Here is a 230,686-nt window from a genome sequence, read left to right as displayed (position 1 = left end):
ACCGACTAGCTCTGCGTCATGATTATGTGAATGTTCATGGCCATGTACTTGATCATCTTCAAGTAAGGGGTCGCTTTCCAGCGTTGGAGGCTGGAAGCTTGGCTTCTCCTCTACTATCTCTTGTGTCGCAGTAAAATGCTCTTCCACTTCAGGGATCAACATCTCTGGCGCTGACTCTTGGCTAGGTTCCAAAGTCTGGGCAGTAGTCTCTACTATCGGTTCTTCAGTATCGGCATAATCATTAGCTAGCTGAGCATCACGCTCTAGCTGGTCAATCGGTGCATTGAGGTTACTGGTTCTATCGAAGGTAAAGGTTTCTTCCTCGGTGTCCTCCGGCATATAGATCTTATATGGGGTTTCTTCCCCAGTAACTTCCTTGGACGGTGTCAGTAATGGGTCTGCTGATAAGGTGCTCTCAGTCTCTTCGACAAAAGGCTGCGCTGTTTCTGGAGACGTATCTGCATAAACGAGTTTTTGATCATCAAGTCGTGTAGGTTCAAGCACCTGCTCTTTATCACCACGCACAAAGTTCAAGCAAGAAGTAACGCACCATAAGGTTCCCTGTCCGATGCGTTCAACAATCGACAGCCACGAGATACCGGTAAACAGAGTGAAAGACGCACCCCAGAAAAACAAAAGAACAAGTGTACTGCCTAGAGTATTAAATGTAGGCAGAGCCAGGCTGGTAATGACATCACCCACCACACCACCTGATGAGAAATACCAGATATCATCAAAGTTCAGATCGGCTAAGCCACAACTGGTTACGATGAGTAGCGCGCCGCCGAGTAGTCGAGTACCCCATAGCATCAAGTCAACAGGGTCTGTATCCGTGCGTTTACGAAATACAATCCAAGATAGCAGAACGATAATAGCGGGTACGAAATAGGCCAGAACGCCAAAGATGAATAACAATGTATCACCTATCCAGGCGCCCATTAGACCACCCGCATTCTTCACTTCCCCACCCCAAGCGGTTTGCGACCAAGAAGGATCGGCTGGGTTAAAGGTAATCAGTGATACTGCCATAAGGACAGCAAGCAATACGCCAATGATAAGACACCCTTCTCTTAGGCGTTGAATGCCGGTGAGATTGGGCTTGGCTTTTTGAGGAGACTTGTGAACTACTGTTCGAATTTTGGGATTTCTTTTCAACATATCCATTGCATGCGGGTCTGAGTCGGATAAACGACACGAGCGACTAATGTCGCTCGTGATTATCTTCATTTAAACACATGCTGAGGTAAAAACCCAAATAGAACCTCAGGGAATCAGCAATTTAGCGAGTTTTGATCACTAGGTTATTGCTCTGCTTCACTTCTTCCATAACTACATACGTACGAGTGTCGTTAACACCCGGTAGGCGTAGCAAGGTGTCACCTAACAATTTACGGTATGCACCCATATCAGATACACGTGTTTTTAACAGGTAATCGAAATCACCAGAAACAAGATGACACTCTTGAATGTCGTCTAGTTTTTGTACCGCAGTGTTGAACTGCTCAAATACATCTGGCGCACCACGATTTAGGGTGATCTCTACAAATACCAGTAGAGAGGCATCCAAATATTGTGGGTTAAGTTGCGCGGTATATCCTAAAATATAACCTTGACGCTCAAGACGTCTTACCCTTTCCAAGCAAGGGGTTGGCGACAAACCAACACGCTTAGACAGTTCTACGTTAGAGATTCGGCCATCTTTCTGCAGTTCATTAAGAATATTTCTGTCTATACGGTCCAGTTCCTTGGACGGTTTACTCGCTTCTAACATGGTTTTGTTCCACCTTTTTACTTCCTTGCAACAACATACACTACAATATAAAAATATTCAGCATCAAATTTTGAATAAACAGCTTTATACTAGTTTATAACACCCCACATAAGCAATTTATGCAGTTACTATAACTAGAAAACAATAAGGAGTCAGGATGATAATTGGTATCCCTAAAGAGATTAAGAACCATGAGTACCGAGTTGGTATGGTCCCAGCCAGCGTGAGAGAAGTTATCTCTAACGGACACCAAGTTATTGTCGAAACGCAAGCCGGCAGTGGCATTGGTTTCAGCGACGATGACTATATCGCAGCAGGTGCATCCATTCTTCCAACCGCAACGGAAATTTTTGCTCAGGCAGAAATGATCGTGAAGGTAAAAGAACCTCAAGCCATTGAGCGAGCAATGCTTCGCGAAGGGCAAATATTGTTTACTTATTTACACTTAGCTCCTGATTTTCCACAAACTGAGGAACTAATCAATAGCAAAGCGGTATGCATTGCATATGAAACCGTGACCGACCGCTTAAATCAGCTACCTCTTCTTGCACCTATGTCAGAGGTTGCTGGCAGAATGTCCATCCAAGCTGGCGCACAAGCTTTAGAAAAGTCTAATGCTGGTAGAGGCCTTTTACTTGGCGGTGTACCCGGTGTTGAGCCTGCAAAGGTCGTTGTTATTGGTGGCGGAGTGGTGGGCTCAAACGCCGCACGAATGGCGGTAGGCATGCGTGCTGACGTAACTATCCTAGATCGAAACATCGATACTCTTCGTGCGCTTGATGAAGAGTTCCAAGGGCGAGCAAAAGTGGTTTATTCTACTGAAGAAGCACTAAGTCGCCATGTGTTAGAAGCCGATCTCGTGATTGGAGCGGTGTTGATTCCAGGTGCCGCTGCGCCAAAACTTGTTACAAAAAAACATATTGAATCAATGAAACCTGGTGCTGCTATTGTTGATGTAGCGATTGACCAAGGTGGCTGTTTTGAAACCTCTCATGCAACGACTCATGCCGATCCAATCTATATTGTTGATGATGTAGTGCACTACTGCGTAGCAAACATGCCTGGCGCTGTAGCAAGAACTTCTACCTTCGCCCTTAATAACGCAACCCTGCCTTATATCATCAAACTGGCAAACAAGGGTTACAAACAAGCGCTAACGGAAGACAAAGGCTTCTTGAATGGCCTTAACGTCATTCACGGCATCGTGACATGCAAAGAAGTCGCAGAAAACTTCAACCTAGAATATGTTGAGCCTAGTAAAGCCATAGAGCTTTTTGCTTGATAACCCTCTAATAGCTGACAGCTTCAAGCTGTCAGCTATTTAGATGCATGTATAAGAATATTCCGTGGCGTTATTTTTTTCTCGCAAAATTCCGTGAGATATACCTGATAGCCATGCTCTTGCAGATAAAGAGATTTATCTAAGATCAACCACATCTCCAGTGGTCGATGAAAAGCCATTTGCACTAAGCTGAGTTTTTCCATTCGCGCGAAGCGCTCCTCTCCTAGTTTTTGATAGCGCAGAAAATCGCACACTGGCAGTTCAAAGCCCTTTCGCTGTGCCGCCCACTCACAAAACTCAACAAACCCAAGCTGAAGCTGAGACTTTTTAACACTGGGAATAGGCTGGTATTCACTCAAACCGAGCTCTGCACGCAATAGCTCATCCAGCCCTAGTCGGTAACTCATTTCTTGGTATCGATGGCGCTCTACCCTTTCACCGCCGGTCACCGTTTCTTGCAATGGAATGCGTAGCTCTGATTTAGACAACGTCAATGCCGACTGCTTAGCTGGTCTAGAAAGTGCCTGATAATGGTCATCTTGAATCAGGTGATAGCAACAAGGTGCTATTGAAAGCGCTGCCAACTGATAATCCATCGCATGCTTCATCAAAGAAACATGTAAATCTCCACATGCATGCAAGGCCACGGCATGTTGCTTTTTATTGAAGACGTTTTGATGATCGCAGTTAAAGGCATCACCTTGAACAAAGGTAACAGGAAGGTTTTGCTTATGAGCCTCGGCCTGCCCATGCTCACAGAGTGGTTGTTGCCACTCAAAACTAGTTACCGCCAGCCCAGAATGATGCGCCAGTATTCGGCCTAAGAATCCCTTACCTGCGCACCACTCCAACCATTCTCCACCCGAATGCGCAAGCAGTGCCTGCGAACCCATTGCTGTAATTTGTTCTAGCTTTCTTCCTGGTATTCCAGTGGCAAGATGAGCGTTAAGCTCTAGAGGGGGCGACGATGAGTGCTCAAGCTCGACTAAGGGTTCTATCTCCTTAAGTTCGGGGATAAATGGCTGCAATTGCTGATACACACTCGAGACGTCGTGTTTTAAGGTATGTACATCGGATACAGATAATCCATCAAGCCAAGCGGCTAATGGCGTGCCCGAAAATCGATGTTGACGAGAGTGACTTTCATGAAAAGGCTCAAAACGCCATAGATGTTGGCATTTAAGCAATAGATGATCGAGCTGTGTAAAGTGTGTGAGCATGCTTCCCCCTAAGGCATTCATTTTAGAGGGAAGCGAATCAATTAGAAATGATTAACGAACCGGAAGTTCAATATCCTTAAACATTTCCGTAATTTCGTGATTGTTTTTCAGAGAAATAGCCTGCTCTACTACTGGGCGAGTTAAATGTGGCGCAAAACGCTCAACAAAATCGAACATATAGCTGCGCAGGAAGGTACCTCGTCTAAAGCCAATACTGGTCGTGCTTGCGCCAAAGATATGGCTAGCATCAATAGCCACTAGATCTTTATCTTGCTCTTCGTCAATGGCCATACTAGCGATAACGCCCACACCAATGCCCATGCGCACGTACGTCTTTATGACATCAGCATCGGTGGCAGTGAATACGATTCTTGGTGTTAACCCTGCTTTGTTAAAGGCGGCATCAAGTTCCGAACGCCCAGTAAAGCCAAATACGTAAGTAACCAGTTGATAAGAGGCAAGATCTTCAATGGTCACGTTGGCCTTATTAGCCAATGGATGATCACGAGTCACCACTATAGAGCGGTTCCAGTGATAACACGGTAGCATGATGGCATCATGGTAAAGGTGAAGTGCCTCAGTAGCGATAGCGAAATTGGCAGTACCCTTAGCAATAGCCTGAGACATCTGTGAAGGTGTCCCTTGGTGCATATGCAGAGAAACCTTAGGGTATCTTGCGGTAAAGCCTTTTATAACATCTGGGAGTGCATAGCGTGCTTGAGTATGGGTGGTAGTAATATTCAAAGTACCCATTTCTGGATGAGTATGCTCAGAGGCTACTGACTTTATCGATTCCACACGAGATAAGATCTCTCGAGAAATTTTGACAATTTCTTCGCCAGCCGGTGTCACCTGAGTCAGGTGCTTCCCGCTTCTCTCAAACACTTGTATTCCAAGCTCATCCTCAAGCAGTCTTACCTGCTTACTGATACCGGGCTGAGAAGTATAAAGACTCTCTGCGGTGGCAGACACATTGAGATTATGATTAACCACTTCCACTATGTATCTTAATTGCTGTAGCTTCATGCTATGCCTCGTATTCCTTTACATATAATGAATAGTTATAACGTTTTTAGATTAGTATGAAAAGTAGTTTCATTGATATTCATGATATAAGCTCACTATAGACACAGCTAAACAAATTTCTTAGGCTACGGCATCGCTGTAATGACAATGGATCTCTCATGTATCAACACCTTCTCGAACCCATTCATCAATTTCTCAACTGCACTACTCCAACGCAATGGATAGAGGAAGCTAAAAAGCCTGAGCGATTGCCTGTGGTGCTTATCGATCACCTGCTATGTGAGTTAAAAGCTGGCCAGTCCGCGATGTTCCTTATCCGTAAATACGCAGCGAACAACGACAGCAAACAGCAACTATTAGAATGGTTCAAACCCTATGAAGAATTTGCCTATAAAGGCATTGGTGACCTGAATAGCTTGAAAGGAAAGAGTAATATCTCAAAAGGGATTATTGCTCAATCCGATTCTCCATATAGCCAAGACCTTATCGATAAAATGGTACTGCTGATCAAAGAAGAGCTGCACCACTTCTATCAAGTGCTAGAGATCATGGATAGTCGCAACATTGAGTACAATCACGTCCCTGCGAGTCGCTATGCGAAAGGCCTACTTAAGCATGTGAAAACCTATGAGCCACAAACATTAATTGATAAGTTGATTATTGGTGCGTTTATTGAGGCAAGATCCTGCGAGCGCTTTGCTGCACTAGCGCCACATATGGACGAAGATATACAGAATTTCTATGTGTCTTTACTGCGCTCAGAGGCTAGACATTATCAAGATTACTTGACCCTAGCTCAGCAAATTTCCAGTGAAGATATTAGCGAGCGTGTTGCTTACTTTGCGAAGGTTGAAGCTGAATTAATTAGTTCGCCGGATAGCGAGTTTAAGTTTCATAGTGGTGTGCCTAGTTGGTAGAGATCGCGGTACATTGTCAAAGTACCTGTTCACTATCTTAGAGAGTTGAAATGTTGAGACTGGGGACTATCTAAGGTCCTGAATCGAGTTCAGGATGACGTTTGTCATTGGCGATGTTTTGCACTAATGAATCACACAACAACGTCATACTGGAAAGCGCAGCGCGGTTGTCCAGTACCTTTGATAGTTGTAATGCTGAGATTGGGCACTCTCTAAGGTCCTGAATCGAGTTCAGGATGACAGTTGTACTTGGCGTTGTTGGGCACTATTGAAGTAAACAACTTCGTCATACTGGAAGCCGCAGCGCGGTTATCCAGTATCTTGGAGAGTGGCAATACTGAGACTGGGCACTCTCTAAGGTCCTGAATCTAGTTCAGGATGACGGTTGTACTTGGCGTTGTTGTACAATATTGAAGTAAACAACAGGGTCATACTGGAAACCGCAGCGCGGTTATCCAGTATCTTGGAGAGTTGTAATGCTGAGATTGCGCACTTTCTAAGGTCCTGAATCTAGTTCAGGATGACGTTTGTCATTGGCGATGTTTTGCAATATTGAAATACACAACAACGTCATATTGGAAACCGCGGCGCGGTTATCCAGTATCTTTGAGAGTTGTAATGCTGAGATTGCGCACTTTCTAAGATCCTGAATCGAGTTCAGGATAACGGTTGTACTTGGCGTTGTTGTGCACTATTGAAGTACACAACAGCGTCATGCAGGAAACCGCGGCGCGGTTATCCAGTAACTTGGAGAGTGGCAATACTGAGACTGGACACTTTCTAAGGTCCTGAATCGAGTTCAGGATGACGGTTGTTATTGGCGTTGTTGTGCACTATTTGAGTAAACAACAGCGTCATGCTGGAAACCGCTACGCGGTTATCCAGTAACTTGGAGAGTGGCAATGATGAGGCTGGGCACACTCTAAGGCCCTGAATCTAGTTCAGGATGACAGTACAGTTATGCAAGTGTGCCGTTGATTTCAGCTAGCACTTTCGCAGGGTCTGCGGCTTGGGTAATTGGACGTCCAATAACAAGGTAATCAGAGCCCGCTTGAATCGCATCAACTGGGGTCATTATGCGCTTTTGGTCACCAACGGCAGCGCCTGCTGGACGAATACCAGGAGTAACTAGCTTAAACTCTTTACCCAGTTCAGATTTCAAGAAACTTGCTTCTTGAGCTGAACATACCACACCGTCTAATCCACTGTTCTTGGTTAAGTGTGCAAGGCGTAGAACCTGATCTTTAGGCTCTACATCTAAGCCAATACCCGCCAGATCCGATTGCTCCATACTGGTTAGTACTGTAACACCGATCAATAGTGGGCGATCTTTACCGTAAGGCTCAAGAATTTCACGAGAAGCCGTCATCATTCGCTCACCGCCACCAGCGTGAACATTCACCATCCATACACCCATTTCAGCTGCAGCGCGAACCGCTTTAGAGCAAGTGTTTGGAATATCGTGAAATTTCAAATCCAAGAATAAAGAGAAGCCTTTTTGATGGAGTTGTTTAACAAACTCTGGGCCAAATAGAGTGAACATCTCTTTGCCTACTTTTAAGCGGCATGAGGCTGGGTCGATTCGGTCTACAAAGTTTAAAGCGTCATTTTTGTTGTCATAGTCTAAGGCAACGATCACTTTTTGATCCATCGAAAGGTCTCCTAGTTTGGGCATGGGGGATAAGGCGCGCCTATTCTAACCTTGTCAGTCAAAGATTGTTAGAGTGAAACGCGATTTTATTCGCCGTCTAGGCCACGGATAGGCTTGATGCTGCCCCAACTGCGACATGACGGACAATGCCAATGAAGGGCATGTGTTGAGTAGCCACATTTGCGGCATCTGTGATGAGGCTTGACCTTCAACTGCTCACCGACCATGGCTTGCAAAGTGGTTAGGCTATCTTTTGCTCGGCCTTCTTCAGCTTCAGCAATATGGTAATCGATAAGGCGGTAGAAACCCTTCATAGTTGGGTTTTTAACCAGCTGCCTAGTCAGTAACGATTGAGCTGCGCCTGTACCCTCATGTTGAGCAACCACTTGCGCCAGCATTAACTCGACTGATACGCCCGCTTTCTTATCGATACATTTACGAAGAAACTCTAATAGATCAGGCTCTTGCCCTAGATGGTAATAGCAGTCCGCGAGGTTGGGCAGTATCTCACTGACAAAGTCCACATCCTGAGCCAAGACAGCTTCTAGGTACTTGATGGTTTTGGTGTACTCTTCCGTTTCCATGTAGATCCGGCCAAGCGATATGTTGGCCCGAACACATTTAGGGTCTTCCGCTAGCGCTTTTTTATAGTACTGAATGGATTTGGCTCTTTTGCCAAAGGCCTTTTCATTCAACGCTAACTCACACCAGTAATGAGATATGCTGGTGCGCATTTTTCTGCGTCCCATTTTTACCAACATACTGGCATAGTGGATAGCCTTACTCCACTCCTTAGTTTGTTGGTAAATTGCCACCAATTGCTGCAATGCTTGCTCTTTATGATCAGGCTCATCCACTAATTGTTCGTAGATTTTTTCAGCTCGATCAAGAAAGCCCGAGACCATGTAGTCCTTCGCCAACTGTTGCAAAGCAATGTTTTTTTGTTCAATGGTTAGTTCGGTACGCGAAATGAGGTTTTGGTGAATACGAATCGCTCGATCAACCTCACCACGTGAGCGGAACAAGTTACCCAAAGCAAGATGAGTATCTATGGTTTCATCGTCGACTTGCAGAAGTTCAATAAAGTGGTCCACCGCCTTGTCTGATTGCTCAGATAAAAGAAGGTTTAAACCATGAACGTACTGCCTAGAAATTTGGTTAGACTGTCTCTGATTATCTTGACGTGCACTGCGTTGGCCCATGTACCATCCATAGGCTGCTGCAATTGGTAAGAGTAGAAACAGTAACTCAAGCATCCAATAAATTTACTTCTCTGTTTTAATTGAAGCGGGTACAGACGGGGTAGTCGGTGCAGAAGGTGCAACTTGAGGCGTTAGCTTCTTCAGCTTTCTATTAAGCTTGCGTACTTGCAGTTGAGATTTGAGGTGCATACTGCCAAAAATCAGTCCTGAGATAACAAAGCCAGTCACAAATACAATACCAATCAGCGTAGAGAGGTGAAAATCACCTTCCGCCAACAAGTAGTTAAACGTCACCACTTCTTGGTTTTGTGCGCCTAGAGCCAGCGCAAGAAGAAACAGAACCAACACTAACGCTATCTTTAGAATTTTCACTAAGACTACCCTTTTAAAATCAGTGCAATAACAGTGATTATGCAGTAATTCGGCACTCTACACCATGCTAATTCGAAAATTATCATCGACTTGAGTATCCAATAATCAAATTGTGGTTTCTCATCAACTTGAACACACAACGAAAAAACGGCACTCCATCATGAAGTGCCGTTTTCATTACTCTTTATCACTATAGGCTGTCGTTGACGCGCTCACGTAACTCCTTGCCTGGCTTAAAGTGCGGAACGAATTTTCCGTCCAGCTCTACCTGATCGCCAGTTTTTGGGTTACGACCCATACGCGGCTCACGATAGTGAAGAGAAAAACTACCGAAACCACGAATCTCAATTCGCTCACCCGATTCTAGGGTGTCGGCCATATGCTCAATAATTTCTTTTACTGCGTCTTCAATTTCTTTGGCAGATAAGTGTGTCTGCTCAGCACACAGTCTCTCAATTAATTCAGACTTTGTCATAGTTTCCCTCATTCACAAATCAAAAAAAGGGAGCCGTATGGCCCCCTCTTAGCGATCAACTTTTAGTTAAAAAAGTGATTATTCGCCTTTAGCAGCCTTGAATGCATCTGCCATAGCATTACCGAACCCGCCGTCTTCTTGCTTGTTCAGTGAAGCCATTGCTTCTTGCTCTTCAGCTTGGTCTTTAGCTTTGATAGATAGGTTGATTACGCGGTTCTTACGGTCTACACCGGTGAACTTAGCTTCAACGCTATCGCCAACGCTTAGGATTAGAGACGCATCTTCGATACGGTCACGAGATACTTCAGAAGCACGGATGTAACCTTCAACGCCGTCTACAAGTTCAATTGTAGCACCTTTTGCGTCTACTGCAGTTACAGTACCGTTAACTAGAGCACCTTTTTTGTTGTCAGCAACATAGTTGTTGAACGGGTCGTTTTCCATTTGCTTAACGCCAAGAGAAATACGCTCACGCTCTGCATCTACTGCAAGAACAACAGCTGAGATTTCGTCGCCTTTCTTGTATTCGCGTACTGCTTCTTCACCAGCAACGTTCCAAGAAATGTCAGATAGGTGTACTAGACCGTCAATGCCGCCTTCTAGACCGATGAAGATACCGAAGTCAGTGATAGACTTGATCTTACCAGTCACTTGATCGCCTTTCGCTTGAATTTCAGCGAATGACTGCCAAGGGTTAGCTTTACATTGTTTTAGACCTAGAGAAATACGACGACGCTCTTCGTCAATCTCAAGAACCATAACCTCAACTTCGTCGCCTACGTTAACAACTTTAGAAGGGTGGATGTTCTTGTTAGTCCAATCCATTTCAGATACGTGTACTAGACCTTCAACGCCTTCTTCGATTTCTACGAAGCAGCCGTAATCAGTTAGGTTAGTAACGCGACCAGTTAGCTTGTGACCTTCTGGGTAACGCTTAGCGATAGCTACCCATGGATCTTCGCCTAGTTGCTTAAGACCTAGAGAAACACGAGTGCGCTCACGGTCGAACTTAAGAACTTTAACTAGGATTTCGTCACCAACGTTAACGATCTCAGATGGGTGCTTAACGCGCTTCCAAGCCATGTCAGTGATGTGAAGTAGGCCGTCTACGCCGCCAAGGTCAACGAATGCACCGTAGTCAGTAAGGTTCTTAACGATACCTTTAACTTCAGTACCTTCTTGTAGAGTCTCAAGAAGTTCGTCACGCTCAACACTGTTTTCAGATTCGATAACAGCACGACGAGAAACAACAACGTTGTTGCGCTTCTGGTCAAGCTTGATTACTTTGAACTCTAGCTCTTTGTTTTCTAGGTGAGCAGTGTCACGGATAGGACGTACGTCTACTAGAGAACCAGGTAGGAAAGCACGGATACCGTTTAGTTCAACAGTGAAACCGCCTTTAACTTTACCGTTGATGATACCAACAACAGTTTCAGCTTCTTCGTAAGCTTTCTCAAGTACGATCCAAGCTTCGTGACGCTTAGCTTTCTCACGAGAAAGTTGAGTCTCACCGAAACCATCTTCAACAGCGTCAAGAGCTACGTCTACTTCAGAACCTACTTCAATTTCAAGTTCGCCAGCAGCGTTCTTGAATTGTTCTGCAGGGATAGCAGACTCAGACTTAAGACCAGCGTCAACAAGAACGAAACCGTTCTCGATAGCTACTACAGTACCTTTAACGATGCTGCCTTGTTGGAATTCAGTTTCGTTTAGAAACTCTTCAAAGAGTTGAGCAAAAGATTCAGTCATTATTTGATCTTCAATATTTAAACGTCCACGGGCATCCTGCCTCGAGGGGTTGATAAATTCGCCAGTCATCATCCTTGCGACCAACGTTCCATAGTGCCCTGATTACCTTAAAAAGGTGGAATCAAGACAATTTAGATTCGATAAATTGTAAGGCTTTTTCTACTACTTCTTCAATAGAAAGTTCAGTAGAATCAAGCACTAAAGCGTCTTCCGCAGGACGTAAAGGTGCAACCGCTCTATTGCGATCGCGATAGTCACGTTCTTGGATCTCGCTTAAAAGGTGGTCAATACTAACCTCTAAGCCCTTGCCTTGCAACTGATTAAAGCGTCTTTGTGCTCGTTCCTCAGCGCTTGCATCTAGGAAAATCTTTGCCACAGCGCTTGGGAAAACTACTGTCCCCATATCGCGGCCATCAGCAACTAGGCCAGGTTCAGCTTGAAACGCTCTCTGGCGTCGTAACAAAGCTTCTCTAACACGAGGCAAAGCAGCAACTTTAGAGGCTGCCATTCCTGTTTCTTCTTTTCTTAGTTCACTTGAAACATCTTCACCTTCCAGTACAACCTGGACTAGGTCGCCCTGAGCGATAAATTGTACATCTAAGTGTGTCGCTAGAGGTACCAAGGCATCTTCTGATTCAATATCTACACCATGGTGAATTGCCGCTAGCGCTAGGACACGATAAATCGCACCTGAGTCGAGTAATTGGAAGCCTAACTTTTCAGCCAACATCATACATAAAGTGCCCTTACCCGCCCCACTTGGGCCGTCTACGGTAATGACAGGAGAAAGAGAAGACATATTTACTCCAGATGTTTTTCTTGTTGTTGTGGGTCTTTGCCCTAAGTGCGTCTCTTTGAACGCGCGGCATATTATAGAGGTAATTACCCCACTCTGCGAGTAATAACACAGAAGATTATACGCGGATGGCTCGCAGGCTAGGTAGCATGCAGGACGACTGAATAGCGCTATAATAAAATAGTCATAAAAAGGAAGTTTTTATGCCCAATTTATTCTCAGATATACCCAATGATTTACCCGACGAGCTATTTAGTGACCTATTCAAAAATGACCATGTTCGCATTGAGCGTATTCTATCTCACGGACACACCTCGCCAGCGCAAGGTTGGTATGACCAAGATGAACATGAATGGGTAATCGTGCTAAAGGGAGAAGGTGAGATTGAATTTGAAAATGGGAAGACGATAAGGTTAGGCGTTGGCGAGTATCTCAATATACCAGCCTATCAGAAGCATAGGGTGGCGTGGACCACCCCTGCTGAGCCAACCCTATGGTTAGCTGTATTCTATCGCTAGCACTAAAACAATTTATCCCCTAAACCGTTTCCTACTATACGATTGGGCGTTGACCACGTTGAACCCATTTTAGCAGTACTGAATCGGTCGCTTCTGCAGCCGCTTTACCAAACTTGTCTGCCAACTTCTTCTTCTGCACGTAATGAACTGCCAGAACGGTTTTATCCTTGCACGCCTCTACAACTAAGTCGTCTGAAGTTTGCACTTTATCTATCAGACCAAGCTCCAGTGCTTGACTACCATACCAGTGCTCACCCGTTGCAACTTTCTCAAGTTCAAGCTCCGGGCGACGTTCACGGATGAAGTCTTTAAATAGCACATGGGTTTCTTCCAGTTCTTGCTTGAACTTCTCGCGCGCTTTATCAGTATTTTCGCCAAACATGGTCAACGTACGCTTGTACTCACCGGCAGTCATTTGTTCAAACTCAATATCGTTCTTTTTCAGAAGCTTATTAAAGTTAGGGATTTGAGCGATCACACCGATAGAACCCACAATCGCAAATGGCGCACTGACTATCTTATCTGCCACACATGCCATCATGTAGCCACCACTCGCTGCAACCTTATCCACCGAGATAGTCAATGGAATGTTTGCCGCCTTGATACGATCCAGTTGTGAAGCGGCCAAACCATAGCCATGCACCATGCCGCCGCCAGACTCTAGACGCACTAACACTTCGTCTCCTTCGCGAGCACATGCAAGTATGGCCGTGATTTCTTCTCGAAGATTAGTCACCTCTTTCGCGTCAATGCTGCCAATAAAGTCCAGCACGAATAGATGTGGTTTACGCTTAGAGTCTAACTCGCCACCTTTGACGGCCTCTTTGATCTCTTTACCACGAGCTTTTTCTTCTTCCTTACGCTTCTTCTTAGCCGCTTTATCACGAGCTTTGATAAACGCTTCATCGTGCAGATGATGCTCCATCAGTTCGATATTTTGTTCATGCTGCTCAGACAGGTTGGTCACCTCAAGTGATCCCTTTGCGCCTGATTTAGTTGATGCCGATTTTGCAATCACCAAAACCACGATAATAGCGGCGACAAACGTAACAATTTTGGCCAAAAACAAGCCGTAATCTAACAAAAATTCCAATGTCTTATCCCTGAAGATGAATATTGTTGTATTGTAACGTCCTATTCATATTCGTTAAATCAAAACCGCATACAAAAGGACTCAGATTGTGGATTACGCAGTAGCAACTGACGCTTTAAAAGACAAAGTTATTCTAGTGACGGGTGCCGGAGACGGCATTGGCAAACAAGCTGCCCTTTCTTACGCCCAACATGGCGCTACCGTTATTCTGCTTGGTCGAACCGTTAACAAGCTAGAAAAAACGTACGATGAGATTGTCAACGCAGGCTACCCAGAGCCAGCGATTGTCCCATTGGATATGCAAGGTGCTACCAAACAGCATTATATTGATATGGCTGAAACCATTGAGGGGCAATACGGTCGCTTAGACGGCTTACTGCACAATGCAGGAGTGCTAGGCATGATCAGCCCGTTTGACCAAATTGAAGAAGACACCTTTGATGAAGTGATGCAAATCAACGTCAAGGCTCAATTTTTAATGACTCAAGCGCTCCTTCCATTAGTTAGAAAAGCGGGATTTGGTCGCATTGTATTTACCTCATCTACGGTTGGACATATTGGACGTGCGCTATGGGGTAGTTATGCTATTTCCAAGTTTGCTACCGAGGGTATGATGCAGGTTCTGGCAGATGAACTGAGTAATACTAATGTGCGCATCAATGCCATCAACCCTGGCGCTACTCGCACTTCAATGAGAGCGGGCGCTTATCCTGCAGAAGACTCCTCAACCCTTAAAACACCGTTGGAGATCATGCCGCTTTACCTCTACCTAATGAGTGAACAATCTCAAGAAATCAGTGGGTTATGCGTGGATGCCCAACCAAAATAATTGAGGTAACTCACAAGAACCATTTTGTCCCTCTACTAAGGCTGATTCCCCGCATAAGACATGCTAAAGATAGAGTTAGAGATCATGTGCGATAAGGAATAGCTATGCGTACCGTTTTGATTACTGGCGCCAATCGAGGGATTGGTCTTGGACTTACCACTGCGTATTTAAAAAAGGGGGTGAGCGTTGTCGCGACCTATAGAAGCGAAGCCTCTAGCGAAGAGCTTCTCAGTCTTTGTGAAAAATACGATAACTTACGCGTCAGGCATCTAGATGTGACCGATTACGCTGCAGTTCGCGCATTTAAGAATGAGTTTGAACAGTTAGACCTGCTGATCAATAACGCTGGCTATTACGGTCCAAAGGGCTGCACCTTCGGTGATACAGATGTTGAAGAGTGGCGAAAGGTATTAGAAATCAACACCATCGCTCCTTTGAAGCTAGTAGAGGCGCTATACCCTGTGCTTGAAAAGAGCACTGAAAAACGCATCGCAATCCTCTCCTCTCGGGTTGGCAGCATGCAAGAGAACACCTCTGGGGGCGGATATATTTATCGCTCATCAAAGGCTGCCGTTAACTCTGTGGTAAAAAGCCTGCATAACGATTTAAGCCCGCAGGGCTATACCGTATTAGCACTGCACCCTGGCTGGGTAAAAACTCGCATGGGCGGACCCAACGCACTGATTGATGTAAACCAATCAGTGGCAGGCTTGGTTGAAGTAATAGAAGGGGCTGGAGATGAACAATCCGGTGGTTTCTATAACTATGATGGTCAGACTATATCTTGGTGACTCTTTAACAGTGCTTCAGCAAACTCTTGCTACGCACGAAAGCCCGCTTATTTGGCGCCACCTTTCGAGTAAGAACGCTTCTTACTCGAGCGGCGTTTTTTAAAGGCAGGCTTTTTCACTTCTGGCAAAGAGCGTAAAGAATCTGGAACAGGGCCGGATTTAGCAGTATCCATCAATTGAGACAATTGCTGTTGCAGTTGGCTAATAAAGGGCTGATAAGCCTGCTTTTTCTCCGCCATATCTTGTAGTTGCTTTTCCCAATGCGCCGTCAAATCCGGATAAGTAGAAAGATCTGGCAATGCTTCTACAAGACCTCTCCCAGCCGGAGTGCTCAATACTGATTTCCCGTTTCTCATCAAAAGAGAGCGCTTAAATAAAGTATCTAAAATGCCCGCTCGAGTGGCCTCAGTACCAATCCCATCAGTTTCTCTTAAAATTTTCTTTAGTGAGTCATCTTGAACAAAGCGCGCAATACCTGTCATTGCTTGTAGTAATGTGGCTTCAGTAAAATGTTTAGGAGGCTCAGTTTGCTTTTGTTTAATCTCCCCTTCTCGGCAGATAAGTGCTTGCCCCTCTTGCAACGCAGGAACTAACGGTGCCTGATCTTCCTTATTGCCACTCGTGTTTGCGCCTTGGCGAGTAGGAAATAGTGCCTTCCAACCGGGCAGAATTAGCTGGCGACCAGAGGCAACAAACTTTCCACCTTGAATGTCAAACTCAAGCTTAGATTCTGCGTATTCAGCCGACGGGTAAAACTGCATCAAATACTGGGTTGCGATTAACTGATACACCTTAGACTCTTGTACAGGCAAACTGCTTGCTTTCTTTGGTGTAGGGATGATGGCGTGGTGAGCATCAACTTTCGCATCATTCCATGCCTTAGAACGCAACGATAAGTTCGTGTTTTCCACCGCCACTTTTTGCTCTGAAGAGTTCGCTAAGATTGCAGCGCACACCGAGGACGCTTCCTTAAAATGCTCTTTAGGCAAATAGCGACAATCTGAGCGCGGATAAGTAATTACCTTATACTTTTCATAAAGCGACTGACAGAGATCGAGCACCTGCTGCGCACTCATACCAAAGCGCTTAGAGGCATCTATCTGCAGTGCACTTAATGAATAGGGCAAAGGCGGAGCTTGCTTGGTCTTCTTCTGCTCTGACTTAACCACTTTAGCTGGCTGGCCCTTGATTCGATTGGCCACATTTTCCACCAAAGCACGATGCAATACTCGACCATCTTCATCTTGCCACTTTGCGCACGCCTCACTCGGCACCCATTTAGCACGGATATCGTAAGCTTGGCTACTCTCTTGATAGGGTATCAAAGCATGCAAGGTGAAATAATCTCGCGGCACAAAGCGCTCAATTTCCATATCGCGACGCACAACAAGACCCAGTACAGGTGTCTGCACTCGGCCGACGGACAACACACCATTGTATCCCGCTTTTTTACCCAGCAAGGTGTATGCGCGGGACATGTTCATCCCATACAACCAATCGGCACGCGAACGCGCGAGAGCAGATACGGACAAAGGTATAAATTCTCGGTTGCTGCGCATGCTAGCAAGCGAGCGCTTAACCGCAGCCAAGTTTAAATCACTGATCAACAGTCGTTGAGCCGCTTCCTTCTTAGTTTTAGTTACCTTGCAGTAATCAAAGACTTCATCCACCAGCAACTGCCCTTCTCTATCAGGGTCTCCAGCATTGACGATTTGTTTCGAAGATTTAAGAAGCTTTTTAACCACTGCTAACTGCTTGGCCGCGCTTTTACGTGGACGTAATTGCCACGCGTCGGGAATGATGGGCAGATCCACTAGATCCCATTTTTTATAACGAGGATCATAAGCGTCAGGTTCGACTTGTTCGAGAAGGTGACCGATACACCAAGTTACGACATCGCCATTGCCACATTCAATGTACCCTTGTCCATTCTTGTGGGGTCTGGGAAGTGCGGCGGCGATTGCGCGACCTAGGCTAGGTTTCTCTGCTACAAAAAGTCGGGTCATAAAGAAATTAAATGAAAGTAGATTACTGGATAAATATACATACCCAGCAATCTAAGTGCAAGAATGGTAAAGGGATTAGCCTCGGTAAATGATGCTGACGATAGTGCTATAGATATTCGATGAACTTATCGAGATCTCGCTCAGGCGCTTTGGCAGGCGTGCACTCTGATGTACCTAGATATAAAAATCCTACAATTTTGTCTTGTCCTTCAAGACCAAACGCCTTGGCAACATTAGGGTCAAACATCCAAGTCCCTGAACGCCAGAAACCCTGAAACCCTTGCGCGACTGCTGCCATTTGCATTGCCTGAACAGCACAACCAGCCGATAAATACTGCTCAAGCTCTGGCACTTTCGGATGAGGCTTGGTTTTAGCAATGACCGTAATTACCATTGGCGCACGAAATGGCGCCTTAGAAAGCTTCTCTATTACGGCTTCCTCAGCCTCTGCTTTGGTCGCCGCTGATACCAAGATATCAGCCAACTTTTGCAGCCCTTCTCCTTCCGAGATAACAAAGCGCCATGGGGTAATTGCCCCATGGTCTGGCGCCCTTAAACCTGCTCTTAAGATATTCTCTAATACGGCTCCACTTGGAGCTGGGGCCGCTAGCCTTGCAATAGAGCGACGATTCAATAATAAGTCGAGTGCTTCCATGTATTTTTCATTCCAGAATCAGTTTTACATTACTCGAATGAGTGTAACATCTAAATGAGACTAGATCTTAATTGCAATCTCAAACCCTTGACGAATAGCGCGAACAGCGTCAAGTTCACCAGCTTCGCTTGCTCCGCCAATGACATGAACATGCCCCTCTTTTTCCGCCCATTTATCTTCAAAAGGTCTTACCGACTCTTGACCAGCACACACGACAACACTATCCACATCTAACGTTTGTGACTGTCCCTTAACCGACAGGTGCAAGCCCGCATCATCCAACTTCTCATAACTCACACCACCAAGTAGATGAACTCCGCGTTTTTGTAGGGTCGCTCTATGCACCCAACCGGTTGTTTTTCCTGGCCCCTTGCCAACGGTGCCATCACGGCGTTGCAGTAACCACACCTGCGTTTTGGAATGAATTTCAGGGAATGGATACAAACCACCATCATGCTTGTACTCTTGATCTATCCCCCACTCATGCATCCACTCTTCCAGGGAGTAACGACTAGGCTCAGTGAGCATGGTCGCCACATCAATGCCTACGCCACCAGCGCCTATCACCGCAACCTTCTCGCCTACATAGCTCTTCTCGCGGATCAATGTTTGATAATCATACACCTTGGTGCTTTCTGTCAGGCCTTCTATCTTGACCTGTCTTGGTTTAACCCCTGTGGCCATGATCACATCATCATACTCTTGCAGTACTTGCTCATTGGCTTCCATATTTAGAAGCAAGTTAACCCCATACTTATCCAACTGGTTAGCAAAGTAGCGTATGGTTTCTCTAAATTCTTCTTTGCCCGGGATCTGCATCGCCAGCCTAAATTGGCCGCCAATTCTATCGCTCTTTTCGATAAGGTCGACTTGATGTCCTCGCTTGGCACAATATAAAGCAGCGCTGAGCCCCGCAGGTCCCGCCCCTACGACTGCCACGCGTTTGCTTTGTTTAGCTTTAACAATTGGATACTCAGTCTCATAACAGGCTCTTGGGTTAACCATGCAACTGGCGCGCTTGCCCTTAAAAGCATTATCTAAACACGCTTGATTACATCCAATACAAGTGTTGATTAATTGGGGTTCCCCATCTTCGGCTTTGCGAATGAACTCAGGGTCTGCAAGGAAGGGCCTTGCCATTGACACCATATCAGCCGCACCCTGAGCTATAATCGCTTCTGCCTGATCTGGGCTATTAATTCGGTTGGTTGCTATCACAGGAATAGACACATGCGGTTTGACTTTATCTGTCACCCAAGTAAACGCGCCTCTTGGCACTGAGGTGACAATGGTTGGAATACGCGCTTCATGCCAACCTATGCCAGTATTAATAATGGTCACACCCGCTTTCTCTAGCTCTTTGGCCAGCAAAATCACATCATCGAGGGTGCTCCCCTCTTCGACCAAATCCAGCATCGAAAGACGGAAGATAATAATAAAGTCGTCGCCCGCAGATCGTCTAATTGCTTTCACTATTTCTAGAGGGAAGCGCATACGATTCTTGTAACAACCACCCCAATCATCTGCGCGCTTATTAGTGCGTTTACAAATAAATTGATTGATCAGATAGCCTTCAGAGCCCATCACCTCAACACCATCGTAGCCTGCCTGTTTCGCAAGGGCTGCACTATTAGCGTAATCTTCGATGGTATTCTCTACCTGCCTAGAACTCATCTCGCTTGGTGCAAATTTGGCAATGGGGGCCTTAGCTGGAGTAGAGCTTTGAGTTAAAGGGTGATAGCCGTAACGCCCAGCATGCAACAATTGAAGCGCAATTTTGCCATCATGGCGATGCACCGCTTCGGTAATCACTTTATGCGCCTCAGCGTGTTTTGGTCGGCTAAATTGAGCAGCCGTAGGATAGAGGCGGCCGCGCAGGTTAGGCGAAAAGCCTCCTGTGACAATGATACCTACTCCACCTTTAGCCCGCTCTTCATAAAAAGCGGCCAGCTTTTGCAGACCCTTAGCACTGTCCTCAAGCCCCGTATGCATTGAGCCCATTAAAACTCGGTTTCTTAATTGGGTAAAACCTAGGTCAAGTGGTCGAAGTAGGTTTGGGTACATAGCATCCCCTGTTTGCTTAATTCATCCTGGTCTGACCACGATAAAACGGGATCCATCATATGGCAAATATATTTTTACAATTCCGCAACATTCGTTAAGGTAATCACAATCTTTGCGATTAACGTATACGATATCTAAGAGTGCAGAATAATCTGTCGCAACAAATCTGTAGGTCTATGATTTTATTTGACTCTTTTGAGAAAAAATTCACGACTATAGATTTGTGATTGGACCGATTATCACTTAGCATTAAGAATCATTTCCCCTAAATCTCTGATTGTTGAAGGATCAGGCGGAGAACACAATGAAAACACTGTTTCGCTTCATCGGTAAGATAATAAAAGGCATTTGGAAGGTCATCACTTTCATTCGCTTAGCTCTCGCCAATCTTCTATTTATTGCGGCTATCGTCTTTATTTATTTCAGCTTTTCGCAAATTACCTCAAAAGAAGAAGCCGCCCCTGTCGAAAAAGAGCCTAAAGCTCTAGTACTGAATCTATCTGGCAAGATCGTCGAGCAGCGACGCTTTGTAAACCCCATGGATTCATTAACAGGTTCGTTACTTGGCAACGAAGTGCCAAGAGAGAATGTTCTCTACGATATTAGAGAGACCATTCGTCATGCGGCTTCAGACGAAAACGTCTCGGGTCTTGTCCTCAGCTTGAAGAAGATGCCAGAAACCAATCTGACCAAGCTTCGTTATATTGCTAAGGCGCTCAACGAATTTAAGGCCAGCGGAAAGCCTGTTTATGCCATTGGGGACTTCTATAACCAGAGCCAATACTACCTCGCAAGTTATGCCGATAAGATTTATCTGGCTCCAGACGGTGGTGTATTACTTCGGGGATACAGCTCGTACTCTCTTTACTATAAAACCCTGTTAGAAAACCTTGACGTGACGACTCACGTTTTCAAGGTAGGGACTTATAAATCGGCTGTTGAACCCTTTACCCGTAACAACATGTCTGCACCTGCCAAAGAAGCGGCTAGCATTTGGCTTGGGCAACTGTGGGGCGCCTATGTCGATGACGTTGCCAGTAACCGAGCAATTGAAAAATCGGTTCTTAACCCGAGTATGGATAGCTTCCTCAAACAATTTGAGCAAGCTGACGGTAGCCTTGCACAGTTAGCAATGCAGTTAGGTATGGTTGATGAATTAGCCACTCGTCAACAAGCAAGAGAGGCAATGATCGAGGCCTTTGGCGGTGATGAGAAAAACGGATTCAAGTCCGTTGGCTATTACACCTACAAAGACGAAATAGTCCCAGATCAGGAAGTGACGGATAACGAAATTGCTATTGTTGTCGCTAGTGGTGCCATCATGGATGGTCCTCAGCAAGGCAACTCAGTGGGCGGTGATACCACGGCAGCATTGATTCGCAAAGCACGTCTGAATGATGACATTAAGGCATTAGTACTTCGCGTCGACAGTCCAGGGGGTAGCGCTTTTGCTTCTGAGGTAATCCGTAACGAGTTGATTGCGTTCAAAGAAACAGACCGACCTGTCGTGGTTTCCATGTCTAGCCTAGCCGCCTCTGGCGGATACTGGATTTCCATGTCTGCTGACGAGATTATGGCGCAGCCAACTACCTTAACGGGTTCCATCGGTATCTTTAGTGTCATCACCACCTTCGAAAAAGGCTTTAGCAAATACGGTGTTTACAGCGATGGATTAGGCACTTCCCCCTTCTCTGGTATTGGAATTGCGACGGGGCTAAATGATGGTGCGAAGCGCGCTATGCAGTTAGGCATCGAAAATGGTTACCGACGCTTTACAGGCCTAGTCAGTGATAACAGAGGTATCGATGCAGAGGCTGTTGAAAAAATAGCGGAAGGACGTGTTTGGACAGGTCAAGATGCAGTAGATAATGGCTTGGTGGACTCTATCGGTGATTTTGATGATGCGATTGCTCGTGCAGCAAGCCTAGCGGAGATAGATACCTATTCTCTCAACTGGTTGCAAAAGTCTTTGACACCTGCACAGCAGTTCTTACAAGACTTTAGCAAGCGAATCTCAGTATCTTTGGGCTTAGACGTTAATATGTGGCTACCTAGCGCATTACAGCCTATTGCCTCACAAGTTCAACAAGATCTGAGCGTGATGCAACAGTTTAACGATCCTAACGGTTATTACACCTTGTGCCTACCGTGCCAAGTACAATAGACCGTTAAATAGTAAGCACTAACAACCAAAGCCTAGCGTCTCTTTGCTTCACTTAGCATTGAGAGTTGGGCTTTGTTATTTTAAGACCAGACTCATATTGCTTGAACCCTTAAATCCGCTATACTTCGCCCCAATCAGTTACCCGTAAAAAGCACCTGTCTTTATGTCTCAGCAGAACACACGTAAACACATTTATATCGCCTATACCGGTGGTACTATCGGTATGCAAAAATCAGCGAATGGCTATGTACCCGTAGCAGGATTCATGGAGTCACAGCTTGCTGGTATGCCGGAGTTCAATCGTCCGGAGATGCCGCAGTACACTATCCACGAATACGCGCCTCTTATCGACTCTTCTGATATGACACCTGCTGATTGGCAACAGATTGCCGATGACATTAAGGACAACTACGAAAAGTACGATGGTTTCGTCATTTTGCACGGCACCGATACTATGGCTTACACGGCGTCAGCTTTGTCATTTATGTTGGAAAACCTTGGCAAGCCGGTAATAGTGACAGGCTCTCAAATCCCGCTCGCTGAACTTCGCTCAGATGGGCAAGCCAATTTGCTTAATGCCCTGCATATTGCGGCCAACTACCCAATCAATGAAGTCACCTTATTCTTCAACAACCAGTTGATGCGCGGCAATCGAAGCACTAAATCTCATGCCGATGGTTTTTCCGCTTTTACCTCACCAAACCTTCCTCCTTTGCTTGAGGCAGGGATAAACATTCAGGTGAGTTCTATTGCAGAAGTCGATAAGAAGCCAGTGGGTGAATTCAAGGTACACACCATAACCCCACAGCCTATTGGGGTTATCACCATGTATCCTGGGATTTCTCATGAGGTAATTCGCAACACATTACGTCAGCCAGTAAATGCCATGATTCTGCTGACCTTTGGTGTGGGTAATGCACCGCAGAATCCGCAATTATTAGCGCACCTTAAAGAAGCCTCAGAGCGTGGCGTTATCGTGGTGAATCTCACCCAGTGTCTTGCGGGTAAAGTAAATATGGGTGGCTACGCAACAGGCTGTGCTCTGGCCGACTCTGGGGTTATCAGTGGGTATGATATGACTCATGAGGCCGCCCTTGCAAAGCTTCACTTCTTACTAAGCCAAGGCTTGAGCTACGAAGAGATCAAGGTTCAAATGCAGCGAGTACTGCATGGTGAAATGAGTTTATAAGACATTCAAACCGACTCAGCTTCATTGAGTCGGTTTACTTTCCCACTATCTATCTTTAACAGTCATTGTAGTAAGTGCTATTGTCATACTATCCAACTACTTAGGATAATTAGGCTATGCGCGATACGATCTTATTTGATATCAATGAAACTGTTCTGAGCTTAGCGCCACTGAAGCCTAAGTTTGCCGCCTATTTCGGTAGTGCGGATTTTACCGACACTTGGTTTTCCATGCTACTGCATAGTTCAACGGTAGCCATCGCCACTGGGGTAAAATCAGATTTTGCGACTCTTGCCAAAATTGCCCTGCAAACATTAGCCTCAAAGAGGCACATCTCCCTTAGCGAAGTCCAGCAAACCGATTTATTGTCTACATTTGCAAGCCTTCCGGTGCATTCAGACATAAAGCCGGCATTAACCTGGTTACGCGACAATGGCTATCGCACGATTGCCCTTTCTAATTCATCCTCTAAATTAATCAGCACGCAAATAGAGAATGCGGGGCTTACAGGTTACTTTGACCAAGTTATTTCCGTGGAAGAAACTGAAAGCTTTAAGCCCTGTGTGGACGTCTACCACTTTGCTGCGGAAAAAGTGAACCGTTCGGTCGAAGACCTCAGGTTGGTAGCAACACATGATTGGGATACCCATGGCGCTATGACAGCAGGAATGCGCGCCGCTTACATCAACCGAAGCGGCGCCATTTATCATCCTCTGTACAAAAAGGCAGAAATCGTTGCTGACAATATGCTGCAACTGGTTCAACAGATAGTAAACGTTGACAATGAGTTGAAGGCTTAACCATCAATCTCTAGTTAGTCGACGTTTACCTTAGTGATTGTTTCTTCATTGTTAAATTGACGCTTCAATTCACTCTTAGATTTGAAGCTTATTTCCCCGCCCGCTGCCACTGTCATGTGCTGCGCTTCGGTATTATTCTTACTTTGATAAAGCATTACCGCTTGTTGACAGTAGGCTCTTTGCTCTTCACTCAAAGCAGTGCCTTCAGGCCAGCGACCCGTTTCAACAGCAAAACACAGCCTCTGATACGCCTCTGGTGTTATGGCATCAACCATTTGTGCTAAATCCGGCTTAATTTGACTCATTGTCTCCCTCCAATCTCATTCCATGTTGTAACAAAGTTACCACAATGATTAATTTTGCTCATTATCCTTATTGAAAACTAGGGATACCGAATTCACACAATAACGTTCTCCTGTGCTGACAGGACCATCCGGGAACACATGTCCGAGGTGGCTATCGCAATTTGCACAACGGATCTCTACACGTTTCATGCCGTGGCTATTGTCTTCTAAGTAGCGAATCGCATCATTGGATACTGGAGCATCGAAGCTTGGCCAGCCACAACCTGAGTCATATTTGTTATCTGATTTAAACAGCAAAGCCTTGCAACAAGTACAAGCGTAATCCCCTGTCGCTTTGTTGTGTAATAGTTTTCCACTATAAGGCGCTTCAGTGCCCTGCTCTCGGCACACTCGGTACTCTTCTTCTGATAATTCCTGACGCCATTCTTGGTCTGATTTTTTACTATCACTCATGCTTATAACGAGTCCTGCTTCCCTAATTAATATTTATCATTACTTTTTGGCATTGGATCACTTGCCTCGTCCGATGTTGTAGCACATACTTTCTTCCACTTATGTGAAAGAGATAGAAATTCGCGCGTCAAAATCAACTTTTTGTTGCGCAACACGCACTTGTTGAGCATTAGCTCATCAAATGAGTGCAATAAACCACCATCTGCAGAGCTAAGTAGGATAAGTCAGTATTTTTTTTTGACTTTGAACAAAATAAGCTTGATTATCTATTGCAGAAGGAAACTGAGTTTTGTAATTTTACTACCAGTTTACAATTAATCTGAAATAAGTTGTGGAGCAACTATAATGACTATCAAAGTAGGTATTAACGGTTTTGGCCGTATCGGCCGTTTCGTTTTCCGTGCGTCTGTTGAGCGTAACGACATCGAAGTTGTAGGTATCAACGACCTTATCGATGTAGAGTACATGGCATACATGCTTAAGTACGATTCAACTCACGGTCGTTTCAACGGCACTGTTGAAGTAAAAGACGGTAACCTAATCGTTAATGGTAAAACTGTACGTGTAACTGCAGAGCGCAACCCAACTGACCTTAAGTGGGACGAAATCGGTGTTGACGTTGTTGCTGAAGCAACAGGCATCTTCCTAACTGACGAAACTGCTCGTCAACACATCACTGCTGGTGCGAAGAAAGTTGTTCTAACTGGTCCTTCTAAAGACGCGACTCCAATGTTCGTTAACGGCGTAAACTTCGACACTTACGCCGGTCAAGACATCGTTTCTAACGCTTCTTGTACTACTAACTGCCTAGCGCCAATCGCTAAAGTTCTTAACGACAAGTTCGGTATCGAGTCTGGTCTTATGACTACAGTTCACGCTACTACAGCAACTCAAAAAACTGTAGACGGTCCTTCTGCTAAAGACTGGCGTGGTGGTCGTGGTGCTTCTCAGAACATCATCCCATCTTCAACTGGTGCTGCTAAAGCTGTAGGCGTTGTACTTCCTGAAGTAAACGGCAAACTAACTGGTATGGCTTTCCGCGTACCAACTGCTAACGTTTCTGTAGTTGACCTAACAGTTAACCTTTCTACAGCAGCTTCTTACGAAGCAATCTGTGCTGCAATGAAAGAAGCTTCTGAAGGCGAAATGGCTGGCGTTCTTGGTTACACTGAAGACCAAGTTGTTTCTCAAGACTTCATCGGTGAAGTTTGCACTTCAGTATTCGATGCTAAAGCTGGTATCGCACTTAACGACAAGTTCGTTAAAGTTGTATCTTGGTACGACAACGAAATCGGCTACTCAAACAAAGTTCTAGACCTAATCGCTCACATCTCTAAGTAAGCATTAGCTAAGAAATTTGCATGAAGGCGGCTCTCGAGTCGCCTTTTTTTTGTCAAAAATTTAGGGCAACAAGAACAACTGCACACTCAACCGTGCATCACAATACGCCCTAATGTAGTGAGAACTCAATATGGATGTATATCAACTACCCGCAATAGCGGTCCTCTCTGACAACGTCACCGTCGTTCAGCAAGACGAACTTAAGATTATTCGCGTCATTCACGAAAAAGCCTCTGCGGCCATTGCGCTTCACGGCGGCCATGTCATCTCTTATAAACCACACGGCCAACAAGACCTTATCTGGATGAGTGAGCAAGCTATTTACGATGGTAAAGCTGCACTACGTGGTGGGATCCCTGTTTGCTGGCCATGGTTTGGTCGTATTGCAACACCTGCTCATGGCTTTGCTCGTAGCTCGCAATGGAAGCTTATCGAGCACAGAGAAAATGAAACTGGGGTGATTGTTAGCCTAGGACTCAGCACTTCTGAAGAAACTCTAGCGGTGTGGCCACATCAGTTTGAAGCTGTACTGAATGTAGAGGTAGGCAACGAGCTAAAGGTAAGCTTAGTCATGACTAACACAGACGAAGCTGACTGGCGCTTCTCTGGCGCTCTTCATACCTACCTAAATATCTCTAATATCGATAATGTAGAAACACGTGGTATGGGACCTGAGTATATCGATAGCCTCAATGAGGCTAAATTGACTCAAGGCGGCGATGTACTCACCCTTACTGATACTATTGACAGAGTCTACACCCAGCCAAAACCTCTCATCACCTTAAGTGATCCTGGCTTTGAGCGAGAGATTGTTATAGAAAACCAAGGTTCAAACTCAGCCGTGATCTGGAATCCTTGGGCCGAGGGAGCGACTGCCATGGGTGACATGCAAGATGATGGTTACAAAACCATGCTGTGCATTGAAGCCAGCCAACATGCCCCAAGTATCGAATCTGGCACTGTCGTAAAACCAGGTGAGAGTTACACGCTATCAACCACTATCGGTTGTAAGTAAATCCTGTGAGTGACTCTAGTCCCTAGAGTCACTTTTTATAATCATTGTCTCTATCATCGATAGCGACTACTATCTGCATACCATTTTTTGAATCAAGCTATTATGATCTACGCCTGCCCTCTTTGTTCACAACCTTTAGCCCTAGAATCTCGAACGTTTAAATGCCCTAACAACCACATGTTCGATAAGGCCAAGGAAGGCTACGTAAATTTGATGCCCGCTCATCACAAACATTCAAAGAATCCAGGCGACAGTAAAGAGATGATGCAAGCTCGCAGAGCCTTTCTAGAGTCTGGTCACTATCAAAAGCTGCAAAAGCAGTTAGCGTCTACTATCGAAAAGTGTGGCCAAGGCATCACTAACCCAACTGTATTGGATATCGGTTGTGGAGAAGGCTATTACACCAATGAAATCGCCAATACGCTGACCGATGACGCAGACGTGTATGGTTTAGATATCTCCAAAGTGGCTATTCGATATGCATCAAAACGCTATTCAAACTGTCAATTCAGTGTCGCATCAAGCTACAAACTGCCTTTTGCTGAAAACAGCCTAGATGTCATTGTTAAGGTCTATGCGCCAAGCAAACAAGAAGAGTTACTGCGTTGCTTAAAACCCAGCGGATTCTTAGTCACAGTAACTCCTGGTGCAAGACATCTATTCCAGCTTCGCGAACGTATATATCAAGAAGTTCGCTTACACGAAGAGCAAGCAGATGAATTTGCCGGACTAGAGTTGGTAGAGCAAGCTAAACTCAACTATGAAATGGAGTTAAAAGATGGCTTAGCCTTCGATCTGCTGCAAATGACCCCGTTTGCTTGGAAGGCGTCCCAAGAATTGCAAGCTGAGCTTAAAGAGTGCGAAACATTCCACTGTGAAGCCGACTTTAACATCCGAATTTACAGGGTGAGTTAGCCCCTTTAGGCAGGAGAGCCGCTATGTATGGAAACAAAAACACCCTAGTATTGCTCTCCTGTTTCCTCTGTGCTCCCGTCTTAGCCGGTAATCAAGCTTCTTCTGTCGCTACCTTCTTTGACTATCAACTCTATCAGGACCAATCCAAGCCATTAACGCTGAACTCTCTTCCTAAGCAAATTTTTGAGGCTGATGTTGTGCTTGTCGGAGAATGGCATTCTCATTCTGCTGTACATCGATTCCAGTCTGATCTTTACCGGCGTCTGCTTGAAGAAAACAGCAAGGTTAGTCTCTCAATGGAACAATTCAGTCGCCCGTCGCAAGAAGTGTTGGATCAATACCTGCAAGGTGAGATCGGCGAGTTAGCTTTAGTGGCTCATGGTAACGCATGGCCTAACTATACCAGTGATTACAGAGCCATTGTCGAACAGGCAAAGTCGGCAGGTATGCCAATCATCGCCGCCAATGCACCGAGAGACATCGTGCGCTGCATTGGAAAAGTCGGCCCTGAATACCTTCAAAGACTCGATAGTGAAGAGCGTAACTTCGTTGCTGCACACCTAGATACCTCAGATAGACCTTATAAGGTAGATTTCACCGAAATGATGGAAGGGATAGATAAGGATGTTGTAGAAAAAATGTATGCGGCACAGGTTTCTTGGGATGAGACTATGGCAGAAAGTATTGCTATGCACCTTACTGAAAAACCCGATCATCAATTAATGCATACGGCCGGAAAGTTTCACGTTGAGCAAGGTATGGGCATCGCTTACTCGCTCAAAAAGCGCATGCCCAATGTTAAGATTGCGTTGATCACCCCAGTGACAGAAATATCGGAAGCAACCGAGGGTAGCCACTTTCCGGAGTATCAATTACTGGTGTTGTCCCTACCAGAGCAGAGGGTTACAGGTGGGCACGACCACGGAACGTCAACACACCCACATTCTGTTTCTTCAGATGATTGTAAGTAGTTACTTACGATTTGGGTGATTAAGAATATGGTCTTCCCAATCCACAACATCAATCTCATACACTACTTTGTTGCGAACGCTCTCGCCTGCAGCATGCATTGCAGATTTCGAGCCCGTAATTAGCGGGTGCCATTCAGGCAGATCTTTGTTTTCTGATAATAATCGGTAAGCGCAGGTTTCTGGTAACCAGTGAAATTCGTGAATCTTATCGCGCGTCAACTTCAGGCATTCTTCACCAGACTCAAAGCGATTGGCATAGTCTTTACAGCTACACGTCTTGCTGTTTAGCCAGCTACACGCCACATTGGTGTAATAGACCTCATCACTGTCTTCATCCATCAGTTTGTGTAGGCAACATTTACCACAACCATCACATAGAGCTTCCCACTCTTGTTCGCTCATCTGCTCTAGTGTTTTTGTTTGCCAAAATGGAGAAGTCATCTTAATTCTTACCGTCATTAACTTGGAGGCGTTTTATACCTATTCATCGCTTAAAATACAAGCAAAAGCGACAATCAAGCACTTACATGAATACTTTTCATCCGAGTACAGAAACTTCTTTCAATCTTGGTAAAACTGTTGATAATCCCCTCTTCTATTATCTCTAAGGCTCACATGTATGGAATGTCGTCTTTATTGTGGTGCCTGTTGTATAGCGCCGAGCATATCTAGCAGTTTTCCGCTGCACCCTAATGGCAAGAATGCCGGCGAGCGCTGTAAGCAACTTAACGAAGATAACTTGTGCAAGCTTTTTGGTAAAAAAGAGCGCCCAGATGTTTGTCATGGTTTCAAAGCGGCAGAATGGGTGTGTGGTGATACACGCGAACAAGCACTTTTCATTCTCAATGATCTAGAAAACTGTACTGCTTAAAGCGACTCTTGTCAGAGTTCTTCGTTTTTCACCCTCATAAATTTTTCCACACTTGTTAAAAACCGACTACCTTTATTAAGAATCAAACACTTATAGAAGGGATTCTTATGAATAAGTACTTAGCCGAGCTGATTGGAACATTTTGGTTGGTATTAGGGGGTTGTGGTAGTGCCGTTTTAGCTGCGGGCATTCCCGATCTCGGTATTGCGTTTGCTGGCGTTGCATTAGCCTTCGGTCTTACCGTTGTCACCATGGCCTATGCCATTGGCCATATCTCAGGTTGTCATTTAAACCCTGCCGTTACTATTGGTCTTTGGGCAGGTGGTCGTCATGAAGCCAAGGAAGTCGTCCCCTACATCGTTGCACAGGTTATTGGCGGTATCATTGCTGGTGGTGTGTTATATGTAATCGCTACAGGTAAAGCTGGCGCAGAAATTGGCGGGTTCGCAACGAATGGTTATGGCGATCACTCTCCTATGGGTTATGGAATGACTGCAGCCCTAGTGACTGAAATCGTTCTTACTGCCGTCTTCCTGTTCGTTATTATGGGTGCTACTGACGGTAGAGCACCGGCAGGCTTCGCTCCTCTTGCTATTGGCCTATGTCTAACACTGATTCACTTGATCAGTATCCCTGTCACCAATACTTCAGTGAACCCTGCACGAAGCACCGGTGTGGCGGTATTTGTAGGGGATGCCGCAGTCAGTCAGTTGTGGCTATTCTGGGTAGCCCCAATTATTGGCGGTATTATAGGCGCCGTCATCTACAAAGCCGTTGCAGGCAAAGAGTAGATTAATACAAGCACAAAAAAGGCCGCTTAGTGAGTCACTAAGCGGCCTTTTAACATCTTACGATTAAAGCTTGTGTCGCCCAAGAAGGGAATGAGACAAGGTAGTGCCATCTACTAGGTCTAGCTCGCCACCCACAGGCACGCCATGAGCAATTCTAGAGGCATTAACTTGGTGGATATGACAAAGCTCTGCAATGTATTGAGCTGTTGCCTCACCTTCAACCGTTGGGTTGGTCGCCAATATCACTTCCGTGATTTCGCCTTCTTGAAGTCTAAAATCGAGCTTATCAAGCCCAATGTCACTGGGGCCAATTCCATCAAGAGGGGAAAGATGCCCCATCAATACAAAATAGAGTCCAGAATACTGACCTGTTGCCTCTACGGCCGCAATATCAGCAGGGCTTTCAACAACACATATTTGACCTGTTTGCTGCCTTTTGGGATTGCTACAAATATGGCAAACGTCGTTTTCCGTAAAGGTTCGACATTCACCACAGTGACCCACTTCAGTCATTGCCTGACTAAGAGCGTCAGCTAGCTTAACGCCACCACTTCTATCTCGCTGCAATAAATGAAAGGCCATACGCTGTGCCGACTTGGGACCCACCCCAGGTAGACAACGTAAGGCCTCCATCAACTGCTCCAGCATGTTACTGGTACGCATTGATTAGTTCTGTTTCTTAGAACGGCATTTTCATGCCTGGTGGTAGTTGCATACCGCCAGTCACAGAAGCCATTTTTTCTTTTTGAGTCTCTTCAACACGACGAGCTGCATCGTTAAATGCTGCTGCAATCAGGTCTTCAAGCATCTCTTTGTCGTCTTCCATCAAGCTCTCATCGATGTCAACGCGACGCACATTGTGACTACCAGTGATCGTCACTTTAACTAGCCCAGCACCAGACTCGCCAGTCACTTCCATTTGTGCGATCTCTTCTTGAAGCTTCGCCATACGATCTTGCATTTGCTGGGCTTGCTTCATTAGGTTGCCCATACCGCCTTTTCCAAACATTCTGAATCTCTCTTTGATATCGGTATTGATAATTACTAGTGAAATGGGGATTACTCTAGCCCATTTCAACCCTATATTGGACGAACACTCTCTCTATCCAGTTCCGCTGAAAAACGGGCCTCAATAAACTTTATATGCTCGTCATTTTCTAAACTGTTAAATGCCTGCTCAAGCTTTCCTTGATACAGTGTTTCTCGCAGCTCTAAAGGTGTTTGACCTTGCTCATCGACTTGAACCGTAATTTCTCGATGTTGCCCTGTCACCTCTGATAACGCCTGCATTAACTCGGTACGAGACTTTTCACCATCAAGATGTTGCTGACTCGGCCTTAGATGCAAAACAATCCCACTATCGTTTTCCTCATAATGGGAGTTTAAGGCTAACTGCTCTACAAGCTTAGCGGTATTCAGCTTGGCTATCAAAGCACTCCAGCTATCCTGCACTACAGATTCGTCGACCAATTTGGAAACCATTTCTGGTGTCTTCTCATGCTCCAAAGCCTTTTTCAGCAGTGCTGGTGTTAAGCCTGGCTTTTTCTCTTTCGGTTGAGAAGACTCGGATGCCTGCCATTGGTATGGCTGGCCACTGGTATCGACTTTTTCCTGCAGCACGGACTCTGAAGGCGTCTTTGGCGGGTGCTTTTGGGTCACTCGCTGAAGTACGCTCTCTTTTTTACCTGTCTGTGCTGCCTCACCCTTTTTTGAGCGATCGCCTTGTACGGATGTTTTGCTCTGACGCTTAGAGCGAAGTTGATGGCGAAGCCCCACCAATGGGCTCTTAACCGAAGCTTGAGACTCACTAGTTGCATCAGAACCAACAGGCTCTATAGGCTGACTTACGCTAGCAGCATCTTGATAGGCCTGAGCAGGTGGCTCATACCCAGAATGCGCAGAAGGCACATCAACCATAGGAGGTGGCTCTGCGGATAAAATAGCTTGCTGTGGCGGCTCTGCAGGGCGAGGTTTCGGTGAAACAGGGTTCGCAGCTCCCTGCTCTAAAACCTTTTTCGCTTGTTGAACGGGTGACGGTCTTTCCGCTACAGGTGCAGTATCCACTACAGGTAAAGACTGCGTTGAGTTACCAATAGCATTGCTCTGTGTTGATATAACATTCGCTGCAGGCTTGTCAGCAGGGCTAAACGCAAGCATACGCAGCAGGGTCATTTCTGCCCCAGCGCGCTCCGTTGGCGCCATAGAAAGCTCACAACGCCCTTTTAGAGCGATCTGGTAGTAAAGCTGAACCTCTTGCGGCGATATTTGCTCTGCAAGGTGTTGAACTCGCTCAGCGTCCATATGACTCGCATCTAAAGTCGCAGGAAGCGCTTGATACATGGCGATGCGATGTAATTGCATCGACAACTCTTGCAGTAAACCATCCCAATCAACACCATTGCTGGCAAGTTGGTTTAATGCCTCTAGGCTTTTTGATGCCTGCTTATGAACAATGGCATCAATCAAATATAACGCTTGTTCACTATCAAGTGTACCCAGCATTCGCGACACTTGCTCTGTCAATACATTGCCATTACCTAAAGCGATAGCCTGATCAGCAAGACTTAATGCATCACGCATACTGCCATCAGCTGCATGCGCAAGCATGCCTAAAGCTCGGTCCTCTCTGGCAATATTTTCTTGCTCTAGAACATGCTCTAGCTGCTGATGAATATCATCAACAGTAATAGGCTTAAGATGAAACTGAAGACAGCGAGATAAAATCGTCACCGGCAGTTTTTGTGGATCAGTTGTTGCCAACAAAAACTTCACATACTCAGGTGGCTCTTCTAGGGTTTTAAGCAGCGCATTAAAACTGTGCTTTGACAGCATGTGCACTTCATCTATCAGGTAAACCTTAAAGCGCCCCCTCGCTGGCTTATATTGAACGTTGTCCAATAAGTCGCGAGTGTCTTCAACCTTGGTTCTGGAGGCGGCATCGATTTCAAGCAGGTCAACGAAGCGACCTTGATCAATTTCAACACAACTTTGACACTTGCCACAAGGAGTTGATGTAATGCCCGTTTCGCAGTTTAAGCCTTTGGCTAGTAGGCGACCAATTGTCGTTTTACCTACACCGCGAGTACCGCTAAACAAATAGGCATGATGCAGGCGATTTTGGTCTAACGCATTCTCCAACGCAGTCAAGACGTGCTCTTGCCCTACGACCTCTTTAAATCGCTTTGGACGCCATTTACGTGCTAACGCTAAGTAACTCATTAATTATCCTGATAGATGAGACGAATTAGTGACCGTCGAACTCGCATAGGCTAAACACTTCGATGCCCATTTTTTCAATACGTTTATCACCACCAATCTCAGGTAGGTTGATAACAAAGGCTGCGTGTTCAACGATGCCACCAAGTTGGCGAATCAGTTTAGTTGTTGCCTCAATAGTGCCACCTGTAGCAAGCAAATCATCAACCACAAGTACCTTATCGCCTTCAGTGATGGCATCGGTGTGAATTTCCAGCACGTCGGTACCGTACTCTAACTCATAGGATTGAGAGATAGTGTTACGAGGTAGCTTGCCTGGTTTACGCACTGGAACAAAACCAACACCCAATTCAAGAGCAAGAGGTGCACCAAACAAAAATCCGCGTGCTTCAGTGCCAACCACTTTCGTAAAGCCCATGCCTTGGTAGCGCTCAACTAGCATTTCAATCGTAGCTTGATATGCTTTTGCATCTTCCATCAAACTGGTTACGTCACGAAACAGAATACCTGGTTTCGGGTAGTCTTGAATGCTTTTGATACTTGCTTTGATCAGAGCTTGCTTTTCAATATTCATAGTTAATTCTTACAGTTTAATTCAGCCCCTAACCATAGTTGTTTATTCCTGATTTCGCATTGCGACAACACTGAGGATGAATACTCAGATTCGCCTAAATCAAGGTAATGAACGGACGCAAAGTAGCGCATGGGTTGGGTGCAATTGATATCCATCTAAACAAAGTATAACCAGTGCCTCTGGTCATAGTAATTAGAATGATATAAGTGGACGATATGGTAGTGATTTTATCAATATTGAGCAAGCCACACTTTGGCGTGCCTCAAGTTTTCGCGGTTGAATTACTCCGCTGGCTCGGGAAGGCGACTCATCCATAACAGTAATATCGCCATTATTGCCACCAACAGCAGCCTCACCCAGTTAATCGGAGCCAAAGCAATGGATAACGTAAAGCTAAACAATATGAGCCAGTATGCTTTACGCTTAACCGAGCGCTTTATGCCACGAGTTTCTTGCCAGTCTTCGATAATGGGGCCAAAAGTGGGGTGAGAAAGGAGTTTTTGATTAAGGCGAGGAGAACTCCTCATAAAACAGGCGCTGGCCAGCAGTACAAAAGGAGTGGTTGGAAGCAGCGGCAACACAACACCTATTAGCCCTAACACTAGGCACACTAGCCCTAGGGAAATTAGCGTCCATCTTTTCAACTGATTTTGGGGGTTAGCCACTACTGCAAAGCCTTGTCCACTCTTAAGCCTACAAAGAGAATATCTGAACTTGGCAAAAAAAAGAAGTTGAAGCTAAGGCTCTAACTACTAATTCCCTTTGTTTTCAATGACAATTTGACAGTTAGCATTGGCTAAGCCAGAAAGCTTCAGACTGTTTTTTCCTGTTGTAGAAAGCGGGAATTGCTCCTGATACAACACCTTGTCATTCCCCAAACTCTCTTGAGCTGTGAGTGCATGGTCGATATTCGACGTAGTCCAAGAGCCCTCAACACCGGCGCTGATCACCTTAAACTCACTATTTGAGAAGTCGGCAAGTCCTACCATCGCGTTGATGGGTTCTCCGCAATCAGCGTAACGAATCGCTTTTTCAAGATTATTGACTAAGTCTTGGATATGGAAAACCTGCGATTCTTGGCTGCGAATATAATCGTTAAACAAGGCTCGAACCAACAGGGTTGTTGACACCCCATATTGCTGCGCTGAATCAGAATCCAGAACATAAAAAAGAAACTGTCCATTCATGCTCCAGGCATAGTCATAGACGATTGGCATAGATTCAGAGCTTTGTAATACCCGAAAATGGCAGTGCCACACACCCTGGCTGGTTTTTTGTTCAGGTACTAACGCCTGCAACAAATCACGTGATATATCAGGATGATTATCTAAATATTCTAGGTGCCAATGCAGCTCCTGATCTTCTGGTAGCTCTCCTTGAGGGTTTAACTGAAACCATTGGCTGGTAAAGTCTCTTGCACCCAGTGCAGAATCTTTAGCTTCTTTAAGAGTACTGTCAACGGTCGAGAGAAGATGAGTAGGATTAACGATGGGTTTTGTCACGAAGTCCTTGATGCCAAACTTCAATGCCTTAGCCACCACCGACATTTTTTCTGTACCGGAGATGACAATTAAAGGAAGAGAGGGATATTGGTGACTCACCTCTTCAACAAATTCCATTCCATTTAGCAGTGGCATTTCTATATCGCAAATCACCAAGTCGGGCACGTGTTTCGCAAGATGCTGCAATCCCTCGAGGCCATTATCTGCTTCAAACACGCGATAACCTTGGGTCTCAAGTAGTGAACGAACTAAATTTCTAAATACAGCGTCGTCATCCAATATAAGAACATCTGCTGCATATTTTTGATTCATTGGCAGTTCCACTAGGGTACTCTCTTGGTGCACTTCATACTCTTTAAGTCTACTTCAATTGCTTTAACCTTAGATGTCCGTTTTAATAATCACAAAGATAAATGACTTATTTTGACGACAAATTGTAAAAACTGTTTGATAATAAACACTAAATCACCTGACCCGTAAGGGTTGTTATCCCCCTTGAAAGTGAGCGCATATCTAGATCATGAAAGATACTATGAAACTTGATGACCTCAATCTGTTCCGCCAAGTCGTGGAGCATGGAAGCTATACAGCCACATCACGAGCAACTCGCATACCTGTTGCGACAATTACTCGAAGAATACAAGCGTTAGAAGACGCTATCGATTTACGACTGCTGAACAGACACGCTCGCAAATTAACGCTAACGGAAGCCGGACAACGTTTCTATGAGCAGTGTGGTCCCCTTCTCAAGCAAATATCTAGTGCAGCTGTTGAGCTAGGTGAAGAGTGTCGAGGAGCTGCAGGTCGCTTGAGAGTCTCCTCTCCTGCTAACCTAACCAAACGGATGTTGATGCCACTATTTGAAGGATTCATGGACACCTATCCTGATATCCAGATAGACCTGAGCATGACCAATAGAGCCGATGAACTTGATCCTACAGAATGGGACATGATCTTCCGTGTTGGACCTCAGAGAGATTCCAACCTTATTGCTCGCAAGCTCACAGAAGTAAAAGACATCTTAGTCGCGAGCCCTGAGTATTTGAAAAATAATACCGCCTCTTTGCAACATGCTGAAGATTTGGCGGAGCACTCTCTACTGAAGGGCTTACCGCTTACGCACTGGTCTTTGCTGAATACCCATGGCGAAACCGTAGTCAATAAAGCGAAAGGCCGATTAGAGGCCACAGATCTTAATGTGGTAAGACATGCCTGTTCTGCAGGTGTTGGTATCGCACTAATACCTAATGTGATGGTCAACCATCACATCGAAAGTGGCGGTTTGGTTCAAGTATTGCCTGAGTGGGCGGCAAACCCCCGAGATATCTTTATGCTCTACAATCATAAAGACCATATCCCAGAAAAGACACGCCTACTTATTGATTACATCAGGGATTACTTTAACTAGTATCTTTGATTGAAGAGAGTCATAAAATGAAAAGGCCCAGCATATGCTGGGCCTTTCTATTGATGCTTTATCAAAGATGCATTAAGCGCCTTCGTTGTACATTTCCAAATTTGCTAGGTCTTGAGCAATGTTTTGCTCCGTTTTCGCATCATCAGAACGCAGAGAATCTAGGAAGTCTAGGTACTCTTGGTCAACATCGCCTGTCACGTATTGACCACTGAACACTGACGTCTCAAAGGTCTTGATGTCAGGGTTACCCTCGCCAACCGCAGCAACAAGATCATCTAATGATTGGAACATCAGTCCATCAGCGCCAATTAGCTTGGAAATCTCATCGACTTCACGACCATGTGCAATTAGCTCATTGGCACTTGGCATATCAATACCATACACGTTCGGGAAGCGAACTTCTGGTGCTGCAGAAACGATGTAAACCTTGTTTGCACCAGAGTCACGAGCCATCTCAATGATCTGCTCTGATGTAGTACCACGAACGATAGAGTCATCAACCAGCAGTACATTCTTGCCCTTGAATTCAGAGCGAATTGCATTCAACTTGCGACGTACTGACTTTTTACGTTGCTGTTGACCCGGCATGATGAAGGTACGCCCTACATAGCGGTTCTTAACGAAACCTTGACGATAAGGCTTGTCAATAATCTGAGCAATTTGCAGCGCAATATCACAAGAGGTTTCAGGGATTGGGATAACAACATCGATATCCAAATCATCCCATTCACGTTTGATCTTCTCACCCAGCTTGTTACCCATCTCAACACGAGCACTGTAAACAGATACTTTGTCGATGAACGAGTCAGGACGAGCAAAATAAACGAACTCAAAAATACATGGGTTCAATTGTGGGTTGTGTGCACACTGCTTAGTAAACAGTTGGCCATCAAAAGTAATGTATACCGCTTCACCCGGTGCAACATCACGCATGAAATCAAAGCCTACCGCATCTAGTGCTACAGACTCAGACGCCACCATGTATTCTGTGCCGTCTTCGGTTTCACGCTTACCAAGGCATAGAGGACGAATACCGTTCGGATCACGAAATGCCACCATACCATGACCGATGATCATCGCTGTTACCGCATACGCACCACGAATAGTTTCGTGTACACGCTCTACCGCATCAAACACATCTTTCTCAGTAATGTTAAATGTCTTAGTCATATCGATGTTATGAGCAAGCACGTTCAGCAATACTTCAGAATCCGAAGTTGTGTTTACATGACGACGATCTTGTTCGAAAAGCTTCTGACGAACCTCAGCAGCATTCGTTAGGTTGCCATTGTGAGCTAGCGTAATACCAAATGGTGAGTTCACGTAGAAAGGCTGTGCTTCAGATGCACTTGAACTGCCCGCTGTAGGGTAACGGACGTGTCCGATACCTACTGTGCCTTGAAGGCGCTGCATGTGTTTAGCTTCAAACACATCTTTAACTAGGCCGTTTGCCTTACGCAGACGAAAACGATTGCTATCTATGGTAATAATACCCGCAGCATCTTGTCCACGATGCTGCAAAACCGTAAGCGCATCATAAATCGATTGGTTAACAGGAGTTGTGCCTACAATTCCAACAATACCACACATGTTTAAACCCTCAGTATTGGCCAGTTAAGCTTTATACCACGCCGGATAAAAAGCTAGACGTTTCTTTAAGATGTTCGAAAAACGGTGCGATCAGACGACTAAACTCTGGAATCAATTGCGATTGGCGCCACCAGTCGGAATTCGACAAACTGGTGAAGGCATCCATAAAAAACAGTACTGCGGCAACGATTAATACGCCTCGCAAAGTACCAAATACGATCCCCAACACTCGGTCTGTACCTGACAGACCCGTTTTTTGGACCAGTTGCCCTATAGTGTAGTTAACTACTGCACCAACAACGAGTGTTGCAACAAACAGAGCACCAACGGCCGCTCCGTTTCGGACCATATCATCTTGGATGTTTGTGAAGTACACAGCTAGTCTAGAGTAGTATTGGCTGGCAATAAAAAAGGCGCCAAACCAAATCACTAAAGAGAGCGCTTCTTTAACAAAACCTCGTACCAAACTGATCAGCGCAGAGATGCCGATCACACCTAAAATAGTAAAATCTATCCAATTCATGAGCTTTACTTCCTCATGCTGGCGCGCATTCTAACAGAAAAATGCGCGACGCAAACGTTTTCTTTATGGATTTAATGGCTTAAATGTCTGAATCTGGCCAGAAGAGCCTGTGATCTTTTTCAATTCAGGCAGTTGCGACTCTAACTTAGAGCGTGAGACATCAGGGCCGATGATTACACGGTAAAAATCATTGGCTTTTACTACGCTGGCTCTATAACCACGGTTGCGTAGATCCTTCGCTGTTGTCTCCGCATTGTCGCCATTTCGCAGTGACACCAACTGAATAATCCAACCACTGTCTTGATAGTTGTTGCGCTCATCAACCTTACGCTCTTTTACTTCAACAACCTCAGGTTCAGGTTTCACCTGTGGCTTAGGCGTTGCTTTCGGCTTGTTTTCTGCAACAGCAACTGGCTCAGAGCTTTCATGAATGATCTCTTCTACAGGCTCAGGTGGTAGTGATATGTCTTCTTCTACTGGGTCTAAAATCTCAAAGGATTCGACTTCAGATTCAAGCTGAGGCTTGATTGGAATGGCAACGAACTCTTCCTTATAGTGCAGCTTCTCACCGTCCAATACGTCAGGGAGTACGATGACCCCAACGGCAACAAGCACTATGGTTCCGACTAAGCGACTTTGAAATTTACTCGCCATTGTTTCTCCTTGTTTGCCAGTGTTCCAACACGGCCCCTACGGTAAAAAATGATCCTAATACAACGACAATGTCATCTTCTCCTGCATCACTCATAGCCTGCTCAAACGCCTCAACAGGGCTATCAAACCCTACTGTACCTTTATCAAGATATTGACACAGTTCATCAGCCGAAGCCGCTCTAGGCCCTTCCAATGAGGCAGGATACCAATGCTGTGTGCAGCCAGAGAGTACTTCAAGGGTAGCGGCAACATCCTTATCATGAAGCATACCTACAACCGCTCTTACTTTTTGCTCTGGATAGCGCTGTTGTAGCTGAGCCACGAGGTACTCGGCGGAATGAGGGTTATGCGCAACATCGAGAATGACCGTTGGCTTTTTCGACAGATACTGCATTCTCCCTGCAAGCTTGGCATTCTTTAGACCATTCACAATGTTTACATCGGTCAGGTCTAAATCAGATACTCCCAACGCCATCAGCGCCGTCGCTGCATTGGCTAGCGGAAGATTGGGTTTAGGTAAATCGGTAACATCAAAGCTACCCGACTGCCAGTGCCACAGTTCACCATCCTCTTTGTACGAATACTGATATTCAACTTGATAAAGAGTTGCACCAATATCATCAGCATGAGCGGCAACGGTCATAGGTGCATTGGGCTGACCGCAAATGGCCGGCTTGCCTGATCTAAAGATGCCGGCTTTTTCAAATCCGATCACATTGATATCGTCACCGAGCCAATCAACATGGTCCACTGCCAGACTCGTAATAATACTGACATCGTGATCCACGATATTGGTCGCATCTAGACGACCTCCAAGGCCAACTTCTAGAAGCACAACGTCTACTTTTTGCTGCTGAAACAAATGCAGCGCAGCTAACGTCGCGTACTCAAAAAAACTAAGGCTGATATCGCCTCTTAATTTTTCGATAACATCAAAAGCAGCCACGTGATACTCGTCTGCAAGCTCCTCACCATTAATTCGAACTCGTTCGTTGTAGCGGATAAGGTGTGGGGAGCTATAAACCCCCACGCTATATCCAGCATCGAGTAGTATGGCTTCCATAATGGCACAGGTTGATCCCTTACCATTAGTTCCGGCAACGGTAATCACTTTTGGAGCTGGCTTAGTGAGACTAGGCGTCGCTTTCTGGGCTACTTGAGAAACGCGCTCAAGACCTAAGTCTATCGCACTGGTATGAATGGACTGTAAATAATCAAGCCACACCGTTAGGGATGATGTGGCTTGTGGGATATGTGAACTCATCTATCTATATAACGCTAATTACTGGCGGATAATGAGTACTGTACTATTTTTCAGGCGCTACGGGTACTTCGTATTCAGCCTCTTTTGGGCCTTCGTTAACAGAAACCACTAAAGGTGATGAATGGTTAGTCAACTTAGCCAATAAGCCACCTACTCTTTGACGCATTTCACGGCGATCAACGATCATATCGATTGCACCATGCTCAAGTAGGAACTCACTCGTTTGGAAGCCTTCAGGTAGGTCTTCACGAACAGTTTGCTCGATAACACGACGGCCAGCAAAACCAATAACTGCACGAGGCTCACCAATATTGATATCACCTAGCATTGCAAAGCTTGCTGATACACCACCCATAGTTGGGTCTGTCATAACCGAAATGAACGGCAAGCCTTTCTTTGAAAGTCGCTCTAGAGCTGCACTGGTTTTTGCCATCTGCATAAGAGACATTAACGCCTCTTGCATGCGAGCACCACCACTTGCAGAAAAGCATACTAAGCCACAGTTGTTCTCAATCGCTGCATCTACCGCACGAACGAAACGCGCACCCACAACCGACCCCATAGAGCCGCCCATGAATTTGAATTCCATAGCACAAGCCACGACCGGCATGCCATGAATAGCGCCTTTCATTGCGATCAATGCGTCTTTTTCGCCACTGCTTTTTTGGTAAGTAGCGATACGATCTTTGTAGCGTTTAGTATCTCTAAACTTCAGTTTATCTTGAGGCTCTAGCTCTGCACCTAGCTCTTCACGGCCATCTGCATCTAGGAAGCTGTCTAAACGGTTCCGTGCAGAGATGCGCATGTGATGATCACACTTAGGGCAAACCTCTAAGTTACGCTGTAGCTCTGCTTGATATAAAACTTGCTCACAAGAGGTACATTTCGTCCATACACCTTCAGGAACATTCGCCTTGCGAGACGTTGAAATACTGCTTTTGTTGAAAATCTTCTCAAGCCAACTCATGAAAGACCTTTTTCATTAAGCTCTCGCCGCAACGGCAAGAGGTTGATAATTTGCAAGGATTAAACCATAGATCCACTCTAGTGTAGATAAAAAACTGGTTGTACCTATCCCTTAATACTTAATTATTACAGCAAAATGACGTCAAACTGACGCTATATTTGCGTTTCATCACAATTCTTCGGGTAAAAACAGCGGCCCCATAGGTAATTCTGGAATAGCGAATTCCTCGGGGTAGTCCACTTTTACCAAATATAATCCGTGGGCTTTCGCCGTTGCTCCTGCTAGAGAGCGATTTTTCTGCGCTAATAACCACTCAATCCATTCAACGGGTTGCTCATTTCGGCCTACCACCAGCAAGCTACCGACGATATTTCGCACCATATGATGAACAAAGGCATTCGCCTTGATATCAACAACGATATAATGATTATGACGAGTCACGTTGATGTGCATCATATTGCGAAACGGGCTATGAGACTGGCAATGTGCAGCCCTAAATGACGTAAAGTCATTCTCTCCTAGCAAGAACTGGGCAGCTTGGTGCATTTTATCTACATCAAGATCACCGTGATAATGGCTCACCCCTTTTGCTAGGATTGCAGGGCGCAACGCATGGTTATAGATAACGTAGCGATAGCGCCTCGCGGTCGCACTGAATCGTGCATGAAAGTCTTCAGAAACCTCAGTCGCCCAACGCACAGCAATATCACCTGGCATATTGGCGTTAACGCCCATTTGCCAAGCTAGCATCTTACGAGAAGCTGTGGTATCAAAATGCACCACTTGCCCAGTTCCGTGTACGCCAGCGTCTGTGCGACCTGCGCATTGAACCTCTACTGGGTGATTCGCCACTATGGAGAGCGCTTTCTCTAAACGCTCTTGAACAGAATCGAATTCATTCTGTCTCTGCCAACCATAATATTTTGCACCATCGTATTCGATGCCTAGGGCGATTCTCATCAGTCACAATCCAGTTGAAATTTGGGGCGGGCAGTATAAACGATGCACGTTAACCTCACAAATTTCATTAAGACTGAATAGACTCAAGTAACTGCTGGGCGCGATGTTTCTCTTCTTGAGTCCCCTTATCCAACACCCCTTTTAACAACTTACGGGCATGGTTCAAATCGTTCATTTGAATGTAAACCGTAGCGAGATCAAGCTGACTGGCTACCTCACCATCCAAATCAACATCTTTCAGTTCTACCTTGCCAATAACGTCTGGGAACTCATCAAGTCCAACTCTTAGATCTAACTCTTCTTCATCTGGATTTATCGCAGGCTCTGCGTCTCCCTCAGCGATTACTTCATCAATCGTCTTATAAGGGCTGTGAGGCTTCTGCTCTACTGCTGATTCATTCTCAGTAGACGCCTGCTGCAATACAAGGTCTTCAGTAGGGCTAAGCTCCTGTGAATCAGGCTCTAACGATGCTTGAGACGCTTGCTCTTCATCTACTTCAGATACCGCCTTAGATTCAGAAATCGCCTCATCATCTTCTGCCAACAGTTCTAACGCTTCTTTCCTAGCATCAGCTAACGCCTCTTCCTCACCGTACTCAGGCAAGTCTTCGTCATGAACAACCTCTGCTGGCTCGACTTTTGATTGAGAAACATCATTAGTCTCCGCCAATTCGTCGCTCTCTAACTCAGGCTTGTCCGCTAAGATTTTATCCAGTTCTTGCTCAAACTCTTTGTCTAAAGGATTGACTGTGCCAGGCTGAGATTCATTCGGTGTAGATTCTGTCTCCGCCGCTGACGCATTTTTCGCTTCAACGGGTTCGACATTTTCAATCTCGGGTTCATCTTCACCTCGACTAACAGGCACTGGGTTTAATGCCTTAGGTGGTGAAGGCTCTTTACCAATCTGCGGGACGGGTCTTATTGAAAGAGTTAGCCTAATGATCAGTAACATGATTAAAGCTGTGACCGCCGCTGACAGAGCAACAATAACCCACACATTAGTGAGTAGGCTTGTACTGTCTTGACCAACGACTGAGCCTGATACATTGCGCTGCTCAATGAGCATTTTCTCAACATTGGCGCGGCGCTCAGATTCTAGGTCTAGCTGCCCCTTTAACTCCACAACATCAGTACGAATGGTACCGATAGCCTTAAGTAGATCCTGATTATTCTGTTGCAAAGAGCTATATTCGCTTTGTGACGACTGCAATTGCTGCTGCAAAAACTCAATTTGCTTTTGTTGGATTTCTCGAGCGCCAAGGTCTTCAACATTGATTTGTGTAGGCCCATTTTCACTGGCAACTTTGGCAAGGTAGCTCGCTTTACGCTCATGGATTTTGAATAAGCGAACCGCTTCCGCGACGCTCTGCTTTTCGACCGCTGCATCCGTTGGAATGGTGATTGTGCTGCCAGGCTTTAGCAAATGAATATTTCTGTCTTCAAAGGCAGTTGGGTTCTCTCTATAGATGGCTAATACCATCTTATAAACAGATTGCTCCTCACTACTTCTTACCGTTTGCCCTATAGACCACAGGGTCTCATCTATAGCGGTTGGGCCATAGGTTCTTTGAGTCGAAAGTCTGTTTTGATCTCGATTAAGCGCTGTGCCATCAAGATTGTCTGGGACAATATAGGTAGGAACCGCTTGTAGTTTTCCACTCGGCCCAACAAGGCGAATTTCTTCTGCTTGCGATGCAACAGAGAATAGAAGACAAACAATTACAGTAAGGGTACGACGATACAATTCCATTTGAGAGCGCAACTAGATTTACCTTAGGCGATGAATAGTTCTAATTTGCTAAAATTTGCAACAAAAGACAACAACAGCATGACAATTTACGTTAAAAATGTGTTGCAAATACCGCTACCGGTTAATCATTGAGCTTTATCTTGCTAAAAACAAAAAAGCCAGAGATGAACGAGTCAACTCTGGCTTTATAAAACCGATAAACGCTACTTCATAGAAGCAGCCATCGATTAGAAGTAATCACGAATTAATAATTCTGCAATTTGTACCGCGTTAGTCGCTGCACCTTTACGAACATTATCAGCAACAACCCACAGGTTAAGACCGCTCTGATGACTGATGTCATTGCGTACGCGACCCACCATCACATGATCTTTACCACCCGCGTCACGAACCTGAGTTGGGAAGTCTTCACCGTGAAAAACCTCAATTCCTTCGGTTTGTTCGAACAAGCCGATAGCATGAGCGGCATCAATAGGAGCACGAGTTTCAACATGAACGGCTTCAGCGTGACCGTAGAAAACAGGAACACGAACACAGGTTGGGTTTACCATGATTGAAGGGTCATTGAAGATCTTTTGCGTTTCCCAAACCATCTTCATTTCTTCTTTGGTGTAACCGTTATCCATGAACTTATCGATCTGAGGAATACAGTTGAACGCAATCTGCTGAGAAAACGTTTCAGGTTCTGCAGGAAGACCATTGAGTAGCTTCGCCGTTTGGCCTGCTAATTCATCAATGCCTGATTTACCCGCGCCAGCAACAGACTGGTAAGTCGATACGTTGATGCGCTCGATTCCTACTTCATCATGAATTGGCTTCAAAGCCACTAGCATTTGGATAGTAGAACAGTTTGGGTTTGCGATGATGTTGCGGTTACGGAACTCAGCAATCGCTTCAGGATTCACCTCAGGAACAACAAGAGGGATATCGTAGTCGTATCTGAACTGCGAAGTGTTATCGATAACAACCACCCCTTCGTCTGCCGCAATAGGTGCCCAACGAGCGGATAACTCACCGCCTGCTGAAAATAGAGCGATGTGTACTTGAGACCAATCGAATTCTTCAACGTTTTGTACTTCGATACTCTTACCGTTAAAGCGATAGCTTTTACCTTTACTACGCTCACTGGCCAGTAAATGCAGATCGCCCACTGGGAAATCTCTCTCTTTAAGCACTTCTAGTAGTGTTTCACCCACAGCACCAGTCGCGCCTAAAATAGCCACATTAAATTTTTGACTCATTTACTTACCTCTACCTTAAAACCTAATTCTTGCAAGGGTTGCAGATTACAAGACGCATCACCTGTCAGCGTCACCGCACCATACTCTCGGCGGTCCCAGTACTCTTTGCGCATTTGGTCAAATGCACCTGTTTTGCCAATCTTTCGGCGAAACAGGGCATCGTCTTTGCGCACATCATAGATCAATTGTGTGATGTTGTGCAGTGTTGCTTCATCCCAAGCGCGAGATAAGTGCATTTCGGGAACTGGAGCGATAGGCAAAAGATCCGCAGCATTGGCAGAAAGCGGACTCTCAATTAACTGGCAAAACGAGTTAAAAATCATGGTCGTGCCCCGAACTTTACCCTCTAGGCCATACCCAGCAACGTGCGGCGTTGCAAAAGCCAGTAGCGGCAGAAGTTCAAGATCCACTTCTGGCTCAAACTCAAATACGTCCAATACGGCAGTGAAGCCATCATTGCGCTCTAATCTCTGTTTTAACGCTGAATTATCAACAATCGGACCACGAGCAGCATTGATCAAAATTTGATTGGCACGCATTCTCTGCAAGCGCTCAGTATCAATCATATGATGTGTTGGATATTCACCGTCTCGAGTGATTGGCGTATGCAAGGAAACCACATCGCTTTGCGCTATCAACTCATCTAAATCAGTAAACTGGCGTGTGTCACCCTCAGCCTCTTTTAATGGGTCATTGAGCAGCACCTTAATCCCAATGCCAGTAAGGCATTTTGCTAAATAGCTTCCTACCTGCCCTGCACCTATGATGCCGACCGTCTTGTCAAAGATTGAGAAGCCTTGCTGCTGGGCAAGTACCATCAATGATGAAATAACATACTCTGCAACTCCCACTTTATTACAGCCAGGAGCGTGAGTATAAGCGACACCTTTTGCTTTAAGCGCTTTTTCGTCAAGGTGATCATGGCCTGCAGTTGCAGTGCCTACGAACTTAAGCTTGTTTGCTTTAGCCAGCAACTCGCTATTCACCTTAGTGACAGAGCGAATCATCAGGGCATCAACATCCACCAGATCATCAGCATTAATCGTACGTCCAGATAACGCAATAACCTCACCCAACTGACCAAATAACTCTTTGGCGTAAGGCATATTTTCATCAATTACAATTTTCATTAACAGGGCTTCAAAGTGATTTGCAGGGGTATAGATTAATAATAAAAGGCCCGACAAGCAAAGCCTGTCGGGCCTTATAAAATATTATGGGTAGAAGAGATTAACCTTCGTACTTTTTGAACACTAGAGTTGCGTTAGTGCCACCAAAGCCAAAGCTGTTAGACATAACCGTCTTCAACTCTTGGTCGCGCTTCTCAGTAACAATATCAAGGCCAGTAGCCGCTTCGTCTAATGTTTCGATATTGATACTTGGAGCAACAAAGCCATGTTCTAGCATCAGTGCTGTGTAGATAGCTTCATGAACACCTGCAGCACCTAGTGCGTGACCTGTCATCGCTTTAGTTGCAGAGATTGCAGGGCTGTTGCCACCAAATACTTCTTGGATAGCACCTAGCTCTTTCACATCACCTACTGGAGTCGATGTACCGTGCGTATTCACGTAGTCCACAGAGTCAACATTCTGTAGAGCCATCTTCATGCAGCGAACTGCACCTTCACCTGATGGAGCCACCATATCGTGACCATCAGAGTTAGCACCGTAGCCTACAAGCTCGCCGTAGATTTTAGCGCCGCGAGCAAGAGCGTGCTCTAGCTCCTCGATAACCATCATACCGCCACCACCAGAGATAACGAAACCGTCGCGGTTTGCATCATAGGTACGTGAAGCGCGAGTCGGCTCATCGTTGTACTTAGTAGACAGTGCGCCCATAGCGTCAAACATCATCGACATGCTGTAATCAAGCTCTTCACCACCACCAGCAAATACAACATCTTGTTTGCCTAACTGGATCAGTTCCATAGCGTGACCGATACAGTGAGCTGATGTTGAACATGCAGAACTGATTGAGTAGTTAACACCTTTAATTTTGAATGGTGTTGCTAGACATGCAGAAACAGTCGAACCCATAGTACGCGTTACCATGTAAGGACCAACACGTTTAACGTTTTTCTCTCTAAGAGTATCAACGGCTGCTACTTGGTTTAAAGAGGATGCACCACCAGAGCCTGCAACGATACCGGTACGCTCATTAGATACTTGTTCCGGAGTTAGACCTGAGTCAGCAATAGCTTGATCCATAGAAATGTACGCGTAGGCTGCGGCATCACCCATGAAACGCATTTGCTTGCGGTCGATATGTTCTGCTGGATTAATCTTCAGACTGCCCCAAACCTGAGAACGCAGCCCTTTTTCTTTAAATTGTTCTGAGGCTTCAATACCAGATTTGCCAGCTTTAAGAGACTCTAGTACTTCTTCGACGTTGTTACCGATGCTGGAAACAATACCCATACCGGTGATCACGACTCGTTTCATGTGACATTCCTATAATTCAAATTTCCGCTAGATAATAACCAGAAAGGCCGTATAAAGTGGTCAGCTTTCCTAGATATTTGTACAATCTCTACAGTTAACGACTCATTCTATGATCAATATGCCCAAAATTAAACACGCTCAGCTAGATTGGAACGACTCTGGCACCCCTGTCTCTGAACAATTTGATGACGTCTATTTCTCAAACAACGACGGTCTTGCAGAGACTCGCTATGTCTTCCTTACTCAAAATCATATCCCAGAGCGATGGCATAAATATGACCAATCGCGATTTGTGATCGCCGAAACGGGCTTTGGGACGGGGCTAAATTTCCTCGCTGTCTGGAAAGAATTTGAGCAATTCAGACAACAGAATCCACAAAGCCAACTTACTCAGTTACATTTTATTAGCTTTGAAAAATTCCCGGTCACTCTGCATGACTTAAAGCAAGCACATAAAGCATGGCCAGAATTGAAAAAGTACGCATTAGAATTGCAACAGCACTACCCTATGGCGCTACCTGAATGTCAACGTTTGATCTTAGCCGATGGTGCCATCACATTAGATCTATGGCTTGGTGATATTAAAGACAACCTACCTCGAGTTCCTACTTATCAAGACGGCATTGTTGATGCGTGGTTTCTGGACGGATTCGCACCGAGCAAAAACCCTGAGATGTGGAACCAAGATCTATTCAATGGCATGGCAAAAATTGCTAAGCAAGACTGTAGTGTTGCCACCTTTACTGCAGCGGGATTTGTTCGTCGAGGCTTGATTGAAGCAGGCTTTGAGATGAAAAAAGTAAAAGGCTTTGGTCACAAGCGCGAGATGATTGCAGGTTCAATGGTTAACAGGCAGCGTTACAGCAACCTTTCACCTCTGTTTGACCGCCAATCGGCTACAAAATCTGCAACAAAGAGTGCCGAGCAGTTTGGAGACATTGCTATTATTGGAGGCGGCATTGCCAGTGCTTGCTTGGCGTATTCACTGATTCAGAAAGGAGCGAGCGTTACCCTTTATTGCAAAGATGAAACACTCGCTGATGGTGCCTCGGGAAATCGCCAAGGGGCTCTCTACCCTCTTCTCAATGGCAACAATAATGCGGTATCTCAAGTGTTTGCCAATGGCTTTACCTTTGCGAGGCAATTCTATGATCAAATTGCCAGTAAGGTTGATTTTGACCATGACTGGTGCGGAGTGACCCAACTTTTTTGGAATGAAGCAGAGCACAAAAAACTGTCTCGCCTAGTGCAGGGGCAATATCCTCAGGAGCTTATAAAGTCGCTAGACCCACAGAAAACCAGTGAAACCGCGGGCTTAGATTGCTCTTTTGGCTCCGTTTTTTATTCTCTTGGCGGTTGGCTATCTCCTCAGCAATGCACTGAAGGTGTGCTTAATATGCTCAGTGAGCAGGGAAAACTGACTCTTAAGCTAAGCCATGAAGTCACCGATTTAACTGAACAAGTGCATGAAGGTGAACAACAATGGCAGGTCACAACCAACAAAGGGACATTCGAGCACTCTGTTGTTGTCATTGCTAATGGGCATCTATTCGACCAGTTTACCCAAAGCCAGTTATTGCCGCTGGGCAAGGTCAAAGGGCAAGTCAGCCATATTCCGACTAATGAGCATCTACAAAAACTAAAAACCGTGGTTTGCTACGATGGCTACCTAACGCCAAAGAGTCCGCTGGATAAGCATTGTATTGGTGCAAGTTATGATCGTAGCGATTTGACCAACGCATTCGATCCACAAGCCCAGCAGCAAAACGCGGCGAAACTGCAGCAATGCTTACCCGATCAAGAGTGGACATTAGGCGTAGATGTAAGTGGCAATGATTCGAGGCAGGGCGTCCGTAGCGTTTCCCGAGATCACTTACCTTTCGCAGGAAATGTAGGGCAATTTGAGCAGATACTTGAGCAGTATGAGAGTTTAAATAAGCGAGGTAACACGCAAGTAACTCCTGTCAGCCAATATACGAACCTATTCTGCTTGTTGGGGCTGGGCTCTCGCGGACTAACATCTGCACCAATGCTGGCTGAAGTGCTGGCCTCGCAAATTCTTCAACAACCTTTGCCTCTGTCTACGGATATGCTCGAGGTAGTACACCCGAGTCGAATGTGGGTACGAAAGCTGAGAAAAGGTAAACCTATTCCCGGGCTCGACCAGTAATCTGTAGACAATAAAAATGGGCACACTCTATAAACCGAGATGTGCCCATTTTTGTTTTGATTCGAAACGAAAGAAGTTTACGCAACCTCTGCCACTAAACTCTCTACCGCTTCTTGAACCTTGCCTTTAAGTTCAATCTCTTTGAACTCATTGTTTTCGACGTCAAAAACATCGTAGAAACTTGGAATAGAAAGTGACGCTTTGACGTCAGCACCAAAATAAGGTGCAGAGCCTACTGCGCTTGCAAGTACGCTCTGCGCACCACCTGGGCCTGGAGACGTCGCCAAATACACAACGGGTTTGTTTTGAAATACATTGCGCTCAATGCGAGTCGCCCAATCAAACAGATTTTTGTACGCAGCAGTGTAACTACCATTATGTTCAGCAAACGAGACAATCACAGCATCGGCGCGACCAATCTTAGCAATCAGCTTTTGAGCTGACTGCGCATGACCAATTTCCTTTTCCGTGTCTTCGCTGAACAGCGGCGCTGGGAAATCAATTAGGTCAATGACTTCGACGTCAGCGCCAGGAATTTGCTCAGCAGCATAAGCAGCTAGAGTTTTATTGATAGAGGTTGAGCTTGTGCTTGCTCCAAACGCGACTACTTTCATGTTCACTTCCTATTTTAACTGTCTCTTAGTGTTACGTTCATAATAATAAGATCAGAGCATTTGACCATAGAGTCCGTTGTAACAACTCCATCAAAAAAACTGAACAAGGTCGCTGGTTGAAGAAAAGATTAAGCGATTGACTTTGATAAGGCATCCCACATATCTGCCACGATAACGCGATCTGCTGGGGTCAGTTCAGATTGCGCATCAGCCAAGCTTTGTTCAATTTTTTGTTTAAATACGGCGACTTCAGTAACGGCTTCATATTCGCAATCAGCGGCTGCAAGGGAAATATGACCACGCAGATAACCACCAGCAAACAACTCATCATCCGAAGCTGTGGCAACGGTTTGGTCAATGGTGTCTAAGAGTTGTTCTTCGAGTTGTAAAATCATGGTTTAAAGTACCTTAAAGTCTTCCTGAGTAAGTGGAGGGACACTGTAATGTTCCCGAAGCGCATTAGAAAGCATCTCGACCCTAGTTGGCAAGCCTTTCTCTAAAATGTCGATGACCTCTGCATGCACTTTTTTCATAAAACCTAATCTATCTGGCTCAAACGCACCGTGCAAGTTGTCACAGCTAACTTGAAAGCGAAATCCTGCACTTTGTGAAAGCAGCCATTCGTAGGCTTGGGGCCTGACTTCCACTTTTTCGAATTCAGCCTGCGTATCTGCATCACGACCATCCGGTTCATACCAGTAGCCAAAATCTTCAATGAGTCGTCGCTCAGGACCAGCTACGCACCAGTGCGCTATCTCATGTAGCGCAGAGGCATAAAAGCCTCTGGCAAAAATAATGCGATGATGGCTATGTTCTTCATCCGCAGGGAGATAGATCGGCTCATCTCCACCAAGTTCTAGCTTGGTATTGAACGAAGCAGAAAAAGTGTCGTTAAAAAGAGTGATTAGGTCTGAGTACTCGTGAGTCATAGCGAGCTTGGTCGTTGCGTTAGAGTAAAACAATATTGTCGCTTTTTTAGCTTTACAGGTAAACCCACTGTCTTGCTCCGCTATTAGATTTAATAATCTGACAAACGATTGCGTCGGTACAAAATCTCATTCGTCAGCGCTCGTATTTCGCTCTACACTCACGCCTAATTTTTCCACCTACCAGCAAAACTGGTCATGATTAGAGTCTCACAACATGCTACTAAGTGTTTTATATATCATAGGTATTGCGGCTGAAGCTATGACAGGCGCCTTAAGCGCAGGTCGACGCAAAATGGATTGGTTTGGCGTGATGCTGGTAGCAAGCGCAACGGCCATAGGCGGTGGAACAGTCCGAGATATTTTGCTTGGTCACTACCCATTAAGCTGGGTTAAAAATCCAGAATTTTTAGTGATTACCTGCGTTGCCGGTGTACTGACTACTGGACTTGCCAAATGGGTCATCAAGCTAAAGGGAGTGTTCATTCGCTTAGATGCTTTGGGGTTGATTGTATTTAGTATCATAGGGACTAAGGTAGCGATGGCAATGGGACACCATGCTCTTATCTGCATGGTTTCGGCTTTGGTCACTGGCGTCTTTGGCGGGCTTCTTCGAGACCTCATCTGCCGTCAAACACCCTTGGTCTTACACGAAGAACTGTACGCATCGGTAGCACTGATCGCATCGGGACTCTACTTAGCCCAGCTAGAGTTTGGTATTGATGAGGTAACAGCCACCATCTCAACACTGATTGTCGGTTATCTATTGAGAATGGCGGCCGTAAGATTTAAATGGCGCCTACCTTCATTTCATCTTGAGGCAGAAAACTCACTGCATTAAACCTATAAAAAAGGCTCTGAACATCAATGTTCAGAGCCTTTTAATGATTCAAAGCCAGTTTAAATCTTCGGCGTTTCTGTTGTCACACCAAAGTTTTGACCGCGATGGCGAAGCAAATGATCAAGCACCACAATGGCTAGCATAGCTTCAGCAATCGGTACAGCGCGGATGCCAACACATGGGTCGTGACGACCTTTAGTAATTAGCTGCGTCGCTTCACCCTGACGATTGATGGTATTACCCGGTACGGTAATACTTGATGTCGGCTTAAGTGCAATATTGGCTACAATGTCTTGGCCAGTTGAGATGCCACCTAAGATGCCACCAGCATGGTTTGAAGCAAATCCATCTGGAGTTAGCTCATCGCGATGCTCGCTGCCCTTCTGTGCTGCCACTTCAAAACCATCACCAATCTCAACACCCTTAACCGCATTAATGCTCATCAGGGCGTGAGCAACATCAGCATCGAGTCGATCAAAGATAGGCTCACCTAAACCCACTGGGACGCCCTTTGCGACCACTTGCAGTTTAGCGCCTACAGAGTCGCCCTCTTTTTTCAAGTCGCGAATCAGTTGATCAAACTTTTCAACGGCAGCAGCATCTGGAGAGAAGAACGGGTTGTTTTCAATTTCGTCAAAATCGATATTCTCAATTTTCACATCACCCATTTGAGTTAAATAGGCCTTGATTTCAACACCAAACTCTTGTGCTAGGTACTTTTTCGCGACCGCACCTGCCGCCACACGCATAGCGGTTTCACGAGCAGAAGAGCGACCACCACCACGATAATCACGCACACCATACTTTTGGTGGTAAGTGTAATCGGCATGACCTGGACGGAATTTATCTTTGATCTCAGAATAATCTTTTGAGCGCTGATCGGTATTTTCGATCAATAGACCAATTGACGTTCCTGTCGTTTGTCCTTCGAACACCCCAGAAAGGATCTTCACCTCATCCGGTTCTCGACGAGCGGTAGTATAACGAGAGGTACCCGGACGGCGGCGGTCTAGGTCTTTTTGAAGGTCAGCTTCTTCTAGAGCTAAACCAGGAGGGCATCCATCGATGATACAACCCAAAGCGATACCATGGCTTTCGCCAAATGTGGTTACGCGAAAATGCTGGCCAATGCTGTTTCCTGCCATTACTTCCTCATTGTAAGTCTGTTTTGTGCGAGCTAATGCCTTTCATACTCGCCTTATCACACTCTATTGTAAAGATCTTTGACAACAAAAAACGGCACCTCCATGGGTGCCGTTATTCAATTCAGTTCTTTAAAACTAATCTATGTACAGAGCAAACTCGTCCGCACATTCAACTAATTGCTCACGAGTTAGCATGAATACACCATGCCCACCGTTAGCAAATTCAATCCAAGTGAATGGAATTTGTGGATACTGCTCCATCATATGAACCATTGAATTGCCCACTTCACAGATCAGGATGCCGTGCTCTGATAAGTAATTTGGCGCATTAGCAAGGATGCGACGCACCAACTTAAGGCCATCAGTACCCGCCGCTAAACCAAGCTCAGGCTCATGCTTAAATTCCTCTGGTAGACTGTTCATATCTTCTTCGTCTACATATGGCGGGTTCGTCACGATAAGATCGTACTTCTCTTTAACTAAATCACGGAACAAGTCAGAGCGAATTGGCGTAACTTGAAGCTCTAGACCATGATCTTGAATATTCTGCTCTGCCACTTCTAGCGCGTCAGAAGAAATATCAATCGCATCAACCTCTGCATCAGGGAACGCATGCGCACACGCGATAGCAATACAGCCACTACCGGTACACATATCCATGATACGAGTTGGTTGGTCAACCAACCATGGTTGGAATTGATTCTCGATCAATTCACCAATCGGTGAGCGTGGCACCAATACTCTTTCATCAACAAAGAATTCCATACCACAGAACCATGCCTTATTGGTCAGGTACGCGGTTGGAGTACGTTCGTTAATACGCTGAATGACTCGTTCAACAATACGTAAACGTTCACTGCTAGTCAGGCGTGAATTTAAGACATGCGACGGCACATCTAGGGGTAGATAGAGTGAAGGCAGGATTAATTGTACAGCTTCATCCCACGCATTATCTGTGCCGTGACCATAAAATAGTCCCGCCGCGTTGAATCGACTAACTGTCCAACGAATCATGTCTTGCAGTGTGTGAAGTTCCGACACTGCTTCATCTACAAAAATCTTATCCAAAATTTTCTCCAAAAAGCGCTACAATACTGCCCAATCAAAGATAGATCAGAAAACCATTTCCATGAACAAATCAGATAAGCCAAGCGATGATGACTTTGCTTTGTTTAAAGAAGCAGTACAGGGCGTTAAAAAGTTGCAACAGGATACCATAATCCAACCGCCAAAAAGAGAGACAAAGCAAAAACAACAGCAAAGGTTCAGTAGAGAAGCCAAAGACAACGAATTTTTCTTCTCTGATGAGTTCGAACCTATGCTGAGTGACGACGGTCCTACACGCTACGCACGAAGCGATGTATCAAAGTATGAAGTGAAGCGATTGCGACGTGGTGTTTATGTGCCCGACGTTTATCTAGATATGCACGGCATGACTCAACAAGAAGCCAAGCGTGAACTTGGCGCTATGATTGCGCACTGTATTAAAGAAAACGTGCATTGTGCCAGCGTGATGCACGGCATCGGCAAGCATATTCTCAAGCAGAAGGTTCCATTGTGGCTGGCGCAACACCCAGATGTTATGGCTTATCATCAAGCTCCTCTCGAGTTTGGTGGCGCTGGTGCACTGCTGGTACTGCTCTCTATTCCAGAGAAATAATGATCGTTTACTCCCTCGTTGCGTAATCAATGTTGCATGTATCCAAAGCGTTTGGATATTCAACAAAACAACACGAGGGATACGTTATGTACTCACAACTCGCAAAAAAAGCAGTTTGGTTACTCGGCCTTATGGCACTAAGTTTTAACATCTACGCTGGTCATCATGGCATGAAGAAAGACATTGTTGATGTGGCCGCAAGCAATGACGACTTTTCAACGCTGGTCGCAGCGGTGCAAGCAGCAGGATTGGTTGATACTCTCAAAGGCGAAGGCCCCTTTACGGTATTCGCACCTACCAATGAAGCGTTTGCCAAGTTGCCAGACGGCACAGTCGAAATGCTTTTAAAGCCAGAAAATAAGGACAAGTTAGTCGCAATTTTGACCTATCACGTAGTTGCAGGAAAAGTGATGGCTTCAGATGTAGTAAAACTCAGTGAGGCGAAAACAGTGCAAGGCGGCACAGTCATGATTAAAGTAATGGATGGTACCGTGATGGTAGACAACGCTACTGTGACGGCTACTGACATCAAGGCATCAAACGGCGTTATACACGTTATCGACACTGTGATTATGCCTAAATAAGCACAAATAGATTTGAAAACGGCGACCGAAGGTCGCCGTTTTTATATATAAATTATGGTGCGATATGCCACATCAACTCACCGTTACTACTCTCTAGGTCAAAGTCTATAGCGGCAAAGCCCGAGGTTGGAAACATTGGAGCGCTCATATCATTGACAAACTCAGCGGTAAGATAGCCCACCAACGGTAAATGTGAGACAAGAAGAATGGAATTGGGTTTCTGTGTGTCTGCGATTGCACAAACATATTGATAGACATCATCGGACTGGCCATAGGGCGTAATATCTACGCACTCCTCAACCTTTGTAGCCGAAAATTGCCCTTTAATCACATCCCATGTCTGCTGGGCTCGAATGTAGGGACTGACTAACACGAGGTCAAAGTGGGACACACCCTGCCCAACCACAGCTTTAGCGACCTCTAATGACTGCTGTTCTCCGCGCTGGGTCAGAGTACGCTCAGCATCGCTTATGGCAAAGCTTCCTGCCTCTCCATGGCGCATGATAAATACGTTCATTTCTATCCTAAACTTGTGACTGCCTCATCAAAGAGTACACCATAACACATGGGGTTATCTCTGATTGAGCTAGCATTTCAATAAAAATTTACTTTTTAGGTTTGCTAGACGTCATTGCTCCGCCATACTTGACATACAAAACAATAGTTTACCTCGATCAAGATTCGCATCTTTGGACGTGAGTAACTCAAAGGAGAGCGTTAAGTGCATCAAAGCCCGAATGATAAAAACAGCTATCGTCCCTTAACCCTAAGTAATCAGCTTAAGGTGATCTTGGTTCAGGCTCCCGAAGCACTACGTTCATCTGCCTCACTTGCGGTGAGAGTAGGACATTTTGATGACCCTGCAGACCGTGAAGGTCTCGCGCATTACCTTGAGCACATGCTCTTTCTTGGCACCAAGGCTTATCCTAAAGTTGGTGAGTTCCAAACATTCATAAGCCAGCATGGGGGGAGCAATAATGCTTGGACTGGCACTGAACATACCTGTTTTTTCTTCGATGTTTCTCCCGACTTCTTTGAGCCTGCTCTATCCAGGTTCAGCCAATTCTTTATTTCTCCCCTGTTTAATCAAGAAGCCTTGGACAAAGAAAGACAAGCGGTCAACTCTGAGTACCAGATGAAAATCCACGATGATTCTCGTCGCTTCTATCAAGTACAAAAAGAATTGGTCAACCCTGCTCATCCGTTTTCAAAATTCTCAGTGGGAAACGAGGAAACGCTCAGTGACAGAGAAAGTGGCTCAATCAGAGATGAAATCATTGGTTTTCACGATGAGAATTATTCCGCGGATTTAATGACAGCAGTGCTTGTCGGTCCTCAATCTCTAGATGAGCTTGAAGAATTAGCAACTGGCTTGTTTTCTGATATACCCAATAAAGATTTTGGCGGTAAAACCCTCACGACTCCACTGCTTACTGAACAAGAGCAACAACTGTATATTCAAATCGAACCAGAAAAAGAAGTGCGAAAGCTAAGTCTGTCGTTCTCTTTTCCCAATATGGATAAGCATTACGCAACCAAGCCTCTGTCTTATTTTGCTCACCTTATTGGTTATGAAGGGCCAGGAAGCCTCACTTTGGCGCTTAAGAATAAACACTGGATTACCTCTTTAGCCGCCGGTGGCGGTATTAGTGGTGGCAATTTCCGAGAATTTACTATCGGCTGTCTGCTCACACCTGAAGGGCTTGATCACATCGATGACATCATTGAGATGATTTTTTCCTACATGAAACTGGTGTTTGATGAGGGAATTGAGGATTGGCGCTACCATGAGAAGCAAGCGGTTTTAGAATCTGCGTTTCGCTTCCAAGAATCCGTAAAGCCAATGGATCTAGCCAGCTATCTGGTCATGAACCTGCAGCACTACCCTATTGAAGAAGTCTTGTACGGTGACTATCGAATGAGCGATTTTGACCGTTCATTGATTGAAAGTTTTATCCCCTATTTTTGCGTGGAAAACCTTCGCGTTTGGGTTACTGCAAAAGGGCTAGTTTATGACAAACAAGCTGACTGGTACTTCACCCCATACTCATCTAAAAAGTTAAGTTTCGAGCAAGTAGATCGCTGGAGCAATCCGCAAGCTTATGATGAGTTTGCACTGCCCAGTAAGAACCCGTTCATTTGCTACAACCTAGATCCAAAATCACTCGAAGAGCGGAAAAAACTGCCAACACTCATTGAAGAACTCCCCGGGCTAAGGCTTTGGCATCTTCAAGAACCCGACTTTCGAGTGCCTAAGGGGTCACTGTATATAGCGATAGATAGCCCCTGCTCTGTTCAAGATCCGCAAAGCATAGTGAAACTGCGCTTGTGTGTTGAACTCTTCATGGAGGCTTTATCTCGTCAGTCGTATCAAGCAGAGATCGCGGGTATGAGTTACAACATCTATGCCCACCAAGGCGGTTTGACTCTAACTATCTCAGGCTTTAGCGAAAAACAGCCCCAGCTGCTGAAGATGATCTTAGAGAAGTTTGCCACTCGCAATTTTGAACAGCAACGCTTTGACATTATTAAGGCTCAAATGCTTCGTAAATGGCGAAATGCCAGCAAAGATAGACCACTTTCACAGCTGTTCAATCAATTATCGGGGATTTTGCAGCCTAATAACCCTCCTGCTGCTGTACTTGCTGATGCCCTTGAACAAGTGACCATAGAGCAACTTCCAGAGTTTGTATCTATGTTGCTAGGCAAACTCTACGTAGAGATGTTCGTCTTCGGCGATTGGACTCAACAAGCTGCCCATCAAATCTCTGACGAATTGAAAAATGCGTTACGTGTAGAGAATCAAGTATACAAAGAATCACTGCGCCCTCTAGTTAAATTAGGTAGTCAAGGGACGTTCCAGCGAGAGGTCAAATGTAATCAAGACGACTCTGCTGTGGCTATCTACCACCAAGGTAAAGACTCGAGCCCAACATCAATTGCCACCTTTACCCTAGCGAATCATTTAATGTCGTCGGCCTTTTTCAATGAGATCCGTACTAAGCAGCAATTGGGCTACATGGTGGGCACTGGAAACATGCCACTGAACCGTATTCCTGGGATTGTCCTTTACGTGCAGTCGCCCGTTGCTGCGCCCATAGACCTTGTTGCTTCTATCGATGAATTCTTAAATGCGTTTTACATGGTGCTTTTGGAGCTCACCGAAGCACAATGGCAAAACAGTAAGCAAGGACTACTCAATCAAATAATGGCGCCGGACAATAACCTTCGAACCAAAGGCCAAAGACTCTGGGTTTCTATTGGCAACAAAGATAAAGAGTTCAATAACAGAGAGCTCGTGGTGGATAAGATTCGTGGCCTCACTCGCGCAGATATGATTCGCTTTGTAGTTGATCAGCTTAAGCCAAGAACAGCAAATAGATTGGTTATGCACACGCAAGGAAACCAACACCACGATGCACCACCATTAAAATTAGGCAAGGAAATAGGCTCCATTGAAGAGTTTCAGCTCATGCCTAAAGACGTCGAACTAGGCTAGCAACGGATTGAAATACAAACAGTATCAAAGCTAATCGCATCTTTTGGCTTTGATGCTGTTTATCTGGTACATTCGCGACATTGTTAATCTTCTTTGTTACTAGTCATGCCCCAGCGAGAAATGTTCGACAGGATAGTTGAATTTGGAAACACCCTTCATAAGAGTGGTTGCCCACCCTACAAAGTAGAAAAATTCACGCAACATTACGCGAAGCAACATAACGTTCAAGTTATGGTGCAGGCACTGCCAACCTCGATTAATTACCAGTTTCCTGAAGACAACAATAAAGTCATTATGAAGCGCCTACCACCCGCTTCTATCGATCTCAGTCTCCTTGCTCAAACCATACAACGTTTGCGCAGACCCAGTGGCGCTACCAAACAAGAACCGTTTCGCTACCCTATTTGGGCTGTAGCTCTAGCAAACATGTCTATTCCTCCTGCTTATCTGATGCTGATTGGTAGCACCCTTGAGGCCATCATCTGCTCCGTGTTTCTTGGGTTTATGGTTTGGGGCTGTCAAATGGTGCTGCGGGGACGTCGTACCATTGCAGTAGAATTTATTGCAGCATTTCTGACTGGTATTTGTGTCGCAGGATTGAGTAGCTTAGGGCTGCCCATTCCTGTGTATGCATTATGTATCGCCGCGATCGTGCTATTTGTGCCCGGTTTGTCTATTGCCAACTCACTCGAATGTCTAGCTTTCAACGATCTTGTTTCCGGTACCAGTTTACTTGGGCAAAGCGCACTGACCTTAATAAAACTCTTCATTGGCATCTTCATGGGCGTTCAAGTGGGAGAAGCAATATGGGGCATGAGCGATTCGCTAACCTATACCAATGATGTGCCCACATGGATGCATATCGCAGGCTTGCCTCTTATATCTATCGCTATCGGCATCATATTCAACGCCCAGCCAAGAGATATGCTGCTAGGGCTCCCTGTTGCAGTGCTGGGGATGTGGGGGCCATATTATTTAGGATTTGGCAGTGGCTGGATTGTAGGAACTTGGCTGACAACAGTAATCATCACCCTCTACGGCACGTGGATTGCAAAGAAGATGAACTTGACCGGTTCCATCTACATTCTACAAGGCATTATTATCTTAGTACCCGGTAGCCGGGTTCTGGTCAGTGCCAGTGAATCTGTGTTTGAACAATCAATTCTACCGATACCCAGCATTGGGTTATCAGCTCTATTTATGTTCTCCGCCATTATGGCAGGGCAAATCACGGCTTATTCTATTTATTCGCCGAAGATTGAGAGATAGCGAGGGTCTAGTAGGTGTGCCCCTGTCAAGGGAGTTAAAAAAGGCGCAACTCTCATCAGAGTTACGCCTATTCAATTGACTTGTTATTGACTAAGCATCAGCTGTAAAACGTCTCTCCAGATTCCAACCTATCAAGTAAGCCCTGGCACGGTTTAAATCGCTCGCCAAACTTAAGCTCAAACTGGTTCATCTTCTCGATCAAGTTCTGCAAGCCGTAGGTATCAATAAACCTAAACGGCCCACCGGTAAATGGTGGAAAGCCAATACCAAAGATTGCACCGATATCACCATCTCTGGCGCTCGCAATGATCCCTTCATCAAGACAGCGTACCGCCTCATTGAGCAGTGGAATAGTGCAACGAAGGGCAATGTCCTCTTCGGATAGGCTTCGGGAAGGCGTCAATTTCAATAATCCATACACAGATTTGTCGACCTTCTTATCTTTGCCTTTGTATTGATAGAAGCCTTTGCCTACTTTCCTACCTTTACGGCCATCGTTAAGCAAGGTGTCGAACAGATCTGGGCCTTGGAATCGCTCCCCTAGCTCTTTGACTAAAATAGGCATGATCTTGGCGCCAATATCCACACCAACCTCATCGAGCAGGGTAATAGGGCCAACAGGGAAACCGAAGTTGAGCAAGGCATTATCAATATGCTCAATTTCTTGCTCTGCCATTAATACTTGAGCAGCTTCATTCATATAAGGCGCAAGAATACGGTTCACATAGAATCCGGCGGTATCTTTGACCACAATCGGCGTTTTGCCCTGCTTACGCGCTAAGGCAACCACAGTTGCAACGGTTTCATCAGAGGTTGTGGCATGAGGTATTACCTCAACTAACGGCATTTTCTCAGCAGGGCTAAAGTAATGCAGGCCGACTATGTTCTCTGGCCTTTGAGCCCCTTCCGCTATCTGATGAATAGGCAAAGATGAAGTGTTTGAAGCAAAGATCGTGCTGTCAGAACACTCGTTTTCAATCTCTTGCACCATGCTTTGTTTCAGCGCTAGGTCTTCAAACACCGCTTCAATGACTACCTGAGCTTTATTGAATCCTAAATAGTCAGTTCCGCCACGAAGCTGAGACATTTTAGATTGCAACTGCGCTTTAGAAAGAATACGACGCTTGCGCTGCTTATTGAATAACTTGTAGTTGTAACCAAGCGCATTGAGCACGCCATCCTGCGACACATCTTTAAGATTCACAGGTAGCTTAGCTTTAGCCAATGAGACATGCGCAATACCCGCGCCCATCAAACCACCACCAAGGACACCCACTTGCTTAACCTCTGCAGGCACAGCATTGCCAAAGTGCTCTTTCTTCATTTCTGTGGTCGCAAAAAACAAAGAACGCAGCGCTTTTGATTCAGAGGTCATCACCAGCTTGCCAAATTCTAGCGCTTCTTTTTCTAGCCCTTTTGCAAAGCCTTTATCTAGGCCAAACTGCATTACTTCTAGAATTTTGTCAGCCGCTGGATAGTTACCACGCGTCTTTTGGTTGGTTTTCTTCGCGGCTTGGTCAAAAATCACCTTACGGCTCAAACCAATACTAGAGATTAATTTCTCTTTTGCTGGCGCTTTGCGTTTTGGTTTAGATTTCGTAGCGTAGGTCTTTGCTACATCCATCAAAATACTTTGAGGAACGCTGGCATCTACAAGGCCCAATTTCTTCGCCTTCTTCGCACGTACTTGTTTACCGGTTAGGATCAAATCAAGTGATGCCATAAGACCAATCAAACGAGGCAAGCGCTGAGTCCCGCCAGAGCCTGGCAATAAACCTAGTTGAACTTCGGGTAAGCCTAAGCGAGTAATATCATCATCGCTGCATACTCTATAGTCACAGGCTAACGCTAGCTCTAATCCACCGCCAAGGCACGGGCCATGAATGGCAGATACCACAGAGAAGGGAAACTCACCCAATCTTGCAAACATCTGCTGACCTGTCGTTGCAAGCTCTGTCGCTTGCTCTGCGGTGCTGCATGCATCGAGCATTCTCACATCGGCGCCAGCCACAAAATTGTCCGGTTTAAGGGAGTAAACAATTAGGCCTGTAATTTCTGATTTCTTTTGGTCAAGTTGCGCCAAGATATCATTCATCTCGTCAGCAAATGCCGCTTGCAAGGTGTTCATCTTCTCACCCTGCACATCAATTGATAGCCAAGCCAACTGCTCTGAATCTATGGTTAGATTAAATGTTTTAGTCTCGCTCATTATTCCACCTCCAAGATCATCGCAGCACCCAGTCCACCAGCAGCACATGCCGTATTAAGGCCGAGGCCTCCACCTCGTCGTTTGAGCTCTCTTAGGGTTTGCGTAATCATACGAGCACCGGTCGCAGCAAATGGGTGACCGTAAGCAATGGAGCCACCCAACACGTTAAACTTATCCATATCAATTTCGCCAATCGCTTTATCTCTTCCCAATTTATCGCGCGCGAATTTATCGCTAGCAAACATCTTCATATTCGCTAGGGCTTGAGCGGCGAAAGCTTCGTGCATATCGATCAGCGTTAAATCATTTAACGAAATACCAGCACGGTCTAGTGCCATCGGCGTTGCATACGAAGGCCCCATTAACATGTCTTTCTCAACACCTGTGGCTGAAAACGCATAGGAACGAATGTAGCCGAGGATCTCGAGCCCAAGTGCTTTTGCTTTACTTTCTGTCATCAGCATGATCGCAGCGGCGCCATCAGTAAGAGGCGTGGCATTGGCTGCCGTTACCGAGCCAAATTGACGGTCAAATGCGGGTCTTAATTTGGCGTAGCCTTCAATCGTGGAATCAAAACGAATGTTGTTGTCGGTATCAATCCACTTTTTATAAGGTTCTGGATAGGCCGTCATCACTTCATCGCGGATCTTACCTTCATTCCATGCCTCTGCGGCAAAAGCATGAGAGCGATGCGCCAAAGCATCTTGATCTTCTCGAGAGATAGAATGGGTCTTCGCCATTTGCTCTGCCGTTTGTCCCATGGACAATCCCGTAGAGTATTCAGCAACAGCAGGCGGAACAGGCATCAAGTCTTTCATCTTGAAGCCACTGACGATTTTTAGCTTTTGTGATAGCGAGCGAGCTTTACTAAGAGCTAAGAGATTTGAAGCAAGAGACTTGGTCACGCCAATAGGGAGCACTGACGATGAATCTGCTCCACCAGCAATACCCACCTCTATATTTCCCGCGAGAATTGACTCTACAACGTTCGCCGTAGCTTGAAAACTAGTTGCACAAGCACGCGTGACACTGTAAGCATCTGTATTAATATCCATGCCGGTACCCAGTACAATCTCACGAGCAATGTTGGGAGCAGCAGGCATTTGAATGACTTGACCAAAAACGACCTGCTCTATCATAGACGGGTCGATCTCTGTACGCGCAAGCATTTCGCTCACTACCATCTTACCGAGATCTAGTGCAGGCACATCTTTGAGTTCTGTGCTTTGTCTAGCAAAGGGCGTTCGAAGCCCTGCGACTACTGCCACCCTATCTCCCTGTCGGGTCGTCAACTGTTGTAATCCCATCACACATCCTTAATTAAGTGGTCAGACCTCGACCATTGTAATCAGAATGTTAATGAAATCAAAACATAAAATGAGCAAACTAGATCTTAAGCAAAAAAAAACCGCACCCTAGGGTGCGGTTATAAAGTACTGTTAATACAGTGTACTACTCACTGTATCATCAAATCTCACTAAAAAATGGTGAATAGCCAAAAGGCAAAAGGTTAAGTGAGAGATTGAAGTCAGCCTAAAAGGAAACTGTCACTTGAGTGGGTTTACAATATGCAACGGTATGTTTGCAACTATATGTTCACCAGATGACCGAGTGTACTATAGGGAAACTGAGCATTCATTCTTTGAAGTAGATCAATTTTTTCACTGTTATAGTTACAGTGAATGTAACAAGCGCGCATAAACCAAGGAGGTTGTGTGGCAATACTACGGATTTTCGACAAAAAAGAAAAATCTCGAAAGAAAAGTTCGACCTCTCCGGTCGACTCTAATATGGATAAACAAAGAAAATACGAAGCGCTCGTTCGCGCTTATCATCGAGACCTATTTCGCTATGCATACTGGTTGTGTAAAGATCGCTCCGTTGCGGAAGATCTTGTACAAGAAACCTGTTTAAGAGCGTGGAAGGCACTGGACTCTTTGCAAGATGACAAAGCTGCTAAGTCATGGCTCATCACAATACTTCGACGAGAGAATGCTCGACGCTTCGAAAGAAAGCAACTCGATCTTGTTGATATCGATGATCCAGGCAACGAAGGCCACAGTAGCGACGACGGCTTTCATCAAAGTGAGTGGCTTCAAGCTCAGATAATGCGCCTTGACCTCGAATATAGGGAACCGTTATTCCTCCAAGTAGTTGGTGGATTCAGCGGAGAAGAGATCGGCGACATATTAGACCTAAATAAAAACACTGTGATGACTCGACTTTTTAGGGCTAGAAACCAACTTAAAGAATTACTCGATTCATCAACTTCAAATCAGGGGAGGCAAAATGGATGATTTAGAATTTCGCCGCCGCATCATGTCTGACCCGAAAGCGCGAGACGAAGATCTACTCAGCGCCATCGCAAACAATGACAACAATGCCAAGTTTGCCGATGACGTGTTAAATCTTGACGCAAGAATAGAACAGGCAATGCGTGTCGATGTGCCAGAGAGTTTGGCTGATAAGATTTTGTTTAATCAGAGTACTGAAGATAACGTGGTGCGCCCAAACTTTGCCAAACGTAGCCTAGCGGTTGCCGCCTCTGTCGCATTTGCTGCTGGGATTATGATTGGACAGCTAAATTGGTCACCAAATATAGTGCCTGCTGCTCATGCCAGTCTTGCCGATGAAGCCGTGCAACATGTGATTACTGAAAGCCCATTTACTGACAAGCTCGATGAGCAGGTTGACTCTAGCCAAATCAATACCAAGCTAACGCCGTTTGCGTATCAGTTTAGTGAGAGTTTTCCGTACCACGTGTACTACCTGAATCACTGTGGCTTTGGTGAAAGTAACGCATTGCACATGGTTTTCCAGGGTGAAAAAGGGCGAATTACCCTATTTATTACCAATATCAGCTCAGATCATGCAGTGAACTTTAGTGAAAACCAGATGTCCGGCACTGTAGTTCCCATTGGTACTGCTTCTATGATACTCGTTGGCGACAGTGACGAGGATGTTGCAAGTGTTGCCGAGCGGTTAGCAAGCATCATATCACCCATTTCATAAATATAATACCTCAATAATTTCAACCCCTTACAGTTCATAATTGTTAAGGGGTTATCATTTCTGACCTATTTTTCTTATCAATAATTGATTTAGAGCAATAACTCTAAGAATTGCGATATTACAGAGATATTGCACCATCTTGCTCGCAAAACTAAACAATTTAGCCATTTTAGGTAGTGGTCTGAGTTGTTAATTTTATAATAATCAATAGTATCAGCCGACTTCGACATTCAAGACCGGTTGATACGCTAGGATTTTGGCGTAAAACCATAAGGAAATTATTCATGAATAAGACGCGTATTCTTAAACGCTCTCTACTTGCAGTTGCAGTTGCTGCGACCACTTCTCAGGCGCACGCTGCAGGCTTTCAACTTAACGCACAATCAGCGACAGGTATTGGTCGTGCATTTGCAGGTGACGCAGTAATCGCAGATAACGCGTCTTCTATGGCTCGTAACCCAGCGACAATGGCCCTTTTTGATAAAACTTCTTTGTCTCTTGGTTTCGAAGCGATTATTACTGATATTTCGGTTAAAGATGCTCAAGGCTTTAGCCAAGATGCAGGCGGCTACGTGCCTCTTCCGGGCTATGACGATGTTGGCGGTACATCTATTGCGCCAAACATTCACTTAATCGTTCCTGTGAACGATAAGTTTGCCTGGGGTGTTAATGCTTACTCTAACTTTGGTACAAGCACTGATTTTTCTGGTAGTGACTATTGGAACAATTCAGCATTTGGTGGCGAAACTGACATACTAAGTATGAACATTGGTCTATCTGGTTCTTATCGCCTAAATGAACAATGGAGTTTCGGTGCCGGTCTAGACATCATCTACGGTAAAGGAACTATCCGCCGCGGAGCTCAAGAGCTAAACTTGCCACCAGCAGTTCAACTTGTAAACATTCAAGATGCTGATGGTTGGGGCGTTGGGTTCAATGTCGGTACTGTTTATGAGTTGAATGAAAATAACCGTTTCGGTCTCTCATATCGTTACAGCCCAGAAATCGAAGCTGAAGATGATCATGGACAAAAATTAACGCTTCCTCTACCTGACATGGCTGAGTTCTCTGGTTACCATCGTATAAACGAGACAGCATTCGCAGTACACTACTCAGTACAGTGGATTGGTTGGAGTGCATTCGACAAGATCGACTTCGAAAACCTAGATCCTACTCGCTCGCTTGCTGGTATCCCAGATGGTACTTACTCAAAACCATATGAATGGCAAGATGGCTGGCACTTCGCAATCGGTGGTACGTGGTACTTGAACGACAAAGTAACTCTACGTACAGGTTACATGCATGATACTAGTGCCCAAGACGAGATCACTTCTATCTCAGTACCTGATTCAGACCGTAACTGGATTTCTGCGGGTGCAACATACCACTTCAGCGATGATTCAAACATGGACTTTGGTATTACCTACCTAATTGGCTCTGATGAAGCAGTATCAGAGGAAGGTGGCGCGGTACTTGCGACAACTCGTGCAGACGCAATCCTAGTTGGTCTTCAGTACAGCCACAGCTTCTAAGCTAAGCCTGACTGATACATAACTAATAAAGGTGTTGAACTCAGGTTCAGCACCTTTTTTGTTTAAATGGCGCAGTTTTGTTTAAATGGCGCAGTGTTGTTTGACGCGAGGAACGTGTCTTCTACTATGACAATCGAAGACCAAAACTGCACACCAATCGTCATCCTAGAATTTACGCTGTAAATATCTAGGATCTTAGTGAGCACAAAGCTTGGCTATGGCACTCCCCAAGATTACGGATATTTGCGCTGCAAATTCCGCAATGACGGAGTTCAGTGTGACTAGGCGTGAGGAAAGTACCTCCTACTATGAAAATCGAAGACCAAAACTGCACACCAATCGTCACCCTAGAATTTACGCTGTAAATATCTAGGATCTTAGTGAGCACAAAGCTTGGCTATGGCACTCCCCAAGATTACGGATATTTGCGCTGCAAATTCCGCAATGACGGACTGCAGTGCGACTAGGCGTGGGGAAAGTACCTTCTACTATGACAATCGAAGACCAAAACTGTACACCAATCGTCATCCTAGAATTTACGCAGTAAATATCTAGGATCTTAGTGAGCACATAGTTTGGCTAAGGCACGCTCCAAGATTACGGATATTTGCGCTGCAAATTCCGTAATTACGCAGTGTAGTGCGACTTGACGTGAGGAAAGTACCTTCTACTGTGACAATAGAAGACCAAAACTGAACACCAATCGTCATCCTAGAATTTACACAGTAAATATCTAGGATATTAGTGAGCACAAAGCTTGACTAAGGCGCTCTCCAAGATTACGGATATTTGCGCTGCAAATTCCGCGATGACGTAGAGGTCACCCGATGGAACCTAGTTTCTTCTTCTAGGTTCTTAAACCCTATTATCCCCACAACTAAACGCGATAATCTGACTTATCTCGCTCAGGCTTCTATCGGATTCTTGTTGCCAGTGACAGAACGCATTATTGGCGGCAGCTCTCGATTTTTTCGTATCACGCCCGCCATCAATAATGCCGTAATTTCGCAGGTAACTTTCCACATCTGAAGATAAAATGAAGGTATCTACGCCCATCTGACGCAATGTGTAAGGGCCCGTATTGCCGCCTAGCCTCGCTCCATGCCTTTTCAGGTGGTCCCATAGGCCTGTAATGTTTTCTGATGGCCATTGCGCTACCATCTTGGCGAATGAGCCATGCGTTAATCTTGCATCCATCAACATCTCAGCATTGGTTTTGATGGTCAGTACCTTGCCAAAATGACGAATAATTTTCGGATCTCTCGCCTTCATTTCCCAATGCTCGTCAGATAGCATCAAAAGTAGCTCAGGTTTAAAGCCAAAAAATAGCTCTTCAAAATTAGGCCACTTATCTCTAACTACCTTCCATGACATTCCCGACTGAAACACCTTCAAACTAAAAATAGACAGCCAGCGATCATCAGGAATTTGCGCTATTTCCTCTGCGGAGAACGGAACAGAAAGCCGCGCTTCGAGTTGGGCACTTCCTCCCTTGCGCTTGGCGGCACGCTGGTAGATATCAGAGAATTTTTCGAGATGCATAAACAAAACCTAGCAATGTCAGAAACAAAAAAGGGCGAAATCAAACCCGTTGATTTCGCCCTCGGTATTTTTGTTTAAATTACAGCATCGCTTCGCGGTCTGCTACCTTCTTCAGGTCGATAATTTCGCCCAGTTCAGTATCAATCAGGAAGTGATCACTTGCCTCACCCGTTGCGAAACGGTCAAGGATGTAGAACAGTGTACCAAAGCGCACCTTGAATACCTGACCTACCGGTGTATGACCTTCAGAGCCCGCTGGCAAACGAATCTCGTTGTCCATCTCTGACAGCTCATCACTAAGCAGCTTGTACTGTGGAAGACGTGATTGTTTGATATCACGGAACGCTAGCTCATCAGCATTACGCAGACGATAGAAGTCAGTCGCTAATTCAGTACCGTCCCACTCAGCGAAAGACATCAGGCTCATACCATGCTGATTAGCAAGAACTGTCGCCTTCTCCTTTGCTTTAGTCCAATCTTGCAGGAACTTGTCCAGATCTTCGTTAGCAAATGCATCTGTACATGGGATATCTAATGCCGCCTTTAGCTGACAAACCGTAATATCGGTTTCTAGCTGAGATAGGATAAGCATCTGCTTGCCATCCATATTAAACAGCATGTTTTTCAGGTCTTGTGGCCACTCATTAGGCAAGAAACGAAGTCGAGTTAGTTCCTTGATATGCCAATCTGTTAGCTCATAATAGTCTTTAGAGTCTAGGATCTCACGAGTCCAAGCATCCTCTTTGCCCATCGCAGTTAGGTGAGCGTGCTCTTCAGCATAGTGCTCAAATAGCTCGTTAAAGCGTGGAACCTCTTCGATAATAACGGTTTCTACTTCAACTTGGCCCTGAGGAAGAATTTCAAGAACCTTATAAGCAGGAATATAGCCCGCTAGAGACGGTGCTTGAATGTTAAACAAGGTGTAGGTTTCACCACCAATGTTGTACTGCTTTTTGCCAGTATCATTGAAGTGCATATGGCCACCCACGTGGATGCCTAGACCTGTTTGTGCCAGAGCTTTCGACGTATCATCTTCTGGTACGCGCTTAAGCTGGAAGTTACCTTCACCAAAGATATCTTCAATCTCTTCTGAAGCGCCATTGTAGAAATCGGTCATCGGGAAGTGGCTAAACGAGATAAGCACCTTGTTTTGCTCTTTTGCCGCTTGAACAGTATCTGCCATCCACTCAATGACATGCTCTTTATGAGTCAACATCATGTTGTAACCAGCGTTACTAGAACCCTCGAAATCATTGCCATTTTGAGAGTTATCTGCAGTACCTGCCTTCGGCTGATACACGTTGGCATCGATTGCCATCAACCAAACACCTTCAATAGGCTCAACTAGATAGGTCGTATCTGGAACCATTGAACATGATGTGTAGTCTTCTTTCTTGTAATCGCCACCAGTACCTTCATGACAAATTTCAAAGAAGCGATTCTCAAATTTTGATTCTATATACGCGGTTTCATATCGATAGTTATCGCGTGCGCCCTGAGATGAGTATGGCGTTTCAAAATAGAAATGCTCAGGTGTTGGGTGGAAGCCATGTGGTGCTAGGATATCCATGATTTCCTTATAGCCCCACTCTTGCACCTCTTCAGTACAGATTTGTGGCAAGTCCCACTCACCGTGAATCAGTGTCCAATCACCAGAATAACCGTCACAACCGTTAGAGCCTCGGCTATAGATACGTTGCTCCTTGCCGCCTTCACCAAGATAGTCGCGCTTGCCGTTTGGAATGCTGAATGGGCGTGTTGGATCGTGGTTACCTGGAGCTGCAAAGAATTCTAAGTCATATTTTTCAGCGTAGTGATCAAAGATCTCTACCAAGCCACGCATGTGCACAGGTTGGCCGTCATCACTAAAGTCACCTGGCAGTGCAACGTGCTTGATACCACGTGCTACTACATCATCTAGAGCGGCGATCATCGCAAAATAGTTTTCGTTAAAAAGACGCGTTGATTCCATCTGAGACTGCATGGTGCGAATCGTAGCACCCTCGCCAGTAACACTATTGTAGAGGCCGTCAAACGAACCATCTTTAAAATCACCGTACACATCATGGAAGTGGATATCAGGCATAAAGGCAATTTTGACACCAGATACTTCCACTGGCGGCTGATCTTTATCTTGCGTATCGTTTGAACTGTCATTACAACCAGCTAGAAAAACAGCACTGGCAACGGCCAGAGCACTTAGCTTTAATCTCATGCTTTCTCCAATAGGTATTTGTTAAAAAACCATGAGAGACTAAGTGAGTTAAATGACAAATTTGGTGAATTTTTATTGCAGTAGAATGACAGGCTGTAACGGAACGTAAAAAGCATAACCATTTAAAATCATATAGTTACAGTTAACTACCCGATTTCCTGGGTTGTATTAGTTTAAGATAACTCTCTATATAAACGATAAAAGAGACTAAAACTCCTCATCCAAATAGTCATCTAAAAAGTCTTCCTCCTCCTCATCAACAGCTTCGTTGTCAGCAACATCTGCCTTATAAGCGCGACGCTGTAGGTAGGCATCTCTAGATAGCGCATATGGATCTGGCGAGTTGTTGAGTAACTCTTCTTGCGCCACCAATGCAGAACGAGTTTCCATTCCTTCAAATACCCACTTACCAAAGCTAGCCCATATATTTAGGTAAGATAGCGTTGGGTAAAGACCATCAGCAAAATCCCCCACTTCACGCAGCGTATAGGGGCCATAGCCAGGAAACATAAAGTACCAACCGCTTCCTAGTCCCCATTTACCAAGAACATCACTGAACGCTCGATTATCTTCTTTTGCAATACCGCCATGTGAAGCGGCATCGTAAAGTCCAACAACACCAAAGGTCGTATTGATCCAGAAACGATTGAAATGATTGAGCGCTAAAGTGCCGTTGCCCATCAATAGGTTGTTTACCACACTTGAGGGTTCGTCTAGATGCGCAAGGAAGTTACTAATGCCGGTTCGAATAAAACCTGGGGTATAGCCAGTATAGGCAAGTGAAACTGGTCGAACGAAGTAGGGATCAAGGATGTCATAATTGAAATCCCACATGGTGCGGTTGAAGCCTTCAAATGGATCATTAGAATGAGAGACATCCTCCCCTTCAGGATTAGAAGCACAGCCTATCATCAATGTGACAATCAAGATCCAAGTTCGACTCATATAGGAGATCCGTTCCCTGTCGATTCAAAGCGTTAGGTGCAAAGGCAGCCCCTTTGCACCCTCAATAACTAGTATTGACTATTAATGACTAAATTAACATCTTCCCCTTTAACAGTCACTTCGCTCTCACCATACCAGTCTCCACCTTTGGTTGAGACATTACCATCAGTATCAATGCGTGCTCGTACAATGAACTCATCTAGATCGGACAGGTTTTGACCTTCTATCATGCTGTTACCATCATCCATCATGATCATTCGCGGGAAGGTACCTAAGCCATAGCGGGCCGCAGCAACAGGCATTGGTGAACCATCAGCTCTGTGAACAGATACAATCAACACGCCTTGCTCTGGTAGCGCCACATCATCCGATAGTGAAACACCAATACGCACTAAACCAGGGGCTGCTTCACCTTCTGTACCTAAGCTACGCTGAGCACTATTAATGCTTCGCTCGAGCATCTCATAACGGCTATCATCAGGGCCAATAAGCTGCTGCATAGTTCGCCAGTAGCGAATTGCGCCTGCATAGTCTTGTTTCTCAAATGCACTAAAGGCAAGTAATGAGAACACACGAAGGTCGACATAGTCTCTGCGCAGCAAGTCATGAAGAAGACGCTCTGCTTCAAGCTGATCAACTTCATCACCAGATAGCGTTAGAGCTTGAGCAAGACCTAACTGAATATCAGGGCTCTCAGGCTCTAGCTTACGGGCTCGTTCCATTGCGCCAATCGCGGTTTGGATATCACGGTTTGCAAGTCCAATACGACCCAATAAAAGCCAGCCAGTCGCATCATCACTGTTTTTATGCAGGCTGGTTCTTAATGCCAATGTAAGGTCTTTCAGCTCATCCTCACTCATTGGTTGCCCGTTGGCATCCATTAGCTTTTTGCTCAGAGCGGGTAAGTTTGCACTCACCTCTTGCCAGTGTTTGACGTCATTTATCGCGCCGAACTTTGCATAAAAGCCATAAGAAACGCCTAATAGAAGTGCAGCAGACACCACTGCAACGAGCACTGGAGAAGCCAGTTTGGTTGATGCTAACTGCTGATCTTCAGGAATATCATCAAGCAGTGCTTGCTTCAAATCGACGATCAGCTCGTCTTTATCAACCACGATACCTTCTTCATCTTCAACGCCAAGCTCAGCAACACGTTCTTTAAATATCGCTTTGTTCAGTTCATCGCGACGCTCAGCATCGTTAATCGCTTTTTTACGAATCAGTGGAATTACAATTAGTGCCGCCGAAAAGAGGACAATAAGTAAGGTCGAAATCCAAAACAACGTCATTATTTGTTGTCTCCATTGTCTTCTTTAAGCAATGCATCAAGGCGTTGCTGCTCTTCTGCACTGAGTGGTGTGCTCTTTGCAGCCTTGGCTGGTTTACGTCGACTTCTGGTGAGAATGAAGCCAAAACCAATTAATACGACACACAGTGGCCCAAGCCATAAAATTGCCGTGGCTGCGGTGAACGGTGGCTGATAAGTCACAAAGTTACCGTAACGTGCCACCATATAATCCACAATCTCTTGCTTGGACTTACCCTCTTTGGTCATCTCGTACACTTTCTCACGAAGATCGAGGGCAAGTTCCGCATTAGAGTCACCAATGGTGTTGTTTTGACATTTAGGGCAACGAAGCGTTTGATTTAGCTCGTGAAACTGCTTCTCTTGCTCTGGAGAGTCAAATTCGTGAATCTCAATAACGGCAAATGCCGTCATACTCATCATCATTGAAGCAACTAAGGCAATTAACCACTTTTTCATGATTTCACCTCATCAAGCATCTCTTGATACATAGGGCCTAGTTTCTCACGCCAGTTTGTCGCATTCACATCACCCACATGGCGATAGCGAATCACGCCATTAGCATCAATCAAGAAGGTTTCTGGCGCACCATAAACCCCTAAATCAAGCCCGAGCATTCCTCTGCCATCAAATAGACTAACCATATAAGGATTGCCAAGCTCACGAAGCCATTTGATGGCTTTAGCGCGGTCATCTTTATAGTTCAAGCCAATGATTTTCACGCCTTGGGCGGACAATTCATTAAGGTACTGGTGCTCGGCATAACAGGTAGGACACCAAGTTGCCCAAACATTAAGGAGCAAAGGCTGACCGGTAAAAATGGCCTGATCGTGCTGCAAGCCTTCTGTTTCCAAGTCTTCAAGCTTAAACACTGGCACTTGTTTTCCAATCAGCACGGATTCGAGCTTAGTCGGGTCATCGCCCCCTGCGTTTCGCGTTAGCTGGGTAGCAAACACCATTGCTAGAACCATAAACAAAACTAGAGGTACAAATAATACTTTCTTATTCATTACGACTCCTTTTTCACCGCTTTGTTACGAAAGCGGTAGCGTCTATCACTGATTGCGATAGCACCGCCAATAGCCATTAACAGGCTACCTGCCCAAATCCAACGAACGAAGGGTTTATAGTAGATACGCACAGCCCAAGAGACGCCATCATCAAGTTTTTCACCCATCGCTATATACAAATCACGAGTAACACCCGCATCAATAGCGGCTTCCGTCATCATAGAGCGAGCGGTTGTGTAGAAACGCTTCTCTGCGTGAAGTGTATTGATGTGCTTACCGTCTTTAGTGACGTCAAAGTCTGCGATATAACCATCGTAGTTAGGGCCATCGTTATCACGCACCTTATCAAAGTAGAAGTTATAACCCTGAATCTCGAAGTTATCACCAGGAGCAAGGCGCACATCGCGCTCAATGCTATAGTTTTGCACCATAGCAATACCAATCACTGTCACTGCTAAACCAATATGAGCAGACATCATCGCCCAGTGGTTGCGAGGTAGCTTAGTGATACCCTTTGCAAATGAGTGACGGTGTGTCGCTCGCGTGTAAAGCTCGAATGAGTGCAGACAGATGATCCACAGCGCCATCACCCAGCCAAGGTATGCAAGGCCAGTAAAGCTCTCGCCCAATATCATCACCATTGCCGCGCCCAACGCTAGCGAGATAACCCCACTAATCACGATAGGTTTCGTAAAGTTTGCGATACTGTCACGCTTCCAGCGTATCAAGGGTCCAATACCTAACAGGAAGGCAAACGGCACCATCAGCCAAGTGAACAAGGTGTTGAAGAACGGAGCGCCAATCGAGACCGAGCCCAGACCAATCTGTTTATGTACTAGCGGCAATAACGTACCCACAAGCACCACAACCAGAGCAGCAACCAATAGCACGTTGTTTGCAAGTAGCGCGTTCTCGCGGGATACGAGATCAAAATTACCTCGCACTCGCACCGAAGACCCTTTTAGAGCAAACAGTAACAACGAGCCACCGATAACAAAGACTAGGAAGCCAAGGATGAACATGCCTCGAGAGGGGTCAGACGCAAATGCGTGTACGGAGACCAAGATGCCTGAACGAACCAAAAATGTGCCGAGCAAACTCAAAGAGAACGCAGAGATCGCCAGTAACACAGTCCAAGCTTTGAAGGTGCCGCGTTTTTCAGTCACTGCTAATGAGTGCATCAATGCTGTACCCGCTAGCCAAGGCATAAACGAAGCATTCTCTACGGGATCCCAGAACCACCAGCCGCCCCAGCCAAGTTCGTAATATGCCCACCAAGAACCAAGAGCAATACCGACCGTCAAAAATGACCATGCTGCAATTGTCCAAGGTCTTGACCAGCGCGCCCATGCGGTATCAAGTCGACCTGTCATCAAAGAAGCAATCGCAAAAGAGAATGCAACCGAGAAGCCTACATAACCCATGTACAACATTGGCGGATGGATAATCAAGCCAGGGTCTTGAAGTAGTGGGTTAAGATCGCGACCATCTACAGGGAAATAAGGCAGGGTCCTATCAAATGGATTCGAAGTTACGATAATAAACAGCAAGAAGCCCACGGTTATGAGACCCATTACCGCAAGCACGCGAGCAACAGATTCTTGAGGCATTCCCTTGCTGAAAGTAGCAACGGCAACTGTCCAAGCTGCTTGTATCAGTACCCAAAGTAGTAGTGAGCCTTCATGCGCTCCCCAAACAGCGGTAATGCGGTAGTACCAAGGCAATGCACTATTGGAGTTATTCGCTACATATTGAAGCGTAAAATCGTTGTGGTAGAAAGACCAACACAAGATATAAAATGATATCGCCAGCAGGATAAACATGCCCCAAGACAAAGGTCTTGAAGTGTTCATCAATAGCGCATTGTTTTTTGAGGCGCCCCACAGAGGCAACACACTCAACAACACCGCTAGAGCGAGTGAAACGATGAGAGCAAAATGCCCTAACTCAGCAATCATTGAGCGCTTCCTTGTTTTTGTTCTTGAGTATACTCAAGAGGCTCGTGAACCACTTTCATTGCTTCAGCAACCTCGGGTGGCATGTATTCTTCATCGTGCTTCGCTAATACTTCAAAAGCTTCAACAGTATGACTATCCGTCAAAACGCCTTGGGCTACGATGCCCTGCCCTTCACGGAACAAGTCAGGCAAAATGCCATCATAAGTTACCGTCACAGCAGGACCGACATCGGCAACATCAAAAGAGACTCGTAATGATTCAGAATCACGAGATACGGTGCCTGCTACAACCATTCCGCCAATTCGAAGGCGCTGTCCGATTTCTGGTTTCTCACCGTTACTCTTACCGTTTACGATCTCAGTCGGCGTATAGAACAAATCCATATTCTGATTTAGTGCATACAGCATCAAGCCTACCGTTGCGCCCAAACCAACCAACAGAGCGACAATTAAGCCCATTCTCTTTTTACGTCTAGGATTCATAATGTGTTCTCCATATTCTTAGCCGCATCGATACGTGCTTGGCGATCCATCCGATTTTTAACCTCTTTTAACGTCGCTTTGCTGTCTAAACGACTGAATAGAAAAATCAAACCTAGGGCGCCAAATGTGATGGCAAAAGCACCCCAAACGTAGGAGGCGTAACCTCCCATATAAAATAAGTCCGACAGGGAATCAAAATGCATGCGTTACCCTTTAGCAAAAGTACGTTTTGCGAGTTCCTGCACCCAAGGTCTATGTCCCTCTTTTTGCAGAATCGCGGTTCTAAAACGAGTCATGGTCACTGAGCCAAAGAAGAAGGCAAAGCCGAAGATGTTGAGCAATAATGGCCATAACATATCATTGGAAATTGATGGTTTTTCAAATTTGGTAATAGTTGCCCCTTGATGAAGCGTATTCCACCATTCCACAGAGAAGTGAATAATTGGTAAGTTGATAACGCCTACCACTGCAAGCAAACCGGCAGCTTTAGCTGCTGTCTTTTGGTCGTCAAAGGCATGATAAAGTGCAATCACACCCAAGTAGAGAAATAGAAGTACCAACTCAGAGGTCAGACGCGCATCCCATACCCACCACGTGCCCCACATAGGCTTACCCCAAATTGCGCCTGTTACTAGCGCGATAAAGGTAAACACTGCGCCAATCGGTGCCATCGCAGAGGCTGCAATGCTGGCTAATCGCAGTTGCCATACTAAGCCAATAAAAGCGGCGATCGCCATCGACATGTAAGCGCCCATTGACCAAATCGCCGAAGGCACGTGAATGTAGATGATCCTGAAGCTGTCGCCTTGTTGATAATCACTTGGCGCGAAAGCCAGTCCCCACGCCGTTCCCACAGTAAGACAAATTACAGCTAACGCCGTAAACCAAGGTTGCAGGGTTCCGCATAGATTGTAAGTTGCTTCAGGTTTTGCGTATGGATGGAGCCACTTCCACATGTTGTTTTACTCTCTGAGAAAATTAAGGTTAATTTACCGATACGCGCAATGCTGCGCTAGTTGCGAATGGTGTTAATGTTATCGAGCCCACTAACATAGCCGCTAAAATTGCGATTTGTCCGTTGTATGCAACGCCTAGCCCTGCAGAATCGATTGCAGAGGTAGCAAAAATTAGTACCGGAATATACAGGGGTAAGATCAAAAGACTGAGCAAAACACCGCCTTTTTGTAGACCGACAGTCAATGCAACGCCAATTGCCCCCAAAAAGCTTAATGTCGGGGTGCCAAGCAATAAGGTAATCAATACCGCACTCCAAGACTCCCAAGTTAGACTCAATAGAACCGCCAACAAAGGACTAATGAGAATTAAAGGTAAGCCGGTCAAAATCCAGTGTGCGATTACTTTAGAAATAACGACTAGTGGTAACGGCAGTGGCATAAGCATCAACTGCTCAAGCGCCCCATCCTGATAATCATCGCGAAATAATCTTTCTAGAGACAAAAGCGCCGCCAATAATGCTGCAACCCATACAATACCGGGAGCAATACGCATTAGCAGGTTTGGCTCTGGGCCAATACCTAATGGGAAAAGGGTGATGACGATGATAAAAAACCACAATGGGTTAAAGACATCGGCTCGACGCCTAAAGGCAATCAACAGCTCGCGACGAACAATGGCCCACATATGTTTAAACATTAGTGACCCAACCTTATCTTGCGAAGCTTACTATTGTTTTCAAACATATCTTGGTGGGTAGTCAACAACACCATACCTCCCTGTTCAGTATGCTGAAGAAACAGCTGTTCAAGCACCTTCACACCTTGCTTGTCTATCGCAGTTAGTGGCTCATCAAGGATCCACAGTGGGTGCTTGCTTAGCCACAGTCTCGCCAAAGCGACTCTGCGTTGCTGTCCCGCAGACAGTTGCGCTACTGGAACATCCTCTCGTCCTGCAAGCCCAACTTTGGTTAGCGCCTGCCAAACTTCATCATGGGTATAGGAATGGCCACTGATATTGAGATAAAACGACAGGTTTTCAAAGGCACTCAAGTCGCGCTTGATACCGGTTTGATGTCCCAAAAATAATAGATCTTGGTGGAAACTGTCTCGGTCTGAAAAAATGGATTCGTTCTTCCACGCAATATCACCGGCTTCTTTATCACCCAAACCAGCAATAATTCGAAGCAGGGTCGTTTTACCGGTACCGTTACGCCCTTCAATCTGAACCAGATCTCCAGCCTCTACAGTAAAAGACAGGCTCTCGAATAAAATTCTTTCATCGCGTATTGCAGTTAATCCATTTACTTTCAGCATAGCCCGACAGTATCTATTCCAAAGAGTTGGCATAGTAACACAGGCTTATTAAGGCCAACCAATGTAAACGATTAATTAGTAAGCGTTTCTTCACAGAAAAGTGAAGTATGTCGTCAGGATTTGAAACGGGTCATACTCTCAACCCTTAAAGCCCTTAGTATGAGTAAGTCATTACCATGTTTACTAGATTTCGTTCAGGGCCTGCTACCAACTCAAGGCTAGTGCCAAATGAGTTCGCAAAATTCCAGTTCATACCGACCACACCGGCGTATTGCGACGAGCTACTTTGCTCTAAAGAGTAACTTAAACCTTCCACCCCTAAAGCATCATTTTCAGCAACACGACCTTCGGTATTCATATAAGCCGCCCCCACATACCCATAGATAGCGCCATATCCCGCAACTGGGAATAATTGACCGATACGTGGGCTAAGCATCACGGTTTTAGCGGTAGTACGACCGTCATCGGTTTTCGACTGGGTCATACTCAGCGGCACCACATAGGTAAATCCACCAAACTGGCCGACAAAATTAGCTGAAAACCCCCAGTTTGTTCCTTTGATATCATCAATTTCAAATGTAGGTATTTCTATCACCTCACCTATCTTGTCACACAGTTCGCTACCCAATCTTGGGTCTGTTTGACAGTGCTCTGAGAAACGCTCAAATATCGATGTCGGTATCCCAACACTTAGCGCTGTTCGCCCGCGAAAGCGACCGCCATGTACGCCCACCTGTAAATTAGGCAAAACCCACGCTGCTGCTCTCAATTGCAAAGTAGCGCTTTCAATCTCCGGATCTCCCCACGTCACCTGAGAAAGGTCGTACTTATCACTTAGATTGTTGTCTCCATAAGAGACTTCAAGGGAATGAATGTCGTAACCTTGCTTCGCCACACTGGGAATCAAAGACAACGAAAACGGCAGTGGAAGGTGGTAACCAAGATCAATAGCCTGCTGCGCATGAAACGGCAACATACGGTCGTACTTTTCATTCAATTTTTCTTGCTTTTGCTCGTCGGGAAAATCAACGCGAGCGGGGTTAGCCAGCGCTATAGTGCTAAACAGAGAAAAAATCGTTAGGCAGATTAAATGGCGCATACTTAGAACGCCTCAGTAAAGGTGAGGTAAAATCCCATCTCATCTTGATTTGAGAAGCCCAAGTCCGCCCGAACATTCATCCTTGGCTGCAACTCATAGCGATAACCCACTCCATAAGTCACAACCCAATCTTGATAAAGATCACTGGCTTGTTCGCCAATGGAGCCTGCGCCAAGCCATAGCGTCACGCCATGCCGACTTAAGCCCTCACCATCTTTAAAGGTATGACGATACTCCACAGTATTTTCTGTGGCATTGAGGTCTCGAAAGTGTCCGAGGTAGGTCCCTCGCATGAAATCCATCCCTCCGAGGGTTGCCATATCATAATAAGGAACATCACCTTGGCTTAGTTCGATTCGATTCAAGAAAGCAAAGGTCGACCCTATTCTTGGGGTGATATAGAAGCGATAATCAGCAAGAGCTTTTTCGTACCGTGAATCACTACCCCACTCTGGAGAATAATTTGAGTATTCAAGGTTAAAGAAGTGACCACGGCGTGCATTAACCGCCACATCTCGGCTGTCCCACTGAACTGCTGCGCCAAGGCCTAGGCTTAAAGGTAAGTCTTTAAAGCGATTAAAATTAGGGTCTTGTAAAGCAGAATCTGGGATCTTATCTTGCGTTGGCGAAAAATATTTCAATCGCAGAATCGGCCCAATATAAAGCTGATCATAAACTCTAAAGGTAAGGTCAGCGTTGTATTTGACGAATTCAAGGTCCAACAGCAAGTCATCACTCGCCTTTTGAGACGTACCCGCCTCATAGCCTATGCCCCAGTAATAAAGATTTTGATGACCCGCATCCAGATGCCCAAAGTAACGAATATTATCATCGGCAAAGAAGACTTTCTGCTTTGAACGAACACCAAAGCCAATGCCACCTTCAAGTTCGTTGGCAACGCCTACCAAGGTAATCGAAGAGCGCTGAAGGGCATCATCATCCTCTGTTTTAAACGAGAACAACCCACCAACGGCCAGCATTAACCCTGTTTCAGGCATATAACCTGGTCCGCCGAGAATAGAAAACATTGGGCGATTGGGATCTTTAGACTCAGTACTTGAAGCAACTGAATGCCAAGAAAACAAGGGATAGCAAAAGAATAGAGATAGGAGTGCTTTAGCTGAGAGTGAGCATCGACGCATACAGAAACACAGACAAAACAGCCATGTTAAAAGCAGAGATGGTATTCACCTAATCAACTGTTTGCATTTCAGGTATGCGTGAAGATTATATGATTTCATAATCAAGTATTGAAATCGATCTACAAAAAAAGAAACTTAAGCGATTGCACATTATGATAGCACCCTCAAACAATGCTTGAGGGCTCTATCATAAGTAGAAACTATACAAACGCTTATTATTAAATTGTCGAACGCTACATTTTAACGCTGGAATGATAACCCGGAGTCGCTTGATTTTGCAGGGACTGACTAATCCAATGACAAAATGGCACAGTGCGGGTATCTAGATACCAACTTAGTGATATGCCTTTCTTTACGATTGGTAGTAAGCGGGAATTGACAACACGCAGGGTTTCATATTGAGACAACATAGAAAGTGCACTGTGCGGAATACAAGCAATATTAGAACCAGACTCACACATCTTGTATAAGGTCGCTAGATCATCTACCCGCCACACCGATGCAATATTAGTGATGCACTTGAGCTCTTCTGTCTCAAATTGAGGTGGTATCAGATAGCGATAAGTACTTAGTTCAAACAACTGCTCAGCAGCATTGATGCGTTGTGTCGCTTCCTCAGTTGTAACCCACACATTTTCAGCCAAACCAACACTTTCAGTATGATATTCGGACGCTGGTAAGAAATTATCGCTTCCACCAATCACAATATCCAACTCCCGAGCTAGCAATAACTCATTCAAACCCGCACTGTCACGATAGATTAGATACACCTCGACAGAAGAAAAGGTTGCTTCAAATTGTTGAATCAGCCGAGTGATATTTTTAGGACAAAGCAGAGGATCAATTCCGATGTTTATACGCTGTTTTTGGTTCGTTTTTAACTGTTCTGCATGTTGAATAAAGCGAGAATACTGGGCCCTTACTAAACGCGCATTCTTGAGTAAGGCATCACCATTATCGTTTAGTGAAATAAAGCGCCCTCTACGAGTAAACAACTCATAACCTAAATCTACTTCCAGATTCTGAATTAGCTGGCTCACCGCTGACTGACTCTTTCCCTGCTTTTTTGCGGCAATACTGAACGAATTATGTTCTGCAGCTAATATAAAAGCCTCTATAGCTTCAATCATATAAATTTATACCTAATAAATGTACTTGTTCAATAAACACCCACAGTTACTTTCCCTGCTCTAATTGAGTGTTTATTATTCGCTTTCTTATTATTTACCTTACGCTGACAAAACAAAAAAAGATAAATCAATAGCAATCGGCTTATTTATACAATTTTTCAAAGGATATTGCTATTACATAAACGTTAACTGAATCAACAATTTGAAATTAAAATATGCTTCAAAACACGCGACGATAATAAAGACGCCTCGCTTTACATTCTTGCTACATCGATACTTCAAATAGTGCGTCAACTAATATGGCCATTTTCCAACCAAGTTTTAGTTCCAAATGGATACTAAATTTATCTTTATAAACTAATTTTGATTCAGCTAATATTTTATAGGATAGGCTTAGAGCCGTTTTAATATCTAAAAAAGCCAGCAAATAGAGTGATTATTAAGCGTTAGAAATTTAAATCAAAAAGGCTGTTCACTTAAAAACTACGGTAAGAAAGCACTCATGATTGATCTGCGACTACGATTTCTACTCTCCTATTTGCTGCTCGGCCTTCCTCTGTTTGATTATCCTTCATTGGCTGGGTAAAGCCTTCAGACTGGGGCGAAAGTATTTCTTTTTTAACACCTGATTCAACCAAGTAAACCTTACTCGATACAGCTCTATACTCGCCAAGTTGTTTGTTATAATTTTCTGAGCCTACATTGTCCGTATGCCCTACTACATTCAGATTTGGCACCTCACCGAGAGACTGAATTCGTTCGGCGAGCGTGGTTAAAGTCAATTTAGAGGTTTCCGTGAGCTCGCTCTTGTCAAAGTTAAAATAAACGCGAGCTACGACACCATCTGAATCTACTTCTAGAACGTCTTTCTTGCTCAAGTATTCAAGGCAATCGTCACCAAGTGTGATGTTACTAGTCGTTAACTTAGATTTTTGTTCATCAGACAATGACGGCTGAACTTGATAATGCTGTGCTCTATTATTAGCAACTGCATTCGCCTGACCTATGGAGACGGAATGTTTTATAAGCATATGTTCAGTTGAACAAAGCTGATCAATCGTGGCGTTGACTTCATTTGCAGTTACCTGAAATGAAGCCACACTAAAGCAAACTAATGTGGCTACACTAAATCTCATACTACTCCCTTAAGAATTTTTGTCATAGAGGCGTGATACACCGTTTGTGGCGGCACCTTTTTGTATTAGCTCTTGGATTTTATCTAGAAGATCTTGGCTATTTGATACGTCTATGATTTCATCTGCGCAGTTCTTAAACCCAGTTTGGCCTGAAGCGTTAAAGTTGATACCAATTACACCTATGTATAATGGGCTATCATGGTCACTAAAATGTTGTCTTATATTGGTGCACAAGCCCTTCTCCACAAGCTCAGAAAAAGTCTCAGTAAAAGGATCTTCTTTTCCGTCACTCAGAATCAATAGCATTTGAGCACGCTCATTATACTTTTCAAGTTGTTCTGTATCGCCTATTGTTGATCGCCCTTCAGCTAGAACCTGTGCCCCCCGAATAAGACCTTGATACACGGATGTCCCTCCGCTGGCGCTCATACTATCAATCGAAGGTTTTTGAAGAGAGAGAGGGATAGTAAAGAAATTCTCGCTACCACCACACATACCATTTGAGAATAAATTACTTCCTGATTTGCTTGAAACTGGATGCAAATGCTCGGCACTTATCTTACTGACGTTCCAGTTTAACGCTGAAATATCTATATCAACATAGGAGTGCGCATCTGGCCAATTGCCACCAGCACTACTAAAAACCTTCCTAATAGCCTTCGCTTCTTGCTGTGTCATAAAACCAGAACAATAATTGGATTCATCAGCACAATTTCTGACCTCACTAGAACTCTTTTCACCCCATGTTTTCCAATCAATACTCTCAAATGGAATTAGGTGGTCCTGATCTCTCCAAACCCAACGGTACCCATTCCAATATTGATATTTTGTAGTTACTTCAATTGGTTCATACTCTAGTTGTGTTATACAACGACGATCTCCGTTTATAGATTCCTGAGTTCTTAAGTTATAAGGGACAAATCCTATCCTATGAGCATAACCAGCACTTGTAGCTGTGCTAGATAACAAATCTGATGAAATAATATTTACTTGATCTTTCAAATGCTGTAGTTGACTTTTTCCATTCCAGGGACTATTCATCGAGCCAGAAAAATCAGCCACAAATACCAAGTCGAGATCTGACGGCAACATATGAGTCCTAGCCATCGCATCATTGCCGACTCGTCTTGATTCAAGCTCTGTAGAACTATGATCGGAGAAATTGAACCAACTATCAAAAGAGGCGTCTGCCTCTACTTCGTACTGGACATAATATAATTTATTTCCATCAACTTCTTCATTTCCCTCTGTCCTCAATACTTTTACTGTATTTATATCAATATTAGGCATATAGGTTTCTAGGTAACTTCTAGCTAATGCGTCAGAAGCCTCACTATTTTTTCTATTTGAAATAGCCACAGCTAAAGTTGCTGCCTCGGCAGCATCAGCCAATCGGTGTTGCTCCTGAATCATCCTAGTACCCTCAACGGATAATTGAATCATCCCGCCGACCGCTAAAAACGAAAGAGCAACTACAATCGCTGCAACTCCTTTCTGTTTTTCCATAGTTCTCATAACATTCTCCCTTGTCATTATCTACCAGGTAACACAGAAGATGAACTCACATAATTCATACCTGGAAACACATCCGAGAAACCTTCTACCCTTAGGCATACTGTCACTTGATATATAGGGAACACCACACCGTCATCCCTGACCGGACGCAAATGCTCTAATTCTGAAATTGATTCCTGTGGTATGCAACTCTCACCGCTTTCAAAAGATCGAAAATACTCCTGCACACCATTGTCTGTATACCCACCTACTGCTATTCCATAATCACTATAAGTCCCATTATCTGCAAGCAGCCCCCCAGCTATTGAGCTAACTAATTCAAAATCGCTTTGTGATATATCATGTCTTGTATCGAAAAACCGATACCGCTCTTTCATAGCTGTAGTTATTGAGTAGCTCACACGATTAGCTTGTGTCTTTGCGAGTAATATTTGAGAAAGATCTGCGATAAAAAATAATATAACAACTATTAGTGTCATACTAAGTGCTGCCTCGACAACAAATGCACCTCTTTGAACTCTAACCCTCATCTTCCCACCCTTCGTGCTCTTGAATAGTAAGCAACTTTCTCGTGATTTTTCCACTCCAAAACCAGTCTGCCATCACCATCGGTGTATAGTGGTAGCTAAGTTCATAAACCACCAATGGGCAGCGCTCACAACCGACCCTTGCTGTTTCAGAAGCTACATCTTGTAAGGTTAGATAAGGCTTAGCTTGAAACGAAAACTGCTTTGCATCCACAATTCCCAACGAGTTCCACAGCGAATCACTATCATTAAAAACTTCGTTTAATCTATTTTCGTAGCTAGTATCAAGCTTTTCACCTTCATAAATTCGTACCTTACGGGTTGACTCCGATAGCGTAGACTCCGTCATGTTAGTAATAAATATAAAACGGCCTATCTCAAAAACTCCGATAATGAGAGTGAAAAATGCGATAGCTCCAAGAGAAAATTCAATACTCACGACCCCTCTCTCGCTATTAATAGTCCGTTTCATTGATCACCTAATTACTTGAATGAAATATTCAAGCCCATTAAGTTCTTGCTTATTCAAAGCATAACCCTGCGCCTGTCGGTAGGAGTTAAATTCGCCGTTTAACAGCCTAAACCAAGTTTCTGAGTTATTTAATTTAGACTGTCTGATATCAACTTCTAGTCCCGTAGAAACTAGCTCTTGTCTTTTTTCTAACGCCTCTTCAAAAGTCGGGTAAGAGCCCACTTGAACATAATATTTTTTATTTTCTTCCTCTGCACTAATGTTTTCTATCTTTTCTTGTGAAAGGAAGTATTCTTGAGCTGTTATTTCACTATATTCAATATCATTTACCGAGCTATCATCTATATCTGATTCTCCCGTAACTAAAGATGTCGAGTTGGGATCAGAGTTCCTATTCAATTCATCTAATAATGAGAGAGCAATTTTCAGATTTGATTCTATCTTCTTATCAGTCGAGTCAATTTCATAAACTGGCTGAAGAATATTCACTGATTTTTGATATTCACCTTGATAAAGATGTACTACAGCTAAGTTATTTTTAATGGTATTATCATCATATCCACGCAATCTAGCCTGATTAAATAAATCTATTGCTTCTTCATATTGTCTTATTTGAGCGTTAGCAACTCCCATTTTTAGATATAGTTTCGCGTTATTATAACCATAGTATTTTGCCATCTCATATTTCTCAAGAGCAGATTCGAAATTTAGCTGCTCTGAAAGAATCTCCCCTTTCAAAAAGTATGCTTTACCACTATTACTTCCTGACAATAAAAGAACCCTATCTATATAAAAATTGGCGGATTCTATATCTTTGTAATCTAAGTATGCTTGCGACAATCTAATTTGAGATTCCCAGTCAGATGGATCATTCACGATTTTACTTTTGTAAATATCTATTAATGCTTTATAATTTTTTGTTGTAGTCAGCTGGTTAACTTTATTCTGATCAGAAATGCTCTCTGTTGAACTACATCCCATCATCAGTAAAGAAAACAATATACTTATTATCCGCATGTCAATTACCCGTCATTAATCGTGTTATGCCCGGAGCTAAAATTAGTATTAAGATTGGGAACATTATAAATATAATCAAAGGACCACTCATTTTTGCCGATAACTTCCCAATTTTCTCTTCCATTACCAAGATCTGCTCGTTCCTGAAATCCTCAGCTAGATCAGATAAAACAGGAGCTATTGAAGTACCGTATTGAATATTTTGGGTGAGGGTTAAAGCAAAGCTTCGTACTTGTGGTGTAGGAACGCGTTTACTGAAATCTTTTAAAGCTGATTCCATCCCCTTAACTTCAGCCGCATCCGAAGTTTTTCGAATCTGATAGCATAGATCTTTATCAAATGACGTCAACTCATCACCTAAATACTTAAATGCTGCTTCTAATGTCATACCTGTTTGAACACACACAGCCATCATGTCTATCATATAAGGTAGTTGGCGGCTATTTTTCTCAATCAATCTATTTTTTCTTAGTGCTAAATAACTGTCTGGTAATACAATGATGATGACGATGATGGCCATAAAAATAAGAAGCATCTGCATAGACACTTCGACATATAGCAAAACCATCAAACTCAACACGATGAATGAACATATCTTTACCGGTGTATAATACCTAAGCATCTCATTGTTATATATTCCTGCATCTTCAAATTTGTTTCTGATATCTTTTTGGGTGCTTTTACCAAAGCCCCCTAGAGTTTCATGTACAAAACCAAAATTCAAATTTCTTCTATTACCAATATACCCATTGATTTTTATTTTTCGTGTTTTATTTTCTAGAACCTTGGTTACTAGCATTGACATAAGAACAGCGATAATAGATACCGAGATAAAAATCAAAATCATCGAATACTCCTTACCAACCACCACACAATCCCAAGGCCTATAAATTCACTGATTAGCAAATAGTAAAGAATCCACCTACCATCTGGGTTATACAACACGAATTCTAGATCTTTAGGGTTGACCAAGTTTAAGAAAAACAAAAATATAAACGGGATAGCACCTACAATTTTTGCTGAGATACGGGCTTCCGAAGTCATAGCCATTTTCTTTTTTTCTAGATTTCGAGACTCTACTAACACCCTAATTAGTTTGCCAAGAACTGATTTAAGTTGACCTCCTCGCTCAATATTAGCTCTAATTGTTATGACGAAAAATAAAAAAGGAGGGTAAGGAAATCTACGACTTGATCGAGAAAATATACTTTCAATAGACTCCCCTAATTTCATACGATCTGAAATATCTTTGAACTCTCGGCCAATATCAGTATCAGATACTTTACCAACATAAGTAAAACCTCCATTAATACTTTCACCAGCTGTAACCGCACTCATCAGAATATTAAGTGCATCAGGGAAATCATTGTTAAAAGCTTTTCTTCGCTTATCAATTAGAGTTTTCAATGCAATGAAAGTAGATAAAGTAGAAACGAATAAACAAAAGTAAATATTTGAAAGTTCAAACCACTTTGTGTTGATGGCTACAGAAATAAAATTTACAGTTATAAGAAAAAAAATTACTTTTAAGACTGGTTTATTGCCCAAAGATGCTTTTATTACACTGGAAAAATTTTTTATATTTGTAACTACCGATGACTGCACTAACCCATTAATGTCAACAGCAGTTTTATCTTTTGTCTTCTTTGTGTCTACACTTTGAAGAAAGACAGCACGAGGATCAGGCTTCCTTTTAGTAAAAGAGTACAATGCAAGACTTAAACCCAGTGCTAATATAATGTAAGCCAATCCCATTAAGCTGATTCCGCCATTTCATAAGCAGCATCCAGTTCTCTTGATAAACCGTAGGCCGCTGCTTGTTCAGTAATCATTGAACGATTAGAAAGACCGCTTGAAACAAACGCACCAGTAAGTTTATCTTTACCCTGCTCTGCGTCAGGAACAAACTTAAATAGTTCTTCCATGACCGCCGCCTCACCTTCCAGTCCATATATTTCACTAATACTAGTGACCTTTCGACTACCATCTCTCAATCGATTTACCTGAATTATAAGATTTACAGCGGACACTATTGTTCTGCGGATAGCTGGCAGAGGTAAAGATAGATTCGCCATCATGACCATTGATTCAATTCGGGACAGGGCATCACGAGGTGTATTAGCGTGCAATGTAGACATAGAACCATCATGTCCGGTGTTCATCGCTTGTAGCATTTCAAAAGCTTCGGCGCCACGACACTCTCCCAATATAATGCGTTCAGGGCGCATTCTTAGAGCATTGATTACCAAGTCTCTTTGAGTGATCGCTCCACCACCCTCGGTGCCCGCAGGACGCGTTTCCAAACGAACAACATGAGGCTGTTGAATACGCAACTCTGCAGCATCTTCAATTGTCAGAATACGCTCATCACTGCCTATATACTGAGACAAAGCATTAAGTAGTGTTGTTTTTCCCGAGCCGGTACCACCTGAAATAATGATATTTAAACGACATCGAGCAGCTATCATCAAAACTCGAGCCATAGCTGGAGACATGGCACCGAAGCCTACCAATTCCCTAAGGCCTAACTTTTGTTCCTTAAACTTACGAATGGAAATAGCCACTCCATCCAGTGCAATAGGAGGTATCACCACGTTTACACGGCTACCATCATTCAATCGAGCGTCACACAATGGGCTAGACTCATCTACACGCCTTCCAACGTTATTGGCTATTCTTTTTGCAACCTCAAGTAATTGCTTGTCATTCATGAAAGAAATGTCAGATTTTTGAGTTTTGCCATTTCGTTCAATGAAAACTTCGTCGACACCATTAACCATGATGTCAGAAATACTTTGGTCTTCCATAAGCTCTTGCAAAGGACCTAAACCAATAAGTTCATCGACCATGCTTTTTGTTAACTCAGCCCTAGTCACCGCCGGAACCGGAATCGCATAGTTTTCAGATAACTTACCAATGGCTTTTTCAATTTGTTGGCCCAGTTCTTGGCTTGTCATCTCACTAAGTACACCAGCATCTATAACTTCGAATATCTTGGCTCTAAAGTCTTCATACAACTCCTTCGTCAAACTCATTTAGCCTTCCTCCCCTTTGGAATAAACTTAGAAAAAAAACTATTCTTCGACTTTGACTGCCCATTGATTAACATTGTGAGATCAGCAATCCCGCTATTAGATCCTTTCTCTAGATCATAGATTCGGTTACCATCAATCAATTGTTTGGCAGCGTATTTATAGAAGGGGATTGAAACGTCGATTTTGTGTTTTACAAACTTCTCTACTTCTTCCTTAGTTAAATTAAAACTACCTTCTGGGCGATGAAAATTTAGCACTATCAGAATTCTTGGACGAGCTGCTTGCGGTATCGCTACCTCGTTAATTTTGTCAAGCAAGCGCTGAGCTGATCTTACCGATGATACCGAGGGTTCAATAACAAGAATGGTTATTTCCGTTTGCGTGACAATGTGTTCAACATCCAATTGAAAATCCACTGACGCTGAGTAATCGTTAACTATAAAATTAGCTTGACGAGCTAACTTTTCTGACAGTGTGTGGGTATAGTTTTCCAGTAACTCTAAATTTGCATCCCCCTTAAGGCCCAAGTAAAGGAAGTTTTGACTTACTTCATATAAATAGTTTCCCGCAGATTCTTCATCCAACTTAGCTAGCTCAACAGTAATGCTGTTAATGTCCACTTGCTCTAAGTCTTTCTTACTCACAATGATATCGATAACGCTAGAAATATACTGATGATCGACTAAAACGGTACGACTTCCTTTTTTTGCCAATAGCGAACAGATTTCGGCTGTAATAACTGATGTTCCCAGTCCACCCCGAGATCCAATTACAGCGACTCTTTTGGCCTTGCGGAATAAGCCATTTTTAAAGCGTTTACCATCATTTTCACTCGCGAGCTTGAGGTTGCTAATCAGCTCTAGTTTTTCTGTTGGCCAAGGAATATAATAAAATCCTAACTTTTCGAGGTAACGCAATGTGTGAATTGAATCTGTCTTTCCTATAATCACAACAGCTTTATCGTTCGGTAAGCGATTATTTAATTGCTCTGCATCTCTCAAGATATCTTCTGATGCAGTTAATTCAGCAATGATCACTTTACCTAACTCTGTACCTTTATATGTTATTGGAGAGCCTTTAATACATTTCGGTTCTTCTAACCCTTCGAAGCGATACGCTTCTAAAATAGCTTCTTTGCATTCATATTCTTGATAAAAAACAGTAACTCCCCCGCTCTCACCTAGTTCGGGGGATTTTGACGTTGACTTCTTTTTCTTATCGATATCAAGAGATAACTCTTCAGACAAATCAAACATAATAGAGCCTATTGAACTATTTTATTAGGATTAACTATTTGCGAAGTAATGTTTCGCTGAACTGTGCATCCAGATTGAAAATGCGCATTGGTAATAGTTAGCGGCCTACAATTATTCAAAATTGTTTTCCATTGCAAAACAGTTAATGTTACAACATCTTTTTTTTCACTGGATTCTAAAGATATTCGAGCTGGATCTACTTTAAAAGAGAGCAACGATTCATACACACTATTAATCTGTTTCTGATATTTTCTTGGATAATGCAGCTGAAATACTGCATTTTGGAGTTCAAACTGAGTAACTATTCTGTTGAACTCTTCTATATCTAGATATTCACCTTTTGAATTAAAACTAATCTCAAAAGAATGTACTTCCTCATAGACAACGCTCTCACTCCCCATTCGATTTACTGCATGGTCAGCACAACCTGAGAGTACAAAAATAAATAAAGAGAAAAAGAGGTAATAAAAGGTGGAAAAAGTCACTGTGCAAACCCTCCCACTTCAAGTAAATCTATAAATTCAGCATCTTGAGCATCTTTCTGATTGAACCCGCCACTCATTCCCATCCAGCGCTCAAGGGTATTGGTCCTGTTCATACGGGGAATGTTCAAAGTACTAGCCGACGTAGGCTTTACAAGGTTTACAGTGGCAATAATGACTACTTCTGTACTGCGACGATCAGTGGTAGATTTGCTAAATAATGCCCCAAAGAATGGAATATCACCAAGTAGTGGGATCTTCTGCAAATTTTCTATATCTTCGCTACTCATCAACCCTCCTATCATAAAGGTTTGACCGTCAGCAATTTCTATTGTGGTCGTTGCTCTTCGGGAACTCAGTTGCGGTACTTCAGTTGATTCAATTCTGATAATATCATCGACAACACTAACGCTAGGCTGCACGCGAAGCCTTATTTCATTTTCATTCATAACCTTAGCGGCAATATCTAAACCAATACCATATTCTTTAAACTCAATAGTAGTCCCATTGGTATCGGAAATGATCATTGGTATCTCCCCCCCGACTAAGAATGATGCCTCTTCGCCCGATAATACTGTCAAGTTTGGCTCTGCTAGCACCTCAGCCAAAGATTCATCGGATAAAGCAGTAATGACTGCTGAAAGATCAGTTGCGGTGAGATCTGGGAACGTAAATACGCCTGGACTTGCCCCCGTAGAGCCCCAATCAACTCCTATCGTTTCATTAAAGTCACTACCTACTTGAGCTATAGTAGTTCGCACATTGACCTGAAACGGAAAGCTCAGCTCTAAACCTTCTATAATGCCTTCATAGGTGTAATTTCGATAAAAGTGAGTTTTAGGGTCCACCCTGAACGGAGCAGTAAGATCTTCTGTCATGTCGTCGGTTAACTCCCAACGAGCTGCTTTTTCGAAGCCTAATATGCCAGCTGTTATTGCATAAATTTCGTCTCTTTGCTTTTCTGTATACACGATACCGTTGATAGCTACTCTACTCCCAATACTCTGAATAGAAATATTGAGATCAGGAAATCGTTGTTTAATTTCATTTCGAACATGTTGCAGAGGTTGGATTATATTAACGTGACGCGACAAAATTAGACGACCATCAATATCGTATATCATCAAGCGTGTCTGACCGATGCTACTGCCAAACACAACTATTTGGCGTTCATTGATCACCTTATAGTCAGCTATCATGGGCTGACTCATAAAGACAGTACCTATCTGTTGTTTGGTTCTAATTGAGCGAGCGTCATTTAGTGGGATATCGTAAGCCGCAAATACGGCGAAGGAGAAAAGAAAAGCAAAGAAGAACGTAATAAATGACCAAATAGAACGCATTAGTATACCTCAACATTAGTCATCTGAGTTTCCGATTCAGTTCCGCGTAATTCACGTATACCTTGATAGTTTTCAATGACATCAGTCATATTTGCCATTGGAATTATACTATTTGCATGAGAGCGATACATTTCGAGGTGCATTGTACGTTGTGCAAGCGAAAGCTTTGATACAAACTCAGGCTCGATCTCTAGAACGACGATGGTTTTCGAATCATTTTTGGATGACATACGTGGACTAATGGTCGTCTTACTCACCGACTTTCCATCGTCCTCTACAGTGTTTTGTTCGAACGCCAATACTTTAACATTACGTATTATTGTACCGGCCGTAACTCCTCGAAATTGAGAGATACGTGCATCTTGATCGGCTAAATTCACTTCTGGTGAGCTCACAGAAACAATATCGACGAAATCTCCCGATCGAATGTAGTTGTTAATTAAGTTAGATGTAGAAATAGGTAATGGATACAAAATCATCCCTTCGGATGCTAAGAGATCAAGATAACCACCGTCGTCAGGATTGGTCAGAAAATTAGCAAATACCCATTCATCTTTTGCAATAGTTTTGTTTGCTAAAGTATCGGACTCTATCAACAGTTGAACGTCGGAAAAAACAGCTATTTTGTGTGCATCCGACTCATTTACCTCAATGCGGTTAAAGTCACCTTTAGTAACTTGCTGACCACGTTCAATATGACGATTAGCTTTCCAAAGTACTAATTGTCGCTCAACGGACTCAGAGACGTATGCATCTTGCTTTTGTTGCTCATTATCTTCAGTACGGGCACTCACGTTTTTAAAGAGTACAAACAGTCCTATAGAGATGCAGATAAAAGAAATAAAAAAGATAACGCGTGAATTCATAAAATCTCAATTATATATAGCAACAGAGTATAAAATTCCATAAAGAAAGATATTAGATCCTGAAATAATCGCGAGTCCGTACGGAAGCCCTCTATCTTTTCTGCTGCGAAATACCAATCTATATTTTACCCAATAGAAAATGGAAATAATCCCACCACAAAGCAAAATCAAATAAATTACGTAGGGAAGTAATGAAATCATAAATAGAGGGGAGATGGCGATTAGCAACTTGCTATCACCACCAGCCCAAACTCTGAATTTATAAATCACAATACTAATAAAAGACAACATTAAAATCGATAACAACACGGCCTTATTAGTCATCCAAGGTGTACTAATAAAATAGGAAAGTAAAAATATTAATATACACTGGATGTTATAAATCTTTCTATATTTAACATCCGTATATATTACTGTTAAACTTACGACACTATATAATATTAAGAACAAACCTTATGTAATCCATATATCAATAATTAAGCTTACTACCCCTTAGAACCAGCAGTTAATGTAGTTGTTATATTAGTAAAAGTTGTAAGGAGCTCATCACCCATAGTCAATACAGCAGCACCAATTGCAACAGCAACAGCTACTGCGATCAAACCATATTCAATCGCAGTCACGCCGCGCTCATCTTTAATAAAACGAGTTAGAAAATTTTTCAACATGTTCAAGTTCCTTATTAAATCATCATGTTAGGGAAATCCCATAAAAGCCATTCCATACTAAAAGTAATACTTGCAAACCTCAAAAAAACACTAAATCTCAAATTCCGCACAAGGAAACACCCTGTTAACAAAACAGGAACAATACATTTCTTTGTTAGGGTTTTCTTACAAACATTTAGTGACAATCATCACGAATTCACCAAGCGCTGACAATTCTTAACTTTATCCTGATATTTATTTTTATGCGTTCTAGGTTTATTTATGATTCTTGTAAGCACTATGTGAACAAAAATATAGCAACAAAGAAAGAGACTTGGAGGAGAGAAAATTTAGAATGAGATTATGATTAATTCATAGAGAGATGATAATGTCGACATGAAACCGATATCATTATTTCCCATTATAAGTGCTAATACAGTGGCAATTGCCATGCCTATCATTCCATACTCAATAGCAGTAGCACCTGTTTGGTCTATAATGAATTGTCTAATGAATGAAAACATTGAGAGCCTATAATTCTGTTTGAATTTATTCTATTCAATAGCGCCTAAAGAAACAAATTCATTTATATTAGTTTCACTTATACTTACCCATAACTTTATATGTCGGATAAAAATAAAACCTCATTCACTTCTGAACGAGGTTTCCTTGAAGCGATATAGAGTATTTATTAGTTTCAGTGAAAATTAGTCACTTAATAATATAAGGCAATGATCGCTCAAATACACTCTGAATCTGCTCTTTCATCCAATTATGAGAACCGTCCTTTTCATTGGCTTGATGCCAATTCAAATAGGTATTGAATCGATCATCTCTGCCTGGCAGTTGAAGCATGCGAATGTCAAACTGACTTCCTGCTTGCTCTATTACGCGGCGAGGGGCAACCGTAATTAAGTCTGTATTAGCAACTACAGCCATCACCTCATCTAAGCTACTCGAAATATAGGTTGGCTTTTGGCTTAACGCTTTTATTTTTTGAACCCGAGTCTGCATATTAGCCGTGACTGCTATTTTCTCTGTTTGTAAGAACTCAAAGCAAAGACTTGTATATTGAGTAAGACGCGGATGATTGCTCGCAAACACCACAACCAGTTCATCGGACACTAGCAAACTATTTGTAAAACCGTCGGTCATTACTGGTTCTACATCAATCACAAAATCAACGTTTTGGTTAAGGGGGGTACTTGTCTGGTTTGCTTCAGAAATCAAAGACAAAGTAATACCCGGCGCTGTCTCTGATATCTGAGTTATAAGGTTACTCAAGTAACGCTGATCTTGGGGCGCACGAAGCACGATGTGGTAGTTGCGACAAGACGACTCAGCCTCAAAGCGACTGTTAGGAAGCTCATCTCTAATAATGTGCATCGCATGGCTTAACGAGCTTTGCAGTTGTTCTGCACGAACTGTCGGTACAATCCCGCGGCCCATACGCTCAAACAATTCATCATCAAACAAAGCACGTAAGCGCGACAATGCGTTACTTACAGCAGGTTGAGACATGTTTAAGATCCTTGCTGCGCGAGTCACGTTCCTTTCAGCCATCACAGCCTCAAATACAACAATAAGGTTGAGGTCTACTTTCCTTAGTAGCGATATAGTATCGGGGTTGGTCGAGGTAAATGTGGGGGTAAGGGTTGCCTGCATGGTCAATTCTCTCTGTGTCTAAGCCAATTATGCACGCGAATACCGTTTTATTTTTTGTATGGCATCGCTGTACAGAGAGTGAACTATAAATGAGGCTGATGATTTATATGGAATAGTCGATATAACGCTTCGGGAAATATCGTAACTTGGGAATAATTTCAACTAAAACAGAAGGTTACTAATTAGTGATGTTCTATTTTTGTTTGATAGCTGAAACATCAGAAACAAAAGTGTAACCAAATAAAACAAGGGCAAGCCTATTGGCCTGCCCTGAGTTATTAATCAATCATGAAAACGATTATTTGAACGTATAGGTGTACACGCTATAACCTTCGTTGTCACCAACATTGCCAGTTTCGTTAGTAAATTCAATTGAATCTACTTCATCAGCAAATTCTTCTGCTCTTGGCGATGATAGGAAGTTAACTTTCAGGCCTTGAGTACCCATTAGGCTAAAGTTTTTAGCGTTAACAAACTCGTGCATAGGCGGCTCAACATCAAATTCATTGGAATCAGCCTGCTCTGCTAGATGCTTAAGATATTGATCGACCAACTCACGGTTAGAATAAGCTGCATCTTCAAGAACCAATTCAGCATTGTCGACACCAGGTATCCAGTTGTTCGATGCACGATAGTTGTTAGTCACTACATAAACTACTTGGTCGTTATCTAAAGTCTTACCATTATACGTGATATCACTGATACGACGATTCTCCGCTGGGTCTAGCTGTGCTTCACCATCGATAAGTTCACCGCTATCATCCACTAAATAACGAGGCTCTTGAGTCACATCGATAGTGTAATGCAGATCAATATTGTTACCTTGTTGGTCCCAACCACCGTAGAAAACATCTAAGTTGTAGCTACGGAACATTTGGTGCAGAAGTGCATCACCGTCATTGGCCACCGTTTTGTACTGTTGAGAAGCAATCGTTTCTAGCCACTCTTTAACATCTGCAACTGTTAACTTCAAAATCGCTGGAGTATTGTTGTCGAATACGTACAGGTCAGCAACGCTGGCATTGGTTAACTCTTCGCCGTTGATGTCAGTGTAGTCATCTCTACCACCACGACCACCTTTAAATGGTGCCGAAACCGATAGCAGAATTTCACCCTCTTTGATTTCTAGTTCGCCGTCTTCAATAAGCTGTTGACCCCAGTGGAACTGAGCTTCATTAACAATTTGCACTGACAAGTCTGGTTCAATTGCAGAGAAGAAGCTGTTGATCTTTTGCGAGATACCTAGAATAGGCTCAGCCATATAATCTATGGTTTCTTGGTGATCGCTTGCTACTACAGCGACAACTTGAGCGGCAACAGCGCTTTCATTTTCTGGTAGAGTACGTAACTCTGCAGTACTCGCTCCGTAGTTCACAGACCAAGTTTCACCTTCATCACGGGTCTCAACTACAAGGTCAATAACACCTACATGATTACCCCAGAATCCAGGCATTACAGCAGGTTTGCCGAAGATCTTACCAGCAGGTGCATCCACACCTTCCATACCATCATAGCTACCTGCGGTAGTTGGGAAGTTATTATGATCGTGGCCAAACATGATTGCATCAATGCCATCAATCTTAGCTAGTTGCCACGTTGCGTTATCAGCAAATGGAACATCTAGATCAGCACCAGTTAGACCAGAGTGAGGAATTGCCACAATAATGTCAGCGCCTTCCTCTTTCATCATAGGGACATAGTGAGCAGCAGTCGCTTTAATATCAGAAACGACTACTTCACACTCTAGGTGGCTCTTATCCCAGCTCATGATATTAGGTGGTGTAAAACCAATAACCCCAACTTTAAGCGTATAGCTTTCACCATTCCGAGCAATGAATTCTCTGTCTAGCATCACGTATGGTTCGAATGCTGGCTCTGCTGAACCAAGGAACTCTGATTCTACTCTCAACTCGCACGAGTTAGCTTGAAAACTATCTGCCGTTAAAAGGTTTTCGTCATATTCAAATACATTAGATACAACATAAGGGAATTCGGCGTGTTCTGTCGCAGCTTCCAAGAAGTCTAAGCCATAATTAAACTCATGGTTACCGATGTTTGCTGCATCGTAATCCATCAAGTTCATAGCTTTGTATACTGGATGAGGATTCTGGTTCAGGTAGTCACTGTCTTGCGCAAACTGATTCGCAATGTAATCCGCCATTGGGCTACCTTGGATAAGGTCACCATTGTCAAACAACATGCTGTTGCTTACTTCACCGCGTGCTTCATCGATAACCAATGCAGTACGTGCGAAACCAAAACTTGGCTCGTACTTATTAGCAAAGTAATCAAACGGCATCATATTACCGTGTAAATCTGTGGTTTCCATCAAGCGAAGGTCTATTGAAACCTTACTATCATCTGAGTCACTTGCACTATTACAGCCTACCATTACTAGTGATAACGCACTGCATACTGCAACATTCTTAGTAAAAGACATTGAATCCTCGTTTATTTACGATATAAAAATCGACGAGGATAATAAGCTTATTTTGTGACTATGCTATGTCTGCAAATACAGAATATGTTTCCAGTTATTAACCAAATGACACTCATTTATAGAGTTAAAGCTCTATTTTAGAACCAAATGCCATCACCTTAATGACATTTAACAGCGAAGATTGCCATGCAATCGGTTGCGCCACCGTTTGCATGAAATGTAACTGTTGAAATAACTTTTTATTTAGGGAGAGGAGCAAGAGGGATTAAAAGCAGTATTTAGGTGGTACCAAGAAGGTATGATGCTCCCAGTAGTTGCTAGTAGAAACACAACCGTAGAGCTAATTTAGCGTCCCCTACAGGATTCGAACCTGTGTCTAAGGCTTAGGAGGCCCTTGTTCTATCCAGCTGAACTAAGGGGACGTAACAATATGTTTACCATAGCTGTTCTATTGCAACAATCCCAAGCCATTCGGGTGATGTTTTTATGCTCAATTAGAGCCTAACATTTTGAACGCGATCGGCTCTTAGTCATCATCCAAGAGATTTCAGTTCGAATTGAAGGCCTGTTGCCTTCCCTACTTTAATAGGCTCTATCTTTTTTTCTTTATCAGCTGTTAGCCTTTGTTTCCTCCCTTTAGGGCAAGCAATGTTTACTGTCTCAATAATTATCTAACGTCTATTACGATGCGGTGATTTAGAAAAAGACGGCAATTTTCTGAGCTTTTTTCTGAAACTAGCCTCCTATTCAAGCTAACTATCTGACAAAACAAGGGCTATTCTTCTGTACAGATAGACACATGTTGTTTCATAATCTCGGCTTTTAATTAATCAGCCAAAGCTATCAGGACATTGAATGGATACTATATCAGCCGCTGTGATGCTCTTTCTTATCATGGACCCTATGGGCAACCTGCCCATCTTTACGTCACTACTAAAACACATTGATAAGAAACGCCGCCGCCTAGTATTGATTCGTGAATTAGTGATAGCGCTCGTGGTGATGTTTCTATTCCTATTCGCAGGCGAGCAGATCCTTACGTTCCTTGGTTTGGATAAAGAAGCCGTCTCTATTTCTGGGGCTATCATTCTATTTTTGATCAGTCTAAAAATGATCTTTCCACCTGAAGGCGGCCTGGGTGCTAGCCTAGGGGCGGGTGAAGAACCTCTGATAGTGCCACTAGCGATTCCGATGATGGCAGGTCCATCTATTATCGCTACCTTAATCTTGCTTGCTCACCAAGATCCACACCGCATGATGGATTGGTCATTAGCTCTTGTTGGTGCTTGGTCCGCATCTGCCGTGATCTTAATGTTCTCAGAGCTATTCCAGCGCATCGTTGGCGAGAAGGGCCTGAAAGCTGTTGAGCGACTCATGGGGATGCTACTGCTGATGATCGCAGTTCAGATGTTCTTGAATGGCATTGAAAGCTACCTAGCCTAGCCCACTCCAAGTTGATTATTGCGAAATGGGTAAAAGTATTTTGCTCATTTTGCGGTTTAAGACAAAAGTCCTCACTGATAGTCTAGCCTCAGTTTCCAAACCCATTAAGGCATTGACTCATGACTTCAGCACTATTTGAACCTATCAAACTCGGTAACATCACTCTTAAGAATCGTATCGTAATGCCGCCAATGACTCGCTCTAGAGCCTCTCAACCTGGCGATGTTGCAAATGAAATGATGGCAACCTACTACGCTCAGCGCTCTCAAGCAGGACTGATCATCTCTGAAGGCACTCAAATCTCACCAATGGGCAAAGGCTATGCCTGGACTCCTGGCATCTATAGCAAACAACAGATCGCTGGCTGGAAAAAGGTGACCGAGGCAGTCCACAGCAATGGTGGCAAAATATTCGCTCAGCTGTGGCATGTAGGGCGTGTGACCCACCCAGATAACATTGAAGGTCACCAACCTATCTCTTCTTCTGCAATCAAGGCGGAAAACGTCAAGGTATTCATCGACAATGGTTCGGATGAGCCCGGCTTTGTTGATGTAGTAAAACCAAGAGAAATGACCACTTCTGACATCAAAGATGTGATCGCAGAGTTTCACCAGGCGGCGTTAAATGCTCTCGAAGCAGGATTTGATGGCATAGAGCTTCACGCGGCCAATGGTTACCTAATCAATCAATTTATCGACTCTGAGTCTAATAGCCGTACTGACGAATACGGCGGCAATCTAGAGAACCGCTTACGCTTTTTAAATGAAGTCGTGACAACCTTGGTTGATGCCATTGGTGCAGACCGCGTAGGCGTGCGTCTAGCCCCACTCACTACCCTAAATGGTACAGTGGATGCAAATCCAGAGCACACCTACACTGAAGCTGCTAAGCTATTGAACTCGCACAACATTGCCTATCTACACATTGCTGAAGTGGACTGGGATGATGCTCCTGATACTCCTAAGGCATTTAAACTTGCACTTCGTAAAGCGTTCAAGAATACCTTGATCTACGCAGGACGATATAAAGCGGATACAGGCTCAAAAGCTGTCGAAGAAGGATTGGCCGATATGATAGGTTTTGGCCGACCATTTGTAGCGAACCCTGACCTACCAGAAAGAATTAGAATTGGTGCACCTTTGGCACAGCACGATCCAAATACCTTGTTTGGCGGCGATGAAAAAGGGCTCACTGATTACCCGACGTTTACGCAGCAGAAATAACAAAAAGCCCCTACTGCATAAGCTTTAGGGGCTTTTTACAAACAACTAACTAGCGATTATAAACGATTAAGTACATTCACCAATAGATCGAGCCTTGGCTTGATAGAATCAATCAGAAGGTACTCTTTATCCGAGTGAAGACCTGCACCTGATGGCCCAAAGCCATCTAACGTTGGCGTACCTACATTAGCAGTGAAGTTACCGTCTGAACCGCCACCAGCATTTTCCCAGCCATAAACAAGATTCAATTTATCAGCTTCACTGCTGACCAGTTCAATCATTTGTTCCGTCGCTTGGGTTGGGATCATAGCTGGCTTAAATGCTAGTCGCTTGACCTCGACTGTTGCTCCGGGCTCAAACGGTGTTTTCGCCATTTGCTCTAGCTTCTGATGGATAGCTTCTGCCTCTTCATTGTTCCAGAACCGCAAATCAACAATCGCTTTAGCGTAATCAGGAACCACATTGACAGCCACTCCCCCTTCAACCGTACCCACGTTCATCGTGGTACCCGTCTCTAGGTTCACCATATCCTTAATTGCTAGGGCCCAGTGACTCAGCTCGTAAATAGCTGATACACCATCTTGCAGCGCCGAACCTGCATGAGAGGCTACGCCATGAAAGGTTATTTCGTACTTTGCATTACCTTTGCGAGAGCGGATCAGATTGCCATTAGCACGCGAGGCTTCGCACACTAGCACTTTGTTACTCTTGCGAGCTAAAGACTCGACCCACTCTCGAGAGTATCTAGAGCCAATCTCTTCATCGGAGTTTAAAGCGACAACGATAGCAAGCTTATCTCTTTGCTCAGTAGACAGCATCTGCAAAGCATACCATGCGCTTAAGATCCCTGACTTCATGTCCGTCACACCAGGACCATAGATCTTCTCACTATCGAAAGTAAGAGGACGTGCAGCCACCGTGCCATCTGGAAAAACCGTATCCATATGCCCGCAAAGCATGACATCGTAATGCGCTGCATTAGGTTTATTGGTGATTTCCAGACAAGGACCTGCATCGCTATGAACTGTATGTCGTGTAACGTTAAACCCTATTTGTTCAAACATAGGAATCAGCACATCCGCTACATTAGCAATGCCCTGCGCGTTCGCACTGCCACAATCTATATTAACCAGTTTTGAAAGTTGCTCAATATAGGTATTTACGTCAAAAGAAACTGCCATGATACACCTCGAGAGAGCTCTCTAATTGAGGTTTAGAGAGCATATTTGAATTGATTGCGCTGTCAGATTAAGCCGCCATAGGTACAAGGAAAATGGTACCAATGATAACGGTCGCAAGACCACACATAACGGGAACAAAGGTACGTTTGACCACCTCAAATGGGCTGATGTTACCCATACCTGAAGTTGCAACAATAACACCAGAAACGGGAGAGATTGTACGACCTAAGTTAGAAGCCTGCAGCATTGGAATAATAAGGAACGCAGGGTTAATACCCATTTTTCCTGCTAACGCAGGAGCCAGTTCTACAAACGCATAGAATGGTGCATTTCCAGAGCCTGTAGCGATGGCAGCGGCAACCGTAAGTCCAGTAAGCAATAGCATTAGCGCAATCGCGCCTGCACCGGCATTGTCTGCTAGGTGAATCAGGTTATCAATAGCACCAATAGACATTAGGCCTTGAGCAAATACGCCAGCGGCCACCAGCAACATTACCACGCCTTTAAACGCATCGGCCATACCTGCATAGCAAGATTCAAGGTCTTCAAGAGTTTGCTTGCCATCAAAACGCTTCACTACGTAATCCACTACTGCGCCAATGAAAATAGACAGTACAACGATGGTATAAATATCGAGCGATAAGCCTGGAATAGTGCGGCCATTAAATAAGAACACACCTAGAATTGGTAGGAATGGCAAAATAGCATAAAACGCAGGTGCATTCACTTCCATCTCGGAGAGGTCTAGCTTCTCCATTGGCGTGTTTTGCTTTTTATCTAGATAATTGTTCCAGAAGTAAGCGGCAACAGCCATAACTGCTATGGCACTGATTGAAACTGGCAATACCGTTTGGAACGCAAAGATATCGAGCGCCATACCTGATTTTTCAGCAGCAATCACAACATCACCCGAAGTTGGTGACAAAATGATCGCAGCAGGTGATGCACACACCGCAACGGCAGCCGGTCGAGAAATACCCATAGCCGTCATCATTGGGAACAAGGTCGCCATTAATAGTACGCCAAGCCCTGTTGCTGAGCTTACCGCCAAAGACATCAAACACGCCACGATATAAGCCGCGACTAATAGGATGTATGGTGATTTAATTACCGAAAGAGGTTTTGAAAACTGCTTTACCACAACATTGTTTGCGCCAATGTGCGTCATATAAGAAGCAAAACCGCACAGCAACATGATCTGTAGACCAAGGCCACCGCCACGGTACTGAAGCATATACTTCACAAACTCAAGAGCATCGGTAAATGTATTGCCGGTTGATGCTACCTTAGCAGGCAGTACGGTATGGCCTAATAAGCCAGTAATAATAAGAAGTGCGAGGCCCGCTGTCAGCAGTATACCTGCTGCGCGATAGCCTTTTATAATGAAGTAGCCGACGATTACTGTGGCGACTAATCCAATGAGGAGCTCTAACATGTCGATAAACCTTGCTAATGTTCAATTTATCGACGCAACTTATCAAAGCCATTACATTCAAAAGGCGACTCAAATCAACTTTTGATACGCTTTCACGGATAAAAGTTACATTTACTTACATTTGCGGGTTGTATCAATCTTTCACTATTTTAAATAGCATTTAATTCAACGCATTGATTACATAATGAAAACAAATAACTCTCACTTATACATCATGCCCATTGCAAAAGGGAAACCTAATCTCGGCTTCCCCTAATTCCAATTGCACGAACCTCATCATGAAGGTTTACAGCTGCGCGAGTATCTTGTCACTACCACTTTCTATCAGATCAAGCACGTGCTCAAATCCTTGCTCCCCACCGTAATAGGGATCGGGAATTTCTTCCGTCTCTAAGCCTGCACCTTGAAGAAACAGCGCTAATTTATATTGATACTCACTAGGACAGATGCCTTGAAGGTCGGCAAGGTTTTGTTTGTCAGCCGCCAATATTTGGTCAAAATAATAGAAATCTTCTTGTGTCACTCCGCGAGCTTTTTTTCTTCCAAAAGAGTAGCCCCTACTTTTCGCTGCCGCCGCCGAGCGACTATCTGGCTTTTCTCCGTGGTGATAATCTATGGTGCCCGCTGATTCTACCTCAATTAATAAGCCCTTATTTTCGGCTCTTGTTCGCAGTACAGCCTCGGCCGTTGGACTGCGGCAAATGTTCCCCATACACACAACCAATATCTTCATTGCGATCGATCCTTCTTTTATTGGTAGAACTATGTTTATCATAACCTTAGCTCGGGATCTGAAAGTCTCAATACCGAGTATTACTTATGAATAGCAGAATGCAGATTAACATCATCATTTTGTGCCGAAGATATGACGGAAATATGTCAGCAATATAACGGGAAGGACCATGACTCAACAACAGGATCGCCACCAGCAACGCCAACAAAAACTAAAAGAAAAAGTCGATGAAAAGATAGCTGCGGCTACTGAAGAAAAAGGTCTATTGTTGGTCATTACCGGTAATGGAAAAGGAAAATCCACATCAGGGTTTGGCACCGTTGCTCGTGCTGTAGGGCACGGCTTTCGCTGTGGTGTAGCTCAGTTTATTAAGGGCACATGGGACAATGGAGAGCGAAACCTCTTGGAGCAGCATGGGGTTACATTCCATGTAATGGCAACAGGCTTTACATGGGAAACTCAAAATAAAGAAGCTGACACAGAAGCGGCGCAAGCCGTATGGCAAGAATGCAAAAAGATGTTGCAAGACCCAAGCCTCGATGTGGTTTTGCTTGATGAGCTAACTTACATGGTCAGTTTTGACTATATCGATTTAGACGAGGTTATTACCGCGCTAGAACAGCGACCGAATCAACAATCAGTGGTCATTACCGGCAGAGGAGCGCATCGCTCTTTAATTGAGCTTGCAAATACTGTGTCTGAAGTGAGAAACGTTAAACATGCCTTTGATTCTGGCATCATGGCTCGCAAAGGTATTGATTGGTAGAGAAACCGCGGGCTGTATGTGTTGTTTTACTTAGCTCAGTGACCAATCAACGGCAGAAGTTGCGTGGATCAGCGTGGTATCAAATAAAGGAACGTCTGTGTGTTCATCACTGACTAATAGACCAATCTCTGTGCAACCAAGGATCACGCCTTGAGCCCCGCGTGATTTTAAGTCTGAGATAATATCAAGGTAGATCTGGCGAGACTCAGGCAAGATCTTACCTTGGCACAGTTCTTCATAGATGATCTTATGGATCTGTTTGCGCTGCTCTTCATCTGGCACCACTACCGTAATAGCCTGGTCGGTCAGCCTCTGTTTGTAAAAGTCTTGCTCCATAGTGAAAGCGGTGCCGAGCAAAGCCACTTTGTCGATATTGGCTTGCTTAAGTGCTTTCGCCGTCGCATCAGCAATGTGCAAAAGAGGAATAGAGATAACCTGCTCGATATCCCCTGCCACCTTATGCATGGTATTGGTACAAATCACAATAGCTTCAGCGCCTGCAGTTTGCAGAGAAAGGGCCGCTCTGGATAAAATCTTAGCGGCTTGCTTCCACTCCCCTTCTCGCTGAAGCTTTTCTATTTCGGCGAAGTTTACGCTGTAGAGCACCAACTTCGCCGAGTTCAGACCACCTAGGCGTTGCTTAACTTGAGTGTTTAACAACTGATAGTAGGTTTGAGTTGACTCCCAACTCATTCCACCTATTAAACCTAAGGTCTTCATTGTCGCTTACCTCGATTAGAATAATTTCTTCAGCAACGAGTCTGTGATGTTCTTGGTATCTTCATCACTGGCTTTATCACCCAGTAGCTTTTTCAAACCACGTTCAGTTTCTTTCTTCGCCTTTTCTTCGAGCTTTTTCTTATTGCGTTCAATCTCTTGCTGCTGAAGAGCCGCTAAATCTAGACTCACTTTAGGACTTGTCCAGCCACCTTGCAAACGTAAAGGGAGAGTTAAATCGGTCAGATCATCAATATCTTTACCGCCCTGTCCCTCTAGAGAGCCAACGATTGAGGTTTTAGCCAAGATGTCCATCGTCTCGTTGAGGTAGTTAGCATCACCACTTGCCTTGATACGCAATAATGGAGACTGTACCGACACACCAGACAGTGTTGCGACCCCTTTGTTCAGCTTAACCACAGCATTCATAGCGCTAAAGTCCGTTTTCTTTGCCTCTGCTTCCTTAGGCACTTCTTCGCCCTTGAATTTGGCATAGTTGGAGCGAATTATCTGGGCTACATTAATACCGTTAATCGCTCCATCCGCAAACTTGACCTGTACCGTGCCGGCTAGATGCTTTTTCAGCTCGTCTGGGATAAGGCTTTTACCCTTTAGGTCGATATCAATATTACCCGTGCCTTCAAGAGTATTATTGTCGGCCACGTCCACTAGCAAAGGACCGACCTTTACGTTCCTAACGCTAGCATCGATATCGTAGCTCGCAACAGGCTGCTTGGCATTGATTACAGCTTTGGCATTGATACTGCCTTGATAAAGTTTCGCTTTTAAAGAGCGTAAGTTAAACACGCCATCTTTAATGGCAATGTCGGCAAAGGCATTTTGCATCTTGGCATTGCTTGCTTGAAGTTTATCAATAGTGATATTACCCGCAACATCCACCGTCTTAAGTACAGATAAGTCCGGTTCTTGTGCTGCTTGAGAAGCATTGCTTGATGATCCTGACGTTTCTTTTTCTGCTGTCGCAGGCTCCGCCGAATCTGCTCCAGTCCACTCATCTACGTTGATGTTTGGACTATGCAGCTTAAAACGAACCTTAGGGATATCCGCTAAAACAACACTGCTACTACCATCAAATTGCAAATCGTTGGCGGCCAGTTTGTTTAGAATCAGCGACAATTTATTCTTAGTAAGATCAAATTCTATATTCGAGTTTATATCCAAGTTAATTGGATTTTGCGGTAGCGTATCCCCAGCTATCTTTCCTTTTAGATCAAAGCCATTGATATTTACCTTAGAGATAGCCTCATCAACCAACAGGCTACCCATGATGGTCAGATTGCTATCCATCCCTGCAGCATTACCAATCACCGCCAACTGAAAACCACCTGGTTGTCCAAATTTAAATGATGACAAGCCCAGTCTAACCGTCTCTAAATTCAGATCTTTGCCTTTTAAAGGGGTTTCTAAAGCGAGATCTTTAATGGCAAAGGTGGCAAGGTCTTGCTCCAGTAGCGCTTGCACAGAGCTAGTCATATCAAACTCATTACCCGCCGCATTACCTTTAGCGAGCAAAGATACGTTTGCCCATGCACCCAGCTTGAACTCATCAACTTTCAACTCAAAGCTCGCCAGATCAAAATCAGGTTGTGAGAAGCTTCCGCCAATTTCAATATCTTTGACTTGGTAGTCGGTGAACTCAGCATTAGTTTTTGCGTTCGCTTTACCGGATATAGCAAATGTCTGTTGGTTGTTCACCCCAGAGAAGCTAAAGCTGATAGGGGTCCACTTATCAAATTCAAAGTTGGCAACCTGCAGATTGACGTTCTCAAGCTTGGTGTACAACTTAGCCTGGTCATCTTTGATCTCAAGAAAGGCGTTTTCAATGTTTGCCCCTTCAAGTGAGATAGTCCATGGTTCTGCTGGCTCGTCAGCACTGCTACTCGCAGATTCGGTGCTCGGCTCAGCAGTAGGCTCGGTAGATGCTGATTCTTCTGCTGCTTGTTGAGATCCAGTAAGTGAATCGAGGTTGCTACTACCATCAGCGAGAGTTTCCATGTAGAACTCAGCGCCAACTAAGGTCACATTGCCTACTCGCAGTTCTTTGTCCAGCAAGGGAAGAACAGAGATATCCAAACCGACTTGGTCGACCTTCAGCATATTCGGGGTACTAAACCCTTCAGGATTACTTAACGTTGTTTTACCAAGAGAAAATCCAATAGAAGGAAAGAACTGCCAACCAATATCTCCTTCGATGGTTAAATCAAGGTTGGTTTGTTTTTTAGCTTGTTCCACCAGCATGGGTTTAAATTGATTGGGGTCGACAAATACTAGCAAGGCAACAACAGCTAATATGACCAACACGATTGGTGTGATGATAAATAGTGACAGCTTTTTCATCTTTTCTTCCCTGTAACCTGATTTTTCTATGCGTTTGCTGGGCTTGGCAAACGTTAGATACAAAAAATGGCACATCCGTGCCATTTAATTCTTAACCAAAACTTGCCACTTGTATGTAACGTCAGCCTAAAAAAATATGTGCTTATTCTTTAGGTTTAATGAAACCGTCTGTGCCAAGTCTATTAAAGCGACAACTATTCAGTAAATTACTAAGATTTCAATAATTTAGCAATATGCGCTTTCAATACATCAATCGCAATACGGTTTTTACCACCACGAGGAACAATGATGTCGGCGTATTGCTTTGAAGGTTCAATAAATTGCATGAACATTGGGCGCACTGTTTTTTGGTATTGGTTCAGTACTGATTCCATGGTGCGGCCACGTTCTTCAACGTCACGCTTCACACGGCGTAGCAAACAAATATCCAAAGGAGTGTCCATAAACACGCTTGCATGCATAATCTTACGAAGACGAGGGTCTGTTAGTAGCAAGATACCTTCAAGGATAATAACTTTTTTAGGAGTCATTGTTTTGGTGTTGCTAGTGCGAGTATGCTCTGTATAGCTGTACTCCGGCACCTCAACAGCATGGCCATCAGCCAATTGCTGAAGATGCTCACACAATAGATCGTGATCCAATGCCTTTGGATGGTCGTAGTTGGTCTTTACGCGTTCTTCCATGCTCAAATGACTTTGGTCATTGTAGTATCTGTCTTCCGTGATAACACCGATTTGATCTGGGCCTACCTTTGCACGCAGCTCGTTATAGATAGTACTTGCAATAAGGCTCTTACCGGATGCCGATGCACCCGCGATGCCGACGATGACACATTGATTATTTTCAGACATTTACTGATCCTAACGAAAAACAGAATTTAAACCGTGTAATTATAGGGATTGATAAACTTTGATACCAGAAATAAGCTCATAATCCCTAAAGGTTGAGTGTAAATTAATCAACCATTAGCAATTACCGAACACAATGCGCACAATTATTTTACTTCAACAAAACTGATACGCTCAGGCTGTGGTTTTCCATGCCAAAATAGGCGACTCACTACTTGTTCTGCCAACTGTAAATACCCTTCTGCTTGCTCTGCTGATTCGGGATTGACCACCGACGGCACCCCCATATCGATGTCGCGGCGAACATTAAGATGTAATGGTAGTTGACCCAGTACCGATATCCCCTTTTCTGCGGCCAACTTTACCGCACCACCACTGCCAAAAATATCTTCATGTGAGCCACAGTTGCTACACACGTGATATGACATATTTTCGATAAGCCCCAGCACGCCAACCTCGGCTTTTTCAAACATAGCAATGCCTTTTATGGCGTCTGCCAACGCCAAGTCTTGAGGTGTGGTGACTACTAAAGCACTGGTCAATGGGATCTCTTGGGAAAGGGTCAATTGCAGATCGCCCGTGCCCGGCGGCATATCGATAATAAGATAATCCAACTCTGGCCATTGCGTCTCTTTGAGTAATTGCATCAACGCCTTTGAAGCCATTGGGCCACGCCAAACCGCTGCATCATCGCTAGAGACTAAATAGCCAATGGATTGAGTGAAAACGCCGTGTGCCTCTAATGGTTTCATCCACTTATTGTCGACTATTTCTAAGTTTTTACCTTTAGTACCAAACATCAAAGGGATAGAAGGGCCGTACACATCCGCATCCAAAACGCCCACCTTAGCGCCTTGCTGAGCAATAGCCAGTGCGAGGTTAGCGGTAGTAGTGGATTTCCCTACCCCGCCCTTTGCCGATGTCACTGCAATGATATTTTTAATACTCGTTAGGGTGCTAACCACTTTGCTCTCTAGCGGGCGTACTCTTGCTGAAACATAAAATGTGTACTCATCCCACTCATCAGGGGCATCGTGCTGTGATATCCAGTTCCCAACCGCTTGAGTTAAAGACTCCACCAAGAAGGGAATCTCTACATCAATCGCTTTGTCCTTTTCGTCTACGGTCACGACACCTTGAGTCGTCGCCCACTCACTCACAAGTAACGGATGCTGAAACTGATTCAACCAAGCATGAAGATCCTGTATTTCTTTATTCATTGATGTGTCCTTTTCTAATTATGAATACATCTTAGCGTTAATATCGCCCTGAATTAACAGGATTCTTTCACCTATAACAAATTATCGACATATGTGCGGTTATTTTCAGCAATTAGCGAGATCTCCTCACTTGTTATTAGGTAAACACAATGCAATTTATCCGTGAGATCCTTTTCGTTATTGCTAGCTTACGGTAGTATAAGCGCCTACAAATTTAACCTATCTGCGAAAAGTTAAGTATGACTACTGAATTAAGAAAAATGCTCGTCACTTGTGCGCTACCGTATGCCAATGGTTCAATCCATTTAGGTCATATGCTTGAGCACATCCAAGCTGATATCTGGGTGCGTTACCAACGCCTACGTGGTAACACGGTAAACTTTGTGTGTGCCGATGATGCACACGGTACCCCTATCATGCTTAAAGCCCAGCAGATGGGAATTTCACCAGAAGACATGATCGCAGCGGTAAGCGAAGAACATCAAAAAGACTTCGCAGGTTTTGACATCAGCTTTGACAACTATCACAGCACTCACAGTGAAGAGAACCGTGAGCTGGCGTCTAACATCTATCTTGAGCTTAAAAAGAACGGCTTTATCTCTAGCCGTACTATTTCTCAGCTGTTTGACCCAGAAAAAGAAATGTTCCTACCTGATCGCTTCGTTAAGGGTACTTGCCCTAAGTGTAAGTCAGAGGATCAATACGGCGATAACTGTGATAACTGTGGTGAGACCTACAGCCCAACTGAGCTGATCAATCCTAAGTCTGCTGTTTCTGGTGCGACTCCAGTAATGAAAGACTCTGAGCACTTCTTCTTTGACCTTCCGCAATTTGAAAGCATGCTAAAAGAGTGGACTCGCTCTGGCTCTTTGCAAAGTGAAACTGCGAACAAGATGCAAGAGTGGTTTGAGTCAGGCTTGCAACAGTGGGATATTTCTCGCGATGCGCCTTACTTTGGTTTTGAAATCCCTGGCGAGAAAAATAAATTTTTCTACGTATGGCTAGACGCTCCTGTTGGTTACATGGCTTCTTTCAAGAACCTTTGTAGCAAGCGTGATGACCTAGATTTTGACGAATACTGGAAGAAAGACAGCACTACAGAGCTGTATCACTTCATTGGTAAAGACATCGTTTACTTCCACAGCCTATTCTGGCCAGCAATGCTAGAAGGCGCAGGTTTCCGTAAGCCAAACAATGTATTTGTGCACGGCTACGTAACTGTAAACGGCGCAAAAATGTCTAAGTCTAAAGGCACCTTTATTAAAGCTAGCACCTACCTAGATCATTTAGATCCAGAATGCCTGCGCTACTACTACGCAGCTAAGCTAAACAGCCGTATTGATGACCTAGACCTTAACCTTGAAGACTTCACTCAGCGTGTAAACTCTGATGTGGTAAACAAGATCGTCAACCTTGCGTCTCGTAATGCGGGTTTCATCACCAAGCGCTTTGAAGGCAAACTGTCTGAAGACTTTGCTGAACTAGCGCTATACCAAGAGTTCGCTGACGCTGCGGATCGTATTGCTGAGCTATACGAAACTCGTGAATTTAGCCGAGCGATTCGTGAGATCACCGCACTTGCTGATAAAGCGAACCAATACGTTGACGAAAAAGCACCGTGGGTTGTTGCTAAGCAAGAAGGCCAAGATAAAGAGCTTCAAGATATCTGCTCTGTGGGTATTAACCTGTTCCGCGTGCTAATGACTTACTTGAAACCTGTTATGCCTGAGCTTGCAGCGCGCACTGAAGGCTTCTTGAATCAAGAATTGACTTGGGACGGCGTTGCAACGCCATTGACTGATCACGAGATCAGCAAGTTCAAGGCGCTATTTAACCGTGTTGACCCTAAAAAGGTCGAAGCTATGGTTGAAGCATCTAAAGAAGATGCGGCAGCTGAAGTTGCAGCCAAAGAACAAGCCGAACAAGCTAAAAACGAGACCGAGCTAACTAAAGAGCCAATCGCTGACGAAATCGAGTTCGATGATTTTGCCAAGGTTGACCTGCGCATCGCTAAGATCGTTGAATGTGAATCTGTGCCAAAGGCAAACAAGTTGCTAAGACTGGTACTGGATCTTGGTGGCGAGACTCGCCAAGTCTTTGCTGGCATCAAATCAGCCTATCAACCAGAAGACCTCATTGGTAAGCACACTGTAATGGTCGCAAACCTGAAACCTCGTAAAATGAAGTTTGGTATGTCTGAAGGTATGGTTCTGGCAGCAGGCCCTGGTGGTAAAGATCTTTGGATCTTAGAGCCTCATGAAGGTGCTAAGCCAGGCATGCGCGTAATGTAAACCGTATTAACCTTATTAAAATACCGGCTAATTTAGCCGGTATTTTTTTGCGCCAAACAAGTGCAATCCCGCCCTCAAGTAACGCAACTTATCTCACGCCTATTATGCAACCGCCTGTATTCATTAGCTAAAATTCATAACCTTATTCTGGCATAGAAACTGCAGTACCTTTATTTGGCTCGTAGCTTTTAGGGAGTAAGTTATGTTCATGATTATTGCAGCCAGCCTCAGTGCGGTCATCGTCCTCTATTTATTGATGCGACATGGCAGGAAATCCAAACTCAATGACAATCGCTATCGATTAGTGTGCGAACTGCGTAGCGTCGCAGAGCACTTACGCGAACATAGGCATCTTGCACACACTCATCTTAGCTTCGAGCCTATCCCAGATAACCATACCGTTGAGATTGAGAAAAACATCAGTAACTCACTGCTCTTTTTGGTAGAAAAAAGCTTCGTCAATGATCGTCCAATGTTTCGTCTGCTAATGAAACAAATACAAACCCTACTATTTGAATGGCGAGATATGACACCAGCCAAGAGCCAGATGAGCCATGGTAAAGCCATACGCGCTACCTTATACCTCATTGATGAAATCGTGCTAACTTGGTTAGTTGAGTCAGATCAGACGGAGTTGAGTGAACAATATTCACGCCAGTGGAGCCTGGTCATTGATTCACTAGAGGCATTGACTCAGTTTAGGATGTTGGTGAGTGATTCAAAAAATGACCTGCAGTGTGAACGTCTGAACCTAAAGGCGCAGATACTGCTTCGTAAGATAAATCGACTGAGTTTATTATCACCCTTAGGCGTGCATGCACCAAGCACCAGTCATGCAGCAAGGCAATTGACTGAAATCATCTCAGCCCATGGTCATATAGAAGAAATGGATGAACGCGAGCTTTATCAGCTAACGAGTACATTATCACTGGCCATATTTAAAGTGTATGACCAGATTTTAATTGAACTTAGCGAGCAGCTTAATCAGCCTTTACCAACTAAAGAGGTTAAGGCTTAGCCTTCAACCACTTTCATTAAAAGCACACCGTCATACAGGGCTTGTTTGATCAGCGCGGCGCCGGGCATGGTGGCATTTTTGATGAAACGGCTTGGTACTATCTCTAAGTCTTGACGATAAATAGGCAGACTTTGTTCCTGCACGCAACGCTCAACCTCAGGAAGAATGATGCCTTTGGCTACGTTGATATCGCCACCAATAAGCACTTTTTCAGGGTTAAACATATTAACCACCAGAGACACAGCCATGCCTAGACGCTTTGCAAGTTCCAAAATAATCTTCAAAGCTACTTCATCGCCATTATTGGCAGCCATGCAGATATTAATGACCGATAAGGTTTCTAGCTCTAGACTGGTTTCATCACCTGCAGCAATGGCTTCTCTGGCTTGACGCAACAGAGCATGAGAACTCGCCACTGTTTCCAAACAGCCCCTGTTACCACAGTGACAAGGGTAACCATTTGGATCTACTTGAATATGGCCTAGTTCGCCTACATTCCCTAAGCGACCTTGCAAGACCTTGTCCTCAAGGATAATACCTGCGCCGATACCATTGTGAATGGAGATCAACACAGAGTTTTTGTTTTGCTGAGAGTTACCAAATAACTTTTCGGCCAGTGCCCATGCTCGCGTATCGTTGGCAATAAATACCGGTAAGCCGGTGGCTTTATATAAGGCAGGTCCAAGCTCTAGGTATTTCACATCAAAGTGAGGCATCTGCAACACTAAACCGCTTTCAGAGTGGACTAGACCCGGCAGTGTAATGGCAATACTGGTCATGCGCTCCAGTACTTCCCCTTTGTCTTCAAAGAATTGAGTAATTTCAGACAACAAGCGCTCTAACATCGCATCTTGATGGCGCTCTTCTATATCAATGTACTTTTCAGTGATCACCTCACCGCCTAATTCATGCAGTGCGATGGTCAAGTAACCTCGGCCAAGACGAAGCGACAAGAATTGCCAGCCTTCGTTATTAGTTTGTAGTCCAACCGCAGGACGGCCGCGACTTGTCGCCTCTTGCACAACCGTTTCATGAATAAGGTGGGCATCAATGAGTTCGCGAGTGATCTTGGTGATACTAGCAGGAGCAAGCGCACTCAGTTTAGACAGGTCGATTCGGGAGATGGGACCAAATTGATCAATAAGTTGATACACCTTGCCGGCGTTAATCTGTTTAATATGGTCAATGTGGCTTGGTTGAGCCGTGTACATAGAAATTCTCCCCAATCGTGAAGTTCTATTTTTTTACACCTCGAAGTAAATGTGAAGCATTCAGATCTAAAGGCGTGAGCATGCTCACCGATTGAGCATTAAATTTACGTGCGCCCCTTTCTTTATCTTCAATTTTCGAGTGCTCTGATACTCATCGATAAAGCGATAACCTGAGTTTAGCCCCTGCTGGTAATCAAATAACAGATCTTCTGTACTACTCATCAATGAAGAGCTTCGCAGAGGCTCCTCCGGGATGATCTGCATTACGTAGCAATCTTCAGGTGGGTTGGAAATAAATTCTTGTGTAAGCGCATAAGTTTGATAGTGAACCATTAGCATATCCGCTAAACCCGCATCGAGCTTTGTGCCTAACAAGTGAGACAAACGGTACACATTATCTGCGCCAAATAACCACCGACCGCCGTTAAGTAGCTCTAAACGCGATAAAGATTTGTCAGAGCCACTTTTGCCTACTCTCTCATCTATAAAGTCTTCAATACTCTTTTTGCCTTGATCGACTTTTTCGTTCCAGAAGCTCTGAATATTGTCTATTGGACTGCGATACCAGACCTCTTTATCATGCTTGGACGCAAGCTCTGTTGCTTCTTGTCCGGATAGCAAAGGATGCTCGGGTAGCTCAGTGCGAATCACAATGATGCAGCGAGCTCCTTGCCTCCACGCTTCTTGAACTGGCACTGATGCTGAAACGCCACCATCCACAAACTCTTTTCCCGCCACAGATATGGGCCTAGAAACGAGGTTGGGTATAGCGCAAGTTGCCCTAATTACATCAAGCCAATCGGTGGCTAACATAGGAAGGTAGTCATCATGGAAATTGTCTGCGCGAGTGACTGCTGCGTAGGCCTCTCTTCCTACAAGCATTTCTTTACCCATATCGATGTCGAGTTTATAAGGAGACGAGCAAATTTTATTCAGCGCCCAATCAAGCCCGATATAATGTTTTTGCCTGACAAAACTAAAAAGGTTGAAGAAACGATCGTCAGTAGTGAGATCCAAAAGAAATGATTTGCCGATTTCAGGTTGTCGACAAAGGTATGCACAAAGGTTGAGGGCACCGGCGGAGGTACCATAGAAAGTACTAAATGGGTCGAAGTTGGAATATAAAAAGGCATCCAATACACCGGCAGTGAAGATGCTACGCTGTCCTCCCCCCTGTGCAACTAGGGCATTTTTGCCATTAATATACTCAGCAAACATCTGTTGCTTGTATAAGGCATCATTACCCCAAACTAACCCACTATTGTCCATTCATCCACCAAATGAAATTAGCTAAATACCGCCACTAGTCCATAAGCGATAAGTATTGCGAAGATTGAGGTAACTATTGTTATGGTAAATTTTAAATCTGTACTCATTCTCTCACCTTATAGATATTCGTTAGTCCCTAAAGATAATAATAGCTAGGGTTAACTTCAGTATAAGCATTCCTCAGTTTACCTCTCAAGACTTAGCGAAAATCCGTGCAGAATTATGCAGTTACTGTCACAATTACAAATGTATAACTAAATCGCTACATAAGCGTGAACTAGGTCGTATGAACACCCAGTTAAACGTAGGCAAGGATCAATGGAACCAAGTAAACGTGGTCTAGATTGACAAGGATGACAATACTATGAACAGAAAAGCCCTCACCCTATTGCTGTTAGCATGTGGTTACTCTGCTGCGTCTCACGCAAATATCCACATCACGCCCATGGTTGGCTACAGTATGGGCGGTTCGTTTGATACAGAGGAAAATGGTAGCTTCGATATCAAAGAAGCCGTCAACTACAACATTGCGATCGAAACAGATGTCGAAAAAGGTCGACTCGGATTACTGTACTCTCAACAAGATTCATCTATTGAAAACGTAAATCTTGATACCACAATACGATACTTGCACTTTCAAAGTGCGGTCTTTTATCCATCAGGAGAGAAGTGGAATTCTTACATAGGCTTGAGTTTAGGTGGTACGCAGATAGATGTTCAGGGCGCAAGCAATGAATACAAGTTTTCTGCAGGCTTATATGGCGGTCTCGAGTACGAATTTACGGATAACTTTGCCCTACAAGGGCAAGTCCGCTACATGGGAACCTTGGTTGACGGTGATTCCATAACAATCTGTGACTCGTCGAGTAACGGCACTAGCTGTAAATATGCGTTCTCTGGTGACTGGCTTAGTCAAGTTCAAGCCAACCTAGGCGTTAGATTCAGCTTCTAAACATACACATAATCACAACAAAATATTAACGAGCGAAAGATTTTTAGTTTTTCGCTCTTAATTTAACATTTAGTCATATCCTCTAACTGAAAGCATTTCCCTAACTTATGACAACGGTCATTAAGTTATTTGCAGTATGATCCATTAATCAGCCTTCTATTATCAGCAATTCCGCGATCATTCTTCCCATATATGAGCCTTATTTTATCTTGCCAGCCAGAATATCTCACGGTAACCTGCCGTTATGACCCAGAATATTCTACTAGTTTTAGAGCTTGGGTACTGAAATTTTTAAAATAAACCACTACTTATTAAGCGTTATATTAGAATTAATAACCACCAAACCGCACTGATGCACGGTGATTATTTTATATACTCTGATTATTTAAGCAAAAGAGACTTTTACATATAAGGTTTGCAACTCTTAATAAGTAATTACAAGGAGTAATTATGAAACGAGAACAATGGGGTTCCCGTACCGGATTTATCTTAGCCGCAGTAGGCTCAGCAATCGGTCTAGGTAATATATGGCGCTTCCCGTATATGGCCTATGAAAATGGCGGTGGCGCATTCTTTATCCCTTACCTTTTCGCCATGTTAACGGCTGGTATTCCATTTATGATTATGGAATTCAAGCTAGGTCAAAAATATCGTGGATCTGCACCTACAGCCCTTCGTACTGTTAATCCAAAGTTCGAATGGTTAGGTTGGTTCCAAGTCGGTATCGCAGCATGTATCGCTGTGTACTATGTTGCTGTTATCGGTTGGTCTATTTCATACCTTGGCATGTCATTCAATCAAGGTTGGGGAACAGACACAAACGCGTTCTTCTTCAGCGAATATCTGAACCTAGGCGACAACTCACCATCAAATCTTGGTTCTATCCAATGGAAGATTGCAGGTACCATGCTTCTAGCTTGGGCCATCACTTATTCAGCTATTGCAGGTGGCGTTAAGTCCGGTATTGAACGAGCTGCTAAAGTCATGATGCCAGTGTTATTCATCATGGTATTAGTGCTAATCGGTCGTACTATCTTCCTACCGGGTGCACTAAACGGTATTAACTACCTGTTTGAACCGGATTTCAGTAAGATCATGGATCTTAAGGTATGGGCAGCGGCTTACGGTCAGATCTTCTTTACCCTTAGTATCGGCTTCGCAATCATGCTAGCTTACTCTAGCTACCTTCCAGAGAAATCAGACATCAACAATAACGCCTTTATGACGGTATTGATTAACTGTGGCTTCTCTATCCTAGCGGGTATCATGATCTTCTCTGTACTGGGCTTCATGGCACACGAACAAGGTAAGGAATTGACAGACGTTGTTTCTGCTGGTGTAGGTCTTGCGTTCGTTACACTACCTGCGGCAATTAATGAGCTCCCTGCTCCTTATATCCTAGGTCCACTACTGTTCGCAGCACTGACTATTGCAGGCTTGAGCTCGCATATCTCAATCATTGAAGCGGTAACTTCAGCAATCATTGATAAGTTCAAGCTGAGCCGTAAAAAAGCAGCAACACTTGTGTGTGGTACCGGCGCGGTGGTTTCTCTGGCGTTCGCAACAAACGGTGGCTTATTACTACTCGACCTTGTTGACTACTTCACCAACCAGATTGGTATCGTGTTGAGCTGCTTCATTGAAGTGCTATTGATCGTATGGATTGTGAAGACGGCTACTATTCGTAACTATGTAAACTCTGTATCTGATTTCCAAATTGGTGCTTGGTTTGATTTTTGCTTGAAGTTTGTAAGCCCAGCAATTCTTGCTCTAACGCTATTCAACACATTAAAAACGACTCTAACCGATGGCTACGGCGGTTATGCACAATCTGACCTGCTACTACTTGGCTGGGGATTACTTGCTCTTCTAGTTATCATTGGTGTAGCAATTAACGTACTTAGTAAAAAGGAAGCGTAATTATGACAACTAGTGCAATCATTATGATGGTTCTTGGTCTAGGGATTACTTGGGGTGGCGCAGCCATCTGCATCCGTAAAGCAATGAACAAGCAAAAATAATGGCTGTTAGCTGGCAGTGTTAAGCTGCCAGTTGTTAGACAAGCAGACATGAAAAAGCCGACATAAAGATGTCGGCTTTTTTTGTACCTAATCGCTTAACACTAGAAGCGGTATGTCACACCAATCGCAGCGCCAAACTTAAGCTTTGACTTGTCTTGGATCTGCCACTCCGGAGCTACTTGTCCGAATGCATTCCAATTAGGCGCGAAGTTCCAATCTAAGCCTAGTGGAACGCGAAGACCAAAGTCATCATCCCACTCATACCAACCACCGGCACCTACATACCAGTCAAAAGGAACATCTTGAGAAAAGCTACCTTTTGCAAAGTGGTAATCAAAGGCCATACCATCATTACCTACCGTCAAATTAAATCTATCTTCAAATTTAACGACTGCGCTTAGGCCCTGATCAAACGCCATACCCACCTTAACAGCACTGCCATTAGTACCAGCCGCTTTCGCTGCCCCTACGTAGGTTGCAACCCCTGTAAGTACCGCTGTGACTAATGCTAACTTCCCAATATTCACTTTTTGTATCCTTGATAATCTATAACTTTGCGCATTTTAATACTATTTTAGCGCCCTTTGTCAGCGATTTGTGATGAAATCTGTAAAAGTGCGTTTCGTAACACATTTTTATTTCTTGCAACACATTCAGGCTCTGTATATCAGGAGCAGGCATGTACTGATGAGAATACTTAAGATCAAAAAAAGGAGGCCAAGGCCTCCTTTCTAAATCATGGTTATGTGTGGATATTAACCGTTGTTACGAATCCACTCGTCCATGTCTGTTTTAAGGTTATCAGACTTAGTACCGAAGATAGCCTGTACACCACCTGAAACAACAACTACACCCGCTGCGCCAAGTTGCTTAAGCTTATCTTGGTCAACGTTGTCAGTGTCAGCTACTGCTACACGTAGACGTGTAATACAAGCATCTAGACCTGTGATGTTCGCTTTGCCACCGAATGCAGCTACAAGCTCACCTGCTAGCTCAGAACCCGTTGCAACTGAAGAAGTTTCTTCTGTTTCATCTTCACGACCAGGAGTTTTAAGGTCCATAGCAGTGATAACAGCGCGGAATACGAAGTAGTAGATTGCAGCGTAACCAAGACCAACAGCAACCATTAGACCCATCTTCTGAGCATTACCAGAAAGAACGATGAAGTCGATTAGACCGTGTGAGAATGATGTACCGTGTACAAAGCCTAGTACGTTAGCAACAACGTATGCAGAACCAGCTAGTAGCGCGTGGATTCCGTACAGTAGAGGAGCAACGAATAGGAATGAGAATTCGATCGGCTCAGTGATACCAGTAAGGAAAGATGTCAATGCAGCAGAAAGCATGATACCCATTACTTTAGCGCGGTTTTCAGGCTTAGCACAGTGTGCAATTGCGATTGCAGCAGCTGGTAGACCGAACATCTTGAACATGTAACCGCCAGCAAGTTGACCGAAGCCGTTACCTGCAGCACGAGATGCTTCATCAGCAACAAGGTAACAAGTAAGAACACCGTTTTGCGCTACGCCACTTCCGTCAACACAAGAACCTGCTTCGAAGAAGAAAGGTACGTTCCAAACGTGGTGAAGACCGAATGGGATTAGTGAACGCTCAACGATACCGTAGATACCAAACGCTAGCTCTGGGTTTTGCTCTGCAGCCCAGTGAGAGAATGCACCGATTGCTGAACCGATTGGTGGCCATACGATAGAAAGTAGGATACCAAGACCGATAGATGCAAAACCAGTGATGATTGGCACAGCACGCTTACCAGCGAAGAAGCCAAGGTATTCTGGTAGTTGAATACGGAAGAAGCGAGAGAATGCCCACGCTGCAACACCACCGACTAAGATACCGCCAAGTACACCAGTGTCAATTTTCTCAACACCCCAAACTGTAGCCATAACGCTTAGCGTTGCGGTCATGATGCCGTAACCAACGATAGCAGCAAGACCTGCTACACCGTCGTTATCGGTAAAGCCAAGTGCTACACCAACAGCAAATAGCAGAGCCATTTGACCGAATACTGAGCCACCGGCTTGTTCCATAAGGTTAGATACAACCTCTGGAATGAAACCAAGGTCAGCGGCGCCGACACCTAGTAGAATACCTGCAACTGGAAGTACTGATACTGGTAGCATCAGAGACTTACCAACTTTCTGCAAGTTCGCAAAAAGGTTCTTAAACATGTTTATGCTCCTGAAAGATTATTAGTATTTTTTTTGGGTTCCATCGACTTACCCCCGTAGTCCGAATGATGGATCCCATCGAAGAAATGTAACCTCTACGATTATATTTTTCGTCTCTAAATATATATTGATGCGCCTCAACTTTCCTCACTGACTAAAATCTAAGTTTTGAAAAGCGGTTATGGATCACATTCGCCCATAAGAATAACCATCAAATAAATTAAATCTAAGTCATTGTATTTTAATCAAAAAATAGCACAAAAAATAGCACCAGACACAAATGTACGCGCTTTCAAGTACTTATTTTTTGCACGGAATCTTACGGCAACAGCTCTGTGAACTCGATTTTAAACACAGACAGTAATAAACAACACAAACAGTAAACAGCGGACTTATAAGTGTTATTTTTCATCAGCAAGGAGAAATACGACCAAAAACTAACTTAGCGGCGCAAAAAAAGATCAGCAAAGTTTTGCGTTGTTTTTTCGGCTACCTGACCTAATGAAATACCTTTAAGCTGCGCAATATAGCTAGCAACTTCAACTACATAAGCTGGTTGATTCTCTTTTCCTCGGTGAGGTACTGGTGCTAAGTACGGCGAATCTGTTTCAATAAGCAAGCGATCTAGGGGTAAGTTTTTTACAACCTCTTTTAATTCAATAGCTTGACGAAACGTCACGATCCCAGACACAGAGATATAAAACCCTAACTCCATTGCAGCTTCTGCAAATGCCTGGTCTTCCGTGAAACAATGGATAACCCCACCGCATTTTTCTGCGCCGCCTTCTCGCAATATCGCTAATGTTTCAGCTCTTGCCTGCCGTGTATGGATAATTAAAGGCTTGTTTACCTCAACAGCGAGTTCAACTTGCTGTTCAAATCGTTCAATCTGTAAGTTCTTAGTCTCCGGCTTATAGTGAAAATCAAGACCCGTCTCACCAATAGCCACTACCTTTTCATGTTTAGCAAAAGAACTAAGCTGTTCAAGGTCAAATGCGCTCTCCACATCAAGAGGATGAACCCCTGCAGAGGCATGTACCTGAGGAAAGGGAGCAATGAGCTCCATCATCTTTGGAAAAGCATCCAGCGTTACCCCAACCGATAACAGTTGTTTGACATTGGCTTGCTCAGCTTTAGCAACAACATCAGCTACACCAGTATGCAAATCTTGATAGTTCAACTTATCAAGATGGCAATGAGAATCTACAAACATATAACACCTATAAAAAAACGCGCTGCACGCGCGCCTTGTAAACAATAATTTTAACTAGTACGAATAGTCATCTAGTTTTCGTTTCAATGAGCCACTGGCTTAATAATAGTTCCTTATTGAGCCCGGTATGAACCGTGAGTTGCTCAATAAGCTTGGCGAGTCTCCGAGTCATATCGAAAACTCGCTGATAATCTAGCGCTGACTTCAGACGTTTTAGCTGAGGGTGATTTTCTACCGTGGGTAATTCAACAAAGTATCCTTTCTGCAACTCAATTAAAGCCAATGACAATAAACTGAGCTTCGACAGGGTGTCTGTAGAACATTTATCTACGAAGGATTTAGGCAATGCAAAGTCTTGCTCAACAAAATCCGTCAATGCGGCCAATGTAGAATCAAACTCTGCACCCTGCCCTTCATCAACAAATGCTTTGAGCTTTAATGGGGCACCTAAGCATAGTTGGTAATAAAGCTCAGGAACCTTAGAAATTCCACCATCTGCTAGCCATTGCTGATAGTCCTTTAGAACAGGCGTTTTAACGTGCCAATGCTGACAGCGACTCTTAATAGTAGGCAACAAGCGATGCGGAGCATGGCTTCTTAAGATAAAAACACAGCTATCAGGCGGACTTTCTAATGTCTTTAATAACGCATTCATAGCCTGCTCTGTCATGGATTCAGCAGGCTCTATAACGATGACTCGCTGGCCACTCAGTTGAGATGACTCTAGTGCATAGCGGTTCCCTTCACGGATCTGGTCCACTGAAATGGTCGCTTTACCTTCAGCGGGTGTGATTCGGTGCAAATCAGGATGCGTTCCAGCTTGAAATAGCGCACAGCTATGACAAAAACCACATGCCTCAACCGTACTACTGTTACACAGTTGTACCTTAAGCAATTCTTCAACCAATGATTCTTCACCAAGACCTTCCGTTGCACTGAATAGCAAAGCTCCAGGCAATGAGCCGTGCTGCATGCTAGCTTGCAAGTTCGCCCAAGTATCGGATAACCACGGGTACTGAACACCATTCATGACTAGTGACTTCCTAACCAATGAGTTAGAGCCGCTTCGATATCACTGGCTACCTTATCAATAGGCTGTGCAGCATTGATGATCAAAATAGAGCTATCGCTGTTCGCCAGCTCAAGGTAGCGCTGTCGTGCACGCTCAAAAAATGAGATATCCATTTTTTCAATGCGGTCAAGGTCACCTCGCCCACGAGCGCGCTCTAAACCAAGTCGAGGTTCAATATCCATGTATAGCGTAAGATCGGGTTTAAAATCACCTAGGCTAATCTTCTTCAGTGACTGCATCGTTTCGGCTGGGATCTGTCGACCACCACCTTGATAAGCCTGAGATGACAGATCGTGACGGTCTCCCACTACCCAGTCACCAGCGGTCAATGCAGGCTTGATGACGGTTTCTACCAACTGTACTCGTGCGCCGTACATAAGAAGCAATTCGGTGATATCTTGTATTTCTTCGGCTTGGTGCTCTTCTTTCACCAAAGCACGCATTTTTTCAGCTAAAGGAGTACCGCCAGGCTCTCTTGTCGAGACAATATTCTTAATACCCGAAGAAGTTAACACCGACATAATACTCGCAATAGCGGTACTTTTTCCGGCGCCCTCTAGGCCCTCAACAACAATAAACTTACCTTGTTCCATTTACTTACGTGCCCTTAGCTTTCTTAGATATTCTTGAACTGCGCGATTGTGATCTCTTAAGTTTTTTGAGAATACATGTCCACCATCGCCACTCGCCACAAAGTACAAGTACTTGCTGTCATCGGGATCAACAGCGGCCGCTATTGCCTCTTCACCGACCATAGCAATTGGCGTTGGTGTCAGACCATACATGGTGTATGTGTTGTAGGGTGTTGGCGTTTGTAGATCACGCTTACGAATATTACCTTGATACTTTTCGCCCATACCATAGATAACGGTCGGGTCTGTTTGCAAACGCATACCAATATTCAAGCGATTGACAAACACAGATGAAACCAACGGACGCTCTTCAGGAACCGCTGTCTCTTTTTCAATAATAGAAGCCAGAATTAGGGCTTCATAAGAGTTCTTCAAAGGCAGTTTGTCTTGGCGTTGATCCCAATATTGTTCAAGAACGCGATTCAACTGAGCATGAGAGCGCTTCATGATATCCAGATCTGACATGCCTACGGTATAGTGATAAGTCTCTGCCAAAAATAGGCCTTCGAGTTTATCTCTATCAATCTGCAGTGCTTCGGCTATCTCAGCCTCAGTCATATCTTTAGTCGTATGTATAAGATGAGGCGCTTCGTCGAACATTGCGCGCCATTCTTTAAAGGTGCTTCCTTCAACGAAGGTGATGCTAAATTGCATCTGCTGTCCGTGAACCAAATCTAAAAGGGTTTGCTTAAGGGTAAGATTCGGCTGTACCTGAAAGGTGCCTGCTTTAACCTGAGTTAACTCAGGGTGCGCACGACGTAATAAACGTGAAAAGTCGCTTGGTTCAATCCAACCGTCGTTCTCAAATCGATTTAACAACAAGTTAAATGAGGTCCCCGACTCGATAGTGACGAGAGTGGGCTCATCAATATTCACTGATTGATTAACATAGCCATCGAGTTGGTTCCAAACGTAGAATAAACCAGCTCCAGCCAAAAGAATGCAGATGATAAAAAGGGTGATGATTTTTTTAAGCACTATTTATACTCTCCTGAAAGTCGCGTGTGATTATACCGACTGGATAGGATTTATGTGTGATTTTTACGACAGGAGCAATGCCCAATAGCGAATTACACATAAAAACTTCATTAGCGTTTAATAAGTGCTCCATGTCAAACTCACCAAATAGCACCTTCATGCCTAACATTTGAGCATCTTGAATTACTAACCGGCGAATGACTCCCGATACACCGCACTTCTCCATACTTGGGGTATAGAGCGTTTTACCTTTAACCCAGAAAAGGTTCGCCATCGTTGTTTCCACAATATGGTCATTGAGATCAAGTACAATTCCGTCTTGATAACCTTGCTGTTCGATATCGGCCTTTAGCAACACTTGCTCTAATCGATTGTTGTGTTTATGCCCAGCTAATAAGGGATTAATCCCTAGTTTATGTTCGGCAATACCGAGCTCAACCCCATTTAGTTGCCAATCTTTGTAGTGTTCAGGATAGCCAAATTCACTGATGGTAACCATAGACTCGGTGACTCCAGCAGGGCTATAGCCCCTGCCACCACTGCCTCGGCTTACATGAAGCTTCACGCCCCCTAAACCTTGCTCTATTGCCGCTTGTTCCACCCAAGCTCGCACTTGCTTCCAATCGGGTTGAGAAATTTGTAGTAGTTGCAAGCAAGCCTGCATCCTTTCTACATGCAAAGACCAAAAAACAGGCTTTCCATCCATGGTTTTAATTGTCGTAAAACCGCCATCTCCATAGTTGAAGCTTCTGTCACTGGCCGAAACAGTCTCTTCTTGGACTCCATTTATCCAATACATGCGCTCTTTCCAAAGGTTACCAACAATAAAAAAGGCCAGAGCCAGTTTCTTTGAAACTGAGTCTGACCCAAACTATTCTAGCTAACTATTTGTTCTATGGTATCTAGGTTTATTAAATCTTTTTGAAGATTAGTGAACCGTTTGTACCACCAAAGCCAAATGAGTTACATAGAGCATATTCGATATCAACATCTTTAGCGACGTTTGGCACCAAGTCGATACCTAGTTCTGCAGCACGCTCATCCATTTCATCTAGGTTGATTGTTGGCGGAACTTTCTGATCGCGAAGAGCCAATGCTGTGATGATAGCTTCAACAGAACCGGCTGCACCCAATAGGTGACCAATCATAGATTTAGTAGAAGATACCTTCACTTGTGCAGCACCTGCATCACCTAAAGCGCGTTTTACGCCTTTCAGTTCAGCAACATCACCCGCAGGGGTAGAAGTGCCGTGTGCGTTGATGTAGCCAATTTGCTCACCAGTTACACCTGCATCACGCATCGCAGCTTCCATAGCTAGAGCACCACCAGAACCGTCTTCACTTGGAGAGGTCATATGGTACGCATCACCACTCATACCGAAGCCCACTAGCTCACAGTAGATGTTAGCGCCACGAGCTTTAGCTGATTCGTACTCTTCTAGTACCATCATGCCAGCGCCATCGCCCAATACGAAACCGTCACGCGCTTTGTCCCATGGACGAGAAGCGGCTTGAGGGTTTTCATTGTTCGTTGATAGAGCTTTAGCTGCACCAAAACCTGCAATACCCATTGGAGTAGATGCTTTTTCAGAGCCACCCGCAACCATTGCATCAGCATCACCGTAAGCAATCATACGAGCCGCATGGCCGATGTTGTGCAAACCAGTGGTACATGCAGTAGAGATAGCAATGTTAGGACCACGAAGCCCACGCATAATAGAAAGGTTACCTGCAACCATGTTTACTATGGTTGATGGAACGAAAAATGGGCTCACTCGACGAGGGCCTTTATCGTTCATAACTTGGATACCGTTTTCAATCAGACCTAAGCCACCAATACCAGAGCCAATCGCCACGCCTACGCGAGAACAATTTTCATCAGTGATTTCTAGGCCAGAATCATCAAGTGCTTGGATACCTGCTGCGATACCGTATTGGATGAATAGATCCATTTTACGAGCATCTTTTTTAGACATGTACTCTTCGCAGTTAAAGTCTTTGATAAGACCTGCAAAGCGTGTTGAATATTCGGTGGTGTCAAAATGTTCGATATTTGAAATACCGCTTTGACCAGATAGCAGGGCTTTCCAAGAAGATTCTACGGTGTTGCCGACCGGTGACAACATACCCATGCCAGTGACAACTACACGACGCTTGGACACGATTTTTACTCCGGGTTAGATTAATTAGATATTGATTTTAAACAATAAGGGAGCTGAGATGAATCAGGCGGCCAAGATAGACCGCCTGAGAAGAGAATTACTGAGCGCTAGTTACGTAATCGATAGCAGCTTGAACAGTAGTGATTTTCTCTGCTTCTTCATCAGGAATCTCAGTGTCGAACTCTTCTTCTAGAGCCATTACTAGCTCAACTGTGTCTAGAGAGTCAGCGCCTAGATCGTCAACGAAAGATGCTTCGTTCTTAACTTCAGCTTCGTCAACACCTAGCTGTTCAACGATGATTTTTTTTACACGTTCTTCAAGATTGCTCATTTTTTATTTCCTATACATAAGTCGCTTAATGCGATGTTTTGCGTAGTTTATTCGAAAGTTAAAAAGTTGCAAGGGCATCCTTGCTGGTCAAACCACAAATTTGTGAATTTAACCGATTTTAATGGCATTTTTGACATATATCACGCCAAAAATGCGCAAAATTACACCATGTACATGCCACCATTGACGTGCAATGTTTCACCTGTGATGTAAGCAGCATCTGGAGAGGCAAGGAATGCCACAGCCGCTGCAATTTCACGAGGATCACCTAAGCGACCTGCTGGCACAGAAGAGAGCGTCGCTGCGCGTTGCTCGTCGTTCAATGCTTTTGTCATATCTGTTTCGATAAAGCCAGGTGCTACAGTATTGACCGTTACTCCGCGAGAAGCAACCTCACGTGCCATAGACTTTGTAAAACCAATTACGCCCGCTTTCGCTGCAGCGTAGTTTGTTTGTCCAGCGTTGCCCATAGTACCAACAACTGAACCTACATTGATGATTCTACCGCACTTTTTCTTCATCATGCCACGTAGAACGGCTTTAGACAAACGGAAGATTGAGGTCAGGTTAGTGTCCATGATATCTGTCCACTCATCGTCCTTCATGCGCATTAGCAGGTTGTCACGTGTGATACCGGCATTGTTCACTAGAATATCAAGAGGACCAAACTCAGTGGTGATCTCTTTAAGAACTGACTCGATAGACGCAGGATCAGTCACGTTAAGTGCCATTCCCTTACCTTTATCACCTAAATACTCGCTAATTGCTGCGGCACCGTTCTCACTAGTTGCTGTACCGATCACAGTTGCACCACGTGCAACCAATGTCTCAGCGATAGAACGACCGATACCACGGCTAGCACCAGTGACTAGTGCGATCTTTCCTTCAAGGTTCATTATTCGTTATCTCCGTTAAGAATCTTATTTCGCCGCTTCAAGGGATGCAGTGTCATTAACAGCTGCAGCCGTTAGGCTTTTTACAATACGTTTAGTTAGGCCAGTTAGTACTTTACCTGGTCCTAATTCTAGAAGTTTTTCAACACCTTGCTCGTGCATCTTCTGCACACCTTCTGTCCAGCGTACTGGGCAGTAAAGCTGACGCACTAGTGCATCTTTGATCTTTGCTGGATCCGTTTCGGCTACTACATCAACATTGTTGATCACTGGCAGTGTTGGAGCGTTGAATTCAATATCTTTAAGTGCTTCTGCCAAACGATCTGCTGCTGGCTTCATTAGTGCACAGTGTGATGGTACAGAAACTGGAAGAGGCAGTGCACGCTTCGCACCTGCTTCTTTACATAACGCACCAGCACGCTCTACAGCTGCCTTGTTACCTGCGATAACAACCTGACCAGGAGAGTTAAAGTTAACAGGTGAAACAACCTCACCCTGCGCCGCGTCTTCACATGCTTTGGCAATAGCATCATCAGCAAGACCAATAATAGCGTACATTGCGCCCGTACCTGCTGGTACCGCTTCTTGCATCAGTTGACCGCGTAGCTCAACCAGCTTAATCGCTTCTTTAAAGTCAATCACACCAGCACATACAAGCGCTGAGTATTCACCTAGGCTGTGACCAGCTAAAAGCTCAGGAGTGGCTAGATCTTGTTCGTTCCATACGCGCCAAACAGCAACTGAAGAAGCCAGTAGTGCCGGCTGAGTGCGATGAGTTTGATTTAAATCTTCAACTGGACCGTCTTGGATAAGCGCCCAAAGGTCGTAACCTAAAACCTCTGAAGCTTCTGCAAAAGTTTGTTTAACAATATCAAACTGCTCGCCAAGTTCAGCTAACATACCAAGGCTTTGAGAGCCTTGACCTGGAAATACGATTGCAAATTTGCTCATAATTCGTCCTTTAAGCCTTGCTAAATATTGAAAAAGAAGTGCAAAAGCACTTCTTTTGGTTAATCGAACGCGCTTGGGTTAAAATTTAACCAGCGCAGAACCCCAGGTGAAACCACCACCAAAGGCTTCTAGCAACAGCGTCTGACCACGCTTAATTCGACCATCTCGCACAGCTTCATCCAACGCTGTTGGTACTGTCGCTGCCGAAGTATTGCCATGACGATCAAGGGTCACAACCACTTGATCCATAGACATGGACAGTTTCTTCGCCGTTGCAGTAATAATTCGTAGGTTTGCTTGGTGAGGTACTAACCAATCCAAGTCTTCTTTACTCATGTTATTGGCTTTTAGTGTATCGGTAACCAAACGAGAAAGTTGAGTTACTGCTACCTTGAATACTTCATTGCCCGTCATGTGTAGCCATTTATCGACTTCACCACCACGAACTGGCATTTCAAGACTAAGTAGCTCTCCGTAACGGCCATCAGCGCCTAAGTGTGTAGATAGGATGCCCTGCTCTTCACTTGCACCCAGCACAACTGCACCTGCGCCATCACCAAACAAGATAACCGTAGAGCGATCAATCTCATCCACTGATTTTGACAGAGCATCGGATCCAATAACTAAGATATTTTTACACATGCCTGAACGGATGTGTTGATCAGCTACTGACAATGCGTATACAAAGCCTGTACATGCTGCTGCCACATCGAAAGCGGCACATCCAGGGATCTCTAAGAGTCCTTGAACTTGACACGCTGAAGATGGAAAAGCATGACTACCACTTGTAGTCGCAACGATGATGAGATCGATATCTTTCTTATCGATACCGGCCATTTCAATTGCATTTTTAGCGGCGATATAGCCCATGTCTGCAACCGTTTCATCGGGAGCAGAAATACGACGTTCTTTGATACCTGTACGAGCAACAATCCACTCGTCGGCAGTATCTACCATTTGTTCTAAATCTGCATTGGTGCGCACTTGGGAAGGCAAATAGCTGCCTGTGCCTAATATTTTGCTATACATGAAGACTAATTTTGCCTCTCGAGTAAAACGGTTTCCAAACGGTCACTTATACGACTGGGTACTTGACGTTTGACCTCGTGAACTGCCTCTATGATTGCATTGATGATAGCAGTTTTATCCGCACTTCCGTGACTTTTAATGACAATGCCGCGCAATCCTAGCAAACTTGCCCCGTTATACTGGTCGGGGTTCAGCTGTTTTAGCTCAGAAAACAGCTCAGAGAAGAATAATTTTGAAATCCAAGCTCTTAGCTTAGAGGACAGCATATGACGTTTTAGCCTTTCAAGGAATAGATTTGCTACTCCTTCAGACGCTTTTAGGCATACATTGCCTACAAAGCCATCACATACCACTACATCCGCTTCATCGTGCAATAATTGATGCGCCTCGATAAAGCCGATGTAATTAATTGATTTTACCTGCTGGAGCATTTCAGCACAGTTTTTTACCAGATCATTACCCTTAATCTCTTCCTCACCCACATTCAATATTGCCACTCTTGGAGCGCGTTGCAGATGTTCTTCAGCAAGTGCTGAGCCCATAACCGCAAATTGAAATAGTGTATTTGCATCTACTGAGACATTTGCGCCAAGATCCAACAGCCATACTTTTTGGCCACTACGAGTAGGTAACGCAGAAATGAGTGCTGGTCTTTCAATGCCGGGAAGTAGCTTTAGACGATAACGAGAGAGTCCCATCAAGGCACCTGTATTTCCTCCGCTCACACAGGCTTGTGCGGTCTGATCTTCAACAAGATCAATGGCTGTGCGCATAGAAGTACCTACGCTACGGCGCATTACGGAAGAGGGTTTATCGGTGTCTGCAATGACCTTGTCGGTATGCTCGATATAAATTCGATCGTTGGGATATGAGCCCAATGAAGAGAGGTGGGGAATGAGGACGGATTCGTCGCCCACTAATATAACTTTCAGCTCTGGGAAAATAGACAATGCCTGCACGGCGGCAGGCACTGTAACATGGGGACCGAAATCCCCACCCATTGCATCAAGTGCAACGGTAATCGTTCGCAAAAGGCAACCTTACTTGTTGATTACCTTTTTGCCACGGTAGTAACCTTCAGCAGTCACGTTGTGACGTAGGTGAGTTTCACCTGAAGTTGCGTCTACAGATAGTGCAGCTGTAGTAAGCGCATCGTGTGAACGACGCATGCCACGCATTGAACGTGATTTTTTGCTCTTTTGTACGGCCATTGACCCTACTCCTTTGTCTTTGCTTTTAAGCTTTTTAAAACTTCGAACGGGTTTGGTTTCTCTTCCTCAATTTCTTCAGGAATGTCACCAAAAACCAAGTTATGTGTATTTACGCTACATTCAGAAACATCATGCATTGCTATTTGAGGCAAATTTAGAAGGAACTCGTCTTCAACTAACTGTATGAGATCGCATTCACCGTACTCGTTCAGATCTACCAAATCGTACTCTTCCGGGGCTTCCTCTTCGGTCTTTTCGCCCTTATTAGGGGTATAGACGAATTGGACTTCACAAACATGTGTGAAGTTCTCATTGCAGCGTTGACACTCTAAATCGACTTCGACGTTAGCTTTACCAGAGATAACGACCAATCGTTGTTCATCTAAGTCAAATGACAATGTGACTTCTGCGTCGCGTTTTACGCCTTCGACCGACTCGGCCAAGCGCTTGAGTAGACTGACTTGGATGATGCCATCATAGTCTAGTCGTTTCTGAGCAGCTTTACTCGGGTCAACCGTTCGCGGTATTTTTACCTTTTGCATAGGGCGCGAATATTATCTCTCAATTTATATTTAGTCAAAGGAAAACAGAAAAAACTTACTCAATTTTTGTACGTCGATTATTCTATAGCAATCAATACTTACCCATAGATGGAATTCATGAGCGAATATCAAATTGTTTTAGCCTCAACATCACCCTATCGAGCTGAAATTCTGCATAAATTATCTCTTTCTTTTACTCAGCTTAGCCCAGATTTTGACGAAACCGCTCAAGACAATGAAACACCAGAGCAACTCGTTGCCAGACTTGCCGAAGGGAAAGCGAAATCTTGCGCCCTACCCAGCGGCAATCACCTCGTTATTGGCTCCGACCAAGTATGTGTGGTCAATGGGCAAATCGTCGGTAAACCGCACACGGTAGAAAACGCAATTAAACAGTTGCACGCTCAAAGCGGCCAAACTATTACTTTTTATACTGGCCTTGCATTATACAACAGCAAACAGTGTCGCACTCAAGTAGTTGTTGATACATTCAAGGTTCATTTCAAAACCCTGACAGACAGCCAAATCAAACGCTATGTTGAGATGGAGCAACCTCTAAATTGTGCGGGCAGCTTCAAGAGCGAAGGACTCGGCATCGCTCTATTTCAAGCCTTGGAGGGTAAAGACCCAAATACATTAATTGGGCTACCACTCATCGATCTTATTACTTTACTCAACAACGAAGGGATTGATGTATTAGGCAACTGCGTTACTTAACACGTAACCCTTCGATAGCACGTTGCAGTTTATTTTCCATTGGCGCAGAAATATCCATTTCCTTTTCTGTGCCTGGATGAATAAATTTAATGTTTGCCGCATGTAAGAAAAGACGATCAAGACCCACTTTTCCTGTGAAGGCATCAAAGCGGCGATCACCATAACGATCATCCCAAGCTATTGGATGGCCAGTGTATTGGGTGTGTACACGGATCTGATGTGTACGCCCAGTGATTGGGCTCGCTTGCAGCAAGGTCGCATTATTGAGCTTTTCAATTATCTTAAAGCGCGTTTCTGACGGCTTACCGTTTGGGTTCACACGCACAATACTGTTCACTTCATTTTTAAGAAGTGGCGCCGTCACTTTACGAATGCTGCTCTTCCATTCACCCATTACCAGAGCAAAATAGTATTTCTGTACCGTCTTCTCACGAAATTGAGCTTGCAGATGACGCAATGCTGATCGCTTCTTAGCAACCAACAGGATTCCAGAGGTATCTCGGTCAATGCGGTGCACCAACTCTAAGAACCTTGCTTCTGGTCTAAGAGCACGCAAGGCTTCAATAGCGCCGAATTTAAGGCCGCTGCCCCCATGCACCGCAGTGCCCGATGGTTTATTGAGAATAAGCAGATGATCATCTTCATACAAAATGCAGTGCTCTAGTTCAGACACCTTATTCAGCTTAGTGCTCAAAGCCGGTGCTTCTTCCGTGGCAGGCAACGTCACTGGAGGAATCCTGACAATATCACCCGCTTGCAGTTTATATTCTGCTTTAACTCGTTTTTTGTTTACACGAACTTCTCCCTTACGCACGATTCGGTAAACCATGCTTTTCGGGATCGCCTTTAATTGATTGCGCAAAAAGTTATCAATGCGCTGTCCAGCCATGTCGGAATCTATCTCAACAAACTGTACTTGGGTTCTAATTTCACTCATTCGCGTAGTCTAACATCCTAAAGTGCTGTTAATCACATTTTTCTCTGCAAAATTGGATAACTTGAAACACCTGTGCTCTTGCCTGCTGGTTATTTAAAAACCTGTGTACAACATTAAGCCGTCACAGTTTTGTCATTTTTACTGACATTTATTAAAGCATTATATATCAATGACTTAATGAAATTACATTCGCATTTTTTAGATTTTTTTCTATCCTTTATCTGTTTGCTGATTGCTGTGTATTAGTGACACTGTTATAGTTCGTCAATCAATATGCCCTCTTGGTTATTTTTTACACTTTTCTAAGGTGCAAATTGATAAAAAGACGAAAGTCGATTGTTCATTTCCCAGTGCTGCGTAAGGCATAAGACATTGATAATGAACAAACTTGTCGCGCGACTTTTACCTATCGATGCAGAGATCGACTGCAAATACTCGCAGATCATGTTTTCCTGAAGAGCAAAATGTGATGGCTAAAGTGTCCCCGAGCATCCCTTCCAGCCGAGAGGCTGCACCGATTGACCATGGGATCAGACACCATCGATAGAAACAACAGCGACAATCACAAATGAAATAATTAAAGAATCACAACGAGATTTCGAATGAAAAGAATGTTAATTAACGCAACTCAAAAAGAAGAGTTGCGTGTCGCCCTCGTTGATGGACAGAAACTGTTCGATTTAGATATCGAAAGTCCTGGCCACGAATCAAAGAAGGCGAATATCTACAAAGGACGTATCACACGCATCGAACCAAGCCTAGAAGCGGCGTTTGTTGACTATGGTGCAGAGCGACACGGTTTCCTCCCTCTTAAAGAAGTTGCACGCGACTACTTTCCAGCTGGTTACACATATCAAGGCCGTCCAAGCATTAAAGAAGTGCTTAAAGAAGGCCAAGAAGTCATTGTTCAAGTTGAGAAAGAAGAACGTGGTAACAAGGGCGCAGCCCTAACTACCTTTATCTCTCTTGCAGGTAGCTACCTTGTACTAATGCCTAACAACCCTCGTGCAGGCGGTATTTCTCGCCGTATCGAAGGTGACGAGCGCACTCAACTTAAAGCAGCTCTAAGCACATTAGAACTGCCGCAAGGAATGGGTTTAATCGTTCGTACAGCGGGTGTTGGGAAAAGTGCTGAAGAGCTAGAATGGGATTTAAACGTACTTCTTAACCACTGGAATGCAGTGAAAGAAGCGGCTGATGCAAATCAAGCGCCTTTCCTAATTCACCAAGAAAGTAATGTTATCGTTCGAGCTATTCGTGACTACTTGCGTCGCGATATTGGCGAGATCCTTATCGATAGCAACACTATCTTTGAACGTGCTCAAGCACACATTCAATTGGTTCGCCCTGACTTTATCAACCGTGTTAAAAAATACGAAGGTGAAGTACCGCTATTCAGCCACTACCAAATTGAAAGCCAAATCGACTCTGCGTTCCAACGTGAAGTTCGCTTGCCTTCTGGTGGCTCAATCGTTATCGATCCAACTGAAGCGTTAACCTCTATCGATATCAACTCTGCTCGTGCAACGAAGGGCAGCGATATTGAAGAAACCGCACTGAACACTAACTTAGAAGCGGCCGATGAGATTGCTCGTCAGTTGCGTCTACGCGATCTAGGTGGTCTAGTTGTCATCGATTTCATCGATATGACTCCAGTACGACACCAGCGTGAAGTTGAAAACCGTCTTCGTGAAGCTGCGCGTCTTGACCGTGCTCGCGTACAGATCGGTCGCATCTCTCGCTTTGGTCTTCTAGAAATGTCTCGTCAGCGTCTGAGCCCTTCTCTAGCAGAAGCAAGCCACCACATCTGTCCTCGTTGTTCGGGTACGGGTGTTGTACGTGACAATGAATCTCTAGCACTGTCTATTCTTCGTTTAATTGAAGAAGAAGCACTGAAAGACAATACCGCTCAAGTACTTGCTGTTGTACCAGTACCTATCGCGTCTTACTTAATGAACGAAAAGCGCCGCAGTGTTAATCACATCGAGCGCTGCCAAGAAGTTAAGATCCTTATTGTTCCTAACTCAGACATGGAAACTCCTCACTTTGAGGTTGTTCGTGTTCGTGAAGGTGAAGAACAAAGCCTGCTTTCTTACCTATTGCCGAAGAAACTAGACGCAATGAAAGAAGCAGAAGCTCGCGATGCTGGTGAAGTTGAAGTTGCACCTCGACGCATAGAGGAGCCTGCACTGCAAGGTTTCGCATCTCCTGCACAAGCAGCAGCTCCTGCGCCAAAAGAAAAAGCAGCACCTGTCGCTAAACCTGCAGCTACAGCTCCGGCTAAGCCTGCTGCTCCTGGTCTATTCTCTCGCATCATCTCTGCTATCGGTAAACTGTTTAGCTCAGAAGAAGTGAAAGAAGAAAAACCAGTTGTTGAAGAAAGTAAACCAAAACAGCAACGTCGCGATCGCAATGACAACCGTCGTCGCAACAACCGTGATAACCGTCGTCGTAATAACCGTCCAAACCGTAATAAGGCTGAGCGCGAAGAGACCACGACTGAAGCACCTCGCGAACAAGCACCTCAACAAGAAGCGCCTCGTAAAGAGAACAAGCGTAAACCTCGTAAAGAGAGAAGAGCGCCAAGCAAAGTTGAAGAGCAAGGCAAACAAATTGCCGAACAAGCTCAGCAAGAGCCTGAAGCGAAGAACGACAAAGAAACCAAGACTAGTCAGGTTAAACAACGTCGTCAGCGTCGTCAGATGAAGAAACAAGTACGCGTTAAGGACCAGCAAGCTGAAGCGAACCAACAGAACGTGAATGCAGAAGCTCCTGCGGCTAAAGTTTCTAAACCTGAAGCAGAAAAACCAGCTAAGAAACAACAGCCGAAAGGTAAAGTTTCAGCTGAAGACAATGCTCAAGCTGAAAACTCTGAGAAGAACGAAGCACCACAACAACGTCGTAATCGTCGCTCTCCGCGTCACCTACGCGCAAGTGGCCAGCGTCGTCGTCGCGGTCGTGATCGCAGACCTAACCCATTCCGCCTACGTAAAGGTGGTGTAGCCTCTCCAGAGATGGCAATGGGCAAAGTAATGCCTAAATACGACTTACCTAAGCCGAAGAAAAAAGCGCCTAAAGTTGAAGAAACAATCGTTAGCGTAATCGGTGGTGTAGCTTTCCCTGAAATGTCTATGGGCAAAGTTATCGTAATGAAAGCAGCTCAACCTGTTAAAGCAGAACAGCCGAAGGCAGCACCTGCACCTAAAGTTGAAGAAGCTAGAGTTGAAGAAACTAAGGTTGTTGAGCCTATCGTTACTGAAACAAAGGTTACTGAAGCGAAAGTTGAACAAACGAAGGCAGTCGTTGCAGAACAAAAGACCGAAGCACCAGTTGTAGCACCTAGTGTTGCTGAGTCTGTAGAACAACAACCTGTTGAACATCAGCCTGCTCCAGTAGTTGAAGCGCCTGAGCCAGAAACAGTAGTTGTTGAAGCAGCTCCGGTGGAAACAGCAGAAGTTGTGACTCCTACTGTTGCCGAACAGCCAGAAGTTAAAGCTGAGCCTGCTCCGAAAGCACCACAGTCTGCGCCTAAAGCGACTATGAGCTTCAAGGGTCATGCAGCGTCAGGCATGACAAGTGCACCTGGTCCACAGGAAATACGTGAAATCTCTGTTAACGCAGCCGCTTTCCGCAACGAACGTCTGCAAGGTAAAGCCGGTGGTAGTCAATCAGCTACCAATAAGGCAACTGCCGTTACTACTAAACCAAATTACTAATTTGGATTAGTCAGAAAAGAGCCAGCATAAAGCTGGCTCTTTTTTTATCTAAACCCTAAATCTATTGGATATTCTTGCTGTTTCTCATCCCTTGATTGCACTTCCACCTCGTTTCCGTTAGCATTCGCCGACAAAAAATTATAATAGCAAGCATGAATGTGTTACTCAGTGTAAGCATATTCCGCAAACATCAACTATCGCGACTATTCTTTAAGTCTCAGGTCGTGAACTCAAACCAAAAGATGAAATAACACAAATGTTTGAATCTCCACAGTTTTCAGCTCAAAGCGTCAAAAATGATGTTTTATCCGGTCTAACCGTAGCACTTGCATTGGTACCTGAAGCGGTAGCCTTTGCTTTTGTTGCAGGTGTTGACCCTATGGTTGGCTTATACGCTGCCTTTATCGTTGGCTTAATTACTTCTATCTTCGGTGGTCGTCCTGGTATGATCTCTGGTGCTACGGGTGCCATGGCTGTTGTAATGGTCAGCCTTGTTGCCTTGCACGGTGTTGAATACCTATTTGCCGCCATCATGCTTACCGGCTTATTGCAGGTACTTGCCGGCATATTTAAACTGGGTAAGTTTATCCGCATGGTGCCTCATCCAGTAATGATAGGCTTCGTGAACGGCTTGGCGATTGTTATCTTCCTTGCACAGTTGGGACAATTTAAAGCGCCAGATATTGCGGGTGTTATGACATGGCTTCCTGCTGATCAAATGACGATCATGCTTGGCCTTGTTGCACTGACTATGGGTATCATTTTCTTCCTTCCTAAGCTGACCACAGCCATTCCATCTTCTTTGGTAGCCATAGTTACAGTAACCCTAATCGTTCAGTTCGGCGGTCTTGATACGCGCACTGTTGTTGACTTCTTACGTGCTATGTCAGGCAACGACGCTGCGACGCTTGCAGGTTCACTGCCAACATTCTCGATTCCTCAAGTGCCATTCAACCTTGAGACTCTGAAGATCATCCTGCCGTATGCTATCGTTCTAGCGGCAATTGGTCTGATTGAATCACTACTGACTCTGACTGTACTTGATGAGATGACAAACACTCGTGGTAAGAGTAACCGTGAATGTGTGGGTCAAGGCATCGCTAACCTGAGCTGTTCAGTATTTGGCGCTATGGGTGGCTGTGCGATGATTGGTCAATCTATGATCAACATTAACTCAGGTGGTCGTGGCCGTCTCTCCGGTATCGTTGCTGCGGTTGCACTACTTATATTCATCCTGTTCGCTTCAGCACTTATCGAGATGATCCCTCTAGCAGCGCTAGTTGGTGTTATGTTTATGGTGGTTATCGGCACGTTTGAGTGGGCGACATTCAAATTGGCGCGTCGCGTACCAAAACAAGATTTCTTCGTTATCGTTCTCGTAACTGTAGTCACTGTGCTGACTGACCTTGCCGTTGCAGTTGCCGTTGGTGTTATCGCTTCAGCGCTGATGTTTGCTTGGCAGCATGCTAAACACATCTATGCGAGCAGCCAAATCAATGAAGAAGGCTCTAAGGAATACCGTATTCACGGTCCTGTATTCTTTGGTTCTGCTGCTAACTTCTTGGAGCTGTTCGACGCACGTAACGACCCTTCTGACGTCATCGTTGATTTCGCGGATTCTCGCGTTGCTGACCATTCAGCAATCGAAGCAATTGAAACACTGGCTGAACGTTATACGGCTGTAGGAAAAACCCTACATTTACGCCACCTTAGCCAAGACTGTCGTGCATTGCTGCACAAAGCAGGGAGTCTTGTAGAGATCAACGTAAAAGAAGATCCTAGCTACAAGGTTGCGACTGATGTCCTAGCTGGCTAACAACGACTAAATACAACAATGCCTATGGAGATATAGTCCCCATAGGCATTTTTTATATCTAACAATCTTTACTTCTGTTCTGTAACCAATTCATCATTCTTAGCTAGCTCTTCCATTGCCACTGCGTCATGTGTACAAAATGGCTGCATATTCACACTGTGTAATCCCTCGTCCACTTCATCCTCAGTGATCACTTCCTCATCCAATTGATGAACGTGGAATCTAAGCACAACCAAAGCAATCAAACCAAATACGATGCAGCCCACCGCTTGCCCATACAGCACGCCTAAAGCGCCAAACCAAGCAGATCCTATGTAAACAAATGGAATGGTTCCCACTGTCGCTTTGCCTATGTTCAGAGCCGTAGAGTACAGTGGCTTACCAAGATTATTAAAAGAGGTATTCGCTACGAATTGCGCACCATTAAATACAAAGGTAATCGCCACAAAAGTACAGAAGGTACGAACTAACAAGTCCGCATCGCCTGTTAAGTTAAAACTAGTGACTATTTGCGACTGTAGGAAATACAAAATCAAACTCACCACAACACAGTAGATACTGACCACAATCAGTGAGTTGCGTAAGGTTTCTTTAACCCTATCAATTCGCTCAGCTCCATAATTCTGCCCAATGATAGGACCAACAGCGCCTGATAAAGCAAAAATAGCCGCAAACACCACCGGGGTCAGACGCCCCACAACCGCAAAGCCTGCGACAAAATCCTCGCCAAACTGCGCAATAGCACTAGTGACTATGGCATTGCCCACAGGTGTCGCAATATTGGTAAAGATCGCAGGTAACGCAATAGCAAAGATCGCTCGTTGGCTAATCAGCCACTGCTTGTATCGGAATTTTCCAACGAGGTCGTGTTGCTTAATTAGAGGGGCTAAGGAGAAGGCCAGTACCGTAAATCGAGAAACTACAGAGGCCAGTGCGGCGCCTTCGACATTCCACATAAACACAAAGATAAATATAGGGTCGAGGATAGCATTAACTACCCCGCCCCATATTGTCGCCATCATAGAGCGTTTAGCATCTCCAGCAGCGCGTAATGCGGCACCTGCCGCCATACCAAGAGCCACAACGGGAGTACTCGGCAATAGGATATACATATAGTCTTTTGCATGCTCTAATGCCGCTCCCTTAGCACCAATGAGTTGCAATAGCTCGGGAATGTAATAAGTCATCACTCCGGTAATCACAGCGTTGACTAAAAAGGCCGTTACCAAGATATTGATAACTAGATGACGAGCACTCTGAACACGTTTAGCGCCAAGCTCTTTCGATACCAAGGCCCCCATTGCAATCGAGGTACCAATGGATATTGACGTTGAGAAAAAGATGAGTGTTCCAGCAAAGCCCACTGCCGCAGCCAGTTCGACCTGCCCAAGCATACTGATGAACATCATATCTAGGAGGTCGACAATAAACAGCGACATTAAACCAATAGAGCCAGCTCCTGACATGGTCAGAATATGCCTCATTGTTGAGCCTTCAACGAACTTTGCTTGCTGATCTGCCACCGCTACTTCCTTGTAGATTGTTGGAGGTTTATCGTAGTAATTGGACAGCGAGTATCAACATCACAGCGCCCACCGCTCCCTCAAGTATTTTCCAAGTATGGGCTTTTTTGAAGTAAGGGGTTAATAATCTTGCGCCATATCCCAAGCTAAAGAAGAAAACAAAGGATGCGAACACCGCTCCAATACCAAACAAGTCTTTGTCTGCACCATATTGAGTAGACACTGAACCCAGCAAAACCAAGGTATCAAGATAGACGTGAGGATTGAGCCAAGTAAAGGCGAGACAAACAGCAAGAGTTTTGTTCAATGAGGAAGGCGCTTTGGCGGTTGGGTCTAATGTATGCTTATTTTTAAACGCAGACCAAAGACTGCTAGTACCGTACACAATCAGAAACAACGCACCACCATAGCGCGCGATATCTTCCACTTGCGGGTAAGCCTTTACTACTACAGAAAAGCCCGCTACGCCAGCGCTGATAAGCAGCGCATCTGAAACGGCGCAGGCTAAACATACCCAAAATACATGCTGTCTGAGCAAGCCTTGCTTAATAACAAAGGCATTTTGCGCTCCGATAGCCAAAATCAGCGATAGCCCAATAGAAAACCCTGCTAAAAACGCAGACATTGCTTTATCCTTAAATACATTGATTCATCCTTGAATACTCGAAGTAACCACTCTACAAGTGAACTTGCTCATTTACAAAAGGAAAAAGAGCAAACCCATCGGACTGGATTTGCTCTTCGTGCCCACAAGCAATAAGCAATGAGCGGTATCACTAATTGTCTTGGTATCGCCTGATTTTGTAGGGTCTAGGGATTCCTATAAATTCAATTCCGATAACAATAGATGTCCATCTGGCGGTAGAAATCCATCTATTTGGGCATAAGACTAGAAGCTAGCTGCTATTCACGACAACGCATGAGTAGAACTAGAGGGATGGTCAGCTAACTTCCAGAATTCTTAATTACGCTCTTTTTGCTTTGAGCGCTTCGTCAACCGCTACTGCAAGAGCCACAGATGCACCCACCATTGGGTTGTTACCCATACCGATGAAGCCCATCATAGCAACGTGTGCAGGTACTGAAGAGCTACCCGCAAACTGAGCGTCAGCGTGCATACGACCCATAGTATCTGTCATGCCGTATGATGCAGGACCCGCAGCCACGTTGTCTGGGTGAAGTGTACGACCTGTACCACCACCTGATGCAACAGAGAAGTATGCTTTACCATCTCGGTTACATTCTGCTTTATAGATGCCCGCTACAGGGTGTTGGAAGCGTGTTGGGTTAGTTGAATTACCTGTGATGCTCACATCAACACCAGCGCTGCGCATGATAGCCACACCTTCACGTACATCATCAGCACCGTAACAGATAATCTCGCCACGTGGACCTTGCGAAAAACGACGACGTTCAACTTCGTTAAGCTCGCCAGTGTCGTAATCGTATTGAGTTCTTACGTAGGTGAAGCCATTGATACGTGAAATTAGATATGCTGCATCTTTACCTAAACCGTTAAGGATAACTTTAAGCGGTGTAGTACGCGCTTTGTTTACGTTTAGAGCAATCTTGATTGCGCCTTCTGCTGCGGCAAATGACTCGTGGCCAGCAAGAAAAGCAAAGCACGTGCTTTTTTCATCAAGAAGGCGAGCCGCTAAAGCGCCGTGACCGATACCCACTTGACGTTGGTCTGCCACACTGCCTGGTTTACAAGACGCTTGTAGGCCTTTACCAATCGCATTCGCCGCTTCAATTGAAGATTTGCTATCAGTGAATAGAGCGTAGGCTGTACCTACAGTGTAAGCCTCAACTGCGCTTTCAAAAGCAATAGGCTGAGTTTCCATTACTTGTTCACGAGTATCGATGCCAAATTCTTTACAATAAGCGAATGCTTCTTCTAAAGAGTTCATGTTCATTTCGGTTAGTAGAGCTTGAGTTGCGTTGTTCATGATTCAGTCCTCTTCGCTTATTGTTGACGTGGGTTAATGGTTTTAACAGCTTCGTCGAAACGACCATACTGACCACTTGCTTGTGCCAGTGCCGTCTCAGCATCAACGCCCGCGTTGACCGCTTTCATGAATTTACCAAGGTTCATGTATTGGTAACCGATCACTTCATCGTTTTCATCTAGACCCATTTTCGTTACATAACCTTCTGCGATTTCCATGTAACGAACGCCTTTAGCTTTCGTTGAGTAACTAGTACCCACTTGGCTACGAAGAGTTTGACCAAGGTCCTCAAGTGCTTCACCCACTTCCAGACCGCCATCTGAAAATGCTGATTGAGTTCGACCGTAGGTAAACTGAAGGAAGATTTCGCGCATCGCCACATTGATAGCGTCACACACTAAGTCGGTGTTCATCGCTTCAAGAATGGTTTTGCCGGTAAGAATTTCTGATGCCATTGCTGCTGATTGAGTCATGCCTGAGCAGCCAATGGTTTCGATTAGAACTTCTTCAATAATGCCTTGTTTTACATTGAGAGTAAGTTTGGCAGCGCCTTGTTGAGGAGCGCATGCACCCACACCATGACTTAGACCCGAGATTGCAATAACCTCTTTAGGATTGATCATGCGGCCTTCTACAGGAATAGGAGAAGAAGCATGTAGGTCGCCACGTTGAATTGGGCACATTGATTGAATTTCGTTTGTGTAATGCATAATGTTTTCCGCTCTAACAAATGAATAAAGTTAGGAAAACAGTGTGAGAAAGGATTGGGTGCAAGATGGATTAGATACGCCCTACCAAACCGAGTACCATATGGTACTAGCCTCAAAGATCATAAAGACCATGAGTCACTGTTTCCGATTTTGGTAGGAGTCATCAGCCGACTGGTCGGCGGTTAAGTAGGTGGAACCCCATCACCTGTGCCACTAAATTTAAGCCAGATGAGCGAGTATCACAACAAGCATAAATGCAATCTAATATTACAACTATGCAACCCGTTAACTATGAAAGTTCGGGAGCTAGATAAAAATTACCGTATTTCAATCAGATAGTTTCAATGAGGCTTGCTAACATTCATGATTGTTAGAACTAATATATGTTCAGGGATAGGCAATTAATGTCACACAAAACCATTGAGTATAAAAATCTTCCTAGCAATCTGCGCATTTTGGGTAAAACGTTATTCAAATCGCAATCCCCAACCGCTATCCCAAAATTACACTTTGTTGTAGAAGGATTTCACTTTAATCAAGCCCACCTGCAAAGCTATAAACGCTATTGTGGTTTTACCCACACTGAACTGCCCCTGCCTTACTTATTTGTGGCCAGCCAGAAAGCGCAATTGCATTTGCTTACCGATGCAAAGTTTCCGCTAAAGACATTGGGCTTAATTCACACTGGTATTCGTTTTTATCGGCATAAAGAGATCGATACTAAAGCAAACTACGATGTCACTGTTTCTGTTGGCCGTGTTGAAAACAAACCTCGAGGCATCGAGTTTGAACTGTGTGTGCAGTTTTATGAAGATAGTCAACTGGTGTGCGGGTTCGATAGCCACTACTTTTCCATTACTAGTAGCAAACGAGGCAATAAGCCTGCGCAAATGGCGGATGACTTTAGTGCTTTTCAACACCTTGCTCAGCTCAACATCACAGAGCAAAGTGTTCGCGGATATGCACGGGTATCAGGAGACTACAATCCCATCCATCTGCATCGATTCACAGCCGCACCCTTCGGTTTTAAGAAACCCATCGCACACGGCCTCTATTTATTGGCTCGTTGTTTAGTGACTTTGGATATTGCGCCAACAGAGGTCGAAGTTAACTTTAAACGCCCTGCGCTACTACCCATTGAGACTGAATTAATTCAAACCACCCATCAAGCGCTATTGCTCAACACAGATAGAAAAGCGTTATTAGATATAGAGTGGGTTAACTAACTTCTCTCTGTGAGCGTAATAGTCACAATGCCATGGTCACTCGCCATGCGATCGATGGCATAAATAGGATTCACTAGATGGCTATCGGAAACCTGATAATCGCTCACCTCAAACAAGCAAGAGGCACTGTTTCTATCAAACTCTTCTGAAAGCATGATGTAGTCTAAGACACTGCCTTTTGCCCCATAATAATGTGTGGCCTGTATTGGCGCCTCTGCAGTTAAAAGTCTTTTCGAGTCACTGAGCCCTCTTGTTTCATCATCATTATTTGCATGGAAGCAAGAAAACTCCGTGCTGTTTAAATCTCGATTGAAATCACCCATCAGTATCTGAGGATAGCCTTTAGTGCGCTTGCGCTCTGCAAAGAACGCATCAATGAAGCGGGCTTCAAGGCCCCTTTGCATGGTAGAACGCCAACTCTCGATCTGCTTCAAGCTAGCCTTTTCCTCGCTCAAGGCTTTAGGGCGCTGCGACTTAAAGTGCACCACGACGCAATCCACCTTACCAATAACCGGCAGTTCAATAAGTGCATGCAGCGGTGCTCGGCTATAGGTGAAACCTAACTCTTTGGATGCCGACGGATCAGATTCCACTGCAGATATCGACAGCAATGGATAGCGAGAGGCAATGCCAACCACAGGCTCAGAATAGATAAAATCACTCTCGACCTTTGGCTGATCAATCACCGCAAAGTAAGGATAGCCAGCATTAGCCAACTGCTCTTCTAATTCATCGGCACTAAAAATCTCCTGAAAACCAATAACATCAGCATCTGAAGCTTCGATTTGTTTGAGTGTCCAGTGCTGCTTATCCTGCCAATGAGCAAAGCTATAGATATTCTCGAAATCGTAGTAAGCACCTGGAGGCACTAAGTAATTAAACAAGTTGAAGGTAGTGATCTTGATTTGATGCGGGCGCAAAGAGCATCCATCCATTACTGTTGCCAAAAAGCTTAACCCCAAGATAACTCAAGTTACTGGTTTCAGCGAGTGCCATAGAGTATCTTAAATAGATAGCTAGGGCCTGTTGGCCTGTTGCGATTAAATTTTGCTCGACCAGAAGCCATTTAATCAAGGCGAGTGTCTTGCCGCCTAGTCATCTAAGCAAAAGACGCTCAACGACGAGTAAATGGCTTCTGGCCGAGCCCTTCGGGTAGCGGTTTGTTGGGCATTTCTACGGCGTTAGTCCCTTTTCATGTGGAACCACCACACCTAAAAGTGACTGCCTTGTATAAATACCCAACAAATCGCTACAAAAATCAACTCAAAAGGTCAACAGGCCCTAAGATGAGGAGAACCCAAATGGAATACGCCAAACTTGGCCATAGTGAACTGCAAGTATCACGTGTCTGCTTAGGTAGCATGACTTGGGGAGTGCAAAACAATCAACAAGATGCTGATGAGCAGATTAATCATGCTCTTGAGCAAGGCGTTAATTTTATCGATACCGCGGAAATGTACGCCATTCCACCTACCCCAGTGACTTACGGTAAAACTGAAGCCATTATTGGTGACTGGGTCGCTCGCAATCAAGCGAAGCGTCAACAGACTATCATTGCGACCAAAATTGCTGGGCCTGGTATGCATTGGGTCCGAGATGGTGGACCGATTACTGGCGAAGCCGTTATACAATCGGTAGAGAGTTCATTAAAGAGACTGCAAACAGACTACATTGATCTTTACCAACTGCATTGGCCAAACAGAACCTCTCCTCACTTTGGTAAGCAATGGTCAAACACATTCAGCTTCGCAGACGTTGACGTCAAAGCACAGCGCTCGCAAATGCTAGAGATTTTGCAAGCACTCAATGAATGTATTACCGCTGGTAAAATACGCCATTGCGGGCTCTCAGATGAGACTACCTGGGGCATTAGCACCTATCTCGACCTTGCCGAAAAGCACAGTTTGCCTAAGATGGTTTCCATACAAAATGAGTTCAGTCTATTGTGCCAGAAGGATTGGCCATACTTGATTGAACACTGCCATCATGCAGATGTTGCGTATTTGCCTTGGTCGCCGTTAGCCAGTGGTTTGTTAACAGGAAAATACACCAATGGAGCACGACCTGAAGGCAGTCGCTGGAGCTTAATGGACTCAAAAAACATCTACAGAAGCACCGAACTCGCACACAACGCAGTAGCGCAATACGCTGAGATCGCAAAGGATATCGGTATTACTCCTGCACAATTGGCCTTAGCTTGGTGTAACAGTGTTCAAGGGGTGACCTCTAGCATTATCGGCGCGACCAGCATGGCTCAGTTAAAAGAAGATCTGGCAGCGTTTGATCTAACCCTAGATAGCGAAACACAACAGCGAATTGCAAAGGTCATCAAGCAGTTCCCTGCTCCTTACTAATCAACGAACAAGGCTGGGTTCTCGCATAAACAACCCAACAGAGAGTTCCAGCCTTTTACTGAGCTAATCTAAATGAGTCAGTTAACCACATCAAACGACGCGCTACCGGCGCCTTCTTCACCAAAATCTAATCGACTGTTACTTACAGTGATTACCTTGCTTCTCACAGTCGGCGCTGTGCTTAACTTAGCGGATCATTATGCGGACATTAAGCTTGATGAATCCATCGAACAAGGCGTGGTTGCCTTTGCATCAGTGCGCAGTATTCATGCGGTGATCTCTATGCTAAAAGGTACAGAAATCAGCGTGCCGTTTCTAACCGTGAGCGTGGGTGAAATATTATCTCCTGCTACAGAAATATTGCAGTCAACATCTACCGTGCTCACTACAGCACTAGCCTCACTGGGTCTACAGAAAATATTGCTCGATGTGTTCGCGGCAAAGCTAGTCAACATCATCATTGCCTTTAGCGCATTAACTTATCTCGTGACCCTATGGTTCTCTCCACTCACCAGATTCTTAAAATACACACAGCCGCTATTTTTTATCCTTTGTTTAACTCGATTCTTACTGGTCGGCACGCTACTGCTCAACAGTTTGGTCGATACCTTATTTTTGAATGAGCAAACTGAGCAGATCACCCAGCAAACCGACTTTATTGCAACGGATCTGCATCAATTTAATCAAGAGCTTATTGATGGAAAGGCATCACAATATGAAGAGGATGACAGCCTACTGGGAAGTGCGAAAAGAACATGGAACAACATGACCAGTGGTTTTGAACAAACCAAGCAAGAAATGCAGAAAAGCTTCGATGAACTTCAGGAAAAAACAGAGTCTTTAGTGATCAATCTACTCACCTTGATTGCCATGTTCACGCTAAAAACCATTTTGATCCCCATAGGCTTTTTATTACTGCTGAAAAACCTGTATTGGAGCCTAATTAAACGTCTATCTCCTATTTAATCACTGGCATTTCCCCCTGACATTCAGGGGGAAATCTGAAGCCCTATTCTCTGTATCTGGCGGACGTAATAAATTCACCAAAGCTTTCACACCAAATAATCACCGTGGTGTAATCTTCAAGGTCGATAGTCTTATCAAGAGTAAGACTAAAGCCGTTGAAGCTTTTTACGTCACCGACTTGAACCATCTGCGATTTTAATTGGTTGAATTTTGCTTCTGTTTCCACATATTCTGGAGACAGATACAGTTTATAATCAGGACCAGGCGCGAGTTCACCTACAAAGGAGATTTGCTCTGCGCTAAGCATCACTTTTCCTTCTCCCCAATGAAAAAAATCGCTGTCTTGACGCTCTTTATCAAAGGTTGCCGTAAACTCAGCCTTATCGAAATGCTGAATAATCTGTTCCGTTGGTGCCGGGGGCGCTGTCAAAATCGGCAATGCGTATATACCAAGGGCAAAACCAAAGCCAATTGCAACAATATGGGTAACCAATAACAATACTTTTTTCAACACCATCAATCCTTGTGTAAATTATCCATAACTCATTCAATTCTAGGCATATTAACGCCGACTTGCTGAAGAAAGTGCGTAAGCGGCAATACCTAACAACAATCCCCAAAAAGCGCTACCTATACCCATAATTGACACGCCCGATGCCGTCATCAAGAACGTAAGCAAGGCAGGCTCTCTCTCTGTTGCATCATTCAGCGCGATAGCAAGGCTATTGCCTATGGTTCCCACCAAAGCTAACCCTGCAATGGTAAATACTAAAGTTTGAGGAAAAACGGAAAACAGCGTCGCGACCGTTGCAGCAAATAGCCCTGTTAGCAGATAAAACAAGCCCGCCCATATCGATGCCATATAGCGTGTTTTAGGATCTTCACCCGCTTCTTTTCCCATACAGATAGCAGCAGTAATTGCTGCAAGGTTAAACGCGAAGCCACCAAAAGGTGCCATCAGCACACCCATCACTCCTGTTGTTGAGATAAGTGGAGATGATGGTGTTTGATAGCCATTCGCTCTTAAAACGGCAATACCGGGGACATTTTGTGAGGCCATGGTGACGACAAATAGCGGGATCCCGATACCTATAACAGCAGATAGAGAAAACTCAGGTGCGATCCAAACCGGAGATGCCATCTCTAAATCAATACCATCCAGCCTTAACGAATCCTGACCCAAGCTGACTACGACTCCAATGAGCAGTACCAATGGGATGGTATATAGAGGAACAAACCGCTTTAGAATCAGATAACCAACAAGCATGCATCCTACGAGTAGCGGATCGATTGCGATTCCAGTAAACACATTTAGACCAAATTGAAGTAACACTCCGGCCAACATGGCTGAGGCGATGGAACTTGGAATATGCTTTGTGAGCTTTTCGAACCAACCCGTTAAACCGCACACCAGTATTAAGGTGGATGAGAACAGAAATACCCCTATCGCTTGATTAAGGCTAACGCCATCAAGTGAGGTTGCCAGCAGTGCGGCCCCTGGTGTCGACCATGCTGTTAATATCGGGGTCTTATAGAATAGCGATAAGCCTATGGTAGTCACCGCCATGCCCACCCCTAGCGCCCACAACCATGAACTGATTTGCTCAGCGTTAGCACCCGCCACATTAGCCGCTTGGAAAATAATGACCGCTGAACTGGTATAGCCAACCAGCACCGCGATAAATCCAGCTGTAATATGAGAAAGATTAAAGAAGCTGTGAAACTTTTGCCCGTACTGACGACTTATCTGCATGCCGCTTGTCCTTTCCTTTGATGGTATCCTTGTGCGTAATAGCGCACAAATCAAAACATAGCACTTGTGCGCTATAACGTACAGCCTTAAACTAAATCCATAAGCAGAATAATCAAGTGTGGTTAAAGTGTCAGAACAGCTATTTAAGCAGCAAGTGGGAAATAAATTAAAATCAATCCGTCAAGACAAGCAACTTAGCCTCGACGCTGCAGCAAAACTCACTGGTGTGTCTAAGGCAATGCTCGGGCAGATTGAAAGAGGAGAATCGAGCCCTACCATTAACAAACTTTGGCAAATCGCCAGCGGATTAGAAGTGTCCTTCTCCTCTTTCTTTGCTACAAGCAAAGCACTACGTCAGCACAATCAAGCCTTTCCCAACGATAGTAAGATGAAGGTTGATACGCTGTTTGGCTATCAAGAAGATACTCAGTTCGAGATGTTTGAGATACAACTAACAGACTTTCACCAGCAAGACTCTGCGCCTCACAGCCACGGTGTGATTGAGCATATAGTCGTTTTATCGGGAGAGTTAGCTATGTTGTTCGACGGAGAGTGGCACCCGTTAAAACAAGGAGAATGTGTTCGATTTTTTGCAGACCAAGCGCACAGCTATAAGGCCATTACTGAAACCGTGCGCTTTCAAAATATTGTGTATTACCCATAACCTTAATTTAGGTAGCGATGTCCGTAGCCATTTCGGTCTGCTTTTTGCTTTTACGCCAACGGATTGGCATTAATGGAACCACAATCATAGCAATGCCCATGATGGTCAATACGTCAGGGATCTCATCAAACCACATGATCCCAAACAGAGTAACGAATACTAGGCCAGAATATTCTGCGAGGGCTATTTGACTTGCGGGCGCCTTTTTATAAGCCACAACCACCAACGCGTGATAGCTCAATACAAAAAAGTTGATTGCCAAGATCCAGAACAGGTGACGTAATTCTATAGTGCCCCAATTAGGCAGTGCCAGTAAGAAGGCGCCAGGAATCGTCAAAGCCGTAGTCCAAAACAGTGTCGAGACCACCGACTGAGATGCCGGCAAGCGCTTAATCAAAATATTACCGACTGCCATCGCCAGAGCGCTACCCAAGGCAATAATCGCAGCCCAATGGAAATGCTCTGGTCTTAACACCACCAGCACACCAATAAAGCCAATACCGGTTGCTATCACCTTCTTCAGTGGAGGCATCTCTTTAAGGAAGATGATCGACAAAGGCAGCATCATTAACGGTGCGACATAAAACATCGCGTTCGCCGTTGCTAAGGTTAAATGAGTAATCGCTACCATAGCGCACCCACTGCCAATCAAAATAAACTGCGAGCGCCAAAAGTTGATCTTTCCACACCCCTGCATACGCTCCTGCCTTGGCAAACGAAGCCACAACGGTGCAATGATCAGTAAACTCATAACCTGACGTATGAAGACGTACTGAAAGGTTGGCACTTCTCCATTTAGCACTTTAAGTGACACATCAGAGAGTGACGCTAAAAAATTAGCGAAAACCAATAATAGGATGGCTTGAGTAACCGAGTTGGCGCGCATAAATGCTCTAAAATAATCTAGGTTGGCAAAGACGCGCGAAGATATCAGTCTTTAACCAATAAATCCAATTGTATGACAATATTCAGCATGGACTAACATTAGTCTAATACCAATCACACTAAGTAAGTGATCAGAAATAGCGCTGGGAAAATGTTCGAGAGCATTTTAACAAGTTAGAATGACCGGTTATTTAGTACGATTGGTATAAGCTTGTGCTAAAGTAGCCACCGCAATACTGACCTCCAATACCGAGTATCGAATCCTGATGAAAAGTAATAGAACCCCGTCAACGAAATCTCTAAAAGCAGGTCTTCATCCACGAAATAAACATCACGGACGATACGATATTGCGGCATTGGTAAAAGCTCTTCCGGAATTGAAAAGCAAAGTAACCCTCAATCCGAGAGGAGAGCAAACAGTAGACTTTAGTGATCCTGAAGCAGTACTGACTCTCAACAAAGCTCTACTTGCACACCATTATCAAGTGAAGTTCTGGGACATTCCGAAGGGTTATCTATGTCCGCCTATTCCTGGACGCGCTGACTACGTTCATCGCTTGGCAGATCTACTCGACAGCTCAGATACCAGCATCAATGTTCTAGATATAGGCACGGGGGCAAGTTGTATCTACCCTATTATTGGCGTTACTGACTACCAGTGGCACTTTACCGCCTCAGATGTAGATCCTGTATCCATTAAAGTAGCCACTGAAATTGCAAGACAGAACCCTCACCTATCAAAAAAGATTACACCGCGCTTGCAAAAAAACGCAGCCAATATATTTAAAGGTGTCATTAAAGAGGGAGAGTACTATCACCTCACGCTGTGTAATCCTCCGTTCCACAAGTCGCTAAAAGAGGCAGAGCAAGGGACAAAAAGAAAGGCTGATAATCTCGCTAAGAATAGAGCTAAACGTGGCGCTAATGCTATGAACAACAAAAACCACACCATTAAGTCTTCATCAAGCGGGCTAAACTTTGGCGGCCAAAAAGCAGAGCTATGGTGCCCAGGGGGAGAAGAGGCTTTCATCAAAAATATGGCACAAGAAAGTGTCCTTTTTAAAGAGCAGGTGGGCTGGTTTAGTACTCTCATTTCAAAAAAAGAGAATGTCTCTCCGATGAAAAAGCTACTCAGTACCTTAGGGGCAACTCAAGTTAAAGTCGTAGAAATGTCCCAAGGACAGAAAATCAGCCGATTTATTGCTTGGCGATATTAGCTAGCATCTTGCACGCACGCACGAACAACAAAAAAGCCAGTAAGTAGAACTTACTGGCTTTAGTACCTTCAATACCATTGCCGCAATGATAAGAATGTCGAATGCATAGAGTCTAAGCTAGCTCTTATCTTCAAACTCAGCTCTGCAACGTAAGCCGGCAGAGAGATCCCCTGCGTCATTATTTAAGGTCACAGTCACCGCAAAGGTATTACTTGCGGCATCTATAATAGGATCAATAATCTTCACCCTCCCTTGGTAAGGAGTGTCCGTACCTAGCTTGTATAGTGTGACGCTCTCTCCTTTTTGTACCTGACCATACAGCTCAGCAGGGAGAACAACATCGGCATGCATTGGATTTAAGGTCGCAACGCGTAAGAAAGGTTGTTCATCAACAAATTCACCTGGATCTTTAATTCGCTCAATAACGACACCGGAGATTGGGCTTCGAGTCTGTCTTTGACTGAGGCGAACCTTAGCTTCTTTTAATTGATAAGAGGCTAACCGCTGCTCTGTGATCATCTCATCTTGCTCATTCTCAGAGATCAGGTTTTTTCGATACAGATCCGCGTTACGCTCCACCTTGCGGGTTGCAAACTCAAGCCTAGCCTTAACGGTATTGATTGCAGCAACTTCTAACGTCGAGTTCAGGGTCATAACCAATTGCCCTTTTTTGATTCGGTCGCCTCGGTTGACCTTAAGATCCTTGATCACCCCCTGAACTTCGCTACTCAGCTCAACGTCTGAACTAGGCTCTAGCAAGCAGCTTAAAGGCGTAATACCGCTAGCAAAGTCTTGCATCTCATCATTGGCCGAGGCTGTACCTACCACCAAAGAACCCATCATAGTTACTGCTATCCATGTCATCGATTGGGCTATTTGCATTTTTTTCATTGTTACACCTGTTGGGAGGAAAATGACAACACTTCCTGTTGCTGCTCATCATGTTGCAAAAGTTGTTTACGTGCTTGCTGTTGCCGTCTCTCGATATGATGCTGACAACGCCGTATACACTTAAACAATAATCTATTTTTCAAAGGTTTGGGGATTGGCGCATAAAATAATAACTGCAGAACTTTTCTCCAACCTTGTGTAATAATTTCTTCCTCCAGTGACAGGATATATTCAACACTTCCATGGTCACCTTGCCGGGCAGAACGCCCCTCGAGTTGCCTATCAACTCGAGATGAGTCATGCAAGCCTGTGATGATTACATGTAGTCCACCTTGTGCTTCGACCTCAGACTCAAGCTTAATGTCCGTGCCTCTTCCCGCCATGCTAGTTGCTATGGTGACTCGTCCCTTGTGGCCTGCTTGCTCAACGACCTCAGCCTCAGTTTGATCCTGGCGCGCGTTTAAAACTTGATGCTCAATGTTTTTGTCCGCCAGCAGACTGCTTAACCTTTCAGAAGCTTTTAACGACTGAGTGCCCACCATTATTGGGCGTGAGCTCTGCTTTCTAATGGCCGATATCTTGGCCACTATTGTTAGCCACTTTTGTTCATTACTGGCTGAAATAGTGGTGCCCAAATGAACCCTTTTGCTTTTTTTATGAGTTGGTACATCAACGACTGGTAGCCCATATACTCGCCAAAATTCACTTTTGACCTCATCCGCTGTGCCTGTCATTCCTGATAAATGATGGTAATAGCGGAAAAAGTTTTGGAAGCTAATACTTGCGAGCGTCTCTCTTGGGTCACTCAGCTCACAGCCTTCTTTGATTTCAATTAACTGATGAAGACCTCTTTCCCAAGTGCGATCTGGCATCCTTCGTCCTGTGTGCTCATCAATAATGACGACCTTGCCCTCATCCACTAGGTAGTGCTGGTCTTTGATGAACAAATGCTCGGCTGTGAGTGCTTGTCTCGCCAATTCTAAGCGCCTGATTCGAGCTTGCCATAGAGGGCCTAGATTTTGAGTCTTAGCCTGTATTAGCTCTTCACCACTGGCCAAGATGTCTACTGTGCGCATTGAAGTGTGAATAGAGAAGTCACGTCCTTGCTGTAAATGAGAAATCAGCCCATAGGCTTGAGAGTAGAGTTCAGATTGCTCTTGCTGAGGGGTGGTTTCACCCGAAATGACCAAAGGTGTGGTGGCTTCATCCATAAACACGCCATCAGCCTCATCAACAACCGCAAAATGCAGCCCCCGTAGCATTAAATTGCCCAATACCGAGTCGCGCTTGGGCAAACTGCGCAAGGCATGCAGTTGCAAAGAGTCATTGAATTGGCCGAGCTGAATGCTGTCTTTGAGGTAGTCAAACGCGAGTTCGTTGTTAGTACAATAAACAATATCCCTGGCGTATTGTTGCTGACGCTCTCCTCTTTGTAGCCCCTGAATCACTATCCCAACAGATAATCCCAAGCGTTGATAAACCGGTGTCATTAACTTAGCATCGCGCTCGGTTAAATAATCATTAACCGTCACTACATGGGTAGGAACGCCTGCAAGTGCCGCTGCCGCAACAGGTAGGGTAGCAGTGAGCGTCTTGCCTTCTCCCGTTTGCATTTGACCTATGGTGCCATGAAGTATGCTAAGCCCTCCTAGGACTTGGCTATCAAAATGCCACATACCTAGCTCGCGGCCCGCAACCTCTCTAATTAAAGCAAAGCACTCTATGGTTAAATTGAAGGTCATGCCCTCACGAAGCAAAGACTGTCTTATTTCAAGTATCCGCGCATCTAGTTGATCCTCACTAAGCGATCGATAGCCCGCGTCCTTGGATTTTATTCGCCAAAGCATCGGCTTATAAAGCCATACAGAAGCGCGAATAGGCCGACTGCAATACGCGGTAATAGCGCGCCACCAGCGCATCATTCTCTCTTGTTTCTCAATCGTATTTTGCGGCCTATCTACAACAGAGCTTGGGCGCCTTTTGGGACGACTAAACATCGAACTGCCTCAAGAAAAGGCGGCGAATTGCTCGATACCAGCGATAGGCAATAGGCTCACTATCATGCTCAAAAAGAACATGCACCCTTTCATCAAATCGGGTAATGGGGGCTTGGGTGCTATCTAGCTCCACCCTAAAATATCCCTCATAGCTTTCAAGGTCATGATTTCGATTTGGGTCTAAAGCTATCTGTCCTCCCCCTTCAGTGGCGAGTACTGCACTGGGTAAGATTCTCGTTGAAGAGGGAACGAAGCGCTTGATGCTGCTGATGTATTCTTGATTAGGGTTCGATGCGAGCTTAAGTGTCACCGAAGAAGTCTGAGTTCTAACCCTATCAATGTCATCCTCTGACACCATTGCTGCCAATGGCAATGAGTCAAAATCTACTAAATATCCGATAATTTGCCCACGGTTGTAATATCGACCTTGCTCCGTCTCTCTGTCTGCATACACAAAAGTGCCCTGTGCTGGACTTATAATTTGTAAACTTTCCATTCTTGATAGCGCGTGACGGTACTCTTGTTCTAAGTATCGAAGCTCTTCCAACAGTATTTCAGACTCTGAGCGATTGTTAACACTAGCTTCATATCTGAGCCTAGCTTCAACGAGTTGAGAATTGAGCACGACTACCTGTGACTCCAGATCCGGTGAGTTCAACTCTAGAATCACCTGCCCTTGCTCCACGTTAACGCCTGCTTTGACAAACAAACGCTCAACAAAACCATTTGCTTCTGCCCGTACATATGCTTGCTGAGGAACATAAATAACACCTTGTGTATAGGTTTTATAGGGTGCGGGCACAGCAAAAAGAACCGCTAAGATTGCCAAAATTAATACGATAGAGCCTAGGTAAATTCGTTTGCTTTTCATCCGCATTGCTGGGTCTGTTCTCGGTTTAGTAATTAATTTGGCTATAGGTAATATCAAACTTTGCATTATCGACCATAGGGCAAGCAGTACACCGATAAAAAAATACTTACTCGCGACAAACAGAGAGATGACCACCATAACAAACAGCCGGTAGATATATGCTGAGACTGCATAAACGACCAAGCATATAGATTCAGTATAGGAATAAGCGTTTGTTCTAACTGATGAAATTCTAAAAAGATAGCGCTTCACCAGGTAGCCTACTTGTGCATTACCTCTCGCACCTAGATTGGGGATTTCAAGGAAGTCTGCCAACACATAATAAGCGTCAAAGCGAAGCAGTGGATTGCCATTGAACAGTAAGGTGGATATCCCACCAATGAGCATCACGTTGTATGCCAAGGCACGCACTAGACCAGGCTCGACCATCACCCAAACAATCATGGCAATAGCCGCCATTAATAGCTCGCCCAACACCCCTACGGCGCCCACTATCATGCGTTGATATTTATTACTAAATGATGATGTCGCAGAGGCGTCGACATAAGGCACAGGGATGAAGATAAGTAACATCACTCCCATCTCATGCACCTCTCCCCCCCAACGCTTAACTGCGTAGCCATGACCAAGCTCATGAACAAGCTTCACAATGGGATAGGCAAGTGCCATCAAAAACAGGTTTTCTACCCCTAATACCTTGTCACTTAGATTGTTAGTTAGAGCGTCCCAATGGGTAACGGCAAGCATGGTTCCAGTCAACACGACAATTAACCAAACCAACGCGCCTATTTTAGAAAAGACTAGATTTGCTACCCATTGAGTTGAGCTAAGAAAGCGCTCAGGGTCTAACATAGGAATGCGGACACTCAATGGCGATTTGAGTTGCTGCAACAGCTTTTTTTGCTGCTCGCTTTGCTTACGATGATGCAGATGCTTAATACTAGGTAGGACGTTAGATTGGACTACATTCGCTTTATTTAGTTGCCCAACCAACTGAATCACTTCATCTTGTGTCGGCAAATCTTCTTTCAATCGTTCACAGGCAATCTCCCATATCTGCTGAAGGGTTCGCTCGCCATTCATCAAACCAATCAGTTGATATGCTTGTGGCGTAAAGCGTTGAAACTGGCCTGTGACATGATCTTGTAGTACGTACCACACCTTATCTCGATACACGTGGCGGTGAATATCCGCATGTTTGCGAACACGTACTTTTAAATTGGAGACCTTGTACCAAGAAGGGCTAAAGAGAGACTGTGCCATACTACGCCTAACCCCACCAAGACCATATTCTTAGTCTTAGCCATTCGGTAAGATCCCTAGTCCAAATATCGAATAAAAGTCGCTCATCAATGGCTACCTTACCTATGCCTTCCATACCTGGCTGAAATTGTGAGGAGAGTTCGCTTAATTCTCCTTCCACGATAAAGTAGCTGGCTCCATCTTTTACCTCGGTAATCGGCGTGATCTTACTCACTGTAAAGTCAAAGCCTGACTCAGGTAATGCAGACAAATACAAGGTGCCTAACTGCCCTAATTCCAGATCAGAAATTCGGCTCTCTTGCACCATCAATTTGATTCTATAGCTCTCCGCTGGTGCTACCTCTAATAAAAGGTCTCCTTTAGTCACCGCGCTTCCTAGCCTCTGACTTAAGTCACCACTGACAACCAAACCATCATAGGGTGCAAGTAGTTGGCCTCGTTCAATCTGACTATCGACCAATTCAAGTTGCGCCTCAACCTGCTTCTGCTCAGCGTTCAGGATATTGATCTTAGCTCGATCACGCGCTGACAAAGCCTCAAGCCTTTGCCGATTGATCTTACTTTGTTCACTAAGCCATTTTAACTTTTCAAGACGAAGATCCCGGTCATCCATTAAAACCAAAGGATCATCGACAGTCACTCTGTCTCCCGCTCGCACTAACGCATCACTAATATACCCATCGTAAGGGGCAACGATTGCCTGTTGCACCGCACTTTCTATCTGTGCATCCGCTGAAAGCTTATATTGACTCGTCACGGTCGCAAGTAAGTACCCTATTCCTAACAAAGCAAGGAATATGAGTTTTCTGCCTAGGTAATTAGGGCCAAACAATCGCTTTAATTGATTTGCAGAGGCATCGATTAATTTTTTGTACCAAGGACGGTCATTGCGCTGCTTATCCACTAAGGTCGGGAGCACTATACTGGCAATACTCTGGCATAACTCAGACTCAGGTTCGCTCCACACCTGTTCTGGTTTACCCTCGACAACCAAGGCCCCAAAAGTTTCCCCTCGCAGATAAAGCGGAACTGACATAATACCGATATCGCCATGTTGTGAAGACATCTCTTGGTGAGCTTGGGTGATTAGGTTTTCATCACTTTTCAGGTTAGGTATGCGAATCACCCTCCCCTGATCCAAGCATTCGTCCATCACTCGTTCAATCAGCCGAACGTGGTTCATCTTCTTGCCAAACTGGGCACTATGAGATAAGTGCTTTAGGCGCGAACGCTTGTTTTTATATTCCCCGAGACTCACTCTATCGCAATCGAACAGTACTGCGAGCTCTGTCACTAGGCGCACAGAGGCTTCGTCAAAACTCACTTCCGATAACACCCTAGCCAAGATCTCTACACGGGTAGCGTAGTGTTGCTGCTCTTCTAATGAACGCTGCAACCTTTGTTCAAACTCAACCGTTTCAATGCCTGAAACACTCCATTGAATAAGGGTCAAAGCCTGGGTTAACTGTTCTTTGGAGGAGACTCGCACAGCAAAAGCCACAAAGGCGATAAATTCAGACTGTTTATCCAATACAGGATACAACAGGCCAAACACTTCATTCTGCGTAGAGTCTGAGGATAAGCGAGTAACTTGAGGTTGAGTGCTCTGTAGCTGCTGTTCAGCTAATTCAGCCAGCTCTGGGTAGCTAGAATTTTCAGCGTCGATAGACGCAACAGGTAAATAGTTTGCACCAATTTTTAGGTACACCACTGCCGTCTCTATGCCAGATAAGACTGATTGATGTTTGGCTAGCCAATCATGGTAATAATTTTTTTGTGCTGATGACTCAGGCATCACTTGTTGCGGGGTAGCCATAGTGGCTTGTTGTGTCATAACTAATACATCCCTGTCACACACGCTTGATGGCCGTTTCCTTACCGCCACACTAATTTCTTGCCTTACTTAACAAAATCAAATTGCCAAATAAAAGGTGCGCCCTACGCGTAGGACGCACAACCCTTTGATAAAGTTAGTCTTGTTATTTCTATCTGTCCATAGAAGTCATGGTTAACTACTCCTTTCAAATAGGGATTTTGACCACTTATACATTTCCTCTATTGGTTCTTGCGATTTGAAGCGCTTGTCGTCTTCTTATCCGCACGCATCACCATCCAACCACCTAGACCCGCAATTGCAGCTTCAACATCTATGCCGCCTTCACTTTCCTTAGTATCAGCTTGCATTTCTAGCTCAGGAATACATTCACTGTCTTGCTCCAAGCACTCTTGCACGGCTAATTCAGCAGGCGCTTGCTCAGCGTCGTTGTCATTGACTTGATCTAACTCTGCATCAGGTACTTGCTCTACCTCAGGTTGAGTCACTTCCTCTGTTTGTTCTAACTGTTCAGCTTCTGCAGGAGCAGTTTGTGCTTGCACCTTGCCACTAGAACCACCAGAGCCCGATTCAGCGATAACAGCTATTAGATTGTCGAATGCCTGCTCCGCTTCAGTAGTAAACTCAATAGGTGCTGCCACAGAGCGCGTTCGCGCTGTTTCAGCCAAGTCAGACTCAACATATAGCTGATCCGCATAGCCACTAAATAGCCCTTGTTGGGATAAACGAATGAAATCCAATTGTCCTAATGCTAGCGAGATAATCAGCTCAGGGGTATCAACGGTTTCACTTTCCACTAAGACAAATTGACCATATTCACCAACCAGCAAATCATCATCAAAGCTTGCGAAGAATGAGTCACTACCAAAGTGTCCCTGCAGGCTATCTTGGCCAGCGCCACCAATAAGGGTATCGTCACCACCTACAAATAGGTCAATCGCATCAAAGACCAGTCTATCGCCCTCACGCACAACCTGTGAACCATCACCACCGATGAGGTCATTACCTGCACCACCATCTAGAGTATCGGCGCCGAAACCACCGAAGATAATATCTCTATCGCTACCACCCTCAATGAAGTCATCCCCACCAATTGAAGTATTGCCCGTTTTCACATCGATATAACGGCCAGTACTGTCGGTAACGATGCGACCATCATCGCCAATGATGATGGTTTCACCAGAGGTATTTTTTACCTTGTCGTTACCCACACCAGCGATTGAGTGGTCATTACCCGCACCAAGTACAATGGTGTCATCGCCACCTGTCGCATTCTCTTGGTCTGTACTGACAATCAGGCGATGAACCCCATCTATAAAGTCCACCTCACCATTGTCACCGACAACAATATCACTATCATCGCCCGTGGTAATTTGGTCTCCAGCAAAGCCACCTAAAACAAGATTAATGCCATTACCTGCATTGATAATATCTGCACCACCTTGATCAACTGCAGTACTCGTCGCCTGTACTATGATGCCGTCATTGTCATAGGACACCTGCCCATTATCACCTAGGATATGGTCCATGCCATTCGCAGTGGTCACAACGTCTGAACCATTACCGGCAATGACTAGGTTGTTGCCTTCACCCAAGATGACCTCATCATCACCGCCTAAGTCTTCTTGAGTGGTTCTGGCCAGTGTTAAGATGCCATTTCCGTTGTAACTAAGGATGCCATTATCCGCTAACACTTCTGTATCACCAGAATCAGACATCACGATGTCACTATTTAGGCCTGCAATCACTCTATCAAAACCAGTGCCTACCTTAATGATGTCATCACCTGTGGTTTCATTCGTTGTATCAGTGCTTTGGATTGAGCGAATAACGCCATCGGTAACATCAATCTGACCATTGTCACCAATCACCACATCATTACCTGAGCCGGTGGTCACTTCATCGCTACCAAAGCCCGCGACTACGATATTGTCGCCATTGCCTGCGTCGATAACATCATCACCGCCAAGCTCTAGTGAGGTCGATTTAACCTGCATCAATACGCCGTTGGCATCGAAGCTGATCTCACCATTGTCACCAACGATAATGTCTTCACCGTTTGCCGTGTTAACAGTATCCGAACCCATACCTGCGATAACCACATTATCTCCCTCGCCGAGGGTCACTTCATCGTCACCGCCAAGGTCAGGCTGTGTAGATTTCGCATTGATTAGGATGCCATTGGCGTTGTAGTTCAGTGCGCCGTTATCTGCGATAACATGGCTGTTGCCCGAATCCGACATCACGATGTCGCTATCAAGCCCTGCAAGCACTCGGTCAAAGCCGCTACCAACATGAATAGTGTCGCTACCCGCGGTTACATTCTCGGTATCCGTGCTTTGGATTACCCGAATCACACCATCGATTAGGTCTACCTGACCGTTGTCACCGATAACCACATCGCTACCAGAACCAGTAGTCACCTCATCAGAGCCAAAACCTGCGATAATGCGATTATCACCGTTACCTGCATTGATGGTGTCATTGCCGCCTTGGTCGATAGCGATAGACTCAGCTTTAACGAATACACCTTGCTCATCAAAGTCCAGCTCACCGTTATCACCCATGATGATATCGCTACCGCCCGCTGTGATTACGGTATCTGCACCCTGACCCGCGATTACTACATTGTCGCCCTCACCTAGGGTAACCGCGTCATCACCGCCTCGGTCGGTTTCAGTGGTAATAGCGTTGACCAAAATGCCATCGGCGTTGTAGGTCAATACACCATTGTCGGAGATAACATGGGTGTTACCTGAGTCTGAGGTAATCTCATCATTCTCGATAGTGGTAATAAGCTCGATGCCATTAACGGTCTCGGTAAGCTCCTCGGTAAAGGTATCCAAACCCGCAATCACACGGTCTGAGCCAGCACCAAGGTGGATGGTATCGGCAGCTGCAGTAGAGCGGTCCGCATCTGTGCTTTGCATGGTGCGGATAACGCCATCTACAAGGTCAATCTGACCGTTGTCACCGATAACGCTATCATTGCCATCATTGGTAGTGACCTCATCAGAGCCAAAGCCGGCTATAACAATGTTGTCACCAAGACCCAGAGTGACGTCATCATCACCGCCAAGGTTAATATCATTACTTAGCGCGCTAACAAGAACTGAACTAGTGTTCCAAGCGCCTGTGTAGTTAAGCTCGCCATTGTCCGCAATAACATGGGTGTTGCCAGAATCAGAGGTAATGGTGTCACTACCAAGGCCGCCAAGCACGCTGTCGTTGCCTGAACCTAGGTGAATCTCATCATTACCAGAGGCATTGCTATTACCTTGTTCAGTTTTCAGTGCAATAGCGTTGTTTCTTAGGTCTACCTCACCAAAGTCACCCAGCACCCAATCATTGCCTGAGCCAGACTCAACATAGTCGCCACCTGCGCTAGCTAGGATAATGTCATCACCTTCATCACCATAGATAGTATCGTTGCTGCCTGTATTGGTATCTGAGGTAGTAATTAGGGTAACCACGCCAGTATCAATCAGGATATTACCCATGTCGCCAAGGATGATATCGCTATCATCGCCTGCGATATCAGCGCCCTCAGGACCATTACCACCATAGATAGAATCCGATGCTTGACCGCCAAGCAGGATATCGTTGCCTGCGCTACCTGTGATGGTGTCGCCACCGCCATTGGTAAAGCCAACGTTGCTTACCTCTGTTACATCACTGAGTGAGGTAGAAAGGATACGGTTAACACCATCTAGTTGGTTGATCACACCCTTGTCGGCAATCACGATATCATCCCCAATTCCAGCATTGATGGTGTCGCTACCAACCGTTAGAGAGTCAGAGGTTTCTAGGTTGTCGTTCACAGCATCTGCGATGTTCACCACGGTTAGGATCTGAGTGCTCAAATCCAAACGCGTGCTTACGTCAACATTGAACCCTGCATCACCATAGATATGGTCATCACCACCTAGGCCGTTAATGGTGTCGTTACCCGAACCACCCGCAATATGGTCGCCATATTCACTACCGATAATAGTATCGTTGCCTTGACCGCCGAAGATGGTTACCGAACCACTCGCACCAGTGGCATTGATAATGTCATTATCTGGGTTACTAAACTCACGCGCTTTATCGGTTTTCTCATCTGAGGTTGCGTTATAAGCAAAGCCGTTTTGACCGGTATCACCGAACAAGATAAGCACACCATCGGCATCACTGCCGGTCACGCTTAGGGTGTCGCTACCACCACCGCCATGAACGACAGTAATTACATCAGCTGCAGTATCGGTAATCGTGACGTTGTCATCGCCTTGCCCAAGGAATAGCTCTACCACTTCGACATCTTGGTACTCTATACCTTCACCCATTCCTAGACCGGTTAAGCTAATATCGCTAAGCACACCACTGTCGTTTTCTTGACTGCCATCGTTGAACACATTAAGCACGTCAGTTTGTAAAACTTCACTCACTTCAATGTTCTTAACAGGTAGGTCTGTGTCGGTTTCACTCGGTAGCATGACGGCTAGGCTAAGTGCACGCGCCTTACCTTGAGGTACACCGCCCTCAATGATCAACTTGCCTTGGATACCAGTTAGAGTGTGTGGTTGAAGTGGTGGATTTTGAACCGGCTGAGCCTCTTGTTCTTGATACTCCTCATTCACAGATAGAGTGATGGTGATAGGTTGATCCCAGTTGGTAGAATCAAAGGTCACTGTGTTGTCATCGGCATTAAAGCGAGGGTCTTCACTGCCAAACAGAGTCTGACCATCGTTCAATAGATTCACAGTTACCGGAGCCGTTGGCGCTTTACTTAGCACTAAACTGTAATCATCATCCTGAGCCTGACTTACTAGAGTTGAGCCGTCAGTCTGCGTCACGATAACCGCACCGCTATCGTTATCCGTTACAAACAGAATCTGCTCTGCATCATCCACTTGGTTGTAATCAGAATCATTAAGATCGCTGCTGGCCGATAGCTTAACGCTACCTTGATATAGGTTCTCCACATCTAGGTCATCCAGAGCGTTCACGCTGAAGGTCTTAACCTGATCCCAGTTGGTGTGGTCAAAGGTCAACTCGTCTGTGCTGAACTCTAGCTGAGCTGAACCGCCAGCACCTAGCATCTCTGCAATAGAGACCGTAACGGTTTCACCTACCTCTGGCTGTGTCGCAAGTCGTACATCAAATGTAGCGCTCGCGCCGCCCTCGGTAAGCTGATCGCCACCTTGTGGAAGAACGATAATATCCGCTTGGTCATTATCGAAAACATTCACCTCAACGTTAGCGATATCCAGACCATCAAACTCAGGGTTATCACTGCTTACGCTGTGGCTAATCACATAGTCACGCACCCCTTCCATGGCGCTATCATCGATAGCCTTCACATAGATCTGTGTGGTGTCTTGCCAGTTAGAGCCTGATTCGTAAGTCACGACCAGTGACTCATAGAAGTTGATGTTGTCAGTGGAAACCAGGATGCTGGCTGCCTGACCATTGGTATTGTCTTTGTCGCTGCTAGAAGCTCGCGCCGCAGAAACTGTCACATAAGCCACAGTCGCCACATTTGGTTCATCAACACTTAGAGACAGCTCGTAGCTATCTGTCATGCCATCTTCGTCAACCGTTAGCGATTGAGTATCGATAGCCACAGCGCCATTCTCTTGGCTAGCAACGTTCAGTGATACGCCTTCAACGAAGATACCATTGTACGCTTCATCATCACTAAATACGCTGTGGTTGATAAAGCTGCTACGACCTTCAACCGAGTAAGAAACAATTGGCTTAGTCACATCGCTGGCTACGTTAAATACATCCGCGCCCAGACCGCCAATAATGGTAGTTTCCACATCGGCGTTTGTACTTAATACATAGAAAGTGTCGTCACCCTCAAGACCGTCAACTTCCGCAAACTCAATGCCTTGATAACCAATGTTTAGACCTGCACCAAAGATGCCGTCTTCGGTGATCATAAAGTTGTCATCACCCTCGGTACCAAGAACCACAACCTTATCGCTACCTGCACCACCGTCGATCTTAAGGGCTGCATTGATACTGTATTCGATGGTATCGGCACCCTCACCACCAAACAGCTCTACATCTACGCTGTTGTTGGTTAGACCGCTATCGGCCAGCAAGAATGCACGTACCACAAAGCTATCATCACCTGCTTCACCATAAAGTTTGGTTACTGCCTTATTCGAGTAAACCTTGATGCTGTCTTCACCATCACCGCCGTAGATCACCATCGGCAGGCTGTTACCGTTACTCAAGAAGCCTAAGGTGGTTTCTGTAGTCTCGATTTCATCACCATCAGCGACAAACGGACCTACACGGTCACTACCAAACAACTGGCCTACTTGGAAGGTATCATTGTCTGCACCGCCATCTAGGGTAAAGATGGTGCCGGTATCATCACTGTAGAAGCTGTCTTCACCCTCTAGGCCATTGATGATAAAGCGTGCATTGATGTTGCCATCGTAGTTGATGCGCTCAACGGTATTGCCGTAGCCGCCATTGCCGTCATCATGCAGCGCTGCTACAAAGTTGGCGCGGATCAAGAAGGTATCAGCGCTTGCTAGACCATTTAAACTAACCACATCGGCGCCATCATTGCCCGCACCTGAGTCCTCAATGTCGATGATGTAATCGGCATCGCTACCTGTGCGATTGATGATGTAGCTATCGGTGCCACCTTCGCCATCAAGCACTAGTTTGTCTGCTCGTGTATGAAGCTGATTCACTGTGAGTTCGTCATCGCCAGCGCCCATGCTTACATAGGTATCGCCAATTAGACTCTGCGTATCGATAAGTAGCTGATCGTTACCCTCACCGGCATCGATATTGATGTTGGTTGCATTTAGAGAACCTTGCAGAACAAAGCTGTCGTCATCAGTGTTACCAGTTAGGTTGATATCATCACCAGCTACAACACTGCCTTGGATATCTAGAGTTGCGCCCACCGCATCTTGGTCGCCAATCTGACCAGAATCGATCTGGATAGTAACGTCTTTATCCGCATCCAGTGTTGCACCAGATTCCAGTGTGAAGCCGTCTCCCGAATTAATGTAAATACTTGCGTCAGTCTCTAGGGTTACGCCCGATACTATAGTTATGTCATCGTTAACCGAATTATCTTTCGACTTAAGATTGATATTGCCATTGGCAATTATGTTCTGATCGATAGTCATAGGGCTCTGTGTAACCAAGTTAATTTCACCACCAGCCTCAAAGCCACTAGAGATACCATCAACCACGCCACCCACATTCAGGGCTCCTGTATTCAGGATGTAGGTACTACCTGTAGTGGATTGCCCTTGGATACTCCCCACCTGAGTAGCTAGTGCCTTATCACTGGTACCGATATCTAAAGAAGCAAACAGATAGGTTTTACCTGAGATGATATTGTCGCCACTGGCGCTATCATTTAGGATTCGACCTGCAGGAGCCGCTATAAAGGCGATAGCCGCTGCGCCGGTTTGAATGGTGTTTAGATACAGGTCACCGACAGTTTCTGTAAGATGTGTGTTGTTAAAGCTAGATACGGTTAGATTCTCACCCTCGGCCGATCCAGAATCCACCTCGATATCGCTCCCCACTTGACCAACGGTATCAAAGCGCGAGGTTAGCGAGATGCTCGCACCCACGATGTCTGCAAGCTCACTTGGGTCATCAGTTACGCCATCTAGAATAGCCAGGTGCGCGGCTAGCTCTACATCACCCTGCGCTGATTCCACATGGTCAACATCTAGGTTGCCCTCAGTCTCGTTCACACGGATATCATATTGAGCATTAGCGGTTAGCAGGCCACCGGTTAGATTAATATCAAGAAGGTTACCAATAGCACCTATGCCACCTGAGTTTGCAGTTAGCACTACATCAACGGCACGGATGTTCTCATAGTCGTGATCAAAGCTATCAACAATAGAGCCGTTTAGAGCTATTAGGTCAACGGTTCCACCGCTTGAGAAGATCGTCGCAACATTGATGTCAGAGTTAATCTCGGTAATAAAGATGTCGCCCTCTGCACGTGCAGTTAGGGTTGCATCCGCTGCTAGGTTAATGTTGAAGCGGTTGCTTGCACTACCAATTGCGCCTGAGCCTGCCTCAAGGATCAAGGTAGATCCAGCCGTTACTGAAGCGCTGTTTCCAGTGCCATCCGTTAGATCCTGCTTCGACTTGATGCGAACGTTATCGCCAGATACAGAATCGATCTGCATCGATTGTTCTGAGCCAAGATACACATTACCCGTAGCGGTTGCGCTAATTGAACCTGTAACAAGCACATCAATATCTTCACGCTGATCAATAACCACCTTGTTCACACTTGCAGTGCGATAGTCGTTAGAATTAAGCGCAATGACTGAACTTGCAATGCTAGGATCAACCTCTTCAAGGTCAACCACTAAGCCAGCAACACGACTCACTTGATACACTTCACTGCCCAGAGACACAAAGCTATCTTGTGCAAGGCCTAGGCTTGTCCATACATCACCGTCAGTGTTAACCAAAGTGGTTAGATCTGGAGTGCTGCTAATAGCTGCCACATCCATAGTTACGGCAAACTCTACCGAAAGTGCAGTCGAGATCAGCGTAATGGTGTCAGAGGTAACTGAAGCAATTTCATAAAAACTGCCTTCATCATTGGCATTGGCACTGTCACCCGCAATTCGGATTTGCATGCCAGCAACAAAGCCATCGCTTACCCAGTTGCCTGATGAACGAACTAATTGGTCACCACTGTCTGACTCAACCACATCAACAACCACGTTTTGAGTGCGCTCAGTAAACAAGAAGTAAACGTCATTACGTTCAGCGGCTGCTAGCTGAACACGCTCATCGTCTGAGTAATCACCATCAAGATCGATTTCAACTGAACCCACTGCGCTACCAATATCATCTTTAGTGACGATAGTGATATCACCACCAGCAGAGATGTTGGCATCCTCGATGGTTGCTTGGGTATTAGTGATAGGTTTTAGTAAGCTACCGCTAATAAGGTTTGTCAGCTCATCTTCAGTCCAAACATGTACGCTCGCCGTTAGACTATCTGTCTCATCTTGACTCAATACATATTCGTATTCGTCATCATAAGCCTCACCGCCATAGGTGGCATGCAGCGCATGGTATTCTGCAGTGCGCTTGTTCACTAGCGTTTGAATTGCATCGTCAACGAAGGTATCAAGAGCGGAGCCTGTGAGTCCATCTTCAGCACCGATAGTCTCGTAAACCTCGCGATAATATGCCTCTTCATCCACCGACAGACCCACTTCTTCATCAGCAATATAGTCGCCATCAAATTGACCATTGCGGATATTCCAGTAGGTGCTGTATTCCATCTCACGAGCACTCACATAAGCATCGATAACATTCTGAACCTTAGCGCTAGCAGCATCACTACCGCCGATCAGACCAAGGTTCTCCCAAAGACCTGTGCTTAGGTCCTCATAGGTACGTTCGTCACGAGCGGTTGAGTTGTTGGCATCGATTAGCGAGCCTTTCGATGCCGTGATGGTCACGTCGCCAGAAGTCGAGGTGATTTCTTTAATTAGGAAGTCACCGTCTGTCTCGCTAAGGTAAATATCGTTAACAGCCAGTACAGTCACTGAATCGGTATTCTTCACACCGCTGTCGATGGCAAGCGCTTGTGAGTTAGTGCCCACATGGGCTTCAGAGTTAATGTAGATCTGACCACCACGCACAACACCCGCAGTGCCAGACTCTGCTTCAACACCGCCTACCGCAGATAGGTAAATCTTACCACCGGTATCATTGCTAAGCTGACGACTGGTTGCTGAGGTAATGTTTTTAACCACTAGCGGGCCATCTGTCTCAACAATGTTAATACGGCCGCCGTTAGTAATAGCGGTGATACCGCCACCACCATTGTTGGTTAGGTTAGTGCGAAGCGCGTTGCTTGCAGATTCAATACTCCCATCCACATTAGTTTGCACTTCTCCGCCAATATTCTTCGCATCGAGCACGATATCCATCCCGCCTACTGTACCTGTAGATTTGGTGATGATATCGGCATCTGTAGTGATGGTAGTGGTACCCTCAGTATTGCTGATGGAACCTTGAACAATCACGCTACCACCGTTTTCCGATGTGATATCGATTGAGCCAGCCTCAAGGCCGGTAAAGGTAATGGCTACAGCATAATCGGCGCGGATAGAGTGAGTAGATTCGTAACGAACCTTACTCTCTTCCACAAATTTAGCGTAATAAGTTTTCTTGCCCCACCAAGTGCTCTTAGTCCACTTACGAACCAGTGAGGTTTCATTATCAAGAACGATAGGCTCATCGAGTTCACTGAAGATGTAGGTCTCTCCACCCTCATCAAACTCAAAATACGCACCTTCACCTCGTAGAGTTGGGTCACCTACCACCTCAGGCTCACCATCAAAGGTCACATCTTTCGGGTCTTTTGCAAAAGCATCAATACCTAGCCAAGACGAAGTACCTTCAGTGGTGTAACGACGTTCAAAGGTCTCTTGACCCATGGTCCATGAATAACGCCAACCCTCTCTAGGGTCATAAGTCATATCATCGGAACCTGTTGTCTCCACACCGTTGGTAGTGACTGTCACGCCACTCGCATCCTTGGTATAGATAGTCTCTACTGGATTATCTGAGGTACCTTTCGCCTTGTCGCGAATAATCAAGGTACCCTTACCACGCTGCGAGGCATCCAGACCCATGATCTTCACGTCAAGGTCGGTATTGTTGATGACATCGATTTCCGCATAGCCACCAAGAAGTTCAATCTCTGAATTGGTGTTGGTGTTTAGGATGTGCCCCTCAAGTTCGATATAACCGCCGCTAACGCGCATATCTCCAACCACGATTTGATCATTAGTCGCGTCATAGAATACTGAGAAATCCTCACTGCCCACATCAAGACGTACAAGACCTGTCGCACCGTCAGCACGAAGCTCATCTATGGTGTCTTCCATATCTTGGGTGATGTTTAGAGTGAAGCTCTCTTTACCACTTTGGATCTTGCCGTTGATATTAATGTATTCAGAGGTAATAGAAATATTGTCTGCGTAGATACTCGGACCGGTAATAGAGCGATTAATCAGGTTGTTGATCTCAGCTAGCGACGCTTCTTCAAGTCCATTGTTACCAATCGCAGAGTTCCACTTCGCATACTCTGAGCCATCAACGGAATAGGTAGAACCCGGTGGCAAACTGATAACGGTAGAACCGCCAGTCATGACTACCTGATCTTTCACATCAATGTCAGCATAGATGTTGATATCACCCTTACCTAGAGTGCTTGAGCCTTCTCCGCTCAGGCTCTTAAGCTCTAACTTACCGCTGCGGTTTGCAATGTCCCCATTTAGGGTAATCGACGGCCAAGTAAGAACAGAGTTATTGTCCTGTGTATCTACCCTATCGTTTAGCTCAATCAGAGCAAGGTCCAGATCCACATCGTTCACGATAGAGATCACCGGATCATCCTCGCTACCTACATCTTGTCGCTCACCATTAAGAAATACCCCACCATTCTCTTGCGGAATGGTAATGTCATTCACCACCAGTGATGCCAAGGTATGGTTCAATATGGTGACTGATGCGTCTCCAGGTGACAGTACCGTACCCGTATCTTCATAATCGCCAGAGCGAATATCGATACGGCCCGCCTCTGCATGAATATCGTTGATGGTAATTACCGGAATGTTTAGAGTGATAGCGTAGTACTCACCATCGCCGTCCACATCCATCAGGCCTTTTTCAACCATCAGCTCGCGCAAACGATTAATTTCTGACTTATAAAAAGCCTCAATATCAGAATCTGAAGACTTACCATCGTTGAAGATAGAAAGCTGCTCTTCGGCGTACTCTAGGTCTTCAAATAGGCTAGAGCTTAGCGCTTCAATAGAGGTAGAGAAGCTAATGCCATCTGTCTTGTTCACTTCATCTACACTGCCGTCGTCATTTAGGCTAACGAACTCAATGGATTGGTTACGACGAATACCCGTTTCTAGAGTACCAGCATTGTTCACCGTGCCTGTGGTGCCGATGGTCACGTCACCACCCAGTTCAGCAGTGCCGCCTAGCGCTGATGCCCAGTTCACTGTTTTGGTCTGTGCATCCATATCGGCAAAGCCAAAGCGCTCAGCATGCAGATTCATCTGACGCGCTGTTTTAACGTGCGAGCCAGAGGCAATGGTAATATTGTTGGTCTGAGACAGGGTGGCGGATGCACCTGCATCATCAATAGGAATCACACTGTCTGAGAAACTATCAATCAGAGAGTGAACCTTATAATCATCTCGGTTGAAGTCGGTATCAGTACCGGCCGAGATATTCATATCCCCATAGGTGGTTAGATCTGCACCTTGGTCGATAAGCACGGTATTTACCGGCGTGATATTAACGTTGGCATTGGTCACTGACACTGAAATCGCACCGCTTGAGTCTGCCTCAACAGTACCTACAACCTCACCCTGACCACGAGCCGCAATCTGAATGTCTCCCTCAGAAACCAAGACCGCGTTTTTACCTACGCGCACCTTAGCCAGCAGCTCATCATCTTTGATCTTCATGGTTGCACCTGTACCTGCCAGTGCACCTGAAGCGTTTAGAATCACCTTCTCGGTAATATCAAGATCGTTTAGAGAATTAAGGGAAATACCATCGGTATCACCTAGTCCCCATGAGGTCAGCTCGGCATCATCACCCACATCTATAGTAGTCGCCATATCCAGCGTAGTGATACTGTCAGCACCTGCGGCACTAGCAAGACCTACAGCCACAACATCAATTCGGCCATTTTGGTCTTTCTGCGCTCGGTTAATGGCATCCACATTGATATCAGATGCGCTGATTTCTAGGTAATCGCTGTCACTAGAGCCGTCACCCAATATCACGTCTACATCAGCGGTGATGTCATGATTGATCTCTGCACCCGAACCAGATAGCAAACCACCAGAGGCCGCCACAACGCGCGCATCAAAGCGAGTGATGTGCTCTGCCTTCACATCCAGTACACCATCACCTGAGTTCTCACCCAAGGTAATGCTGGATTCGTCGTCTACAGAGACTTTCGTAGTGCTGGTAGAGCTAGTTTCAGCCGCCACACCCGCACCAGCTAACACGCCACCGCTACCTGCAACCGCCAACACATAATTATCTTCTGTCGCTTTCGCTACCATGGTTAGGTCGCCACCAACGTAATCGGTAGCCGACATGGTTACTAGGGTATCGACGTCTGTATCGCTATCGGCAAACACCACGCCTGCCGAGATAAAGCCGCCCGAAATACCGTAGGCCTCAGATTTTTGCTTCGCACTCGCTAACGCCTTAACCGAGCCGTCACCTGCAGCCTCGATATCCGAGTCCACCATGCTAACGCCGATGTCCCCAATCACTTCACTTTCAACGAACACACCGGCTCCTGAGAAGCCAAGGCCTAGAGAGACTGAGGTCGCAACACCCATGGTGTAAACATCATCGGTAGAGCTCGCGGTTAGAGTAAAGTCACCTGTGGTATCCAGCGTTGAATTGCGAACATCACTGTTAAGGTCAATGTCCACAGTATTGATAACGCGTGTTGCGCCGATGGAGACAGACACACCGCCGGCAAAAGAGGCCGCCAAACTTGCTGTTGCCGCAGTCGCGTCGATATCTGAAGTGCTTGAAGAGGTGACTGAAATATCAGAGGCGGTAACTTGAGAGCTGTCTTCGATATAGCTGTCTACATCCGCATAGGCATAGTTCTCTACCCTTACTGCAGCGCCAGATACGGCAATACCTGCCGCCCCTGCCACAACTGCGGCACTGCCTGCGCCCACGCCTGCATCAATAGTCATATCAAGCGTTGAATCTACCTCAAGTGCTCCAGAGGCATGAACTTGGCTATTGTCGATATAACTCTTAACGACAACTCGATCGTTATCTTCACCAATTTCATTCACCGCTACCGAGCCGCCCAGAGACACACCGATACCACCGCCGGCACCACCCGCGCCTGCTGCCGATACCGCAGCCACAGTCGCTTCAATCTCAGAGGTATTGTCTGCTTTAACATCGACAGCACCCACTTTATCGTTTGAAGCACCTAAGGTGCTGTTGGCGATATAAGCTTGGGTTTCACCGTAGATGTAATTTGAGGTTTCTGCTCCTGCACCACTGATAGAGACACCGCCACCAACGCCGCCAGAGGCTGCAATAGAAGCCGCCACCGAGGTTGCTTTGATGGTATTGTCAGTGGTTGCGGTAACACTAATATTACCGCTATTAAGTTCGCCAACATCGGTGATATAGGCAAAGGTATTGGCATCCACAGTATTGCGAGCCAGAGCGACACCAATGCTTAGTGAAACACCACCTCCGGCGCCGAACGCAGCGGCTAGAGATGCTGCGCCCGCTTCTGCGGTGATCGATGTGGTATTGTCTGCATCAACCGTCACGCTAGCGGTGCCGATAACCTTATTCGATGCTGAGCTGTTGTCGATATAGGCTTCAACGTCTGCATAAACCTTATTGGTTGTGTTTACTCCAGCACCGGCACCTGACAAACCGCCACCTGCACCGCCAGAAACCGCCATGCTACCTGCGCCCACACCTGAGAAGACGTTCATATTGCCATCGGCATCCAGGTTGAGTGCGCCGGTTGAGGTAATGCCACTGTTCTTAACATAGGTGCGAATCGCTTGGCGATTGCCACTGCTACCAATATTGTTAGTTGCAAGTGCTGCACCGATAGCCACACCGATACCGCCACCAGCACCACCTGCGCCAGACACGGCAACCGCAACTACAGTTGCATCGATATCTGAGGTATCCGATGCAGTAACATCTACCTTGCTCGAGCTATCGATTTGCGAGCTTTCAATATAAGACTGAGTTACGCCAGAGATGCTGTTAACAGCTTCAGCACCTGCACCACTGATAGCTACACCGCCACCAGCACCCGCTGCAAATGAAGCCGTTGCCGCGACCGAGGTTGCATCGATATCATTAGTTGCTGTCGCCGATACGCTGATAGCGTCAGCACTATCAATCTGATTCGCACCCTTGATATAGGCCGAGGTATCAACCTCAACGGTATTTTCTGCAATAGACAGACCGATAGTTAGCGTACCGCCACCACCTGCGCCGCCTGCAATACCTAGAGAAGCAGATCCTAGCTCAGCCTCGATAGTAGATTGGCTGGTTGCTGTGATGGAGATACTAGCCGCATCGATAATGGCATTGCTATCACCGGAGTTGTCGATATAGCTTTCAATTAGCGCATAAACATCGTTAGTGGTTACAACGCCAGAACCCGCTCCCGCTAGGCCGCCACCAGCACCGCCAGCAACTGCCATACCGCCAGCGCCTACGCCAGCAAAGATGGCCATCTGGCCGTTTGCTGTCAGGGTCAAATCGCCCGTTGCTTCAACAGTTGAGTCTTGAATGTAAGAAGCAACACGAAGGCTATCATCTGAAGTGCCGATTTCGTTCTCAGATACTGATGCACCGATTGATACGCCGACACCACCACCTGAACCACCACCGCCAGAAACAGACACTGAAGCAACCGTTGCAGAGATATCTGAGATATTTTCTGCATCTACGCTGACCGTGCCTGCGCTTTCAACATCCGCACCATCAAGATACGCTAGGGTATCTCCACCAATGCTGTTCATTGAGTTAGCGCCAGCACCGCTTACTGCGATACCGCCGCCGCTACCAAAGGCAACCCCAAGCGAGGCTGCAACCGATAGCGAATTAATTGTATTGTCAGTAGAGGCATCGATATCTAGTGCACCACTACCAAGCTCAACATCTGCACCCGCAACGTACGCGCGGGTATTATTGTCTACATCGTTTCGAGCAAGAGCGACACCAACAGTAATGGCTACAGCTCCACCACTACCAAAGCCTGCTGCTATTGTCGCTGCACCCACATCCGCATCAATGTCTGAGATGTTGCTTGCGCTTAGGGTTAGAGAAGAGCCTTTAATGGTTTGATTTAAGCTGTTGTCGATATAGGCATCAACATTAGAATAGATTTCGTTGTAACCACCAGCACCGCTGCCAGAAGCAGCAATACCTACGCCGCTACCCGCCGCTGCAATGGCCGCAGAACCTGCGCCAACGCCTGCATCGATATCTAGATCAGCAGTTGAAGTGACAGAGATATCACCCGTGTTGTCGATACCTGAATCAATCACGCTAGCGGTAACGCCCAAGCGGTTGCCCGAAGTACCGATATTATTCTTGGTCTCAGCGCCGCCAACTGACACGCCAAGGCCGCCATCGGTACCGCCTGCACCGGCAATAGAAACCGCTGCAACCTCTGCGTTCACCTTAGAGGTATTGGTTGCAGTTACAGTAACGTTGCCCGAGCTGTATGCCTGACTGTTCGCAATTGAAGCTTTGGTCTCACCAGTAATAGAGTTGACCGCATTCGCGCCCGCGCCACTTACCGTGATGCTACCTGCGCCCCAACCTAAGGCAAACGAGGTAGCCACTGAGGTTGCGGTAATAGTCGCGTTAGTGGTCGCAATTACGTTGATATCACCCGCTCTGTCATCTGAGGCGCCAATATCCACGTTATCAATCAGAGCAACGGTGTCGTTGTCGATATCATTCTCTGCCAGAGCCACACCGATACTTAGGGCTACTGAACCGCTTGATGCCGAGAAGGTACCTGCAATAGATGCCCCTACCACCGCACTGGTGATAGAGCTTGTATCCTTAGCCTCAACCGAGATGTTGTCGGCCTTAACCACATGGTTAGCTTCAACCGCGGTAATGCCCGAGGTGGTATCTATCATGATGGAGTTTTTCGCATCAGAACCAACGCCACTCAGGCCGACCGCAACGCCGTCGGTTGAAGTACCGATAGCCACAGAGGCTGCAATCACATTTGCAGTGATCTCTTGCTTACTCTCCGCATAAGTGTCCACATCGCCACTGATGTCTATGCTCGAATCGGTAATTATGGCGCTGATAGCATTAGCTGTGCCGTTATCATCACCAATAAAGTTTTCTGCTAGAGCTACACCGATACCACCAGACACACCTGTACCTGAGGTTGCGCCCGCCCAAGCGATGCTAGCCGACACTACGGTCGCAGAAATATCACCGTCCGCATCTGCTTTCACAAACACGCCGTTGTCAGCATTTGACTTAGCATTAACCGTTGTTGCCTGATCGATAGTGCTGCCATCAATCTGAGCAATGGTATCCCCATAAACCTCGTTCTCTACCGAAGCGCCGCTACCTGACAATGTAATTGTGGTGTTACTGCCACTTTGCAGGCCAACAGATGGCGCCACAACTACTGCGATAATATCGCTCTCGTTGTGCGCCTTCACGTCCATGCGAGCCGTATCTAGGTCATGGCTTGGCATTGTGATAGTGCTGTCGATAACCTTAGAGCGGGTATTCATGCGAACATTGTTGTAGCTCACGGCTGCAGCAACAGACAGACCTACCGAGGTATCGTAGTCTGGCGAAGTATCTTTACTTACCCCTGCACCAATGGCGACAGAAAGGATATTGGCATCACTATTCGCTTGATGGCGCACCTTACCTGTGGCGATATCGATATCTGCATTACTGATAACCGCATCGATGTCGCTCTCAATATTGTTCTCTGCATAGGTGACACCCACAGTGCCGCTGCCTGCATAGGCAACGCCAAGGGCTACTGCATAAATCTTAGAGGTGTCTTTAGCCTCAATATCTACGGCAAAGTTCTCTGAATCCATGCCTGTGATAGAGCCAGTACCGATATTCGATAGGAAGGCATCCACGTCGTTATCGACGTTATTCACAGATACATTCCCGGTCAGTGCAATACTGGTGGTATTCGAACCCGAAGGCGTATCACCTACACCTGAAAGTGCAGCCGAAACCGACGCTGTGACTACTGTAGTATTGTTAAGTGCTGTTATAGATAGGCTATTCAGGTCTAGGCTATTCACACCCGAGATACCTGCATCGATATCCACGTCTACGTCATTACGTAGACCGATACCCGCAGCCGCCAGAGCAAACTTCTGTGCTTCCGAGCTTGAGTAAGCAATAGGGAAGGCATACACGCCTGAACGGTCTTCCGCATCTAGGGTCACCGCGTCTGCGTTTAGGCTATTTAGGTTGTAGATAGACGCCGATGTTGTGTGATCGGCAATATTGAAAATAAACGCACCCGACACAGAAATGCCGTACGCGCTGTTATTGGTCTTAGGTGTATCACCGCCTGATGGCGCAACCTTACCCGTAGCCCATGCAGCACTGATAGCTGAACCAATAACAAAACCGTCACTGTTAGCTTTAACCTTAACATCACCATTTACATCGATATCGCCCGAGCGAGCATTGGCATCTTTCGACCCAATCTCTGCCTTGGTCACCTTATCGATGATATTCACTATGGAAGATGCGCCCACACCGATAGCACCACCGGAAGCGCCGCCACCTGCAATGGTGATGATGTCCACGCGGTTGTCTGCAGTTACTGTCAGACGCTCAGTGCCTGGAGTGTTGGTAATGCGAGTAGCAATGTCTAGATCCACGCCTGACTCAATACGAGCATTGGCATTACTATCAATGATATTGTTAATAAATAAGCCAGACAGACCCAGGGTGCCCTTACCGTAACCTGCTGAATAGCCTAGGTTAATCGCAAACACATTCGAATCTGCATCCACTGTTAGGTCGTCGGCATACACCAGCGCGCCATCTTCGATAATGGCATTGCTGTTAAGGGTCACCGTATTGATATACACACTCACGCCAGCGCCATTTAGCGCTTCAGACTGACCTGCTTTCTCGTAAATGGTTTTAAGAATTGGGATATTTGAGTTGGTCGCTGTAAGTAAACCAACATAGTCCACCTGTTGGTTAACCGTATTTGAAGTTACCGACACATCACGATTGCCCTGAGCCAAACCGCCCAAGAAGGTATCAACTATGTCGTGATACTCTTTATCACTCACCTCATCAAAGGTGTTTTCAAGTGCTGTTCTCTGGTTAACTTGCACTGTACCTAGCACTTTGGCATTGGCATTTTGAGTCACGTTTAGATAGCTAAAGTTAAGGCCGATGGAAACCTTAGCACCAGCTGCTTCAGACTTAACTGTATTGTCGATAAGATACAGGTCACTATCGCCGCCCAATAGCTGGCTCGGAAGACTGGTAACCTTGTCACCCAATAGCTCCCATTTGAATGGATCGCTGAAATCGGTTTCTGAAAGGCGTAGGGTTTCCGTCTCGTCACCCACATATTTATATACTGCACCCAAGATGCCAATATCTGGTTGCTGAGCCTCGGTCTGCTTCCAGTCGTAATCTTTATAATGGAAGCCAACTAGATCCCCTGGATTAACCGTGTAATCAGTATCAATTTCACCCGGCTGTACAAAGTCTGGTTTGACGTATTTAAAGGTGGTATCTGGGCTAATAAGGCCAGTTAAATTTTCAGTTTCAGAATCTATGGATAGCTTATCTAGTACATCTAGCTTGGTATTACCCTGCACCAGAGCATTGGCATTGTTATCCATATCCGCAACCATAACGGATACTGCGCCACCAAACGGCACCTGGTTGAACTCACTCTTGGTACCCGTTGAGCCGGATAATTGCGAGGTTTGAGAAACTGTGCTCGAAACCGAAGTCACGCTGGTCAGTTGTCGGCTTTGAACCGACGCGTTCTGATCCAAAGAGCCGCCTACTTGAATATCACTGCTCTTATCAGCAAGGCCAATATAGGCATTAGCATTGTTGGTATCGTCGGCATAGCCAAATGCGATACCTAGGGTAAATTTGGTCGGTTTTAAGCGGTCCGACGGTGCAACACGTTTAGTGATAAACTCTGGCATTCCTTTAGAGGCCAGTTTATCAGCGGCTTTCTGTTTGTATTTATCTTTGAAGTTATCGAGAACACTTGGCACACGATCAACAATGGCTGAAACTTCAGTGCCCCACACCCCATCGACACGCCCTTGTTTCTGTTCAGCGTTAACATCTACATCTCCGGCAATAATGATATCGCCAGCTAGCGTGGCATTAGTGTCACCATGTTCAATATGCACTGCCACACTCGCGGCAAGCTTACCCTTATCACCCGCATCACTTAGAGCACCCACATAGGTAAAATCAGAGGTGTATGCCGATACCTCAAGGTCGCCTTCTCCTACGATGGTTGCTGAATCTGAAACTAGAGTAGTAGAGTCACTCTCGAGGATGCCAACGGCCACACTAAACGCAAAGCCTTTAAAACCATATCTAGGTTCAGACGCCACCTTCATATAGTTCTCAACTTTGGAGGAGATAAGCACATCTCCTTCTGCAATCACAGTACCGTGCATCTCGACATTGGCGTCAGAGCGTATAGAGCCGATGGAAACTGAGAATAGAATAGCCAGTGGCTCAGATTTCACGCGCGCGATTGAGCGAGACTCAATCACTACATCGTCACCCTTGATAACCGCACTCTCATCGATAGTGATTGTGGTGTCTACTTTGGAACGAGAATAACCAAAAAAGAGCGCAAAGTTCTCAAGCTCAGCCTTAAAGTCTTTAATACTTAGCTCATCAGATTCTAATGAGTCACCACCGTAGTTAACCGGGCTATCAGGGTTGGTTTCTGCAAAGGCAATGATATTGATATCACGACCTTCAATAGTGGCGGCACCAATAGTGACACTGGCACTCACATCATCATAGTTATAGAAACCTACGCCTTTGATCTTATTGCGAGAGTCTGAAGCAATCAGATCGATATCACCGCTTTGTTGTAGGGTCAAACCTTTAGCAGAGATGCTGACTCCGTCTTCAACAACAATATGGCGCGCATAGAAGCCGATATTACCTGCTGTGTCAGCATCATCGGTATTCACGTCCGCTTTGATGGTGATGGTACCACCGACATCAAACTTAATAGACTGACCCACAACAGAGACATTGCTGTCTATGGTGAGGTCGCCACCTGTCTCAGTGACAAACGAGTAATTCGCACCTGTGATGCTGGCGTAATCGAAGTTATCGATGTTGAAGGTCTCGCCACCGCCATAAAAAACCACATCATTGCTAGTTGCCATGTCAGATACGGTCACATTCACGGTGTCAGTATCAGCGCGCCCAGCTACATTGATGCGAAACTCATTAATGCCGTCTCCGCCTTTTAACTCAACATTGGTGTCTGCGGCATCTAGGGTTGCGTCAATGGTTGCAGTTGAGGCATCAAGAAGAGTTGCTCCAGCAGATGCAGTAATTTCAGCTCGCTCGATATCGGTTAGCGTGACACTCTTGTCTGTCTGCATATCCCCTTTCCAAGTGAGGGAGCCATCGGCTACATCTACTTGGGTATGGGTTGCTGTTGTGCTTGTAGTTACCGTGTCATAACCGCCATTACCATCTACAGATGCATCATCATCGTCGATGGCAAAGAGGTCGATCCCCTCAGATCCCAAGAAGGTGTCACTACCCTCATTACCTCGCTGAGTAGTGAGTTGCACCGAGGCCAACAAACTCATGCCTAATCCAGTAACCACTGAATTAGAAACACTTTGTCCATCTAACCCCAACACTGACAGAATCGAGGTATCCAAACTGGCAACACCAAATGCCGAAATACCTGAGATAGAAAGAGATGCGGTATCTTGATCAAACGAGGCAAACATAGCACCTGACTCTCGATCATCGGCTAAGTTGATAAGCCCAATCAGTTCTTCAAGAGTTTGGGCTGACTGGGTGTCTACCTCAAGGATTGTGCTGTCATCATCAAGGGTAAAACTTAGGAAAAATTCGTCTAGATCAGCCCAGCCGGCGACAAGTTGCATGTCTGTAGTTTCTGACAAACCAATAAAGTCGGTTGCGTCAAAGTCATCATCGCTATCAGAGCCGATAAGCTCAGCGCTCTCAATACCCAAAAGATTAATGACTGCCAGATCTGTGGTCAGCTCATCATTATCCAGATCAAAACTGTGCCCGACACCTGTATTACCACTCATATCGGCAATCAAGGTATCTTCACCCTCACCGCCCTCTATAATGTCGTTGGTTTCACCGGATACATAGATAAAGTCATCGCCAGCGCCTGCATCTATGATGTTGATGCCTTGAGCCCCTTTAATGCTATCGCTGCCTTGAAACGTTGAGATCTTACTGTTGCCGTCAAATGCTGATAGGTCTACGTCATCAGCGCCAACGCCACCTTCTAGATCCAGATAATCACTGCTACCAAAACCTACCAAGCTATCTAACACTTCTGTGCCAGCCTGAGAAAGAAGCGCACTCACGTCATTGCTGGCTGAAATCAGCCCTATCATCGGCTGCCCAGAATAGAGCCCAGCAAACTCCACATCCCAGCCATCATCGGTTGCGGTAACGATCAGCTGACCATAATTTAGGTCTAGGGTCTGCTCAAACGCACGAGAGATATCACGCGCGGTAGCGTCCCATGCCAGCTCTTCGGTAACAAAACTCTCACTATTGATATCAAAGGTGATGGTGTAACCCGAGCCACTGGTAATCGCAGGAAGGGTAATATTGACGACTTCGTTTAGGCCTTGGGAAAGGTTCAAATCGTAATTAATGCCATTGGCGGCAATAGTCGCTCGGCCTTCAAAGCTTTCCTGCAAGGTATCAACACCTGTACCCGCGGTTATAGTATCGGCGCCACCGAGACCAATTAAGGTATCACCGTAGTTTGAAGCGGTAATAACATCATCTAACTCACTACCTTCGAGGGTAATGTCATAATCACCGGCCAAGCTGGCATCTAGGATATAGCCATCCACATCATCTTCATTGGCCTGCGCCTTTAGATACACAGCCTCCATATCAGTCAATGTGTCTGTTTCATCGTCGTTCACCTTGATGGCGTTACCATCCAGGACGAAATCAGCGGCTCTTACCGCGATGACTTCATCAGAGCCATCACCACCGTCGATAGAGTCACTGCCTGCACCACCGATGAAGACGTCATCACCAATACCACCAAGCAATTCATCTGCACCGGCGCCACCAATCAGGTGTGCATCCAATTCAGAGGCAGAAAAATCGAAATAGTTGTCGCCACTGCCACCCTCGGCAGCCAAAAGATTCACATCCACTATGGTAACGGTCTGATCTTGCGTCTCGGTAAAAATCGAACCATCCCAACTGCCGCCTTGATAAACATAATCGATATCATCATTAACTGAATCGAGCTCCAGTTTAATATCGACGCCCCCTGAAGCAGACTCTTTAAACAAAACAGTATCATAACCACCAAAGCCATCTACGCTATCACCAAAACCCACTACAAATAGGTTGTGATTAGTGTCCCCAACAAAGCTATCAGAGTAATCTGAACCGATTAAGGTTGTCATGCCGGTAACACTATCAAATCCTGTCACCGCCTCGTTTTCAAGGTCTACACTGACCCCTTCGCTGTATTGGCTGTAGTCAAGGTAATCACTGCCGCTACCACCGAGTTCATCAAAACCTTTGAAGCTGATGGTAGTGGCGCTTACGGAATCTAGCAGACCACCGTCATTAAGGTTTTCTAGTGTTGAAAGGTTTCCCTCCCCTTCACCGGTGATTTCCCAGTTGTAGCTGCTATTGATGGCAGCCAAAACGTGAATAGAGTCATCGCTTTGTGTGGCTTCAATGGCTTCGGTATTGAGGAACTCAACTGTGCCGTTATCACCAAGGTTACCCTCGTTGTCACCATTGATCTGCCAGTTACTGGTGGTGACGTCTGAACCAACAGCTACGGTATCTGAGCCGTCGCCACCGTCAAATTGGACAATGAAGTTTTGTTCACCAAGGTCTAGGAAGGATTGGTCTACGGTAAAGGTGTCATCGCCGTCTGTGCCGGTAACGGTGATAACTGAGGCGTCGCCGATGCTTTCAATCTCGCGCTCACCTAAAACACTGCTGTCGTTATTATCTATGAGCTGGATATACTGCTCGTTTGGTGCCTTCTCCACCACTTGTAAGGTCACATCATTGCTATCAGCAATGAGTGCAGCCAATGGGTCAGCAGACAATAACAATCTGGGCTCAAGCTGCTCTATGGCAAAGGTATTATTTTGCGCAGGTGAAAGCCTCCACTTAGAGGTTTTCATCGCATGATTAATCTCTGTCATTAGGTTAGAAAGTCGTGGCTTAACAACCACTTCTTTTTTCGATGACTTAGATGCGCCCAATGGTGTATTCATAACAATACCTTTTTTCAGGGAATCCCGGCACGAGATAACCTTACACTTCCTGTGGTTTTAGCGGTCACTAAAAGCAAAAACGCACAGCCAATGCGGCTGTGCTGTCTGTTAGATCAATAACTGCATTGGCGTGCAATGCAGTCCATTCACTGTTAGTGAATTTCAGCGCTGTCTTCAGGCTCATCACTAACGTTTTGTTCTGAAGTCGCACCGCTGTTTTGCAACATCTTGTTTAGGTTACGAAGCGAATGCAGATGTAAGTAGATCAATTCAAGGCCATCAGAAGCAAACAGTTGAGATAGGTCTTCTTGCTTGATAGCTTTAAGTTTCTCTTTATTGATGACTTTAAAGCCTGTTAGCGTTCGTTCCTCGCCGCTTGGCAATGTGAACTTAGCACCCATATCTTCAAACAGATCCAGCTCAACTAATTTGCTGCAAAAGGCTTGGGTTCTTTGATAGTGATTTTGGTAATCCTGTAAAAACTCCAATACCTTGGATAGATACTGAGTCTGCTCGCCGTCACCATCAAACAGGCGCTCACCGCGGTTTTCCTTATTGCAACCTGAATACGACTCATCAAGACACAACGTCAGCGTTTTGCCTTCATCTGTGCTCGCAAACACAAACGGATAACGACGAACAAAGGCAGGAATGTACTTCGCTACCCATTGGCCTTGATCGTTTACATATAAATTTTCATCTTGCTTAATGCCCATAACGACAACCGGTAAAAGTTGCTCGCCTTCTCCTGCGAAGACGATTGAATAGTCTTGTGCCGCATGAGGAAACTCGGCTGCCATCAACGGCACTGAATTCACTTTCTTCGCAAAATCGTAATTATTTTCTGCCTTGATTGACCAATCTAAATGGCGCTTCTTGTTAACCGCTTCTACTTGTCCATAAATTAATAATTGAGTAGCCACATCGAACTCCTTTTCATCCATAAAATACTTCTAGCTCTAGGGCGCTGTTATTCAGTTGGTTAACACCCCAAAGTAAAATCATGTCAAAGCTTCAACTTCTTGAGTTGGCCTCGAACTAGTACAACACCAACCTAGACAGCTCTAGGTCTTCATCAAGAACACTTAAATCGGTGGATACCTCTTTTCCCTGTAACGCATTGTTGATTTGCTGCAAGTCGAACTCAGTAAGCGTTCCTACAGCCCTTTTTAACCGCAAGTTGTTGTATAAATAGTCGTATCGCGCTGCTGAGTATTCAGTTTGCGCAATGAACAAATCTCGCACTGCATCTAAAACAGTGATACTGGTTACAACACCAGATTCATAAGATTGTTGCTTAAACTCGACCGCTGAAGTGTAGGCTTCCACTGATTTCTGAAGCGCTTGAACCGTACTAATAGCACTAGTCACACCCGTAAAGGCAGCACGGGTTTCGCGTGAGGTTTGACGCCAAGTCTGCTCAAGTTCATCTCGAGATTTGTTGTACATGTTTTCTTTTTCACGAACCCTTGAAGACACTGAGCCACCAGCATAGATAGGAACAGATAACACCACAGCGACATCAGCACTTTCCACTTCACTGCCGCCACCAAATAGTGATCCGTCAGTGTCAGAAATATTATAAGACGCGACTAAATCCAGTGATGGATAATGACCACCCTGTTGCATGCGAATATCTTCACGCGCTGCTTCCATTGCGCTCTGCTTGGCTAGGATAAGTGGGTTGTTCTGTTGCGCCTCACTAATCCAATTGTCCACTTGAAATGGATCAGGCTTAACCAGGGCCAACTCTTCACCCAGTGTTGCCATAGAAGCTGGTACTTGTCCTGTTAATTCATAAAGCCCCTGTAAAGAGTCTCTTAATGAATTTCCAATTTCGATTTGACGCGCTTGCGCTTGAAGCAATCTTGCCTCAGCTTCAATAACGTCCGTCTTTCTTGCCAGACCATTGCTCGCTTGAGATTGGACGCGCTCAAAATGTTTCTCTAAAGACTTCACCTCAGCATCGATGCCAAGATAAGTATCTCGCTTTTTAAGTACCGTAAAGTAAGCTCTGGCAACACGAAGCATCAATTCTTGACGAACATCTTCAAGCTCCGCAGCCACACGCTTCACATCTTCCTCTGCTTGAGAAAATGAAGCCCAGTTGCTGAAGCTATAAATAGATTGAGTTAAAGAAAGGTTTAATTCATTGGTGGGATAATCTGTAGAACCGACCCCGGCATACACGGGATTATCAGAATCTCTTATCTTTTGATAGGTTTGTGTGTGGCTAAGCTCAAGGTCTAACGTTGGCAATAGTACAGAACGAGCTTGCTCATACACTTCCTTGTCTGCGTTATATTGTGATATTCCCGCTCGATAGACTGGGTCATACTCAAGAGCCTGCTTGTAGACATCGAGTAAGTTTTCCGCATTCGCACTAGAGCCTAACGCCGCCAACACGATGCCGCTTAGGAGTTTCCTAATCATTAAATTCATCCCTGAATCTCAGCGGTCATATCCTTAAACCGCCTTTGCGTATTTCTGCAAACTCACTACATGAAAGTGTGTCGCTTCAAAGTTCTGTGTAAAGTATATGCAAGATTTACAAAATCGCTCAAACATGAATACATTTCATTAACTTTTTTATTTTCTCATTCTGAGCTTGTGATCTGACGCTCAAAATACCGGCATTACCCTTATTCTATAAGGGGTTATACCACCTTGCTCCTTCGTCAGTTATCCCTACTCACCAGTACGAAAAACGGTTAAACCCCACTCTAAAATCCTAGATAACCAAACGCTCACGCAGACTAGGTGCCTTGATACCTCACTTGCGACTGTTTTAGTGCCACATTAATGTAAGCGCTTACATAACTTAAAATGAATATCTTTGTCCAAAATCATGTTTTGACAAACTCTGTCATTTGAACTTTCATTTTTCCATCTCTCTCACATTTAAAAATAATCATACAAGTCAATGACTTACAAGTTGAGTTGACGCACATTTATACAACAAGAATCACTTTAACATCATATATAGAGCGTATGAATGTTACCCCCGCATCGCTATGTTCTACGGATATTATTTAACTCAATGACGAGAACCAATAATGAAAACAAAAATAAACCTTCTTTCCAGCATAATTTCGGCCACATTAGTCTTAGGTTGTTCTTCTTTGGGCGCAAAAGAAAGCGCTTTCACAATTCCCCACTTTGATGAATGGCCCCAAGTAGACAGTGCTGTTAAAGCAAACCCTGGCATAGAAAATCGAGTTCAAAAAATTCTGGCAAAAATGACGCTAGAAGAAAAAGTGGGACAAATGGTTCAGCCAGACCTTCGTGAAGTCACCCCAGAAGAAGCAAAAGAATACAAACTGGGTTCCTTGCTAAATGGTGGTGGGGGTTGGCCTAACGACGACAAATACGCTACGGCTGAAGACTGGGCAAAAAAATCAGATAAATACTGGTTAGCCTTAAAAGAGGCTTATGCCGACCGCGGCTTTGATATCCCTTTCATCTGGGCAACCGATGCCGTGCATGGTCACAACAACGTTTTCAAAGCAACCGTCTTCCCTCATAACATAGGCCTAGGTGCAGCAAGAAACCCTGATCTTATTGAAGAAATTGGACACGCAACAGCAAAAGAAATCGTCGCCACTGGCCTTGATTGGACCTTTGCACCAACTGTTGCATCTCCGCGAGATTATCGCTGGGGACGCGTTTATGAAGGTTACTCAGAGGATCCGGAGATCATCTATGCCTATGCAGGTCGTATGGTTACCGGTTTACAAGGTGGCAAAAACGGAATCAAGACAGACAGTCATGTCATCTCTAATGTGAAACACTGGGTTGGTGACGGTGGCACCCTAGATGGGGTCGACCGCGGTGAAAATCATTACAGCGAAGAGTACCTAAGAAACATTCATGCTACTGGTTATTTCTCAGGTCTAAACGCAGGAGCTCAAGTAGTCATGAGTTCATTTAACTCATGGCACGACCCGGCTAACTATGATCAAACTGGCACCGGCGAATACAACTATAAAATCCACGGCAGCAAATACCTTCTTAATGACGTACTGAAAGATAAGATGGGCTTTGATGGCATCATAGTCACTGACTGGAATGGCCAAGGTGAAATCAACGGCTGTACTGCGTCAAACTGCCCAGAGGCAGTAAATGCAGGCAATGACGTATTCATGGTCACCGCTCGTAGTGACTGGCAGGGTTTTTATCATAACGTTATCCAACAAGTGAAAGATGGCGTTATTCCAATGGAACGTATTGATGACGCGGTTACTCGAATCCTACGTGTGAAGATGCGAGCTCATCTTTGGGAAAAACCTCAACCGTCACTGCGTACCTTCGCCGGTAACTCGGATATCTTAGGTGCTGATGAACACCGTGCTTTGGCAAGAGAAGCCGTTAGCCAGTCGCTAGTTCTTCTAAAGAACAAAGAAAACATTTTGCCACTGTCAACCAACCAGAAATATTTGGTTTTAGGTAGTGCTGCAAATGATATCCAAAAGCAAACGGGTGGATGGTCGCTTACTTGGCAAGGGACTGAAAATGAAATTGAGCGAGATTTCCCTGGCGCTCAAACTATGTTAATGGCAATGCAAGAGCTTCTTGGTGAAGAAAATGTCATTACTGATATTAATCAAGCTGACGAAAACACCACAGCGATTGTTGTATTTGGTGAGGACCCATATGCAGAAATGTTTGGTGATATTAAGCGAAACCAAACACTCGAATACGCAACGCTGAAATCTAAGTATGGCGCTGATCTAGAACTACTTCGCCAGCTAGAAGAAAGCGGTAACCCTATTGTTTCCGTGTTCTATTCTGGACGTCCGTTGTATGTAAATGAAGAAATTAGTCACTCAGATGCGTTCGTAGCTGCATGGCTTCCTGGCACTGAAGCGGGCGGGATCACTGATGTTCTGTTTGCTCAAGATAATAAGGGCTTTACTGGCTCATTATCTTACTCATGGCCGAACCTAAAATGTTCAACCACAATCAACCGTCATGCTCCAAACATTGAAGATTATGTGACACCTGAAACTGAGCAAGATATTGAGGGTGAACACAAGCCGTTGTTCCCGTATGGCTATGGCTTAACTTATGGTAGCAATAATGATCAAGACTTAGACAATCTGCCCCTTGACCCACGAGAGTTCGGCTGCGGGCAAGATAAACCTGATGACGGTATCGCAACAGAGCCTCTAGAAATTTTCGGTCGATCTAGCTCTGGTGAGTTTGTTGCTAGAATGTCTGGTGACAATACGGGTTGGGCTGGAGTTGAGGTGTCTAATGGCAACGATACATCTATAGGCAACCTAACCACTAAGCCTATTAACTACCTACATCAACAAGACGCACTGAACGTTACCTTCACTGGAGACGGAGCCCGTCAGCTATACATGCAAACTTTTGATGAACAAGGCGAAGATAGAAACTCTTATCTAAACGCAGACGCTACATTGCAGTTTGATATCGACGTGAAAAAAGAAGTGCCTGATAACTTCATTTTGTCAATGCACTGTGAGTGGCCTTGTTTTGGTGAAGTCGAGGTGGGTAAAGTCCTACCTAAGCCACTAGAAGATCCAACCCAAAGCAATTGGCAAACCATCAAGATACCTTTGCAGTGTCTCGCAGACGAGGGAATGAGCTTCCCTATGCTAAATACTGCATTCTTGCTCTACTCGGATTCATCGCAAGAATTTGAGTTTAACCTTGGTGAAATACGTTATGTGCCACGCTCTATCGATGCCGCAGAAGATGCAATCTCCTGTGAGGAAATTGCTGGTGAAGTTCTTCCACCGCTTGATCAAGATATGGTGGATGTGAGTGCTCTTTGGCCAAACCTAAGTGACTACAAAGTCAACACAGACACTTGGCAAGGCATTGAGGGTCACGTGACCTATCAGAGATTATCTAACGGTGAACTGAACGTGGCCTATGAAGCAACAAGCCCAGAAAGCTACAAAGGCATTGTGTTCGTCAATGGTGATTCTCAAAATCTAGAGAACTATCTAGAGGGAGAACTAAAGTTTGAACTTTACGTTGAAAACTACGGTACTCCAGCCAACGACGGTGAGAACGCCACACAAGGCCTTGTTATCAAGATGGAGTCACCTGAAGGCCCTGGAGACGACCTACTGTTGCCTCGCGCTGAATACGGGGTGGGAACATGGCATACGGTCTCAGTGCCTATGTCAGCACTCAATACTGGGAGTCTTAATATTCAGAACGTAAATACGCCACTGGCTATTCTTCCTTCATGGAATGCCAGCCAAGCGGGCTTTACTTTCAAGGTGAGAAATATCGAACTGATTAAATAAGCTCAACTAAAAGTCGACATTAACCTCAAAGGTCAGGCCTGTTTTAGGCTTGACCTTTTGTTATTTTACTGAGCAAAAAACCGCCAATAGATAATAACCATCTAAATCAACAGGCTACAGTTTGAGCAGTTTTTGCTATGTCAAAACAACGTAAGAATCACGATTCATATATTGATGAGCGTTGTGATTACTTCGTATAGTGCCCGAGGTGAGCAATTTTTAATCATTAGTACAGGTGCTGTACAAGGTAGTTAGGTACAACAATGCGATATACACCCATCATTCTTTTATCCTCTCTTTTGCTAGGCTGCGGTTCTGGCTCTAGCTCTGAATCGAGTTCCATTTCAGAGCCTACGATTCCAAGCACTAATCCGGGATCTGATGAAAACACCTTGCCGGACAATGGCAATGAAGGTGGAGAATCAGACCCTGTTAATGATAGTGATAGTGATAGTGATAGTGATAGTGATGATACCCCATCCAATGACTTTGCAACCATGATGCTAAACGCGGTCAACGAAGCCCGCTCAACAGAGCAAAATTGTGGTGGAGCGATAATGCCGGCAGTACCAGAATTAAAATGGAACTACGATTTAGAAGAGGCGGCTTTTCGACATTCCGGTGATATGGCCAATGCCGACTTCATGGATCATACGGGCTCTGATGGCAGTACTCCCGCCGAACGCGTTGCTGATACAGGTTATTCCGCCAACGCATGGGCGGAAAACGTCGCTGCGGGCCAACAAACTATCGACGATGTGATGAGTTCATGGATGAGCAGTGCTGGTCACTGTCAAAATATCATGAGCGAAAGTATTACAGAAATGGGTGCCAGTGCAGTAGAGAATCCTGATACTCGATACGGCATTTATTGGACACAGGTTTTTGCCAACGCCTGGTAAAGAGGCTGACTTGCGTTTAATCACACCACTTGCCAACAGCGCCCTATACTCAAATTGGGGCGCTGGTATCTATAGAGTATTAGTCGCAACAATAGTCACTAGTTGCGGAATCATCAAAATATAGACCAGTACTGTTAATTAATCTGATTCATTCACAAAGTGGATCTCGACCCTGCGGCCATTCTCTAATGGTTCATTTTGATAGAACCAACCGCATTGTTTTACCAGTCTATCGGTCAGTTCTAGCCCCAAACCAAAACCCAAATCAATTTGATTTGTCGCATCACTTTCGTTGGTATTGGTGATAATAAGGCGATGTGCATTCTGCTCAATAACGACGTTACCGTCATAAGTATGTTGAAAAGCATTTCGAATCAAATTTGAAATCACAATTCGCCCTAACCCCTTCGGAATATCAAGCACCGTTGTGTCACGGCTGAGCTCTACTTGGACCGTTTTTCCTTCTAGCAAATAACGCAGCTCTGACTGAATTTGCTCCACTAAATCACCGAACACAATCGACTCTGCAAGTAGCGCCTTGCTTTCCTGTCGATTGAGCCAAAGCAATGTTTCTGTGAGATCAGTCATCGTAAATGACGCTCTGTGAATTCGGTTCAATACCTCTAATTGCTTCTCAGACTTGATGCCTCGTTCAATCATCTTTTGTAGTAATTCGGTATTACTGCGTGTTACTGCAATTGGTGTTCGCAACTCATGACTGGCATACCCTAGAAATCGTTCTTCACGAGCCAAACTCTCTTGAACAGAACTTAAGCTCGATTGAATAATCTCAGCCAATGTATTTAATTCAATGTAATTAAAATCTGGTGCTGGCTCACCGAGTTGCTTTTTGTCCAATTGTTTAGCCCAGTCACGCAGCCGATGCACAGGCAAAGAAACACGACGAATCAAGATGGCCAGTACCGCACCAAATAAAATCATCGCGCCTAAACCGATAAACAATATGTAGCGAAATTGCGGGGAATGGTCAGTTTTAAAATCTTCAGATTGCAGTTCATTGTATTCAGTCGAAACAAAACGCACCTTTCCACCATGACTTAGCTTAACGACAAAGCGGGCTCTTTTTGGACGTTGAAGAAGAGGTATGCCATCTAATTGCTTTTCTAACTGACCAATTTCCAGCTCGTTACGGTCAAAACTATTGCGAATACTTTCGGGAAGATCTTGCCAACGAGTCGCTATAGTCATGTCGTGCAGTTTAACAGGCTGACCGTCGGAGACTTCTACTTCATAAGCCTTTGAGCGCATGTTTCCTATGGTTGCGGTATCTAGCCCATAGAAAAAATAACTTATTGCCAAACCAGACATTCCAAGCACAACCACTGCGCCCGAAAGTAACATCGCAGCAACTACGTAAAGCCTAAGACTGGTTCGGATTTTCATTATTCGTTCTCTAGTCTGAGGGCAAAGCCCTGCCCTGCAATTGTATGAATTAGCTTATTCGTGGATTCGCTATCAACGGCCTTTCGAAGGTTAAATATGTGCACCTTCAAGCTATTACTATCTGGTTGCTCATCTCCCCAGACTATCTGCATAAGCTTGTCCCTTTTTATGACATTGGGAGCATGGCGCATTAGTGCTGTAAGAATCTTGAACCCCGTAGGCGACAGTTTCAGTTTCATGCCTGAGCGTGTAGCGGTTTCAGCTTTGACATCTAATTCCAAATCATCAAACTTGAGCCGATTCACTTCACCGCTTCGGCGACGTGAGAGCACCTTAATGCGAACCATGAGCTCTTCTAAGGCAAAAGGCTTCACGAGATAGTCATCAGCGCCACTCGAAAACCCTTGCAGTTTATCATCGAGCCTATCTCTTGCCGTCAGCATCAATATCGGAACATCGAACCCCTGCTCACGAAGGTGAGCACACACCTCTAAGCCGTCCATTTTTGGTAAATTTAGGTCCAAAATAACTGCGTCATAGTCGTTTTCTTTGATTAAATTCAAACCTAGCAAACCGTTGGCGGCATGATCACATGACATGGATTCCAGTTCGAAATAATCCACAACGGCCGTGGCAATACCCAAGTCATCTTCAACTAAAAGAAGCTGAATGTTTTCCATGCTCATATCTATTCCGTGTCCTATCTACTAATTAGTGGCATCAATAACTGTGGGTCTACCTGAACCCATTACCTTTTGCTTTATCTTTGAAAATCCATTGTGCGCATCAATTTGGATGAGCAAAAGTGAAGGGGTTAGCACAAGCGTAATAACAGTGGCGAATAAAATGCCATAACCCAATGCCGCCGCCGCGGGGATAAGGAATTGTGCTTGTAGCGATGTCTCACTCAACAAAGGCGCTAAGCCAGCAAAAGTGGTTACCGAGGTCAGTAGAACCGCCCGTAAACGTCCACTACACGCTTCTGTTATCGCAGCACGTACAGAAACTTTCTCTTCTCGCACTAGTTGGTTGAACTTGGAGACCAATAACAAACTGTCATTCACTACTACCCCACTCAAAGCCAGTATACCGTTTAAAGATAGAATACTAATGGTTAGATCATTCCACCAATGCCCCAGTATTGCGCCCACAATCCCAAATGGAATAGCCGTCATAATAATTAAAGGTTGCACGTACGACTTCAACGGAATCGCCAAAAGACTAAAAATAAGAACTAGAGCCAGCACAAAGGTCTCTTCCATCGAATCTGTGGATTCTTTTTGTTGCTCCGCTTCCCCTGTAAAATCAAACTTCATTGTAGGATTATTAGCCTGCAGATCCTTCACTACGGTCGATTGCATCAAGCGGACTAGCTCGCCCGATGAAATAATGTCTTTATCAACCACAGCCGTCAAAAACACCGCTTGTTTGTTGTCAATTCGAGTGATTTCTGCCGGTTGATAGTCCGAATATACTTTTGCAACTGCACTTAGAGGTAGGACAGTTCCATCGCTGGTGCGCACATTCGACTGTTGAATATCCGCTAAAGTTTGACGGTCCTCTTCAGGATAGCGAACACGTACAGTGACTTCATCAGTACCTCGTTGAAAACGCTGAACAATATCACCACCAAAAGATTGCAGAACTTGCTTGGACAAACTTGCCGTGTCCATACCCAGCGCACGACCCTGCTCTGTTAATTCAAAACGATATTGAGGTTCACCAAGATCTAAGTTGTCATCAATGCCACTGACACCCTCAATTTGAGACAGCTTATCTTTAAACTCTTTACCTGCGGCAAATAAAGCAGTGTCATCATTACCCTTTATCTCGACCTTAAAGTTATCAACCATCTCTCGCTTGGCCAGTACTTTTAGCTTTTTGACACCTTCCAATCCCTCAGACAGTTGTAACCACTGATCAGCAAATTCAGCCGCAGAATAAGAAGCATCACCGTCTAGCTCAATTTTTACTTCGCCTGATTTATCATCCTCAGCAAGCACTTGGATACTTGAAATATAGGTTGAGGTATCACTACCATCTTCTTGGTTTCGCAACTGTTGATCGACCTTGATAGCATTCGCTTCAAGCACCATAAGGTTCTGTTCAGTTCGACCAAAGCTACTGTCGTTGTACATGCTAATTTCAGCTTTCACGGTATCTCCAGCAATCTCAGGAAAGAATGCCACACGAACCCCGCCAGTAAATGGCATACCCACAACCAAAATAAACAAGGCGATAAAGCTTAAAACCACGGCATAGCGAAAATTGAGTGCCTGCTCTATCACTCGTTTATAGATGCGCTGATTAAACCATTCCAGTGCCATATCCGCACCTTGCTGAACATGCCCCCAAATACCCTTTTTCTTGCGTGGCTGTGTATTCACATGCGCCAAGTGAGCAGGAAGAATCAATTTAGATTCGACAAGGGATAGTAATAAGCAGATGGTCACGACAGAAGCAAACTGCGCGTATATTTGCCCCATTTTCCCATCAATCGCAGCAATGGATAAAAACGCCACTACCGTCGTGAGCACACCAAACACAGTCGGGCTAGCCACCTTCAACGTGCCTAAAATCGTACTTTGAATATTGTCTCCGTGTTTACGCCTTGTAGAGTAAACGCTCTCTCCAATCACCACCGCATCATCAACTACAATACCGAGTGCCATAATGAAGCCAAATGTGGTCATTTCATTGATGGTTAAGCCTGTGAACGTGTCTGTCATAAAGAACAGTGTTCCACAAAATACGAATGGCAAACTAGCCGCTACCCAAAACGCCACCTGAATATTCAAGAATACGGCCAATACAATAAAGACTAACGCGATACCTGTTAATGCATTCTGTGTCAGCAATGAAAGACGCTCTGTAATTAGCGTACTCGAATCGTACCAAGACTCTATCTCTACATTCTCAGGCAAAATGTTGTTACTTTTCCACTGCTCAACAACTTGCTTTGCTTGTTCCACAATGCTGACCACATCACCGTATTCATCCATAACAATCTGGATACCCATGGCGTTGTGTTCGTTGTAGCGTGAGAGACTAAATGTATCTTCTTCAAAGGTATCGCTGACTGTTGCAATATCACCTAACGTAATTTGGCTACCATTGGCATTGGTCAATACAGGAATCGCTCTGAAGTCTTCGACTTCGTACGCCTGCTCTGCGACTTTGAGCCGTACCGTTTTTTCACCATTGCGCAAACTGGTGGCAATGCTGGTAGAAGATTCTGCATTGATGGCTTCCGAGACATCCGTGAGAGTCAAACCGTATGCTTGCAACGCACTTTCATTCACCTCTATGGATACCATAGGGTCAACTTTGGCTTTAATTTCTAAATCTCTAATTGCACTCTGACTTAACAGATCAGATTTAAGTTCATTTGCCAGAGATTGCAGAGTTGCCCTATCAGCATCACCATAAAGCTGTATCCAAAGTGCATGGTCTTGCATTCTCGCCTTATCAATCACCGGATTTTCAGCTTCTGAAGGCAGGTTATTGATAGCGTCAACTTTCGTTTTCACATCGCTGAGCAAGGTATCAAGGCTATAGTTAGTTTCTTTTTCAATCGAGACATTTGCCCCTGTCGCACTGGATGTCGAGGTGATACGTTTAATGCCAGAAACAGTTTCCAATGCTTCTTCAATCTTAATCGCAATGCCTTCTTCGGCCTGAATTGGGTCACCACTGTCATAAACAACGGATACCGTTACAACATCAGGCTCCAAACTTGGAAAGGCTTCTTTACGTAGTGAGTTCATTGAAAACAAACCCACCAAGACCATTCCCACCATCAAAAGGTTGGCAGCCACTGGATTACTAGCAAACCAAGCGATAATCCCTCGCTGTTGAGAAACTTGGCTCATTTTATCCTTCCTCACTCGGATTGACCTTCATACCTTCTTGGAAACTGCTTAGGGGATGCATTACCACTAGCGCTTCGTTTGTATCAAATGCAGGAGCCACATAGACCTTGTCATTGCGCTCAAATTGCTTAGAAGCCGTTTCTTTATGTAGTAGTCCACTATCATCTACCGTCCAAATATCCCCTTGCTGAGATATCGCTGAGGCAGGAAGTTCCCATAGATCATTCACTTGAGTACCTGAAAGTGTGGCTTTTACAAATGTTCCTGGGTACAAAGGCGAGTCTTGTTCTAGTGGGTAGTCAACCGCAACGATAACGGAGCGTTGGCGGGTGCTTTGTTCAACGTGCTGCAAAGTTCTCTCGACATGAGCCACCCATTGATTTTCACCATAACTGTCAGTCACGGTGACTTGCCAATCTTCAAACGTGCTTGAGTTGGGTAGATTGTTCCATTGCTGCTCAGAAAGAGGTAACTCAATTTCCACACGGTCGACACTGTAGAGCGTCGCCACCGATTGGCCGACTGCAACATAGCTTCCAGGCTGTATATCTCGTGAGATAATCAAGGCATCAAAAGGAGCACGTACCACCGTGTCATCAAGATCTTGCTGTGCTTTATCTAGAGCCGCCTTCGCGTTAGCTAAATCAGCTCGCGCACTGGCCAATTGTGGCTCCCGTAAAACCAAAGGCGAACTCGGCTCCCCTTCAATACCTGAGCGCTTCCATTCAGATTTTGCTTGTTCACCCTCGCGTTGCTCCTCTAAGAACGCCAGCTGAGCCGAAGTGACATCAGCTTTGGCCTGTGCTAGCGCTTGTTGATAAGCAGTATCGTCCATCTTGGCGAGCATTGTGCCTTTCTTAACGATCATGCCGGTTTCGAACTCACTGGTTAACAATTCAATGCGACCTGCAACCTCCGTAGCGAGTTCAAGTTCAAAGCGTGGCTTTGTTTCGCCATAACCGACCACTTGTGCTTGATAGTTATCTGTTTTAGCTTTCAAAACAGCGACTTGAGATAAGGATGTGATTGTTAAATCCTGTTCTATTTTCGTTGGCGCTGTAGGAGGTTGCACAGTCTTAGGTTGACCCGCTTGTGCCATTTGACTTCCGTTATAAGAAGCAACGGCGAAGATTGAACCTGCAGCGGCAAGAGTAATAGCAATGGTGGTGGCGTTTTTCTTAAGATTAATCTTCATGTTTAAATTCCCAAGCCCAATGCTAGGCCTAAATCAACTCGGTTTAGTAGTCTTTGATAAGTGGTGCTCGCCAGTTGTGCTTGTATGTCGTAAGACTGTTGTTGAACAGTCAATAAGTCCAAGATATCGACTAACCCCTGACGGTATTTTTCTTCATAGCTCACGATGCTTCGCTGAGAACTCGCAAGTGCTTCAACAAGGTGCGTTTGTTGTTGCTCCAGTGCAGATTCTTGTCCGACGGTATTTTCAACTTCGTTCACCGCAGACAATAGTGTTTCTTGGTATGTCCAATAGGCTTGTTCTGTAGTGAGCTCTGCTAGTTCAGCTTGAGATTTAAGCATTCCACCTTGGAACAAAGGTGCTGAGATACTGCCTAAAATACTCCATAGCGGGTCACTAAATAACGCTTCGCTCGGTGACTCCGCCAGATCGGTCAAACTTGCCGTTAAACTAAAGGAAGGTAACATTGCTTTATAAGCGGCATCGGTTCTAAACGCTTCTGCTTCAATGTTAAAAAAGGCTTGCTGTAAATCGGGACGACCAGCCAACGTTTGCTCAGACAAAGAATCCAGTGGGCTCAACACTTCAGGAAATTCAAGGGCGACCTGTGGCGTATTGGTTTCAGCTCCCCACTGCCCTGTTAGTAAGATCAAGCTACGTTCACTTTGGGCCACTGTTTCTTGGTATTCTGCGACCGTTGCTCGTGTCGAGGCTGTACTGGTTTTTGCGCTGTCTAACTCTTCTAAGCTTCCCAGCCCAACTTGATAGCGTTCTAGTACTAAAACTTCGTTATTTTCTAAAATATCTAGGCGCTGTTGCTCAATACTCAGCAACTGCTTATTCACGCTAATTTCAAGCCAAGCTCGAATAATGTTGGCGGCCAACAGATCTTTTGTTGCCTGAAGCTCCGCCTCAGAACTCGCAATATCTTTGGCGGCTGCTGCGCTGCTATCCGCCAGTTTTTGCCATAGATCAAGCTCCCAGGTGACAGTAACGTCGGCCTGGTACACATCTTCATTTTCGTCAGACACTTCGCCACTAAAACCGGCACTTACAGAAGGCAATTGGTCGGCAGATGTTACACCGTGTTCAGCATAGGCAATTTGCAGCGCTATGATGCTCTGTTGCAAGCTAGGGTTATTAGCCAATGCAGAGTCGAGATAAGGTTTTAATTCAGGTACATCGACCAAATCGGTCAATAAAGATGTGTTGTTTGGTTGTTGAGCAGTGGAAGGCTGAATCCCCTTTGCGTCGAGAAGCTCAGTTAAATACCGCTCGCTTTTCTTGGTTGCTTCATTGGCATAATCAACCTCACTATTCGATGCACACCCAGCAACAATCACCAGAGCCAAAGAAAGGATCACTTGTCGAAACATTGATACGATCTCTCATTACTTATTAATTGAGAGCAATTTAACAATGAAGCGGTTAATGGAGGGTTAACGTCATAGGTATTTAAGTAGTTCAACTAATACAGCTGGTGACGCCAACTCTGTAATGTCTAAGTAGTTTCGACAAAAACGAAAAAGGCCTGACAACTTAAAAAGTCGTCAGGCCTTATAGAATATGGCACGCCCTGTAGGATTCGAACCTACGACCACATCCTTAGAAGGGATAGATATGCTCAAGTTCACATTATTTCATATTTTCCCAAATTAATTATTAACAACGCAAATTCAACAACTTACATCAAATAATCACAAGCTATAATATTTCATATCATTTCTTTGCATTTCAACAAGCACCACCTTAACTAGACTAAAAACTTGACTATGGATATAGGTCAAATTAGCCTGATATTAACTACTTGAGGGGTATACGATATGTTAACAGTCAAAGCTATTGAATCTCTAAAATAGAAGAAAAACCCCTACTACGTTTCAGACGATAGTAAAACTCGGAGAAAAGGACGCCTTGTTGTTCAAGTGCTTCCTAGTAGTACCAAAACTTTTAAGTTTCGATACTTTGAAGATTCAAAACCAGTGTTCATCAAAATTGGTGACTTTCCCTCCGTTTCACTTTCTGAAGCGCGAGAGATATCGTCCACCTACACCAAGTTACTTGAACAAGGACTAAAACCCAAACAGGTATTGCTTGAGCAAGAGAAAGACAGAATTAATCAAGAAGTTAAGAACAATAGCCTTGGGACATTAGAACAACTCTTGCATGCTCATGCAAAATACAAGAAGAAGAACGGTAAGCGTAACTGTCAGGTTGATCTTGAATCTGTTGAAAAAGGCATATACACATTCTTGAGTCCTAACAAAAAAGCATGTGAAATAACACCGAGAGACCTTATCCCCTACCTCGCCGAAATGATTAACAGAGGCGCAGCAACTAAGGCGAATAAAGTTAGATCTATTTCACATTCAGCCTTTAACTTTGGTATTAAATATGACAATGACCCAGCGAATTATTCTCCAGACTTTACTAGTCTATTCAATTTAACATCCAATCCAGTTAGTGCTATACCCAAACAAACTGATGCAGATAGAGTAGGGAAAAACTATCTAAACTTGGAAGAACTAAAAACACTGCTTTATGACCTTAAATACGACTTTGATAATCTTAATCTAGACCAAACCACACGTGATATAATTTTTCTATGTTTTCACCTAGGTGGACAAAGACCATATGAAGTGGTCAATACCTTATGGACCGATATTAACTGGAAAACAAAAGTACTAATTGTTCGGCCTGAAATTTTTAAGACTAATAAGCCTCATGCTATCCCATTAACAAAGACTGCTATAGATATACTTCGTCGTCGAAAGAAATCATCAAAAAGTCCATATGTATTCCCGAAAAAAACGAATCTACAAGAGCCAACACCAACTAACACCATCGCTCAAGCAGTTAAGTACTATCGTGAATCTCATGAGATAAAACATTTTATCCCTAGAGATTTTCGACGCACATTCAAAACTCTCGGCGGTGAAATAGAGCTAACAAAAGAAATCCGAGATCGTATTCAAGGGCACTCATTTAATGATGTATCATCAAAGCATTACGACTTATATGAGTATATCAAAGAAAAGAGAGAAGCTTTAGAACAATGGGAAGCCGCTATTCAAATTGAATATTGTTCAGCTTAACTTTCTCAGTGATACCAAGTGTTAATCTCATGTTGGAGAGTAAGTCTAAAATCCCCTAGAACACACATCTGGACATTTCTGAGTTAGCTAGAAGCTAGCACTTATAGTTGCACGAGTCAGTATACGAGGCCGTTAAACTCAATAACATCAGAGCTCAGCATGCTAGCTTGATGATGTTTTTTGAACATCCCACCTCTGTATACATATGTTTCCATTTGTAACTTAAAGCCTAGTGTATAATCGCGTTGAGTACGCTTGATGTAGGATTTATTTGAAGTAGTCATAATTCGTCCTCAATGTGTAAACATATTTCAGGACGAGACATTCCTGAGAAAAGGCCATCTAATTATACAGATGGCCTTCCTTCAATTGCTATTTAGATCAAGTCAGATAGCGAACAAGCCAACTACATTCAGAATATTTAGAAGAATACCTGTGATTATCGCAGCAACAGCAGGGGCTGCGATTTTCAATACCGGCCTTCCCATCACTTCATTTAAAAAGAATAATACCGTAAATATTGTTAAACCCGTGGTGCTACCCATTTTCATGACCGCTAGAACACCACCAATCAACAGCGCAAACTCCATGAGAGTATTCATTGAATTTCGAATGTTGTCTGAAGCATTGCGGATCGATGGGAATTGCTCTAACACTTTACCAATACGACGAAGTAAGTAAATTTCCGCACAAATCACTACAGCTCCCAACAATCCAGCTACAACGAGATTAGGGGAGAGGTAGCCAACCACAAACACGAAGGTCATACCAACCACACCGTATACTCCAGTGGCTAATGCTGTTGTAGCGATTAGTGGAATGAAGCCCAATCCGCGCATAAACTCTGACAGTGCAACCTGTTGCATTGCTGCATTATGAGCTTCAGGGTCAGTAATTTTGTGTGCGTCTGCTAGCGCGTAAATTGAAACTTCTGAGCCAGCAAAAATTCCGCCTTGAGATACCATCGCAATCAATGCACCTGTAACTGCCAAAAATGGCAGGTGTTTAAACAAACGTTTTGTACGCTCTTCAAATAGACTGTGCATCCCCGACATATCAGGAGGTGTATTGCCTACTTTTCTATCCGCTAAATCTTTGTTAATAGCAAAGTAAACCAGCATCAGCATGCCTACAAAAATTTGAATAGACTCTGGATAGATACCTGTAAACTTAATGACGAGTAATCGAGAAATAATTACAATGAGACCAGCGACCGCACCAGACTTCCATCCAAATTGATAGAAAATTGCTAACAATGGGAATAGAGCAAATGCCGTCATAACTGGTGTACCAAGCTCACCTAACGCACCGAGAGCATCAATCGGTAAACTTGTTAATGCAGCGTTGACACCTGCCAACGATGTCATGACCAGAACACCCCACAATCCACCCGCTAACGCCGCAAGAATACGGCTTCCAATCATAACACCTAGGATATCAGTTGGTAAAAATAACAACCATGGATTTAATAAACCCGTTGATAACGTAAATGAGATACCAACAGATGCAACAAAACCGATAGATAGACCAAATGCAATTGAGCCCGCATCTCGGCGAGTCATATTGCCTTCAACCAATTGCGGTAGAACTGGCCGGATACCATCGTGGAAAACCGCCGCACTCATATTCGCGACAAGTGCAGTCATTGCACATAAAAGTGCCACTAAGCCAATATTAAAGAAATCCATCTTTCACTCCTACTGATTCGCAAGTTGACGAACTAATAGAGGGACTGCATGTTCAATATGCTCAATCGACAAACCAAACGCTACGTATCCTTTTTCTATAAATGCCGAAACTTCGCTCTCTTTTGCTTGGATTGATGGTTTAGCAATCGTACAACTTTTATTGAAACCAATTAAAGCGATAGCCATAGCAAGTGCACCGCCAGCGCCTGTATTGCAACTACCTATGAAATAGTCCATTTCTCCCGAATTAACCTTCATGGCAGCATCCATGTCTGATAAAATATGGCATTCGAATACACCAGGTACAGTCACTTCGATGTGGTCACGTACTTGTTCACGCTGAAGACCTGCAATTGCAATTTTTTTCATTTTTAATCCTTGTTATGTATTTATAAGTAAGATAGCACGAGCATATCTTCAAATATTTGATTATTTAAATTAAGTAGTTGGCTTTTATTTTGGAGCCGCATTAACCCCTGCTTAGAGGTGCATACTATTTATATTCAAAATATTGAATATTATAAAGGTTGTCATTTTTCCATACTAGCCTCAAGGTTAGATTATGTGATGCTATTCAGCTTTATTCTATATCCTTAGGTCAAAGGCGCTGTCATGAGAAAAATAACCACAAAAAGATAGCTTGGAGCACAAATAGTTCAGGAGTGTATTGGGGGGTATATAGATACTATTTGTGTAACAAAATATCATTGCTACTTAAGCCTTAATAGATTCAATTTCATTGAAATATCGAACAGTTTTCACTTTTAACTCTTGCAATGCTGCTTCATCTGAGACAATTATTGCATTTCGGTGTCCCTGAAGCGCTGTAACTGTCCACATATGTGTGATTGATCCTTCAACCGCATTCTGTACCGCAAGTGCCTTTTGATGACCTGTTGCTAATATCATGATTTCTCTTGCTTCTAGCAGCGAACCTACACCGATACTCAGTGCTGATGCAGGCACTTGATTAATATCGTCATTAAAAAACCGAGAGTTAGCGACTTTTGTTGAGTGAGTTAGATAAACTTCCCGAGTTCTAGATGCTAATGAAGATCCTGCTTCATTGAAGGCAATGTGTCCATCGACACCAACCCCTCCCATAAATAAATGTATGCCTCCTAAACGGTTGATTTTATCTTCATATATCTTGCATTCAGCTTCAAGATCAACAGCATTACCATCAAGCAAATTAATGTTCTCTTGCGGGATGTCTATGTGATCAAAGAAATTGTTATACATAAACGAAGAATATGACTCAGGATGATCCGAAGGCAGACCAACATACTCATCCATGTTAAATGTTACTACATTATTGAAACTAACCAGGCCAGAGCGGTGCATCGCTATCAGAGCTTGGTAAGTCGCAAGTGGTGTGCCTCCTGTAGGTAAGCCAAGAACAAAGGGGCAATCTTTTGTGGGTTGAAATTCATTGATTCGAGAAACTATATGTTCAGCAGCCCAACTTGCCACTGCTGACGGGGTCTTTAAAGGGATTAATCTCATTTTGTTATCCTATTTAATAAAGGTAAAAAAGACTCGCCAAATTGAGGAGCATTAGCGCCGAAATAATCACAAGCTGTCGCGCCGATATCAGCTAAGGTTAGCCGCTCACCAATGACACTACATTCAATCTGTTCACCGTATACTAGGAGAGGTGTGTACTCCCTTGTATGCTTTCCATGGCCAATGTATGGATCGTTACCGTGATCTGCAGTAACGATCAAAATATCGTTTTTATTCATTATTTTGAGGATTTCTTCCAAACCCCTATCAGCTTTGTCAAGGGTACTCCAATACGCCTCAGGATCCTGTTTATGTCCAGCAAGATCAGTCTCTTGTACATTAATACAGAAAAAACCAATATCAGACTTACTCAGTTCCTCAACACTAATGCGACATATATCAATAGTATCACTCAGTCTTTTACGGCTAATGCCGTGCGGATTATGAACGATATCTGCAACCTTTCCTACAAGTACAGTATTGATTCCCCTTTCATTAAGCATTTCTGGTACTTGAATTGAATAGTCAACACCATAACCTAAGTGTATTACCTTAAACCCCTTATCATATACTCCTGTTCTAGGTGCATTGACACCAATACATTCACCATGCACTTCTATGGCATCTATAAGGTTTTGGTTGGAAGCCAATAATCCACCAAAAACTACATTTCTCGAAACGTCATTATTACTTCTAATGACTTCACCAATTTTTTGAACCTCATCAAATGAAATTTCACTCAAGTTAGCCGTAACATTATATACTTGCCCAAGTTCGGCTTCTAAATTATCACCGACTGCAACGCAGCCATTTATAAGAAGTAACGATCGCCCACCTTGTGTAATACGTTGAGTTGAATATCCATCAAACTGCAGAGCCCTCTCAATATTGTCAATAGAGAGAAAAAATGGCTTAACAAGAGGCTTTCTCGGTTTAGAACCCATTATTTCTTGATGTCCTGCGAACGTATCACACCCTTCATGCTTTAGATTGCACTTTCCTACGCTAGCTGTAGAAGAAGGTCTCATAACGCTTTCATCACAGTTCACTACATTATTCAAACCTAGCATTTCGAGAGTAGGAAGCCTTTTGTCAGAAAACGCAGATAGTAATTTCAATGCAGTATTAGAACCTATGTCTTGAGGACGTTCACTTGCCACATCTTGCATTTCTCCAATGCCAAATCCATCTAAAACGAAGACTATGAATCTACTCATTAATTGGATCTCCTAGAGCGGTGTACCTGCCGACTACTTTTGGTTGCCGTGATTGAATGCCGTCAACAATCACAACATCTGAACGAGTAACAAAAATTTGTGTGCGGAACGCCATGATTAGTGGAGTGCCAATCTCATGAACACCATTTATCTTAAGATGGTAATCTATGGAGTTTGTATCATCATTACTAACTTTAACAACTTCTGAACCAATCAATGCATTTTCTAACTTTCCTCTACGGTAATAGCCACCAGCGAAACAATACGAGTCATTTTTATAGTGGTGTGAAACTTCAGACAGATACAACATGGCAATTTTTTCAGGTTGACTGCCATCACTATTTTCAGGAAAGGTTCCCGTTAAAGCGTGTCCAGGCTCACCATGAGTTCCTCCGAAGCTATGTATCATAGGTAAAGTAGAACAACATGTGGATGAAGGCATATTAACTTGATTTAAAGGTCTTAAAGATGACACCCATTGCTCTTTCGCACTAACCAGTGATTTGACGTTAGGTGTTGGTTTAGTACTTTCACCATCATGTAGGAAACATGGGAAATGCGTAAGTCCCTCGAGTTCTATTCCCGGCATTTTAGCTAGTTCAGTCAGAATGTTATCCATTTCTGTGAGTAGAAAACCTGACTCCTGATTCGCGTAAAGCGTATCACCATCGTTGATAAATTTAACCAGCACTTTTTGTTTAATACCTAGGGAAAAAGCTATATCGGAAATTGACTGCGCCTTATCTAATGAATAAACAGTAATAACCTCTGGCTGGAACTCTGAAATAACCTCGTAAAGTACGTGTTCTGGTGGTTGAACTAAGTGACCTAGGTGACTAATTTTAATTCCTTGCTTTTGTAGAATTCTCGCTTCTTTGTAATCAACAGCAACAATTCCTTCATACCCTATTTCTTGTAGTACTCTCGCTAATGCTACATTACGACCAAATTGCTTTGTCATACCATACAATTTAATACCAAGCTCATCAGCTTTATCTTTTATAATCTTGGCATTCCATTTAAATTGCTCTAAATCAATAACATAAGAGTCGGGTAAAATATCACCTTTATCATGCAATGATAACGTAGTATCTATAAGTTTTGAATTTTGAGATCTCAGTGCTTTTAAAAACATAAATAACTCTGATAATATATTTTCAATAAATTAAGTTCGTTCTAAGTACATTGCGTACAAGTTGCTTATAAAAAAACTATTCTCTGCATCTGGAATAGTTTCAATTTTTGTGAAATCACATAATTTTTTGTTCATTGCTTGAATTAGAGGATAGCATTCGTCTTCTTTGATTTCTGCGAAAATTTCACTATCTAAACCTTCAGATATTTCGTTACCTAGTTGAATACGATCAATAGCACGAGCGAAATGGGTCATTGCCATCTGAACCTGATCACTTTGTATATCGACTACCCACTCTTTTTCCAAGGCCTCGGTCGCCATCAAAGCTATATTGTGTGCGCATTGTGAAATTACACCTGCTTTAAGCAACATTTTCATTCTTTCTTTCATAGTTTCTACCATTTTTAGTAAATAGCACGTTATTAAATTCTTAACTTGCTATATCTTCATTATTTTGATGATTTATATTAACCAAAAGAACTGCTTTATGAAAACATATTCAATTATCTTTGTGACATTGATCGTTAATTAATATCACTTTAATAGTAAAAGTAGTAAACAAGTTAAGATACATTGCTTTATTTTCAGTCCATCTTGAATAGGACTAATTATTTATAACAAAAATTAGTCCTAAACATGATTAGAACATTGCTATATAGCAAGTTCTTTCTAGGTTTTAACAAAACAAATTAAAAAACTTACCTTACTAACACTACACTTTCACTAATAGATCAAACTCAATACTAGATCTAGCATAGTATTACAATTCTGAGATGATTAGAAATCTCCATCACAGATAGGGTTTGTATATTCTACGCATTAATTTATATTTAATAACAGTCGGCTAAAAACGATAGAAAGCACCCAAAAGTAAAGCATTGTTGACTAAACTATCACCAACCGAGTTTTCTAGACCATGAGCCTGCGTGCGAAATTCAATATATGGTTGTACCCCACCTCGAGTCCATGCAGCCCTAAACTCATGATCCATTGACTCGGCTTCAATCATATATACATTGTTGTAGCTTAGTCGAAGATCAATATCGTTAAATTCGTAAGCAATACGATTATCTAATCGGTAGTCGGTTCTTCTATCACCGGAGCCTATATGCGCACGAGACCTGTTACTCAATGAAAAACCATTATCAAAATTATATCCAACCTTGACTAGTGGTCTATATTGTAATGTTTCGCCTGCGGAGAAAAAATGTTGATAACCTGCCGCAACCCATAAGTTATTTGTGATGTTTATAGAATGCTCGCCACCAACAGTAACGAATGCTGATTGTTGACCAACCCCACCATCATCAGATACGATATCTCCTAATTGAATGCCCGCGAACTCTGCATATAAAGTCAAGTTTCCAAAACCATTATTTTTTGTATAGCCCGTTTCAATAGTAGATGTAACTTTAGAACCATGAATTCTACCATCATCATGAAACTGTAGATTACCTGTCAAATAATTTGAGGCAAACACAGGGGAAGTTAAAATTAAAATCAACGCAGATGTACCTAAAGTTCTTTTTAACATATTATTCTCACTATAATTTACTACAACAATTTTTGTATTTTCTGTCACTACCACACGGACATTTTGAGTTTCTTTTTACATGTGATAATTTCTTTATGTTTAGATATTTATCAACAATATTTGAGGCTGATTTACCGGAATTTAGAAATGACTTCATGATATCCATATCACGATGTATATGGCTATAAAACATCTTATATCCTTCACAAAAATAGCTTAAACCATATTCACCATCGCTTGTATTTAAGAACCTATGTTTTGGACATCCCCCATTACATGCAAATAAATAATCACAGTTTTTACATTGTGAAGTTAGGGATTTTTTCTTTGATAAACCAAATTCCTTAGCTTTATCAAAAGAGGCGACTCGTCTTAAAGAAACATTTTCTATGTTTCCAAGTTTATGCTCTGGATATACGAAGTGATCACAATTGTAAATATCACCATTAGCTTCTAGAACAAATGCATAACCGCATACTTCAGCTTGAACACAGTTGTTAGGAGGCAATCCACACCAAGTAGATAAGGTAGAATCGAATATATTGATAAAAATTTCGCCAACGTCCCGGCGTACCCAATAATCAAATATGGAACTTAAGAATAGTCCGTATTCTTTAGACGATACAGACCATTCCGTCACATCTGATTTAATATTATGCTCAGGACTAATTAAGTACAGTCCATCTATATTTGCATTCTGGGACCGACGCTCGACAATAGGAATAAACTGAATATATTTAGAACCAATTCCTACTAAAAATTTATATACCTCAATGGGATGTTTAACATTCTCGCTATTAATAGTTACAAGCGTATTAAATTCGACATTGTGGATTTTCATCAAATTAATAGTGCTCACTACCTTTGCATGTGTTTTCTTTCCGCTTCTAGTAACACGATATTTATCATGTAAGTACTCCGGTCCATCAATAGAAATCCCCACAAGGAAATTATTTTCTGAAAGAAACACACACCACTCTTTATTGATTAATAATCCATTTGTTTGTAACGTATTCTTTATCTTCTTTCCATTTGAATATTTTTTTTGATATTCTAAAGCCTTTATAAAAAATTCGATACCCATCAGAGTAGGTTCACCACCCTGCCAAGCGAATTCAATTTCATATGAATCATTTGCTTCAATATATTGTTTAACATATATCTCTAAGGTTTCTTGAGACATTTTCCAGTTGTTTTTTCTTTCAGGATATAATTTATCCTTTTCAAGATAGAAGCAATATTTGCAGTCTATATTACAAACAGAACTAGTTGGCTTCGCCATAACATGGCATCTTATATTTTCAGACACGCGATATACCATTTATATTAAATCGGATAACAATACAATTATAAGTTTTTATTAAAGTATCTGTTTGATTCAACAATCAATGTACATATTTAATTGCACATTGATTGTCAGTTTAAATAATTGAGTGATCTACTCGAAGTAGTTTGCACCTTTATTAGAGTCTGTTTCTTCTAGTTCTGTATACTCATAACCATCTAGAGTATATCTTTGGTCAAAAATAGGTTCTTTATGCTCAAACGAACTTAAATATTTTTCAGCTGACTTTCTTATCATCTCAGCTACTTCTGGGTATTGTTCAATAACATTATTAGATTCACTTTGATCTAGCGATAAATTATAGAGTTCAGCCTTTTCTAAAGGGAAGGATTTCATTCTATTGTTATCAAATCTGTTCATATGTAATTTATAATTCCCAACTCTATAAGCGAGAAGCGAACCTTTATAAAAGTAAGGAAATGTTTCACGAGCGCTCTTTGATTTATCTATTAATGTGTCAGTAAGATCGTGACTATCTGTTTCATCCTTGGAAGTATCAGCGCCACCTAATTTTGCAAAAGTTTCAAAGTAATCGAGAATACTACCCATCCCAGTGACAGTACCTGTCTGAACTGTATTCGGCATGTAGAAAATACCAGGAACGCGAACGCCACCTTCATATACAGAGTTTTTCCCACCTTTTAAGGGTCCAGCAGATCCGCTGATTTCACGCCCAACAGAGTGCCAAGGACCATTATCACTAGTAAAGACAACTAGTGTATTTTCATCGATTCCATTCTCTTTTAGACTTTCTAAGATTTTACCAACACTCCAGTCAATTTCAGCAACAGCATCACCGTATGGTCCCCCTTCACTTACACCAGTAAATTCTTCGCTAGTGAATAAAGGGACATGTGGCATGGCATAAGCTAAGTAGAGAAAGAAGGGGTCGTCTTTATTCTCTGAAATATACTTAATTGAGTTGTTCGTTAAATCTTTAGTGAACGAACTCTGTACAAGATTATGTGTAACAACTGAATCTTTATATTTACCATTATTTAATGAAGACTCAACTAGATCCAGAGCCCAATACTCCTCTTTAGGATTCTTGTATTGTTCGTCTAGTACCTTCCATACATTTGCAATTTCCGATCTATCTAGCTTGCCTGTAAATATACCTTCAAAAATATCAGCAAAAGAGGGAACATCTACACCACTCATATCGTTTGATACTGGTGCGCCCCAGAAATAATCAAATCCATGCCTTGTTGGCAAAGCATGCTTTTCTTCACCCAAGTGCCATTTACCGAGAATGGCTGTGTTATATCCAACTTCGTTTAGAACGGAAGCAATAGTTTTTTGATCACTTGGAAATCCATAAGGATCATTATCCATTACGACGCCAGTGACTTTTCCATATAAGCCAGATCTTAGTTCACTTTTACCAGTGAGTAATCCAGCTCGAGATGGCGAACATATTGATGAATTAGCATAAAAGTTGGTCCACTTTTGTCCTTCGTAAGCCATCTTGTCAATGTTTGGAGTTTGCAACATTGCACTTCCATAGCTACCAAGGTCACCGTACCCTAGGTCATCAGCAAACAGTACAATGATGTTTGGTTTGTCAAGTGGTTGTCTTAGTTCGTTAGTTGGGGATGCGTAGGCCATTGCTGTGCTAGCTAACCCTAGTGTCGCGACAGAAATTGCTTTTGTGATTTTATTGATCTCTTTCATTAACATACCTGTTTCTCTGGACTGAAATTAAACTTCACTATATTGAAGATTTTAAGTACTAAGATACGAGTTACTTAATACACATATTAATCTACTATCATTAAATCTTCATTTTCTTGAAGATAATACAATTGATTGTTACCGTAAAGTTGATTACTAAGAAAGCGTGATGTCAGTTAGATCTTATCTTTAGATAAGCTTTATTCTTAAAGATGTATCTCACAATCAAAATTTAGTGAGTGATCTTTATATCTAAGTTCTGCACATACCTGATGAATATGACGAAGTGGTATTCAAGCTAGAAAATGTACCATTGGTTTATCCTAACTATAGTTGCATCAGTCGCCGAACTATGGGGAAAGCACCTCTGCGCAGGGCACTATCGACGGAACGCAAATAAAACCGATGGCAAGCGTCAAGTTTGGCGTGAGCTTCATCTTGCAGTTGATACAGATACTCATGAGATCATCGCAGTCGAACCAACCTTATCAGGTGTGACAGATGCAGAAGTGCAGCCTAATTAAGTCAAGCAAACTCTTCATACCATAAAATATCTCTGAGGAAGGTAATTATGCCACTTTAAAATGCCAAAGATCCATTTGTGTATGGGAGGCTGTTCCTGTCATTCTTCCGCGTCATTGTGCTGCCTTTTGGGAACAGGAACACACAAGTAGTCGAGCTGCTGATTATCAAAAATCAAACAAGAATTGGAAATAAAAATGCCGTTACTTCAAGCACTCGCCACCTGAAACCATTATATCCAGAGTAAAACAACTGATTGCCGGGAAGTTAAGTCAATGCAGCTATAATTCTCAAGTTGATGAAATTTTTCTAAATCAGTATATTAAACAAACTAAAGAGGTCAGGTGTACCTAAAATCAAGTGTTTTGATTAAAAAAACACCCAAACCAAAGCTACTTAGTTTATCTATGAATGACGCAACAAAGCTATTTAAAGGTTAAATCTTTTGAAGAAACAACGCCGATATTATCTATATCTATTCCACTGAAGGAAAACCTTACTTTCTGGTAGTTCTTGCCTTTTTCAGTTGCATTGACAAGAAATTGCCTTTGAAATCTTTTCACTAGCAGTGTAACCCTCCCACTTCTACAAATAATATACATTCTGCCTAGAATAATATTTATGGATTACAAATTTCCATTCTAGCCAAATAAACGGGCAGGATTACTCTTTAGCATTGACTGGATTTGCTGTTTATTAACGCCACTTTTTTCAAGCATTGGAACAAAGTTATCAATCAAATAACTAAAACCTAAACCTCCATTAGCTTTGAGGTGGGATCGTCTAGTAACGTCCATTGAAAGCATTATTTGATCCGAATAACCACGCTTGCAAAGTTCACTTATAGTGGCCACCCTATTTTCGTCCGGATAATAGCTATTCTTGCCGATCGTATCGAACTGCACATAACAACCCTGATCTAACATCCACAGGATATGGTCAATATTCTCTTTTAGATCGCAATGTCCAACCGTAACCCTTTCAAGATCAGCACCACAACTACGCAACAACTCGATCTGTTCACGCCCCATTGTACTCATTGATTGATGCGTAGAAATTGGTCGACCTGTTTCTAGCTGAGCGCGTACTGCGCCTTTAAAAACTTTCTTTTCAGTTTCCGTAAAAAAACCTTCACTGCTACCTATTTCACCGATTAGCTCTGCTTTGATAGACGAACCATCAATACCTTCTATTATTTCACTAATCATCTCTTTAGCAATTTCATGTTCAGACATCTTATATAATCGGGCGGGGAAAAAACCTTCAATATAAAAACCCGTTGACATCATTACATTAACCCCAGTTCTTTTTGATATATCTTCAATAAAATGAGGATTTCGCCCCATAAAAGAGTTAGTGACTTCAATGATGTTAAATACACCTCTAGCAATTAGACCATCCATTTCTTCACAAATAAGATCGAACTGATTCAAATGGCAGTCTGTATCATTTTTTTGTGAAGAAAGATCAATATGCAAGTGTTCGTGACAATATGTATAGCCAGATGGATCTATCATTACGTTTCCTATTGGTTCGCCGTATAAAAATAATACAGCTACATGTTTAATAGCTGGGAATCAACTTACCATTTACAACATTTTTTTGATGGGATAAGAGTTTACTTTGATCTAACAGTCTTCTTAGCAACAAAGTAATATGAGAATTCGCCCCTTTGACAAGCATCACTGCTTCTGCCGCATCACGGCAAGCGGCTAAATGACTTAATGATTTCTCAGACAAACCATTCTTTTTCATATCTATCGCTTCAGGCAACCAAATTACAGCATCAATCTCGCCACTAAGTAAATAATTCAAACTCTCTCCGTAGTGAATTTCCACCAACTCAACATTCTTATCTATAAAGGCATGCTTTGTTAGAATCCTTTGGTCTGGTGAATCTGGGTCGACCCCAACTTTATGAATTTTATCATATTCACCTTGCCGATAAATCAATCGATGTTCGTGTGAATAAGAGTCTCTTCCTAAATCTACAGCAGTAATCAAGCCGTCAGCTAAGTCTTCAGCTGCCAACTTAGACATTATAGCAATATCATATGTCCCATTTCGTAAACACTCAGCCCTGACACTAGCACCTCGCATATGAGCAAAATACAAGGGTAAGTCGCCTAGTTGCTCTTTTAAGCCACTCGCTAATCCCTCATAATGCCTAGTATATGGCAGTGGCATCGCACAGACCAGATATTGAGCACCTGAACAAATTGTTAGCTCTCTATAGTCTAACTTATGAATGTAGGTTCCATTTCGACCTTGTCGAGTTAAAGCAACTGCTTCACGCTTCTCAAGCGTTGTTAGTGCTTTTTGAATAAAGCCGACTGAAACGGAAAATTCCATAGAAAGAGAGTCTATCGTCCTAAGCCGTTCTCCTTCATTAGTAGTCATCAGATATTTAGCAATATTCATTATTGCTTTACCTTCTTTACTAATATATTCCATATATAGCACTTTATATTTTCAATTTATTGAAAATATAATACCTAGCAATCAACAGAACGGATACAATATTACTCAAATTGTGTGACTTGTAACTCATTATCAAACTTTATGCCTCTTACAAGGCTACCTAAACTGCAGTGAGTTGTTGCAATCCACACTCCAGTTCTTATTTTTCCTCTGCAGATCGCGTTTACTTTCGTGAATATGTAACGTGATCTTGTCCCTGCGCGACCAAACGTGTATTTAGTATTTAAGCAGATGTCGTATTATATACATAATGATCGATAGTTGCTTGAGATACACACCAAAATTAAATTAAAACGTTCATGTGGCCATTCTAAATTTTGCCTTTGATCAAGCTCTAGAACTTGCAATGCTCTCTGGGATGAGTCATCTAATCAACTATCGAATAAAACTAAATGGATACGAAATCCGTAGCTGTGTATATCCCTTTAATCAGAAGTTGTTCAATTGGACCTCACTAACACCATTTAGGCCTAACCAAATTAGATTTTAAACTCATAAATCATAACCAATGTAGATGTAATTAACGTAGTGGCTGAGTGAATTTGGTCACTCTATTATAGGTTTAGCAATACCTGACGTAATCCTTTAAATGCTAATTTTAGCAAAGTCGAATATTCGTTTTTGTCAAGTAGACGACACTTGTTGCCAAGTACCACTTTTGGGAAACAATCCACTTTATATCAATACTTTTATCATGCTCAAGATAGAAAACGGGTGCTCTCTAGTGCAGCGGATCTTTCAACAAAAATGAAGCGGCACTCTTTATTTATAAGCGAATACCTACCCTACAGTAAGCACAACCCCAAGGGGTTATCACCCGCCTAAAAGGCCCGCGTCTAGCGACAAGTAAGGACTCATCCATTCTACGACGCGTCAAGATGGCTCATCTCGAAAGAGACTGAGCAGGATATTGACAGCGAGCACCTCAGTGCGAGCGATACCTACGACTCAATACAGTACGCACGTACTCAATCACTCCGTCTAATTTACGAAAGTGAAATTAGACGGAGTGCAAAATTGATTCGGAGCCCTGCAATTACGGGAACTCCGGTTTTCAAAGCAAAAAAGTCTTCGGAAGTTTTCACGTAACGTGAACTCCGAAACAGAGATATACCCCGATTTCGGTGATGCCGTTACCGCAATCACTTGGCACGGATAGAAGCAGCGCAAGCTTGGCGTTCTATCTCCACAGCCTCCAAGTGTGTAAGGGCAAAAACGAAATCGGAACAACATAATTTACATAGCGAACATAGGTAAGGTTGCAACATACCGCTTGCTGATGCCAACAGCGTACCTATCGACAGAGGATGCAACACGCCCTCAGCCCTTAAAGTAGGAGGGAGCTGTCATTTTAGATGTGAGGATGCAATAAGCCCACAGACTCCAAAGTGGAGAAGCACATCAACCCCAAAAAGGCGATTTCATTTATCGATACAGAAGTGAAACTCTTCTGCGCATTCAAAAGCTATGTTATCAACAAAAAGGGACAGGTTATGAAAACATTGTATAACGGACATCTTCCGAAAGGATTGCGAGACTTTACTAAACCCAACTTTGGATTGGGTGCTAGACAAATGGATAAAGCATTGATTAATGCTTCTCTTGAACAACTTGATGGGGTAAAGAACAACACTCATCAAGCAAGGTTGCCTGCACTGCGCGACTTTGCTGCATTCATAAAAGAGCACACTGACGTAAAGCGACTCAACAAGGTCGAGAAGGTACATGTTGAGCTATATGGTGGGTATTTAAGAGAGCGTTTTGAATCCGATGCTGCTTTTACGGCCTCTTCAGCGAAAGATTATCTCTCGCACATCAATGTGTGCTTGGCCCAGGCCCGAGGTGATGACAAGCTGAAAGTCAGCGCAGCTAAGGACCTACAGTTTCCGCCTAAATCAGGCATTGCCACTGTAGACCACTCTATTTTGCAAGAGCAGCATGACGCTATTGTTTCCCAGGCCAGTCAGGAGGTGGTCGTCGTTGCAACACTTCAACGCCAATTAGGACTGCGCTTTCGAGAAGCAGCACTGCTTGATTGCAAGAAAGCACTGCTGGAATACCAAGAGACTGGAAAGGTCACAGTGTCTCGAGGAACAAAGGGAGGGCAAGACCGAAACTTCACGATTTACAGTGAAGCTCAAGTCGCCGCGCTGGAACTAGGCCAGGCACTTCAAGCTCAAACAGGCCATGATAATGCCACGCCTGAAGCAGAGAAGCTGAAAGCCTTTCAAACTCGTGCCTGGCGAGAAGTGAAAACCATTGATGAGACCTACCGCTCCCATGGTGAACGTAAATTTTTTGCCTGTGACTATTACACTCGAAAAGCAGGGGTTGCTCCTCCCGTGGTTGCAGGGATTAAACACGGCCAAGCCCATCACCATTACATTGCTCAAACCCTTTCTCTATCACTAGTAGACGCCAAGGCACTGGATAAAGCGGTTCGTTTAGAGCTCTCTGAGCGACTTGGGCATCATCGAGTTGATATCACCAATGCATATTTAGGCTAAATCAACATCAAGACCGAATGTTCCTCCAGTGACGAGGGGGAACATCATTAAACTCCACAAATAGAAGGTCATAGTTCTCACAAACAACCGGAGAACTGACGATGAAGCAGAACACATACAGGCAGATAATCACTATCATGGCCCCTTACCTTAAAAAGGGCATTCCATTTCGTCGTAAACAGGTCAATCGACTGCTCGCTATCTATGAAAACATCTTCGCCCACGAACCCAACCTCAATCAGGAGATATCTCGTGTCGGTCGAAGACAATTCATTGGTTATTGGGAGAGAACTAAACACGAAACGCAGACGGTAAGAAAAGAGAAATACTCGGTGTTGTGCACGTTCTATAGTAAAGCCAATTTACCGGGGAGAGTGCCTCATCCTAAATAACGTTTTTCGTTATCTAACGGATAACGTTATTTGTTATTAGCCTTGTACCACAAGGGCGGAAACGGGAATCGTTAAAGCGCCGACCACTCAACTGGCGCCTAACCATCTTACTATCGAGCAGAACGTTTTTGTGCTCGCTCAGTGCCAATAAGTTTTAGCAAGATACCAGTGTGCCCCACATGATTACTGCAAAGCGCAATCAACTGCCAATGTTCGACAATGCCATTGTTGTCGACGACTATGCGCATATTGCTAGTGTCGAAATATTTATGCATTCGATTCATTGCCACATCAGTCATACTTTTAGCGCAAAGAGCCAGTAACAGATAGGGGGACGGAATGTCGTAAATAGGTGCCTCAATCGGCACTAGTTGAAGGGGAGCATCGTTCAACTGACTAAAGTCAGTCTCTACGAGCAGGGTTAGGGTTAACTTATTTAATGTAGGCATAAAGCCTCCTCTGAGTGAACTGTCCGTACTCACTTTTAAGCACCCGATAACGGTATCATTGAAAAATGCCAGCGAAAGCCCTAACCCATCAAACACAGCGAAGCCCAAACCAAGGGTTCGGGCTCCGATTGCTTCTGTCGGTAGCGTTTTGGAGTTATTAATATTTACATGAAAAGTTAAAGATAACTAAGCTGCTATCTTTTAGTCTTGTGCTTTATTGAACTCGCCTTCAATCCACTCTTCTATTTTGTACATTGGCCACCCTATCCCACCATGAATTTTCATAGGTTTTGGAAATCCATTTGCTTTGCGCACACGCCAGAACTTCGTATTGCTCATACCAAGAGTATTAGCTGTTTGTGAAACATTGAGTAACTTCAAACTTTTTTGATTCATATACTTCCTTAATTACGAATGTATCTCCAAAAACCAACCACCAATCTAGCTATTGATTTAATTGAATTCTCTCAGGAAGACATTCAACTCAACAAGGATTCCGTTCAATCTTGAGTAGCAACTCTCAAATATCGCAATTCTGGCGATCGGTCGAAAATCTAAGTGCTCTCAATAAAGTTCAAAGCATTTCATCTCTTACCAAGCACTAAGTAGACTATGAACTAGACTATGAACGACAAAAACGAAAAAGGCCTGACAACTTAAAAAGTCGTCAGGCCTTATAGAATATGGCACGCCCTGTAGGATTCGAACCTACGACCACATCCTTAGAAGGGACGTGCTCTATCCAGCTGAGCTAAGGGCGCGCTATGGGGAAGGATTATACGAGTTGAGATTCAATGGTCAACGGCTTTATTGAACATTATGATCTAAGTGCCGAAAAAAAAGTCAGCGATATAATTCGTGCATATAAAATACTCAACGCAAACGTTTGCTATGTAGCAAAACTGTTTCGTTTCTGCGACAATGCGCCAAAATGTTGAACCGCCTTAACTTAGGGATCGTCATGACTGCTCAAAACATTGATGGAAAACTGATTTCTCAAACCGTTCGTTCTGAAGTTTCAGCTCGAGTAAAAGCTCGCACTGAGGCTGGATTGCGTGCACCTGGCCTAGCTGTTGTTCTTGTTGGCCAAGACCCTGCTTCTCAGGTTTATGTTGGTAGCAAGCGCCGCGCTTGTGATGAGGTTGGCTTTGTTTCTAAGTCGTTTGACCTACCTTCTACAGCTACTGCGCAAGAGCTATTAGACCTAATTGACCAGCTTAATGCTGATAATGAAATCGATGGCATCTTGGTTCAGCTTCCCCTTCCTGCGGGTATTGACTCTACTGAGATCCTTGAGCGTATCACTCCAGAGAAAGACGTGGATGGTTTCCACCCGTATAACGTGGGTCGTCTAGCTCAGCGTATGCCTAAGCTTCGTTCTTGTACGCCAAAGGGCATCATCACCCTTCTAGAGCGTTACAACGTACCAACACATGGCAAGCATGCAGTTATCGTTGGCGCTTCTAACATTGTTGGCCGCCCTATGACCCTTGAACTTCTGCTAGCGGGTTGCACTACAACCACCTGTCACCGCTTTACCAAAGATCTAGAAAGCCATGTTCGTCAGGCTGACGTACTTGTGGTTGCGGTTGGTAAGCCTAACTTTATCCCGGGGAACTGGGTGAAAGAAGGTGCAATCGTCATTGATGTGGGTATTAACCGACTAGATAACGGCAAGCTAATTGGTGATGTTGAGTATGACGTTGCTCGTGAGAGAGCAAGTCTTATTACTCCAGTACCAGGCGGAGTTGGGCCAATGACAGTAGCAAGCTTGATTGAAAACACTATGATCGCCTGCGAGCAGTTTGGCAAATAAGCTACATACAGTACAAATCTACAAAAAGAGCGAGGTTCATCCTCGCTCTTTCACTTTAAATTACTTCAGCTGATCCGCTAAATGGCTTACCGCCAATCCAAAGTAGTAAGAGCGGTTCCATTTCATTAGCACTTGATAGTTGTTATACACCAAATACACTCGCCCTGAAGGCGAATCTGGTGCTATCAACCAAGCATCAATATCCTTTTTAAGCTTAGGTAAATCACGCCCTTGCAGGCTACGAACACCCATTTCTTGCCACTGAGCTAATGTTTTAGCTTGCTCAGGCTGCCGTCCAAACACGCTATCATCTAGAGGCTCAGATAAAGTCACCTGACGACCCCATGTATAGGTATCATTCCATCCTGACTGCTTTAGGTAGTTAGCCGCAGAGGCGAACACATCGGATTCATTCTTCCAAATATTCTTACTGCCATCGCCATTGCCATCAGCCGCATAATTTAAGAAAGAGCTAGGCATAAACTGTGGTTGCCCCATGGCTCCGGCCCAAGATCCTTTCATGTTTTGCGCCGTGATATGCCCTTCATCTAAGATGGTCAATGCGGCCATTAACTCATTGCGGAAAAACGTCTCACGACGGCCTTCATAAGCCATAGTAGTTAAGGCATCAATCACATTATAGCCGCCTGTCAGCACACCAAAGTTACTCTCAACGCCCCACAGGGCAACGATAAACCTTGGCTGAACGCCATACAGCGCTCCAATGCGTTCAAGCTCGGCTTGATGCTTGCGATATTTCTGCTTGGCCTGTTTTATCTTCCACTGAGGAACAGCTCGAGGAATGTACTCGTCTAGTGTGATTTTGTTTTCTGGCTGAGAACGGTCGGCAGATACCGCTCTAGGTTTGAACTGCACATTAGCGAAGGCACTTTCGATGGTGTTAGACGTTATGCCTTGCTCTATTGCCTCACTTTTTAACGCTACAACGTATTCATCAAAGCTGACATCTCGCTCAGGTATTTGCGTATTAGCTGATACTGAAAAGCTGCTTACTAGTAAAACAAACCCTAGTTTTTTTGCGCACTTCAACGTCCTTGTCATTCTATCTCCTTTACGCGTTAATCAGTCGAGTCGCCTTGCTCTTTTTTACGTCGCTTATAGGCGTCCAATTCATTCTCAACTGGCGGTGGCAACTGCAGGAAGAAGCCATCGCTTAGCAATGATTCTTTTACTTTATCGACATCAACTGTCGCAAGGCCACGCTTTGCTAAATTCACCACCATCACCATGGTAGGTTTACCAAACATCTGCATCAATTGATCTGGCACTGCAGAAAAATCATCTTTCTTAGTGATGTAGAGGTACATACCCTGCTTTTTATTACTTTTATAGATTGCACAAATCATATATCGCCTTGATCTATCGAGTTCATATTCAAACTTAAACAACTAAAGTGTCAATTTTAAAGACTTTGTGTGATTTTGAGCTTAAAACCAACATTTGACAACAAGTTACTTGTTCGTTGTCACTATGATAGATAACATAACAGGTAACTGTTTGATTATATGCCAAGGCTAGGTTAGATGTCTCAAACTCCAGATCTAAAAGGAAGCAGTTTTCCACTTACTGTGCTTCACATGTATGAGCACGATACTGATTCGGCAATTTGTTATTTAGATGAAAAAGTGGCTAAGGCTCCTGCCTTTTTTAAAGCTGCCCCACTGGTCATTAACCTGTCTCAGGCAAGCTCTGAGCTTGATTTAGCTCGCCTCAAACAAGGCATTATTAATATTGGTATGGTGCCTGTAGGCGTCACCGATTGCACCAACAAACATCTCGAAAAGCTAGCAAGAGAAGCTGGGCTTGCTGTTATGACTGGCACCAACCGCCCAGATAAAGCGCCCGTAGCCATTACGCCAAGCAAAATCATTCGTACTCCAGTGCGTTCTGGACAACAAATTTATGCCAAAGACAGTGACCTTATCATCCTGAGCCATGTGAGCGCAGGCGCTGAGGTAATCGCTGACGGAAGCATCCATATCTATGGCACTTTGCGCGGACGTGCTATTGCAGGCGCGAGCGGGCAAGCAGCCTCAATACTTTGTCATAACATGCAAGCAGAATTAGTCTCCATTGCAGGAAACTATTGGCTTAGCGAACAAATAGAATCTCACTTCTGGGGAGAAAAAGTGATCTTGGGTTTAACGGACCAAACCCTTCACTGCGACCTCCTCAATATTAAATAAAGGATAAAATGATGGCACGTATCATTGTTGTTACTTCAGGAAAAGGCGGCGTAGGGAAAACCACCTCCAGTGCCGCTATTGCATCGGGTCTAGCCCTTCAGGGTAAAAAGACCGCTGTTATCGATTTCGATATTGGTCTACGAAATCTAGACCTAATCATGGGGTGTGAACGCCGCGTGGTGTACGACTTCGTTAACGTCATTAACGGCGAAGCGACGCTAAACCAAGCTCTTATCAAGGATAAGCGCACTGAAAATCTGTTCATTTTGCCTGCATCGCAAACTCGCGATAAAGATGCGCTTTCAAAAGAAGGGGTGCAGCAAGTATTAAATGACCTAGACGAAATGGGTTTTGATTTCGTTATCTGTGATTCTCCAGCTGGCATCGAGCAAGGCGCTTTAATGGCATTGTACTTTGCTGATGAAGCCGTTGTCACAACCAACCCAGAAGTATCATCTGTACGCGATTCAGACCGCATCCTAGGCATTCTTGATTCTAAGTCGCGCCGCGCTGAACAAGGCCTAGAGCCAGTGAAGACGCACCTTCTGCTGACTCGCTACCACCCAGCTCGCGTAACTCAAGGTGAGATGCTCAGCGTAGAAGATGTTGAAGAAATCCTACACATCGACCTGCTGGGTGTTATCCCAGAGAGCCAAGCGGTACTGAATGCGTCAAACAAGGGCGTACCCGTTATCTTTGACGACCAGTCAGATGCAGGTATGGCTTATCACGACACCGTGCAGCGTCTACTAGGTGAGCAGATCGAGTTTCGATTCCTTACGGAGCCGAAGAAAGGTATCTTCCAACGTCTATTTGGGGGTTAATTAATCTATGTCTTTACTAGAGTTTTTCCGCCCAAAAAAGAAGACGACGGCTAACGTTGCCAAAGAGCGTCTGCAGATCATTGTTGCTGAACGTCGCAGTCATGACGACCCGGCACCGTCTTATCTGCCGGAGCTTAAGGCCGACATTTTAAAGGTCATCAGCAAGTATGTAGACGTTGATCCAAACATGGTGAACGTTTCATTCGAGCACAAAGATGATGACATCTCTGTATTAGAGTTGAATGTGAAGTTGCCAGAAGAAGAGTAATTATTACTCAGGCAGTAAAACGAAAGGCGATGATTTCTCATCGCCTTTTTTATTAGTTTAGCTTCTTAAGTAAGCGCTCACCCAGCAGAGGTTTACGCCAGCCCTGCATCAAATCAGGGGTGGATTCTGGTGCCATGTTCTTGCGCCATACCCAAGAAATGAGTTGGTTAACTTGCTTTTTAGATGCCAAAAACTCGGGGGCAAGGTGCGAGTCCTTAACCACCTTATTCACTTCATCTTTCAATGACTTGAAGGTCTGCTTGTAGTTGGGAAGATCAACTAAGCGATCAATCTTTTGTGGCCACTCAGCTTCTGGTGTGCTTTGTGCTTTACGCACAATATTTGCAATCACCGCGCTGTAGCGGCGCACCGAGCGCACATCACATTGCTCTCTTTCCATATCGCGCGCAGAGGTCAGATTAAAGCGAGCAACCGCAAGCAAATCCACTTCTTTAAACACAAAGTTAAGTGCCAAGTCTTTACGTAGGGCTGTTTCATAGCGCCACGTTGCCAATGGTTTTAGAACGCTAAGCTGCTTAGGAGACAATTGCCACGCGCCTTTGATATCAAGATACGCTTTCTCTGGTTCATGATGACGAATACGTTTAGACACCTGAAGTTCAGACTCTTGCATCGCATTCTGCCAGTAACCAGACTCTTTTAAAGAAGCTTGTAGCTTGTCAAACAGTGGCTGTAGATAGAACACATCTGCAGCCGCATAATCCAGCTGTTTTGGAGTTAACGGGCGAGCTAGCCAATCTGTGCGCGCTTCACTTTTATCTAGCGCTACTGACAAGTATTCGTTCACTAAAGTGGCAAAGCCTGTCGACAAGCCATGGCCTAAAAATGCTGCCATTACCTGGGTATCGACCATAGGTGTTGGGACACTTTGGAAGTGATGCTGGAAGACTTCAATATCCTCACCACACGCATGCAATACCTTAAGTACAGAGGTGTCCTGTAGCAGTTGCACTATCGGAGTGACATCATCAATAACCGTAGTATCAATCAGGCTAAGAAGCTCACCATCGTACATTTGCACCAAGCCAAGCTGCGGGAAAAAGGTGCGGGTACGGACGAATTCGGTATCCAACATCACCGCTTCTTTTTGACGAGCTTGTTCGCACGCCTGTGCCAGAGTTTGAGTGTCTGTCACTATCTGATAATTCAAAATAGTCTCTTTATATTTCCATAATTAAAAATGCCCCTGCATTGCATGCGCTGATTGCGTCTGCTCTGCAGGGGCTTATATCAATCGTACTAAATAACGGCTCATTCTAGCGGGTTAACATGCTCGATGACTTCGTTATTTCTGTTCACTTACTCAGTGTGATTGATATCATGTCCAAATTCGCTTCAGTTAAGCTGATTCTGCCGTATTAGCGTCAGTACGTAGCTCGCGACGCAAGATTTTGCCGACGTTAGTCTTCGGTAAATCTTCCATAAACTCAACAATCCTAGGTATCTTATAACCTGTTAGATGCTGACGACAATGGTTAATTAGCTCATCTTTGGTAAGAGACGGGTCGCGTTTAACAACACATATCTTAACCACTTCACCGGATACATCATGCGGTTCGCCAATAGCGGCCACTTCTAGCACCTTACCATGCAGCGCAACCACATCTTCGATCTCATTTGGATACACGTTGAAGCCTGACACCAAAATCATGTCTTTCTTACGATCGACAATGTGCAAGAAGCCTTCATCATCAAACTTAACGATGTCACCCGTAGATAACCAACCGTCTTGAGTGATCACTTCGCGAGTTGCTTCTGGACGTTTCCAGTAACCTTGCATAACCTGAGGGCCACGAACTTGTAGCTCACCGACTTCAGTATTTTCGAGAGGCTCGCCATCATCGTTAACAATACGAACTTCGGTCGAAGGGACTGGCAAACCGATAGCGCCGTTGTAATCGGTCATGTCGTGTGGACAGCCCGATACCAGTGGAGAACATTCGGTCAAACCATAACCTTCAAGCAAAAAGACACCTGTGGTCTTTTTCCACTTGTCAGCTACCGCTTGTTGAACAGCCATACCACCACCAACAGCAAGCTTCATACGACTGAAATTCAGTTCGTGGAAGTCTTCATTGTTTACTAGGGCATTGAACAAGGTATTTACCCCAGTGATGGCGGTAAACGGTACCTTCTTCAGCTCTTTGATAAAGGTTGGAATATCACGAGGGTTGGTGATCAATAAGTTGTTAGCACCAAGCTCTAAGAACAGTAACCCGTTCACTGTTAAAGCAAAGATGTGATAAAGCGGCAGAGCCGTCACGACTAACTCTTTGCCCTCTTCTAGCTTAGCGGCATACGCCCCTTTTGCTTGCAGTACATTGGCAACCATATTGCGATGCGTCAGAACCGCACCTTTTGCTACGCCCGTCGTACCACCGGTATATTGCAAGAAAGCAATATCTTCACCACTCATAAATGGCTTCACATATTGAAGGCGACGGCCTTTCTGCAGGGCTTTTTTGAATGAGATAGCACCTGGAAGATCGTATTTTGGCACCATGCCTTTCACGTACTTCACGACAAAGTCGACAACGGTACCTTTCGCTGTCGGTAGCATTTGTCCTAGGCTCGTTAATACCACGTTTTTCACAGAAGTATTGTCAACGATTTGCTCAAGCGTGTTCGCAAAGTTAGAAACAATAACAATGGTTTCTACTTCGGCATCGTTAAGCTGATGTTCTAGCTCGCGCGGAGTGTAGAGTGGGTTAACATTCACTGCGATACATCCGGCACGAAGCACACCAAACAATGCAATTGGATATTGCAGTAGGTTTGGCATCATGATGGCAACTCGGTCACCTTTCTTCAGCTTTAATTCATTTTGCAGATACGCAGCAAATGCACGACTTCTTTCTTCTAATTTACGATATGTCATCACCGACCCCATATTGAGGAAAGCCGGTTGGTCAGCGAATCTTAAAACGCTGTTTTCAAACATCTCGACCAAAGATGGGTAGGTATCTGGATCGATCATCTCTGGTACATCAGAAGGATATCGAGAGAGCCAAGGTTTATTCACGTTAATACTCCTGAAAAAATAGCAACGCATTATATACGACTATCAGGTTGAATTTCTTTGTTTTATTGCGATTCCATTACAGGATAGCTGTAAAATTGAAATGCGTTCAAATGGTGTTCACAAAAGCACACTAACCGAACAAAATTAGAGCAATTATTGCCTCAGAAATAGACCTAGGACAGGTTAAGTGGCAATGATGGCCACCCTTAATGTGTAATATTTGCGTAGTTGGGGGGCAAATTGAGCTCAAATGGGTAAAACCCGCATCACCCAAAATGAGTAGATTTGACTTAGGAAGTGCATCAATAACCTGTTTAGCTTGCGCTTCTGTCATTCGATACAGTGATTCAGCCTTCAGTTTTTTGTCGTGTCGCCAACGCCAACCATGCTCTGTTTGCTCAGAATCTCGCTCCACCAGCGACGTAATCTCATTGGCGTTTAAAACATAGCGCTTAGCTCGCAGTGCCACCATTTCATCAAAACTCTCAAAGAAACGAGGCGGTTTTTTACTCACTCTTTGCCGACTTAGCACACCCTTTCTCAATCGATCTAAGCTGTTTTGTGGCGATTCATAAATTGGGCCATAGCCTTCTATTTGAACCAAATGATCGACATTCTCAGGGAAAGCCGCAGAGTAGCAACTTGCGACAAGCGCACCCATTGAATGCCCCACTAAAGTGAGCGGGCAATCGAGCTCTTTCTTAATTTGGTTAATAACTTGATGAAGGGAATCAATATAGTCATGAAAGGGATAGTAGCCACTGCGCGAGTGGGAGCTATAACCGTGTCCAGGGAGGTCTAACGCGATGAGCTGAATATCAGGATGCTGCGAGCGCAATTCTTCCATCAGGGGAGTAAATGATGCTGCATTATCTAGCCAGCCATGCAGCAGTAGAATACAACTAGAGGGGCTTTGTGTTTCATGGCACAAAGCCGATAGCAAGTAGTCACTAACCTCGAAGGTGCGTTCTGATAACACCGTTATTCAACACTCTGCACTACGTGCCCTGTAGTAGGTCCATAACGAACTTCTCGACAGTACAGCGAGCGACAAGGGAACATACTCAGCGGTTCATCATGTACGATCAGTGTTTCTTTTATTTGCCATAGGTGATAGCCATTGGCATTGAGTACAGGGAATCGGTACTCATATTCCCCTACTTTGCCTGTCTCATTGCCATCAGGATTTCCTAGTACAGAGATCAAACGCCCTTTAGAGAAAGTTACTGGGTCAATAAAGCCATCAACGTAGGCAACAAAGCGCCCCTCTGGTTCTACATTAATGTCTGGTTTGCCATCTTTAGCTATCGGAAGATTCACTATCTCAAGGCGCGTTTTCTCCTTGAGGTTAGTGATCTCGGCAATCACTCCGCCAAGTCGTACTTCGGAGACCGCTTCGGGTGCACTATTTACCCAATCTCCATAGTCGGTGACTATCTTTTCGTTACTTGAAACAAGCGAATCAGGTAAAGAGCTACAGCCCACTAAGACTAAGCCCAATACTAGAGCGATGAATACTCGATACATACAGCCTCCATGTACAACTTATCTAATTACTCTCGTCCTGGAAGCTTTTTCCACGCCACCTTATCACGCAGATAAACAGGTGATGCTTGTTCCGCACCGACTTGATTACCATTGGCAAGCTCATGCTGAGCCAAAACGACAATATCTTGCGACTCAGGGTACAGCAGACCACTGTCAGTGCGCTTGAGATTAAGCTGCTTTAACTCTTCAGCATACGCTTCCCAACCAGTACCCACTTGAGCCCATACTAAGTCGCTTTCGGCTGTTTGCTCAACAAGCTCAGATGGTGGAATAACACATTCCTCATCTTCAACCTGCCAAATGCCTGAGTCCATACGACTAAAACGACCCCAGTACACCTCGCTCATACGAGCATCGATCGCAGCAACCACGTTGTTTGCTTGGGTCGTACGATACGCGCCCTGTGCCATAGCTTGCAGGGTAGAAACCCCCACCATAGGTAGATCTGCGCCAAAGGCTAAACCTTGAGCAATACCAATGCCAATTCTAACACCAGTAAAACTGCCTGGACCTTGGCCGTAGGCAAGAGCATCCAAATCGCCAAGTTTCAAACCCGCATCAACCAACAGTTGATCCACCATAGGTAAAATCTTGGTTGTGTGTTCACGAGGAGCAACCTCACCTTTAGATAACACCTCTCCGTCAACCATTATGGCTGCAGAGCAAAATTCGGTTGAAGTATCTAGTGCTAGAATTTTTGCTTTCATCTATTACTCAGTTATTCGCTGTACTATTCAGCCTCGATCACTACATCGGTCGAAGGCTGTAGGAAATTTATAATGTTCGAAACGCTACGAGTGCGTGGTATCGGTGGCAGACTGGACAAAAACATCTTGCCATAATCGCGTGTTACCAGACGATTATCGCAGATAATCAATGCCCCTCTATCGCTTTTATCGCGAATCAAGCGCCCCACCCCTTGCTTCAATGCAATAACAGCATCAGGGAGTTGCACCTCATAAAAAGGTTCGCCGCCGTTCAGTTTACAATCCTCAATGCGCGCCTTTAATAGCGGGTCATCAGGGGCGGTAAACGGCAATTTGTCGATAATAACACAGCTTAACGCGTCACCTCTAACATCTATCCCTTCCCAAAATGCTCCAGTGGCTACCAGTAAGGCATCACCAAGTTCGGTAAACTCTTTTAGCAGTGCTTGCTTGCTGCTTTCGCCTTGCATCAGCACTGGCAAGTCTAGCCTTTGTCTAAAGCGTTCGGTGAGATCTTTCATCATGGCATGCGAGGTGCACAAGAAAAAACAACGGCCTTTATTGGTCTCAATAACAGGCGTCAACATAGACACCAACTTTTGCGCCATTTGAGGGCTGTTTGGTTCAGGTAAATAGCGAGGTACACACAGCCTTGCTTGCGATTGATAATCGAATGGACTGCTCAAGGCCAAGCTCTTTTTCGCCTTCAATCCCAAACGGGAGGTAAAGTACTGAAAGTCGCCAGATACCGACAATGTCGCCGAAGTAAACACCCAACTTCCACCATTTGCATCCACTTGCTCTTGAAATTTATTGGCGACCGACAGGGGCGTAATATTCAATGAGAAGTGTCTTGGCGTGCATTCGAACCAGTAGGAATACCCCATAATCGAGGTATCGCACACTCTCGTTAAGCGGTTTTGGATCTGAGTGACTCTGTCAAAAGCGGCATCCAAAAGTTGACTGCGGCCCAACGCCATTTTGAGGACATCACGACACAACTGCAGAGCATCTTGCAATCGTTCCATCTCTCGTTGCAGTTTTTGATTTTTCAGCGCATCACGCCAATTACCACGAAAGCCTGGTTCGCCCAGAGATATCCGCATCTCGGAAGCCGAACTCACCAACTTATCGGCTACCTTTTGTAGTTGACGCATGTCTTTCGCTTCAGTGCGATAGCCTATTTCTATGTCTTTGGCTAAATCAGCAATCTGCTTAGAGCTAATAGACTGACCAAAATATTGGCTAGCAATGTCTGGGATCTGGTGCGCTTCATCGAATACGAATACTTCAGCTTCAGGCAACAGCTCACCAAACCCGGTTTCTTTTACCGCCATATCAGCCAGAAATAGGTGATGGTTAACCACCACAAGATCGGCTTCTAGCGCCTTATTTCGCGCCTTAAACACAAAGCAGTCGCCAAAACTCGGGCACTCCTTGCCTAAACAGTTTTCATTGCTAGACGTAATATCTGGAATAATACGACT

The 230,686-nt window shown here is 44.4% G+C and carries 191 protein-coding genes, 3 tRNA genes, 1 pseudogene and 1 riboswitch (2 of these 196 running past the window's edge); of the genes and pseudogenes, 51 read left to right on the top strand and 144 right to left on the bottom strand.

From position 1 onward, the window contains the following. Together OCU46_RS05035 and lrp are read right to left on the bottom strand one after the other, a co-directional pair. Positions 1-1,158: the 5' end (the start) of a DNA translocase FtsK gene (locus OCU46_RS05035; protein WP_208733567.1), read on the bottom strand. Its footprint begins 1,743 nt before the window's first position; the window shows 1,158 of its 2,901 coding nt (coding positions 1-1,158); the start codon lies at positions 1,156-1,158; its stop codon lies off the left edge, out of view. Positions 1,159-1,279: 121 nt separating this feature from the next. Then, a complete protein-coding gene (lrp, locus tag OCU46_RS05030; protein ID WP_017027685.1) occupies positions 1,280-1,771 on the bottom strand; it encodes a leucine-responsive transcriptional regulator Lrp in 492 nt (163 codons plus the stop codon). A 157-nt stretch (positions 1,772-1,928) separates the two neighbouring features. Here lrp and ald point away from each other — a divergent pair, with 157 nt between their 5' ends. Beyond that, positions 1,929-3,053, top strand: a complete 1,125-nt coding sequence (gene ald / locus OCU46_RS05025; RefSeq protein ID WP_141272185.1) for an alanine dehydrogenase — start codon at positions 1,929-1,931, stop codon at positions 3,051-3,053. A gap of 35 nt (positions 3,054-3,088) precedes the next feature. Here the strand turns inward: ald and OCU46_RS05020 are convergent, their stop codons facing one another. Both OCU46_RS05020 and cysB read right to left on the bottom strand, forming a co-directional pair. Further along, the gene (locus tag OCU46_RS05020; protein ID WP_141272184.1) at positions 3,089-4,273 is read right to left on the bottom strand and encodes a methyltransferase; all 1,185 of its coding nucleotides are present in this window, start codon (positions 4,271-4,273) and stop codon (positions 3,089-3,091) included. A gap of 51 nt (positions 4,274-4,324) precedes the next feature. Continuing rightward, on the bottom strand, positions 4,325-5,299 hold the full coding sequence (cysB, locus tag OCU46_RS05015) for an HTH-type transcriptional regulator CysB (protein WP_119010832.1): 975 nt from the start codon (positions 5,297-5,299) through the stop codon (positions 4,325-4,327). Positions 5,300-5,457: 158 nt separating this feature from the next. Between cysB and miaE the strand changes: the two genes are divergently transcribed. Beyond that, on the top strand, positions 5,458-6,216 hold the full coding sequence (gene miaE, locus OCU46_RS05010; RefSeq protein WP_141272183.1) for a tRNA isopentenyl-2-thiomethyl-A-37 hydroxylase MiaE: 759 nt from the start codon (positions 5,458-5,460) through the stop codon (positions 6,214-6,216). 780 nt (positions 6,217-6,996) lie between these two features. Here the strand turns inward: miaE and OCU46_RS05005 are convergent. The 7 genes from OCU46_RS05005 to cmk all read right to left on the bottom strand — a co-directional run bounded on the left by OCU46_RS05005 (position 6,997) and on the right by cmk (position 12,464). Beyond that, positions 6,997-7,137 carry a hypothetical protein gene (locus tag OCU46_RS05005; protein WP_167495412.1) on the bottom strand — a complete coding sequence of 47 codons (141 nt, stop codon included), beginning with the start codon at positions 7,135-7,137 and terminating at the stop codon, positions 6,997-6,999. Positions 7,138-7,174: 37 nt separating this feature from the next. Beyond that, positions 7,175-7,867 carry an orotidine-5'-phosphate decarboxylase gene (gene pyrF / locus OCU46_RS05000; protein WP_141272182.1) on the bottom strand — a complete coding sequence of 231 codons (693 nt, stop codon included), beginning with the start codon at positions 7,865-7,867 and terminating at the stop codon, positions 7,175-7,177. Positions 7,868-7,953: 86 nt separating this feature from the next. Then, entirely contained in the window at positions 7,954-9,123 is a 1,170-nt protein-coding gene (lapB, locus tag OCU46_RS04995; RefSeq protein ID WP_141272181.1) for a lipopolysaccharide assembly protein LapB, read from the bottom strand. 9 nt (positions 9,124-9,132) lie between these two features. Continuing rightward, a complete protein-coding gene (locus OCU46_RS04990) occupies positions 9,133-9,441 on the bottom strand; it encodes a LapA family protein (protein ID WP_141272180.1) in 309 nt (102 codons plus the stop codon). Between the two features lie 190 nt (positions 9,442-9,631). Beyond that, positions 9,632-9,916 (bottom strand): integration host factor subunit beta, encoded by a 285-nt coding sequence (ihfB, locus tag OCU46_RS04985; protein ID WP_141272179.1) that lies wholly within the window; start codon positions 9,914-9,916, stop codon positions 9,632-9,634. 78 nt (positions 9,917-9,994) lie between these two features. Then, positions 9,995-11,665, bottom strand: a complete 1,671-nt coding sequence (rpsA, locus tag OCU46_RS04980; protein WP_141272178.1) for a 30S ribosomal protein S1 — start codon at positions 11,663-11,665, stop codon at positions 9,995-9,997. Positions 11,666-11,786: 121 nt separating this feature from the next. Beyond that, the gene (gene cmk, locus OCU46_RS04975; protein ID WP_141272177.1) at positions 11,787-12,464 is read right to left on the bottom strand and encodes a (d)CMP kinase; all 678 of its coding nucleotides are present in this window, start codon (positions 12,462-12,464) and stop codon (positions 11,787-11,789) included. Between the two features lie 200 nt (positions 12,465-12,664). Between cmk and OCU46_RS04970 the strand changes: the two genes are divergently transcribed. Beyond that, positions 12,665-12,979 carry a cupin domain-containing protein gene (locus OCU46_RS04970; RefSeq protein ID WP_141272176.1) on the top strand — a complete coding sequence of 105 codons (315 nt, stop codon included), beginning with the start codon at positions 12,665-12,667 and terminating at the stop codon, positions 12,977-12,979. A 34-nt stretch (positions 12,980-13,013) separates the two neighbouring features. On the opposite strand, the gene sohB is transcribed toward OCU46_RS04970, so the two are convergent. Continuing rightward, positions 13,014-14,072, bottom strand: a complete 1,059-nt coding sequence (gene sohB / locus OCU46_RS04965; RefSeq protein WP_141272175.1) for a protease SohB — start codon at positions 14,070-14,072, stop codon at positions 13,014-13,016. Between the two features lie 88 nt (positions 14,073-14,160). On the opposite strand from sohB, the gene OCU46_RS04960 reads away from it, so the two are divergent. Next, positions 14,161-14,901: a YciK family oxidoreductase gene (locus tag OCU46_RS04960; RefSeq protein WP_141272174.1), complete on the top strand. Its 741-nt coding sequence runs from the start codon at positions 14,161-14,163 to the stop codon at positions 14,899-14,901. A gap of 104 nt (positions 14,902-15,005) precedes the next feature. After that, entirely contained in the window at positions 15,006-15,692 is a 687-nt protein-coding gene (locus OCU46_RS04955; protein ID WP_141272173.1) for an SDR family oxidoreductase, read from the top strand. A gap of 47 nt (positions 15,693-15,739) precedes the next feature. On the opposite strand, the gene OCU46_RS04950 is transcribed toward OCU46_RS04955, so the two are convergent. The 3 genes from OCU46_RS04950 to OCU46_RS04940 form a co-directional block, all read right to left on the bottom strand. Continuing rightward, on the bottom strand, positions 15,740-17,698 hold the full coding sequence (locus OCU46_RS04950) for a DNA topoisomerase III (protein WP_141272172.1): 1,959 nt from the start codon (positions 17,696-17,698) through the stop codon (positions 15,740-15,742). A 106-nt stretch (positions 17,699-17,804) separates the two neighbouring features. Beyond that, positions 17,805-18,353, bottom strand: coding sequence for an NAD(P)H nitroreductase (locus OCU46_RS04945; RefSeq protein ID WP_141272171.1), 549 nt, complete (start codon positions 18,351-18,353; stop codon positions 17,805-17,807). Between the two features lie 60 nt (positions 18,354-18,413). Beyond that, a complete protein-coding gene (locus tag OCU46_RS04940) occupies positions 18,414-20,417 on the bottom strand; it encodes an NADPH-dependent 2,4-dienoyl-CoA reductase (RefSeq protein ID WP_141272170.1) in 2,004 nt (667 codons plus the stop codon). 304 nt (positions 20,418-20,721) lie between these two features. Between OCU46_RS04940 and sppA the strand changes: the two genes are divergently transcribed. The 3 genes from sppA (at position 20,722) to OCU46_RS04925 (ending at position 24,570) form a co-directional block, all read left to right on the top strand. Further along, positions 20,722-22,581: a signal peptide peptidase SppA gene (gene sppA, locus OCU46_RS04935; RefSeq protein ID WP_141272169.1), complete on the top strand. Its 1,860-nt coding sequence runs from the start codon at positions 20,722-20,724 to the stop codon at positions 22,579-22,581. A gap of 163 nt (positions 22,582-22,744) precedes the next feature. Continuing rightward, on the top strand, positions 22,745-23,770 hold the full coding sequence (gene ansA, locus OCU46_RS04930; protein ID WP_141272168.1) for an asparaginase: 1,026 nt from the start codon (positions 22,745-22,747) through the stop codon (positions 23,768-23,770). A gap of 116 nt (positions 23,771-23,886) precedes the next feature. Continuing rightward, on the top strand, positions 23,887-24,570 hold the full coding sequence (locus tag OCU46_RS04925) for a haloacid dehalogenase type II (protein WP_141272167.1): 684 nt from the start codon (positions 23,887-23,889) through the stop codon (positions 24,568-24,570). A 14-nt stretch (positions 24,571-24,584) separates the two neighbouring features. Here OCU46_RS04925 and OCU46_RS04920 read toward each other — a convergent pair whose 3' ends face one another. Together OCU46_RS04920 and msrB are read right to left on the bottom strand one after the other, a co-directional pair. After that, positions 24,585-24,875: a YeaC family protein gene (locus tag OCU46_RS04920; RefSeq protein WP_141272166.1), complete on the bottom strand. Its 291-nt coding sequence runs from the start codon at positions 24,873-24,875 to the stop codon at positions 24,585-24,587. A 48-nt stretch (positions 24,876-24,923) separates the two neighbouring features. Next, positions 24,924-25,328, bottom strand: a complete 405-nt coding sequence (gene msrB, locus OCU46_RS04915) for a peptide-methionine (R)-S-oxide reductase MsrB (RefSeq protein ID WP_141272165.1) — start codon at positions 25,326-25,328, stop codon at positions 24,924-24,926. Positions 25,329-25,673: 345 nt separating this feature from the next. Between msrB and gapA the strand changes: the two genes are divergently transcribed. The 4 genes from gapA (at position 25,674) to OCU46_RS04895 (ending at position 29,570) form a co-directional block, all read left to right on the top strand. Further along, the gene (gapA, locus tag OCU46_RS04910; RefSeq protein WP_141272164.1) at positions 25,674-26,669 is read left to right on the top strand and encodes a glyceraldehyde-3-phosphate dehydrogenase; all 996 of its coding nucleotides are present in this window, start codon (positions 25,674-25,676) and stop codon (positions 26,667-26,669) included. Between the two features lie 130 nt (positions 26,670-26,799). After that, on the top strand, positions 26,800-27,684 hold the full coding sequence (locus tag OCU46_RS04905) for a D-hexose-6-phosphate mutarotase (RefSeq protein WP_141272163.1): 885 nt from the start codon (positions 26,800-26,802) through the stop codon (positions 27,682-27,684). A 102-nt stretch (positions 27,685-27,786) separates the two neighbouring features. Next, a complete protein-coding gene (rlmA, locus tag OCU46_RS04900) occupies positions 27,787-28,599 on the top strand; it encodes a 23S rRNA (guanine(745)-N(1))-methyltransferase (RefSeq protein WP_141272162.1) in 813 nt (270 codons plus the stop codon). A gap of 23 nt (positions 28,600-28,622) precedes the next feature. After that, the gene (locus OCU46_RS04895) at positions 28,623-29,570 is read left to right on the top strand and encodes a ChaN family lipoprotein (RefSeq protein ID WP_141272161.1); all 948 of its coding nucleotides are present in this window, start codon (positions 28,623-28,625) and stop codon (positions 29,568-29,570) included. Here the strand turns inward: OCU46_RS04895 and OCU46_RS04890 are convergent, their stop codons facing one another. Next, a complete protein-coding gene (locus tag OCU46_RS04890; protein WP_017032457.1) occupies positions 29,571-30,011 on the bottom strand; it encodes a YcgN family cysteine cluster protein in 441 nt (146 codons plus the stop codon). It abuts the gene before it with no gap. Positions 30,012-30,189: 178 nt separating this feature from the next. On the opposite strand from OCU46_RS04890, the gene OCU46_RS04885 reads away from it, so the two are divergent. Together OCU46_RS04885 and aqpZ are read left to right on the top strand one after the other, a co-directional pair. Then, positions 30,190-30,441 carry a YkgJ family cysteine cluster protein gene (locus OCU46_RS04885; RefSeq protein ID WP_141272160.1) on the top strand — a complete coding sequence of 84 codons (252 nt, stop codon included), beginning with the start codon at positions 30,190-30,192 and terminating at the stop codon, positions 30,439-30,441. 107 nt (positions 30,442-30,548) lie between these two features. Then, the gene (gene aqpZ / locus OCU46_RS04880; protein WP_141272159.1) at positions 30,549-31,232 is read left to right on the top strand and encodes an aquaporin Z; all 684 of its coding nucleotides are present in this window, start codon (positions 30,549-30,551) and stop codon (positions 31,230-31,232) included. Between the two features lie 63 nt (positions 31,233-31,295). Here the strand turns inward: aqpZ and recR are convergent, their stop codons facing one another. The 6 genes from recR to OCU46_RS04850 form a co-directional block, all read right to left on the bottom strand. Beyond that, on the bottom strand, positions 31,296-31,895 hold the full coding sequence (recR, locus tag OCU46_RS04875; RefSeq protein ID WP_141272158.1) for a recombination mediator RecR: 600 nt from the start codon (positions 31,893-31,895) through the stop codon (positions 31,296-31,298). Positions 31,896-31,911: 16 nt separating this feature from the next. Beyond that, positions 31,912-32,241, bottom strand: a complete 330-nt coding sequence (locus OCU46_RS04870) for a YbaB/EbfC family nucleoid-associated protein (protein WP_017027817.1) — start codon at positions 32,239-32,241, stop codon at positions 31,912-31,914. Positions 32,242-32,312: 71 nt separating this feature from the next. Next, positions 32,313-34,451 (bottom strand): DNA polymerase III subunit gamma/tau, encoded by a 2,139-nt coding sequence (gene dnaX / locus OCU46_RS04865; protein ID WP_141272157.1) that lies wholly within the window; start codon positions 34,449-34,451, stop codon positions 32,313-32,315. 25 nt (positions 34,452-34,476) lie between these two features. Continuing rightward, positions 34,477-35,022 (bottom strand): adenine phosphoribosyltransferase, encoded by a 546-nt coding sequence (apt, locus tag OCU46_RS04860; protein WP_141272156.1) that lies wholly within the window; start codon positions 35,020-35,022, stop codon positions 34,477-34,479. Between the two features lie 281 nt (positions 35,023-35,303). Next, the gene (locus tag OCU46_RS04855) at positions 35,304-35,666 is read right to left on the bottom strand and encodes a YbaN family protein (protein ID WP_141272297.1); all 363 of its coding nucleotides are present in this window, start codon (positions 35,664-35,666) and stop codon (positions 35,304-35,306) included. A gap of 108 nt (positions 35,667-35,774) precedes the next feature. After that, complete coding sequence (locus tag OCU46_RS04850; RefSeq protein ID WP_244311436.1) at positions 35,775-36,836, bottom strand: response regulator; 1,062 nt, start codon at positions 36,834-36,836, stop codon at positions 35,775-35,777. 220 nt (positions 36,837-37,056) lie between these two features. Between OCU46_RS04850 and OCU46_RS04845 the strand changes: the two genes are divergently transcribed. Continuing rightward, the gene (locus tag OCU46_RS04845) at positions 37,057-37,932 is read left to right on the top strand and encodes a LysR family transcriptional regulator (protein WP_167495411.1); all 876 of its coding nucleotides are present in this window, start codon (positions 37,057-37,059) and stop codon (positions 37,930-37,932) included. A gap of 81 nt (positions 37,933-38,013) precedes the next feature. Here OCU46_RS04845 and purF read toward each other — a convergent pair whose 3' ends face one another. The 10 genes from purF to fabB all read right to left on the bottom strand — a co-directional run bounded on the left by purF (position 38,014) and on the right by fabB (position 49,332). After that, the gene (gene purF / locus OCU46_RS04840; protein ID WP_141272153.1) at positions 38,014-39,531 is read right to left on the bottom strand and encodes an amidophosphoribosyltransferase; all 1,518 of its coding nucleotides are present in this window, start codon (positions 39,529-39,531) and stop codon (positions 38,014-38,016) included. A 31-nt stretch (positions 39,532-39,562) separates the two neighbouring features. Then, complete coding sequence (locus tag OCU46_RS04835) at positions 39,563-40,054, bottom strand: CvpA family protein (RefSeq protein ID WP_141272152.1); 492 nt, start codon at positions 40,052-40,054, stop codon at positions 39,563-39,565. A 63-nt stretch (positions 40,055-40,117) separates the two neighbouring features. Further along, positions 40,118-40,708, bottom strand: coding sequence for an SPOR domain-containing protein (locus OCU46_RS04830; protein ID WP_141272151.1), 591 nt, complete (start codon positions 40,706-40,708; stop codon positions 40,118-40,120). Next, entirely contained in the window at positions 40,698-41,972 is a 1,275-nt protein-coding gene (gene folC / locus OCU46_RS04825) for a bifunctional tetrahydrofolate synthase/dihydrofolate synthase (RefSeq protein WP_141272150.1), read from the bottom strand. Before folC ends, OCU46_RS04830 begins: the two co-directional genes overlap by 11 nt. Positions 41,973-42,015: 43 nt before the next feature. After that, on the bottom strand, positions 42,016-42,939 hold the full coding sequence (gene accD / locus OCU46_RS04820; RefSeq protein ID WP_141272149.1) for an acetyl-CoA carboxylase, carboxyltransferase subunit beta: 924 nt from the start codon (positions 42,937-42,939) through the stop codon (positions 42,016-42,018). A 168-nt stretch (positions 42,940-43,107) separates the two neighbouring features. Beyond that, positions 43,108-43,899 (bottom strand): tRNA pseudouridine(38-40) synthase TruA, encoded by a 792-nt coding sequence (truA, locus tag OCU46_RS04815; protein ID WP_141272148.1) that lies wholly within the window; start codon positions 43,897-43,899, stop codon positions 43,108-43,110. Between the two features lie 67 nt (positions 43,900-43,966). Continuing rightward, complete coding sequence (locus OCU46_RS04810; protein WP_244311434.1) at positions 43,967-45,661, bottom strand: FimV/HubP family polar landmark protein; 1,695 nt, start codon at positions 45,659-45,661, stop codon at positions 43,967-43,969. Between the two features lie 215 nt (positions 45,662-45,876). Next, positions 45,877-46,890: an aspartate-semialdehyde dehydrogenase gene (locus tag OCU46_RS04805; RefSeq protein WP_141272147.1), complete on the bottom strand. Its 1,014-nt coding sequence runs from the start codon at positions 46,888-46,890 to the stop codon at positions 45,877-45,879. Then, the gene (locus OCU46_RS04800) at positions 46,887-48,020 is read right to left on the bottom strand and encodes a 4-phosphoerythronate dehydrogenase (protein WP_141272146.1); all 1,134 of its coding nucleotides are present in this window, start codon (positions 48,018-48,020) and stop codon (positions 46,887-46,889) included. Before OCU46_RS04800 ends, OCU46_RS04805 begins: the two co-directional genes overlap by 4 nt. A 100-nt stretch (positions 48,021-48,120) precedes the next feature. Beyond that, positions 48,121-49,332 carry a beta-ketoacyl-ACP synthase I gene (gene fabB, locus OCU46_RS04795; RefSeq protein ID WP_141272145.1) on the bottom strand — a complete coding sequence of 404 codons (1,212 nt, stop codon included), beginning with the start codon at positions 49,330-49,332 and terminating at the stop codon, positions 48,121-48,123. A 118-nt stretch (positions 49,333-49,450) separates the two neighbouring features. Here fabB and mnmC point away from each other — a divergent pair, with 118 nt between their 5' ends. After that, complete coding sequence (gene mnmC / locus OCU46_RS04790) at positions 49,451-51,502, top strand: bifunctional tRNA (5-methylaminomethyl-2-thiouridine)(34)-methyltransferase MnmC2/FAD-dependent 5-carboxymethylaminomethyl-2-thiouridine(34) oxidoreductase MnmC1 (RefSeq protein WP_208733565.1); 2,052 nt, start codon at positions 49,451-49,453, stop codon at positions 51,500-51,502. 77 nt (positions 51,503-51,579) lie between these two features. On the opposite strand, the gene OCU46_RS04785 is transcribed toward mnmC, so the two are convergent. The 3 genes from OCU46_RS04785 to OCU46_RS04775 form a co-directional block, all read right to left on the bottom strand. Next, a complete protein-coding gene (locus tag OCU46_RS04785) occupies positions 51,580-52,116 on the bottom strand; it encodes an NADPH-dependent FMN reductase (protein ID WP_141272143.1) in 537 nt (178 codons plus the stop codon). A 128-nt stretch (positions 52,117-52,244) separates the two neighbouring features. Beyond that, complete coding sequence (locus OCU46_RS04780) at positions 52,245-52,511, bottom strand: YfcL family protein (RefSeq protein ID WP_141272142.1); 267 nt, start codon at positions 52,509-52,511, stop codon at positions 52,245-52,247. A gap of 3 nt (positions 52,512-52,514) precedes the next feature. After that, positions 52,515-53,045, bottom strand: a complete 531-nt coding sequence (locus OCU46_RS04775) for an elongation factor P hydroxylase (protein ID WP_141272293.1) — start codon at positions 53,043-53,045, stop codon at positions 52,515-52,517. Between the two features lie 214 nt (positions 53,046-53,259). On the opposite strand from OCU46_RS04775, the gene OCU46_RS04770 reads away from it, so the two are divergent. After that, positions 53,260-53,883 carry a trimeric intracellular cation channel family protein gene (locus OCU46_RS04770; RefSeq protein ID WP_141272141.1) on the top strand — a complete coding sequence of 208 codons (624 nt, stop codon included), beginning with the start codon at positions 53,260-53,262 and terminating at the stop codon, positions 53,881-53,883. Between the two features lie 59 nt (positions 53,884-53,942). On the opposite strand, the gene aroC is transcribed toward OCU46_RS04770, so the two are convergent. Continuing rightward, positions 53,943-55,028 (bottom strand): chorismate synthase, encoded by a 1,086-nt coding sequence (gene aroC, locus OCU46_RS04765; protein ID WP_141272140.1) that lies wholly within the window; start codon positions 55,026-55,028, stop codon positions 53,943-53,945. Positions 55,029-55,163: 135 nt separating this feature from the next. Further along, positions 55,164-56,096, bottom strand: coding sequence for a 50S ribosomal protein L3 N(5)-glutamine methyltransferase (gene prmB, locus OCU46_RS04760; protein ID WP_141272139.1), 933 nt, complete (start codon positions 56,094-56,096; stop codon positions 55,164-55,166). 61 nt (positions 56,097-56,157) lie between these two features. Here prmB and smrB point away from each other — a divergent pair, with 61 nt between their 5' ends. Together smrB and OCU46_RS04750 are read left to right on the top strand one after the other, a co-directional pair. After that, on the top strand, positions 56,158-56,688 hold the full coding sequence (gene smrB / locus OCU46_RS04755; RefSeq protein ID WP_017027794.1) for an endonuclease SmrB: 531 nt from the start codon (positions 56,158-56,160) through the stop codon (positions 56,686-56,688). A 131-nt stretch (positions 56,689-56,819) separates the two neighbouring features. Further along, complete coding sequence (locus tag OCU46_RS04750; RefSeq protein WP_371858850.1) at positions 56,820-57,272, top strand: fasciclin domain-containing protein; 453 nt, start codon at positions 56,820-56,822, stop codon at positions 57,270-57,272. Positions 57,273-57,324: 52 nt separating this feature from the next. On the opposite strand, the gene sixA is transcribed toward OCU46_RS04750, so the two are convergent. Continuing rightward, positions 57,325-57,789 (bottom strand): phosphohistidine phosphatase SixA, encoded by a 465-nt coding sequence (sixA, locus tag OCU46_RS04745; protein ID WP_141272137.1) that lies wholly within the window; start codon positions 57,787-57,789, stop codon positions 57,325-57,327. A 204-nt stretch (positions 57,790-57,993) separates the two neighbouring features. Between sixA and OCU46_RS04740 the strand changes: the two genes are divergently transcribed. After that, positions 57,994-60,771: an insulinase family protein gene (locus tag OCU46_RS04740; RefSeq protein WP_141272136.1), complete on the top strand. Its 2,778-nt coding sequence runs from the start codon at positions 57,994-57,996 to the stop codon at positions 60,769-60,771. Positions 60,772-60,876: 105 nt separating this feature from the next. Further along, complete coding sequence (locus OCU46_RS04735; protein WP_141272135.1) at positions 60,877-62,040, top strand: threonine/serine exporter family protein; 1,164 nt, start codon at positions 60,877-60,879, stop codon at positions 62,038-62,040. Between the two features lie 97 nt (positions 62,041-62,137). Here OCU46_RS04735 and fadJ read toward each other — a convergent pair whose 3' ends face one another. Next, a complete protein-coding gene (fadJ, locus tag OCU46_RS04730) occupies positions 62,138-64,249 on the bottom strand; it encodes a fatty acid oxidation complex subunit alpha FadJ (RefSeq protein ID WP_141272134.1) in 2,112 nt (703 codons plus the stop codon). Next, positions 64,249-65,556, bottom strand: coding sequence for an acetyl-CoA C-acyltransferase FadI (fadI, locus tag OCU46_RS04725; RefSeq protein ID WP_141272133.1), 1,308 nt, complete (start codon positions 65,554-65,556; stop codon positions 64,249-64,251). Before fadI ends, fadJ begins: the two co-directional genes overlap by 1 nt. 408 nt (positions 65,557-65,964) lie before the next feature. On the opposite strand from fadI, the gene OCU46_RS04720 reads away from it, so the two are divergent. The 3 genes from OCU46_RS04720 (at position 65,965) to OCU46_RS04710 (ending at position 68,793) form a co-directional block, all read left to right on the top strand. Further along, entirely contained in the window at positions 65,965-66,546 is a 582-nt protein-coding gene (locus tag OCU46_RS04720; protein WP_017032484.1) for a sigma-70 family RNA polymerase sigma factor, read from the top strand. After that, positions 66,539-67,261, top strand: a complete 723-nt coding sequence (locus OCU46_RS04715; protein WP_141272132.1) for a DUF3379 family protein — start codon at positions 66,539-66,541, stop codon at positions 67,259-67,261. Before OCU46_RS04720 ends, OCU46_RS04715 begins: the two co-directional genes overlap by 8 nt. A 284-nt stretch (positions 67,262-67,545) precedes the next feature. Next, positions 67,546-68,793, top strand: coding sequence for an outer membrane protein transport protein (locus OCU46_RS04710; RefSeq protein WP_141272131.1), 1,248 nt, complete (start codon positions 67,546-67,548; stop codon positions 68,791-68,793). Positions 68,794-69,648: 855 nt separating this feature from the next. On the opposite strand, the gene OCU46_RS04705 is transcribed toward OCU46_RS04710, so the two are convergent. The 33 genes from OCU46_RS04705 to OCU46_RS04550 all read right to left on the bottom strand — a co-directional run bounded on the left by OCU46_RS04705 (position 69,649) and on the right by OCU46_RS04550 (position 100,715). After that, a complete protein-coding gene (locus OCU46_RS04705; RefSeq protein ID WP_141271093.1) occupies positions 69,649-70,335 on the bottom strand; it encodes a DNA-3-methyladenine glycosylase I in 687 nt (228 codons plus the stop codon). A gap of 79 nt (positions 70,336-70,414) precedes the next feature. Continuing rightward, positions 70,415-72,550: a metallophosphoesterase family protein gene (locus tag OCU46_RS04700; protein WP_141271092.1), complete on the bottom strand. Its 2,136-nt coding sequence runs from the start codon at positions 72,548-72,550 to the stop codon at positions 70,415-70,417. A gap of 207 nt (positions 72,551-72,757) precedes the next feature. Then, positions 72,758-73,495, bottom strand: a complete 738-nt coding sequence (locus tag OCU46_RS04695; RefSeq protein ID WP_141271091.1) for an MlaA family lipoprotein — start codon at positions 73,493-73,495, stop codon at positions 72,758-72,760. 68 nt (positions 73,496-73,563) lie between these two features. Beyond that, the gene (gene ccmI / locus OCU46_RS04690) at positions 73,564-74,784 is read right to left on the bottom strand and encodes a c-type cytochrome biogenesis protein CcmI (RefSeq protein ID WP_141271090.1); all 1,221 of its coding nucleotides are present in this window, start codon (positions 74,782-74,784) and stop codon (positions 73,564-73,566) included. After that, positions 74,784-75,260: a cytochrome c-type biogenesis protein gene (locus OCU46_RS04685; RefSeq protein ID WP_141271089.1), complete on the bottom strand. Its 477-nt coding sequence runs from the start codon at positions 75,258-75,260 to the stop codon at positions 74,784-74,786. The genes ccmI and OCU46_RS04685 overlap by 1 nt, the downstream gene beginning before the upstream one ends. After that, complete coding sequence (locus tag OCU46_RS04680; protein ID WP_141271088.1) at positions 75,257-75,811, bottom strand: DsbE family thiol:disulfide interchange protein; 555 nt, start codon at positions 75,809-75,811, stop codon at positions 75,257-75,259. Before OCU46_RS04680 ends, OCU46_RS04685 begins: the two co-directional genes overlap by 4 nt. Next, entirely contained in the window at positions 75,811-77,769 is a 1,959-nt protein-coding gene (locus OCU46_RS04675; RefSeq protein WP_141271087.1) for a heme lyase CcmF/NrfE family subunit, read from the bottom strand. Before OCU46_RS04675 ends, OCU46_RS04680 begins: the two co-directional genes overlap by 1 nt. After that, positions 77,766-78,251 carry a cytochrome c maturation protein CcmE gene (gene ccmE / locus OCU46_RS04670; RefSeq protein WP_141271086.1) on the bottom strand — a complete coding sequence of 162 codons (486 nt, stop codon included), beginning with the start codon at positions 78,249-78,251 and terminating at the stop codon, positions 77,766-77,768. Before ccmE ends, OCU46_RS04675 begins: the two co-directional genes overlap by 4 nt. Next, entirely contained in the window at positions 78,248-78,454 is a 207-nt protein-coding gene (gene ccmD, locus OCU46_RS04665; RefSeq protein WP_141271085.1) for a heme exporter protein CcmD, read from the bottom strand. The genes ccmE and ccmD overlap by 4 nt, the downstream gene beginning before the upstream one ends. Positions 78,455-78,457: 3 nt before the next feature. Further along, the gene (locus tag OCU46_RS04660) at positions 78,458-79,207 is read right to left on the bottom strand and encodes a heme ABC transporter permease (RefSeq protein ID WP_141271084.1); all 750 of its coding nucleotides are present in this window, start codon (positions 79,205-79,207) and stop codon (positions 78,458-78,460) included. A gap of 28 nt (positions 79,208-79,235) precedes the next feature. After that, complete coding sequence (gene ccmB, locus OCU46_RS04655; RefSeq protein ID WP_141271083.1) at positions 79,236-79,904, bottom strand: heme exporter protein CcmB; 669 nt, start codon at positions 79,902-79,904, stop codon at positions 79,236-79,238. Further along, positions 79,904-80,521, bottom strand: a complete 618-nt coding sequence (gene ccmA, locus OCU46_RS04650; protein ID WP_141271082.1) for a cytochrome c biogenesis heme-transporting ATPase CcmA — start codon at positions 80,519-80,521, stop codon at positions 79,904-79,906. The genes ccmB and ccmA overlap by 1 nt, the downstream gene beginning before the upstream one ends. 154 nt (positions 80,522-80,675) lie before the next feature. Next, positions 80,676-81,620, bottom strand: a complete 945-nt coding sequence (locus OCU46_RS04645) for a hypothetical protein (protein ID WP_141271081.1) — start codon at positions 81,618-81,620, stop codon at positions 80,676-80,678. Between the two features lie 2 nt (positions 81,621-81,622). Continuing rightward, a complete protein-coding gene (locus OCU46_RS04640; protein WP_141271080.1) occupies positions 81,623-82,648 on the bottom strand; it encodes a BamA/TamA family outer membrane protein in 1,026 nt (341 codons plus the stop codon). Positions 82,649-82,995: 347 nt separating this feature from the next. Next, positions 82,996-83,892, bottom strand: coding sequence for a LysR family transcriptional regulator (locus OCU46_RS04635; protein WP_244311390.1), 897 nt, complete (start codon positions 83,890-83,892; stop codon positions 82,996-82,998). Between the two features lie 500 nt (positions 83,893-84,392). After that, positions 84,393-85,028 carry an OmpA family protein gene (locus OCU46_RS04630; RefSeq protein ID WP_141271079.1) on the bottom strand — a complete coding sequence of 212 codons (636 nt, stop codon included), beginning with the start codon at positions 85,026-85,028 and terminating at the stop codon, positions 84,393-84,395. A gap of 9 nt (positions 85,029-85,037) precedes the next feature. Continuing rightward, positions 85,038-86,534, bottom strand: a complete 1,497-nt coding sequence (locus tag OCU46_RS04625; protein WP_337972453.1) for a pilus assembly protein TadG-related protein — start codon at positions 86,532-86,534, stop codon at positions 85,038-85,040. Between the two features lie 26 nt (positions 86,535-86,560). Further along, positions 86,561-87,073 (bottom strand): tight adherence pilus pseudopilin TadF, encoded by a 513-nt coding sequence (gene tadF / locus OCU46_RS04620; protein WP_141271077.1) that lies wholly within the window; start codon positions 87,071-87,073, stop codon positions 86,561-86,563. Further along, entirely contained in the window at positions 87,063-87,509 is a 447-nt protein-coding gene (locus OCU46_RS04615; protein WP_244311388.1) for a TadE/TadG family type IV pilus assembly protein, read from the bottom strand. The genes tadF and OCU46_RS04615 overlap by 11 nt, the downstream gene beginning before the upstream one ends. Before the next feature lie 36 nt (positions 87,510-87,545). Then, positions 87,546-88,541, bottom strand: coding sequence for an SPOR domain-containing protein (locus OCU46_RS04610; RefSeq protein ID WP_167495359.1), 996 nt, complete (start codon positions 88,539-88,541; stop codon positions 87,546-87,548). Positions 88,542-88,560: 19 nt separating this feature from the next. Further along, entirely contained in the window at positions 88,561-89,406 is an 846-nt protein-coding gene (locus tag OCU46_RS04605) for a type II secretion system F family protein (protein ID WP_244311387.1), read from the bottom strand. Next, on the bottom strand, positions 89,403-90,314 hold the full coding sequence (locus tag OCU46_RS04600) for a type II secretion system F family protein (protein WP_141271075.1): 912 nt from the start codon (positions 90,312-90,314) through the stop codon (positions 89,403-89,405). The genes OCU46_RS04605 and OCU46_RS04600 overlap by 4 nt, the downstream gene beginning before the upstream one ends. Beyond that, positions 90,314-91,594, bottom strand: coding sequence for a TadA family conjugal transfer-associated ATPase (locus OCU46_RS04595; RefSeq protein WP_141271074.1), 1,281 nt, complete (start codon positions 91,592-91,594; stop codon positions 90,314-90,316). Before OCU46_RS04595 ends, OCU46_RS04600 begins: the two co-directional genes overlap by 1 nt. Next, complete coding sequence (locus OCU46_RS04590) at positions 91,591-92,850, bottom strand: CpaE/TadZ family protein (protein WP_141271073.1); 1,260 nt, start codon at positions 92,848-92,850, stop codon at positions 91,591-91,593. The genes OCU46_RS04595 and OCU46_RS04590 overlap by 4 nt, the downstream gene beginning before the upstream one ends. 8 nt (positions 92,851-92,858) lie before the next feature. Continuing rightward, positions 92,859-93,335 carry a hypothetical protein gene (locus tag OCU46_RS04585; RefSeq protein WP_141271072.1) on the bottom strand — a complete coding sequence of 159 codons (477 nt, stop codon included), beginning with the start codon at positions 93,333-93,335 and terminating at the stop codon, positions 92,859-92,861. Then, the gene (locus OCU46_RS04580; RefSeq protein WP_141271071.1) at positions 93,332-94,675 is read right to left on the bottom strand and encodes a type II and III secretion system protein family protein; all 1,344 of its coding nucleotides are present in this window, start codon (positions 94,673-94,675) and stop codon (positions 93,332-93,334) included. The genes OCU46_RS04585 and OCU46_RS04580 overlap by 4 nt, the downstream gene beginning before the upstream one ends. Continuing rightward, positions 94,675-95,541, bottom strand: coding sequence for a Flp pilus assembly protein CpaB (cpaB, locus tag OCU46_RS04575; protein WP_141271070.1), 867 nt, complete (start codon positions 95,539-95,541; stop codon positions 94,675-94,677). The genes OCU46_RS04580 and cpaB overlap by 1 nt, the downstream gene beginning before the upstream one ends. A gap of 6 nt (positions 95,542-95,547) precedes the next feature. Beyond that, complete coding sequence (locus tag OCU46_RS20235) at positions 95,548-95,991, bottom strand: prepilin peptidase (RefSeq protein ID WP_141271069.1); 444 nt, start codon at positions 95,989-95,991, stop codon at positions 95,548-95,550. A gap of 35 nt (positions 95,992-96,026) precedes the next feature. Further along, positions 96,027-96,209 carry a Flp family type IVb pilin gene (locus OCU46_RS04570; protein ID WP_141271068.1) on the bottom strand — a complete coding sequence of 61 codons (183 nt, stop codon included), beginning with the start codon at positions 96,207-96,209 and terminating at the stop codon, positions 96,027-96,029. 329 nt (positions 96,210-96,538) lie between these two features. Next, positions 96,539-96,712, bottom strand: coding sequence for a Flp family type IVb pilin (locus OCU46_RS04565; RefSeq protein WP_141271067.1), 174 nt, complete (start codon positions 96,710-96,712; stop codon positions 96,539-96,541). Between the two features lie 187 nt (positions 96,713-96,899). After that, positions 96,900-97,853 (bottom strand): transcriptional regulator LeuO, encoded by a 954-nt coding sequence (gene leuO / locus OCU46_RS04560; RefSeq protein WP_141271066.1) that lies wholly within the window; start codon positions 97,851-97,853, stop codon positions 96,900-96,902. 298 nt (positions 97,854-98,151) lie between these two features. Next, positions 98,152-100,293 (bottom strand): bifunctional 2',3'-cyclic-nucleotide 2'-phosphodiesterase/3'-nucleotidase, encoded by a 2,142-nt coding sequence (locus OCU46_RS04555; RefSeq protein ID WP_244311386.1) that lies wholly within the window; start codon positions 100,291-100,293, stop codon positions 98,152-98,154. A 349-nt stretch (positions 100,294-100,642) separates the two neighbouring features. After that, positions 100,643-100,715 (bottom strand) — tRNA-Arg (locus OCU46_RS04550). A gap of 433 nt (positions 100,716-101,148) precedes the next feature. Between OCU46_RS04550 and OCU46_RS04545 the strand changes: the two genes are divergently transcribed. Both OCU46_RS04545 and OCU46_RS04540 read left to right on the top strand, forming a co-directional pair. Next, a complete protein-coding gene (locus tag OCU46_RS04545) occupies positions 101,149-101,736 on the top strand; it encodes a YhgN family NAAT transporter (RefSeq protein WP_141271065.1) in 588 nt (195 codons plus the stop codon). 119 nt (positions 101,737-101,855) lie between these two features. Further along, positions 101,856-102,959, top strand: coding sequence for an alkene reductase (locus OCU46_RS04540; protein ID WP_141271064.1), 1,104 nt, complete (start codon positions 101,856-101,858; stop codon positions 102,957-102,959). A 56-nt stretch (positions 102,960-103,015) separates the two neighbouring features. Here the strand turns inward: OCU46_RS04540 and OCU46_RS04535 are convergent, their stop codons facing one another. The 3 genes from OCU46_RS04535 to OCU46_RS04525 form a co-directional block, all read right to left on the bottom strand. Next, positions 103,016-104,140, bottom strand: coding sequence for a M20 family metallopeptidase (locus tag OCU46_RS04535; protein ID WP_141271063.1), 1,125 nt, complete (start codon positions 104,138-104,140; stop codon positions 103,016-103,018). 67 nt (positions 104,141-104,207) lie between these two features. Further along, a complete protein-coding gene (gene dcuC, locus OCU46_RS04530) occupies positions 104,208-105,575 on the bottom strand; it encodes an anaerobic C4-dicarboxylate transporter DcuC (protein ID WP_141271062.1) in 1,368 nt (455 codons plus the stop codon). A 286-nt stretch (positions 105,576-105,861) separates the two neighbouring features. Next, positions 105,862-106,308, bottom strand: coding sequence for a low molecular weight protein-tyrosine-phosphatase (locus OCU46_RS04525; protein ID WP_141271061.1), 447 nt, complete (start codon positions 106,306-106,308; stop codon positions 105,862-105,864). 169 nt (positions 106,309-106,477) lie between these two features. Between OCU46_RS04525 and cobO the strand changes: the two genes are divergently transcribed. Then, positions 106,478-107,074, top strand: coding sequence for a cob(I)yrinic acid a,c-diamide adenosyltransferase (gene cobO / locus OCU46_RS04520; protein ID WP_141271060.1), 597 nt, complete (start codon positions 106,478-106,480; stop codon positions 107,072-107,074). A gap of 30 nt (positions 107,075-107,104) precedes the next feature. On the opposite strand, the gene OCU46_RS04515 is transcribed toward cobO, so the two are convergent. The 4 genes from OCU46_RS04515 to apbC form a co-directional block, all read right to left on the bottom strand. Next, positions 107,105-107,794, bottom strand: coding sequence for an aspartate/glutamate racemase family protein (locus tag OCU46_RS04515; RefSeq protein WP_141271059.1), 690 nt, complete (start codon positions 107,792-107,794; stop codon positions 107,105-107,107). Positions 107,795-107,809: 15 nt separating this feature from the next. Next, entirely contained in the window at positions 107,810-110,149 is a 2,340-nt protein-coding gene (locus tag OCU46_RS04510) for an AsmA family protein (protein WP_141271058.1), read from the bottom strand. Between the two features lie 209 nt (positions 110,150-110,358). Continuing rightward, positions 110,359-111,000: a uridine kinase gene (udk, locus tag OCU46_RS04505; protein WP_017027752.1), complete on the bottom strand. Its 642-nt coding sequence runs from the start codon at positions 110,998-111,000 to the stop codon at positions 110,359-110,361. 143 nt (positions 111,001-111,143) lie between these two features. Continuing rightward, positions 111,144-112,217 carry an iron-sulfur cluster carrier protein ApbC gene (gene apbC / locus OCU46_RS04500; RefSeq protein ID WP_141271057.1) on the bottom strand — a complete coding sequence of 358 codons (1,074 nt, stop codon included), beginning with the start codon at positions 112,215-112,217 and terminating at the stop codon, positions 111,144-111,146. A 239-nt stretch (positions 112,218-112,456) separates the two neighbouring features. On the opposite strand from apbC, the gene metG reads away from it, so the two are divergent. Continuing rightward, the gene (gene metG / locus OCU46_RS04495; protein WP_141271056.1) at positions 112,457-114,508 is read left to right on the top strand and encodes a methionine--tRNA ligase; all 2,052 of its coding nucleotides are present in this window, start codon (positions 112,457-112,459) and stop codon (positions 114,506-114,508) included. A gap of 202 nt (positions 114,509-114,710) precedes the next feature. Continuing rightward, positions 114,711-115,526 (top strand): hypothetical protein, encoded by an 816-nt coding sequence (locus OCU46_RS04490; protein WP_141271055.1) that lies wholly within the window; start codon positions 114,711-114,713, stop codon positions 115,524-115,526. Here the strand turns inward: OCU46_RS04490 and mlc are convergent. The 3 genes from mlc to cydH form a co-directional block, all read right to left on the bottom strand. Further along, entirely contained in the window at positions 115,523-116,737 is a 1,215-nt protein-coding gene (mlc, locus tag OCU46_RS04485; protein WP_141271054.1) for a sugar metabolism global transcriptional regulator Mlc, read from the bottom strand. The genes OCU46_RS04490 and mlc overlap by 4 nt on opposite strands. Positions 116,738-116,821: 84 nt before the next feature. Continuing rightward, positions 116,822-118,006 (bottom strand): patatin-like phospholipase family protein, encoded by a 1,185-nt coding sequence (locus tag OCU46_RS04480; protein ID WP_141271053.1) that lies wholly within the window; start codon positions 118,004-118,006, stop codon positions 116,822-116,824. A gap of 17 nt (positions 118,007-118,023) precedes the next feature. Then, the gene (cydH, locus tag OCU46_RS20230) at positions 118,024-118,113 is read right to left on the bottom strand and encodes a cytochrome bd-I oxidase subunit CydH (RefSeq protein ID WP_107504252.1); all 90 of its coding nucleotides are present in this window, start codon (positions 118,111-118,113) and stop codon (positions 118,024-118,026) included. Between the two features lie 257 nt (positions 118,114-118,370). Between cydH and OCU46_RS04475 the strand changes: the two genes are divergently transcribed. The 3 genes from OCU46_RS04475 to OCU46_RS04465 all read left to right on the top strand — a co-directional run bounded on the left by OCU46_RS04475 (position 118,371) and on the right by OCU46_RS04465 (position 120,979). Then, entirely contained in the window at positions 118,371-118,958 is a 588-nt protein-coding gene (locus OCU46_RS04475) for an outer membrane beta-barrel protein (RefSeq protein WP_141271052.1), read from the top strand. Between the two features lie 450 nt (positions 118,959-119,408). Beyond that, positions 119,409-120,878, top strand: coding sequence for a sodium-dependent transporter (locus OCU46_RS04470; RefSeq protein ID WP_141271051.1), 1,470 nt, complete (start codon positions 119,409-119,411; stop codon positions 120,876-120,878). A 2-nt stretch (positions 120,879-120,880) separates the two neighbouring features. Beyond that, complete coding sequence (locus OCU46_RS04465) at positions 120,881-120,979, top strand: MetS family NSS transporter small subunit (protein ID WP_141271050.1); 99 nt, start codon at positions 120,881-120,883, stop codon at positions 120,977-120,979. Between the two features lie 101 nt (positions 120,980-121,080). Here the strand turns inward: OCU46_RS04465 and OCU46_RS04460 are convergent, their stop codons facing one another. The 15 genes from OCU46_RS04460 to yceD form a co-directional block, all read right to left on the bottom strand. After that, on the bottom strand, positions 121,081-121,506 hold the full coding sequence (locus OCU46_RS04460) for a hypothetical protein (RefSeq protein ID WP_141271049.1): 426 nt from the start codon (positions 121,504-121,506) through the stop codon (positions 121,081-121,083). A gap of 228 nt (positions 121,507-121,734) precedes the next feature. Next, on the bottom strand, positions 121,735-123,168 hold the full coding sequence (gene ptsG / locus OCU46_RS04455) for a PTS glucose transporter subunit IIBC (RefSeq protein ID WP_141271048.1): 1,434 nt from the start codon (positions 123,166-123,168) through the stop codon (positions 121,735-121,737). Positions 123,169-123,610: 442 nt separating this feature from the next. Then, positions 123,611-124,381 carry a TatD family hydrolase gene (locus OCU46_RS04450; protein ID WP_141271047.1) on the bottom strand — a complete coding sequence of 257 codons (771 nt, stop codon included), beginning with the start codon at positions 124,379-124,381 and terminating at the stop codon, positions 123,611-123,613. A gap of 67 nt (positions 124,382-124,448) precedes the next feature. Beyond that, positions 124,449-125,411, bottom strand: a complete 963-nt coding sequence (holB, locus tag OCU46_RS04445; protein ID WP_141271046.1) for a DNA polymerase III subunit delta' — start codon at positions 125,409-125,411, stop codon at positions 124,449-124,451. 2 nt (positions 125,412-125,413) lie between these two features. Further along, positions 125,414-126,046, bottom strand: coding sequence for a dTMP kinase (tmk, locus tag OCU46_RS04440; protein ID WP_141271045.1), 633 nt, complete (start codon positions 126,044-126,046; stop codon positions 125,414-125,416). Further along, positions 126,047-127,063, bottom strand: coding sequence for an endolytic transglycosylase MltG (gene mltG, locus OCU46_RS04435; protein WP_141271044.1), 1,017 nt, complete (start codon positions 127,061-127,063; stop codon positions 126,047-126,049). It abuts the gene before it with no gap. Next, positions 127,056-127,862 (bottom strand): aminodeoxychorismate lyase, encoded by an 807-nt coding sequence (gene pabC, locus OCU46_RS04430; protein WP_141271043.1) that lies wholly within the window; start codon positions 127,860-127,862, stop codon positions 127,056-127,058. The genes mltG and pabC overlap by 8 nt, the downstream gene beginning before the upstream one ends. Before the next feature lie 112 nt (positions 127,863-127,974). Further along, positions 127,975-129,225, bottom strand: coding sequence for a beta-ketoacyl-ACP synthase II (gene fabF, locus OCU46_RS04425; RefSeq protein WP_141271042.1), 1,251 nt, complete (start codon positions 129,223-129,225; stop codon positions 127,975-127,977). Positions 129,226-129,322: 97 nt separating this feature from the next. Beyond that, the gene (gene acpP / locus OCU46_RS04420; RefSeq protein WP_004737381.1) at positions 129,323-129,556 is read right to left on the bottom strand and encodes an acyl carrier protein; all 234 of its coding nucleotides are present in this window, start codon (positions 129,554-129,556) and stop codon (positions 129,323-129,325) included. Positions 129,557-129,717: 161 nt separating this feature from the next. Beyond that, positions 129,718-130,452, bottom strand: a complete 735-nt coding sequence (gene fabG, locus OCU46_RS04415; RefSeq protein ID WP_017027734.1) for a 3-oxoacyl-ACP reductase FabG — start codon at positions 130,450-130,452, stop codon at positions 129,718-129,720. Between the two features lie 24 nt (positions 130,453-130,476). Further along, entirely contained in the window at positions 130,477-131,400 is a 924-nt protein-coding gene (gene fabD, locus OCU46_RS04410; protein ID WP_141271041.1) for an ACP S-malonyltransferase, read from the bottom strand. Positions 131,401-131,478: 78 nt separating this feature from the next. Then, positions 131,479-132,429, bottom strand: a complete 951-nt coding sequence (locus OCU46_RS04405) for a beta-ketoacyl-ACP synthase III (protein WP_141271040.1) — start codon at positions 132,427-132,429, stop codon at positions 131,479-131,481. A 5-nt stretch (positions 132,430-132,434) separates the two neighbouring features. Beyond that, positions 132,435-133,460: a phosphate acyltransferase PlsX gene (gene plsX / locus OCU46_RS04400; RefSeq protein ID WP_141271039.1), complete on the bottom strand. Its 1,026-nt coding sequence runs from the start codon at positions 133,458-133,460 to the stop codon at positions 132,435-132,437. Positions 133,461-133,469: 9 nt separating this feature from the next. Further along, positions 133,470-133,640: a 50S ribosomal protein L32 gene (gene rpmF, locus OCU46_RS04395; protein WP_004414666.1), complete on the bottom strand. Its 171-nt coding sequence runs from the start codon at positions 133,638-133,640 to the stop codon at positions 133,470-133,472. A 5-nt stretch (positions 133,641-133,645) separates the two neighbouring features. Further along, positions 133,646-134,182, bottom strand: a complete 537-nt coding sequence (yceD, locus tag OCU46_RS04390; RefSeq protein ID WP_141271038.1) for a 23S rRNA accumulation protein YceD — start codon at positions 134,180-134,182, stop codon at positions 133,646-133,648. A 117-nt stretch (positions 134,183-134,299) separates the two neighbouring features. Here yceD and OCU46_RS04385 point away from each other — a divergent pair, with 117 nt between their 5' ends. Continuing rightward, positions 134,300-134,899: a Maf family protein gene (locus OCU46_RS04385; RefSeq protein ID WP_141271037.1), complete on the top strand. Its 600-nt coding sequence runs from the start codon at positions 134,300-134,302 to the stop codon at positions 134,897-134,899. Here the strand turns inward: OCU46_RS04385 and rluC are convergent. Next, complete coding sequence (gene rluC / locus OCU46_RS04380; protein WP_141271036.1) at positions 134,892-135,836, bottom strand: 23S rRNA pseudouridine(955/2504/2580) synthase RluC; 945 nt, start codon at positions 135,834-135,836, stop codon at positions 134,892-134,894. The two genes, OCU46_RS04385 and rluC, sit on opposite strands and share 8 nt — an antisense overlap. Before the next feature lie 602 nt (positions 135,837-136,438). Here rluC and rne point away from each other — a divergent pair. Next, complete coding sequence (gene rne, locus OCU46_RS04375) at positions 136,439-139,552, top strand: ribonuclease E (protein ID WP_141271035.1); 3,114 nt, start codon at positions 136,439-136,441, stop codon at positions 139,550-139,552. Positions 139,553-139,808: 256 nt separating this feature from the next. After that, entirely contained in the window at positions 139,809-141,368 is a 1,560-nt protein-coding gene (locus OCU46_RS04370; RefSeq protein ID WP_141271034.1) for a SulP family inorganic anion transporter, read from the top strand. Between the two features lie 68 nt (positions 141,369-141,436). Here OCU46_RS04370 and OCU46_RS04365 read toward each other — a convergent pair whose 3' ends face one another. The 4 genes from OCU46_RS04365 to OCU46_RS04350 all read right to left on the bottom strand — a co-directional run bounded on the left by OCU46_RS04365 (position 141,437) and on the right by OCU46_RS04350 (position 145,550). Continuing rightward, the gene (locus OCU46_RS04365) at positions 141,437-142,891 is read right to left on the bottom strand and encodes an MATE family efflux transporter (RefSeq protein WP_141271033.1); all 1,455 of its coding nucleotides are present in this window, start codon (positions 142,889-142,891) and stop codon (positions 141,437-141,439) included. A gap of 28 nt (positions 142,892-142,919) precedes the next feature. Next, on the bottom strand, positions 142,920-143,516 hold the full coding sequence (locus tag OCU46_RS04360) for a LysE/ArgO family amino acid transporter (RefSeq protein WP_141271032.1): 597 nt from the start codon (positions 143,514-143,516) through the stop codon (positions 142,920-142,922). A 340-nt stretch (positions 143,517-143,856) separates the two neighbouring features. Beyond that, positions 143,857-144,840, bottom strand: a complete 984-nt coding sequence (locus tag OCU46_RS04355) for a GGGtGRT protein (protein WP_141271031.1) — start codon at positions 144,838-144,840, stop codon at positions 143,857-143,859. Positions 144,841-144,857: 17 nt separating this feature from the next. Then, the gene (locus OCU46_RS04350) at positions 144,858-145,550 is read right to left on the bottom strand and encodes an iron-sulfur cluster assembly scaffold protein (protein ID WP_102451416.1); all 693 of its coding nucleotides are present in this window, start codon (positions 145,548-145,550) and stop codon (positions 144,858-144,860) included. Positions 145,551-145,697: 147 nt separating this feature from the next. Continuing rightward, a riboswitch (Fluoride riboswitch) is annotated at positions 145,698-145,765 on the bottom strand. Between the two features lie 189 nt (positions 145,766-145,954). Between OCU46_RS04350 and OCU46_RS04345 the strand changes: the two genes are divergently transcribed. Further along, complete coding sequence (locus OCU46_RS04345) at positions 145,955-146,776, top strand: MaoC/PaaZ C-terminal domain-containing protein (protein ID WP_141271030.1); 822 nt, start codon at positions 145,955-145,957, stop codon at positions 146,774-146,776. Here the strand turns inward: OCU46_RS04345 and OCU46_RS04340 are convergent. Continuing rightward, positions 146,773-147,711 (bottom strand): endonuclease/exonuclease/phosphatase family protein, encoded by a 939-nt coding sequence (locus OCU46_RS04340; RefSeq protein WP_141271029.1) that lies wholly within the window; start codon positions 147,709-147,711, stop codon positions 146,773-146,775. The genes OCU46_RS04345 and OCU46_RS04340 overlap by 4 nt on opposite strands. A gap of 366 nt (positions 147,712-148,077) precedes the next feature. Here OCU46_RS04340 and OCU46_RS04335 point away from each other — a divergent pair, with 366 nt between their 5' ends. Together OCU46_RS04335 and OCU46_RS04330 are read left to right on the top strand one after the other, a co-directional pair. Next, positions 148,078-149,130, top strand: coding sequence for an aldo/keto reductase (locus OCU46_RS04335; RefSeq protein WP_141271028.1), 1,053 nt, complete (start codon positions 148,078-148,080; stop codon positions 149,128-149,130). A 72-nt stretch (positions 149,131-149,202) separates the two neighbouring features. Further along, positions 149,203-150,096 (top strand): hypothetical protein, encoded by an 894-nt coding sequence (locus OCU46_RS04330; protein ID WP_141271027.1) that lies wholly within the window; start codon positions 149,203-149,205, stop codon positions 150,094-150,096. A gap of 43 nt (positions 150,097-150,139) precedes the next feature. Here the strand turns inward: OCU46_RS04330 and OCU46_RS04325 are convergent, their stop codons facing one another. Both OCU46_RS04325 and OCU46_RS04320 read right to left on the bottom strand, forming a co-directional pair. After that, positions 150,140-150,613 carry a DM13 domain-containing protein gene (locus OCU46_RS04325; RefSeq protein WP_141271026.1) on the bottom strand — a complete coding sequence of 158 codons (474 nt, stop codon included), beginning with the start codon at positions 150,611-150,613 and terminating at the stop codon, positions 150,140-150,142. A gap of 45 nt (positions 150,614-150,658) precedes the next feature. Continuing rightward, on the bottom strand, positions 150,659-151,849 hold the full coding sequence (locus tag OCU46_RS04320; protein WP_141271025.1) for a benzoate/H(+) symporter BenE family transporter: 1,191 nt from the start codon (positions 151,847-151,849) through the stop codon (positions 150,659-150,661). A gap of 127 nt (positions 151,850-151,976) precedes the next feature. Here OCU46_RS04320 and OCU46_RS04315 point away from each other — a divergent pair, with 127 nt between their 5' ends. Continuing rightward, the gene (locus tag OCU46_RS04315; RefSeq protein WP_141271024.1) at positions 151,977-152,513 is read left to right on the top strand and encodes a helix-turn-helix domain-containing protein; all 537 of its coding nucleotides are present in this window, start codon (positions 151,977-151,979) and stop codon (positions 152,511-152,513) included. Between the two features lie 7 nt (positions 152,514-152,520). On the opposite strand, the gene OCU46_RS04310 is transcribed toward OCU46_RS04315, so the two are convergent. Beyond that, a complete protein-coding gene (locus OCU46_RS04310) occupies positions 152,521-153,399 on the bottom strand; it encodes a DMT family transporter (RefSeq protein ID WP_141271023.1) in 879 nt (292 codons plus the stop codon). Between the two features lie 265 nt (positions 153,400-153,664). Between OCU46_RS04310 and rlmF the strand changes: the two genes are divergently transcribed. After that, the gene (gene rlmF, locus OCU46_RS04305; RefSeq protein WP_141271022.1) at positions 153,665-154,615 is read left to right on the top strand and encodes a 23S rRNA (adenine(1618)-N(6))-methyltransferase RlmF; all 951 of its coding nucleotides are present in this window, start codon (positions 153,665-153,667) and stop codon (positions 154,613-154,615) included. Positions 154,616-154,732: 117 nt separating this feature from the next. Here rlmF and OCU46_RS04300 read toward each other — a convergent pair whose 3' ends face one another. The 7 genes from OCU46_RS04300 to OCU46_RS04270 all read right to left on the bottom strand — a co-directional run bounded on the left by OCU46_RS04300 (position 154,733) and on the right by OCU46_RS04270 (position 188,014). Beyond that, a complete protein-coding gene (locus OCU46_RS04300) occupies positions 154,733-155,506 on the bottom strand; it encodes an efflux RND transporter periplasmic adaptor subunit (RefSeq protein ID WP_244311385.1) in 774 nt (257 codons plus the stop codon). Between the two features lie 2 nt (positions 155,507-155,508). Beyond that, complete coding sequence (locus OCU46_RS04295) at positions 155,509-157,503, bottom strand: preprotein translocase subunit SecA (protein ID WP_141271021.1); 1,995 nt, start codon at positions 157,501-157,503, stop codon at positions 155,509-155,511. Continuing rightward, a complete protein-coding gene (locus OCU46_RS04290; RefSeq protein WP_141271020.1) occupies positions 157,496-159,637 on the bottom strand; it encodes a site-2 protease family protein in 2,142 nt (713 codons plus the stop codon). The genes OCU46_RS04295 and OCU46_RS04290 overlap by 8 nt, the downstream gene beginning before the upstream one ends. Before the next feature lie 7 nt (positions 159,638-159,644). Then, a complete protein-coding gene (locus OCU46_RS04285) occupies positions 159,645-161,471 on the bottom strand; it encodes a GAF domain-containing protein (protein ID WP_141271019.1) in 1,827 nt (608 codons plus the stop codon). 221 nt (positions 161,472-161,692) lie between these two features. Beyond that, complete coding sequence (locus OCU46_RS04280) at positions 161,693-185,581, bottom strand: LEPR-XLL domain-containing protein (protein ID WP_141271018.1); 23,889 nt, start codon at positions 185,579-185,581, stop codon at positions 161,693-161,695. Positions 185,582-185,733: 152 nt separating this feature from the next. Continuing rightward, a complete protein-coding gene (locus OCU46_RS04275; protein WP_141271017.1) occupies positions 185,734-186,504 on the bottom strand; it encodes a SapC family protein in 771 nt (256 codons plus the stop codon). A gap of 115 nt (positions 186,505-186,619) precedes the next feature. Beyond that, positions 186,620-188,014 (bottom strand): TolC family outer membrane protein, encoded by a 1,395-nt coding sequence (locus OCU46_RS04270; RefSeq protein ID WP_208733534.1) that lies wholly within the window; start codon positions 188,012-188,014, stop codon positions 186,620-186,622. Positions 188,015-188,637: 623 nt separating this feature from the next. Here OCU46_RS04270 and OCU46_RS04265 point away from each other — a divergent pair. Continuing rightward, complete coding sequence (locus OCU46_RS04265) at positions 188,638-191,868, top strand: glycoside hydrolase family 3 protein (RefSeq protein WP_371858838.1); 3,231 nt, start codon at positions 188,638-188,640, stop codon at positions 191,866-191,868. Positions 191,869-192,131: 263 nt separating this feature from the next. Beyond that, the gene (locus OCU46_RS04260) at positions 192,132-192,770 is read left to right on the top strand and encodes a CAP domain-containing protein (RefSeq protein ID WP_141271015.1); all 639 of its coding nucleotides are present in this window, start codon (positions 192,132-192,134) and stop codon (positions 192,768-192,770) included. 138 nt (positions 192,771-192,908) lie between these two features. On the opposite strand, the gene OCU46_RS04255 is transcribed toward OCU46_RS04260, so the two are convergent. The 6 genes from OCU46_RS04255 to OCU46_RS04230 form a co-directional block, all read right to left on the bottom strand. Further along, entirely contained in the window at positions 192,909-194,174 is a 1,266-nt protein-coding gene (locus OCU46_RS04255; protein WP_141271014.1) for a sensor histidine kinase, read from the bottom strand. Next, positions 194,174-194,854 (bottom strand): response regulator transcription factor, encoded by a 681-nt coding sequence (locus OCU46_RS04250; protein WP_141271097.1) that lies wholly within the window; start codon positions 194,852-194,854, stop codon positions 194,174-194,176. Before OCU46_RS04250 ends, OCU46_RS04255 begins: the two co-directional genes overlap by 1 nt. 27 nt (positions 194,855-194,881) lie before the next feature. Beyond that, a complete protein-coding gene (locus OCU46_RS04245; protein WP_141271013.1) occupies positions 194,882-198,046 on the bottom strand; it encodes an efflux RND transporter permease subunit in 3,165 nt (1,054 codons plus the stop codon). Between the two features lies 1 nt (position 198,047). After that, positions 198,048-199,241, bottom strand: coding sequence for an efflux RND transporter periplasmic adaptor subunit (locus tag OCU46_RS04240; protein ID WP_141271012.1), 1,194 nt, complete (start codon positions 199,239-199,241; stop codon positions 198,048-198,050). A 2-nt stretch (positions 199,242-199,243) separates the two neighbouring features. Further along, the gene (locus tag OCU46_RS04235; RefSeq protein ID WP_141271011.1) at positions 199,244-200,617 is read right to left on the bottom strand and encodes a TolC family protein; all 1,374 of its coding nucleotides are present in this window, start codon (positions 200,615-200,617) and stop codon (positions 199,244-199,246) included. 191 nt (positions 200,618-200,808) lie between these two features. Then, positions 200,809-200,913, bottom strand: a tRNA-Arg gene (locus OCU46_RS04230). A gap of 232 nt (positions 200,914-201,145) precedes the next feature. Here OCU46_RS04230 and OCU46_RS04225 point away from each other — a divergent pair. After that, a pseudogene (locus tag OCU46_RS04225) lies at positions 201,146-201,316 on the top strand (Arm DNA-binding domain-containing protein); the annotation flags it as partial. A gap of 240 nt (positions 201,317-201,556) precedes the next feature. Next, positions 201,557-202,336: a site-specific integrase gene (locus tag OCU46_RS04220; RefSeq protein WP_280176834.1), complete on the top strand. Its 780-nt coding sequence runs from the start codon at positions 201,557-201,559 to the stop codon at positions 202,334-202,336. Positions 202,337-202,722: 386 nt separating this feature from the next. On the opposite strand, the gene OCU46_RS04215 is transcribed toward OCU46_RS04220, so the two are convergent. The 9 genes from OCU46_RS04215 to OCU46_RS04175 form a co-directional block, all read right to left on the bottom strand. Then, positions 202,723-204,024 (bottom strand): YhfT family protein, encoded by a 1,302-nt coding sequence (locus OCU46_RS04215; RefSeq protein ID WP_141271009.1) that lies wholly within the window; start codon positions 204,022-204,024, stop codon positions 202,723-202,725. A 9-nt stretch (positions 204,025-204,033) separates the two neighbouring features. Continuing rightward, a complete protein-coding gene (locus tag OCU46_RS04210) occupies positions 204,034-204,393 on the bottom strand; it encodes a DUF2620 domain-containing protein (protein ID WP_141271008.1) in 360 nt (119 codons plus the stop codon). Positions 204,394-204,738: 345 nt separating this feature from the next. Then, the gene (gene nagB, locus OCU46_RS04205; RefSeq protein ID WP_141271007.1) at positions 204,739-205,530 is read right to left on the bottom strand and encodes a glucosamine-6-phosphate deaminase; all 792 of its coding nucleotides are present in this window, start codon (positions 205,528-205,530) and stop codon (positions 204,739-204,741) included. After that, positions 205,527-206,747 carry a phosphopentomutase gene (locus OCU46_RS04200; protein WP_141271006.1) on the bottom strand — a complete coding sequence of 407 codons (1,221 nt, stop codon included), beginning with the start codon at positions 206,745-206,747 and terminating at the stop codon, positions 205,527-205,529. The genes nagB and OCU46_RS04200 overlap by 4 nt, the downstream gene beginning before the upstream one ends. After that, positions 206,740-207,882, bottom strand: coding sequence for a YhfX family PLP-dependent enzyme (locus tag OCU46_RS04195; RefSeq protein WP_141271005.1), 1,143 nt, complete (start codon positions 207,880-207,882; stop codon positions 206,740-206,742). Before OCU46_RS04195 ends, OCU46_RS04200 begins: the two co-directional genes overlap by 8 nt. A gap of 30 nt (positions 207,883-207,912) precedes the next feature. After that, on the bottom strand, positions 207,913-208,272 hold the full coding sequence (locus OCU46_RS04190) for a PRD domain-containing protein (protein WP_167495358.1): 360 nt from the start codon (positions 208,270-208,272) through the stop codon (positions 207,913-207,915). Positions 208,273-208,726: 454 nt separating this feature from the next. Next, complete coding sequence (locus OCU46_RS04185; RefSeq protein WP_141271003.1) at positions 208,727-209,416, bottom strand: porin; 690 nt, start codon at positions 209,414-209,416, stop codon at positions 208,727-208,729. A 10-nt stretch (positions 209,417-209,426) separates the two neighbouring features. Then, complete coding sequence (locus OCU46_RS04180) at positions 209,427-210,698, bottom strand: anaerobic sulfatase maturase (RefSeq protein WP_244311384.1); 1,272 nt, start codon at positions 210,696-210,698, stop codon at positions 209,427-209,429. A gap of 156 nt (positions 210,699-210,854) precedes the next feature. Then, on the bottom strand, positions 210,855-212,435 hold the full coding sequence (locus OCU46_RS04175; RefSeq protein ID WP_167495357.1) for a sulfatase family protein: 1,581 nt from the start codon (positions 212,433-212,435) through the stop codon (positions 210,855-210,857). A 305-nt stretch (positions 212,436-212,740) separates the two neighbouring features. On the opposite strand from OCU46_RS04175, the gene OCU46_RS04170 reads away from it, so the two are divergent. Continuing rightward, positions 212,741-212,959 carry a hypothetical protein gene (locus tag OCU46_RS04170; protein ID WP_141271000.1) on the top strand — a complete coding sequence of 73 codons (219 nt, stop codon included), beginning with the start codon at positions 212,741-212,743 and terminating at the stop codon, positions 212,957-212,959. A 639-nt stretch (positions 212,960-213,598) separates the two neighbouring features. Here OCU46_RS04170 and OCU46_RS04165 read toward each other — a convergent pair. After that, on the bottom strand, positions 213,599-214,474 hold the full coding sequence (locus tag OCU46_RS04165) for a phosphotriesterase family protein (RefSeq protein ID WP_141270999.1): 876 nt from the start codon (positions 214,472-214,474) through the stop codon (positions 213,599-213,601). Between the two features lie 46 nt (positions 214,475-214,520). Further along, on the bottom strand, positions 214,521-215,411 hold the full coding sequence (gene yhfZ / locus OCU46_RS04160; protein ID WP_141270998.1) for a GntR family transcriptional regulator YhfZ: 891 nt from the start codon (positions 215,409-215,411) through the stop codon (positions 214,521-214,523). A gap of 1,520 nt (positions 215,412-216,931) precedes the next feature. Here yhfZ and OCU46_RS04155 point away from each other — a divergent pair. Both OCU46_RS04155 and OCU46_RS04150 read left to right on the top strand, forming a co-directional pair. Continuing rightward, positions 216,932-217,945 carry an integrase domain-containing protein gene (locus OCU46_RS04155; protein ID WP_141270997.1) on the top strand — a complete coding sequence of 338 codons (1,014 nt, stop codon included), beginning with the start codon at positions 216,932-216,934 and terminating at the stop codon, positions 217,943-217,945. Between the two features lie 101 nt (positions 217,946-218,046). Continuing rightward, positions 218,047-218,337 carry a hypothetical protein gene (locus OCU46_RS04150; protein WP_141270996.1) on the top strand — a complete coding sequence of 97 codons (291 nt, stop codon included), beginning with the start codon at positions 218,047-218,049 and terminating at the stop codon, positions 218,335-218,337. A gap of 110 nt (positions 218,338-218,447) precedes the next feature. On the opposite strand, the gene OCU46_RS04145 is transcribed toward OCU46_RS04150, so the two are convergent. From OCU46_RS04145 to OCU46_RS04135, 3 genes are all read right to left on the bottom strand, one after another. Then, positions 218,448-218,786 (bottom strand): hypothetical protein, encoded by a 339-nt coding sequence (locus OCU46_RS04145; protein WP_141270995.1) that lies wholly within the window; start codon positions 218,784-218,786, stop codon positions 218,448-218,450. Between the two features lie 201 nt (positions 218,787-218,987). Then, a complete protein-coding gene (locus tag OCU46_RS04140) occupies positions 218,988-219,182 on the bottom strand; it encodes a helix-turn-helix transcriptional regulator (RefSeq protein ID WP_141270994.1) in 195 nt (64 codons plus the stop codon). 288 nt (positions 219,183-219,470) lie between these two features. Further along, a tRNA-Arg gene (locus OCU46_RS04135) sits at positions 219,471-219,547 on the bottom strand. 200 nt (positions 219,548-219,747) lie between these two features. Here OCU46_RS04135 and folD point away from each other — a divergent pair. Further along, entirely contained in the window at positions 219,748-220,602 is an 855-nt protein-coding gene (gene folD, locus OCU46_RS04130; RefSeq protein WP_141270993.1) for a bifunctional methylenetetrahydrofolate dehydrogenase/methenyltetrahydrofolate cyclohydrolase FolD, read from the top strand. 60 nt (positions 220,603-220,662) lie between these two features. Here the strand turns inward: folD and OCU46_RS04125 are convergent, their stop codons facing one another. Together OCU46_RS04125 and OCU46_RS04120 are read right to left on the bottom strand one after the other, a co-directional pair. Next, positions 220,663-221,664, bottom strand: a complete 1,002-nt coding sequence (locus tag OCU46_RS04125; protein ID WP_141270992.1) for a lytic murein transglycosylase — start codon at positions 221,662-221,664, stop codon at positions 220,663-220,665. A 17-nt stretch (positions 221,665-221,681) separates the two neighbouring features. Further along, positions 221,682-221,969, bottom strand: coding sequence for a YcgL domain-containing protein (locus OCU46_RS04120; protein ID WP_141270991.1), 288 nt, complete (start codon positions 221,967-221,969; stop codon positions 221,682-221,684). Between the two features lie 177 nt (positions 221,970-222,146). Here OCU46_RS04120 and minC point away from each other — a divergent pair, with 177 nt between their 5' ends. Genes minC through minE form a run of 3 tightly spaced genes read left to right on the top strand, consistent with a single transcriptional unit; the run spans position 222,147 to position 223,901 of the window. Continuing rightward, the gene (gene minC / locus OCU46_RS04115) at positions 222,147-222,809 is read left to right on the top strand and encodes a septum site-determining protein MinC (protein WP_141270990.1); all 663 of its coding nucleotides are present in this window, start codon (positions 222,147-222,149) and stop codon (positions 222,807-222,809) included. Positions 222,810-222,820: 11 nt separating this feature from the next. Further along, on the top strand, positions 222,821-223,633 hold the full coding sequence (gene minD, locus OCU46_RS04110; protein WP_141270989.1) for a septum site-determining protein MinD: 813 nt from the start codon (positions 222,821-222,823) through the stop codon (positions 223,631-223,633). Positions 223,634-223,640: 7 nt separating this feature from the next. Continuing rightward, entirely contained in the window at positions 223,641-223,901 is a 261-nt protein-coding gene (minE, locus tag OCU46_RS04105; RefSeq protein WP_141270988.1) for a cell division topological specificity factor MinE, read from the top strand. A gap of 52 nt (positions 223,902-223,953) precedes the next feature. Here the strand turns inward: minE and rnd are convergent, their stop codons facing one another. The 6 genes from rnd to OCU46_RS04075 form a co-directional block, all read right to left on the bottom strand. Continuing rightward, entirely contained in the window at positions 223,954-225,072 is a 1,119-nt protein-coding gene (gene rnd, locus OCU46_RS04100) for a ribonuclease D (RefSeq protein ID WP_141270987.1), read from the bottom strand. Positions 225,073-225,261: 189 nt separating this feature from the next. Continuing rightward, entirely contained in the window at positions 225,262-226,944 is a 1,683-nt protein-coding gene (gene fadD / locus OCU46_RS04095; protein ID WP_141270986.1) for a long-chain-fatty-acid--CoA ligase FadD, read from the bottom strand. Between the two features lie 130 nt (positions 226,945-227,074). After that, on the bottom strand, positions 227,075-227,923 hold the full coding sequence (locus OCU46_RS04090) for an alpha/beta fold hydrolase (protein WP_244311383.1): 849 nt from the start codon (positions 227,921-227,923) through the stop codon (positions 227,075-227,077). 2 nt (positions 227,924-227,925) lie between these two features. Then, positions 227,926-228,471: a Slp family lipoprotein gene (locus OCU46_RS04085; protein ID WP_141270985.1), complete on the bottom strand. Its 546-nt coding sequence runs from the start codon at positions 228,469-228,471 to the stop codon at positions 227,926-227,928. 26 nt (positions 228,472-228,497) lie between these two features. Beyond that, positions 228,498-229,199 (bottom strand): tRNA (adenosine(37)-N6)-threonylcarbamoyltransferase complex dimerization subunit type 1 TsaB, encoded by a 702-nt coding sequence (gene tsaB, locus OCU46_RS04080; protein ID WP_141270984.1) that lies wholly within the window; start codon positions 229,197-229,199, stop codon positions 228,498-228,500. Positions 229,200-229,222: 23 nt separating this feature from the next. Beyond that, positions 229,223-230,686: the 3' portion of a DNA repair helicase YoaA gene (locus OCU46_RS04075; RefSeq protein ID WP_141270983.1), read on the bottom strand. 474 nt of this gene lie beyond the right edge of the window; the window shows 1,464 of its 1,938 coding nt (coding positions 475-1,938); its start codon lies off the right edge, out of view — the gene reads right to left on this strand; its stop codon occupies positions 229,223-229,225.

Origin of the sequence: Vibrio comitans (assembly GCA_024346835.1) — a bacterium.
Taxonomy (GTDB): domain Bacteria; phylum Pseudomonadota; class Gammaproteobacteria; order Enterobacterales; family Vibrionaceae; genus Vibrio; species Vibrio comitans.
This window is presented reverse-complemented; position numbering and strand designations above follow the sequence as displayed.

What these genes read in the sequence shown, in the direction of transcription:
- ald (WP_141272185.1), top strand. Translation starts at nt 1,929, where the DNA reads ATGATAATTGGTATCCCTAAAGAGATTAAGAACCATGAGTACCGAGTT.
- OCU46_RS04545 (WP_141271065.1), top strand. Translation starts at nt 101,149, where the DNA reads ATGGATACTATATCAGCCGCTGTGATGCTCTTTCTTATCATGGACCCT.
- OCU46_RS04175 (WP_167495357.1), bottom strand. Translation starts at nt 212,435, where the DNA reads ATGAAAGAGATCAATAAAATCACAAAAGCAATTTCTGTCGCGACACTA.
- holB (WP_141271046.1), bottom strand. Translation starts at nt 125,411, where the DNA reads ATGAATGGTGTTCAGTACCCGTGGTTATCCGATACTTGGGCGAACTTG.
- OCU46_RS04850 (WP_244311436.1), bottom strand. Translation starts at nt 36,836, where the DNA reads ATGAATCAAAAATATGCAGCAGATGTTCTTATATTGGATGACGACGCT.
- lrp (WP_017027685.1), bottom strand. Translation starts at nt 1,771, where the DNA reads ATGTTAGAAGCGAGTAAACCGTCCAAGGAACTGGACCGTATAGACAGA.
- OCU46_RS04185 (WP_141271003.1), bottom strand. Translation starts at nt 209,416, where the DNA reads ATGTTAAAAAGAACTTTAGGTACATCTGCGTTGATTTTAATTTTAACT.
- rlmF (WP_141271022.1), top strand. Translation starts at nt 153,665, where the DNA reads ATGAAAAGTAATAGAACCCCGTCAACGAAATCTCTAAAAGCAGGTCTT.
- recR (WP_141272158.1), bottom strand. Translation starts at nt 31,895, where the DNA reads ATGCGTACCAGTAACATGCTGGAGCAGTTGATGGAGGCCTTACGTTGT.
- OCU46_RS04705 (WP_141271093.1), bottom strand. Translation starts at nt 70,335, where the DNA reads ATGCATCTCGAAAAATTCTCTGATATCTACCAGCGTGCCGCCAAGCGC.
- OCU46_RS04775 (WP_141272293.1), bottom strand. Translation starts at nt 53,045, where the DNA reads ATGACTCACGAGTACTCAGACCTAATCACTCTTTTTAACGACACTTTT.
- OCU46_RS04320 (WP_141271025.1), bottom strand. Translation starts at nt 151,849, where the DNA reads ATGCAGATAAGTCGTCAGTACGGGCAAAAGTTTCACAGCTTCTTTAAT.
- OCU46_RS04830 (WP_141272151.1), bottom strand. Translation starts at nt 40,708, where the DNA reads ATGGCGAGTAAATTTCAAAGTCGCTTAGTCGGAACCATAGTGCTTGTT.
- tsaB (WP_141270984.1), bottom strand. Translation starts at nt 229,199, where the DNA reads ATGAAAGCAAAAATTCTAGCACTAGATACTTCAACCGAATTTTGCTCT.
- apt (WP_141272156.1), bottom strand. Translation starts at nt 35,022, where the DNA reads ATGAATATTGAAAAGCAAGCTCTGATCAAAGCAAGTATCAAAAGCATT.
- OCU46_RS04750 (WP_371858850.1), top strand. Translation starts at nt 56,820, where the DNA reads ATGGCACTAAGTTTTAACATCTACGCTGGTCATCATGGCATGAAGAAA.
- pabC (WP_141271043.1), bottom strand. Translation starts at nt 127,862, where the DNA reads ATGTATTGGATAAATGGAGTCCAAGAAGAGACTGTTTCGGCCAGTGAC.
- OCU46_RS04735 (WP_141272135.1), top strand. Translation starts at nt 60,877, where the DNA reads ATGCCCCAGCGAGAAATGTTCGACAGGATAGTTGAATTTGGAAACACC.
- OCU46_RS04245 (WP_141271013.1), bottom strand. Translation starts at nt 198,046, where the DNA reads ATGAGCCAAGTTTCTCAACAGCGAGGGATTATCGCTTGGTTTGCTAGT.
- folC (WP_141272150.1), bottom strand. Translation starts at nt 41,972, where the DNA reads ATGAGTTCACATATCCCACAAGCCACATCATCCCTAACGGTGTGGCTT.
- OCU46_RS04955 (WP_141272173.1), top strand. Translation starts at nt 15,006, where the DNA reads ATGCGTACCGTTTTGATTACTGGCGCCAATCGAGGGATTGGTCTTGGA.
- OCU46_RS04600 (WP_141271075.1), bottom strand. Translation starts at nt 90,314, where the DNA reads ATGGGATTGGCTTACATTATATTAGCACTGGGTTTAAGTCTTGCATTG.
- rpsA (WP_141272178.1), bottom strand. Translation starts at nt 11,665, where the DNA reads ATGACTGAATCTTTTGCTCAACTCTTTGAAGAGTTTCTAAACGAAACT.
- rpmF (WP_004414666.1), bottom strand. Translation starts at nt 133,640, where the DNA reads ATGGCCGTACAAAAGAGCAAAAAATCACGTTCAATGCGTGGCATGCGT.
- OCU46_RS04970 (WP_141272176.1), top strand. Translation starts at nt 12,665, where the DNA reads ATGCCCAATTTATTCTCAGATATACCCAATGATTTACCCGACGAGCTA.
- OCU46_RS04170 (WP_141271000.1), top strand. Translation starts at nt 212,741, where the DNA reads ATGTACCATTGGTTTATCCTAACTATAGTTGCATCAGTCGCCGAACTA.
- OCU46_RS04835 (WP_141272152.1), bottom strand. Translation starts at nt 40,054, where the DNA reads ATGAATTGGATAGATTTTACTATTTTAGGTGTGATCGGCATCTCTGCG.
- OCU46_RS04250 (WP_141271097.1), bottom strand. Translation starts at nt 194,854, where the DNA reads ATGGAAAACATTCAGCTTCTTTTAGTTGAAGATGACTTGGGTATTGCC.
- OCU46_RS05020 (WP_141272184.1), bottom strand. Translation starts at nt 4,273, where the DNA reads ATGCTCACACACTTTACACAGCTCGATCATCTATTGCTTAAATGCCAA.
- ccmD (WP_141271085.1), bottom strand. Translation starts at nt 78,454, where the DNA reads ATGCATTTTGATTCCCTGTCGGACTTATTTTATATGGGAGGTTACGCC.
- OCU46_RS04605 (WP_244311387.1), bottom strand. Translation starts at nt 89,406, where the DNA reads ATGATTTTGATTTTTATCTCGGTATCTATTATCGCTGTTCTTATGTCA.
- OCU46_RS04280 (WP_141271018.1), bottom strand. Translation starts at nt 185,581, where the DNA reads ATGAATACACCATTGGGCGCATCTAAGTCATCGAAAAAAGAAGTGGTT.
- aroC (WP_141272140.1), bottom strand. Translation starts at nt 55,028, where the DNA reads ATGGCAGGAAACAGCATTGGCCAGCATTTTCGCGTAACCACATTTGGC.
- apbC (WP_141271057.1), bottom strand. Translation starts at nt 112,217, where the DNA reads ATGAATAAAGAAATACAGGATCTTCATGCTTGGTTGAATCAGTTTCAG.
- udk (WP_017027752.1), bottom strand. Translation starts at nt 111,000, where the DNA reads ATGTCTGAAAATAATCAATGTGTCATCGTCGGCATCGCGGGTGCATCG.
- OCU46_RS04195 (WP_141271005.1), bottom strand. Translation starts at nt 207,882, where the DNA reads ATGTTTTTAAAAGCACTGAGATCTCAAAATTCAAAACTTATAGATACT.
- OCU46_RS04235 (WP_141271011.1), bottom strand. Translation starts at nt 200,617, where the DNA reads ATGTTTCGACAAGTGATCCTTTCTTTGGCTCTGGTGATTGTTGCTGGG.
- OCU46_RS04470 (WP_141271051.1), top strand. Translation starts at nt 119,409, where the DNA reads ATGAAACGAGAACAATGGGGTTCCCGTACCGGATTTATCTTAGCCGCA.
- OCU46_RS04265 (WP_371858838.1), top strand. Translation starts at nt 188,638, where the DNA reads ATGAAAACAAAAATAAACCTTCTTTCCAGCATAATTTCGGCCACATTA.
- OCU46_RS04490 (WP_141271055.1), top strand. Translation starts at nt 114,711, where the DNA reads ATGTTCATGATTATTGCAGCCAGCCTCAGTGCGGTCATCGTCCTCTAT.
- OCU46_RS04350 (WP_102451416.1), bottom strand. Translation starts at nt 145,550, where the DNA reads ATGCATTACACAAACGAAATTCAATCAATGTGCCCAATTCAACGTGGC.
- OCU46_RS04290 (WP_141271020.1), bottom strand. Translation starts at nt 159,637, where the DNA reads ATGGCACAGTCTCTCTTTAGCCCTTCTTGGTACAAGGTCTCCAATTTA.
- fadI (WP_141272133.1), bottom strand. Translation starts at nt 65,556, where the DNA reads ATGGGATTACAACAGTTGACGACCCGACAGGGAGATAGGGTGGCAGTA.
- OCU46_RS04890 (WP_017032457.1), bottom strand. Translation starts at nt 30,011, where the DNA reads ATGACTTCTCCATTTTGGCAAACAAAAACACTAGAGCAGATGAGCGAA.
- yceD (WP_141271038.1), bottom strand. Translation starts at nt 134,182, where the DNA reads ATGCAAAAGGTAAAAATACCGCGAACGGTTGACCCGAGTAAAGCTGCT.
- OCU46_RS04945 (WP_141272171.1), bottom strand. Translation starts at nt 18,353, where the DNA reads ATGGAAGCACTCGACTTATTATTGAATCGTCGCTCTATTGCAAGGCTA.
- minC (WP_141270990.1), top strand. Translation starts at nt 222,147, where the DNA reads ATGTCTCAAACTCCAGATCTAAAAGGAAGCAGTTTTCCACTTACTGTG.
- pyrF (WP_141272182.1), bottom strand. Translation starts at nt 7,867, where the DNA reads ATGGATCAAAAAGTGATCGTTGCCTTAGACTATGACAACAAAAATGAC.
- OCU46_RS04180 (WP_244311384.1), bottom strand. Translation starts at nt 210,698, where the DNA reads ATGGCGAAGCCAACTAGTTCTGTTTGTAATATAGACTGCAAATATTGC.
- OCU46_RS04360 (WP_141271032.1), bottom strand. Translation starts at nt 143,516, where the DNA reads ATGTCTGCGTTTTTAGCAGGGTTTTCTATTGGGCTATCGCTGATTTTG.
- OCU46_RS04450 (WP_141271047.1), bottom strand. Translation starts at nt 124,381, where the DNA reads ATGTTTGTAGATTCTCATTGCCATCTTGATAAGTTGAACTATCAAGAT.
- tadF (WP_141271077.1), bottom strand. Translation starts at nt 87,073, where the DNA reads ATGAGGGTTAGAGTTCAAAGAGGTGCATTTGTTGTCGAGGCAGCACTT.
- smrB (WP_017027794.1), top strand. Translation starts at nt 56,158, where the DNA reads ATGAACAAATCAGATAAGCCAAGCGATGATGACTTTGCTTTGTTTAAA.
- OCU46_RS04925 (WP_141272167.1), top strand. Translation starts at nt 23,887, where the DNA reads ATGCGCGATACGATCTTATTTGATATCAATGAAACTGTTCTGAGCTTA.
- OCU46_RS04525 (WP_141271061.1), bottom strand. Translation starts at nt 106,308, where the DNA reads ATGAAGATATTGGTTGTGTGTATGGGGAACATTTGCCGCAGTCCAACG.
- OCU46_RS04715 (WP_141272132.1), top strand. Translation starts at nt 66,539, where the DNA reads ATGGATGATTTAGAATTTCGCCGCCGCATCATGTCTGACCCGAAAGCG.
- dnaX (WP_141272157.1), bottom strand. Translation starts at nt 34,451, where the DNA reads ATGAGTTACTTAGCGTTAGCACGTAAATGGCGTCCAAAGCGATTTAAA.
- OCU46_RS04940 (WP_141272170.1), bottom strand. Translation starts at nt 20,417, where the DNA reads ATGTACCCAAACCTACTTCGACCACTTGACCTAGGTTTTACCCAATTA.
- OCU46_RS04595 (WP_141271074.1), bottom strand. Translation starts at nt 91,594, where the DNA reads ATGAGTTTGACGAAGGAGTTGTATGAAGACTTTAGAGCCAAGATATTC.
- fadJ (WP_141272134.1), bottom strand. Translation starts at nt 64,249, where the DNA reads ATGAGCGAGACTAAAACATTTAATCTAACCATAGATTCAGAGCAGTTG.
- ptsG (WP_141271048.1), bottom strand. Translation starts at nt 123,168, where the DNA reads ATGTTTAAGAACCTTTTTGCGAACTTGCAGAAAGTTGGTAAGTCTCTG.
- OCU46_RS04150 (WP_141270996.1), top strand. Translation starts at nt 218,047, where the DNA reads ATGAAGCAGAACACATACAGGCAGATAATCACTATCATGGCCCCTTAC.
- OCU46_RS04155 (WP_141270997.1), top strand. Translation starts at nt 216,932, where the DNA reads ATGAAAACATTGTATAACGGACATCTTCCGAAAGGATTGCGAGACTTT.
- OCU46_RS04255 (WP_141271014.1), bottom strand. Translation starts at nt 194,174, where the DNA reads ATGAAAATCCGAACCAGTCTTAGGCTTTACGTAGTTGCTGCGATGTTA.
- OCU46_RS04220 (WP_280176834.1), top strand. Translation starts at nt 201,557, where the DNA reads ATGATTAACAGAGGCGCAGCAACTAAGGCGAATAAAGTTAGATCTATT.
- OCU46_RS04330 (WP_141271027.1), top strand. Translation starts at nt 149,203, where the DNA reads ATGAGTCAGTTAACCACATCAAACGACGCGCTACCGGCGCCTTCTTCA.
- minD (WP_141270989.1), top strand. Translation starts at nt 222,821, where the DNA reads ATGGCACGTATCATTGTTGTTACTTCAGGAAAAGGCGGCGTAGGGAAA.
- rluC (WP_141271036.1), bottom strand. Translation starts at nt 135,836, where the DNA reads ATGAGTGAAATTAGAACCCAAGTACAGTTTGTTGAGATAGATTCCGAC.
- OCU46_RS04580 (WP_141271071.1), bottom strand. Translation starts at nt 94,675, where the DNA reads ATGCGTTCTATTTGGTCATTTATTACGTTCTTCTTTGCTTTTCTTTTC.
- purF (WP_141272153.1), bottom strand. Translation starts at nt 39,531, where the DNA reads ATGTGTGGTATTGTTGGAATTGTAGGCACAACTCCTGTTAACCAATCG.
- OCU46_RS04190 (WP_167495358.1), bottom strand. Translation starts at nt 208,272, where the DNA reads ATGAAAGAAAGAATGAAAATGTTGCTTAAAGCAGGTGTAATTTCACAA.
- ccmE (WP_141271086.1), bottom strand. Translation starts at nt 78,251, where the DNA reads ATGAATCCTAGACGTAAAAAGAGAATGGGCTTAATTGTCGCTCTGTTG.
- ihfB (WP_141272179.1), bottom strand. Translation starts at nt 9,916, where the DNA reads ATGACAAAGTCTGAATTAATTGAGAGACTGTGTGCTGAGCAGACACAC.
- OCU46_RS04845 (WP_167495411.1), top strand. Translation starts at nt 37,057, where the DNA reads ATGAAACTTGATGACCTCAATCTGTTCCGCCAAGTCGTGGAGCATGGA.
- OCU46_RS04540 (WP_141271064.1), top strand. Translation starts at nt 101,856, where the DNA reads ATGACTTCAGCACTATTTGAACCTATCAAACTCGGTAACATCACTCTT.
- OCU46_RS04770 (WP_141272141.1), top strand. Translation starts at nt 53,260, where the DNA reads ATGCTACTAAGTGTTTTATATATCATAGGTATTGCGGCTGAAGCTATG.
- mlc (WP_141271054.1), bottom strand. Translation starts at nt 116,737, where the DNA reads ATGTACACGGCTCAACCAAGCCACATTGACCATATTAAACAGATTAAC.
- OCU46_RS04920 (WP_141272166.1), bottom strand. Translation starts at nt 24,875, where the DNA reads ATGAGTCAAATTAAGCCGGATTTAGCACAAATGGTTGATGCCATAACA.
- sppA (WP_141272169.1), top strand. Translation starts at nt 20,722, where the DNA reads ATGAAAACACTGTTTCGCTTCATCGGTAAGATAATAAAAGGCATTTGG.
- ccmB (WP_141271083.1), bottom strand. Translation starts at nt 79,904, where the DNA reads ATGTTTAAACATATGTGGGCCATTGTTCGTCGCGAGCTGTTGATTGCC.
- OCU46_RS04680 (WP_141271088.1), bottom strand. Translation starts at nt 75,811, where the DNA reads ATGAATAAGAAAGTATTATTTGTACCTCTAGTTTTGTTTATGGTTCTA.
- OCU46_RS04895 (WP_141272161.1), top strand. Translation starts at nt 28,623, where the DNA reads ATGTATGGAAACAAAAACACCCTAGTATTGCTCTCCTGTTTCCTCTGT.
- OCU46_RS04355 (WP_141271031.1), bottom strand. Translation starts at nt 144,840, where the DNA reads ATGAACAACGCAACTCAAGCTCTACTAACCGAAATGAACATGAACTCT.
- miaE (WP_141272183.1), top strand. Translation starts at nt 5,458, where the DNA reads ATGTATCAACACCTTCTCGAACCCATTCATCAATTTCTCAACTGCACT.
- OCU46_RS04590 (WP_141271073.1), bottom strand. Translation starts at nt 92,850, where the DNA reads ATGTTTGATTTGTCTGAAGAGTTATCTCTTGATATCGATAAGAAAAAG.
- cobO (WP_141271060.1), top strand. Translation starts at nt 106,478, where the DNA reads ATGACTCAACAACAGGATCGCCACCAGCAACGCCAACAAAAACTAAAA.
- OCU46_RS04950 (WP_141272172.1), bottom strand. Translation starts at nt 17,698, where the DNA reads ATGACCCGACTTTTTGTAGCAGAGAAACCTAGCCTAGGTCGCGCAATC.
- OCU46_RS04260 (WP_141271015.1), top strand. Translation starts at nt 192,132, where the DNA reads ATGCGATATACACCCATCATTCTTTTATCCTCTCTTTTGCTAGGCTGC.
- OCU46_RS04805 (WP_141272147.1), bottom strand. Translation starts at nt 46,890, where the DNA reads ATGAGTCAAAAATTTAATGTGGCTATTTTAGGCGCGACTGGTGCTGTG.
- mnmC (WP_208733565.1), top strand. Translation starts at nt 49,451, where the DNA reads ATGCCCAAAATTAAACACGCTCAGCTAGATTGGAACGACTCTGGCACC.
- OCU46_RS04120 (WP_141270991.1), bottom strand. Translation starts at nt 221,969, where the DNA reads ATGATTTGTGCAATCTATAAAAGTAATAAAAAGCAGGGTATGTACCTC.
- cydH (WP_107504252.1), bottom strand. Translation starts at nt 118,113, where the DNA reads ATGAGTACAGATTTAAAATTTACCATAACAATAGTTACCTCAATCTTC.
- cmk (WP_141272177.1), bottom strand. Translation starts at nt 12,464, where the DNA reads ATGTCTTCTCTTTCTCCTGTCATTACCGTAGACGGCCCAAGTGGGGCG.
- fabG (WP_017027734.1), bottom strand. Translation starts at nt 130,452, where the DNA reads ATGAACCTTGAAGGAAAGATCGCACTAGTCACTGGTGCTAGCCGTGGT.
- OCU46_RS04870 (WP_017027817.1), bottom strand. Translation starts at nt 32,241, where the DNA reads ATGTTTGGAAAAGGCGGTATGGGCAACCTAATGAAGCAAGCCCAGCAA.
- aqpZ (WP_141272159.1), top strand. Translation starts at nt 30,549, where the DNA reads ATGAATAAGTACTTAGCCGAGCTGATTGGAACATTTTGGTTGGTATTA.
- OCU46_RS04285 (WP_141271019.1), bottom strand. Translation starts at nt 161,471, where the DNA reads ATGACACAACAAGCCACTATGGCTACCCCGCAACAAGTGATGCCTGAG.
- minE (WP_141270988.1), top strand. Translation starts at nt 223,641, where the DNA reads ATGTCTTTACTAGAGTTTTTCCGCCCAAAAAAGAAGACGACGGCTAAC.
- OCU46_RS04510 (WP_141271058.1), bottom strand. Translation starts at nt 110,149, where the DNA reads ATGAAAAAGCTGTCACTATTTATCATCACACCAATCGTGTTGGTCATA.
- OCU46_RS04535 (WP_141271063.1), bottom strand. Translation starts at nt 104,140, where the DNA reads ATGGCAGTTTCTTTTGACGTAAATACCTATATTGAGCAACTTTCAAAA.
- OCU46_RS04645 (WP_141271081.1), bottom strand. Translation starts at nt 81,620, where the DNA reads ATGCGCCATTTAATCTGCCTAACGATTTTTTCTCTGTTTAGCACTATA.
- metG (WP_141271056.1), top strand. Translation starts at nt 112,457, where the DNA reads ATGACTACTGAATTAAGAAAAATGCTCGTCACTTGTGCGCTACCGTAT.
- msrB (WP_141272165.1), bottom strand. Translation starts at nt 25,328, where the DNA reads ATGAGTGATAGTAAAAAATCAGACCAAGAATGGCGTCAGGAATTATCA.
- tmk (WP_141271045.1), bottom strand. Translation starts at nt 126,046, where the DNA reads ATGGAACAAGGTAAGTTTATTGTTGTTGAGGGCCTAGAGGGCGCCGGA.
- lapB (WP_141272181.1), bottom strand. Translation starts at nt 9,123, where the DNA reads ATGCTTGAGTTACTGTTTCTACTCTTACCAATTGCAGCAGCCTATGGA.
- OCU46_RS04300 (WP_244311385.1), bottom strand. Translation starts at nt 155,506, where the DNA reads ATGAAAAAAATGCAAATAGCCCAATCGATGACATGGATAGCAGTAACT.
- yhfZ (WP_141270998.1), bottom strand. Translation starts at nt 215,411, where the DNA reads ATGGAATATATTAGTAAAGAAGGTAAAGCAATAATGAATATTGCTAAA.
- OCU46_RS04480 (WP_141271053.1), bottom strand. Translation starts at nt 118,006, where the DNA reads ATGGACAATAGTGGGTTAGTTTGGGGTAATGATGCCTTATACAAGCAA.
- OCU46_RS04465 (WP_141271050.1), top strand. Translation starts at nt 120,881, where the DNA reads ATGACAACTAGTGCAATCATTATGATGGTTCTTGGTCTAGGGATTACT.
- sixA (WP_141272137.1), bottom strand. Translation starts at nt 57,789, where the DNA reads ATGAACGTATTTATCATGCGCCATGGAGAGGCAGGAAGCTTTGCCATA.
- ansA (WP_141272168.1), top strand. Translation starts at nt 22,745, where the DNA reads ATGTCTCAGCAGAACACACGTAAACACATTTATATCGCCTATACCGGT.
- OCU46_RS04640 (WP_141271080.1), bottom strand. Translation starts at nt 82,648, where the DNA reads ATGTTTTCTATTCTCGGCGGACCAGGTTATATGCCTGAAACAGGGTTA.
- OCU46_RS04310 (WP_141271023.1), bottom strand. Translation starts at nt 153,399, where the DNA reads ATGCGCGCCAACTCGGTTACTCAAGCCATCCTATTATTGGTTTTCGCT.
- OCU46_RS04210 (WP_141271008.1), bottom strand. Translation starts at nt 204,393, where the DNA reads ATGAAAAAAATTGCAATTGCAGGTCTTCAGCGTGAACAAGTACGTGAC.
- dcuC (WP_141271062.1), bottom strand. Translation starts at nt 105,575, where the DNA reads ATGTTAGAGCTCCTCATTGGATTAGTCGCCACAGTAATCGTCGGCTAC.
- OCU46_RS04695 (WP_141271091.1), bottom strand. Translation starts at nt 73,495, where the DNA reads ATGAGTCGAACTTGGATCTTGATTGTCACATTGATGATAGGCTGTGCT.
- OCU46_RS04335 (WP_141271028.1), top strand. Translation starts at nt 148,078, where the DNA reads ATGGAATACGCCAAACTTGGCCATAGTGAACTGCAAGTATCACGTGTC.
- OCU46_RS04240 (WP_141271012.1), bottom strand. Translation starts at nt 199,241, where the DNA reads ATGAAGATTAATCTTAAGAAAAACGCCACCACCATTGCTATTACTCTT.
- fabB (WP_141272145.1), bottom strand. Translation starts at nt 49,332, where the DNA reads ATGAAACGAGTCGTGATCACCGGTATGGGTATTGTTTCCAGCATCGGT.
- OCU46_RS04700 (WP_141271092.1), bottom strand. Translation starts at nt 72,550, where the DNA reads ATGAGATTAAAGCTAAGTGCTCTGGCCGTTGCCAGTGCTGTTTTTCTA.
- acpP (WP_004737381.1), bottom strand. Translation starts at nt 129,556, where the DNA reads ATGAGCAATCTTGAAGAACGTGTAAAAAAAATCATCGTTGAACAGCTA.
- OCU46_RS04345 (WP_141271030.1), top strand. Translation starts at nt 145,955, where the DNA reads ATGTCACACAAAACCATTGAGTATAAAAATCTTCCTAGCAATCTGCGC.
- OCU46_RS04570 (WP_141271068.1), bottom strand. Translation starts at nt 96,209, where the DNA reads ATGTTGAAAAATTTTCTAACTCGTTTTATTAAAGATGAGCGCGGCGTG.
- OCU46_RS04685 (WP_141271089.1), bottom strand. Translation starts at nt 75,260, where the DNA reads ATGAAAAAGTGGTTAATTGCCTTAGTTGCTTCAATGATGATGAGTATG.
- gapA (WP_141272164.1), top strand. Translation starts at nt 25,674, where the DNA reads ATGACTATCAAAGTAGGTATTAACGGTTTTGGCCGTATCGGCCGTTTC.
- OCU46_RS04125 (WP_141270992.1), bottom strand. Translation starts at nt 221,664, where the DNA reads ATGACAAGGACGTTGAAGTGCGCAAAAAAACTAGGGTTTGTTTTACTA.
- leuO (WP_141271066.1), bottom strand. Translation starts at nt 97,853, where the DNA reads ATGCAGGCAACCCTTACCCCCACATTTACCTCGACCAACCCCGATACT.
- nagB (WP_141271007.1), bottom strand. Translation starts at nt 205,530, where the DNA reads ATGAGATTAATCCCTTTAAAGACCCCGTCAGCAGTGGCAAGTTGGGCT.
- OCU46_RS04565 (WP_141271067.1), bottom strand. Translation starts at nt 96,712, where the DNA reads ATGTTTTCATTCATTAGACAATTCATTATAGACCAAACAGGTGCTACT.
- OCU46_RS04625 (WP_337972453.1), bottom strand. Translation starts at nt 86,534, where the DNA reads ATGGAAAAACAGAAAGGAGTTGCAGCGATTGTAGTTGCTCTTTCGTTT.
- OCU46_RS04370 (WP_141271034.1), top strand. Translation starts at nt 139,809, where the DNA reads ATGTTTGAATCTCCACAGTTTTCAGCTCAAAGCGTCAAAAATGATGTT.
- truA (WP_141272148.1), bottom strand. Translation starts at nt 43,899, where the DNA reads ATGAGAATCGCCCTAGGCATCGAATACGATGGTGCAAAATATTATGGT.
- ccmI (WP_141271090.1), bottom strand. Translation starts at nt 74,784, where the DNA reads ATGACGTTGTTTTGGATTTCGACCTTACTTATTGTCCTCTTTTCGGCG.
- OCU46_RS04165 (WP_141270999.1), bottom strand. Translation starts at nt 214,474, where the DNA reads ATGATAGATCCATCTGGCTATACATATTGTCACGAACACTTGCATATT.
- OCU46_RS04710 (WP_141272131.1), top strand. Translation starts at nt 67,546, where the DNA reads ATGAATAAGACGCGTATTCTTAAACGCTCTCTACTTGCAGTTGCAGTT.
- OCU46_RS04325 (WP_141271026.1), bottom strand. Translation starts at nt 150,613, where the DNA reads ATGGTGTTGAAAAAAGTATTGTTATTGGTTACCCATATTGTTGCAATT.
- OCU46_RS04785 (WP_141272143.1), bottom strand. Translation starts at nt 52,116, where the DNA reads ATGAAAGTAGTCGCGTTTGGAGCAAGCACAAGCTCAACCTCTATCAAT.
- OCU46_RS04200 (WP_141271006.1), bottom strand. Translation starts at nt 206,747, where the DNA reads ATGAGTAGATTCATAGTCTTCGTTTTAGATGGATTTGGCATTGGAGAA.
- cysB (WP_119010832.1), bottom strand. Translation starts at nt 5,299, where the DNA reads ATGAAGCTACAGCAATTAAGATACATAGTGGAAGTGGTTAATCATAAT.
- OCU46_RS04675 (WP_141271087.1), bottom strand. Translation starts at nt 77,769, where the DNA reads ATGATTGCTGAGTTAGGGCATTTTGCTCTCATCGTTTCACTCGCTCTA.
- folD (WP_141270993.1), top strand. Translation starts at nt 219,748, where the DNA reads ATGACTGCTCAAAACATTGATGGAAAACTGATTTCTCAAACCGTTCGT.
- OCU46_RS04295 (WP_141271021.1), bottom strand. Translation starts at nt 157,503, where the DNA reads ATGTTTAGTCGTCCCAAAAGGCGCCCAAGCTCTGTTGTAGATAGGCCG.
- OCU46_RS04145 (WP_141270995.1), bottom strand. Translation starts at nt 218,786, where the DNA reads ATGCCTACATTAAATAAGTTAACCCTAACCCTGCTCGTAGAGACTGAC.
- OCU46_RS04340 (WP_141271029.1), bottom strand. Translation starts at nt 147,711, where the DNA reads ATGGATGGATGCTCTTTGCGCCCGCATCAAATCAAGATCACTACCTTC.
- OCU46_RS04905 (WP_141272163.1), top strand. Translation starts at nt 26,800, where the DNA reads ATGGATGTATATCAACTACCCGCAATAGCGGTCCTCTCTGACAACGTC.
- OCU46_RS04215 (WP_141271009.1), bottom strand. Translation starts at nt 204,024, where the DNA reads ATGGATTTCTTTAATATTGGCTTAGTGGCACTTTTATGTGCAATGACT.
- OCU46_RS04140 (WP_141270994.1), bottom strand. Translation starts at nt 219,182, where the DNA reads ATGAATCAAAAAAGTTTGAAGTTACTCAATGTTTCACAAACAGCTAAT.
- accD (WP_141272149.1), bottom strand. Translation starts at nt 42,939, where the DNA reads ATGAGTTGGCTTGAGAAGATTTTCAACAAAAGCAGTATTTCAACGTCT.
- OCU46_RS04515 (WP_141271059.1), bottom strand. Translation starts at nt 107,794, where the DNA reads ATGAAGACCTTAGGTTTAATAGGTGGAATGAGTTGGGAGTCAACTCAA.
- OCU46_RS04405 (WP_141271040.1), bottom strand. Translation starts at nt 132,429, where the DNA reads ATGTATAGCAAAATATTAGGCACAGGCAGCTATTTGCCTTCCCAAGTG.
- rne (WP_141271035.1), top strand. Translation starts at nt 136,439, where the DNA reads ATGAAAAGAATGTTAATTAACGCAACTCAAAAAGAAGAGTTGCGTGTC.
- OCU46_RS04085 (WP_141270985.1), bottom strand. Translation starts at nt 228,471, where the DNA reads ATGTATCGAGTATTCATCGCTCTAGTATTGGGCTTAGTCTTAGTGGGC.
- OCU46_RS04800 (WP_141272146.1), bottom strand. Translation starts at nt 48,020, where the DNA reads ATGAAAATTGTAATTGATGAAAATATGCCTTACGCCAAAGAGTTATTT.
- rlmA (WP_141272162.1), top strand. Translation starts at nt 27,787, where the DNA reads ATGATCTACGCCTGCCCTCTTTGTTCACAACCTTTAGCCCTAGAATCT.
- OCU46_RS04270 (WP_208733534.1), bottom strand. Translation starts at nt 188,014, where the DNA reads ATGATTAGGAAACTCCTAAGCGGCATCGTGTTGGCGGCGTTAGGCTCT.
- OCU46_RS04885 (WP_141272160.1), top strand. Translation starts at nt 30,190, where the DNA reads ATGGAATGTCGTCTTTATTGTGGTGCCTGTTGTATAGCGCCGAGCATA.
- OCU46_RS04555 (WP_244311386.1), bottom strand. Translation starts at nt 100,293, where the DNA reads ATGTCTTTTACTAAGAATGTTGCAGTATGCAGTGCGTTATCACTAGTA.
- OCU46_RS04630 (WP_141271079.1), bottom strand. Translation starts at nt 85,028, where the DNA reads ATGAGATTTAGTGTAGCCACATTAGTTTGCTTTAGTGTGGCTTCATTT.
- OCU46_RS04660 (WP_141271084.1), bottom strand. Translation starts at nt 79,207, where the DNA reads ATGTGGAAGTGGCTCCATCCATACGCAAAACCTGAAGCAACTTACAAT.
- OCU46_RS04635 (WP_244311390.1), bottom strand. Translation starts at nt 83,892, where the DNA reads ATGATTGAAGCTATAGAGGCTTTTATATTAGCTGCAGAACATAATTCG.
- OCU46_RS04475 (WP_141271052.1), top strand. Translation starts at nt 118,371, where the DNA reads ATGAACAGAAAAGCCCTCACCCTATTGCTGTTAGCATGTGGTTACTCT.
- cpaB (WP_141271070.1), bottom strand. Translation starts at nt 95,541, where the DNA reads ATGAATTCACGCGTTATCTTTTTTATTTCTTTTATCTGCATCTCTATA.
- fabD (WP_141271041.1), bottom strand. Translation starts at nt 131,400, where the DNA reads ATGAGCAAATTTGCAATCGTATTTCCAGGTCAAGGCTCTCAAAGCCTT.
- OCU46_RS04780 (WP_141272142.1), bottom strand. Translation starts at nt 52,511, where the DNA reads ATGATTTTACAACTCGAAGAACAACTCTTAGACACCATTGACCAAACC.
- OCU46_RS04385 (WP_141271037.1), top strand. Translation starts at nt 134,300, where the DNA reads ATGAGCGAATATCAAATTGTTTTAGCCTCAACATCACCCTATCGAGCT.
- ccmA (WP_141271082.1), bottom strand. Translation starts at nt 80,521, where the DNA reads ATGCTGAAAGTAAATGGATTAACTGCAATACGCGATGAAAGAATTTTA.